The organism is Labrys sp. E2SS-1L, assembly GCF_057073705.1.
Genome location: NZ_CP172712.1, coordinates 1129446 through 1358124, shown reverse-complemented (window position 1 = coordinate 1358124; position 228679 = coordinate 1129446). Strand labels below are relative to the sequence as shown.

The following is a 228679-nucleotide window of genomic DNA, read 5'->3' as shown; positions in this document are numbered from 1 at the left end:
CGAACCAACGGAAACCGCATCCGCGCCGAGCGCCAGGGCCTTGGCGACATCGGCCCCGTTGCGGATACCGCCGGAGACGATCAACTGCACCTTGCGATGCATGTTGAGATCCTGCAGCGCCTGCACGGCGGGACGGATACAGGCAAGGGTGGGCTGACCGACATTCTCGATGAAGACTTCCTGGGTGGCGGCCGTGCCGCCCTGCATGCCGTCGAGCACCACCACGTCGGCACCGGCCTTCACCGCCAGCGCCACGTCGTAATAGGGCCTGGCGCCGCCGACCTTCACATAGATCGGCTTTTCCCAATCGGTGATTTCGCGCAGCTCCAGGATCTTGATCTCGAGATCGTCCGGCCCGGTCCAGTCGGGATGGCGGCAGGCGGAGCGCTGGTCGATGCCCTTGGGCAGCGTGCGCATCTGGGCGACGCGGTCGGAGATCTTCTGGCCGAGCAGCATGCCGCCGCCGCCGGGCTTGGCGCCCTGGCCGACCACGACCTCGATGGCGTCGGCCTTGCGCAGATCATCCGGATTCATGCCGTAGCGCGAAGGCAGATATTGGTAGACCAGGGTCTTGGACTGGCCGCGCTCTTCCGGCGTCATGCCGCCGTCGCCGGTGGTGGTCGAGGTGCCTGCCAGCGAGGCACCGCGCCCGAGGGCTTCCTTGGCCCGGCCCGACAGCGAGCCGAAGCTCATGCCGGCGACGGTGATCGGGATCTTCAGTTCGATCGGCTTCTTGGCGAAGCGCGAACCGAGCACGACATTGGTGGCGCAGCGCTCGCGATAGCCTTCCAGCGGATAGCGCGAGATCGAGGCGCCGAGGAAGAGCAGGTCGTCGAAATGCGGGACCTTGCGCTTGGCGCCGCCGCCGCGGATGTCATAGATGCCGGTGGTGGCGGCGCGGCGGATCTCGGACAGGGTGTAATCGTCGAAGGTCGCGGACTTGCGCGGAACGGTCGGCGGATTGTGATAGCTCATGAGGTCAATCCTGGGATCGCAGGCCTATAGCCTGCTCTTGAAACAGTCGATGCAGCGGGAAGAGCAGGCCGAAAGCCCGCGATCCCAGGTCAATAGGCATCCGCATTGTCGATGTTGAAGTTGTAGAGCGTACGGGCCGAGCCGTAGCGCTTGAACTCCTCGGGCTTGACGTCGGTGAAGCCGGCCTTGGCCAGCAGCCCACCGAGGATTTCCAGATGCTCGGGGCGCATCTCCTTCTCGATGCAGTCGGCCCCCAGGCTCTTCACCTTGCCGCGCACGAACAAACGGGCTTCGTAGATCGAGTCGCCCAGGGCATCGCCGGCATCGCCGCAGACCACCAGATTGCCCGACTGCGCCATGAAGGCCGACATGTGGCCGATATTGCCCTTCACCACGATGTCGATGCCCTTCATCGAGATGCCGCAGCGCGAGGAGGCATTGCCTTCGATCACCAGGATACCGCCCTTGCCGGTGGCGCCGGCATATTGGCTGGCATCGCCCTTGATGCGGACTTCGCCCGACATCATGTTCTCGGCCACGCCCGGGCCGGCGGAGCCGTGCACGACGACAGTGGCTTCCTTGTTCATGCCGGCACAGTAATAGCCGACACTGCCCTTGACATCGATGCGCACGGGCGCGTCGACACCCACGGCCAGGGCATGCGAGCCCTTGGGATTGCTCACCTCCCAGGACGTGGCGTTGGTGCCGGCCTTGAGGGCGTGCAGGGCCTGGTTGAGCTCGCGCAGCGGCGTCTTGGCCAGATCGATCTTTTCAACGTCCGTGCTCACGCTCGCGACTTTCTTCGCAAGTTGATCCATGCCTCAGCGCTCCCAGAAATAGACGGTGGCGGGCTCGGGCTCCCACACCTTGGCATCCTCGATGCCGGGCAGGTTGACCAGAGCGCGATATTCGGACCCGAAGGCGACATATTGATCGGTCTCGGCGAGCACGGCCGGCTTGCACGCGACAGGATCGCGCACGACCCCGAAGCCGTCCTTGGTGCCGACCACGAAGGTGAAGAAGCCGTCGAGATCGTCGAGACCCTTCTCCATGGCCTCGCCGAGATTGAGGCCCTGATTCATGCGCCAGGTCAGATAGGCGGCCGCGACCTCGGAGTCGTTCTCGGTCTCGAAGCTCATGCCGTCATGCTTGAGCTCGCGGCGCAGATTGTTATGGTTGGACAGCGAGCCATTGTGCACGAGGCACTCGTCGGCGCCGGTCGAGAAGGGATGGGCGCCGAGCGTGGTTACCGCCGATTCCGTCGCCATGCGGGTATGGCCAATGCCATGGCTGCCCGTCATCTCGGCGAGACCGAAGCGCTTGGCGACCTCGGTGGGGTAGCCCACTTCCTTGTAGATCTCGATCGCTTCACCCGCGCCCATGATGCGGATCGAAGGGCGCTCCGCCTTGATGGCCTGGCGAGCCGCCTCGGCCTTGTCGGCATCGAGGACGAGAACGGCGTGGGTGTCCTTCGGCGAGATGGAGACCTTGGCACCCACGGCCTTTTCGACCAGGGCGGCGAGGCCCTCGAAATCCTTGGCTGGATCGGCCGACTGGACGGTGATCTTGGCCTTGCCGGCTTGCGGCGCGCCATAGATCGCGAACCCGGCCGAGTCCGGGCCGCGGTCGCACATGGTGGCGAGCATACCCGACAGGAGCGTACCCAATTGGGGCTCCAGGCTCTTATCCTTCAGAAACAGGCCGACAATGCCACACATAGCACGGGTCCCTCATGCGATTGATTTCAGGGAGGCTAGCAATTTCCTGAGGCGCCAGCAATATCCACCTGAACATTTTTTTCCTGTGAGGAATATTTTTTTGGAAACGGATTTTCCTCACAGGAAACAGCCAAAAAATGAAGCTCTCAGGCCTGCTGGCGCCAGCGTTCCCAGCGCAGGCGCGCCACCCGGTAGGCATCCGGGATCGAAAGCGCCCAGACGAACAGGCCTCCCGCCATGCGGCCGATCGGAGACGTCTCCGGTGTCGACAAATGCCAACTCAGAAAGGCGAATAGGAGCGTGAAGAACGCAAATCCCAACCCGCGCATCTGGCGGCCGAGAGCGACATGGCCGACCCCCGGAAGCGCAACGGCGAGGGCGAGGATGAGATAGGGATGAAAGGGTTTCGCGAGCATGGCTGCGGCCATGGCGCCCTCCTGACGGTGATTCATGCATTGCGATTCTGGTTCAATCGCCATTGCGGGAGCGGCGAAGCAATCCAGACGTCCATTCATAACAGCCTCTAGGCCCGCTGGCCGCGCGTCTGCGCCAACTGCGCTGGCATCGGTGCGGGCGACAGCCTGCGGGCGATCTCCTCCAGGCCGTCATAAAGCCGCATGAACAAAGCGGGATCGAAACCTGCGTCGCCGAAATCGCATTGGCGCAGTAGCAGATGCTGGCCTCGCTGCCCTTCGGCGGCCTGAAAGATCACCCTCAAGCCGGCCGGCATCACCAGCACTTCCTTGACCCTAGGGTCGGCCATCAGGTCTGCGATCGCCCGCTCCGCCTGGGCCAGGAAGGCTGCACCGCGCCGCCGGCCTCGTACCATCACGTCCTCGGGCAGGCTGGCGGGCGGCTCGAGACGCGCCGGCAAATCGGGCGTGCGGGCGTAGAACTCGCTGCCGGAAGGGCGCGCCAACACGCCGAAGGCAGCTCCCCCCGGCAGCGGCGTCATGACCGTCAGTGAAAGCCAAAGCTGCGGCAAGCGCCGCAGCGTCATCGTATCGGGCATCAATTCGACGATGACGCGACGGCCGGCGATCTCACCGGACAACCGGGGAAATCCCCCGACGCCATCCGCCTGCTCCACCCGCTCGAACAGCGGGTGGCAATCGGCCAGCAGGGCCCTCCGCCGGCGCCAAAGCGCCGACCTCTCGCGATTCAACAGCCAGCCCAGGCCGGCAAAGCCCGCCGCCAGGACTGCGAGAAATGCGAACAAGGTCATGCTGGCCGCCTCCTCATCGCCTCAATATCCCCTGGGTCGAGGCCAGGGCATGGTGAACTGGTCGCCGCGCCGCACATATTTGTAGCGGTGGAAGGCAAACCACATCGAGACCACGATATAGAACACCATCATGGCGATGAGCTGGGTGCCATAGCCCAGGAACACCGCGAAATAGGCGGTCGAGCACAGCAGGAACAGCACGATCGCCGGCAGCGGATGCAGGGGATGCACATAGCCGCGCTTGATGCTGCCCACCGGCCATTTCCAGCGGAACATCATCACGTTGAACGTCATGTAGGAGTAGCCGAGCAGGCCCGACAGGATCGAGAAGGTCACCACCTGGTCGAGCGGCGCTCCCAGGGCGAAGATCAGCGCGATCGGCACCAGGAAGAAGATCGACCGGAAGGGCGTGCGGTATTTCGGATGCACGGCGCCGAACCAGGCCGGCATGTAGCGATCACGCCCCATCGAGAACCAGGCACGCGAAGCATCGTTGATGCAGCCATTGGCCGAAGCCAGCGTGGCGAAGATGGTGCCCACGAACAACAGGACCATCAGTCCGGTCGAGCCGGTCATGCGGGCCGCGTCAAACAAGGGCGTTGTGGCCTGGCCGAGATATTCCCAGGGCATCAGGCTGACGCAGACATACCAGGTCATGGCGGCGGCGATCAGCAGGGTGATCATGCCGAGCATGGTGCCGAACGGCAGCGAGCGAGCGGGCGAACGCACCTCCTCGGCCGCCTGGCAGGTGCCCTCGATGCCGAGATAGAACCACAGGCCGAAATGCAGCGAAGCAACCACGCCGAGCCAGCCATAGGGCAGGCCCGTCAGCAATTCGGCAGGCTTGAGCAGGTCCTCCGACCACGGCTTGGCGCCGACGAACAGGAAGACGATGGCGAGGAAGGCGATGGCGGTGATCACCAGGTTGAAGGTGAGCGTGGCATAGACGCCGCGATAGTTCAGCAGGGCCAGGCCCATGATGGTGAGCACGATGAAGGGCTTGTCATGCACCGCATCGAAACCGGCCATGCCGCCCACCGTCTGGATCAGATAGCCGGCGGTGATCGCATTGGCCGCTTCGAGCATGGTGTAGGCCATCACCAGATAGAGGCCGACATTGAAGGCCATCAACGGGCCGACGATGTGCTTGGCCTGGGCATATTGGCCACCGGCCGCAGCGACGGTCGAGGTCACCTCGGAATCGATCATGGCCACGCAGGTATAGAGCAGGCCCGCCGTCCAGCACGCGATCAGGGCAGCGAGCGCCCCGCCCTTGCCGACGGCGAAGTTCCAGCCCATGAACTCGCCGACCAGCACGATGCCGACCCCGAGCGCCCAGACATGGGCGGGGCCGAGCACGCGCAGCAGCGAGATCTTCTCGCCATGGATGACGGTCTGCTGGACATGCGCCGAAGCCCCCGCATTGGAGGTGATCTCACTCATTTTGCACCTCTATGCGTTGGGTCGATGATCAGCTCATCTTCGATTTCGCCTTCGCGGGAGGACATCAGCATGTCCTCCGAATAGGTCGCGTTGGTCTTGATCAGGTCGTAGAGCATCCAGGCGCCGATCAGGATCGAGATCGCCCAGGCCGCATATTCGAGAAGATGGAACGTATTCACGGCAGCGCCCTCACTTGTCGCCGAAGCGTTCGGCGATCACATCCCGGTATTCCTTTTCCGAGAAGTAGATCAGGAAGCCGAAATAGATCACGATGATCGCCGCAGTGAGCAGGAAGGCCAGCAGCGAGAAGGAATAATCGAAGCGCGAGGCGATGATCGGCGCTGCCGTTTCGGCGGTATAGCCGAGCTTTTCCCACAGCGACTGGGCGAACGACGATTGTCCCATGCCGGCCCAGCTCTTGTCCGAAAAGGTCAGATCCACCTTGCCCCCCCCGGCAAGCCCAAGGGCGATGGGCGCGAACAGGCTGGCGATCACTAAGGCGAGTAGCACGATGGAATCGATGACCTGGCCGAGCGCCGATTGTTCGGGCGGCTGATAGGGTGTCTTGCCTGAAGGTGTCTTGGCCATGTCAGCTCCTCACCGCTTGCTCTTCTTCATTTCATCGATGTAGTGGAGGTCGAGCCCGTAGAGATGCAGCTTGTCCTCGTGATAGTGGCGCAGCAGCGCGATGATCGCGGCCGTGTTGAACAGCAGCACCAGGCCCCCGGCGATGAGCAGGGCAATGGTGATGCCCGTCGAGCCGCTGTCGGGCGCTATCTTGAAGAAGACGAAAAGCAGGATGAGCCAGAGGGCGCCGATGGCGCCGAAAGCCCAGGCGCGGTCGCGGCGATACATCACCTCGATCCGCGGATCTTCCGATCCCGGTGTCATTGATATTTCCTCCCCGAATATCGCCTCTGGCGGGTTCGCTTTTGTTACTGAGAGGCAATTTGTTTTTATGCCAGGAAAGTCTGCGCCCGTTGCGCGGCCCCTGTCAAGCGCTTGTCTGACAAGAAACTTCGCATTCGCGACATTCTTTGGCAGATTCACGCCATTTTTCTGAACGTTTAATGCTCGGAAAATTTCTTGCACTTCAGGAAGACCCGCAGCAAGATCACCGGGAGCAGGAGGCGGGCATGAGGGTCCACTGCAGTTTGCGCGTGCGCAGACGATGCCGGAAGGCGGGCGGCGATTCGCCCATCGATCCTGCGCGGCTGGCCGGGGACGCGGCGCTGCCGGGCGAAAAATGCCCTTCGATCGCCTCTCCCTTCAAAAATCGCAGCTTCTTGTCTGGAATCCCGGCCTGTGGTCGCCATATTGGCGGGATAACGGGCGGCATCCAGCTTGTCGCTCGGTGGGTCGCACGATATTTTTTCAAGCGTCAGCCCAATGCAGCCGAGGAGTTGGCTGTCGCACTGCTGGGCAGCCGCAACAGGGTTGCCTTCATACGAGCGGGAACGACTCTCCTCTCGTTACGAGAGAGCGTGTTTTTTCTGAAGCCGGCCGCGGTCTTGGAATTCAGAACGTCCGGCTGCGAGGCAAATGGGAATGAGCGGGGAGGAAGCGCCGAACGCGCCATGCTCTCTGCAGGGACGTGAAAGGAACGAGCATGACGAAGCGGGTGGTTACACCGGCTGTCAGGACAGTGCCGACGCCCACCGCCGGGCGTGGAGGCCAGACGGTCATTGCCCCGACATTGGGCCCCCGTTATGCCGATCCAATCGATCCGGACGATGGCGAAGGCCTGTTCTCGGATGCCTTTCCCACCCGCGAACTGCCGCCCGCCTCCGCCTTTCCGGGCCAGGACCCGCATGCGCTCGGCGGCGCCCGCGACAATATTCTGGAAGTGGCGATCGGACGCGAGGTTCGCTCCTTCCGCAACAAGCTCGGCATCACCGTCGCCGACCTAGCCGCCGCGACGGGCCTGTCGCTCGGCATGCTCTCCAAGATCGAGAATGGCGTGACCTCGCCCTCGCTCACCACGCTGCAGACCCTGTCGCGCGCCCTCGGCGTGCCGGTGACCGCCTTCTTCCGGCGCTTCGAGGAACGGCGCGAGGCGGTGTTCGTCAAGGCCGGCGAAGGCCTCCTGATCGAGCGGCGCGGCACGCGCGCCGGCCATCAATATCGCCTGCTCGGCCACAATGCCGGCAATACCGGCCGCGTGGTGGTCGAACCCTATGTCATCACGCTGACGGAAGAATCGGACGTCTTCCCGCTGTTCCAGCATTCGGGCCTCGAATTCATCTACATGCTGGAGGGCGAGGTGGTCTACCGCCACGCCGACAAGCTCTACCACCTCACGCCCGGCGACAGCCTGTTCTTCGACGCCGATGCCCCGCACGGCCCCGACGAGATGCGGCAATTGCCGATCCGCTTCCTGTCGATCATCTCCTACGCGAAGGATGAGGTCTAACCGGCGCTGGGCGCCGAGCCAGTGGTGCGCAGTGCGACCGGCACGACAGCCCCCGGTGGCGGCGATCCCGATCCGGATCTCCAACAGGACGCAAGCGACATCGTCACGGCCACGACTGCGATCAATTGTGCGCCACTCCAAGAGCCGAAAACAGGATATATCCAGACAAGGAGCCCGATGCCGGCGCAAAGTGCGGATTGGAGAAGCCCCGCCAGGCCGTAACGAAAGAGCAGCCTTGTGCTTTCATCATCACGCGCATCGGAGACAGCACCATGGATGTCCGTGCGCTGGCGCGCATAGAAGTAGCTGAACAAAGGAAGGAGCAGAGCCGTCGCGACGATATGACTGACGGCGATCGCTCCTGACAAATCTCCTCCCTGCGCCGGCCAGACCAGCGGGTAGAGGAGGATCAAATATCCGGCGGCTATGCTGGCGAGAAACGGCGGCCAGATCACCGCTGCCAGTATCCTTTGCGTTTCCGCTCGATTCTTTTGCCTGGCTTGGGACGCTTCATCCGTCTTAGGCGCTTGGATCACGATCAACGTTGCTGTAACGGCCAACAGGGCTGCCACCAAGGCATAGACCAGACCGAACAGCATCATGGAGGGTGCCATTCCTCCGGTTCGGATAAGGTCGACCTGCTGAAGAAACGTTGCCGGAAGTGCCCCAACAAGGGGCGCCAACCAAAGGAACCAGAAGCCGTTGCCCAGCCCCGGCAATCGGAGACGATCGACCAACCAAATCAGCAAGGCCGTGCTGCCGACGAAGGTTGCAAGGCCCACCGGAACCGCGATTGCGTCGGTATCGTCGACCACCCCCACGGCCCGCAGGCCAACCATAATGCCGTATCCCTGCATCGCGGTCAGAACGAGCGTTGAAATACGCAGGACGTCGTTCCATCGACTTGCATTGCGGCAGGAGGCCTCCTGCCATCGCGCCAGCCGTGGAAATAACAGCTTGGCGATTTCGGCGTGAGCCAAAACCGTGAACAGCGGCACAAGGCCGAGAGAAAAAATGGAGAATCTGGCCATTGAGGGATCGAGTGAAAATGACGTCATGGAGGCCAGTTTTTCAGCATCGAGACCTGGCAAAGGGATCCAGGCTCCCAGAGCGTAGACCAAGAAGACCACGGCGAATGTCGCTATTGAACTCCCGGACATTTGAGGTGCCAATCGCCGCCGATCCATTCAGGTTCTCCCTGTAATAGCTGGGATCAGCCTTGCCCTTTTTCCCGTCGAGCTCAACTCCCATGAGAAGGACGCTTGACAGCGCCGCTGTCCTCGGCGGAAACTCGTTTGCATACGAACGATTTTCCGCCGTTTCAGCCTGCCTGCGGCGGTTTGCGCCCTCTCCCAGCAGCCATGAGGCTGGACCGGGAGGACGCGAGCCGACACAGTCCAAGAATCATAAAGCCTCCAACATCCAGAGCGGAGACCCTGAATGCGGATCTTGTCTCGACTGGCCCTCGCGGGCACCGTCGCCGTAACCTTGTTCACGGCCCTTCCTTCCCTTGCGGCCGACAGCATCAAGATCGGCGAGATCAATTCCTATTCCGGCCTTCCCGCCTTCACCGAGCCCTACCGCAAGGGCTGGCAGCTCGCGCTGGAGGAAATCAACGCCGCCGGCGGCGTCAACGGCAAGCCGATCGAGGTGATCTCCAAGGATGATGGCGGCAAGCCGGCCAGCGCCATCACCGCTGCCAACGAGCTCACTTCGAGCGATGGCGCGGTCATGCTGATGGGCACCTTCTTCTCCAATGTCGGTCTGGCCGTCTCCGACTTCGCCAAGCAGAAGGACGTGATGTTCCTGGCAGCCGAGCCGCTGACGGACGCCATCACCTGGTCGAAGGGCAATGCCCAGACCTTCCGCCTGCGCCCCTCCAACTACATGCAGGCGGCGATGCTGGCGGAAGAAGCCGCCAAGCTGCCGGCGAAGAACTGGGCCACGGTGGCGCCCAATTACGAGTACGGCCAGTCGGCCGTCGCCGTGTTCAAGCAGATCCTCAGCGCCAAGCGCCCCGACGTGAAATGGGTGGGCGAGCAGTGGCCGACCCAAGGCAAGATCGATGCCGGCCCGGTGGTGGAAGCCCTCATCGCCACCAAGCCTGACGCCATCCTCAACGTCACCTTCGGCGGCGATCTCGTAAAATTCGTGCGCGAGGGCTCGACCCGCGGCCTGTTCAAGGACCGCGCCGTGGTGAGTTTCCTCACCGGCGAGCCCGAATATCTCGCCCCCCTGAAGGATGAGGCGCCGACAGGCTGGATCGTCACCGGCTATCCCTGGAATGCGGTGAAGACCCCGGCGCACGAGGCCTTTCTCAAGGCCTACCAGGCCAAGTACAACGATTATCCGCGTCTTGGTTCGATCGTCGGCTACGTCACCATGAAGGCTGCCGCCGCGATCCTCGCCAAGGCCGGTTCGACGGATACCGCCGCGCTGATCAAGGCGGCCGAGGGCCTGCCGCTGGACACCCCTTTCGGGCCGATCAGCTTCCGCGCCATCGACCATCAATCCACCATGGGCGCCTTCGTCGGCAAGACGGGGGTCGCGGACGGCAATGGCGTGATGACCGATTTCGTCTATCGCGACGGCAAGGACTATCTGCCGGATGACGCCACGGTAAAGGGCATGCGGCCGGCGCCGTGAAGGGCAGGCCAGGCCGGGAAGGGCGGAACAAGCGCCCAAGAAGCCCAGAACGCCGCGGGGCCCCTCCCCCTACCCTCTCCCCGCAAGTGGCGGGGCGAGGGGGACTCCGACCGGGCGTCTCGAACTGAAAGCATCCAATCTCGCCCGACCATTGGGCGCGAGGAGCGATCAAAGGATCAATCGCAACGCCTGCGCCCCCCTCGCCCCGTCCTTACGGGGATAGGGTAGGGGTGAGGGGCTGCACCACCGATCAGACAAGCCACCTGATCTCCGACGCTCCCCAATTTGAGGTCTTCGTGGGAACCATCATCGCCCAATTCCTGAGCGGCCTTGCCGGGGCTGCCTCCCTGTTCCTGGTCGCATCGGGCCTGTCGCTGATCTTCGGCGTGACCCGCATCGTCAATTTCGCCCATGGCGCCTTCTACATGCTGGGCGCCTATGTCGCCTGCACGCTTGCCAATGCCTGGTCCGGTCCGCTCGGCTTCTGGCTGGCTCTGCCGGCCGCCGTGGCGATCGTGGCGGTCATGGGCGGCCTGCTGGAGATGACGCTGCTTCGACGGATCTATCGGGCGCCGGAACTGTTCCAACTGCTCGCCACCTTCGGCGTCACCCTGGTGGTACAGGACCTCGTGGTGATCGTCTTCGGCGCCGACGACCTGCTGGGGCCACGCGCGCCGGGCTTGAAGGGCGCGGTCGAGATCGCCGGCAAGGCGATCCCCGCCTATGACCTCTTCCTCATCGCCATGTCGCCTTTGGTGCTCGGCCTGATCTGGCTGCTGCTCAACCGCACCCGCTGGGGCATCCTGGTGCGGGCCGCCACGCAGGACCGCGACATGGTCGCCGCCCTCGGCGTCAACCAGAAATGGCTGTTCACCGGCGTGTTCATGCTGGGCGTCGGCCTCGCCGCGCTCGGCGGGGCCCTGCAGATCCCGCGCGACGCCGTCACCCACCAGATGGACCTCGCCATCATCGTCGAGGCCTTCATCATCGTGGTCACCGGCGGGCTCGGCTCCATCGTGGGCGCGCTCGTCGCCGCCATCCTGATCTCCGAGCTCAACGCCTTCGGCATCCTCGCCTTTCCCAAGATTTCCATCGTGCTGATCTTCCTGGTGATGGCGGTGGTGCTGGTGGTCAGGCCCTGGGGCCTGTTCGGCAAGCCGACGAGCCCGCAGCGCCCGGCCCTGGGCCTCACGACACAGCCCTGGCAGCCCATGCGAACGTCCGGACGGCTGCTCATAACCGCAGCCATCGCCCTTGCCGCATTGCTTCCGCTCGGCGCCAGCCCCTATGTGCTGTCGGTGGGCAGCGAGATCCTGATCTTCGTGCTCTTTGCGGCCAGCCTGCAGTTCCTGGTTTCGGTCGGCGGCCTCGTCTCCTTCGGCCATGCCGCCTTTTTCGGCCTGGGCAGCTATGGCGCCGCTCTGCTGACGACGATGCTGGGCTGGCCAATGGAAGCCGTGCTGCTGGCCGCGCCCCTGCTCGCGCTGGCAGGAGCCGTGCTGTTCGCCGGCTTTGCCGTTCGGCTTTCGGGCGTGTATCTCGCCATGCTCAGCCTCGCCTTCGCGCAGATCTGCTGGTCGATCGCCTCGCAATGGGTCGACTTCACCGGCGGCGACAATGGCATCTTGAGCGTATGGCCGGCGAAATGGGCTGCCCAGCCCTGGGCCTTCTACGAGTTGACCTTGGTTCTGGCCATGCTGGGGGTCGGCCTGCTCAGGCTCGCCACCTTCGCCCCCTTCGGCTTCATGCTGCGGGCCGTGCGCGATTCCGACCTGCGTGCCGAGGCGGTCGGCATCGCCAAGGCACCGGTGCAATGGGCCGCTTTCGTGCTGGCGGGCCTGCTGGCCGGCGTTTCCGGCGCTCTGTTCGCCTTCCTCAAGGGCAGCGTGTTTCCCGATGCCTTCGGCGTCACGACCTCGGTGGACGGGCTGGTGATGGTGCTGCTTGGCGGCATGGGCAGTGTCTCCGGCGCCGTGCTCGGCGCCGGCGTGTTCAAGACCCTGTCGATCTGGCTGATGAGCGCGACCGATTATTCCAAGCTTGCCATCGGCCTGTTCATCATCGCAGTCGTGGTGGTGCTGCCGCGCGGACTGGCGGGCCTGCGCGATCTCCTGCCGTCTCGAAATCTCTCACGGACCAAGGAGAACCGGCCATGACGGTGCTGCTGGAGGTCCAGGGGCTCGCCAAGACCTATGGCGGCGTCGAGGCGGTGAAGGACGTTTCGCTCACCGTCGCAGCCGGCGAGATGGTGGCGCTGATCGGCCCCAACGGCGCCGGCAAGAGCACCTGCTTCAACATGATCCACGGCCAGATCAAGCCCGATCGCGGCTCCATCCGCCTGTTCGGCCGCGAGACGGCAGGCATGCGGCCCGCCGCGATCTGCCGCCTCGGCGTCGGGCGCACCTTCCAGATCACCGCCACCTTCGCCTCGATGCGGGTGATCGAGAACCTCCAGGTCGCCCTGGCAAGCCATAACGACATCATCTGGCGCCGCTTTGCCCGCCTCGACCGCTACAAGCGGACAGAAGCCCAGGCCCTGCTCGACCTCGTCGGCATCGGCGCCCTGGCCGACCATCCCTGCGGCGAGCTCGCCTATGGCGATCTCAAGCGGCTGGAACTGGCGGTGGCACTCTCCAATGAGCCACGCCTCCTCTTGATGGACGAGCCGACCGCCGGGATGGCGCCGGGCGCGCGCATCGCCATGATGGCCCTGGCGGCCGGCATCGCCCGCCAGCGCGGCATCGGCATCCTGTTCACCGAGCATGACATGGACGTGGTGTTCGAGCATGCCGACAGGCTCCTCGTGCTCGATCGCGGCCGCCTGATCGCCGCCGGCGATGCCGACACCGTGCGCAACGACCCGCAGGTGCGCGCCGTCTATCTCGGCGACGGCACGGTCTTCGCGTCCGCCGCAATCCACGCGCATCAGGAGCCTGCCCGATGAAGCTGGAAATCGCCGACCTCGACAGTTTCTACGGCCCAGCCCACATCCTGCACCAGGTCTGCCTCGAGATCGGGCCGGGCGAGGTCGTCGCCCTGCTCGGCCGCAACGGCGCCGGCAAATCCACCACCTTCCGCTCGATCATCGGGCTGGTCGCCGACCGGCGCGGCGCCATCCGCCTCGACGGTGCCGACATCATCCGCCTGCCCGTCTATGAGATCGCCCGCCGCGGCATCGGCTATGTGCCCGAGGATCGCCGCGTCTTCACCGACCTGACGGTCAGGGAGAACCTGGAAGTCGGCCGCCGCCCCCCACGCCAGAACCTGAAGCCCTGGACGCCGGAACGGCTCTACGAGCTCTTCCCCAATCTCGCTGCCATGCCGGGCCGGCTCGGCGGGCGGATGAGCGGCGGCGAGCAGCAGATGCTCACCATCGCCCGCACCTTGATGGGCAATCCCGCCATCGTGCTGCTGGACGAGCCTTCCGAGGGCCTCGCACCCAAGATCGTCGAGGACATGGCCCGCGCCATCCTGCGCCTCAAGCAGGAAGGGCTGTCGATCCTGCTCTCCGAGCAGAACCTGCATTTTGCCCGCCTGATCGCCGACCGCGCCTACGTCATCGAGAGCGGCATGATCCGCTATTCCGGCACCATGGCCGCCTTGGAAGCCGACAGCGCCGTGCAGACGGAATATCTGGCATTGTAGCCGGCCCAAGCCGGCAGCACGCAAAGCTCTTCTTCAAAAAAATCTTTGTCTTCGGGAATAAAACGCCGATTGCCGCGATCTGGATCGGCATGGGCTGCCGGCAGCCCCTTCCGTATCCGGAGCGCGAGATGACCCATTCCGACGAACCTCCTTCACCGGATGAGAACGGTGCCGGCCGTCGCTGGCGTAAGAGTCTTGTGGAGATGCCCGCGGTCCCCCGTTACTATCGCCCTGCCCTCGCGCGGCTCGTCCTGCAATTGGCCCTGCTGTCCCTGCCCGCCCTGATCGGGGCTCGGTGCCCGTTTGAAGTCATCGCCGACAACTTCGCCTTCGCGCAGCCCCGGGATTTCAGCTATTCCTGTTCTCGGCCCATGCCTTCTCAGTCCACGCCGATCACCGGCAAGGTCGCGATGCGGTGGGCTGCGCATTGATCGAACTCGGGCTGGGACGGGAAGGACGAGCGGCCATGACGGCCCATGCCGGCACGAATCCCGACATTCCCTGGCTGCTGCCGGCGATCCGGCGGCTGGCCGCGTGGTGGCATGGCGTCTGGACCATGGCCGCAAACGGGCAGCCTTCCGCCAGGACGGCAGGGAACGCCGACGCGCTCGCCCGGTTCCAGGCCGTGATGCTGCCGCATCTCGACGCGGCGCATAATCTGGCGCGTTATCTCTGCCGCGATGCCGACACGGCAGAGGACATCGTGCAGGAGGCTTTCCTGCGCGCCTTTCGCGGCTTTGCAGACTATCGGGGCGGCAGCGCGCGCGCCTGGCTCCTGACCATCGTGCGCAATTGCCATCGCTCCTGGTGGCAGGTACGCCAGCGCAGCGTCCGCACAGAGCCGCTCGACGCCGGTGAAGGCGAGGAGGAGAGGACCGACCTGCCGCATGAGGAGGCGAGTCCCGAAACCGCCTTGCTGCAGCAGGCCGAAGCAAGCGAGATCCGCGCGGTTCTCGACCGCCTGCCCGAAGCCTTCCGCGAAGTCCTGGTCCTCAGGGAAATGGAGGAGCTTTCCTATCGGGAGATCGCCGAAACGATTGCGGCCCCCATGGGCACGGTGATGTCGCGGCTCGCCCGCGCACGCACCCTGTTCGCTGCTGCCTGGAAGAACCGGCAGGCAACGCCGGGAGGAGAGGCATGAGCATGGCCGAGACACCGCACCAGGACTGGGACCGGCTGCTGCAGCTCTATGCCGATGGCGAACTCGACGCTGCCAATGCCCTGCGGGTGGAGGACCATCTCGCCGGTTGCCCCGATTGCAAGGCGCGGCTGGCCGAAATCGAGGCGATCCGTGCGATCATTACCCAGGACGGCGTGCGCTGGCCGGCCTCAGCAGCCTTGCATGGCCGGGTGGCGGCGGCCCTGCGCCGCGAAGCCGGCGCTTCCCGGGCTTCCACCCTCGCTGGCCTCGACTGGCGCCTGCTCGTCGACCGTTTCACGCGCTGGAGCCTGCTGCCTTCGCTGGCCGTCCTGGCGGCTTGTGTGCTGTTCGTGACGATGCGCCCCGAACCAGGTCCCTCGCTGGAGGACGAGCTGATTTCCAGCCATGTCCACTCCCTGCTCGCCAATCACCTGACCGACGTCGCTACCTCCGACCAGCACACCGTCAAGCCCTGGTTCAACGGCAAGATCGACTTCTCGCCGCCGGTGGTGGACCTCAAGGCGCGCGGCTTTCCGCTGGTCGGCGGGCGTGTGGACTATCTCAAGGGACGCGTCGTCGCCACGCTGATCTATCGGCGCAGCGGCCATGTCATCAATCTCTTCATCTGGCCTGCCGCGGGCGCCTCTGCCCCAGTCGGGGAGCGCGATGGCTATACGCTCCTGAACTGGACCCAGGCAGGGCTGAATTTCTGGGCTGTCTCCGACTTGAACGAGCCGGAACTGAAGCAATTCCAGCAGGATTTCGCCGAAGCGACACCGAAATGACGCCGGTATTTCGGCCCATCGAAGCCAATTGCCTCACACCTCGCATTGCCGGGCTCGTCCCGGCAATGCGACGTGTGCTTCGGGATCGCGTAAATGCCGGCATGCCCGGCTCAAGCCCGGGCATGCCGAGAACCAGTCACCACTACCCCACCGCCCGGCGGTAGAGGTGCCAGGTCGCGTGGCCGAGCACCGGCATGGCCACGATCAAGCCGAGCAATGCGGGGAGCGAGCCGAGCACCAGGGCGCAAGCGACGATGAAGCCCCAGGCCAGCATCGGGCCGGGATTGGCGCGCACCACATCCACCGAAGTCCTGACGGCGGTGCCGATCCTCACCTTGCGGTCGAGCAGCATCGGGAACGACACCACGCTGATCGCCAGCACCACCAGGGCGAACAGGAAGCCGGCTCCGACGCCGAGCACGATCATCGCCCAGCCGGCAGGCGTGGTGAAGACATCCGAGACGAAGGCGGAGACCGAGACCGGCAGGGCCGGGCCAAGCGTATAGCGATAGATCAGGGCGGCGACGCCGAGCCAGAGCGCGAAGATCACCGCCAGGATCAGGCTGAGCCCGAGAATGGCACCGAAATTGGGCGAGCGCGCCACGTCGAGCGTATGGGCCCAGGTGGCCTCGAGGCCCTGCTCGCGGCGGCGGCTCATTTCATAGAGGCCGATCGCGGCAACCGGTCCGACGAGCGCGAAGCCCGATACCAGCGGGAAGAGCATCGGCAGCATGCCGTTGCCGAAGGCGAACTGGGCCAGGACCAGGCCGGCGAGCGGATAGATCAAGCCGATGAAGATGACGTCGGTGCGATAGGCGCCGAAATCCTGGAAGCCCTTGGCCAGGACCTCGCGCAGATCGGCAAAACCGATCTGGCGGACGATGGGCGTCGAGGTTTCGAACTGGGCAGCGGGGCGATGCAGGGTGGTGCCGAGGGCGCCCACGCCATTGGCGGCACCGCGGACGGCATCGATACCCCATTCGACGGGATTTCTGATCGTCATGGTCCTACTCCCGAAAGGAATGAAGGCCGCGACCGAAGTGGAACGCCGGCGGGGTGCCGACGCCGAAACAGCCACGACGAGCGCGACCTGTAGATCCGCGACAATACGCCTCATGCGCGCGGATGTCAGCCGTCTATCTCGTCTCGATCCAGTCACTTGCGCGTGTGCTTGCCGCCCGTCCGGCCATCGGCAAGAGTGTTCTTTTGGGAGCGCTGCGGATTCGCCAATGATCACACTTCTCGCGCTATCCGGCAGCCTCCGCCTCGGCTCTTCGAATACGGTGCTGCTCGAAGCCGCCGCCTTGCTGGCGCCGGCCGGCATGCGCATTGCGGCCTATGACGGCATCGGCTCGCTGCCGCATTTCAATCCGGACCTCGATGGCGACAATCCGCCTCGAAGCGTCATGGCGCTGCGCCATCTGGTCGGCGCCGCCGACGGGCTGATCATTTCCTGCCCCGAATATGCCCGCGGCATTCCCGGTTCCTTCAAGAACGCCCTGGACTGGCTGGTCGGCAGCTCCGAATTCCCCGGCAAGCCCGTCGCCTTGTTCAACGCCTCGCCGCGCGCCAGTGACGCGCAGGCAGCCCTGCGCCTGGTGCTGACCACGATGTCGGCGCGCATCGTCGAGGAGGCCTCGATCACCCTGCCCTTGCTGGCGACGCGGATGGATGCCGCCGGCATGGCCGGAAATGTCGAAATTGCCGCTTCGGTCACCGCGGCACTGGCGGCCTTCGCGCGAGCCATCGAGACCTTCGCACAGGCAGAGCCGGGAGGCTCGGGCTAGATCAAAATGGCTTTTCTTCGAATCGCCATTTCGATCTAACTCTTTGTTTTAACGCATTTTCTTAATCGAAAAGTCTATCAACTTTTCTGGAAAACGCTTTAACTCGCCCGCACCAGCCTGCGGACATCCGCCTCGAGCTGACGGGTCAGAGTCTTGCGATCGGTGGCGGCATCGCAGGCCAGGGCATCGCCCCAGCTCACCACGGCATCGATTGGCGGGCCGGAGAGAATGCCGACGAGATGCGGTGCCAGATCCATGTCGCCGATCCAGGCGACTTCCTTCATGGCGCCGCGGCCGATCGGCAGCCCGCCGCGCTTGGCATAGCGCAGGGCGAGCGGCTGGACATAGGCCGCCGCCTCGCCGCCATCCAGCGCCTCGCGCGCGGCCCCCACCAAGGCGGAACGGAAGGGCAGGACGTGCACGCCGTCTCCAGTGGTGCCTTCGCCGAACAGCACCATGGCATCCCCGGCCTTCAGCCGGGCCCCGATGGCGGCAGTGGCATGGCCGGTCTTGTGGCGGCGTTCGCGCTCGATGAAGACCGAGCGCTGCAGCCGGGCGAACAGGCCGATCACCGGCCAGCCGCGCACCTCGCTCTTGGCGATGAAGGACAAGGGCGCCAGGGCGCCCAGCACCACGATGTCGAGCCAGGAGACATGGTTGGCGACGATCAGCAGCGGCCGCTGCCGGGCCTGGGTGCCGTTGACGGCAACCCGGACGCCGATGATGGCGAGCACGCTGCGATGAAAGAACACCGGCAGGCGGCGGGCCAGCGCCCAGTCGCGCCTCACCGCCAGCCATTGCAGCGGGATCAGGGGCATGGCCAGCAGGGCGACGGCGGCAATACGGCAGATCGCCTTGAGGCGCATGGGAGAAGCATCCGGAAAAATCGGAGCCTTCATAAGCGAAAGAGCGGCCGGAGGGCAAATGAGGCCTTTCCGGGTGCGCGGACGTCCCGTCCGCTTTTCCTTACATTAAGGTGCAGTGCTCCGAAGAGCGGACGGGACGTCCGCGCACCCGGGGGTTACTCCGCCGCGGTCATCAGGCCGGGCTTCTTCTCGGCGGCGATGGCGGGCTCGCCCGGCGCGGGCGGCCTGACGTCGTGCTGCTCGGGCTCGGGCAGGACGTCGTCGGTGCGCGCCGGCAGGTCCTCCGGCTTGCGTGCGAACCAGCTGGCGACACGGTCGAGGGAGAGATAGACCACCGGCGTGATGTAGAGGGTGAGCAGCTGCGAGACGATCAGGCCGCCCACCACGGTGACGCCGAGCGGCCGGCGCAGCTCGGCGCCGGCGCCATGGCCGAGGGCGATCGGCAGCGCGCCGAGAATGGCGGCGAGCGAGGTCATCATGATCGGGCGGAAACGCAGCACCGCCGCCTCGACGATGGCCTCCTTGGCCGGCAGGCCGGCGGCCCGGCGCTGCACGGCGAAATCCACCATCATGATGGCGTTCTTCTTGACGATGCCGATCAGCATGATCAGGCCGATCATGGCGATGATGGAGAGGTCCATCGAGAACAGCTGCAGCGTCAGCAGGGCGCCGATACCGGCCGTCGGCAGGCCCGACAGGATGGTGATCGGGTGGATGAAGCTCTCATAGAGAATGCCGAGCAGGATATAGACCACCAGCACCGCGGCGAAGAGCAGCAGCGGCATGCTGGCGAGCGAATCCTGGAACTGCTGGGCGGTACCCTGGAACTGGGTGGCGATCGTCTTGGGAATGTCGAGCTCCGCCGTCGCCTGCTGGATGGCGTCCACCGCCTGGCTGAGTGCGACGCCGGGCTGGAGGTTGAAGGAGATCGTCACCGAGGGCAGCTGGCCGATATGGGAGAGCGAGACCGCCGACGGCTTCTGCTCGATGCGCGCCACGCTGTCGAGCGGGATCAGCACCCCCGAGCTCGAGCGGACATTGAGCTTGCGCATCAGGTCCTGGGGCGAGCTATAGGCCTGGCTCGCCTCCAGGATCACTTCATAGGTATTTTCCGGCGCATAAATGGTCGAGACCTGGCTGGTGCCATAGGCCGAGTAGAGCGCAGAGCGGATCTGGTCGACGGTGACACCGAGCTTGGCGGCATTGTCGCGATCGATCGAGACGACGGCATCGCGCGCCTTGATCTGCAGGTCGGAATTGACGCCGGTGATACCCGGAATCTGGGCCATGCGGGCTTGCAGCTTCTGGGCATTGGCGCGCAGTTCGTCGACGTCGGGCGACATCAGGGCGTATTGATACTGGCTGCGCGAACGGGTGGCGCCGATATTGATCGACTGCACCGCCTGGAAATAGGTGTTGATGCCAGGCACCTTCGCCGCTTCCTGGGCGAGGCGCTTGATCACCACGTCGATCGGATCCGTGCGGGCCGGCTTGTCGCGCAGCTGAATGTTCATGCTGCCGGAGCTGATCTGGCTGGTCGCCCCGCCGCCGATGCTCGACAGGATGGCGACGACATCGGGATCCTTGCGCAATTCGGTGACGACGGCCTGCTGGCGCGCCATCATCGCCTCGAAGGAAACGTCGTCGGGTCCCACGGTCGAGACGGAAACGAAGCCCATATCCTCCTGCGGGAAGAAGCCCTTGGGGATATTGACGAAGAGGATCGCGGTCACGACGAAGGTCGCCGCCGTGACGGTGAGCATGAAGCCGGGCGAATTAACGGCCCAGCGCACCGTGAGGGCATAGCCCCTGGTCAGCCAGTTGAAACCGGCTTCGAACAGCCGCAGCAGCAGCCCCGGGCGCTTTTCCTCGGAATGCTCCTTGATCAGGCGCGAGCACAGCATCGGCGTCAGCGTCAGCGAAACCACGCCGGAGATCAGGATGGCGATGGCCATCACATAGCCGAACTCGGAGAACATCCGCCCGATGATGCCGCCCATGAAGATCACCGGGATGAACACGGCGATCAGCGACAGCGTCATCGACAGAATGGTGAAGCCGACCTCGCGCGAGCCGATCAGGGCCGCCGCAAAGGGTTTCTGCCCCAGTTCGACATGGCGGACGATGTTCTCCAGCATGACGATGGCATCGTCGACCACGAAGCCGACGCACAGCGTCAAGGCGAGCAGCGAGATGTTGTCGATCGAAAAACCGAGCACATACATGCCCGCGAAGGTGCCGATCAGCGAGATCGGCAGGGCGATGGCCGGGATCAGCGTTGCCCGCGCGCTGCGCAGGAAGAAGTAGATCACGATCACGACCAGCAGGATCGACAGGCCCAGCGTGAACTCGACATCCTCCACTGCCGCGCGGATCGGCACGGAACGGTCCATCAGCGTGTCGAGACTGACGCCGACCGGCAGGCTTTCCCGGATCTTGGGCAGCGTGTTCTTGACCGCGTCGACCACGGCGACGGTATTGGCGTCGGGCTGGCGCTGGATGGCGATGATGATGCCGCGGGTGTCGTTGCGCCAAGCCGCGGTCTTGTCGTTCTCGACGCTGTCGATGGCGCGGGCAACATCCTGCAGCAGCACCGGGGCGCCGTTCTTGGAAGACACCACGATCGGCATGTAGCCCTTGGCATAGCGGATCGGACCGGTGGCATCGAGGATGAGGTTGCGGCCGTTATTGCTGGTCGAACCGACGGGCGTATTGGAATTGGCGGCGGCGACGGCCTTCTGCAGGTCGTCGAGGGTGAGGCCGCGCGCGGTGAGCTGGTCGAGATCGGCCTCCACCCGCACGGCATATTGCTGCGATCCCCAGATATTGACCTGGGCGACGCCCGGCAGCGTCGCCAGCAACGGCTGGATGTTGGACTGCGCGAAGCGGTCGATGTCGGATGTGCGCGCCTGGTCCGAGGTCAGCGCCATGAAGATCACCGGCTGGTCGGCCGGATTGACCTTCCTGAAGCTCGGCGGCGTGGTCATCTCGGTGGGCAGCTGGCGCTGCGCCGTGGCGATGGCGGCCTGCACGTCCAGCGCCGCACCGTCGACATTGCGATTGAGATCGAACTGCAGGACGATCTGCGTCGAGCCCAGATAGGAGGTCGACGACATCGTGGAGATGCCGGAAATCGCCGAGAACTGCTTCTCGAGAATGGCGGCCACCGAGGAAGCCATGGTTTCCGGGCTCGCGCCCGGCAGGGTGGCGGTCACCGAAATCGTCGGATAGTCGACGCGCGGCACGGCCGCCACCGGCAATTGCCGGTAGCCGAACCAGCCGGCCGCAATGAAGGAGACCATCAACAGGATGGTCATGACCGGGCGGCGGATGCACAATTCCGAAAGCAACGGCTTGTCTCCCGGCTTCAGCTTTTGGCACTGGTATTGGCGGCGGTGCTCTCCTTGGCCCCCGCATTGATGGCGACCGGCGCACCGTCGACCAGGCGCAAAACCCCGTCGACCACCACCTGTTCGCCGCTCTCGACGCCCTTGGTGATCACGGCATCGGCGCCGGCGACGCGCGCAACGGTCACGGACCGAAGCTCAGCCGTTTTACCATCTTTCACCACGAAGACGTAGCTTCCCTTTTGGCCGAGCTGGACGGCGGCATCGGGAACCACCACTTGCGGGCTGGCATTGGGCAGGACGACCTGCACGTTGACGAAGGCGCCGCCCCACAGGATTTCGTGCGGATTGGGGATGTCGGCCTTGACCATGATGGTGCCCGTGGCGGCATCGATGGCGTTCTCGACGAAGGACACCTGGCCGGTGAGCGTATTGCCGCCGGTGATGGCGTCGACGCGTACCGGTCCCTTCGCCATCGCCTCGCGCAGTTCGGCCAGGCGCGACTGCGGGATCGAGAAGGCCACCACGGCCGGGTCGAGTTGGTTCACGGTGGCGAGCGGCGCGGTGTCGGAGGTGCGCACCGTCGAGCCGGGCTTGACCGGGATCGAGCCGATGCGCCCGGGCACGGGTGCGCGGATCACGGTATAATCGAGCGTCACCTCGGCCGCTTCCAGCGAGGCCTGGTCTGCCTGAAGCTGCGCCTGCCCGACCTTGAGGGCGGTCGCGGCCGTATCGCGCGTGGTCGCCGCACCGGCATTGCGGGCGAGCAGGTCATTGGCGCGGGACAGGTCGATCTGGGCCTGGGCGATCTGGGCCTGGTCGCGCGCGATCTGGGCCTGGATCTGGGCGATCTGCGCCTTGATGGCGCGATCATCCAGGGTGAAAAGAATATCGTCCTGCTTGACCTCGGAACCCTCGGCGACACGGACGCTGGTGACCGCGGTGTTGTCGATCCGGGTGCGGATCTGGATGGAGGCATAGGGCGTAGCGGTGCCGACGGCATCGATCACCATCGGCATCTGCTTGGCGACCGCCTGGACGAGCACCACGGGCACCGGCGCGACGTTGCGCTGCGAAGACTTGCCTGCCCCGGCCGCCTGCGGCGCTTCGGGAGCATGCAGCGCATCGGAGAAGCCGGGAAGAGCGGCAATGAGAGTCTTGGAGGAAGGCACCGTCTGCACCAGCCACGGCACCAGTGTGGCACGCTGCCACCAGGCCAGGCCGACGACCAGCACGAGAACAAGCACGAAATTGAGAAGACGCTTCATCGAGCCGCCATCAGATCTTCATTAGGTCCGGGCAGGCGAGGCCTCCCCCTTTTTCACGACGATACCCCCCGCTGCCGATCATATCCGGAAACGGGTGTTGCGATGTATCAATGCGTACAAATTGCAGCGAGTATGTGAACGCATTGTTTCTCATCCGGCACAACGAGCCTCCGCGCGCACACGTTTTCGTGTATAGGAACCGAAATTTCGTGATCACGGTTCAGGCTGGCTCGGGCCCGCAACCAATAGTCTACAAGATTGATAGAAAGATATTGACCATAGCAATCAGCTTGCCTAATCGTCGCGGCTGAAAGGCCGGGAACCGGGCATTCCCCAAAGGTTTCGGCTGTCATGAGGTGTGAAATGGGTAAGTTCTGGAACAGGGCCGGCATCGCCATGATGGCCGCCGGCCTGTCGACCATGCTGGTGGTCGCGGCGCAGGCCGAAACGCCACCCGGCCTGCTGGTGGTCGGCCAGTCGATCGACGATGCCGTCAGCTTCGACCCGGCCGAGGGCTTCGAATTGACGACGGTGCAGGCCTTCAATGCCCTTTACCAGCGCCTGGTGCAGTCGAACCGCCAGGACGGCACTCGCATCGAGCCGGCGCTCGCCACTTCCTGGGAAGCCGGCAGCGACGGCAAGAGCCTGGTCTTCACCCTGGCCAAGGACGCCAAATTCGCCTCGGGCAACCCCGTGCGTCCTGAGGACGTGATCTTCTCCTTCTCGCGGGCGGTGAAGCTCAACAAGGCGCCCTCTTTTATCCTGGGCGAACTCGGCTGGACCGCGGAGAATGTCGACAAGTCCGTGACGAAGGCCGATGACGGCAAGGTCAAGCTGAGCTGGCAGGCCGATGTCGGCCCGGCCTTCGTGCTCGCCATCCTGACCGCGCCGATCGCCTCCATCGCCGACGAAGCCACGGTCTCTCCCCAGGCCGCCAATGGCGATTTCGGCAATGGCTGGCTGAAGTCGCACTCGGCCGGCAGCGGCGCCTTCAAGATCAACACCTATACCGCTCATGAAGCGCTGGTACTGGATGCCAACCCGACCTCGCCGGGTGGCGCGCCCAAGCTGCAGGGTGTGATCCTGCGTAACGTGCCTGATGCGGCCGCCCGCCGTCTGCTGATCGAGCAGGGCGACATCGACATCGCCCGTGGCCTGGGCGCCGACCAGATCGATGCGCTCAAGAAGGAGGGCAAGCTCAACGTGCTCGCCATCCCCTCGGCCCGCTCGGACTATCTCCTGATCAACAGCAAGGCCAATGCCGCCCTCGGCAATCCCGCCTTCTGGGAGGCAGCCCGCTATCTCGTCGACTATGAGGGCATCGCCAAGAACCTGCTGCGTGGCCAGTCGCAGGTGCACCAGGCCTTCCTGCCCACCGGCTTCCCCGGCGCGCTGAACGACAATCCCTACAAGCTCGATGTCGAGAAGGCCAAGAAGATCCTGGCCGATGCCGGCATCGGCCCGACCAAGATCGCCTTCCCCGTCTTCAACGAAGAGCCCTATCTGCAGATCGCGCAGTCCCTGCAGCAGACTTTCGGCCAGGCCGGCCTCACGCTCGACATCCAGCCGGGTGTCGCCAGCGACATCTACAACAAGGGCCGCTCGGGCCAGTATGAATTCACGCTGCGCTACTGGATCCCCGACTATTTCGACCCGCATTCCAATGCCAGCGCCTTCGCGATCAACCGCGACAACAAGCACAACACCATCGCCAAGCAGGCGGGCTGGGTGATCCCGGAACTCAGCGACAAGACGGCCGCCGCCGTGAAAGAACAGGATCCGGCCAAGCGTGCCGCCCTCTATGAGGACCTGCAGCGCAAGCTCCAGAAGAGCTCACCCTATGTGCTGATGTTCCAGGGCAGCGACCAGGTGGTGCTCGGCAAGGCCGTCAAGGGCTATGCCCAGGGCCTCAACGCAGACCAGGTTTATTACGACCAGGTCGAGAAGTGACTTGATGTCTCGTTCCAATCGTCGAGATTGGGACAAGACGGCCTTCTCCCTCGTGGCGCCGGGGCTTCGCATTCACGCCACTTCCAGGACTGACGATGCAAGCTGATGAAACGCCGGGCGCCAGGCCCTTCTTCCGCCCGGTGCTCAGGGTACTGCGCTGGCTGCTGTCCGTCGTTCTGACGCTGTTCGGCCTGATCGTCGTCACCTTCATCCTGACCAGGCTCTCCAGCATCGATCCCGCCCTGCAGCAGGTCGGCGATCACGCCAGCCAGTCGAGCTACGAGGCCGCACGTCGCGAACTCGGGCTCGACCAGCCGCTGGTGATGCAGTTCCTGCGCTATCTCGGCCATGTCGTCCAAGGCGATCTCGGCATGGCCACGTCGACGGGCCAGCCGGTCCGCTCCGACATCCTGCGTACCTTCACCGCGACGCTCGAACTGGCCACCGCCGCGGCGCTGATCGGTGCCGTACTCGGCCTGGCGCTCGGCATCCTGGCGGCGCTGCGGCCGCGCGGCCTGGTCGACAACCTCGCTCGATTGTTATCGCTGATCGGCTATTCGACACCGATCTTCTGGCTCGGGCTGATCTTTCTGCTGCTGTTCTACGCCCGGCTGCACTGGGCGCCGGGACCGGGGCGCCTCGACATCGTGTTCCAATACACCATGAAGCCCATCACCGGCTTCGCGCTGATCGACGCCTGGCTCTCGGGAACACCTGGCGCTTTGCGCAGCGCCCTCGCCCATCTCGTCCTGCCGACGGCGGTGCTGGCCCTCTATGCGATGGCCGGCATTTCGAGGCTGACGCGCGCCGCCATTCTCGAACAGCTTTCCAAGGAATATGTGCTCACCGCCCGCGCCAAGGGAGCCAGCCCCCTGCGGGTGGTGCTGGTCCATATCCTGCCCAATGTGGCCGGCACGCTGATCACCGTGATCGCCCTCGCCTATGCCAGCCTGCTCGAGGGTGCGGTGCTCACCGAGACGGTGTTCGCCTGGCCCGGCATCGGACGCTATCTCACCGTCGCCATGTTCGCCGGCGACACCGCCGCCATCCTCGGCTCGACGCTGGCGATCGGCATGGCCTTCGTTTTGCTCAACAGCCTCACCGACCTGATCGTCACCCGCGTCGATCCGACTGCCCTGGCGGAGCGCGGATGATGGCATCCCCTGCAATCTCGGCATTGCGCCGTTCGCCATCCGCCCTGATCGGGGCGAGTGTGCTCGTCCTGCTCGTCTTCATGGCGCTGGCGGCCCCGCTGATCGCCCCCTACGATCCCAACCTGCAGGACAGCGCCATCCGTCTCGCCGCCCCGTCCTGGCAGCACTGGCTCGGCACGGACGGCTTCGGGCGCGACCTGCTTTCGCGCCTGATCTACGGCGCGCAGCCGACCCTGCTGCTGATCGTCCTGGTCACCGTGCTGATGGCTCCGCTCGGCGTGGCGGTCGGGCTGCTCGCCGGCTTCTTCGGCGGCCTCACCGAGCGGGTGCTGATGCGCCTGACCGATATCGTGATGTCCTTCCCGCGCCTGGTGCTGGCCTTCGCCTTCGTCGCCATTCTCGGTCCAGGCCTGGTCAATGGTGCCCTCGCTCTGGCCCTGACGAGCTGGCCGGCCTATGCCCGGCTCGCCAGGGTGGAAACATCGGCGCTCGCCCGCAGCGATTATCTCGCCGCCGCGTCCATGGTCGGCATCAGGGGGCCGCGCCTGCTTCTCGGCCATGTGCTGCCGCTCGTGCTGCCCTCGGCCATCATCCGGCTGGCGCTCGACCTCGCCGGCATCATCCTGGCCGCGGCAGGCCTGGGTTTCCTCGGCCTCGGCGTGCGTCCGCCCATGGCCGAATGGGGCTCGATGGTGGCCGACGGCACCAAGGTGATCTTCGACCAGTGGTGGATCGCCGCCGCGCCGGGCCTTGCCATCTTCGTCACCAGCCTCGCTTTGAACCTGCTGGGGGATGGGCTGCGCGACATCTTGGATCCGCGCCATGACTGATACCCTGCTGCAGGTCGAGGATCTGGTGGTCGAGACCAAGGACAAGACCGCTGGAAACGTGGAAAGCGGCGAAGCGATACCCCGCCGACTCGTGCATGGCATTTCCTTTACGGTCGGGCGCGAGAAAGTGGCGATCGTCGGCGAATCCGGTTCGGGCAAGTCGCTGACCGCCCGGGCGATCATGGGCCTGCTGCCGACCAGCCTCGCGGCGCGGACAGCCGGGTTGCGGCTGGGCGAGACCGACCTCGCCGGCCTCGATGCGCGAGGCTGGCAACGCCTGCGCGGCCGGCGCATCGGCCTGGTGCTGCAGGATCCGAAATTCTCGCTCAATCCGGCTCACCGTGTCGGTCGCCAGGTGGAGGAGCCCCTGCTGCTGCATCATCGCCTGCCCAAGGCCGAGCGGCGGCGAAAGGCTCTCGCCATGCTCGCCCAGGTCGGGCTCGACGATCCCGAGCGGGTCTATGCCAGCCTGCCGGCCGAACTCTCCGGCGGCATGGGCCAGCGCGTGATGATCGCCGCCATGCTGATCGGTGAACCGGACTTGCTGATCGCCGACGAACCGACTTCCGCGCTCGACCATGTCGTGCGCGATCAGATCCTCGGATTGCTGGAACGCCTGGCGCGCGAACGCGGCATGGGCCTGCTGCTGATCAGCCATGATCTGCAGCAGGTTTCCCGCTTCGCCGACCGCGTCCTGGTGATGCGCCAGGGCTCGATCGTCGACGCCCTCCCGGCCAGTGAACTCGCCCAGGCAAGCCACCCCTATACGCGCGGCCTGTGGCAGGCGCGGCCCTCAGCAGCGACCTACGGCACCCGCCTGCCGACTCCCGATACGCCACAAGCGCCTTACCCGGGGGATGCACCCCCATGACGGCGTTGTCGATCGACAATCTGGAGGTCAGCTTCCAGCGTCGCGGCCGCAGCTTTACCGCCGTGCGCGGCGTGAGCTTTGCCGTGGAGCCCGGCGAGACCTTCGGGCTGGTCGGCCCGTCGGGCTGCGGCAAAAGCACGGTGCTGCGCGTCCTTGCCGGCCTGAACCTGAACTGGCAGGGCACGATCTCGGTATTCGGGCATTCCCTGCAGCCGGGACGCGCCATCGAGGGCGCCCTGAGGCGCGACATCCAGATGGTGTTCCAGGATCCCTATGCCTCGCTGCATCCGCGTCACGCCATTGCGCGCGTGCTCGGCGAACCGCTGGAGATAAGAGGAGAGACCGATATTGCCGGCCGTGTCAGGGCCAGCCTCGCCGATGTCGGCCTCGCCGCCGAGATCGCCGGGCGCTACCCGCACCAACTGTCCGGCGGCCAGCGCCAGCGCGTGGCGATCGCCCGGGCCCTGCTGCTCGAGCCTCGCCTGCTGCTGCTCGACGAGCCTACCTCGGCACTCGACATTTCGGTGCAGGCCGGCATCCTCAATCTGCTCAACGACCTCAAGCGGCGCCATGGCATGACATTGGTGCTGGTGAGCCACGACCCCGACGTGATCGGCCATATGTGCGACAGGGCAGCGCGCATGGCGGGCGGCCGGATCGAGGCGCTGCTCGACCGCCGCGATCTCGCACGCGGCTGAAGTCCCCGGCCTGGAATCAATGCGGCTGTTGGCATGAAATCTACTTCTTGTCTTCGAGGATCCTGAAATCATCGAGGCAGGCTTTGCGTTCGATGTCCGGCTTCGACAGACAAGCCGTGAGCTGCTTCCCGCGCAGTTCGAAAGCGGAACGCACGCAAGCACGCCCCAGCACCGGCGGAATGCCGCCGACTGCGCCGAGCGGACAGGTTCCCTGCACGAAGGCGAGCCATCGACGCTGGCTTTCGACCAGAAGCTTCCTGTCCGGCTCGCCCGCCATGGTCTTCCTTGCATTTTCGTAGATGGCGGCGAGCCTGATGTCCGCCTGCCCGAGGTCCGTATCGGCGCAGATGGCGATTTCCAGCGGCGTGGAGGGTTTGTCGCAATCGAAACTCGCCCGCTGGCCCGGATCGGCCGCATCGGCTGCGCCGTCGGCCGTCTCGGCAAGGCAGTCGATGCTGATGCCCGCCTCACCGCAACCGTCGAGCAGGGCAAAGCGCTTCTCGAAGGCGCCACGGGCACAGGCAAGGCTCTTGGCGGAAACAAGGCTCTTGGCGGAAAATGGCCTGCTGCCATCAACAAGATCGCATTTTCGGGCGACGCGATCGAGCCAGCGACGCTGATCGGCAATGAGGGCGCCGCGCGTCTCCGGATCGGCCTTCAGGCTCGCGACTGCCTCGCCATAGCTCTGGGCCAGGACGAGATCGGCTTGCCCCAATTTCCGGTCGGAACAAATCGCCTTCTCCAGCGCCGTCACCGCCTCGCCGCAGTTGAAGCTGGCGCGGCCGAGCGGCTCGCGGGCGGTGTTCGGATCGGCAAAGCGCGCCGCGACCTCGCTCTGGCAGGTCGCGGCCATCGACATATAGAGCGTACCCTGCTGACCGGCATAGCGGTAGGCGCAGAGCTGCATGCGATCGCCATAGTCGATCTGATCCGCCTTGGAGAGTTGCGGGTAAAACTCCTTTTCGCAGATGGAGACGACGATGGCGCTGAAGCTGGTATCGGCGCTGGAGCCCCACCGGCATTCGCGCAACAGCGCCGTCGCCGCCTTGCAGCTCTTCTGCTCCCGCAGCAGATTTTCGAGGCCCTCTATACCGGATTCCCCTGGTTTGGCGCAGGAATTGTCCTGCCCCAAGGCCGGCTGCGCGGCCACAAGCAGGATCGAAAGGATCAGAAAACCAAAATAGCGCATCGCGCACCCTCTCAAAGGGGAATAGCGAGAGGCTATAGGAGGCCGGGCCTGTCCGGCCATCGCCTTTGACCGGCGTTATCGGCACAAAACCGGCGGATCCATGCCGAAATGTACGGATGATTCGAGGCTGAAGCTCAGCCCAGGATCGGATGGCCCTTGAGGGTGTTGCTGACGGTGCAGATCCGTTCCGCGTCGGCAATGATCGCCGCCTTCGTCGCCTCGTCGAAATCGCCCGTCACCTCGATCGCGATATGGAAACGTTCGATGCGCGAGGGTTCGTCCGCCGCCTTCTCGCCCTTGACCTCGGCCCGCACCTCGCCGAGCCGGTCGAGCACGCCGAGATTGCTGGCAGCAATGCGGGCACTCAGCACGAGGCAGGCCGAAAGCGAGGCATAGAGCAGGTCGAGCGGATTGAAGCCGGCCTCCGACGGGCGGGTGACCACGCCGATTTCCCCGCCCGTGGCCGACGTCACCACCGGCTGTCCCAGGCGGGGCAGCACGGCCGTCGCCCCCGTCTGCCTCGGTTTCACTTTTGCAACCGACATGCCGTTCTCCCTTATGGCCCAAGCAGGTAAATTCCCGCTTTCGGCGGGAAGATCCGGCCCGCTCCGGCCGCTTCCTGTCCACGGCGCCGGCAGCGCGTGTCCGCCTTTCGGTCACGGTGCCACCAAATTACCACTCTAGCCTGGGCGACGCCCGTAGCGCGTGGCCACAGGCACCCACCCCATTGCTCATGCTTCTTCATCCAACAGGCCGGAGACGTTTTCAATGACCATGACCGTACTAACCCGCCGCACCCTTCTCGCCACCGCGACCGGCGCCGCCTTGGCCGCCGGCGCCAAACTGACCCCTGCCCTTGCCGCTGCCTCGGCATCGACAGATCCGAAGGGGCCTGCCGAATTGCCGCCGCTTCCCTATGAGGCCGCAGCGCTGGCACCGACGATCGATGCCGAGACCATGACGCTGCATCACGACAAGCACCACCAGGCCTATGTCAGCAATTTCAACACGGCTCTGAAACAGGAACCCTCGCTGGCGGACCTGACCTATCCCGATATCCTGGCCGGCCTGGACAAGGTGCCGCAGAGCGTCCGCCAGGCGGTGCGCAACAATCTCGGCGGCCATGTCAACCACACCATGTTCTGGCAGATCATGGGCGCCAAGGGCGGCGAGCCCGCAGGCGAAGTGCTCGCCGCCATCGAGCGTGATTTCGGTGGTGTCGCCAAGCTGCAGGAAGCCTTCGGTGCCGCCGGGGCCAAGGTCTTCGGTTCGGGCTGGGTGTTCGTCACCGTGACGAGCGAGGGCAAGCTCGCCCTCGACAGCAAACCCAACCAGGATACGCCGCTGATGGACGGCAAGCGCGTGCTGTTCGGCAACGACGTCTGGGAGCATGCCTATTACCTGACCTACCGCAACCGCCGGCCCGATTATCTCAAGGCGTGGTGGAAGGTGGTCGACTGGCGCAAGATCGGCGAACGCTATGCGCTCGCCAAGCAGGGCAAGCTGGTGATCTGACGTCCGTGGCGGGCACGGGACGGCCGGCAACAAAAAGCCCTCCCCGCACCGGCGGGAAGGGCTGAAACGCGAACGCGTTGCGCGAACTCAGTAGCGGTAGAGTTCCGGCTTGAACGGGCCGTTCTGGTCCACGCCGATATAGGCCGACTGCTTTTCCGAAAGCTTGGTCAGGGTGGCGCCGACCTTGGCGAGATGGAGCGAGGCGACCTTCTCGTCCAGGTGCTTGGGCAGCGTGTAGACCTGTTTGCCGTACTGGCCGGGGTTGGTCCACAGCTCGATCTGCGCCAGCGTCTGGTTGGTGAAGGAGGCCGACATCACGAAGGAGGGATGGCCGGTGGCATTGCCCAGATTGACCAGGCGGCCTTCCGACAGGAGGATGATGCGGTGGCCGTCGGCGAACTGGATCTCGTCGACCTGCGGCTTCACATTGGTCCACTTCAGGTTGCGCAGGCCGGCGACCTGGATCTCCGAATCGAAGTGGCCGATGTTGCAGACGATGGCGCGGTCCTTCATGGCGCGCATATGGTCGAGGGTGATGACGTCGACATTGCCGGTGGCGGTGACGAAGATGTCGGCGCGGGGAGCAGCCTGCTCCATGGTGACGACTTCATAGCCTTCCATCGCGGCCTGCAGGGCGCAGATCGGGTCGACTTCCGAAACCAGCACGCGGCAGCCGGCATTGCGCAGCGAGGCGGCCGAGCCCTTACCGACGTCGCCGAAGCCGGCGACCATGGCAATCTTGCCGGCCATCATCACGTCGGTGCCGCGGCGGATGCCGTCCACCAGCGATTCGCGGCAGCCATAGAGGTTGTCGAACTTCGACTTGGTCACCGAGTCGTTCACATTGATGGCCGGGAACAAGAGCGTGCCCTTCTTGGCCATCTCGTAGAGGCGATGCACGCCCGTGGTGGTCTCTTCCGTCACGCCGCCGATGGCAAGCGCATTCTTGGTGTACCAGCCCGGATGCGTGGTGAGGCGCTTCTTGATGGCGGCGAAGAGGACTTCTTCTTCCTCATTGGTGGCGCCATCGAGGAAGGCGGTGTCGCCCTTCTCGGCGCGCAGGCCCAGATGCATCAGCATGGTGGCGTCGCCGCCATCGTCGAGGATCAGATTCGGCGTGCCGCCATCGGCCCATTCGAAGATCTTGTGGGTGTATTCCCAATAGTCTTCCAGGCTCTCACCCTTGATGGCGAAGACCGGGGTGCCGGCGGCAGCGATGGCTGCTGCAGCATGGTCCTGGGTCGAGTAGATGTTGCAGGACGCCCAGCGCACATCGGCGCCGAGAGCCTGCAAGGTCTCGATCAGCACGGCCGTCTGGATGGTCATGTGCAACGAGCCGGCGATGCGGGCGCCCTTGAGCACCTGGCGCGGGCCATATTCGGCGCGCGTGGCCATCAGGCCCGGCATTTCGCTCTCGGCGATCTCGATTTCCTTACGGCCCCAGGCGGCCAGACCCATATCCTTGACGATATAATCTTGCGTGCTCATTCGATGCTTCCCGCATTTGACATGGCGGGCGTCTAGCACAGTCGGCCTTTGCCGGCAATAAGGATATAAGGATTTCTTTATGTGACGAAGGTGCCGGCGCCTCGTTCCCAGCCCGGCACGACGCCAAAAGGGCGGGCCAATCCGCCCGCCCTTCTGTTTCGATCCGACGCCGAGGCTCGGCGAATAGCGGCCTTACTGGCCGAGTTCGTCCCGCGTGGGAATGCGCCCGTTCGGCGTCAGCTTGTTGATGATCTCGGGCAAATGCTGCGCGAGCTGGCCGAGCAGGTCGTTGGGATTGACGCCCGCCTTCTGGGCAAGGTTGTTCAGCGTATCCTGGCCGAGGACCTGGCCGAGTTGGCCCGGCTGGATCGGTTGGTTCTGCCCGCCGCCGATCCAGGAATTGATCACGTCGCCCTGGCCCGACTGCTGGAATTTCTCCAGGAGGCCGCCGAGGCCGCCGAGCAGGCCGCCATCGTTGGAGGCGTCCGCCTGCGGCGCGGACGGCGCGGGAGCCGGTGCCGGCGCAGGGATGGAGGCTTGCGTCTCCGGCTGGGCATCGTCGCTACCCCCCTTCAGCCATTTCGCGAGCAGAAGCGCACCGGCGGCGATGATCAGCGGCTTGGTGAAATTGTTCTGTGGCACGGCATCGTTCACGGCAGTGTCGAAAAGGCCCATGTCTGCGTCTCCTCGTGAAGGAATGGGGTGCCGCGATAACCGCGGTCGCCTCCAATGTTGTGTATCCTGTCTCTAACGACAAGCATTTTACAACAGTGAATGCGGCAAAATTTTTTCCGAAATTGACTTTGCCTTACGGCAGGTTGCCCCTTGCCAAAAGAATTTGTCCCCCTACGATCATTTAATGGTAAGATTCGTATCTGTCATCCGCCACGAGGGAAAGGCGACTCCATGGGTATCTTGTCTTGGATTATTCTGGGCTTGATCGCGGGCTTTGTCGGCAGCAAGGTCGTCAACAAATCGGGTTCCGGTTTGCTGATGGATATCGTGATCGGCATCATCGGCGCGCTCGTCGGCGGCTTCATCGCCAAGGCAATGGGCATCGGCACTGTCGATGGCATCAATATCGGCAGCATCCTCATTGCCATTGCCGGCTCGATCATCGTGCTGGTGGGTTACAACGCCCTGGCCCGGCGCTGACCCTGCCGAGATCACGATGCGCTGAGAGGCCGGCTGCGTAACCGGCCTTTTTCTTTGGAACCAAGGACGTTCCGGCAAGGCCCACTTCAGTGCCTTGCCTGGGCGCATTCTCCCATTCGGAGGCGATCCCACCCAGTCGCAAAATGTTTCAGCGATGCAGCACGAAGTCCGGATCGTAGGGCACGCTGAATTCGCCGACATCGGACAGCACTGCCAGCCGGTTTCCGCGGGCCTCCACCTCCGTCACCCGGTCCCATCCCGCCGGCACCGGCATGATGCCGATGGCCTGCCGCAAGTCGATCTCACCCGACGGCGTCAAGCTGATCGACGTCGGGATGCCCTGTTCGCTATAGTTGTTGGGCTCGATCGATGCCTTGTGGCCCGCCAGCAGATAGGTCCGCACTTCCTCCATGCCGAGCACACCCCGATGGCGGCTGTTCCAGGGGCTGTAATAGCGGCCGCCATTGCTCATCCACAACAGGGTGGAGGGGAAGTCTTCCGGCCGCTTCAGGCTGAGCACCAGATCCGCCTCGCGATGCCGTAGCGCGGCGCCCCAGGCGAGCTCCCGGCCAGGCGCCTCGGGCATCATCACGCAATCCTCGTGGTTGCGGTCGAAGGGGTAGCAGCTGAGATTGGCCGTGCCGCCATCGGCTAGTGGGGCCTTCTTGAGATCATTGAAGCGCGCGGGATAGGCCAGTGCCGAGCGCCCCTTGAGCGGATCGGCCTCCAGCGGATCGGTCGACGTCTCGATGAAACGCTTGGGCGAAAAGCTCAGATGGCCGCCCTGTGGCAGCGACACCATCATGTGCAGGCCCACGGATACCGCTCCCTCGCCCCCCTGGAACAGATGGCGCTGATAGAGGAAGGGATGGTCGTCACGCAGGGTGAGTTCCTTGACGACGCGCGCGCCCATCACCCGCTTTTCCAGTTCGAAACGGGCCTGGCGCCCGCCATCGACCGTGCGGGTCTCCAGGTGCCTCCAGGCCGAATTGGCCGGCCAGCCATGGGCCGGTGAGCCATCGACATCGCTCAGGCCGAAAGGAGCGCAGAGGAAATCACCCGACAGGCGCTGCAGATGGGCCGGCGTGTCGGCGGCATGCGCCTCCTCCAGCCAGGGGGCACTATGCAGCGGCGCGACCTGGCGGCCGTCCCGCTCCACCATGAGTTCCCGGATATGCCCGACCGCAAGATCCAGAGTCGCGCGGATGCCGTGCGCCTCGATCGTGACAAACTCCCCATCGGCGGCCATCGACTGCATCTCCCCTGAATCGTCTAATTTTATTCGTGTCAAAACAATAGGATAGGCTTCCTGCGGCTCCAGTATGATCCAAAAGCGGGCGGACGCAACAGGGCGGCGAGCACCGCAAGCAGCCGCTCCGGCCACCTCGTCTTCTTCGCCGACGGACCTCGAGCCAAGCGAAGAAGGTGCTTGCAACAATATAAATGCACTAATATATTAATCGACACCGCACAGGGCGCGATTATCGGAGCCACCCGCCATGCTGGACACGCTGCGACATGCGAATGTGAGGCCGCGCTCCACGGCGACCAATGTCTATGAGATGTTGCGCAGCGACATCGTGCTCGGCGTGCTCAGGCCACAGCAGCCGATCCGCGAGGCCGATATCGCCGCCAGCCTCTCCGTGTCGCGCACGCCGGTGCGCGAAGCCTTGCTGCGCCTCGCCAATCTCGGCCTGGTCGAGATCTTCCCGCAGAGCGGCACGGTGGTTGCGCCGATCCGGGTGGAGAAAGTCAAGGCCGCCCAGCTGATCCGCGAGGTCGTGGAGGTGGAAATCAGCCGCAGGGCGTGCCAGGCGGTGAACCAGGCCGATCTCGACGCACTGGCGGGCATCGTCGACGAACAGGAATTCGCGGCGGGCCGCAAGGACGTGCGCCGCTTCTACGAATTGGACGAAGCCTTCCATCGCCGTATTTTCGCAACGGTCGACTGCCTGGCCGCCGCAGACGAGCTGGAGGACATGAAGGCCCACCTCAATCGCCTGCGCTTCGTCACCGTGAACTGGCCGAACCGCTCGGAAGCCATCATCGCCGAACATCGCGACATCCTTGCCGGCCTCGCCGCCGGTGACGAGGACGCCACCGCCATCGCCATGCGCAACCATCTGCGCACGATTCTGCAGGCGCTCGACAATTTCGTCACACGCACGCCGTGAACCAGAGCCGCCGCAAAGGCGGCCTTCACAACGACCAAACCAAGGCTGCGGCAACGACCGCAGGCAGGAGGGAACCCCATGATCTTGACGAAGTTACGTGCAGCGGCCGTTGCCGGCCTGCTCGCCGCGGGCTTGTCGGCCCCGATGGCCCACGCCGCCGACAAGCCGCAACTGACGGTGTCGCACGACAAGGCCGGCTGGCAGGCCAATTTCGAGGCCTATGGCAAGGACGACCCCACCGCGAGCTGGCAGGTCACGCCCTTCGGCGACACCACCAACTACCAGGCGGCGGTCCGGGCAGCCCTGCCCACCTCCTCGGCGCCCGGCATGTTCACCTGGTGGTCCGGCTACCGCATGAAGGACCTGGTGGAGGCAGGCCAGCTAGAAGATCTCACCGCGATCTGGAAGCCCCTGCTGGCCGACGGCAAGGTCAAGCAGGAAGTCGCCGATGCCTTCTCCTTCGACGGCAAGATCTATGCCGTGCCCAACAACGTCGCCTATTGGGCGATGTTCTACAACAAGAACGTCTACAAGGAGCTCGGCCTCGAAGTCCCCAAGACCTGGGCAGAGCTGGAAGGCAACCTCGCCAAGATCAAGGCCGCCAACAAGATACCGATCGGCCAGACCATCGAGGGACGCTGGCCGGCCTTCATCTGGTTCTCCGAATTCCTGGTGCGGTCCGATCCGGATTTCTACGTGAAGCTGATGGCCGGCAAGGCCAAATATACCGATCCGCAGGTCGCGGCGGCCTTCGCCACCTGGAAGGACTGGATGGCCAAGGGCTGGATGGACGACGGCACTTCGCCCTTCGGCTTCACCACCGGCGACAGCATGAACAACTCCTTCGCCCAGGGAAAGGTCGTCCACATGCTGGTCGGCACCTGGTTCGCCGACACCGTCACCAAGGCCGGCACCATCGAGGGGCGCGACTGGGGCCTGTTCGTGCTGCCCAACAAGAATGCCAGCCTGCCGCCGAGCGTGATCTTCGAGGCTGGACCGCTGCTGGTGTCGAAGAACTCCGACACGCATGACACCGCGGTGAAGGCGGCTACCTATTGGATGAGCAAGGAAGGCGAGCAGCGCTGGGCCGACCTCACCGGCTTCCTCGTCGCCAATAGCGATGCCAAGCTGCCTGATGACAAGGAAGTCGCCAAGCTCAACGATGTGGTGGCCAAGGACCACTACAAGCTGCTCGGCCGCTACTGGGAAACCACGCCTTCTCCGATCGCCGAGGCGGCCGTCGACGAGATCTCCAAATTCGTGCTCGACCCGAATTCCGCTCCGGAGGTGATGCAGAACCTGCAGAAGATCGCGGACGATTACTGGGCGGCGCACCCCAAGCCGTGAGGTCGCTCGCAGCATCTGCTCAACAGTAAGACGAAGCACAACTTGCCTTCTCCGCGAAGCGGGGAAGGTGGCCCGGCGAAGCCGGGTCGGATGGGGTGCAGCGGGCAATGCGCCGATCGCAACCCGATTGCACAACCATCCTGCCAGCCTTCCGGGGTTTCGAGCTGCCCACCACACCCCATCCGTCATTTCTTCGAAATGACACCTTCCCCACTACGTGGAGAAGGCTTTCTGAAGCACTTCCGGAGCCCGACGCAGCGATCATGTCTCCCCTGTCCGACCCCAAGCAGCGCGAAGCCTATCTCTATGTCGCCCCGGCGGCGTTGATGGTCGGCGTCTTCCTGATCCTGCCGATGCTCTACACCACCATGCTGGCCTTCACCGACTGGAACGGCATGACGGCGCCGACCTTCATCGGCTTCGCCAACTTCTTCAAGCTGGTGACGGACACCAATTTCACCCGCCCCTTCGTCAACACGCTGAAATGGATGGTGCTGGGCGTGGTACTGCCGGTCGGGCTCGGCTTCTTCTTCGCCTACGCCATTTCGGGGCTGAGAGGGGCGAAGCTGATGCAGATCTGCATCTACATTCCCGCAACCATCTCGGCCTCCGCCGCCGGCATCGTCTTCGGCTTCGTGCTGCGCGACCAGGGCGCCCTCAACATCCTGCTGGATGCCATCGGCCTCGGAGCCCTCAAGGTGAACTGGCTCTATGTCCAGCCCTACAACACCTATGCGATGATCGGCGCCTATACTTGGCAGGCAACCGGAATCAATGTGATGATCTTCCTGGTGGGCCTGCAGAACCTGCCGAAGGAGCCGGTGGAAGCGGCCACGCTCGACGGCGCAGGCGGCTTCGTGCTCGCCACCAGGATCATCATCCCCATGCTGATGCCCTATGTGGTGATCGCCTCGCTGCTGGCGGTGATCAACTCCTTCAAGGTGTTCGACACCATCTGGGTGATGACCGGCGGTGGCCCGGCCCGCATGTCCGAAACCCTGGCGGTGACCATGTACAAGGAGGGCTTCGCCAATTTCAAGATGGGCTACGCCTCGGCCGTCGCCGTGGTGATCTCGGCGCTCTCGCTGGTGTTTTCCTATCTCTATCTGCGCAACATGCTCGCACGGGAAAGCCAGGTATGAGCCGGCAGCGCGCGATCGCCGCGGAACCCCGCAACCTCAGGAAGAGCGTGCTTTCGGGTGCCATGCTGGTGGTGACGCTGGTCTGGCTTTCGCCGATGGCCTTCCTCTTGATGAACACGCTGAAGACGGCCACCGACTACACACGCGGCCCGCTCAAGCTGCCGACCAGCTTCAATCTCTTCCACAATATCGCCAATGCCTGGGCGCAGGGGATCCAGAGCGGCTTCATCAACTCGCTGCTCTATGGCGCGGCGAGTTCCCTCACGGCGGTGCTGCTCGCCGCCTTCGCTGCCTATGGCATCGTCCGGCTGAAGCTGCCGCGGGGCCTCGGCTGGTTCCTGTTCATCTATTCGGGCACGATCTTTCCGCTGCAGATGTATCTGATCCCTTTGTTCAAGAGCTACATCGCGCTCGGCCTCTATGACACCAAGCTCGGCCTGTTCGCCTTCTACACCGCGATCTGCATCCCCTTCGCCACCTTCGTGATGCGCGGCTTCTTCCTCACAGTGCCCTGGGACATCCAGGAGGCGGCCGAAATGGATGGCGCCTCGAGCTGGGAAGTGTTCTGGAAGATCATGATGCCGCTCGCCAAGGCGCCCTTCCTGATGCTCACCCTGGTGCAGTTCACCTGGGTATGGAACGACCTCCTCTTCGGCATGATCCTGGTGCGCTCGCCCGATGCCCGCCCGGTCCAGGTCGCCCTGCTCGGCATGCAGAGCCTCTATGGCCAGGCCGACGCGCCGACCATCATCACCGCGACCCTGATCGTCTCGTTGCCGACCCTCATTCTGTTCCTCATGCTGCAGAAACACTTCGTCCGCGGCCTCGCTTTGGGGGCCGCGAATTGATGCGTCCTTTCTGCCTCTTCCCTCCCTGCAATCGGATAGTGCGATGAAGATCGTCGACCTCAAGGCCACCACCGTCGCCGTGCCGCTCGAAGCGCCGCTGCGCCATGCCGCCGGCGCGCATTGGGGGCGCTTCATCCGCACCATCGTGGAAGTCATCACCGACGAGGGCATTATCGGGCTCGGCGAGATGGGCGGCGGCGGCGAGTCGGCCGAGGCGGCGGTGCGCGCCCTGCTGCCTTATCTCGAGGGGCACGATCCGCTGCAGCTCGAGCAGTTGCGCTGGAAGATCATGAATCCCACCGCCTCGCTCTACAACAACCGCATGCAGCTCCATGCCGCCATCGAAATGGCCTGCATGGATGCCGCCGGCAAGAAACTGGGCATAAGGGCCTGCGACCTGATCGGCGGCGCCATCCGCGAGACAATCCCCTTTGCCAGCTATCTTTTCTACCGCTACCCCCATGAGGCAAGCGGCCAAGGCGGCGAGACCAGCCCCGACGAGATCGTCGCCCATGCCCGTGCGCTCAAGGCCCAGCATGGTTTCACCAGCCACAAGCTGAAGGGCGGCCTCTTCCCGCCGGATCATGACATCGAAACCGTCCGCGCCCTGGGCGCGGCGTTCCCTGGAGACCGGCTGCGCCTCGATCCCAACGCGGCCTGGTCGGTGGAAGAAGCGGTCCGCGTGGGGCGGGCGATCGAGCATCTCAACAACGACTATTTCGAGGACCCGACCTGGGGCCTCGAGGGGATGCGCCGGCTGCGGAACCTGGTGCGTATTCCCACGGCGACCAACACGGTGGTGGTGAATTTCGAGCAACTCGCCACCAACCTACGGCTGGAGGCCGTGGACGTCGTGCTGCTCGACACCACCTTCTGGGGCGGCCTGCGCCAGGCCTACAAGGCCGGCACCGTGCTGGAGACCTTCCAATACGGCGCCGCCGTGCATTCCTCGGGCGAGCTCGGCATCCAGCTCGCCTCGATGCTGCATCTGGGCGCGGCGCTGCCGAACCTCTCCTTCGCCGCCGACGCGCATTACCATCACCTCACCGACGACATCATCGTCGGCGGTCCCTTGCGCTATGTCGGCGGTGCCATCGCCCTGCCGCAAGGACCGGGCCTTGGCGTCGAGCTCGATCGCGACAAGCTCGCCCGCTATGCCGAGCATTACCGCGAGGTCGGCGGCTACACCTATGACCGCGATCCCGGCCGCCCGGGCTGGTATTCGATCCTGCCCGAGCAGCGCTTCGCCGATCCCCGAAAATAAGGGGCCTTTCAGGCCGCCCGATAGCGCTCGGCCGCGTGTTCCTGCCGGAAGTTCGGCAGCATGGCGCGGCGGGCGGCATCGAAGGCCTCCCACTGGCTCGCATCCGGCAGCGGCGGAATGGTGACGGCTTCGCGCCTGTCGAAGCCGACCAGCGCGGCGTCGACCAGTTCGCCGACGTCCATCACGCCCTCCAGTGCGTTCACGTCGCGGCCGGAGCGTTCCCAGATTTCGGTGCGGGTTGCCGCCGGCAGCACGGCCTGGATATAGAGGCCGCGCGGGCCGAGTTCCACCTGCAAGGTCTGCGACAGGGTCAGCACGAAGGCCTTGGTCGCCGCATAGACGCCCAGGGAAAACTCCGGCGCCAGCGCCACCACCGAGGCGATATTGACGATGGCACCGGTGCCCGCGGCAAGGAAGCGAGGCGTCACTGCACCGGCCAGTCGCGTCAGCGCCGTCACGTTGAGGCGAATGAGCTTGTCCAGCGCTTCCGGGTCCTGGTCGGCAAAGCCGCCATGGGCGGCGGCACCGGCATTGTTGACCAGGATGCCGATCTTGGCATCCTCGCGCAGGCGCGCCTCGATACGGGCGAGATCCTCGGAGGCCGTCAGATCCGCCTTCAGGACATCGACGGCGACGCCGTTTTCCTGACGAAGGCGGTCGGCGAGCGCGTTCAGGCGCGCCTCGTCCCGTGCCACCAGCACGAGGTCATGGCCGCGCCGGGCGAAGCGTTCGGCATATACGGCGCCAATGCCGGTGGAAGCACCGGTGATGAGAACGGCGGGAAGGGATTTGGTCATAGCATTTCTCCAAACTTATTCATGATAGTCATCATATATAATGCATTCATGATGGACATCATGTATAAAGTCAAGCGAGACAGGAGGGCACGTCATGAAAGTCAGCCGCGAGCAGGTTGCCGAGCATCGTCACCGCATTCTGGAGGCAGCCGCGCGTCTCTATCGGGAGAAGGGTCTGGAAGGGGTCGGCGTCGCGCAGATCATGGCCGCCGCCGGGCTCACCCATGGCGGCTTCTACGGTCATTTCAAGTCGAAGGAGGACCTGATCGCCCAGGCGCTCGCCCATGTGCTGTCCCAGTCCGAAAGCGCCAAACCTCCGGGCCGAACCATGGCCGACTATGCCGCGGCCTATCTCACCCCGGCGCATCGGGACGCCCGCGCCGAGGGCTGCCCCTTTGCCGCACTCGGCTCGGAGGCCGTGCGCGGGTCGCCGGACATTCGTGCCGTGATGACCCGTTCCCTGCGCGATCAGATCGAGGATTTCAGCGCGACCGCTGCCGGCGAAACGCCGCAGGAACGGCGAAGCGCCGCGATCGCCGGCTGGGCCGCCATGGTCGGCGCCGTGATCCTGGCCCGCATCGCCGACGATCCCGCCCTTTCCAACGAGATCCTGTCGGCGACGCTCCGGCGCGTGGCCGGTTCGTAACGAAACTCGATTTTTCCTCGCCGGGCCGCCGGCGCTCACTCATGCGGCCGAGCCGCCCAGGCTCAGGCCCAGCCGAACAAGGTCGGTTCCGGCTTTGGCAAGGCGCCTTCGATCTCGAGCAGGCGGCGCTTGGTCGCCACGCCGCCATAGGCAGAGAAGCCACCGAACTTGCCGCCGGCCGCCATCACCCGATGGCAGGGCATCACGATGGTGAATGGGTTCTGCCCCATGGCCTGGCCGACATCGCGCGCCAGCAAGGGATCGCCCAATTGCTTGGCGATCTCGCCATAGGTCATGGTGGAGCCGGGAGGGATGGCTCGCGCCACGGCATAGACCCGGCGATTGAACTCCGGCACAGCGGCCATGTCGAGCTCGATGAAGGACAGATCGGCCGTCTCTCCCGCCAGCAGGGCCTGGATGGCCGCGATGGCCTGGCGAACCGGCGCCGGCGGCTCGGCCTCCACCGCACCCGGCAGGGAGCGCAGCATGCGCGCCCTCAGGCCCGCCGGGCTATGGGATGGCAGCTGCACGCTGACGAGGCCTCTATCGCCCCAGGCCAGGACACAGGTGCCGATTTCGGTGTCGAACAAGGCGAAATGGGGGGAAGTCATCGCTTCGTCTCCCTGTGGTTGAACTTGCCGCGATATCACCGCAAAAAGCCCCACGCTTCCACCCGATATCTATGGTCGGCAAGTATAGTTCGCCAGTCCCCTGACATCCGCCGAAGCTTCACCAGCAAGGCCTTCACTTTACCAAACGGCATCACCACGCAGGCGTTTGCAAATTCAAACCGTTCCAAACAAGGGTTGAGCGCGAGAAAATCCGTTCATATCCGTTAAAAAAGCAGGATTTCCGTGCGTTTCCGGTGTACATGCGATGGCGATATCGAACCGGTCATGCGATAACGCCATCGGACGAATCATCGAAAGGATAACATCATGCCTGTCAGCACCAGCGATCTTGCCGACCGTATTGCCGCCGCTCATGGCCTGACTAAGACTGCCGCTAAGGCAGCTGTCGAGGACGTTCTGAAAGGGATCACCGAAGCGGCTGTCAAGGGTGAGGAAGTCTCCCTGAACGGCTTCGGCAAGTTCAAGGTGCAGGCCAAGCCCGCACGCGAAGGCCGCAACCCTTCCACCGGCGCCACCATCAAGATCGCCGCTTCCAAGAAGGTGGTCTTCCAGCCTGCCAAGGCGCTCAAGGATGCCGTGAACGGCTGATTCCGCGGGCCGCAAGCCCCATTTCAAAAACGGGACGGTGTCGGTGAGACACCGTCCCGTTTTTATTTTGCGCCTACGCTTGCGGTCTCAGGCAGGCGGCATCGCGAGGCCGCAGCCGCGCAGAACGATATCGCCGATAGCAAGCGCGGCCGCCTCGAAATCCTTCTTGGTCAGCCGGCTGACTTCCATGGCATCGCAGGCCAGCACCTCGAAATCGGCGTAGAACTGCGTCGTGCTCCACAGCATGATGAAGAAATGCGGAATGGCGATCGGTGCCATCCTGCCGGCAGCGATCCAGCCTTCGACCACGGCCGCCTTGGCGCTCGTCGCCTGCTTGACGTGGCTGCGGCCGGCCTTGTCGAGAAATTTCGCGCCGCTGAGGATCTCGTTGGCGAACAGCTTGGACTGGGCGGCGAACCGGCGTGAATAGTCGAGCTTGGCCCGGATATAGGCCATGATGGCTTCGGCCGGGTCGCGCTCGGGCTGCAACTCTTCGAGCGCCGTATCCCAGCTGGCGATCAGCCGGTCGATCAAAGCGCGATAGATATCCTCCTTGGCCGGGAAGTAATAATAGACGTTCGCCTTGGGTAGCCCCGAATGTTCGGCGACCTCTGCGATCCGCGTCCCATCGAAACCCTTGCGGGCGAACAGGTCGATCGCCGCGGCCAGGATTGCCGCCTCGTTGCGGGCCCGGATGCGTTCCTCGTTGTCCGAACCATCCTTGCGCGCCTTCTTTGCGCTGGTCGTCGCCACCTTGTCCTCCCGCATTCTCGAGATGCGTCCGTGTCCCGGAAATGCCGGTATCGGAACCCGATGTCAAAACCTGACCGAAGCGTCAGATTTTTTCAACTCATAACTTGACGTTTTGGTCAGGTTTTGCCTATCCTCCTTGCAACGAGGGGGATGCAGCAGCGATGCCGACATCATTGCGTGACGTCATGCGGGACGTGCTGGATGGCTGGCATGACGATCTGCCGCCTGCCTGGCGCGATATCCTCGCACCGGTCGAGCTGGGCTTCGCCGACATGGATGCCGGCCTGATGCTGGAGCCGTGGGAGCCGGTCTTTCCCGTGCGCAAGGGACGCCTCTTTCCCGGCCAGCCCAGAGGGGCGCATATGCTGCGCGCCTTCGACATCGAGCCCCAGCAGGTGCGCTGTGTGGTGCTGGGCCAGGATCCCTATCCCAGCCCTGACTTTTCGACTGGCCGCGCCTTCGAGGCCGGCAATGTCGCCGAATGGCGCGAACTGGAGAAGATGTTCTCGGTCAGCATCCGCACGGTGATGCAGATGATCGTCGCCGCCCGCACCGGCGAGGCAGGCTGGACCGGCAGCACCGCCGATTGGCCGCACCTGCGTGCCGCCATCGAGGCCGGCACCGTCGCGCTCGAGCCGGCCAATATGATCGCCGATCGCTGGGTGGCCAGCGGCGCCCTGCTGCTCAATGCCTCGCTGACCCTCAGCCGCTTCCAAGTCTCCATCGATCCGCATCAAAGCCGGGGCCATCTGCCGCTGTGGCGGCCACTGATCGTGGCGGTGCTGCGCCATCTCGCCGGTTCCGGACAAAAAGTGGTCTTCCTCGGCTTTGGCGAGGCAGCGGCGCAGACCCTCCGGACGGCCGGCATCATGGAGGGCGACGACTGCATCCTGCGCGAGCATCCGGCCCGGGGCGATGCAGTGCTCGGCCTGCCCAATCCCTTCATTCTCGGCAATGAGCGGCTCAAGGCGCTCGGCGCCGCCCCGATCGACTGGTGAGGCCATGCGCAGCGATGCCGAATATGACTATGTGATCATCGGCGCCGGCTCGGCAGGCTGCGTCGTCGCCAACCGTCTGTCCGCGGATCCGGGCAATCGCGTATTGCTGCTCGAAGCGGGCGGACGCGACCGCAATCCCCTGTTCCGCCTGCCCATGCTGATGGGCAAGCTCTTCAATTCCGGCCTCTACAATTGGAATTACCGCACCGAGCCCGAGCCGCACCTCAACAACCGCACGCTCTATTGGCCGCGCGGCAAGGCGCTCGGCGGCACCTCGACCATCAACGGCATGATCTATGTGCGCGGCAACGCCCAGGATTACGACCGCTGGGCCCAGATGGGCCTGCCGGGCTGGTCCTATGACGAGGTGCTGCCCGCCTTCCGCCGTTCCGAGACCCATGTCGAGCGCAACGGTGCCTTCCACGGCACCGAGGGCGCCCTCACCGTCTGCCGCGCCCGCGGCCGCAACGGGCTATTCGATGTCTTCATCGAAGCCGGCGTGCAGGCGGGCTATCCCCGCAACGACGATTTCAACGGAGCCGAACAGGAAGGCTTCGGGCGCTATGATTTCACCATCCGCAAGGGCAAGCGCTGGTCGACCTCCCACGCCTTCCTGCGACCGGTGCTCGACCGGCCCAACCTGACGGTAGAGGTGAACGCGCTCAGCCAACGTATCCTGGTGGAGAACGGACGTGCTACCGGCGTCCTGTTCACGCAGGGCGGGCGGGCACGCACCGTGCGGGCCGGACGGGAGGTCATCCTGTGCGGAGGAGCCGTCAACTCACCGCAATTGTTGATGCTTTCCGGCATCGGGCCGGCTGATGAGCTGGCTAAACATGACATTGAGGTACGGCACGACCTGCCGGGCGTGGGCCGCAACCTGCAGGACCATGTCGATTGTTGCCTCAGCTACGAATGCAAGCAGCCGGTGACGCTCTATGGCGATCTTCGCGCCGACAAGCTGATCGCTTCGGTCGCGCAGGGCATGGTGCTGGGCACCGGCATCACCACCACCTTCCCCTATGAGGCCGGCGCCTTCATGAAGTCGCGGCCTGACCTGGTGGCGCCCGACATCCAGGCTCATTTCATGCCGGCGCTGGAGAAGACCGCCAATCTGCATTGGCCCAATCCCTTCCGCAAACAGGCGGTGGAGGCCAATCATGGCTTCACCATCCGGGTCGGCCCGGTCAATCCGGAGAGCCGGGGCACCATCACGCTGCGCTCCGCCGATCCGGCGGCGGCGCCCCGTATCCAAGCCAATTACCTCGCCACCGAATTCGACCGCAAGACGATGATTTCAGCCATCCGCATGATGCGCGAGGTCATCGCTCAGCCGGCCTTCGATGCGTATCGCGGCAAGGAACTGGCGCCGGGGCCTGGCGTGCTCAGCGACGGTGAACTGCTGGAATGGCTGCGGGCCTCGGCCCTGACCACGCTCCATCCGGTCGGCACTTGCAAGATGGGCAACGATGGCGAGGCCGTCGTCGATGCCGAGCTCAGGGTCCGCGGCATCGAGGGGCTGAGGGTCGCGGACGCCTCGATCATGCCGATCATTTCGAGCGGCAACACCAATGCGCCGACCATCATGATCGGTGAGCGGGCTGCCGATTTCATCCTCAACACCAAGCTATGACACGGAAGCGGCAGCCATGATCATCGAACAGCGCACCTACAGCTTCAAGCCGGGCCAGCTCGACCGCTGGCTCAAGAAATATGAGACCGAAGGCCTGCCGATCCAGAAGAAGCATCTGGGCACCTTCATGGGCCTCTGGGTCAGCGAGATCGGCCCGCTGCATCAGATCGTGATGATGTGGGCCTATCAGGGCCTGGGTGACCGCGAGACACGGCGCGCCGCCATGGCTGCGGACCCGGCCTGGACCAAGTTCATCGGCGAAGTCTGGGGCCTGGACGCCATGATCTCGCAGGAGGTCAAGATGCTCAAGCCGACCTCGATCTGCCCGCCCTTGCCGGCGGCCTGACGGCGAAGTGACGAACCGGGGCGCCGAAGCGTCGCGGAAAACAACAAGAAACCAACACCATCCAGATCAAGAGAAGGGAACTGACAGATGACGAAGACTCCCTCCGTTTCAGGCCTGTTCCGGCATTCGGCCTCACGCCGCCAATTCCTCATCGGCACAGCAGGCGTCGCAGCGCTCGGCCTGCTGTCGAGCCAGGCCCGGGCCGCCGATGGCCTGGTGGCGCTGGTGCATACCCAGGCGGCTGGCGACAACGGCCCGGTCGACGGCATGATCGCGTCGCTGAAGAGGCTGGCCGGCGAAAAAGGCTTTGCCACCCGCATCATCTATGCGCAGGACGCCGCGACCTATGAATCGATCTTCCGCAGCCTCGGCGATGCCGGCGCCAGCGTGGTCGTCTCGACCTTCAACGAGGTCGCCGAGCCCTTCAAGGCCGTGGCGCCCGAATATCCCAACACCAAATTCGTGCAGCTCTACGCCGACCCGTTCGAGCCGGCGATCCCGAATGTGGTGACAGTGGCCTATGACTATTATCTGGGCTGCTATCTCTCGGGCCTGTTCGGCAGCCGCATCTCCAAGACCGGCGCGATCGGCTATATCGGCGGCGCCAGCATTCCCGGCCAGATCGCCGATCTCAACGCCCTCAAGGCGGCGGCCGCGGTGATCGGCCCCAACATCAAGTTCACCGGCGCTTTCGCCGGCTCGTTCCAGGACCCCGCCAAGGGCCACGAGATCGCCAACCAGCTGTTCCAGTCCGGCGTCGATTACATCCAGACCGACTCGGCCGCCACGGATACAGGCATAATCCAAGCCGCGACCGAAGCGCCCGGCCGCCTGGTCAGCGCCATTTCCAGGGAGCAGTACAAGCTCGGCCCCAAGGCGGTCGCCGCCATCGTCAAGCTCGACTTCGGCCTGTCGCTCTATCAGGAAGTCAGCAAGGCGCTGGCCGAAGGCTGGAAGGGACATCACGTCTCCACCGGCATCGACACCGGCGTGATCGACTTCGAGCTCTCGGACACCTTCCTCAAGGAAGGTCCGGCCGATCTCGTGGCCAAGGCCAAGGAGATCTGGCCCGACATCGAGAAGGCAAAGAAGGAGATCATCGCCGGAACGCTCAAGGTGCCGCTCAACACCGCGCTCTAGAGCCCCCTCCTCGCCGCCTCGACACGCGCCGTCTTGCCTGCGGCCGTGGCGAGGCGCAGTGCTCCATCCGACAGGTTGCGGCCCCAGGGCCCGCGCATCCGGGAAGACCACCATGCCCCAGCACGCCCTCGAATGCGGCGATGTCAGTGTCCTCTTCGGCGAGGTTGCGGCGCTCAGGCAGGTGAGCCTGGGCTTCGAGGCCGGCCGCATCCATGCCGTCGTGGGACAGAACGGCGCCGGCAAGACCACCTTTGCCCGCGTCTGCGCCGGCATCGTCAGGCCTTCCTCCGGACAATTGCTGATCGGGGGACACCCCGTGCCGCTCGGCAAGGTCAATGCCGCTCGCGCCGCCGGGGTCGAACTCGTGCATCAGAGCTTCGCCCTGCCGCCCTCCTTCACCGTCGCCGAAGCCATGGAATTCGGTGCGCAGGGCCGCGGGGCGCTGTTCTCCGCCAAGACCCTGCGGGCCCGCTGGACCACCCATCTCGAAGGCCTCGGCGTGAAGGTCGATCCACGCGCCCGCATCCGCGACCTGCCGGTGGAAACCCGCCAGGCGGTCGAGATCGCCCGTGCGCTGGTGACGGATGCCCGCATCCTCATCCTGGACGAGCCGACCGCCGTGCTGTCGCCTTCGGGCATCGAGACCCTGTTCGAGCGCCTGCGCGGCCTGCGCGAGCGCGGCGTCACCATCATCCTGATCCTGCACAAGATCCGCGAGGTGCTCGGCATCGCCGAGACCGTCAGCGTCCTGCGCGGCGGACGCCTGATCGAGGCCTGTGTGCCCGTAGGCACCATCGACGCCATCCGCCTCGCCAATGCGATCATCGGCACCGCCGCCGGCCTCGACAAGGCGGACAAGGCCGCTCTGGTCGGCGAGGGCGTCAGCGCACCTTCCACCCACGCCGCGATGCCATCCGCTGCCGCCCCCATCCTCGACATGAAGGCCGTCACCACCCGCCCGGACGGCGAAGGGCGCCCGCTCGACCGGGCCGACCTCGCCCTCCGCGGCGGCGAAATCGTCGGCATCGCCGGTGTCGAAGGCAATGGCCAGCAGACGCTGGTCCGTGCCCTCGCCGGGCTCGTCGGCCTGGAACGCGGCACCATCGCGCTCGGTGGGCTGGATGTCACCAGGCGCCCCGTGATCGAGCGCCGCGCCGCCGGCCTGCGCATCATTCCCTTCGACCGCAACAGCGAGGGGCTGAGCCTGACCAGCTCGCTGTGGGAGAACTGGGCCGCCCGCAACCTGCTGCTGGGGCGCATCCTTTCCTTCGTCGCTCCCGCGCGGCTGAGGAAGGCCTGCCAGGCCAGCCTGCACGGGTGGGACGTCCGTTTCGCCACCACCACCCAGCCAGCCGGCTCGCTCTCGGGCGGCAATGCCCAGAAGGTCATCCTCGCTCGCGAAATCGACGAGACGGCGCGGCTGGTCATCGCGGCCCAGCCTACCCGCGGCCTCGACATCGGCGCCACCGCCTTCGTCTGGCGCGCGCTCAGAGCCTGCCGCGACCAGGGCTGCGGCGTGCTGCTGATCTCCTCCGACCTCGACGAACTCTTCGACATCGCCGACCGCGTGGTGGTGATGTTCTCCGGCCGCATCGTCGCCGAGTTCACCGCTCCCTTCGACATGGCGGCGGTGGGCCAAGCCATGGTCGGCGATGTCGGCCTGGATGAAGCCGCATGACCGCCCGCCTCCTTCCCATCCTGCGCGCCGTCAGCTTCGTCGCCCTGGCCCTCGGCCTGTGCGGCATCGTGTTCGAGTTTGCCGGCTATTCGGCCCCGGAGATGTTCCGCAGCATCGCCGACGGCGCCTTCACCTCGCCCAATGCGCTGATGAAGAGCCTGCGCTGGGCTCTGCCGCTGGTGATCACCGCCGCCGGCGTGCTGGTCTGCTTTCGCTGCGGCTATTTCAATGTCGGGGCGCAGGGCCAGTTCTATCTCGGTGCCATCGGCGCGGCGACGGCCGCCCAGCTGTTGAACGGCGCACCCGCATTGGTCGTGGTGCCCGTGGCCATGCTGGCCGGCATGCTGGCGGGCGCCCTGTGGTCGGCCTGGCCCGGTTTCCTCAGGCTGCGCTATGGCACCGACGAGGTGATCACCACGCTGATGGGCAATTTCATGGCCGGCCTGCTGCTGGTCTATGTCACTTCCGGCCCGCTGAAGGATCCCTCCGGCACCGGACAGGTCACCGCAAGCCGCCCCGTCGCCTCCGCCTACCGCATCGCCACCTCGGTCGGCGTCTCACCCACCACGATCGCCCTGTCCGTGCTGGTTCTGGTTCTGGTCTGGCTCCTGGTAAACCGCACCGCCTATGGCGTGCTCTCCAGCCTGGCCGGCCGCAACGCGGTGATGATCGCCTGGCAGGGTGCCCGGCTCTCGCGCCTCGGGCTGTCGGCCTTCCTGATCTCAGGCGCCCTAGCGGGTCTCGCCGGTTCGATCGAGCTGCTCGGTCCCAATGGCCGCCTGGTCAGCGGCTTCCTGCCCGGGCATGGCTTCACCGCGATCCTGATTGCCCTGGTCGCGGGGCTCTCCGTGGCCGGCGCGGCCATCGTCTCGCTGTTCTTCGGCGGCCTTGCCGCCGCCAGCCTCTATCTGCCGGTGATCGCCGGCCTGCCGGCCGCTGCCATCGACGTGATCAACGCCGCCATCGCCCTGTTCATCACGGCGCGCACCTGGCTGCTGCCGGACTTCATCAAGCGGCGCCTGCCGGCGCGGAGGACCCAGCCATGAGCGACATCCTCATAGCCATCCTGCGCTCGGGCACGCCGCTGATCTATGTAGCCATGGCCGGCATGCTGGCCCAGCGCGCCGGCATCTGGAATCTCGGTCTGGAAGGGCTGATGATCGCGGGCGCCTGTGCCGCCGCCGTCGGCACCGCCAAATCCGGCTCCGTCGCCTTCGGCCTCGGCCTTGCCATCGTGGTCTGCGTGCTCGGCTCTATGCTGCTGTGGTTCGTGGTCGAGAAGCTGAGGGCCCATCCGATCATCGCCGGCCTCGGCCTCACCGGCCTCGGGCTCGGCGGCACGGATCTCGCCGTCCAGGCCATCTATGGCAGCCAGGCCTCGGTGATGGCCGGCCGGGGGCTGCCCCGGCTCGGCGAGGCCTTCGGCCCCTTCGGGGTGCTCTCCGTGCTGGTGATATCAATGCCCTTCGTGGTGCTGGCGCTCTGGGTCATCGTGCGGCGCACCCGTTTCGGCCTGCAACTGACGGCCTGCGGCGAACACCCCTTCGCCGCCCGCAGCGTCGGCGTGGCGCCGGCTCGCATGCGCCTGATCGCCCTGATGGGCGGCGGCGTGCTCTGCGCCCTCGGCGGCGCCGAACTGGCGCTCGGCACGCTCCAGCTCTTCAGCATCAACATGACGGCCGGCCGCGGCTTCATGGGCTTCGCTTCGGTGATCTTCGGCGGCGGCCATCCGATCGGCTCGGCGCTAGCAGCGCTGTTCTTTTCCGTCGTCGATGCGCTCGGCATCCGGGCCCAGCTCGTCTTCGGCGACAAGGTGCCCCGCGATCTCCTGCTTGCACTGCCTTATCTCGCCACGGTGCTGGGCGTGTGGATCAGCGGGCAACTACGCGGTGGCGTCAAGGCAGCCGCGACCGGCGGCGAATTACGGGATTACTGACAATGACGGCCTTTGCCCAACGCCACGCGATCAGCGATGTCTGCATCCTCACCGCCGACATCGAACGCTCGATCGCCTTCTACACCGGCAAGCTCGGCTTCACCCTGAAGCATCGCGCCCCCGGTTTTGCCGATTTCAACGGCGCCGGGCTGACCCTGGCCCTGTGGGACATCGGCCATATCAGCAAGCATGCCGGCCTGTCGGCCGAGCGTGGCTCTGGCCATCACAATGTGCTGATCGCCGTGCTGATGTCCTCGCCGGCCGAGCTCGATGCCTGCCATGCCGAACTCGCCGCCAAGGGCGTTTGCTTCCAAAGGCCTCCGGCCGATTACGCCTGGAATGCCCGCTGCTGCTATTTTGCCGGACCGGACGGGGAGGTCTGGGAACTCTATGCCTGGCTCGACGGCGGCGCGCCGGGGAAACTGGCATGAGCAAGGTCCTGATCCGCAACGCCACCATCCTCGCCATGGGCGGCGAACAGGGCAGCACGCCCTTCACCGGAGACCTCCTGGTCGAGGGCAATCGCATCGCCGCCATCGGCCCTGATCTTGGCGACCATCCCGGTGCGAGACTGATCGACGGGCGCGGCCGGCTGGTGATGCCGGGCCTCGTCAACGCCCATACCCATTCCGGCGAAACCTTCTTCCGGGGGCGTTATGAACGCCTGCCGCTGGAATTATGGCTGCTCTACGCCTATCCGCTGCTGATGGGTCCGCTGCTGCCGCCGCGCCTTGTCTATCTGCGCACGCTGCTGCTCGCGATGGAATCGCTGAAGGGCGGCGTCACCCTGCTCTGCGACGATTTCTTCGACCCGCCCCGGCACGATCTCGATAGGCTCGGCACCGTGTTCCGTGCCTATGAGGATGCCGGCATCCGCGCCAACGTCTCCAGCGCGGTGATGAACATCCATCCGCTCGATGCCCTCGCCTATGGCCGCCAGACCATGCCGGCGGACCTGCAGGCCAAGCTCGATTTCGGCCCGCCGATTACCGCGTCCGCCTATGTCGACTATTGCCGATCCGCCCTGGCGGCCTTCCAGGACAAGGCCGGACGGCTGCGCTTCATGATCGCTCCCTCCGCGCCCCAGCGCTGCACACCCGACCTGATGCTCGCCTGCGACGAGCTGGCCCGGCAATGGCGCGTGCCGTTCCATACCCACATCCTGGAGACCAAGACCCAGGCGGTGACGGGACAGCTTTTCCACGGCAAGAGCCTGATCCGCTACCTGCACGATCTCGGCTTGCTTCACCCCGGCATCACCATCGCCCATTCGGTCTGGGTCGACGAGGACGATATCGCCCTGATGGGCGCGGCGGGTTGCTCGGTGGCCCATAATGCCGTTTCCAACCTGAAGCTCGGTGCCGGCATCGCGCCGCTCCGCCGCCTCATCGATGCCGGGGTCACCATCGGCCTTGGCACCGACGGCGTCTCATCGAACGACAGCGCGCGCATCTTCGACGTGATGCGCACGGCCGCTTTGGTGCAAAGCGCCACCGGCCCCGATCATGAGCGCTGGGTCTCTGCGCAGGAAATCCTCAACGCTGCCACGCTGGGCGGCGCGCGCAGCGCCCTGCTGGGCGAGATCACCGGTTCGTTGGAGGTCGGCAAGCGCGCCGACCTGATCATGCTTCGGCTCGACAGCCTCTCCTTCACGCCGCTCAACGACATCATCAGACAGCTCGTCCATGCCGAGAATGGTGCTTCGATCGAACGCGTGATGGTCGAGGGCGAGATCGTGGTGGAACAGGGCCGCCTGACCCGCGTCGACGAGGAGGCCGTCCTGGCCGAGATCCGCGAGGCCATGCCGGCCTTCCTGGCTGGTCATGCCGAGATCGAAGCCCGCAACAGCATCTTCCATCCCTATTTCGCCCAGATGCATCAGCGCGCCACGGCCCAGAATGTCGGCATGGACAGATATGCCGGCACGCGGGGCTGAGCGGCGAGAAAACATCAGAGGAAAAATACTCTAGGCAGCGGCCGAGCCGGATCGCCGCCCCGCCTCGACCAGGCCGGCCCAGCGCCCCGGGGTCACCCCATAGGCTTTCTTGAAATGGCGTGTGAGGTGGCTCTGATCGGCAAAGCCGGTGGCGGCGGCGACCTCGGCGAGCGGTTCGCCCGCCGCGATCAAGGCGCGGGCCTGCCCCAGGCGCCGCATCAGCAGGAAACGGTGCGGGCTGGTGGCGAAGGCGGCGCGGAAATGTCGGGACAGGGCGTAGCGATCGAGCCCTGAGATCTCCTCCAGTTCCTCCGAACGTACCGCCTCAAGGGCATGGGCCTCGAGATAGTCGCGGACCCGGTCGACCTGCCGCCAAGCCAGGCTGCCGAGAGGCTTGAGCGGCTGGCCGGCGTGGCGAGCCAGGCCCTGTGCCAGGCGGGCAAGGAGATCGTCGGCTGCAAGCTGTTCCAGCCCACGGTCGAGCGGACCGAGCAAGCCGAGAATGTCCTCGCGCAGTGCCGGATCGCTGAATACCGGCTGGCGCAGGAAAGGCAGCGACACCGCTCCGTCGCCAAGGCCGCGCATCAAGAGCGAGGGCTCGAGATAGAGGATGCGGTAATGCAGCCCCTCCTCGGTGCCGGCGCCGCCATCATGCAGCTCGTCCGGATGCAGCACCAGGATCTGCCCCGGCAGGCTGGCGCGCGAGGCGCCGCGGTAACGGAAGCTCTGGACACCGTCGAGAGTGACGCCGACGGCATAGGTGTCATGGCGATGCAGTTCGAAGGCATTGCCGTGAAACCAGGCTTCCATGCGCTCGATGCCGGGCAGCGGGGGCGCGGTACGGATGCCGTCGTCGCACGAACGTTCAAGACCCTGGAAGGCCTGCCGCCCTAGGGATGGCGGCAAGAGACCGGCCTGGGGCTCGGCATCCAAAGATTCTGACTCGAAAGTCGTCATTCATGTTCGATACCAAGTTTGCCATCGTGTTGCGAGACGATCTTGCCGCCTGGCAGGCGCTCAGCGTCACCGCCTTCCTCACCAGCGGTATTGTCGCCCAGGCACCCGACATGATCGGCGAAGCCTATCGTGATCGCGCCGGGCGTTTCTACAACGCTCTGTCGGTGCAGCCCGCCATCGTGCTGGCCGCGGATGCGGAAACGATGAGCGCGATCCATCGCCGCTCGCTCGACCGGGGCGTCCGGACCTCGCTCTATATCGAGGAGATGTTCAAGACCGGCCACGATGCCGCCAATCGCGCCGTCTTTGCCGATTTCACCGTCGACGACGCCAAGGTGGTCGGCATTGCGCTACGAGCCGACAAGAAGCTCGTCGACAAGATCGTCAAGGGCGCGAAAATGCACCCCTGAGACCTAATACGGTTCACTTAAGCAGGAACCCCTCCGAATTTGTCATAGCCGGGCTTGACCCGGCTACCCAGAAGCCGCACGGACGAACCGTCGGGGAGCTGGATTGCCGGGTCAAGCTCGGCAATGACAAAGGTCGAGCCCCCCGAAACGCTTAAGTGAACTGCATTGACCCCTGAGACCGGCAAACGAGATGGGACGCGCCGAGCCAGACGAGGCAGGAAACGCTCAGGCCTTCACATTAGCCACCGAACCGCCGGTCACCCTGACGAGGTCGGCGGGTGTGGTGCGGAAGGCATGGGTGGGTGACCCCGCCGCGGCCCAGACCGGATCGAGGGCCAGCAGGTCTTCGTCGATCAGGATGAGGGCCGGCGCCAGATGCCCGACCGGCGCCACGCCGCCCACCGCAAAGCCGGTGGTGGTCTCGACCCAGGCGGGATCTGCCCGCTCGACCTTGCGGCCAAGGGCGGCGCCGACCTTGGCGCGGTCAATGCGGTTGATGCCGGAGGCGACCACCAGGATCGGCGTCTCGCCCGAGCGGAAGATGATCGACTTCGCGATCTGGGCAACACTGCAGCCCACGGAAGCGGCGGCCTCGGCGGCGGTATGGGTGCCCTCGGCGAACATCGCGATGGTGTCGGGATGCCCGGCCTGCAGCAGGGCCTGCCGGACCCGGTCAATGGCTTGCGTCATGAAATCGTCCTCATCCGAAAGCCTGGCAAGTTAGGGCAGGCAGGCGAGGGTGCCAAGCGAGGAGTGTTTCCCGGGACCGCAGGCGTCTCGCCTGCTCTTGGAAGCACCGAGCTTGCAGGAAAGATAGAGGCAGGCGAGACGCCTGCGGTCCCAGGAACCTCTCCTCACGCCATGCCGTAGCAGAAGCGCGGGATCAGACCGTTCTCGCGGGCCTCGCGTTCCAGGCCCTCCCGGAAATCGGGATGGGCGAGGCCGATCAGGGCCTTGGCGCGCTCGGCCACCGAACGCCCCTTGAGATTGACCATGCCGTATTCGGTGACGACATACATCACGTCGGTGCGCGGCGTGGTGACCACATTGCCCGGCGTCAGATTGAGCACGATACGGCTGCGGCGGTCGCCGCGCTTGTCGAAGGTCGAGGACATGCACAGGAAGGACTTGCCTCCCTTGGAGGCATAGGCGCCGCGCACGAACTGGAGCTGGCCGCCGGTGCCCGAGATATGGCGATGGCCGTCGCTCTCGGAGGCCGCCTGGCCCTGCAGATCCATCTGCGTGGTGTTGTTGATCGAGACGACATTGTCGTTCTTGGCGATGTTGTGCGGCAGATTGGTGTAGTCGACCGGATAGGATCTGAAATCGGGGTTGCGGTTGATCGCTTCATATTGGCGGCGCGAACCGGCCGCGAAGGTGAAGGCCGAGCAGCCGCGGTCGATGATCTTGCGCGCACCGGTCACCAGGCCGGCGTCATAGAGCGAGACGATGCCGTCGGTCATCATCTCGGTATGGATGCCGAGATCATGGATGCCGCTATCCTTGAGGATGGTGCAGACGGCGTTGGGCATGCCGCCGATGCCGATCTGCAGGCAGGCCCCGTCCTCTATTTCCTCGACGATACGGGCCGCGACCGCCCGGTCGATCTCGCTCGGCTCGGGATTGCCGATCTCAGGCGCCTTCTGGCCATCGCCCTCGATGATGTGGTCGACCGCGCCGACATGAACGCGGTTGCCCTCGCCATAGACCGCAGGGGTGTCCTCGTTGACCTCGACGATGATCAGGCGGGCCCGCTCGAGGATGGCCTCGACATAGGTGGCGCCGCCGCCGAAGTTGAAATAGCCCTCCGAATCCATCGGCGCCGTCTTGATCACGACGATGTCCACGGGATCGATGAAGCGGCGATAGAAGTCCGGCGCCTCGCCGAAATTGAACGGGATGTAGTTGCAGCGCCCGGCATCGTGCTGCTTGCGGTCATAACCGGAGAAGTGCCAGTTGAACCAGCCGAAATGCTCGCCATTGGGGTCGCATTCCTGGGTGGCGCGCGCCCGCATCGTGAGGCAGTGGCGGATCTTGACGTCATGGAGTTCGTCGCGCCGGGCAGCGAGGGCCACCTCGAAGGCATCGGGCTGGGTCAGTCCGAATCCGTAGTCGAGCCACATGCCGGGCTTGACCCGCGCCGCCGCCTCGGCCGCCGTGATCTTCGTCGCCTGCTTGCCCCGAAGCCCAATGGTCATGGCGCTTCCTCCCAATCGTGACGGCGCTTTGCGCCCTTTGCGTCAGCTTCCCTGACGACCACAGCGCTGTCAACCGAAGGGGAGGGACGGACATGGCTTTCCGGAAGCCGGAGCATCCCGTCCGCGGACGCGATGTGCCGATCTCCTCAACTCCGTCAGGTGATGGAGCGGGACCGGTGTCTTCCTTGAGAAAAATGCGGTGTTTCCAAAGATGCCGATCGCGCTCCATCGCCTGATGGAGCTGAGGAGATCGGCACCCCGGATATACGCCGCCGCCGAAAGGCCATTGCGTCCGCCCGCAAACTCCTCTATATCCTCCTTGAAATGAATATCACATAGTGAAATTTATTTCAACATCAAACGACAACACCGGGAAACAGCCCGGCGAACACCATCGGGAGGTGAGGATGCCCATCAGGAAATGGCTCATCGGACTGGCCGCGAGCGCGGCTTTCGTCTCCGGCGCGAGCGCGCAGGCAGACAGCAAGTTCCGCTGCAAGGAAGGCGAGACCTATGTGATGAACGTCATGGTCTCGGGGGTGGAATATTGGTTCCCGGTCTATGAGGCCTTCAAGCAGGCCGCCCAGTCGATGGGCTGCAAGACGGCCTATACCGGCACGCCGGAATATGACGTCACCAAGCAGATCGCGAGCTTCGACCAAGCCCTGGCCAAGAACCCGGCCGGCATCCTGGTGCATCCGATGAATTCGGATCCCTTCATCGAGCCGATCAACCGCGCCGTGGACTCCGGCGTTTCCGTGGTGACCTTCGCGGCCGACTCGCCCAATTCCAAGCGCGCCTCCTATGTCACCTCCGACAACAATCGGGAGGGTATCGCGGCCGCCGACATGGTCGCCAAGGCGCTGGACGGCAAGGGCGACTATGCCGTGCTGGAGAACCCAGGGCAGGACAACCACGACAAGCGCGTCGCCGCCTTCATCGCCCGCATGGGCGAGAAATATCCCGGCATGAAGCTGGTCGGCCGCGTCGCCACCAACCAGGACCCGACCAAGGCCTATCAGGCGGTGCAGTCCCTCGCCCAGGCCAATCCCAATCTTGCGGCCCTGTTCATGCCCGAGGCCAATTCGGCACTGGGGGCAGCCCAGGCTTCCCAGGAGCTCGGCGGCAAGATCAAGGTGATGACCGCCGACGTGAACGCCAAGATCCTCGACATGATCAAGGCCGGACAGGTCTTCGGCTCGGTCAATCCCAACCAGGGCATCCAGGGCTATATGGGCTTCATGCTGCTGTTCATGGCCAAGCATCCCGACCTAATCGACCCGATGAACGACTGGAAGCGCGCCGGCTACAACCCGATGGGCGTACCCTTCGTCGACAATGGCTTTGCCGTCGTCTCCAAGGACAATGCCGACGACTTCTACTGGGACGCCTATCTCAAGCGCCGCGGCACCAAGGGCATCGAGGAATAATCGGGGCCCGTCGGACCTGCCTGCAAGCGCAGTGTTCCCAGGCGGCTTTGAACTCCGGGTAGCGCGGAGCGACCCCTCATCCGCCCCTTCGGGGCACCCAGTCCACTCCAAGGGGAGTGGACGACACCCGCAAGGGGAGAAGGCGATTGGCAGTGCTGCGCCATCCAAAAGATTGCCTTCTCCCCTTGCGGGAGAAGGTGCCGGCAGGCGGATGAGGGGTTGCGTTGCCCTATCCGAACGTCAGCCCTCTCCCCCCTCACCCAGGACGAAGACCGGCCATGATCCATGATCTCGCCCTCGAAGTGACAGGCATCAGCAAGGCCTATGGCGCGATCCAGGCCCTGCGCAATGTCAGCCTCAGCGTCCGCAAGGGCGAGATCCACGCCCTCGCCGGGGAGAACGGCGCGGGCAAGTCCACGCTGATGAACATCATCGACGGTATCGTCAGGCCCGATGCCGGTGAGATCCGCATCCGCGGCGAAAAGGTCGAGATCGGCTCGCCGGCGCGGGCGCAGGCGCTCGGCATCGGCCTCGTGCACCAGGAGATCGCCTTGTGCAGCGGCATCTCGGTGGCCGAGAACATCTTCATGGCCGCGACCAACCGTCGCCAGGCCTTCTTCATGAATTATGGCGAATTGCGCGAAAAGGCCCGCGCCATCCTGGCCGAACTCGGCAGCATCGATCCCGACAGCCTCGTCAGCGACCTCACCATTTCCGAGCAGCAGATCGTCGAGATCGCCAAGGCGCTCACCCTCGACTGCTCGATCCTCATTCTCGACGAGCCGACCGCCGCGCTGACGGAGCGCGAAGCCGGCAAGCTCTTCGGCATCATGGCCGGCCTCAAGGCGCGCGGCATCTCCATCATCTATATCAGCCACCGCATGGCGGAGATCTTCGGCCATTGCGACCGCATCACGGTGCTGCGCGACGGCCAGCACGTCTCCACCGACGACATCGCGGCCATGACGCCCGAAAGCGTCGTCGGCAAGATGGTCGGCCGTGCGCTGGGCACACTCTATCCGCCGAAGAACCCGCAAAGCGCCCAAGCGCCCGCCTTGATGACGGTGGAGGGCCTCACCGACGGTGTGCGCTTCAAGGACATTTCCTTCGAACTCCGGCGTGGAGAGGTGCTGGGCGTCGCCGGGCTGATCGGCGCCGGGCGCACAGAAATGGCGCTCGGCATTTGCGGCCTGCTGCCCCGCAGCGCCGGCAGGATCCGGCTCGAGGAACGCGAGGTGACCCCCACGACCTATGCCGACAGCATCGCCAGCGGCATCGTCTATCTCTCGGAGGACCGCAAGGGATCGGGCGTTTTCCTCGATCTGCCGATCGCCGCGAATGTCTCGGCGCTTGATCTCGGCCGTGTCTCCACCCGCATCGGCTTCGTCGACCGGGCAGCCGAGCTGGAGCAGGCGCGCCGCCTCGGCGATCTCCTGCGCCTGCGCCGCGGCTCGCTGAACGATGCGGTCAGCACGCTGTCGGGCGGCAACCAGCAGAAGGTCGCCATCGCCAAGATGCTGTCGGTGGCGCCGAAGGTCATCCTGCTCGACGAGCCGACCCGCGGCGTCGATGTCGGCGCCAAGGCGGAAATCCACCGCATCCTGCGCGAGCTCGCCGACCAGGGCACCGGCATATTGGTGATCTCGTCCGAACTGCCCGAATTGATCGGCCTCGCCGACCGCATTCTCGTCATCCACGAGGGCGGGATCGTCGGCGAGGTCATGGGACCCGACATGACCGAAGACAAACTGATCCGCCTCGCATCGGGACTGAACAAAAACACCGGGAGGGCGGCATGACCGTGATGGGTGAAACCTCAGTGAACCAGAAGCACCCCGAAGCGCCGTCGCCGGCCCGTTCGAACTGGCTGCGCGGCCTCGGCAACATGCGCGAGCTCGGCCTCGTGCTGATCATCCTGGCCCTGTGCGTGGTGATGTCCTTCGCCTCGCCCTATTTCCTGACCTGGACCAATCTGCGCGCCATGACGATGTCCTTCGCCGTCGAGGGCATCGTGGTGGTCGGCATGACCGTGCTCCTGATCGTCGGCGCCATCGACCTCTCGGTCGGCTCCGTCGTCTGCTTCGCCATGGTGATCGGCGGCTGGCTCTTCCTGGCGGGTGTCGACCCCTGGCTTGCCAGCGCCATGGCCATCCTCGCCTGCTCCGCCATCGGCGCCGCCATGGCGCTGGCCGTGACGCGCATCGGCCTGCATTCCTTCATCGTCTCGCTCGCCTTCATGGTGATCGTGCGGGGCCTGTGCCTTGCGATCACCGGCGGCACGCCGCTGTCGCTGTTCTCCCTGCCGCCGAGCTTCAAGTTCGTCGGCCAGGGCTCCGTCTACGGTGTGCCCGTGGTGATCCTGATCTTCCTCATCGTGGTCGTCACCTTCGACCTGCTCCTGCGCAAGGCGACCCTGTTCCGCCGCGTCTTCTACACCGGCTCCAACGAACGGGCCGCCGCCTATTCGGGCATCCGCACCGCCCGGGTGAAGTTCTTCTGCATCGTGCTGTGCTCGACCCTGGCCGGTGTCGCCGGCGTCATCTACATGGCCCGCTTCGGGGCGGCGACGCCGACCTTCGGCGTCGGCATGGAGCTCAACATCATCGCCGCCGCCGTGATCGGCGGGGCCAGCCTCAATGGCGGCTCGGGCACCATCCTCGGCGCCATCCTCGGCATGGCGCTGCTGTCGGTGGTGTCGAGCTCGCTCATCCTTCTCGACGTCTCGCCCTACTGGCAGGACACCATACGCGGCCTGATCCTGTTTGCCGCCGTCGCCTTCGATCACCTGCTACATAAGCGCAAGCAGGCTCTGACTCGTAAGGCATAGGACAGGCATCGTGGCAAAAGACAACGAAGGCGACCAGCGGCTCCGCCGCATCCATCGGGTATTGGTCATGCATTACATCGAGGGCCTCTCGCAGGCGGAGATCGCCAAGCGCACCGGCCTGTCCCATCCGATGGTCAACCGCCTCGTCAAGGAAGGGCATGAGCGCGGCTATGTCCGGATCGAGGTGAAGTCGCCGCGCCAGGATCTGTTCGAGCTCGAACAGGCCCTGGCCGAGGCGAGCGGCCTCGCCGAGGCGATTGTGGTGCCCACCGCCTCCGACCAGGACAGCGTCAACCTCCAGGCCGCCGGCCGTTCGGTCGCCGACCATATCCTCACCGTCCTCAGGGACGGCGATACCATCTGCGTCTCCGGCGGGGTCGGCGTCAGCGCCGTGATCCAGGCCCTGGCGCCCACTCGCGCCTATGACGTCACCGTGGTGCCGGCCACCGGCGGCGTGCAGGGCAAGCATTTCGTCGACGTCAACCACCTCGCCGCCCAGCTCGCCTCCAAGCTGCAGGGACGCGCTTTCCAGATCCATGCGCCGATCTTCGCGGCCTCGCGCGCCGAGCGGGATGTGCTGATGTCGCTACAATCGGTCGGCGAAGTGCTGGACCGGGCGCGGGGCGCCCGCATCGCCTTGGTCGGCATCGGCTCGGTGCTCTCGGAAAGCTCGACCTATTTCAGCCTGCATGCCCCGGGCGCCGATGGGCTCGACGGCCTCAGGCAGAGCCGGGCGGCCGGGGAGCTGATCGCCCATCTCATCGATGCCGACGGCCGCCCCTGCCACTACCCCCTCAACGAGCGCGTCGTCGCGCTCAGCCCCGAGGAACTCAGGGCCATCCCGATGACCATCGGCATCGCCACCGGCGCCCACAAGGCCGAGCCGATCGCCGGCATCCTGCGCGGCGGCTATCTCGACATCCTCGCCACCGACGAAGCCACCGGCACCCACGTACTCGACATTCTCAAGAGGCCGACATGACCCCTCCGATTCCCTTGCGCCCACTCGGCCATTCCGACATCGCCGCCAGCGCCATCGCACTCGGCACCTGGGCCATGGGCGGCTGGATGTGGGGCGGCCATGACGACGAGGCCTCGATCGCCGCGATCCGCGCCTCCCTCGACAAGGGCGTCACGCTGATCGACACCGCCCCGGCCTATGGGCTCGGCCGGGCCGAGGCGCTGGTCGGGCAGGCCGTCAAGGGCCGCCGCCATGAAGTCGTCATCGCCACCAAATGCGGGCTCAACTGGCATCACGGCAAGGGCAATCACTTCTTCGACGAGATGGACCACAAGGTGCATCGCTATCTCGGACGCGACGGCATCCTGCACGAGATCGAGCAGAGCCTCGAACGCCTCAAGACCGACTATATCGACCTCTTCATCACCCATTGGCAGGACCCGACTACTCCGATCGCCGAGACCATGGACACGCTGCTCGAGCTGAAGCGCGCCGGCAAGATCCGCGCCATCGGCGTCAGCAACGTCAGCGCCGACGACCTCACGGCCTATCTCGCCGCCGGGCCGGTCGATGCCATCCAGGAACGCTATTCGATGCTCGACCGCGAGATCGAAACCAGCCTCCTGCCTGTCAGCACGGCCCACGGCGTCTCCACGCTCAGCTATTCCTCGCTGGCGCTGGGCCTGCTCACCGGCAAGATCGGGCCGGAGCGTGACTTCGCCGGCGATGACCTGCGCAAGGACAATCCGCGCTTTTCGCGCGACAACCGCGCCCGCGTCGCCGATTTCGCCGCCGCGGTGGCCCCGATCGCCTCCACCCACGGCGCGACGATCGCCCAGCTCGTGATCGCCTGGACCATCGCCCAGCCAGGCATCACCTATGCCCTGTGCGGCGCACGCGACGAAAAGCAGGCCAGCGAGAATGCCGCCGCCGGGCGGCTCGACCTGTCGGCTGACGACCTCGCCGCTATCGATGACGCCATCGCGGCCCATCTTGCCGCCGTCACGGCCTGACAGGGTGGAGTTGGTGGCATGACGCCTAAACCAGGCCATGGCGACGCCAGCTGGCGAGGCTCTTCGGGGGGCGGGCCTTCAGACCCGGCTGCAAACACCACGCTCGCAGGCGGGTCTGAAGACCCGCCCCCCAGGGTCGGTACGAGCCGGGCGGAACGGCTCGACAGGCTGCGCGCGAAAGGCCGCATTGCGGTCCTCGTGGTCGGCGGCGGCATCAACGGCATCAGCACCTTTCGCGAACTCGCTTTGCAGGGGATCGACACCGTGCTCGTCGAGCGCGGGGATTTCATGAGCGGGGCCAGCGCGGCGCCGTCCCGCATGATCCATGGCGGGCTGCGCTACCTGGAGAATGGCGAATTCGGACTGGTGAAGGAGTCCCTGCTGGAGCGCAACCGCCTCCTGCGCAACGCGCCCCATTACGTCAGCGCGCTGCCGACCCTGATCCCGCTGGCCGATCGTTTCTCCGGCACGCTGTCGGCGGCGCGCCGCTTTCTCGGCGGGCGGCCGAAGCCGGGACCGCGCGGCGCCCTGATCGTGCGGCTGGGGCTCGCCCTCTACGATTTCTATGCCCGCCGCGAACGCCAATTGCCGAAGAGCCGTTTCTTCGGCCGCCGCGCCACCCGCTTTAACTGGCCCGACTTCCATCCCGACATCAACTATGCCGCCCTTTATCACGATGCCAAGATCAGCCGGCCGGAGCAGCTCGGCCTCGAACTGATCGCCGATGCCGAGTCGGCCTGCCCCCAGGCGCTGGCGCTCAACCATCTCGGCCTCGCCAGGCTGGACGGCACCATCGCCGAACTCACCGACAGCCTGACCGGCGAGCGCATCACCCTCACCGCCGAGGTGATCGTCAATGCCAGCGGGGCCTGGATCGACCAGACCAACGCCCTGATCTCAGGCCGGCAGACCGCGCTGATCGGCGGCACCAAGGGCTCCCATCTCGTCCTCGACAGCCCCGCCCTCCTCGAGGCCATCGGCGAGCGCATGGTCTATTTCGCCAATCGCGAAGGGCGCGTGTGCATCCTGTTCGCCCATTTCGGCCATATCCTCGCCGGATCGACCGACATCCGCGTCGACACGCCCGATGGCGTGCGCTGCGAGGCCAGCGAAACCGCCTATATCCTGGAGTCGATCCGCGAGGTCTTCCCCGGCATCGCTTTGTCGGAAGTCGACATCCTGTTCCGCTTCGCCGGCGTGCGTCCTTTGCCGCGGGCCGATGCGAATGTGAATGCCGAGATCTCGCGCGATCATAGCTGCGAATGGTCGACGCCTCCCGGGCCGGTTCCCGTCCTCAACCTCGTCGGCGGCAAGTGGACGACCTTCCGTGCCTTCGGTGCCCAGGCCGCGGATACGGTGCTGGCCCGCCTCGGGACAGACCGCACGCGTTCGAGCGAGGCCTTGGCGATCGGCGGCGGCAAGGGCTTCCCGCAAGGCGAGGCCGAACGCCGGGACTGGCTGCGCCAGGTTGCCATCTCGACAGGGACTTCGGAAGAGCGCTGCGCCGCCTTGTTCGAGCGCTACGGCACGCGCATGCTCGATTTCATGCCCGGCGCCGACGATGCCCTCCTCGCCTCGCTACCAAGCTACAGCCGCGACGAGGTCCGTTGGATCCTCGCCACCGGTCAGGTCGCCACCCTGGCCGACCTGGTGCTGCGGCGCATGACCATCGCCTTCAGCGGCGAGCTGTCGCTCGACACCATCCACGAATTGGCCGCGCTGGCGGCTTCCCCTCTGGGCTGGAGCCAGACGCAGACCCAAGCCGAGATCGACCGGCTGCTCACCCATCTCGATCACCATCACGGCCTCGCGGCGACGACGCTCGTGGCCCGCAACTCTTCACTTCCGGCCCCTCTTTTACCCTCCCCTGTAGGGGGAGGGTCGACGCGAAGCGTCGGGGTGGGGTGATTTCTTGGCGAGGAAGTTTCTCCTCCCTGCCCCTTTGCCGATTCCACCCCACCCCGGCCCTATGGGCCGACCCTCCCCCTCCAGGGGAGGGTAAAGAAAACCACAGGGAAGGCCCATGTATCTCACCAAGAAAGTCCGGATGAACCGCCTGTTCGGCGCCGGCAAATGTCTTGACGTCGCCATCGACCACGGCGTGTGCAACGAGCCGTCCTTCCTCGACGGGCTGGAGGACATGGACAAGGTCGTGCGCATGCTGGCCGATGCCGGCCCCGATGCCATCCAGATGAATTACGGCCAGGCCGACCTGCTGCAGGAGATCCCGGGCAAGCACAAGCCTGCTTTGGTGATGCGCATCGACATGGGCAATCCCTATAACCGCCAGCGCCATCGCGAGATGTGGGCCCTCCTGCAGAACGCGCAGGATCCGATCGCCCCGGCGCTGCGCATGGATGCGGCCTGCGTGGTGGTCAATCTCTTCATGCTGCCGGACGAGCCCGGCCTGTTCCGGCAATGCATCGAGAATATTTCGCGCGTGGCCCAGGATTGCGAGAAATACGGCATGCCGCTGATGATCGAGCCTTTGGTCATGCAGCCTGCCAGCGAACGCGGCGGCTATCTCGTCGATGGCGACGCCGAAAAGATCGTGACATTGGTGCGCCTTGCCCGCGAACTCGGCGCCGATATCGTCAAGGCCGACCCGACCAGCGATCCCGCCGATTTCCATCGCGTGGTCGAGGCCGCCCGCTGCCCCGTGCTGGTGCGCGGCGGCGGCAAGGCGGATCTACGCCAGGTCTTCGCCAATTCCCACGCTTTGATGCGCCAGGGCGCGCATGGCATGGTCTATGGCCGCAACATCTACCAGCACGACAACCCGGCCCGCGTGGTCAAGGCCCTGATGGCGATGATCCATCAGGGCGCCGACGATGGTGAGGCCTGGGCCATCTACGAGGCCGCAGCGTGACGCGCCATCTCCTCGGCATCGATGCCGGCAATACCGTGGTCAAGGCCGTCCTGTTCGACCTCGAAGGACGGGTCCTGGCGCGGGCAGCGCTGGACGGCCAGTCGCGACAGCCCCAGCCCGGCTATGTCGAGCGCGACATCGCCGAACTCTGGGCCAATGCCGCCACGGTGATCCGGCGCTGCCTCATGGAGGCCGGCGTCGAGGGCAAGGACGTCATCGGCATCGGCACGGCCGGCCACGGCAACGGTCTCTATCTCATCGACGGGGATGACCAGCCCCTCATCGGCATCCAGTCGATCGACAACCGAGCCGCCGGCCTCGCCGCCGAACTGCGCGCCTCGCCGGCTGCCGACGCCCTCTATCCGCTCTGCCTGCAGCGGCCCTGGCCGGCGCAGACGGCGACACTGTTGCTCTGGCTGAAGCAGAACCGCCCCGATCTCTATGCCAGGGCCAGCACCGCCTTCCTGTGCAAGGATGCGCTGACTCTGCTGCTCACCGGCAGGCTCGTCTCCGATTTTTCGGACATGAGCGGCGCCGGCCTGCTGCGCCTGCCCGAACGGCGCTATGATGAGACCTTGCTCGACGGCTATGGCCTCGGCGATGCTGCGGGACTGCTGCCCGATCTCATCGAATCCGAAGCATCGGTAGGCCGCGTGACCGCCCACGCCGCGGCGGCCACCGGCCTCGCCGAGGGAACGCCTGTCGCCGCCGGCTTCTTCGACATCATCGCCTCGATGATCGGCTCCGGCGTCAACACGCCCGGCGAGGCGGCGATCGTGGCCGGCACCTGGAGCATCAACCAGGTGGTGCGCGAGACGCCGCTGATCGACAACACCATCTTCCACGCCTCGACCTGGCGCCCGGACCGCTATGTCGCGGTCGAATCCAGCGCCACCTCGGCCGTCAATCTCGAATGGTTCGTACGCGAGTTCGGCGGCGGGCACGGTCCGGCCGCGTTCGAGGCCTGCAATGGGCTGGTGGCATCGGTTGCCCCGCATCCGGAGCTGCCGCTGTTCCTGCCCTTCCTGTTCGGCGCGTCCACCCATCCCGATGCACGCGGCGCCTTCATCGGCCTCGCCGGCTGGCACGGCAAAGCGGAGATGCTCCACGCGCTCTATGAGGGCGTAGTCTTCGAACATCGCCGCCATATCGAGCGCCTGCGCCGCGCCGGGGCGGAAATCACCCGCGCCTCGCTGTCCGGCGGCGGCTCGCGTAGCCCGGTCTGGTGCCAGATGTTCGCTGACATCCTCGACCTGCCGGTCACCGTGGCCGAATGCCAGGAAACCGGTGCGCTGGGCGCGGCGATCGCGGCGGGCGTCGCAGCCGGAACCTTTGCAACGCTCGACGACGGCATCGCCGCCATGGTGCGCCAGGCCGCTCAGTACCAGCCCCGCACCGCGGACAGGGCGCTGGTGGAGGCGCGCTACCGCCTCTATTGCGGCCTCGCGGAGACCATGCCCGAACACTGGAAACGCTATCGCGAGGGCGCATGAACGAACGTCACGATAGCGAACGCATCGATCTCGGTGCCTATGACTATGTCGTCGTCGGCGCCGGCTCCGGCGGCTGCGTGCTGGCCAACCGGCTCTCCGCCGATCCCAAGGCCAGGGTGCTGCTGCTCGAAGCCGGCGGCTCGGACCGCTATCACTGGATCCACATCCCGGTCGGCTATCTCTATTGCATGGGCAATCCGCGCACCGACTGGGGCTACAGGACCGTGGCCGAGCCGGGCCTGAACGGGCGCAGCCTCGCCTATCCGCGCGGGCGGGTGATGGGCGGCTGCTCCTCGATCAACGGCATGATCTACATGCGCGGCCAGGCCGCCGACTATGACCAATGGCAGCAGCTCGGCAATGCCGGCTGGGGCTGGGACGATGTACTGCCGCTGTTCCGGCGTTCGGAGAACCACCATGCGGGGAGCGCGGCCTTTCATGGTTCGGAGGGCGAGCTGCGCGTCGAGCGCCAGCGCCTGTCCTGGCCGATCCTGGACTCGGTGCGCGAGGCGGCCGAGGAACTCGGCGTGCCCCAGATCGACGATTTCAATGCCGGCGACAACACCGGCTCGGCCTATTTCGAGGTCAACCAGAAGGCCGGCTTTCGCTTCAATGCCGTCAGGGCCTTCATCAACCCCGTCCGGCATCGCAAGAACCTCACCATCCTCACCAGGGCGATGGCCGAGCGCATCCGCTTCGCGAACGGACGTGCCGAGGGCCTCGAATTGAGGCTTGATGGCAAGCCCGCCCACGTCTCGATCAGGCGCGAGCTGGTGCTGGCGGCCGGCGCCATCGGCACGCCGCAGCTCCTGCAGCTTTCCGGCGTCGGCCCGGCGGCGCTGCTGGCCAGGCACGGCATCCCGCTCGTGCTGGAGGCGCCCGGGGTCGGCGAGAACCTGCAGGACCATCTGCAGATCCGCACCGTGTTCAAGATCAGCGGCGCACGCACCCTGAACGAATGGCAGGCCTCGCTGCTGGGCAAGGCCGAGATCACCCTCACCTATGCCCTCAAGCGTTCGGGGCCGATGGCGATGGCACCGAGCCAGCTCGGCATCTTCATGAAGTCTGATCCGCGCTTCTGCAGCGCCAATATCGAGTTCCACGTCCAGCCCCTGTCGCTCGACGCCTTCGGTTCGCCGCTGCATCCTTTTCCGGCCATCACCGTCTCGGTCTGCAATCTCCGGCCGGAGGCACGCGGCCATGTCCGCATCGTCTCGCCGGATGCCCGGACCCATCCCGAAATCGCCCCGAACTACCTCTCGACCGAGGGGGACCGCGCCGTCGCGGCCGATTCGATCCGCGCAGCCCGCCGCCTGATGGCGACGAAGCGTATGCAGGCCTTCCGGCCGGAAGAACTGAAGCCCGGGCCGGCGATCCAGTCGGCCGAGGATCTCGCCAAGGCTGCCGGCGACATCGCCACCACCATCTTCCATCCGGTCGGCACGGCCCGCATGGGCAGCGATGCGGCAGCCGTGGTCGATCCCGAGCTGCGCCTGCGCGGTATGTCCGGCCTGCGCATCGCCGATGCCTCTGTCATGCCGACCATCGTTTCCGGCAATACCCATGCCCCCGTGGTGATGATTGCCGAGAAGGCCTCCGACATGATCGCGGCGGCCTGGCGGGAGTGAGGCGACGCGACGACCCCTTTGGGGGGTCCTGGTGCCCTGGCCAGAAAAGTCAAGGAAACCTCGACCTTTGTCATCACCGGGCTTGTCCCGGTGATCTAGGGCCCACATTCTCCGCGAATTGCAGCAGCTGGATGCCCGGGACGGGCCCGGGCATGACAAAGGTTGAGCCTTTCTCGGTTCTGTTGCGAGTTTTGAGTCAGTATTTCAGACCCGGCTCTTTCTTAGAGTTAGCGATGCAGGCGGGTCTGAAGACCCGCCCCCCTAAAGAGTGCCGCAGCCTTCTTCCAAAATAATGCGACAATCCTTCGCTCTGGACGCAGGCCGATTCCGGGTCTAACCTTGGAATCGTTCCGAGGGGTGTCCTGCGCAAGCGGGGCTGAGATGGCCTAGAGCCGAACCCTTCGAACCTGATCCGGGTCATGCCGGCGAAGGGACGGGAACAGGGCTTTGGCGCTAGAAATTGGCTCCAGGTCCCGGAATTGGCTGAGATGCCGGTTCTGCCCAGACAATCGTCGCCCCGGATCTCCATGACTCGCAACGAGGAGGAGATCCATGAATATCCAAAATCCCAAGACCAAGATCGCCGCGCCCCAAAGCGTGACCACCGGTCCCATTGCCGGCTCCCGCAAGGTCTATGCGGCCCCCGCTTCGCATCCTGAGATGCGGGTGCCCTTCCGCGAGATCGCGCTGAGCGACGCGTCGCTCGCTCCCATCCGCGTCTACGATCCCTCCGGCCCCTACACCGAGGACGGCGCCAGCATCGATCTGCAGCAGGGCTTGCCGACCCTGCGCGAAGGCTGGATCGCCGGCCGCGGCTTCGGTGCGATCGAGGGCCGTACCGTTAGACCTGAGGACAATGGCAATGTCTCCGCCGACCGGCTGGTGGCGCCCTGCCCCGCCGAACGCAAGCTGCGTCGCGGCGCCGACGGCCAGCTTGTCACCCAATATGAGTTCGCCAAGGCCGGCATCGTCACCGAGGAGATGGTCTACGCCGCCTTCCGCGAGAACCTCGCCCGCGAGAAGGCCCTCGAAGGCGCGGCCGGGCGCCGGGCAGACGGCGAGGATTTCGGTGCGGCCATTCCCGAGTTCGTCACGCCGGAATTCGTGCGCGACGAAATCGCCCTGGGCCGGGCCATCCTACCCGCCAACATCAACCATCTCGAACTCGAGCCGATGGTGATCGGCCGCAACTTCCTGGTGAAGGTCAACGCCAATATCGGCAACTCGGCCGTCACCTCCGGCGCCGCCGAGGAAGTGGAGAAGCTGGTCTGGGCCACGCGCTGGGGCGCCGATACGGTGATGGACCTCTCCACCGGACGCAACATCCACAACATCCGCTCCTGGATCCTGCGCAACTCGCCGGTGCCGATCGGCACGGTGCCGATCTACCAGGCGCTGGAGAAGGTCGACGGCGATCCCTTGAAGCTCGACTGGGAAGTCTTCAAGGATACGCTGATCGAGCAGGCCGAGCAGGGCGTCGACTATTTCACCATCCATGCCGGCGTTCGCCTCGCCCATGTGCCGCTCACCGCCAGCCGCGTCACCGGCATCGTCTCGCGCGGCGGCTCGATCATGGCGCGCTGGTGCCTGGCCGGGCATCGCGAGAGCTTCCTCTATGAGCATTTCGGCGACATCTGCGACATCATGCGCCGCTATGACGTCTCCTTCTCGCTCGGCGACGGCTTGCGTCCCGGCTCGATCGCCGATGCCAACGACGCCGCCCAGTTCGCCGAACTGGAGACGCTGGGCGAACTGACCAAGATCGCCTGGGACAGGGGCTGCCAGGTGATGATCGAGGGGCCGGGCCATGTGCCTATGCACAAGATCAAGCAGAACATGGACAAGCAGCTTGCCGCCTGCGGCGAGGCTCCCTTCTACACGCTCGGGCCGCTGACGACCGACATTGCGCCGGGCTATGATCACATCACCTCCGGCATCGGCGCGGCGATGATCGGCTGGTTCGGCACGGCGATGCTCTGCTACGTCACGCCCAAGGAGCATCTCGGCCTGCCCAACCGCGACGACGTCAAGACCGGCGTGATCACCTATCGCATCGCCGCCCATGCCGCCGATCTCGCCAAGGGCCATCCCGCCGCCAAGGTCCGCGACGACGCCCTGTCGCAGGCCCGCTTCGACTTCCGCTGGGAGGACCAGTTCAACCTCTCCCTCGATCCGGATACGGCGCGCGCCTATCACGACGAGACCTTGCCCAAGGATGTGCACAAGGTCGCGCATTTCTGCTCGATGTGCGGGCCGAAATTCTGCTCGATGAAGATCACGCAGGATCTTCGCGACGAGGTGCGGGCGATGGAGGAAGCCGCGCGGCAGGGCATGGCGGAAAAATCGCGCGAATTCCTCGAACAGGGCGGGGCCCTCTATGTCCCGGCCGAATGACGTCAAGCGCGTCACCGTGGTGGGGGCCGGCGTCGCCGGCCTCGTCACGGCGATGGAATGCGCGGCGCGAGGCGCCGAGGTCGAGATCCTGGAGCGCAGCGAGGTCCTGGGTGTCCAGGCCTGTTCCTGGCTGGCCGGCGGTATGCTCGCGCCCTGGTGCGAACGAGAAAGCGCCGAGATCGAGGTCGAGCGGCGCGGCGAACTCGCGCTCGCCTGGTGGCCGCGCCATGTGCGGGAAACCGTGCAGCGCGGCACGCTGGTGGTCGCTCCCGCCCGCGACGGCAGCGAGATTGCCCGTTTCGCCCGCCGTACGAAGGCGCATGTCCCGGTAGACGTATCAGGCATCGCCACGCTCGAGCCGGACCTTGCCGGCCGCTTCCACCAGGGCCTGTTCTTTCCGCGCGAAGCCCATCTCGACCCGAGACGGGCGCTGCAGGTGCTGGCCGGGCGCCTCGCCGACCTCGGCGTCGCCATCCGCTTCGGGATCGAAGCCGAGCCGCACGCCCTCGATGCGGATGCCGTGATCGACTGCCGCGGCTTTGCTGCGCGCGCCGAACTGCCCGATCTGCGCGGTGTCCGGGGCGAGGCCATCGTAGTCCACGCGCCGGGCGTCACCCTCTCCCGGCCCGTGCGTTTCCTGCACCCGCGTTTTCCGCTCTATATCGTGCCGCGCGCCGACCATCGCTTCATGATCGGCGCCACCATGATCGAGAGCGAGCATAGGGGGCCGCCGACCCTGCGCTCGACCATGGAACTGATTGCAGCCGCCTTCAGCCTGCATCCGGCCTTCGGCGAGGCCGAAATCCTCGAGCTCGAAGCCGGACTGCGCCCCGCCTTTCCCGACAATCTGCCGCGCCTCACCGTGGTCGGGCGCGTCATCTCGCTCAACGGCCTGTTCCGCCACGGTTTCCTGCTCTCGCCGGCCCTGGCCCAGGAAGCCGCCGACCGAATCCTGCCCGTGCGGACAGCCCAGCAAGGAGTTTGCGCATGACCTTGACCGTCAACGGCGAACGCCAGGAAACCGAGGCCGCCACCCTCGCCCGCCTGCTCGAGGCGCTCGAACTCGGCGACAGCGTGGTGGCCACCGCCCTGAATGGCCGCTTCGTCAGGGCCGTCGATCGCGATCGGACCGCCCTCAAGGACGGCGATGCAGTCGAGATTCTCGCGCCCCGGCAGGGAGGGTGACGGAGCGCGGACATCACAGCGACATGCAGACATGTCGCGATGTCCGCTCTTCCCTTTTCACGACGCGTTGCGGTTCAAGAGCGGACGAGACGTCCGCGCACCCGGAAATGACACCATGACCGACACCCTCATTTTCTACGACACCCCCTTCACCTCCCGCCTGCTGCTCGGCACGGCGCAATATCCCTCGCCCGCCATTCTCGCCGAGGCCGTGCGCGCGTCCGGGGCCGGCATCGTTACCGTCTCGTTGCGCCGGGAGTCCGGCGGGGAGCGCAGCGGCCAGAGCTTCTGGGGCCTGATCCGCGAGCTCGGCGTCAAGGTGCTGCCCAACACCGCCGGCTGCCATAGCGTGAAGGAAGCGGTGACGACGGCGCAGATGGCACGCGAAGTCTTCGGCACGAGCTGGATCAAGCTGGAGGTGATCGGCGACGCCGATACCTTGCAGCCCGATGTCTTCGGCCTGGTGGAGGCGGCCCGCATCCTCGTCTCCGAAGGCTTCGAGGTATTCCCCTACACCACCGAGGACCTGGTGGTGGCCGAACGCCTGGTCGACGCCGGCTGCCGGGTGCTGATGCCCTGGGGCGCACCGATCGGCTCGGGGCGCGGTCTCAACAATGTCTATGGGCTGCGCAGCATGCGGGCGCATTTCCCCGGCATTCCGCTGGTGGTCGATGCCGGCATCGGCACGCCATCGCACGCGGCGCATGCCATGGAACTCGGCTATGACGCGGTGCTGCTCAACACCGCCGTCGCCAAGGCGGGCGATCCCGCCGGCATGGCGCGGGCCTTTGCGCTTGGCATCGAGGCCGGGCGCCTCGCCTTCCTTGCCGACCCCATGTTGCCGCGCGACATGGCAGCCCCCTCGACACCAGTCTTCGGCCAGGCAAATCTGGATTCGGTGGTGCTGGCATGAGCATCATCGACACTATCTGGCGGCTCGATCCCTTCTATCCCGTGGTCGACAGCGTCGACTGGGTCGAGCGACTGGTAAAGCAGGGCACGAAACTGGTGCAGCTGCGCATCAAGGATCGCGACGACGAGACTGTTATGCCCGAGATCCGCGCAGCCTTGACGGTCTGCCGCGCCTATGGCGCCGATCTGGTGGTCAACGATTATTGGCGGGCGGCCATCGCGGCCGGTGCCGATTTCCTCCATCTCGGCCAGGGCGACCTCGACACTGCCGACCTCGCCGCCATCCGCGCTGCAGGGCTGAAGCTCGGCATCTCGACGCATGACCACGCCGAGCTCGCGCGCGCGCTCGCGCGCGATCCTGATTATGTGGCGCTGGGGCCGATCTATCCCACCACGCTCAAGGTGATGCCTTTCGCTCCGCAGGGGCTGGAGCGCATCGGCGAATGGAAAAAGCTGATCGGCGACCTGCCGCTGGTCGCCATCGGCGGCATCACCCTCGAACGGGCGCCGGCCTGCCTCGCCGCCGGGGCCGACGTCATCGCCATGGTCAGCGACGTTGTCAGGCATCCCGATCCGGACGCTCGTACCCAAGCCTGGTTGGCCGCGACCCGGCCGGCTTCGGTCAGGACATGACGGCAATCGCGCTCAGCATTGCCGGTTCCGATTCGGGCGGCGGAGCCGGTATCCAGGCCGACCTTGCCGCCTTTCGCGCCTTCGGCGTGTTCGGCACCACTGTTATCACCGCCGTGACGGCGCAGAACACCCGCGGCATCAGCGCCATCCATGCAGTCCCGCCGGACGTGCTCGCTGCACAGCTCGATGCCGTGCTCGACGATTTCGAGGTCAGAGCCATCAAGATCGGCATGGTGCCGAGCGCCGGGCACGCGCGCGCCATCGCCGAAAGGCTGACAGGCTTGGGATTGCCCATCGTGCTCGATCCGGTGATGTCGGCGAGCACCGGCCGGCTGCTGGGCGAGACGGGGACGCTCGCGGCCCTCAAGGCCGATCTCCTGCCGCTCGCCACCTGCCTGACGCCAAATCTGCCGGAAGCGGCAATCCTGTTGAACGAGGCATTGGCGGAGAGCGAAGCGCAAATGATCGAGCAAGCCCAGGCCCTTCTCGAGTTCGGTCCGCGGGCAGTCCTGCTGAAGGGGGGACATGGCCATCTCGGCGAGGCGGTCGACATTCTCGCTACCCGCGATGATACCCGGCGCTTTGCCGGAGCCTGGGTCAGAACCCCAAACCTGCATGGGACGGGCTGCGCGCTCTCTTCGGCCATTGCCGCCAACCTCGCGGGCGGCCGCACACTCGCCGCCTCGGTTGGACGCGCCAAGGAATGGCTGGCGGATTGCCTGAAAGCCGGAATCAAGCTCCAAATCGGGTGTGGCTGTGGCCCTGCCGTGCCTTTTTGAGAGAAAATCGAACAGCCATGCAAAAGATGCAGTCCTGCCCTCTCATTGCAGCAAAGCAATCCCACGCCACATTCCGCCCCACAATGTGGCGCAAATGGGGCAGGTTCTTTGCACAATTGCCAAGCGGCTCGACTTGGTCCGGACCGTGCTGCAGAGCAGCATGAAGCGTCTCACAAGCATAGATCCCCCCTCATCGCCACCGACAGCGGTGATACCCTACGGCTAATTCGCTGACGTTCAATTCAAACAACACGTATAGTTCTTGGAATTTTTATTAATTACCCCGAAACTCAAATTCTATTGGGAAAACTTTTGCGACCGCGAAAGTCATTTAATTGCATTTTAACTGTATGATGCCATCGCATCTGTCTTATTTTTGCCTTGAAATCTGCGCGGGCCTGTCACCAGTTCGAATGCCGGTGTGGCGAAAACGCTACAGACTCCGTCAACGCTTTCTGCTTATATCCAGCCACTGTGATTTTCCGGTTTTTGGAGTATCGAACTATGAAAATGCGTTTGGCCCTCGCGGCTCTCCTCCTCACCTCGACCTCGGCTTTCGCTGCCGACCTGGCTCCCCAGGCTGTCGAGCCGGTCGCTCCGGTCGTCGCTCCCGTCTACAACTGGACCGGCTTCTACGCTGGTATCCATGCTGGCGCTGCCATCGGCCAGGGCAAGATTGACCACGCCAAGCTCAATGGCACCGGTTTCCTCGGCGGCGTGCATGCCGGCTACAATGCCCAGTTCGACGGCGGCTGGGTCGTTGGTCTCGAGACCGACATCGACTATTCGAGCGTCAAGAAGTCCAAGGCTGTCACCGATGGCGACATCGTCACTCGCGCCACCCTCAAGAACGAGTGGCAGGGTTCGACCCGCGCTCGCTTCGGCTATGCCTTCGACAACATCCTGCCCTACGTGACGGGCGGTGTTGCCTACGGCAACGTCAAGACCAGCATTGCCGGCGTTGGTTCCAAGACCGACACCCGCGTGGGTTGGACCGCTGGCGCTGGCGTCGAATACGCCATCGACCAGAACTGGATCGTTCGCGGCGAAGCCCGCTATGTCGACCTCGGAGACAAGAGCAGCACCTTCGGCGGCACTCGCCACAAGGTGAAGTTCAACTCCACCGACCTGACCCTCGGCGTGAGCTACAAGTTCTGATCCGCGTATCTGGATCATTGCGTAAGGAAGAGCCCGGCGGAAGCCGGGCTTTTTCTTTTGCCGGTATCGGGTTGCAAAACAGCCACGCCGAAACGCTGGCTATCGTTATGGCACGGCGCCGCACGCCACGGTCAGCTCCCAGGGCGGCTCGAAGCAAGTTCCGGGACAAAATTCGTTCTGACCGAGCCATTCCTTCGACTGCGCTCGCCGCTCACCAGAACATTTTGCGATTCCTGGCGATTCGTTCCGTTCCGACCGTGGGACGTTCCAGTTCCCTCTCGCCCCTACGCCGGGGTGTACTGGTGCCGAACCAACCTTCGGCAAGACCGGCCTCTGTCGCGCAACGGCCGATGCAAAGCACAACTCGACACTATACTTGGCTTGAAGATGGCACAATTGTCACGGATCGGCGCCACCCCATTGCAACGCGGCCGTACATCTGAATTTAATTTCAAATTTCTTCGAATTTAATTATTACATTCATAAATCTAATACAATTTTAACCTTATCTCAATGGGTCCGTTTTTGGATTTTCGAAACAAGCACGACTCCAGCTTCGTTCGTTTGTCTAGCACTGTGACCGGAATGCTACAGACTCCCAGGACGGTTTCTGTTTATATGCTCCCACACTGAATTTCCGGCCCTGGAGTCCTAGTAATGAAAATGCGTTTGGCCCTCGCGGCTCTCCTCCTCACCTCGACCTCGGCTTTCGCCGCCGATCTGGCTCCCCAGGCTGTCGAGCCGGTCGCTCCGGTCGTCGCTCCCGTCTACAACTGGACCGGCTTCTACGCTGGTGTCCACGCCGGTGCACTGATCGGCCAGGGCAAGGTTGACCATGCCAAGTTCGACGGTGCAGGCTTCCTCGGCGGCGTGCATGCCGGCTATAATGCGCAGTTCGACGGCGGCTGGGTCGTTGGTCTTGAGACCGACATCGACTATTCGAGCTTCAAGAAGTCGAAGTCGATCACCGATGGCGAAGTCGTTGCCCGCGGCACCCTCAAGAACGAGTGGATGGGCTCGACCCGCGCTCGCTTCGGCTATGCCTTCGACAATATCCTGCCCTACGTGACGGGCGGTGTTGCTTACGGCAACGTCAAGACCAGCATTGCCGGCGTGGGTTCCAAGACCGACACCCGCGTGGGTTGGACCGCTGGCGCCGGCGTCGAATACGCCATCGACCCGAACTGGATCGTTCGTGGCGAAGCCCGCTATATCGACCTCGGCGACAAGAGCGTCACCATTGCCGGCGACCGCACGAAGGTGAAGTTCGACGCCGTCGACCTGAATCTCGGCGTGAGCTACAAGTTCTGATCCGCGTATCTGGATCAATGTGCAGGAAAAGCCCGGCGAAAGCCGGGCTTTTTCTTTTCCGGACCATGAACCGAATATCGCCACATGTCGGGGTACAGCTGGCGGGAATACTGACAAGGACATCTCCTGCGGCGACCTCGCTTCGATGCATGGTCCTGCAGTCATTATTTTCTTCGTCTCATCAAGTCATATTGAAAGCTCTTCATGTCCGCCGTTCGGGATACGCCCTCCCTTCTTCGCCACAGCGACTTCGGACTGTTCTGGACGGCCCGCGTGTTTTCCACCGGCTGTTTCCAGATCATCTCCGTGGTGATCGGCTGGCAGATCTATGATCTCACCCGTTCAGCCCTTCATCTCGGCCTCGTCGGCCTCTGCCAATTCCTGCCAATGCTGGTGCTGTTCATTCCGGCCGGCCATATCGCAGACCGCTTCGACCGTCGTACCGTCGTGCGTTGCTGCCAGATGGTGGCGGGATCGACGGGGGCAGGACTCGCTTTTGCTTCCTGGCAAGGCATGATCAGCCCAGCGATCATTTTCGCCGCCGCCGTCGTGATCGGCGCCTGTCGCACTTTCGAGATGCCGACGACGGCCGCCCTGCTCCCGATGATCGTCAGCCCCCGCCAATTGCCGCGCGCGCTGGCCCTGTCGGCCTCAGCCATTCAGACCGCCACCATCATCGGTCCCGCTTTGGGAGGCCTGCTCTACATCGTCGGCCCCGGCCCAGCCTATCTTTTCGTCGCGTGCTTCTACGGCCTAGCCTCGATCCTGGTTTCACGGCTCCGGATCCTCGTGCCGCCCGCCGCACGCGAACCGGCGACCCTCAAATCGGTGTTTTCGGGCTTCTCCTTCATCAGGAGCCGGCCGATCATCCTTGGAGCGATCTCGCTCGACATGGTCGCGGTGCTGCTCGGTGGCGCCACGGCCCTGCTGCCGATCTATGCCCGCGACATTCTCCACACCAATGCCTTCGGCCTCGGCGTGCTCAGGGCATCCCCGGCCCTCGGCGCCCTGTCCATGTCCCTGATCCTGGCGCGTTGGCCGCTGGAGCGGCGGGTTGGTCTGAAGATGTTCGGGGCCGTCGCGGTGTTCGGCCTCGCCACCATCGTCTTCGGCCTGTCGTCCTGGTTTGCACTATCGCTGCCGGCGCTGGTGGTGATGGGCGCCGCCGACGTCGTCAGCGTGGTGGTGCGTTCAACCCTGGTCCAGCTCGGCACGCCCGACGCAATGCGGGGGCGGGTCAGTGCCGTCAACGCCATGTTCGTCGGCACCTCCAACCAGTTGGGAGAGTTCGAATCGGGCCTTACCGCTGCCCTGTTCGGCCCGGTGGAGGCCGTGGTGCTCGGCGGCCTGGGCACGACCCTCGTTGCCCTGGCCTGGTCGCGCCTGTTCAAGTCGCTGCGCGATGCCGATCGTTTCCCAAGCAGGAGCGCGTGAAGGGGAGGCTCTCCCCTCCTCCACGATCGGCGCAAGCACCTCACACGACATGCCTCGACAAGTCGCCCCGGCCTGCCCATGGTGCTGGCATGCGCACGTCCTCCTTCAAACGCGATTCGAAGCCGACTCCTCCCGGTGAAGTGCCTACGGATCTGACGATCTCCGGCATTATCGACCGGGTGACCTATCACAATGCCGAAAACGGCTTCGCCGTGCTCCGCGTCAAGGTGAAGGGACGCAAGGACCTGGCCACCGTGATCGGCCGCACAGCGGCCATCGCTCCCGGCGAAAAACTCGAGGCGGAAGGGCGCTGGAGCATCGATCCCGAGCGAGGCCTGCAGTTCCGTGCCGATGCCATCCGCACCACGCCGCCCGGCTCCGCATCCGGTATCGAGCGCTACCTTGCCTCCGGCCTGGTCCGCGGCATCGGCCAGGAAACCGCCAAGAAGCTGGTGGCAGCCTTCGGCAAGGACACGCTCAAGGTCCTCGACAGCGAACCGGACCGGCTGAGCGAGGTGGCGGGCCTGTCGCCCCAACGCATCCGCCTGATCCGAGAGGGCTGGAGCGCCCAGCAGGAGTTCCGTGACGTCCTGGTCTTTCTTACCGAGCACGGGCTCGGGGCGACGCGTGCCGCCAGCGTGCAGAAGGCGCTCGGCACCAATGCGGTCGAACTGATCAAGGCCGATCCCTACCGGCTGTCACGCGAAGTCAAGGGGTTCGACTTCCGCACCGCCGACCAGTTTGCCCTCAGTCTCGGGCATGAGCGCGAGGATCCCTCGCGCCTCACTGCCGGCCTGCTCTGGGCGCTGGGCGAGGGCGCCACCAACGGCCATTGCGGCGTACCGCGCGAAGCCCTGTTCGAACGGGCCGGCCGTGTGCTGGAGGTGGACGACTATCTCTTCAACGATGCCGCCACCCGCCTGCTGCAGACCCGCTTGATCATCGGCGACACCATCGAGGGGGCCCCGTCCTACTTCCTGCCGGCGCTGTGGAACGCGGAGGAGGCCGTTGCCACCAGGCTGAAGCAGATGGCCGGCGGCAGCCCGCCCTGGCGTCAGGAGGGCCTGCACCAGGCGGTGCTGGATACCGAAGCTCGCACCCGCAAGCGTCTCGCCCCCGCCCAGGCGCTCGCGGTGGAGACGGCCCTCGCTTCCAAGCTGCTGGTGATCACTGGTGGCCCGGGCGTCGGCAAGACCACCATCATCGACACCATCATCAAGGCGCTCGAGCGCAAGGATGTGACGATCGCCCTGTGCGCGCCGACCGGCCGCGCCGCCAAGCGCATGGCCGAAAGCACCGGCCAGGAGGCCAAGACCATCCATCGCCTGCTCGAAATCGATCCGGTCTCGGGCACGTTCCGCCGACAGCGGGCCTATCCGCTCGATGCCGACCTCGTCATCGCCGACGAGGCCAGCATGATCGACATCGAGCTGATGCGCGCCTTGCTCGATGCCCTTTCACCGCGTGCCGCGCTGGTTCTGGTGGGTGATGCCGACCAGTTGCCCTCGGTCGGCCCCGGCCAGGTTCTGGCCGATATCATCGCCTCCCAAGTCATTCCCGTGGTGCGGCTCACCGAAGTGTTCCGCCAGGCCGAAACCAGCCGCATCATTGCCGCGGCCCATGCCGTCAATCACGGCGAGGTGCCGGAAGGCGCCAAAAGTCCCGATGACGGCGATTTCTTCGTCGTCGACATGGCGACGGCCGAGGATGGCGCCAACAAGGTGATCGACATCGTCACCAACCGCCTGCCGCGCCGCTTTGGCCTCGATCCTGTCAGGGACATCCATGTGCTGACACCGATGAACAAGGGGCCACTGGGTTCGCAGACGCTGACGCAAGCGCTGCGCGAGGTCCTCAATCCGGCCCGCGAAGGCGCGATCGTGCGCGAATTCGGTACCTTCGCCCCGCATGACAAGGTCATGCAGATCGACAATGACTATGATCGTGAAATCTTCAACGGCGATATCGGCTTCGTCACCCGCACGGATGTGAAGGCGGGGCAGCTCACCGTCACCTTCGACGGACGCGACGTCCACTACACCACCGCGCAGCTCGACAGCCTGGTGCCGGCCTATGCCACCACCATCCACAAGGCCCAGGGCTCGGAATATCCGGCGGTGGTGGTGGTGATCTCCAACGCCCATTATCCGATGCTGGCGCGCAACCTGCTCTATACGGCGATTACCCGCGGCAAGCGGCTGGTGGTGGTGGTCGCCGAAAGACGCGCCCTGAGGCTGGCGGCGGAAAATGCCATGGGGCGTCGGCGCTGGACCCGGCTCCGCGAAAAATTGGCTGCGCCCGCGCCGGATGTTTCCTGAAGAACCCTTGCCGTCATGGTACGGCGTTATACAAACATCTTGCAGAGATCGGCAAAGATGGGGGGCGGGAATGTTGCGGCGAGCCATGATTGGCGCCTGGGTGCTGGCGGCTTCGGCCGTTCCGATCGGTTCGGCTTCCGCCCAGACGAAACCGGCGCCCGCCGCGCCGGCACCGGCCGCTCCCCTCGATGCCGCTTTCGAAGCTGCCAAGGCGGCGGCTGCAGCGATGGGAGCGGGAGATTTCGCCTCCATCCAGCAGGACCTGATCTGGACCGGCGATCTCAACTCCCTGCCATCGGGCGAGATGGGCAAGCGCAGCTATGAGGCGATCCGCGCCTTCCAGAAGCGCATCAAGGCCAAGGAAACCGGCATATTCACGCCGCCCCAACGCATCACCCTCGCCCAGCACGCCGCCAAATTCACGGCGCGCTACGGCTTTACGACAATCACCGAACGCGGCATCACCCTGGGCTATCCGGCCAAGCTCACCACCGAGCGCACGGAAGGCAAGAACGGCCCCCATTTCGCCACCCCCAAGAACGACACCAAGGGGAACGACGTCACCCTCGACATCCTCGCCATCCCGGCCGAGAAGGAGAGCTTCGAGGCCCTGTTCACCCGCCTCAAGACGGAGCGGCCCGGGCGCAAGGTGACCTATTCGCTGCTGCGCCCGGATTTCCTGGTGGTCGCCGGCAGCAATGACGGCAAGAGCTTCTATCTGCGTTTCGTCAAGACCGACACCGATTCACGCGGCTTCGCCCTCGGCTGGGACCCGGCGCTTTCCCCCGGCTTCGATCGGGTTTCCATTGCAATGGCCTCTTCGATGAAATTGGCCGATGGCGGCAAGCCGGCTGCAGTGGCTCCGCCGATCTTCAAGCCCGCCGACAAGCCGGCTCCCCCACCCGAACCGCCGAAGCCGACCGGTCCGCCTGTGCCCTTGCCATCAGGCGCCTCGACGGCGGCCAAAACCGGCCCGGGCACGCTGGTGTCGCCGAACGGCGATATCCTGACCTATGCCGGCCTGGTGGCGGGATGCGAAACGGTGACGCTGCAGGGCGGCGCCCCGGCCAAGGTGGTCGCCGGCGATCTCGGCAATGACGTCGCGCTGGTCCGGGCCAACCCAGCTCCAGGCCCGGCACCGCTCGCCTGGCGGCAGCCGGCGCTGGCGCAAGGTGATGCTGTCGCCCTGCTGTCCGGCTCCGCCCCGGTCGCCACCACCATCACGGCACTGGTTGGCAGCAATGACGACAGTCGCCGCGTATCGCTCGCAACGGGCGCCCCCGGCGCCTTGATCGACAAGGATGGCGCCTTGGCAGGCCTTGCCGCCGCCAATGGCGATCCGACAGCCTTGAAGGGCCTGTTCGTCACCGCCTTCCTGCGCGCCAGCGGCGTCACGCCTCCCGAGCGCGGCGGCGACCCGAGCAAAGCCACCGTCACGCTGACCTGCACGCCGAAGCCATAGAGCAAGGGGGTGCCTACAGGCCGGTGCATTACTTGCGTATCTCGCCCTCCGCGCCGCGATGGTAAGAAAAGACCGCCGCCCTTCTTGGCAAATTTCGGCACTTCGCTACGACAGGTCCCGGTGCATCGTCACTTGCACTTTTCATTATTGCCAAACGCCAATCCATTGTAACAAATGATCCAGAGTTCGGCCTCGCCTCCAAACCTGTCGACGAAGGTCCCTGCGGGCGGATCTCGGCGGGCAAGGGTCTCGAGGGAAACGGCCGGCTTGCTGTTCGGGCTGAGGTAAAACCTAAAATGTTTCGACTGAAAGCGATCGCCGCTTCCCTCGGAAGAGTTTCCCGGCGTGGCCCATCGGGGGGGCTCGGCAGGAAACTCTGCCTGGCTGTGGTCCTTGCCTTGGCCGCGCCCCATGCTGCCCAAAGCCAGGAAGCCACCTTCCCCTCCGCCCAGGCGGCGGCCAATCAGTTGAGCGCCCAGCAGATCGCCAATCTGCAGGAAGACCTGGCCTGGGCCGGCATGTTTTCGGAAGAGAACTCTCCGCCGGTTTCGGGGATTTTCTACAACGCCACCTACCAGGCCATCCGCCAATATCAACGCAGCAACAACCTGCCTGAAACGGGGGCGCCCAGTGCGGCCCTGGTCAGCGAACTGGACGGCCGGGTTGCTTCGATCCGGCGGACGGCCAACCTCAAAACCCTGGAAAATGGTGTCCTGAAGATCAGCTATCCAGCCGGCGTGCTGACCAAACAGCAGACGGTCAAAGGAGAGACGCGCTACACGACGCCCTCGGGCGACGCGCTGGTCCAATTGATCAATATGACGGGATCGCGCGAACGGCTCGACCAGATGTTCGCCGACATGAAGAAGGGCGCCGGCAAGGTCAAATATTCCGTCATGCTCGATGATCAGGGCGAAGGACAGCCTACCCGTTTCGTGATCGTCGGCGGCGACGCCAAATTCACCATCTATACGAGTATCGCACAGAAGGATGATGCGATCGTCGGCTTCATCGCCAGCTGGGACCGCAAGAAACGGCCGGATTTTCGCAACAGCGCCATCGTCATGGGCCTCTCGATCCGGCCGAAGACCGTTGCCAATCCCTATACCGCCGCAGCGGCGGGACAGAACCCGAAGGGCACCATCGCGATGCCCACTGCCGAGCTGAACCGGCAACTCGACATCTGCGCCAAAGCGAAGGACGCTGCCGAGATCGTCACCGCCTGCACGGCGGCACTGTCGGCCAGCACGCTGCTGGCGGCCAACCGGCCGACCGTCCTCTACAATCGTTCCGTCGGATACAACAGGCAGAACAAGGCCGATCTGGCTCTCGCCGATCTCGACCAGGCCATCGCCCTCGATCCGGACCAGGCGAGTTATTACACGCAGCGCGGGCATGTCCGCTACGGCCAGTCGAAATATGACGCCGCGGTGGCAGATTATAGCCAGGCCCTTGCCAAGAAAACGCCGGCGGCGGCCGACTATACCAATCGCGGCAACAGCTATTATGGCCTGGAGGATTACCAGAAAGCCGTCGCCGACTATGACGCATCGCTGCGCCTGGATCCGAACGATATCGACACTCACGCCCTTCGCGGCTCTGCGCTGCTGAGGCTGAGCCGGCCGGCAGAAGCCATGACCGATCTGAACTTCACTATCGAGCGGGGTGGCGACAAGGTCGGCGCCGGCGACTACAAGAATCGCGGAGAGGCGCTGGCCGAGCTTGGCCGCGCCGAAGAAGGCAGGCCTGATTTCGCCAAGGCAGAAGCCATCGCCACCGCGAAGATCGAGACGGACAATTACAATTTCGTCTATCGTGCCTTCGTTCGTGCCTTCACTGGCAATGCCGAGGGAGCCATTGCCGATGCAGACAAATATCTATCCATCGACCCTAAGGCCAGCGAAGCCCTTCATGCACGCGCACTGGGCAATGTCGCCAAGCAAGATTTCACCAAGGCGCTCGCCGATTTCTCCCAGGCCATCAGCATGGGGCGCAAGCGTTTGTTCATCCAGCGCCAGCGCGGTGATGTCTATTTGACGACCGGCCAGCCTGAACAGGCGATCGCAGATTACCAGGCCCAACTCAATCTTACACCCGGCAACGCCCTCGCCATGGTCGGCCTCGAAAAGGCCAGGCAAGCGATGGCTGCCAAACTCCTGGCAACCGCAGGTACCCCGCAGGGCAACAATGCACCAGCCACGGCCGGTTCACCGCAGGTGGCTGCACTGGCCGCCCTGCAACCTCCGGCCAAAGCCGAGCTTGGTCGCCGGGTGGCCCTGGTGATCGGCAATTCCAACTACGCCAATGTCGCCGCCCTGCCGAACCCGAAGAACGACGCCGCCAAGGTCGCCGACACCCTGCGCAAGATCGGCTTTGCCGAGGTGACACTGGCTGAAGACACCGATTTCCGCAGCCTCAACCGCGCCCTGCAGGATTTCGCCAGCCAGGCCGACGGGGCCGATTGGGCGGTGATCTACTATGCCGGCCATGGCATCGAGATCGCCAACACCAATTATCTGGTGCCGGTCGATGCCAAGCTCGCCTCGGATCGCGACGTCACCTTCGAGGCCGTGCCGCTCGACCGGGTGATGGCCGCCAGCGAAGGCGCCAAGGGCATGCGCCTGGTCATCCTCGATGCCTGCCGCAACAATCCCTTCCTGGCCAACATGACCCGCAAGACGGCAACGCGCGCCGTCTCGCGCGGCCTCAGCCGGGTCGAGCCGGATGGCGGTACGCTCGTGGTCTATGCCGCCAAGGCCGGCGAGGTCGCCCTCGACGGCAGTGGCGGCAACTCGCCCTTCGTCACCGCCCTCACCACCAACCTGCAGAAGCCCGGCATCGAGATCGGCAAGCTGTTCCGCCTGGTGCGCGACGATGTGATGAAGGCGACCGACCGCAAGCAGGAACCCTTCACCTATGGCTCCCTGCCCGGCGAAGATTTCATCTTCAATCCGGGCTGAGGACAACAGGCATGAGTCGGAGTGAGAAACCGGAAACCGCCGCAATGCGTCGATTGAAACCGCCCATTCTCGGAACACTCCTTGCCGTGATCCTCGGCACGAGCTTGGCCGCCGCCACGACGGCCCAGGGGCAAACGAAACTCACGGCCACCGAGCTGCAGCGCTATATCGATATCTGCTTCAAGGCCAAGGATGGCAACGAAAACGTCGCAGCCTGCACGGCCGCCCTCTCCGCCGGCGAGAAGCAATTGTCGAAACCCAACCGCGCTATGGTGCTCTATAGCCGCGCGATCGGTTATACCAAGCTCCAGCAATTCGACCCGGCGGTTGCCGATGTCACCAAGGGGCTGACTCTCACCCCTCAATCGGCGAAACACTATACGCTACGCGCACTCCTCTACAGAAAACAGGGCAAGAACGACTTGGCTCTCGCCGATTTCAAAGAGGCGGTCAATAAGGGAGCGAAGGGCGCAGGAGACTATGCCGACCGTGGCAGGAGTTATTTCGACGTCGGCGATTATGAAAAGGCACTTGGCGACTTCGATACCTCCCTGCGCACGGCACCCGACAATGCCATGGTTCACGGCTACCGTGGCGTGGCGCTGCTGAGATTGGGCCGGGTCAACGAGGCTGTCACCGACCTCACCTTTCAGATCGAGAAGGGAGGAAACAATGTCATCCCGGGCGATTACACCCATCGCGGCTTTGCTCTGATCGAATTGGGTAAAGCGGACGAAGCAAAGGCCGATTTCGCCAAGGCCGAAGCGCTTGCCACAGGAAAGATCGAAGGAACCAGTACGCCGGAGGCATATTGGTATGTCGACCGCGCCTTCGCGCGGGCGCTCGGAGACAATCCGGACGGCGCCGTCGCCGATATCTCCCGCTATCTGTCGACCCAGGCCCAGACCGCCGATGCCTTTCAAGCCCGGGCCCTCGCCTATGCAGCCAAACGGAACTACCGGGATGCGTTGGCCGATTTTTCCCAGGCCATCAATCTGGATCGGAAGAAATTGTTCATCCTACGCCAGCGCGGCGATGTCTATCTGGCCGCTGGGCAGCCCGAACTGGCAATCGCCGACTATCAGGCCCAGCTGAGCCAGATAGCTGGGAACGCCCTGGCCATGACCGGGCTCGAAAAGGCCAAGCAGGCCATGGCCGCCAAGCTGCAGGCTTCCGCCACGCCGCCACAGAGTAACAGTGCCTCAACCACCGGCGGCGCCCCGCCATCCCAGGCCAAAGCCGAGCTCGGCCGCCGGGTCGCGCTGGTGATCGGCAATTCCAACTATGCCAATGTCGCCGCCCTGCCGAACCCGAAGAACGACGCCGCCAAGGTTGCCGACACCCTGCGCAAGATCGGCTTTACCGAGGTGACGCTGGCGGAGGACACCGATTTCCGCAGCCTCAACCGCGCCCTGCAGGACTTCGCCAGCCAGGCCGACGGGGCCGATTGGGCGGTGATCTATTATGCCGGCCATGGCATCGAGATCGCCAACACCAATTATCTGGTGCCGGTCGATGCCAAGCTCGCCTCCGATCGCGACGTCACCTTCGAGGCCGTGCCGCTCGATCGGGTGATGACCGCCAGCGAAGGCGCCAAGGGCATGCGTCTGGTCATCCTCGATGCCTGCCGCAACAATCCCTTCCTGGCCAACATGACCCGCAAGACGGCAACGCGCGCCGTCTCGCGCGGCCTCAGCCGGGTCGAGCCGGATGGCGGCACGCTCGTCGTCTATGCCGCCAAGGCCGGCGAGGTCGCCCTCGACGGCAGCGGCGGCAACTCGCCCTTCGTCACCGCCCTCACCACCAACCTGCAGAAGCCCGGCATCGAAATCGGCAAGCTGTTTCGCCTGGTGCGCGACGACGTGATGAAGACGACCGACCGCAAGCAGGAGCCCTTCACCTATGGCTCCCTGCCCGGCGAAGACTTCATCTTCAATCCGGGCTGAGGGCTGGAGTGTGGACCATCCATGTTCTCCAGGGAACTGCAGCTTCCCGCAGTTATGGCGAGAAGCTCCAAGGTGCAGGAATGCGCCCAAGCTCAGGCCCCTGCGGCCTGACGATCAAAATCTTGGCCAAACCTATCGATCCGGGGTTCCCCAATGTTGCGCTTGAAGACGATCGCCGCCCTGATCGGGCTGACGCTGGCCATCGCCACTCCGGCCGCGGCGCAGATCATCGACTATGCCCGCTTCGAGAAAGCCAAGCGGATCGGCGATCAATTGAGCAGCACGCAACTGCGCCAGCTGCAATCCGACCTGTCGTGGAACACCGGCTACAACAGCCTTACCAATTTCCCCCTCTGGGGCAGTTTTGACGAAGCGACCTTCGTCGCGATCCGGAATTTCCAATCACACAATCTGAGAAGCCTGAACATCAAGCCGCTCGAGGAAAACAGCATCCCCTCGCCCGAGTTGATCAAGCTCGCCCGCACCAAGGCGGCCAAGCAGAAAGCTCTGCTCGACTTCAGGACCGCCAGTGCCCAGGGCATGACCATCGACTATCCGGCCTCGCTGCTGCCGGCCCGTGAGGAAACGCCGACGGGCCTGCGCCTGCGGGCGCCGCGCTGGGACATGAGCGTGGAACTACAGGCCTTTTCGGCAGGAGACATGCCATTCGAGGCGCGATTCGAGGCTATGAAGGCCACGCCGGAGGTGACCCGAATCGTCCAGGCCAAGCTGTTCAAGGCACGGGCGGGGCGTAACCCGACCTATTTCGTGCTGTTCGGCACCAAGGACAGCCTGGGCTTTTATGCCCGCTTCATCAAGGGCGCCGACGGTTCGGCGCGGGGCATGATCATCCGCTGGAACGCCGACACCGGCAAGGACACCACACAGATGGTGGAGATGTTCGAGGCCTATGATGCCTTTGGGGTCATGATCGGCTCGCTGCGGCTGGATGACGACGACAGTGGCTCGGCAGCGGAGGCACCGCTTTCCGAGATCGCCGATCTCAGGGCCAATCGCCAGCTCTGCGGACAGGCCAAGGTGGCCGACGACATCGTCAAGGCCTGCAGCGACGTGCTGGCGGTGGGTGATCTGCTCCTGCCCCAAACGCTGGCCGTCACCAATTCGAACCGGGGCTGGGGCTTCTACCTCAAGGGCGACTACGACAAGGCCATCGCCGATTACAACGAAGCCATCGCCCTGCGCCAGGATGACGATCTCTCCTTCTCGGGGCGTGGCTATGCCCGCTTCGCCAAGGGCGACAATGCCCAGGCCATTGCCGATTTCGACCAGGCCCTGCGCCTGAAACCCACTCGGACGGAACTGCTGAGCTACCGCGCCTCCGCCGCCCTCAGGCTCGGCCGTCTGCAGGAAAGCGTCGACAACATCACTTCGGTGGTCGCCGGCGGCAAGGCCGCCACCCCCGACTACCTCAATCGCGGCGTGGCGCTGCTCGAGCTCGGCCGCAAGGACGAGGCCGCATCGGATCTGAGCCGCGCCGTCGACTCCGCCAGCGATGAACTGACGGCCGATCCCGGCAAGAATGCCTATAGCCTGATGTACCGCGCCATGGCCAAGGCCTATGGCAACGACCCGGATGGTGCCATCGCCGATGCGACGCGCTTCCTGTCGACCACGCAGCAATCCCCCGAAGCTTTCCACGCACGCGGGCTGGCCCAGGCGGCAAAGCAGGACTATGCCGCAGCCATCGTCGACTATACCCAGGCCATCAGCCTCGGGCGCAAGAGCTTCATCCTGCGCCAGCGCGGCGATGCCTATCTCGCTGCCGGCCAGCCCGACCTCGCTGCCGCCGACTATCTGGCGATGCTGCGCCAGTTTCCCTCCAATCCGCTTGCAGCCGCCGGCCTGGAAAAGGCCAAGCAGGCGCTGGTGCAGAAGTTCGGGTCCGCCAATCCGCCGGCGGCCGAACAGGCCACGCCGGCAACTTCGACACCGGCCCAGGCACCGGTGTCGATGGGCAGGCGCATCGCCCTCATCATCGGCAATGGTGCCTATACCGGCACCAGCCCCCTGCCCAATCCCAAGCGTGACGCGGCGCGGTTGGCCGAGACCTTCCGCAGCATCGGCTTCAGCGACGTCACTTTGGTGGAGGACCTCGACGTCCAGGGCTTCAACCGCGCCCTGCAAGAATTCTCGGACAAGGCGGCGCAGGCCGACTGGGCCGTGGTCTATTATGCCGGCCACGGCATGGAGGTCGACAATGTCAATTACCTCATCCCGGTCGATGCCAAGCTCGAGAAGGAGCGCGACATCCTGTTCGAAGCCGTACCGCTAGACCGGGTGATGGCAGCGGGCGAAGGCGCCAAGTCGCTGCGCCTGGTCATCCTCGACGCTTGCCGCAACAATCCCTTCGAGGGCTCGATGGCCAAGAAGAGCGCGACGCGGGCCGTCACGCGCGGCCTCAGCCGCGTCGAGCCTGACGGCGCGAGCCTGGTTGTCTATGCCGCCAAGGCCGGCCAGGTGGCGCTGGACGGGGCGGATGGCAATTCGCCCTTCGTCACCGCGCTCGACACCAATCTGCGCAAGCCCAATGTCGAGATCGGCAAGCTCTTCCGCCTGGTGCGCGACGATGTGATGAAGGCGACCGAACGCCAGCAGGAGCCCTTCACCTACGGTTCCCTGCCAGGCGAGGACTTCTTCTTCAATCCGGGGAAGTAGGGAGTGGGAGTCCGCTTCGAGAGGTTGAGCATCTCCCCTCATCCGGTTGCCGCCACCTTCTCCCGCAAGGGGAGAAGGGAATCTACCCGGCTTGCGTGATGTTCGGCGACGGGAGCCGCAATCCGACCTCAATAGTATCCCTTCTCCCCTTGCGGGTGTCGTCAACTCTATCGAGTTGACTAGAGGTCCCGGCAGGGGGATGAGGGGGGCCGGCGCGCGCGCCCTCAGACCTCGAAACAGGCGACCAGGCGATCGTGCTTCAGCTCCAGGCCCGGTCGTTCGTCCCGGCAATGCGGCTTGACGATCGGGCAGCGTGGATTGAAGGCGCAGCCCGTCGGCGGGGCGAAGGGCGAGGGCAATTCGCCCTGCAGCACGATGCGCTCGCGCTTGCGGTCGGGATCGGCCTGCGGCGTCGCCGACATCAGTGCCCTGGTATAGGGGTGCTGCGGCGCCGAGAACAGGGCGTCGCGCGTGCCCATCTCGACCGCCCGTCCCAGATACATCACCATCACGTCGTCGGCGATGTGGCGCACCACCGACAGGTCGTGGCTGATGAAGATATAAGCGAGCTTGAACTCCTGCTGCAGTTCGGCGAGCAAGTTGAGCACCTGCGCGCGCACCGAGACGTCCAGGGCCGAGACCGGCTCGTCCAGCACCAGGATCTTCGGCCTGAGCATCAGGGCCCTGGCAATGGCGATGCGCTGGCGCTGGCCGCCCGAGAACATATGTGGATAGCGCAGCGCCTGCTCAGGGCGCAGGCCGACCCGCTTCATCATGGCAAGGGCAGCTTCGCGCCGTTCGCCCGAGCTCATCCTGGTGTTGACCAGCAGGGGCTCCTCCAGCGCCTGCGCGATGGTCTGGCGCGGATTGAGAGAGCCGAAGGGGTTCTGGAACACGATCTGGATTTCGCGGCGCAGGGTCTTGCGCTGCTCCGCCGTCGCCAGCTTCACATCGATGCCACCGATGGTCAGCGATCCCGCACTGGGCTGCTCGATCATGGTCAGCAAACGCGCGAGGGTCGACTTGCCGCAGCCGGACTCACCCACCACCGCCAGCGTCTTGCCGGCATCGAGCGTGAAGCTCACGCCGGCCAGCGCCTTGACGGTCGCCGTGCCGCCGAACATGCCGCGCTTGACTTCATAGGAGCGCGCGAGATCACGCGCTTCGACGAGGACTGCCATCACACGGCCTCCATGCGGGCCGCTTCGCCACCAGTCAGCGGGTGGATGCACAAGGCCTGGTTATAGTCCACGCCGGCCCGCTTGGGCGGTGCGGCGCGGCATTCATCGGTGGCATAGGAACAGCGCGGCGAGAACAGGCAACCGCGGGGGCGGTCATACTGGCCGGGCACCACGCCGGGGATCGACGGCAGGATCTGCGAGGTGGCCCGCTCCGGCAAGGCTGCCAGCAGGGCTGATGTATAGGGATGGCGCGGCGTGTGGAACAAAGGCCCCGTCTTGGCCATCTCGACCTGCTGGCCGGCATATTGCACGACCACGCGCTCGGCCGTTTCGGCGACGACCCCCATGTCATGGGTGATCAGCACGACGGCCATGCCGCGTTCCTCGCGCAGCTTGACCAGGAGATCGAGGATCTGCGCCTGGATGGTGACGTCGAGCGCCGTCGTCGGCTCGTCCGCAATCAGCAGCTTGGGATTGCAGGAGATCGCCATGGCGATCATCACGCGCTGGCTCATGCCGCCCGACATCTGATGCGGGAAGGCCGACAGGCGGCGCGCCGGATCGGTGATGCCGACAGCCTTCAGCAGTTCCACCGCCCGGTCCCGCGCCTCGCGCCGCGATATCGACAGGTGGGCACGTATGGCCTCGGTGAGCTGAAAGCCGACCGTGAAGCAGGGATTGAGCGAGGTCATCGGCTCCTGGAAGATCATCGCCATGTCGCGGCCGATGATCTTGCGCCGTTCGCGCGGCGTGATCTTTTGCAGGTCCAGCCCGTTGAAGGCCAGCTTGTCGGCGGTGATGCGGGCCGTCTTGGGCAAGAGGCCCATCAGCGCCAGCATGGCGACCGACTTGCCGGACCCGGACTCGCCGACGATGGAGACGATCTCGCCCGGATCGATCGTGAGCGAGACCCCGTCCACGGCCCGGAAGAAGCCGTGCTTGACCTGGAATTCGACGGTGAGATTGGAGATTTCGAGCAGCGCCATGTCTATTCTTGCCCCAACATGTCTACCCTCGCTTCAACTTGGGATCGAGCGCATCGCGCAGACCGTCGCCAAACAGGTTGATGGCGACCACGGTGACCAGAATGCAGATGCCGGGCGCGATGGCGAGCCAAGGCGCGCTCTGGATGTCCTGACGCACGTCGGAGAGCATGGCGCCCCATTCGGGGATGGGCGGCTGCGCGCCCATGCCGAGGAAGCCCAGCGCCGCCGCCTGCAGGATGGCATCGGAGACGCCGAGCGTCGCCTGCACGATCAGCGGCGCCATGCAATTGGGCAGGATGGTGCGGAACAGGAGCCGGGGCGGCTTGACCCCCACGACCGTGGCGGCGGTGACATAGTCCTTCGACAATTCCCCGAGGGCGGCGGCCCTGACGATCCGCACATAGCGCGGCAGGAAGACGATGGTGATGGCCGCGACCGTCGGCACCAGACCGGGCTGCAGAATGGCGACGATCACCATGGAAAGCACCAGGTCCGGGATGGACATGATCAGGTCCATCAGCCGCATCAGCACGAAGTCGAACCAGCCGCCGACATAGGCCGCGATGAGCCCCAGCACGACGCCGAGCAGCATCGAGACCGCCATCACGGTCAGGCCGATGCCGAGCGAGTAGCGCGCGCCATAGATCAGGCGCGAAAGCACGTCACGACCGCCGCTCTTGTCGGTGCCGAGGATGAACTCCCAACTGCCACCCTCGACCCAGGCCGGGGGTTGGCCGACATGGCCGGGATGGCCGGCGTCCGGCCAGCCCGCCGCATTATAGGGTGCGTAGGGAGCCAGGAAATCGGCAAAAACGGCAACGAGAACCACCAGGACGAGCACGACAAGGCCCGCGACGGCGCCCTTGTTCTGCTTGAGCGAGTCCCAGATCTCGGCAGTGGCGGAAGGCGGCTTGGCCGGGCGGATTGCCGCCGCGGCTTGCGTGTCAGCGGCCATGGCGAATCCTTGGATTAATGACGCCGTAGAGCAGATCGACGAAGAGATTGATGAAGGTGACGAGGATGGCGATGATCAGGATGCCGCCCTGAAGCGCGGGATAATCACGGCGCGAGAAGGAATCGATCAGCCACTTGCCGACGCCGGGCCAGGAGAACACCGATTCCGTCTGCACCGCGCCGGCGAACAGCATGCCGATCATCAGGCCGACCACGGTGACGATCGGGATCATGGCATTGCGCAGGGCATGCAGGCCGATCACCCGCAGCGGCGACAACCCCTTGGCCCGGGCGGTGCGGACATAGTCCTCGTTCAGCACTTCCAGCATGGCCGAGCGTGTGATGCGCATGATCACCGCCAGAGGGATGGTGCCGAGCACGATGGCGGGCAGGATGAGATGCTGCAGCGCAGACCAGACCGCGCCCTCCTGGTCGGACCAGAAGGCGTCCCAGAGCATGAAGCCGGTACTGGTTTCCTCGTCGAAATAGAACGCCGTGTCGATACGCCCGCCGACCGGCGTCAGATCGAGCTTGAGGGAAACCAGCAGGATCAGAAGGATGCCGAACCAGAAGATCGGCATGGAATTGCCGATCACGGCGAAGGCTGTGGCGATGTAGTCGGCGAACTTGCCGCGCTGCAGGGCGGCGAGGATTCCGAAGGGAATACCGAGGCCGATGGCGAAGATCATGGCCGCGAAGGCCAGTTCCACCGTGGCAGGAAAGAGGGTGAAGAACTCGGTCAGCACCGGCCGTTGGGTGACGATGGAGGTGCCGAAATCACCATGCAGGAGTTGCCAGAGATAGCGGCCGAACTGCTCGTAGACAGGTTGGTCGAGACCGAGTTGGTGACGGAATTCGGCCAGGCGCTCGGGCGAAATACCTCTTTCGCCCACACGCACTTCGACCGGGTCGCCGGGAACCATTCGAATGGCGAAGAATGCCAAGGCGACCAGCGCGATGAAGGTCGGAACGGTCATGGCGACACGCTTGAGCAGGAAGGTCAGCATGGGCGCTCGCGGGTCAGCAGTAGAAAACAGGATACAAAAAGGCTGCCAGGCCGATGAAGACCTGGCAGCCTGAAAGCGTGATTACTTCTTCAGGTCGGTATCGAAGAACTCGAAGCGGCCGAGCGGCGAGGGCTTGAAGCCTTCGACGTTCTTGCGAACGGGCGTGTAGACCACCGTGTGGGCGATGTTCAGATAGGGAACCTCGTCATGGGCGATCTGCAGCATCTCCTGGTAGAGCTTGGTGCGCTCGGCCTTGTCGAAGCTGGCGCGGGCCTTCTCCAGGCGCTCCTGGTGGTCCTTGTTGCACCAGCGCGGATAGTTCTGGCTGACGGGCTTCTTCTTCTCGATGTCGCAGGCGAACAGGAAGAAGAAGTTGTCGGGATCGCCATTGTCGCCGGTCCAGCCCATCTGGGGCAGCGTAGCCTCACCGTTCTGCAGGCGCTTGCGGTAGTCACCCCATTCATAGGTGACGAGCTTGGCGTTGACGCCGATCTTGGCCAGATCGGCCTGCATCAGCTCGCCCATGCGCTTGCCGTTGGGATTATAGGGCCGGTAGACCGGCATGTACCACAGGTCGATGTCGATCGGGGTCTTCACCCCGGCGTCGGCCAGGAGCTTCTTGGAAGCTTCGGGGTCATAGCCGTATTCGGGGATCTTGTCGTTGTAGCCCAGCATGAAGGAGGGGATCAGCGTGGTCGAGGGCTTGCCGCTGCCTTCATAGACGTCCGAGAGGATCGCCTTCAGGTTGATCGCCTTGGCCAGGGCCAGGCGTACTTCCTTCTTGTCCAGCGGGGGCTTCTCCGTGTTGAAGGAGAAGTACATGTCGTTCAGGCCTTCATTGGTCAGGACCTTGATGTCCTTGTTGGCCTCCATCGACTTGAGGTCGGCGGGGTTGGGGCCGACCATGACCTGGCATTCGTTCTTCTGCAGCTTGGCATAGCGGGCGGCTGCATCCGGCGTGATCGCATAGACGAGCTGGTCGAGCTTGACCTTGCCGGCCCAATATTGCGGGAAGGCCTTGTAGCGGATCACCGCGTCCTTCTGATAGGCGACGAACTGGAAGGCGCCGGTACCGACGGGTTCCTGGTCGAACTTCTCGGGCGTGCCGGCCTTGAGCAGGTAGTCGGCATATTCGGCCGACTGGATGGTCGCGAAATCCATGCCGAGATTGGCCATGAAAGGCGCGTTCGGCTTGGTCAGGGTCATCTTGACGGTGTAGTCGTCGACCTTCTCGATCGACTTCAACAGGCTGGGCATGTCCATGTCGTTGAAGTAGTCGTACGAACCGCCCGAAACCTTGTGATAAGGATTGTCATCCTTCCACTGGCGATTGAAGGAGAACAGGACGTCGTCGGCGTTGAAGTCGCGCGTCGGCTTGAAGCCCTTCCAGGAGTGGAACTTCACGCCCTTGCGCAGATGGAAGACGATCTCGGTGCCGTCCTTGGAAACGTCCCACTTCTCAGCGAGGCCAGGCCGGAGGTCGGTGGTGCCCGGCGTAAATTCCACGAGCTGGTTGTAGACCGGCCGGGCGGCGTCAAGCGAGGTGCCGGTGGTGTTCAGGGCCGGGGTGAAGTTCTCGGGGCTTCCCTCCGAGCAATAGACCAGCGTCTTGGTCGCGGCCATTGCCGTCGTTCCCAGCAACGCGGCAAAGCCGGCCGCCAGAAGGCCTGTCTTCAGCAGTTTTGACATTTGTTCCCCACTGTCATGGTGCATTGTTCCGTCCGCCTCCAAGCGAACGCAAACGCCGAACGGGCATTGAGGGCGCGCCGCCGGTCATCGTTTCAGGCCAGACAGAGGCGTTTCGAGCCGAGGAGAAGAGGTTCGAGGACGCAAGCCTTCCGACTTGTTACGCCCGCCACGGGCCAAACCCATGGCTGAAACGATCTGCTCATCGGCCAAAGCCACAGCGCCACCGAAGGCGGTGAGGCGATGAATGGCTTTCCGCAGCGCCGCTCCGCCTCCCGGGATGCATGTCCCGACCGTGCCTGCGCCTCTCGTCCGGCCATTTTTGGCCTCATCTAGCTCCAAACCATACCCGACGTTACGCCCCTTGCCCAGTTGGCGCGTATGGAAGCCTTTTTATGCGTTTTCGGCAATCGGAATCTGACATTTTCGTGGCGTTTGTAATTTTTGTATCAGGAAGCGCCAACGAAAAACCCCGCGGCTATTCCACGGGGCTTTTCTGTAACATAAAGTTACCCGAGCGAGCGGCGCGATGGACGCGCCGCGGCAAGAATCAGGCGGATTTCACAAAGAGGTCGAGCTTCTTGAAGTGCTCGGCGAGGAGATAATAGACCGTCACGCGCGACTTCGAATTGTCGGCCTTGAGCTTCTCGATCACTGCGGCAACGGCCGCGTCAAGCTTGTCGTCGGCATCCGTCAAGGCGAGCTTCTTCTTGAGGAAGCTGTCGCGGACACGAGCAAGTTCGGTAGGGTCCTTGCCGGCAACGAGCGAAGAATCACGATTACGCAGAGCAATGCCGAGATGCTTCACGATGCCGGCAGCAGCGGCTTCGTTCACACTGGACGTGTATTTCTTGATATCAGCGACGTAGGTAGCCAGATCAGACATCGGCGTGCATTCCTCCTGGATCACGATGCATCGGACACAGTTATTTGCTGGTCGAAACAACCGTGGAATATTAGGGCATGATTTGCCCGCAGGCGCCACCGCAAAGTGCGGCTTTCCCTACGGAAGCCGCACAGAAATGCACGCAAAAGACACTCAGCGGCGCTTTTCCTCGATCGCATCCCAGATCTGGGCGGCCAGATCCGGGCCACCGAGCCGCTTGATCGCCCGCAGGCCTGTCGGCGAAGTCACGTTGATCTCGGTGAGATGGCCGTCGATCACGTCGATTCCCGTGAACAGCAAGCCCTTGTCGCGCAGTGTCGGTCCGATTCGTTCGCAGATTTCCCGTTCACGCGGCGACAGGTCGGTCGGCTTGGCGGCGCCGCCGCGCACCATGTTGGAGCGAATGTCGCCCGGTTGCGGCACCCGATTGACAGCGCCGGCAGCGACACCGTCGACCAGGATGATGCGCTTGTCGCCCTCCGAGACCTTGGGCAGGAAATGCTGCACCACCCAGGGCTCGCGCGACAGAGAGGCGAAGAGATCGTAGAGCGAGCCGAAATTCGGATCCTGCCTGCTCACCTTGAACACGGCCGCACCGCCATTGCCATAGAGCGGCTTCATCACGACGTCGCCATGTTCGGCCCGGAAGGCTTCGATCTCGACGCGGTCGCGGGTAATCAGCGTGGCCGGCATCAGGTCCGGAAACTCGGTGACCAGGATCTTCTCCGGCGCGTTGCGCACGTGGAAGGGATCGTTCACCACCAATGTCTTGGGATGGATGCGCTCGAGCATGTGGGTGGTGGTGACATAGGCCATGTCGAAGGGCGGGTCCTGGCGCAGCAGCACCACGTCGAAGCCGGAAAGGTCGGTACGGCTTTCCGCGCTGGCCTTGACGTGATCGCCCTCGACATCCTGCACGGTGACCGGCCTGACCTGCGCGGAGACGATGCCGTCGCGCTGGGACAGGGTATCGGGCGTATAGACCGCCAGCGCATGGCCGCGCGCCTGGGCCTCCAGCATCAGGGCAAAAGTGGAATCCCCCTTGATGTTGATGCGCTCGATCGGGTCCATCTGCACGGCAACGTTGAGCTTCATCAGGCAGTTCCTCGGATTTCCAGGGTCTCGAAAAAGGACTGCTAGTTAGATAGCTGTCGACGCCGCGCCGCAACAGACGCCGGGACGGCTTACGACAAAAAGAATTTGATCGAGAGCGGGAGGCATCGACGAGGGTCGATCTCCAGAGCCTGACTCAATAATCGCGAACAGAGCCGAGAAAAGCTCAGTTTTGTCATGCCCGGGCTTGTCCCGGGCATCCAGATACCACCGCTTGTTGAGATTGCGGCGCTGGAGCTGGGACGAAGCCCGGCAATGGCAAAACGCGAGTTTTACAGATTTTCGGTCAGACTCTCCGGATCGCCCCTCCAGGAACCTATTGCGCCTTGGATGCGTCGCCGACATAGCCGGCCATCAGGGTCTGGCCGCTCGCCTCGTCACGCAAGGCGAACAGGAAGGGCTTGTCGGCGACGAAGGCGAGCTCGGGCTTGTCGGCAAGGCTGCGGGAGGTGATGGCCGTGGCCGCCGCCGCTTCGGTTCCCTTCTCGTCGATGGCGATGGCGACCTTCTGGATGATCTCGTCGATCTTCTGCGGCTTGGCCGAGAACTGGCGCAGCGCGTCCGGCGCCCCCGCGGCCGGATCGAGCCCGAGGCCGTCCAGGCTGGCCCTGAGGTCGCCCCCGGCCTTGATGGTGAGGCGCGGCAGGGCGACGGTGCCGGTCGTCTCGGCGAACCCTTCCCCCGTCAGCCAGCCCGAAACCTCCGAAAAATCGGCAAGGCCGGCCGGCTTGTCCGTTGTGGTGATCAGGATCAACGCGTAGCCCTTGGTGCGGTAGGGCAGGGAAACGCCGACGAAGCGCCCCTCCTGGCGGGCCAGCCGCGACGCCGAGCCCGAATGCATCATCGCCACCCTGGCCGGACCGCCATCGGCACGATGGAAATCGGCCTCGCCGGTCTGGGCGGGATCGAAGGCCATGCGCCACTCATCCTTGAAATGAAGGGCGTTGAGCAGGACGAGGCTGCCCCCATGCAAGGGATTGTCGATGAGGCTGGGAATGAGGCCGCGCGTGCGCTCCTTGACCAGGGCGTTGATGGCATCGCGCGTTGCCGGACTGGCGATATCGGTGACCTCCACCGTTGCGCCCGCCTGCTTCAGCTTCGCCAAAGCGGCCGGCTTGGGGGTGGCGTCCCGGTCGAAATAGACCGCGCCGATACCGGTCAGCGGGCTTTCGTCCTTGCCGCCCGCGATCAGGGGCGACAAGGCCTGGCGCAGTTTGGCGAAATCGCCGGCCTTGCCTTCGAGCCGCAGCGTCTTGAGCAGCGCGGCATGGAGCTTCGGGCTGGCCCCGAGATCGAGCAGCGCGAAGGCGGCGGCGAGGCTGGCCGGAGAAACCGCGAGATTGGGCTCGCCTGCCGCTGTCTTGCCCAGCGCAACGAGGAGGTCGAAGCCGAAGCGGGCGGAGGCCTGGGACACGGCGCTCGGAGCCGATTTCGCCTTCTCGGCCGGCTTCGCATCCGTCGATCTGGCGTCGCTCGATTTGGGCTTGGGCGCGGCCTCCGCCGGCAATGGCATGGCGGCGAGCAAGCCAAGGATCATCAAGGCTCTCCTCGATACTGCAAACTCAGCGCGGCGGCCCATGCCCCATCCTCCTCAACGGGCACCAATGCCCGGTCACTGCCCCAGTTAAGCATGATGCCATGGACGCGCTGTATCGCAGAGCACCTTTCTGCGTGAATGCACCGCACAATACGGGCTTTCCCCGCACCCGCCGCCCCGCTATAAGGCTGCCTCTCGGGGTGTGGCCGGGCTCGACCTTCGAACCCGGCCCGCGCCCTCCTTGTCGTTGCATCGCCCATGCCGAAAGTCGCCAGCGCCTTCCGGCACAAGGTTCCAGCGGGGTCAGTCATGCGCAGCGCGTCGATCGAGCGCGTCACCAATGAAACGTCGGTGTCCGTGACCGTCGAACTCGACGGCACGGGCAAGCACGACATCGCCACCGGCGTCGGCTTCTTCGACCATATGCTCGACCAGCTCGCCCGCCATTCGCTGATCGACATCACCGTGCGCACCAAGGGCGACCTGCATATCGACGACCACCATGCCGTCGAGGATACCGGCATCGCCCTGGGGCAGGCCATCCGCAAGGCGCTGGGCGACCTCAAGGGCGTCACGCGCTATGCCGATGCCTATCTGCCGATGGACGAGACGCTGACACGCGCCGCCATCGACATCTCCGGCCGCCCCTTCCTGGTGTTCAAGGTTGATTTCCCGCGCGAGAAGATCGGCACCTTCGACACCGAACTGGTGCGCGAATGGTTCCAGGCCTTCGCCATGAATGCCGGCATCACGCTGCATGTCGAGACGCTCTATGGCTCGAATGCCCATCATATCGCCGAAAGCTGTTTCAAGGCGCTGGCCCGCGCCCTGAAGTCGGCTGTCGCCATCGACCCGCGCCTGGAAGGCCAATTGCCGACCACCAAGGGCAAGCTCGGAGGCTGAGACGATGCCGAGCTGGTTCGTTTTCGAGCCCGCCAAGACCGCTCCCGACACGCTGGAGGCCGCCGACAAGTCCGTCTTCGTCAAGGACGGCTTCAGCTTCGGCGCCTTTCTGGTCACGCCGGTCTGGCTGCTGTGGCGCAGGATGTGGCTGGTCTTCCTGGCCTGGCTGGGGCTGCAGGTGGCGCTCGCCGTGCTGACATCGGCGTTCTCCCTGGACCAGCGTGCCGCCGGAATCGTCTCCCTGCTGGTCAGCCTGTGCTTTGCCCTGGATGCGAATGCCCTGCGCGCCTGGACCATGCGCCGCCAGGGCTGGCGCTTCAGCGGCATCGCCTCCGGCCATACCCTCGCGGAAGCCGAACAGCGCCATTTCGAAGGTCGTTCCCTCGCCGTTCCGGCTGCCCGGAACCCGCCGACGGCAGGCACGCACCCTCCCGGACAGGAATTCCCCGGCCCCTGGTCCTCGGCCCTGGGCCGGAACAGCGGCTCGCCGAACGTGCTCGGCGTCTTTCCCGAACCGCATGGAACAAAGCCTTGATCGCAACCATCATCGACTATGGCTCGGGCAATCTGCATTCCGCCCGCAAGGCCTTCGAACGCGCCGCAGCCGAAGCCGGCCTGCCCGTCGCCATCGAAGTGACCAGTGATCCCGAGCGGGTGGCCGGCGCCGATCATGTCGTGCTGCCGGGCGTGGGCGCCTATGCGGACTGCAAGCGCGGCCTGACTGCCGTATCCGGCATGATCGAGGCGCTCGGCCATGCCGTGACCGCCAAGGGACGCCCCTTCCTCGGCATCTGCGTCGGCATGCAGCTGATGGCCGAACGCGGGCTCGAATTCGAGACCACCGAAGGGCTCGGCTGGATCGGCGGCGACGTCAAGGCGATCCAGCCTGCGGATCCCGCTCTCAAAGTGCCGCATATGGGCTGGAACACGCTGTCCGCTAGGCGCGAGCACGCTCTCCTTGCCGGCATCCCGACCGGTCCTTCCGGCCTGCACGCCTATTTCGTCCATTCCTATCATCTGGCGGCTGCCGATCCGGCCGCCGTGATCGCCGAGGCCGATTATGGCGGCCCGGTCACGGCCATGATCGGCCGTGCCAACATGGTGGGAACCCAGTTTCATCCCGAAAAGAGCCAGGCCCTCGGCCTGGCCCTGATCGCCAACTTCCTGCGGTGGCGCCCGTGATCCTCTTTCCTGCAATCGATCTCAAGGAAGGGCGCTGCGTGCGCCTCGTCCAGGGCGACATGGCCCAGGCCACCGTCTTCAACGACGATCCGGCCGAACAGGCGATCGCCTTCGAGGATATGGGCTTTTCCCACCTCCACGTCGTCGACCTCGACGGCGCCTTCGCCGGCAAGCCGATGAATTCGGCAGCCGTGGAGCGCATCCTTGCCGCCTGCACCATGAAGGTGCAGCTCGGCGGCGGCATCCGCGACTTCACGACCGTGGCGGCCTGGCTCGACAAGGGCATCGCGCGGGTGATCATCGGCACTGCCGCCGTACGCGATCCGGCCTTCGTCAAGGAAGCTGCCAAGGCCTTTCCGGGACAGATCGCCGTCGGTCTCGACGCGCGCGACGGCCTCGTCGCGGTCGAGGGCTGGGCCGAGGTCTCCACCGTGACCGCGGAGGAAATCGCCAAGCGCTTCGAGGATGCCGGCGTCTCCGCCATCATCTACACCAATATCGCGCGGGACGGCATGCTCAAGGGCATCGACTGGGACGGCACGCTGGCCCTGGCCCGGGCGGTCTCGATCCCGGTGATCGCTTCGGGCGGCCTTGCCTCGATCGCCGACGTCGAGCGCCTGGTCCAGCCCGATGCCGCACTGCTCGAGGGCGCCATTGCCGGCCGCGCGCTCTATGACCACCGCCTCGACCCGCATGAGGCTCTCGCCCTGTTGAGAAGGGGGGCCTGAGAGGGCGGGTCATCCCGTGCGCAGTGCAGCACGCAGTGATGCGCTGCAGACACGGGGCAGCGTGCCGAATGAGTTTCATTCTGGAAACGGTCCCGTGTCTGCGCCGCAACATTTCATGTTGCATCGCGCACGGGATGACCATCCTCTCGTGATTTTCCTCTATAATTCTGTCATGGTGCCACCAACGGCCCGCAATCTCGGTCAAGAAGGTCGATGCTCAAAGCCCGCGTGATCCCCTGCCTCGACGTCAAGGACGGCCGTGTCGTCAAGGGCGTGAACTTCGTCGATCTCGTTGATGCCGGCGATCCGGTCGAGAGTGCGCGCGCCTATGATCAGGCCGGCGCCGACGAATTGTGCTTCCTCGACATCGCCGCCACCCATGAGAATCGCGGCCTGCTGCTCGACGTGATCAGCCGCACCGCCGAGGCCTGCTTCATGCCGCTCACCGTCGGCGGCGGCGTGCGGGCGGTGGAAGACATCCGCCAGCTCCTTCTCGCCGGCGCCGACAAGGTCTCGATCAATTCGGCCGCGGTCGCCGACAGGCAGTTCGTAGCCCGTGCAGCCGAGAAGTTCGGCCAGCAATGCATCGTCGTCGCCATCGACGCCAAGAGGGTCTCGACCGAAGGCGAGGCAGCCCGCTGGGAGATCTTCACCCATGGCGGGCGCCGCCCGACCGGCATCGACGCCATCGCCTTCGCCGAGGATGTCGTGCGGCTCGGTGCCGGCGAATTGCTGCTCACCTCCATGGACCGCGACGGCACCAAGATCGGCTTCGACCTCGATCTCACCCGTGCGATCGCCGACAGGGTCGGCGTGCCGGTGATCGCCTCGGGCGGCGTGGGCACGCTCGAACATCTGGTCGAGGGCGTGCGCGACGGCCATGCCAGCGCGGTTCTCGCCGCCTCGATCTTCCATTTCGGTACCTTCTCGATCCGGCAGGCCAAGGCCTATATGGCCAAGGCGGGCCTGCCGATGCGTCTCGACGGATTGGCAGCATGAGCTTTTCCTTGACCGATCTCGAGGCTCGGGTGGCCGAGCGGGCCAAGGCACCGCCGGAGCAGTCCTGGACGGCCAAGCTGCTGGCCGGCGGACCGCCACGTGCCGCCAAGAAGTTCGGGGAGGAGGCGGTGGAACTCGTCATCGCCCTCACCGAGGGCGAGGAAGGCCCGATCGTCGCCGAGGCCGCCGACGTGCTCTATCATTTGCTCGTCGGCCTCAAGGCGCGCGACATCCCGCTCGCTGCAGTCCTGCAGGAGCTCGAGCGGCGCACCGGCCAATCCGGCCTTGCTGAAAAAGCGTCCCGTCCTCGATGACGCCGACAGTTGAGGGGCAGGCAAACGCCATGGACCAGCTCGTGAAGTCGCCCGTGTCTCCCTATTCGGTGTTCACCCGCAGCGAATGGGCCAAGCTGAGGGCCGACACGCCGATGACCTTGACGGCGGCCGAGCTCGACCGCCTGCGCGCCCTCAACGACCCGGTCTCGCTGACCGATGTCGAAGAAATCTACCTGCCTCTGTCGCGCCTGCTTTCGCTCTATGTCGCGGCGACGCAGGGGCTGCACCGCGCCACCCAGCGCTTTCTCGGCACCAGCCAGGGCAAGGTGCCCTATCTCATCGGCGTGGCCGGCTCGGTCGCGGTCGGCAAGTCGACCACCGCCCGCGTGCTGCGCCAATTGCTGACGCGCTGGCCCAACACGCCGAAGGTGGACCTGATCACCACCGACGGCTTCCTGTTCCCCAACGCCTTCCTGCGCGAACACGGCCTGATGGAACGCAAGGGCTTTCCGGAAAGCTACGACACCCAGCGCCTGCTGCGCTTCCTGGCCGACATCAAGGCCGGCCAGGGCAAGGTCACGGCGCCGGTCTATTCCCATCTCGTCTACGACGTGGTGCCGGGCGAGATCGTCACGGTGGACCAGCCCGACATCCTGATCGTCGAAGGGCTCAACGTGCTGCAGCCAGCCCGCCTGCCCCGCGACGGCAAGGCGATCCCCTTCACCTCGGACTTCTTCGACTTCGCCATCTATCTCGATGCCGAGGTGGCGCTGCTGAGGCGCTGGTATGTCGAGCGCTTCATGACCCTGCGCGAGACGGCCTTCCGCAATCCGCTCTCCTTCTTCCGCAAATATGCCGACCTAACCGAGGCCGAAGCGCTGGAGACCGCCCTCGGCCTGTGGAGCCGCATCAACCAGCCCAACCTGATCGAGAATATCCTGCCGACCCGCCCGCGTGCCGACCTGATCCTGCGCAAGGGCGACAGCCACGACATCGAGCAGGTCTCGCTCCGCAAGCTGTGACGGGCGGCAGAAGCGAGCCATTCAGCCTCGAGAGGCGCCGCCCCCGGCCTGCTCCGTGAGAAAGGTGATGAGCGCCGCGACGCCGAAGGCCGCGCCCACCGCACATATGCCAGGCCAGCCGGCATGGACCCAGGCAAAGCCCGACAGCCCCGCCCCTGTCGACGTCCCGATGAAAAACAGACCCGTGAACAGGCCGTTGACACGCCCGCGCGCCTCCGGCTGCAACAAATTGATGGCGCGCCGCCCCAGGGTCTGGTCGCCGACGACGCCAAGGTCGAGCAGAACCGCAGCGGCGACCAAGGTCGCAAGCGCGCCATGGAACGCTCCCGGCGATGCCCCGCGCGCCAGGAAGTCGCCGCCGATCTGGGCCAGGACCATGGCGCCGATCACGGCGAGATGAGCGAGCAGGGTGGCGCCGCGCGTCCTCCCCTTGTCTCCCGCACGTCCGGCGAGCGGCGCCACCACGGCACCCGCAGCACCGGCGAAGGCGAACAGGGCGATTCCGGTCTGGCCGAGACCAAAGGGGGCCTGAGCGAGACGAAGCGCCACAGACGTCCAGAACACGCCGAAGGCACCCATGCATAGCGCCTGGTAGGCCGCACGCCGCCGCAATACCGGCTCCTGGCGCAGTATCGTCCACAGCGACCCGATCAGCCGCGCATAGCTCACGGTGCCCGCCGGCTGACGGCGTGGGATGACGAAGGCCAGGATCGCCGCGAGGACGGCGACGAGAACGGCAAGGCCGCCATAGAACCAGCGCCAGCCTGCGATCTCCGCCACGAGACTGGCGGCAGGCCGCGAGAGCAGAATGCCGATCATCAGGCCGCTCATTACATTGCCGACGACCCGACCGCGACAGGCGGGCGAACTCAACTGGGCAGCGGCCGGCACCATCATCTGGATGGCACTCGCCGCCAGGCCGCAGACATAGCAAGCAGCCAGGAACCAAGCGGGTGTCGGCGCACAGGCGACAGCCGCCAGGGCGACTGCCTCGACCGCCAGCGTCGCGACGATCAGGCTTCGATTTTCGACGATGTCGGCCAGAGGCACCAGGAGAAACAGACCGCTGGCGTAACCGAGCAAGGTAAGCGTGGTGACGAACCCCGCTTCGCTGGCACTGAAATCGAAGGCAGGGCCAATCAGGCCGATGAGCGATTGCGACGCAAAAAGACCAAGCACGGCGATCGCGACGGAGACAGCGAACAGGAATGTGAGTCCGGCGGGCAGACCGGAAACCGGTTCGGCCGGCGTCGGTCCCGCCTCGGTGGTCGAGATGGAAGACGTCGAGATGGAAGATGTCGAGATGGAAGATGTCGAGATGGAAGACATGGCGCTGTTTCCCGATGCGAAGATCAGGTGCGATTTTGCATCCATCCTAATGGAGTGATAATAGCTATTATTATTGAATAATTATTCCGAATTTTGTGATAATATGGCCAGCATCGAGCAATATGAAGCCTTCGTCGAGACGGTCGAACGCGGCAGCCTCACGGCCGCTGCCCATCATCTGAACCGATCCCTGCAGGCGGTCAGCCGGGCGATCGCGTCGCTCGAGGAGGAACTGGGTGTCGAGCTCATCCGGCGAACGACGCGACGCCTGCAGACGACGCCGACCGGGATGGTCCTGCGCGAGCGCTTGCGCGCCGCCCTGAAGGACATCGACGATGCCCGGTCGGAAGCCCGGCGCGAGGCGCAACGCATCGGCGGCCTGTTCCGTATCAGCGCCTCGATCCATTTTGCCTCTCGCTTCGTGGTGCCGACCGCGGTGGCATTCGCCCAGCGCTTTCCGGAAGTCGAGATCGATTTCGTGCTCGACGACGCCCTCTCCCACCTGATCGAGGAGCGCTTGGACGTCGCGATCCGGGTTGGCGATCTCGGCGCTTCCAGCCTGCGGTCCCGACGAATCACGCAGCTTCGCCGTGTCATCGTGGCTGCCCCTGCCTATCTGATGCGGCATGGCTATCCGCGTACCCCCGCCGATCTCTCGACGCATCTATGCGTCATCCGCACCATCGGACCGGAGGGCGATGCCTGGCCCTTCCTGGTCGACGGCGGCCTTGTGCGCATCCCGGTCAAGGGCCCCTTGAAATGCAATGACGCCGCCGCCGCCAATGCCGCTGTCCTTCTCGGTGCCGGCATCGGCATCGCACCGCTCTGGCAGGTGCGCCAAGAGGTCGATGACGGCCAGCTGGAATTGCTTCTGACGGACTACGAGCCGCCACCGACCCCCGTGAGTGCGGTCTGGCCCGCCAATGTCGGCACCCCGGCACGGACCCGTCTCTTCATCGAGATGCTCGCCCACCGGCTGACGGGTGAGCGGATCTGAAAAGACGTTCCCGGCGATGGGCCATGTCCCACTCACCGCTGCGGATGGACGAAGCGGCCCGGTTCCTCCATGATCCCTTGCACGCAATTCTGGGACCAACACCAGATTCCCGGCATGCATTGGGGAGCGCTTCATGGGGACCAGCACCGGCACGGCAGCCATTCATCGCCCGCTCGACCTCGATCCAAAGCGGGCGGGACGCCTCGATCGGGCCCATTACGGCATCATCGACATCGGCTCCAATTCGGTCCGCCTCGTGGTCTACGACCAGCTCGGCCGCGCCCCGCTGCCGCGTTTCAATGAAAAATCGCTCTGCCGTCTCGGCGAAGGCCTGGCGCAGACCGGCCTGATCTCCGTGGAGGGCTTCCGCCGGACGGTCGAGGCCGTGCGCCGTTTCCGCGCCGTGGCCGACGCCATGGGCGTTGCCCGTCTCGATGCCACCGCGACGGAGGCAGTGCGCCGGGCCGAGAACGGCAAGGACCTGGTCGAGGCCATCCGGACGGAGGCGGGCATCGATGTGCGTATCCTCAGCGGCGCCGAAGAGGCCCGATTTGCGGCGCTCGGCGTGATCTCCGGCTTCCACCGTCCCGTCGGCATCGTCGGCGACATGGGCGGGGGCAGCCTGGAACTGGCCGCTGCCTTGGATGACCGGGTCGGCGAGGACTGGGTCAGTTTCCCCCTGGGAGCCCTGCCGGTCGAAGCGCTGATGCAGGGTCCGGACGATGCGAAGCGGCGGATCGATGCGCTGCTGAAGGAGAAGACGCCGACTTCCTTCCTGAAGCAGCCGATTTTCTTTGCGGTCGGCGGAGGCTGGCGGACCTTCGCCAAGGCCCATATGGCAACGCATGCCGCCCCGGTCCCGGTGGTGCATGGCTATCGCATCCCGGCGAGCGAGGCCCGCGCCTTTGCCAAGACATTGCTGCGCCTGCCCCTCGCCAAGATCGCCGAATTGCCGGGCATATCGCGCCGGCGCGCCCGCACCATGCCCGCCGCCGCCCTGGTGCTGGACCGCGTGCTCAAATATCTGGCGCCGGACGAGGTGGTGTTCTCCGCCCTCGGCCTGCGGGAAGGCTGGCTCTATTCGCAACTCGATGCCGAGGAGCGCTATCTCGATCCGCTGGTCGAGGGTGCCCAGTTGATCGGGCTGCCGGGTTCGCGCGTCCCCGACTTTCCGCCCGCTTTGGTTGCCTGGACCGAGGGTCTGTTCGCGGACGAAAGCCCGGCCGAAAAGCGCCTGCGCGTCACCTTGTGTGCGCTTTCGGATCTGGGCTGGCGCGACCATCCCGACATCCGGGCGGAGGAAAGCCACCGCCGCGTGCTGCAATTTCCCTTCATCGGCCTGGACCACCCGGAGCGAGCCTTCCTGGCCATCGCGCTCCACGCCCGCCACGCCGGACGGCTCGACGCCCCCTATCTCGCTGGGGCGCTGAAACTGCTGTCGCCGGCGGAACGCCGCCGCGCCGAGATCCTCGGACGGGCTCTGCTGGTGGCCTATCGCCTGTCCGGCGGCACGCCCGCCGTGCTGGCGAATTCGCGCCTGTCGATCGGCTCGAACCGCCTGCGGCTGGAGGTCGGCCGTTCGGCCCGCGTGCCGGACAGCGAGGCGGTAAGCGAGCGCCTGTCCCTGCTGGCCGCCGCGGCCGGGGTCAAGTTCTCGGAGATCACCGAGCTTGCCGAGGACGTCTGACTTTCGGAGAGCGCCGGCGACTGGCTCATCGGCCGTGATGTGCGGCGATAGCCCGGCATTGGAGGGGCGATCCCGTTCCATTTCGCGATCAGGCTGTGGCGATCGCCCCTCCTTGTGCCGTGCCTTTCGGCGTGGACACTTCAAGGACCTTGCTGTCATCCATCAGTTTTCTTGACTGGCACGCTCCGGACAGGCCGCGCTAGAAAGCGCTCGCCATGCTTGTCTTGTCGCACCGGCTGACTATAGTCGCGCGCGATTTTCGTCGCCGGGTTCTCCGCCCGGCGCCAATCCCAACCCGAAAGCTCCCTAGATGTCCAAATCCGTCAAGAAGGTGGTGCTCGCCTATTCCGGTGGCCTCGACACCTCGATCATCCTGAAATGGCTGCAGACCACCTATAATTGCGAGGTCGTCACCTTCACCGCCGATCTCGGCCAGGGCGAGGAATTGGAGCCGGCGCGCCAGAAGGCGTTGCTGCTCGGCATCAAGCCGGAAAACATCTACATCGAAGACCTGCGCGAGGAATTCGTGCGCGACTACGTCTTCCCGATGTTCCGCGCCAATGCCCAGTATGAGGGGGTCTACCTGCTCGGCACCTCGATCGCCCGCCCGCTGATCGCCAAAAAGCAGATCGAGATCGCCGAGAAGACCGGGGCCGACGCCGTCTGCCACGGCGCCACCGGCAAGGGCAACGACCAGGTGCGCTTCGAGCTCGGCTACTATGCCCTCAAGCCCGACGTCACCATCATCGCCCCCTGGCGCGAATGGGACCTGCGCTCGCGCGAAGCCCTGATCAAGTTCGCCGAGGAGCACCAGATCCCGATCGCCAAGGACAAGCGCGGCGAGGCTCCCTTCTCGGTCGACGCCAACCTGCTGCACTGCTCCTCCGAGGGCAAGGTGCTGGAGGATCCGGCGGTCGAAGTGCCCGATTACGTCTATTCGCGCACGGTCAATCCGGAAGATGCGCCGGATACCCCCACCGTCATCACCATCGACTTCGAGAAGGGCGACGCCGTCGCCATCGACGGCGTGAAGATGAGCCCGGCCACCCTGCTCGCCAAGCTCAACGAACTCGGCCGCATCAACGGCATCGGCCGCCTCGACCTGGTCGAGAACCGCTTCGTCGGCATGAAGTCGCGCGGCATGTACGAGACGCCCGGCGGCACCATCCTGCTGCCGGCCCATCGCGCCATCGAAAGCATCACGCTGGACCGCGGCGCCGCGCATCTCAAGGATGAGCTGATGCCGAAATATGCCGAGCTCATCTACAATGGCTTCTGGTTCTCGCCCGAGCGCGAAATGCTGCAGGCCCTGATCGACAAGAGCCAGGAAGCGGTGACCGGCTCGGTCCGCCTCAAGCTCTACAAGGGCGGCGTGCATGTCATCGGCCGCGAGAGCCCCAACTCGCTCTACAGCCAGGACCTCGTCACCTTCGAGGAAGGCGCCGTGGCCTATGACCACCGCGACGCCGCCGGCTTCATCAAGCTCAACGCCCTGCGCCTGCGCACCCTCGGCAGCCGCAAGCGCAAGCTGGGCGTCTGATGCGGTTCGCATCGAATTTGAAATTGATCACGGCCCTTCCCTCCCCAGGGAAGGGCTTTTTGTTTATCAAAGCGCTTCAGATCGGCAGCATTCAGGCCCAGCCGAACGATAGCGCGTTAACTTTGATGCATTGCAGCAAATAATTTCCGCATCGCAAGATAACCCTTTGAAGTAAAATAGAGCCGTTTCTTTGGATCACCCCAAAGAATGCTCTGCGATGATACGATCTCATATCAAAGATCGCATTGATTAATCGTAATACAATTGCAATGATTGTGCCCGTTGGTCCTCCAGAGACCCGGAACACGAGCAAGGCACTCCCATGATCAGGAAATTCGTCTTGGCTGTTGCCGGCGCGATAATGGCGCTGGCAGCCTCCCTCCCGATGGCGCAGGCCGCCCCGAAGACCTTCTACTGGATATCCCATGGCGGCCCGGCCGACCCGGTCTGGACCTATTTCCTGGCAGGCGCCAAGCAATGGGCCAGTGACACCGGCAACACGGTCAACACCTCCTTCCACAATGGCGACGTTGCCTCCCATCAGGAAGCGGTGCGCGCGGCGATCGCGGCGGGTGCCGCCGGCATCGTCACCACCAGCCCGGATCCTGGCAGCCTGATCAAGGTGGTCGAGGAAGCCAACGCCAAGAAGATCCCGATCATCAACTTCAACACGCCCGACCCGCAGGCCAAGTTCGGCGCCTATGTCGGCGGCGACAATGTCAAGTTCGGTGCGGCCTGGGCCCAATATCTGGTCGACAAGAAGCTGGTGAAGTCGGGCGATTTCGTCTGGATGCCGGTGGAAATCCCCGGTGCCACCTATGGCGTGCAGGAGGAACAGGGAATTTCCAGCGTGTTCAAGCCGCTCGGCATCACCTGGGAAGTCACCGAGGCCACGCTCGACCAGGCCGAGGTCATCTCGCGCATGACCGACTACCTCACCACCAACCGCAAGAAGATCAAGGCGATCATCGGCCTTGGCGACCTCGTCACCGGTTCGATCAAGCGGGTGTTCGACCAGGTCGGTGTCAAGCCCGGCGAAATCCCGGTCGTCGGCTGGGGCAATTCGCTCGACACCACCCAGGAAGTGCTGAACGGCTATGTCAACGCCGCGCAGTGGCAGGACCCGCAGGCGACCAGCTATATCGCCCTGTCGATGGCGGCCATGGCCTCCAGCGGCATCCGCCCCGGCTTCAACGTCATCACCGGCGCGCTCTATGAGAAGGATGCCGCCCAGCAATATGACGACATCCTGAGCGGCAAGAAATAGGGCATTCACAGGCGCGGACGGCCGGGAATGGCTGTCCAGCGCGGTGACCTCTTTTGATATCGTGGGAGACACCGACCGTTGTCATGCCCGGGCCTGCCCCGGGCATCCAGGCGGCCGGGACACCACCTGCGCGGCAGGCTGGATTGCCGGGTCAAGCCCGGCAATGACAAAAGTCGAGCCAATCTCAATATCGCCACACCGCCCCCGAAGCGCCCTTCCGCATCCGCCACCATCACCCGCCAAGGACTTCTCGTGGAACAACGCTCCCTGCTCCAGCGCGCGATCGCCCGGCCGGAATTCGGCCCCTTCGTGCTCCTGGTCGTCGAACTCGCCATCTTCGGCGGCATCAACCCCGATTTCCTCTCCGCGGACAATCTGAGCAACATCCTGGCCTTCACCGTCGAGCTCGGCCTGATCGCCCTGGCAATGACGCTCTTGATGACTTCGGGCGAATTCGATCTCTCGGTCGGCTCGCTCTTCGGCTTCTCGCCGGTGCTGATGTGGACGCTGTTCAACTCCGGCGCGACCCCGCTATGGGCCGCCTTCCTGGTCGCGCTCGTCGTCGCGGCGCTGATCGGCTGGGTAAACGGCCTCTTCGTCACCAGGCTGAAGATCCCGTCCTTCCTGGTGACGCTCGGCATGCTGCTGGTGGTGCGCGGCACGGCCCTCTTCGTCACCAACGGCTTTCCCCAGCGCACCTGGAACGCCGTCGACCAGCCGCTGGCCGAGATCCTGGTCGGCACCTTCTATGTCGGCAGCTTTCGCGTCTACATGTCCCTGCTCTGGTTCGCCATCGCCGCCATCGTGCTTGGCTATGTCCTGACCAAGACCAAGGCCGGCAACTGGATCCAGGCGGCCGGCGGCAATCCCAATGCGGCCCGTGCCCGCGGCGTCAATGTCGACGCCACCAAGGTCTGGCTCTTCATCCTGTGCTCCGTGCTTTCGACCCTGGCCGGCATCATCTCCTCCATCCGCACCTCCTCGGCCAATCCCAATTCGGGCACGGGCTATGAGCTGGAGGTGATCGCCATGGTGGTGATCGGGGGTACCGCGCTCACCGGCGGCCGAGGCACCATCATCGGCACGGTGCTCGGCATCTTCATCCTGCGGGTGATGCGCAACGGCATCGTGCTGATCGGCGTGCCGGGCCTGGCCTACAACATCTTCATCGGCGCGATCATCCTGGGCATGATGGCCCTGCATTCATGGCTCGACCGCCGGCATCAGGAAGGGAGGTGAGCGATGGCTGAGACCAGCGAACTCATCCGCATGCAGAACATCGCCAAGTCCTATGGCCGCATCCGCGCCATCGAGGATGTCACCCTCACGGTGAACCGGCGCGAGATCGTCGGGCTGCTCGGCGATAACGGGGCGGGCAAGTCGACCCTGATCAAGATCCTGTCGGGGGCGGTGGCGGCCACCTCGGGCGACATCTTCGTGCGCGGCAAGAAGGTGGAGATGCGCTCCACCACCGATGCGATCGCCCAGGGCATCGAGACGATCTACCAGGATTCGGCCCTGGTGCCGCAACTCTCGATCGCCCGCAACCTCTTCCTGGGACGCGAGCCGATCAAGGGACCACGCTTCCTCAACCGCCTCGACCAGGCCAAGATGAACGAGGTGGCGACCACGCTGCTGAAAAGGGTCGGCATCTCCAAGAACATCGCACCGACCACGCCGATCGGCTCGCTCTCCGGCGGCGAGCGCCAGGCGGTGGCCATCGCCCGCGCCATGCATTTCGACAGCGACCTGATCATTCTCGACGAGCCCACCAACAATCTGGGCGTGGCGGAGACGCAGGGCGTCCTGAATTTCGTGCGCAATGCCCGCAGTTCCGGCCATTCCTGCATCTTCATCGCCCACAACATCCACCATGTCTTCCAGGTGGTTGACCGTATCGTGGTCATGCGCCGCGGGCGCGTCGTCGCCGACGACATCGACCCCAAGCAGACCAGCGTGGAGGCGGTGGAGCGGGTGATCACCGGTATGGATCACTGAAGAGCGGCCGGCCCTCTTCCTGGGACCGCCGGCATCCTGCTGACTCTTCTTTCTGACGAACGCCCCGGCACCAAGGAGCCGGCAGGATGCTGGGGGCCCAGGGAAGGATGCATTATGGCGTCTGCCCCGAAAGGGTGAGCCCGACTGTACCATCGTAGAGTGGCGCATCCGGCCAACTCGTTTATAACGGCCGGACTCTTTCCTTCCCCAGGGACATCGAAGCTCTTCATGAAGAAACTCGTCATTTTCGATCTCGACGGCACGCTTGCCAAGAGCAAATCGGCCATCGATGCCGAGATGGCCGCCCTGCTGGGCCAGCTTCTCACCGTCGCCCAGGTCGCCGTGATCTCGGGCGGCGACTGGCCGCAATTCGAAAAGCAGTTCCTCGCCAATCTGCCCGCCGGTGATCGCTTCGACCGGCTGCATCTGCTGCCGACCTGCGGCACGAAATTCTTCCATTTCGACGGGGGAAACTGGGTCCCGGTCTATCGCGAGGACCTGTCGGCCGAGGACAAGCAGCGCATCGTCGCAGCACTGGAGGCGGCTTTCGAGCAGGCCGGCTTCAAGCCCGAGCGGATCTGGGGCGAGCGCATCGAGGATCGCGGCAGCCAGATCACCATGTCCGCGCTCGGCCAGGAAGCACCGCTCGAAGCCAAGCACAGCTGGGATCCCGATTTCAAGAAGCGCACCATCCTGAAAACCTATCTCGACAAGTCGATCCCGGATTTCTCGGTGCGCATGGGTGGCGCCACCTCGATCGACGTGACCCGGCAGGGCATCGACAAGGCCTATGGCATCGCCAAGCTGCGCGACCGGCTGGGCATTGCCATCGAGGAGATGATCTTCGCCGGCGACGCGCTGTTCCCGGGCGGCAACGACTATGCGGCCAAGGAGGCCGGCGTCGACTCGATCCGCGTCAGGGATCCGGAGGAGACCAAGCGGGTGATCGAGACGATCATCGCCTGCCTGGGGTAAGAAACTGAGGCGCTTCACAACGGCGAGCTCCTGCGCCTTGGTAAAGTACGCTCTATCGCCCTCGGCTATCTGCTTCGCATATCTCGGCCGAGCCGGACAAAACACAATAATCCTTCCCCGGTTTCGGGGAGGGATCTCTGCGCCATATCTTGGAACGCTGCGAGTCTACGGACAAGGCAAGCTCTTTCACCGAGCGATCGATCACCGCTCCTGCCACCCCGCGATATGTTTTTCCAGCGCCGCCGCGACCTTGCCGGCACCAAAGCAGCGGAAACGAAACGTGCCCTCGTCATGCTCGACGGCGACGATACCGGTGACCCAGCCGAATTCCCGCCAGGTCTTGCGGATGGCGGCCATCGGGATGTGGACAGGCTGCAGGCCGGTGTGAAAGGCCTTGTTCAGGCCATTGGCGGCGAAGGATAGCCCATCCGGCGTGATCTCGACGCGACCGCCGACCCACAGGCCTCCCGCCTTGCTGCTCACCCGCCTAGCCGCATCGACCGCGACGCCTGGCACCAAGCACGACGGCGTCGCATTGGGAATGAGGGCGTTGCAAAGCTTACGGATGTGAAGATCTGTCATGTTGTCTCTCTTGGAGGCTCGCCCTATCCGAAAATTCCGATTAGAGATATTTGTCAGACAACGGAAGCGCCGACCTGCCATGCGTAGCTTCGCCTGGCCGGGCCGGACTGCGCGTTGCAGCACAAATCGAATTGGAATCGGGAGGAACCCATGTCGGGTCAAGGAAAGATCGCCATCGTCACGGGCGCCGCCAGCGGCATCGGCAAGGCCGTCGCGCATGCCCTTTTGGCCGATGGCTGGTCCGTCGTGTTCACGGGGCGTCGCAAGGAGGCCCTGGAAGCGGCGATCGCCGAAAGCCCGCAGGTGGCCTCCGCCCGCGCCATCCCCTCCGACGTCACCGATCCCGCTTCGGTTGCGGCATTGTTCGATGCCACCGTCGCCGCCCTCGGCCGTGTCGATCTCGTCTTCAACAATGCCGGCACCATCGCTCCCGGCGTGCCGATCGAGGACCTGCCCTTCGAGCAGTGGAAGGCGGTGATCGATACCAACGTCACCGGCGTGTTCCTGTGCACCAAGGAGGCTTTCCGCGTGATGAAGGCGCAGCAACCGCGCGGCGGGCGCATCATCAACAATGGCTCGATCTCGGCCACCGCGCCGCGCCCGAATTCGGCGCCCTACACCGCTTCCAAGCATGCGGTGACCGGCCTCACCAAGTCGTCGTCGCTGGACGGGCGCAAATATGACATCGCCTGTGGCCAGATCGACATCGGCAACACGCTGACGCCGATGGCGTCCAAGATGCCGGGCGGCGTGCCGCAGGCGGACGGCTCGATCAAGCCCGAGCCGACCTTCGACGTGAAACATGTCGCCGATGCGGTGGTCTACATGGCCGGCCTGCCGCTCGAGGCCAATGTGCAGTTCATGACGGTGATGGCGACCAAGATGCCGCTGGTCGGGCGCGGGTAAGCGAAGATTCCGGGTGCGCGGGCATCACAGCGCGCATCTGGAAGCACCGTACATCCAGGATGGGAAGAGCGGGCATCGCGACACGCATGTCGCTGTGATGCCCGCGCACCCGGGAAACCGCCTTCAGGCTCCCGGCTTGCCATGATATTTGGCGGGCAGCCGGTCATCCGCAGCTGGCGCCTCGCCACCCTCGCGGCTGAGGAAAGCCAATGCCCAATCGATGTCACCATCGGCCCGTCGCTGTGCAAAGAACTCCGCTGCGGTCAGGGCCGAAAGCTTTTCGGCAACAGCCGACACGATGAACTGATTGATCGTGGTGCCGTCCTGCCGCGCGAACTCCTCGACGGCCTTCTTCAAGGAAGTCGGCATTCTCAAAGCATAGTTGCTGGAATGAGCCATGGTCACAACCTTTCGAGCACCTCGGCCGGTGCCTGGATTTCAAGTCCGAACCGCAACGCCTGGGGCAGGAAATCGCGCCTGTTGAAGGTCACGATCGCATCGACTCGCCCATTGACGGCCGCTTCCAACACCATGTCGTCATTTGGATCCCGTAAGATCGGACGCCACAGGAATCGGATGGTGACCGGCTCGATTACACCGGCCAAAGCCGCCAGAAACCGATCGACCTGACTGCTATCGATGCCACAGCCGACAAGATGCTCTGGCCGCTTCAGGACCGCCTCATATTCCAGGAATATCGGTATACTGGCAGCCATTGCCAATTGACCGCGAAGCACCAAACGAAGCACTTCGGCGGACGCGCCAGTGGGGCTTCGCAGAGCCGTTACCAGGACATTGGTATCCAGCACCAATTTCATATCGCATATGATATGAAATTATGTGCTTTTGTCAAGATCAGGCGCGGGACGGCCTACTATATTCAGGCCCCTCTCCTCGCCGCGGGCAGCACGCAGATCTCCTCGCCAGAGAAGGTACGCGAACGGGTGATGAAGCGTTTTTCCGTGCCGTTCTCCAGGGAGAACATGCCGCCGCGCCCCGGCACCACGTCGATGATCAGCTGGGTGTGGCTCCAGGCGGCGAATTGCGGCGCGCTGATATAGACGGGCGCCTCGCCGATACTGCCCAGCAGCACGTCCTGGTCCCCGATGATGAAGTCGCCCTGCGGATAGCACATCGGCGAGGAGCCGTCGCAGCACCCGCCCGACTGGTGGAACAACACGGGGCCGTAGCGGGCCTGGAGACTGGCGATCAGGGCGAGGGCGGCCGGTGTCGCCGTCACGCGCTCTATAGTGATGTCGTCCATGATGCTTCTCCCGTACCGAAATGCATCGCGCCCCTCGTCCTTGCGAACGCAGTAAAGCAATCCAGCCTTCGCCAGGTACCGCGTTGTGGCATCCGGATTGCCTCACTGTGTTCGCAATGACGATAGTCGGTTAGCTTCAGCAGCGCTGTCAAAAAGGCCGCCCGGCGTGAACCGGGCGGCCAAGGCGATCCCCGGAGCAAAGTGCTCCGGCACGGATCAGAAGAAGCCAAGCTTCTTGGGGGAGTAGCTGACCAGCATGTTCTTGGTCTGCTGGTAGTGATCGAGCATCTTCTTGTGGTTTTCGCGGCCGATACCGGACTGCTTGTAGCCGCCGAAGGCCGCATGAGCCGGATAGGCATGGTAGCAATTGGTCCAGACGCGACCGGCCTGGATGGCGCGGCCAAAGCGATAGGCGCGCGTGCCGTCACGCGTCCAGATACCGGCGCCAAGGCCGTAGAGCGTGTCATTGGCAATGGAGAGTGCTTCCTCGTCATCCTTGAAGGTGGTGACGGAGACCACGGGCCCAAAAATCTCCTCCTGGAAGATCCGCATCTTGTTGTGGCCCTTGAACACCGTCGGCTTGACGTAATAGCCGCCGGCGAGTTCGCCCGGCAGTTCGTTGCGCTCGCCGCCGATCAGCACTTCGGCGCCTTCCTGGCGGCCGATATCGAAATAGCTCAGGATCTTCTCGAGCTGTTCGGAGGAAGCCTGCGCACCGATCATGGTGGTCGGGTCGAGCGGGTCGCCCTGCTTGATGGCGGCGACGCGCTTCAGCGCCTTCTCGATGAAGCGGTCATAGATGCTTTCATGCACGAGCGCGCGGCTCGGGCAGGTGCAGACCTCGCCCTGGTTGAGGGCGAACATCACGAAGCCCTCGATCGCCTTGTCGAGGAAATCGTCGTCTTCGGCAGCGACGTCCTTGAAGAAGATGTTGGGCGACTTGCCGCCCAGCTCCAGCGTCACCGGGATCAGGTTCTGGCTGGCATATTGCATGATGAGGCGGCCGGTGGTGGTCTCACCGGTAAAGGCGATCTTGGCGATCCGATTGGAAGAGGCCAAAGGTTTGCCGGCTTCCAATCCGAAACCATTGACGATGTTGAGTACGCCGGGCGGCAGGATGTCGCCGATCAGTTCGGCCAGGACCAGGATAGAGGCGGGGGTCTGCTCGGCGGGCTTGATCACCACGCAATTGCCGGCGGCGAGTGCGGGGGCGAGCTTCCATATCGCCATCAGCAGCGGGAAGTTCCAGGGGATGATCTGGCCGACGACGCCGAGCGGTTCATGGAAATGATAGGCGACGGTGTCATGGTCGATCTCGGAGATGCCGCCTTCCTGGGCACGCAGCACGCCGGCGAAATAACGGAAATGGTCGACGCCGAGCGGCAAATCGGCGGCGGTGCTCTCGCGGATCGGCTTGCCATTGTCCCAGGTCTCGGCCAGAGCGAGCGTTTCCAGATTGTCTTCGATCACCTGGGCGATGCGCAGCAGCAGCAGCGATCGTTCCGTCGCACTGGTGCGGCCCCAGGCGTCCTTGGCGGCATGGGCCGCGTCGAGGGCGGCTTCGACGTCAGCGGCATCGGAACGAGCGATCTCGCAGAGGACCCTGCCGTTTACGGGCGAGGTGTTCTCGAAATATTTGCCGCTGCGCGGCTCCTGCCATTGGCCGCCGATGAAATTGCCGTAGCGGGGCTTGAACAGCGTTCCGGGCGAGCGGACGATCTCGGGCTTGTTCATCAATTTCCTCCTTCAGCGCGCCAATTGAGGTTCTGGGACTGGCGTCGTCTGGCTGGGAGGATGGGCGTGACGGGATGGCTTGTCAGGATGGGGATGCACGATGGCGGGGACGATGTGTCTCATCGGTGAGACAGATTTGGGGAGCTGGTCTTCAGACCCGCCGGGGCCTTCCTGCAAACGCTGCTTTTCCAGGCTGGTCCGAAGACCAGCCCCCTCAGCTCTCCCGCCCGAGACCCAGTCGTGCGATCTTGCGATGCATGGTGGCGCGGCTGACGCCGAGCAGACGGGCCGCGGCCGAGACATTGCCCTTGGCGCGCGACAGCGCCTGGCGCACGGCGGAGCGCTCGCCGGCAAGCAACCCCTCGCCGGGCAACGCCGTTTCACCGTCGACGAGATCGCTGGCGGGAAACGGGTTGCGCAGATGGTCGTCCGTCAGCCCGTAGACGAGGCGGGCCGCGCGGCTGGCCCCGATGACGAGGTCTTCCCGATCGACGGCCAGCAGGCCGGCAGGACCATTGCCGGCGTCGGGACCGACCAGGATGCGCGCATGGCGGAAGGCCTCGCGGAAATGCTGGGTCTCGATACGGGTGGCCGCGTCCCGTGTCGCCGCCGCCACCAGCTTGAGCAGGGCCGGCGTCAGATCGGAACGGCAGGTCGAGACATCGAGCGTGCCCATCAGCCGGCCATTCGCGTCCCAGATCGGCGCCACCGTGCAGCTCAGCCCGATATTGCGGGTGAGGAAATGCTGGTCGCGATGGATGGTCAGTGCCCGCCCTTCGGCGATGCAGGTGCCGACACCGTTGGTGCCCTCGCTCTGCTCGCTCCAGACCATGCCGGTCCACAGGCCGAGGGCCTCGAAATCGGCATCGTCTCCCGCGACGCCACGCCGATCCAGCGGCACGCCGTCATCATCGGTAAGCAATACGCAGCAACCGGCCTCGCCGACCGCCTGGAACAGGCGGTCGAGGGTTGCCTGCGACAGCCGCACCAGCAGTTCCATGCGCGACAAGGCCGCCTTGAATTCGCTGTCGCCGAGGCGCAGGGGCGGAGGGGCGTGGTCGGGGTCGAGACCATAATGGCTGAGGGAGCGCGACCAGGAGGCCGCGACCGCGGACTGGGCACCCGAGGTGCCGTCATTCAAGGTTGCATAGACCAGATCCGCATGATGCACGCGGTCCGACTTACCCATTCCTGGCATTCGCTCCGCCCTCCGCATGCATTCCGACAAGGGGAGCCCGAAAGGCCGCTCCCCGGCATCGACGCGGTTAACGGCATCTTCCGCTGGAATTTCCTGCCCTGTCAATCGCAGTTGCGATTTTCATCGCCATCCAAAACGTTTTGGAAAACGAATTTACCATTCGATGCGTCAACATCGCGCAGAGATGTGGCGCGCCACCTCTCCGATGGGACCGCCAGCATCCTGCTGGCTCCTGGAACCGCTGTGCCTGCAGGAAGGAAGAGCCAGCAGGATGCTGGCGGTCCCGGGCTTCTAGGCGCTGATCCTCGGCCGGCCCGAGGCCCGGGCCGTCACCAGCGCCTCGACGAACAATTCGCGGCCCTCGGCCAGGATCTTCTTCTCGTCCACGCTCACCGAGGTCTCGACGGTGGCGGCACCTGCGGTCAGCGCATCGCTCTCCGCCTGGATCCGCGCCGCTTCCTCAGCATGGACCAGCGCTTCACCGAGATCGAGGATGTCGCGCGTGCCCGACCGCGTGAACACCCGGAAGATGCCCTCTACCGGTTGCAGTACCTTCACCTCTGCCGAGACATGCACGCCGCCGACCACGGCACCGACGGCATTGGCGACCTCGGCATGTTCAGGCACCAGCGAAGGCGCGCCGACCAGGCCGGCGATATCGCCGTAATAGGTCGCGGCCGAGGCGCCGAGCCCGACCACCGGCGCCGTCAGCGACAGGCCGATCTTGACGAGGCCGCTATGGCCGTCGAGCGCCGCCACCGCCAAGGCATGGCGCGACAGGCCCGCCTCGCGGAAGCCGTCCTCGGCCAAAGCGCATTCCAGCAGGAACTCGGCGGAGCGGCGGGTGAGGGTCTCGATGATGCGCCGTGCCAGGTCCTCGGCGCCATCAGCATAGGGCAGCCCCATGGCGTTGCGCCGCCTGGCGAACAGGGTCAGCCCCTTCTCGGCCGCCGGCTTGTCCCAGGCGTGATGCAGGCCGAGCTGATGGGCCGCGTCGGACGGTGTCAGCGCGGACATGATGGCCAGGCGCCGGTTGACCAGGCGCTGCAGGGCATTGAGTTCACGCCGGTTGTTGATCAGCTTGTCGGCGGCCATCGGCCCAGCCTCCAGCCGCGCCAGCACCTCGGCCTCCAGCGCCGGCAGTTCCGCCAAAGGCGGGTGCAGGCGCAGGGCGAAGCGGCCGAAGAGGTCGTTGGGCAGATCGGCCCGGAGCTGCCGGTCGAGCGTCGAATGCACGAGGTCGGCATGGCTGTCGGCAAGCAGGGACAGCGGCACGGCACGGCGCGGACCGAGCTTGAGCGACGTATCCAGGCCGTGTTGCTCGATCGCCACCTCGCTATCGCCGCCGAGGCCGCAGGTGCGGATTGCGATCGCCTCCACCATGGTGCGGAAGCCGCCGATTAGGGCCCCCGCCGGATCGATGCGAGGCCTGGCACCGCGCAGCACGACGACATCGGTGGTGGTGCCGCCGATATCGGAAATCAGGGCGTCCGGGGCGCCGGCCAGGAAGGCGCCGCCCACCGCGCTAGCGGCCGGGCCGGAGAAGATCGTCTCGATCGGCTTGGCCTTGGCGACCTCGGCCGCCACCAGCGAGCCGTCGCCGCGCACCACCATCAAGGGCGCGGCGATGCCGAGCGCGGCGAGCCGCCCCTCGGTCGCGGCGATCAGCGCCTCGAGGAGATGGATCAGGCGCGCATTGAGCACGCAGGTGAGCGCGCGCTTCGGCCCGTCCAGCTTGGCTGAAAGCTCGTGGCCGCAGGTCACCGGCAGGCCGGTTTCGCGCCGCAGGATCTCGCGCGCCGCGATCTCATGGCTGGGGTCGAGCACGGCAAAGCGGCCGGTCACCGCAAAGCCGGTCAGCCCCGGCGCCAAAGCGCGGGCCTGCTCGACCAGGCCTGCCTCGTCGAGCGGCGCACGGACCTGGCCCATGGCGTCATGGCCGCCGGCAATCAGCAGGACCGGATCGCCGTTCAAGGCCGCCTTGAGATCCGGCCGCTCGGCATCGGCGGCATCGAAGCCGATATAGACGAGGCCGACGCGCCCACCCTGACCCTCCACCATGGCGTTGGTGGCGAGCGTGGTGGAGAGCGAGACCAGGGCGATGCGCGCAGGCGCAATGTCGGACTGAGACAGCACCGCGCCGACGGCGCCGCCGACACCGATGGCCAGATCATGATGGGTGGTGAGCGACTTGGCCTTAGCGAGAACGCCCTTCCCCTCGTCATAGAGGACGGCGTCGGTGAAGGTTCCGCCCGTATCGATACCCAACAAAACAGCCATGATGTCAGCCACTAGCAATCAGATCTTTTTTGCTGATACGCGAATTCGGGCTGCGCCGCTCGCTCATACCCGCATTTTTTTGGCACTGGCGGCCTTTCCCAGGGGGTAAGGCACGCTCGGAGCAAAGCGTATTTAGGCGAAAACGCCGCTTTGCTCTAACTCTTCGCTTCGATGCGTCTTTGCGATTCGAGGTGAGACGGTGAAATCGCAAACTGCTTCGGCTATAGGGCGTTGCGGTGGCCGTGAGCGGGGAGATCCGCCCTCTCCTGCGCCCGGGCACTGCAGATATCGATGGCTTAAACATCCTAATTGATGCTTTAAACATCAATATTAAAATTTGGTATTTGACAAATGCGAGGCTGCCTATGATCACCGCTGCCCAGATGCGCGCTGCCCGTGCCCTGCTCGGCATCGACCAGCGCCAGCTCGCCGACCTATCGGGGGTTTCCCTGCCGACGGTTCAGCGCATGGAGGCGAGCGAAGGCAATGTTCGCGGTGTGGTCGATACGTTGACGAAAGTGATCGAGGCGCTCGATCGCGCCGGCGTCGAGCTGATCGGCGACAATGCCGTCAGCCGCGAGGGCGGACGAGGCGTGCGCCTCAAGCTTCCCAAGCTGCCGGAAATTCCCTCGGCCTGACCCGGAGTGCAGTTCGCGGCGACGGGCACCATGCAGGCCATCGCGCCCAGCCGGCGGCACCGAAGGATACGAATCCGAGCGGAGGTTTCCAATGAAACAGCTTGTTTTTCGACCTTCCCCCATCTCTGATGGCTGACGGTATCGGAGGTTGCACGGATGAGAATTGCTGCGCCCGCCTTCCTGCTCATGGGCCTCATTCTTGCGCCACAGCTGGCCTTGGCAGCGCAGGCCAAGGCTTCGATCGCTCAATGGAAAGCCCTGAACAGCCAATGCCGAGGCGGCAGCGGCGACGATCCCGTCACCCGGCATGCCTGCGATCAGCGCGACGCCCTCACCAGGCAACTCGCCGAGACCGGCTGGTGCTTCGGCCGCAAGGACGATCCCGACGCGGCCGCCTATCAATGGCACCGCTGCACGGCGAAATCCCTGCGCCCCGAATAAAAAAGGCCGGCCTGGAACGATGTCCGGGGCCGGCCAAGCCGCGCTGCGACGGACCGAGGCGGAGGCCCGCCATGCGCAAAAGCGTTTTGCGATTTGGTGAAATCACCGAGAATCGCAAAGACGCGTCGGAACAAGGAGCTAGAGCAAACAAGCGTTCACACTCGAACGCGCTTTGCTCTAGGGATGTCCTAGGCTCCCGCCTTCTGCGGCAGGGGCTGCACCGGCACGCCGGGGAAGATCTTCTGGACATTGCCGACGATGATCTGGTCGGTTTCCTTGACCCCCTTGGTCACCGCGATGAGCGGTCCCTGCGCGGGACCAAGCTCGACCAGACGCATCTCGACCTTGCTGCCCTCGCCGACCACATAGACATATTTGCCGAGCTGGCTCGAACCGAGGGCTGCCTGCGGCACCAGCAGCGTATCGGGCCGCTCGCCGACGCTCAGGCGCAGATTGACATATTGCCCCGGCAACAGGCTGCGATCGGCATTGGCCGTGGTGGCCCGGGCGGTGATGGTACCGGTGGCACGGTCGACGACATTGTCCAGGAAGGTGAGCTCGCCCTGATGGCTCGCCTCGTTCTGGCCGGGCACGATGATATCGGCCAGCACCTTGCCGGCTGCCTTGGCCTTGAGGATCTGGGTGAGTTCGGCTTCCGTCGGCGTAAAGGTCACATAGATCGGGCTGAGCTGCACCAGCGTGTTGAGCACCGTGCCGCCAGGGCTGACGAGCGTGCCGGCCGCGGCCTGGTTGCGGCCTATGCGTCCGTCGAAGGGAGCCTTGATCTCGGTATAATCGAGATTGAGTTCCGCCGCCTGGATCGCCGCCTTGTCGGCAAGGAGGGTCGCCTCGCCCTGCTTGACCGCGCTGGTGCGCTGGTCGAACAGATCCTTCGACAGGAAGCCCGTCTTGGTGAGGTCGTTGCCGCGGGTGAGGCTGGTCTTGGCATAGTCGAGCGCGGCGGTATCGCGCTCGGCCTGGGCCTTCACCTGCGCCAGCGCGGCCTGATAGTCGCGCGCGTCGATGCGATAGAGGACGTCACCCTGCTTCACATCGGTGCCGTCAGGTACGGCCTGGTCGAGCATATAGCCCGAGACCTTGGCCTGCAGGGCGATGCTGCGGATCGATTCCGTGCGAGCCGGGTAGTTGAGGAAGAGCGGAATCGACTTCTTGACCACGGAGGCCACCGGCACCGGCATGGCCTGCATGGCCGGTGCAGGATTGGCCGAGGCCGGCTTGCTCAGCACCCCGGCCAGGAGTTCCTGACCGGCAGCGAGAAGATGCGGCTTGTCCTTGAGGTAGTAGCCCCCGCCGGCGGCGGCGACCACGACGATGGCGGTGGCGATTTTCCAGATACGCATCGGTATCCCCTTATTCGGCGGCCTGGATCCGGGGCGGCACGGCCTCCTCGGACTCCTCAGGCGTACTGTCGGTATGGTGTGAATCTTTCCTGGCGGAGAGCCGGCGCTCGCGCCAGCGCTCGATGATGGCGTAGAACACCGGCACGAAGACCAGCGTCAGCACGGTGGCCACCAGCATGCCGCCAAACACCGCGGTACCAAGCGACTGGCGGCTGGCCGCACCGGCCCCGGTCGCCTTCACCAGCGGCACCACGCCCAGGATGAAGGCGAAGGCCGTCATCAGGATCGGGCGCAGGCGCAGCCGGCCGGCTTCCATCGCCGCCTCGACGATGCCATGGCCCTGCTCGCGCAGATGCTTGGCGAACTCGATGATCAGGATGGCGTTCTTGGCGGCGAGGCCGATCAGCATGACGAAGCCGATCTGCGAATAGACATCGAGCTGCATGCTGCGCAGCCAGATGGCGAGCAGCGCACCGAACAGGCCGAGCGGCACCGCGAGCAGGACCATGAACGGCATGGACCAGCTCTCATATTGCGCGGCCAGGATCAGGAAGACGAACACGATGGCCAGGGCGAACACCGCCGCTGCGATCGAGCCGGCCTTGAGCTCCTGGAAGGTGATGCCGGTCCATTCATAGTTGAAGCCGTTCGGCAGGGTTTGGGCTGCGACCCTCTGCATCGCCTCGATGGCCTGTCCCGAGGAATAGCCCGGCGCGGCGGCGCCATTGATCAGGGCGGCGCCGTAATTGTTGTAATGGGTGACCGTCTCCGGCCCGACGATCGGCTTCAGCGATCCCAGGGTCGACAGGGGCACCATGTTGCCGGTGGCGTTGCGGACATAGAGGCGGCTGATGTCGCCGGGATCGGCCCGCGAATCCTTGTCGGCCTGCAGCGTGACGCGGAAGGTTCGCCCGAACTGGTTGAAGTCGTTCACATAGAGCGAGCCGAGATAGATCTGCAGGGTGTTGAAGATATCAGGCAGGTTCAAGCCCAGGAGCTTGGCCTTGTTGCGGTCGAGGTCGTAGTTGAACTGCGGCGTCGAGGTCGAGAAGGTGGTGAACAGGGTCTGCGGATTGAGCTCAGGCTGCTTGCGCGCCTCGGCAAGCAGGGCCTGCGCCGCCTCGTTGACCGCGAAGGGGCCGCGTCCGTTCAGATCCTCGATCTGGAATTCGAAGCCGCCGGTGGTGCCGAGGCCCTGGATGGAGGGCGGCTCGAAGGCCAGCACGAAACCATCGGCAATGCCGAACAGCTTCGGGCGCACCTTGTTGACGATATCGGTGGCGCTGAGGCCGGGGCCGCGCTCATCCCAAGGCTTGAGGATGGCGAATTCGACCGCGGCGCTCGACTGCTGGGCATTGGTGAGGAAGTTCAGGCCGGAGATCGACATGATGTCCTCGACCCCGGGCTCGGCCATCAGGATCTGGCGCACCTGCTTGGCGGCGGCATCGGTGCGTTCGAGCGAGGCACCGTCCGGCAATTGCAGGACGACGAAGAAATAGCCCTGGTCTTCCGAAGGCAGGAAGGTGGAGGGCACCCGTGTCGAGATCCAGTAGGTGGCGGCCAGCACGATGGCAAAGGCCCCCATCATCAGCCAGCGCAGCTTGATGAAGCCGCGCACGGAGGCGGCATAGCCGTGCGACAGCCTGTCGAAGCCGGCATTGAACCAGCGGAACAGGAAGAAGCGCGAGGCCGGCTTGTGGCTGAGGAAGGCCGCCGACAAGGCGGGGCTCAAGGTCAGCGAATTGAAGGCCGAGATGCCGACCGAGATCGCCACGGTCAGGGCGAACTGGTTGTAGAGCTGGCCGGCGACACCGGGAATGAAGGCGACGGGGACGAACACCGCCATCAGCACCGCCGTGGTGGCGACGATCGGGCCGGTGACTTCCTTCATGGCGATCTTGGCCGCCTGCAGCGGGGGATGTCCCGCCTCGAGCTGTCGTTCGACGTTCTCCACCACCACGATGGCGTCGTCGACGACGAGGCCGATGGCGAGCACCATGCCGAGCAGCGAGAGCATGTTGAGCGAGAAGCCCATGGCCAGCATCACCACCATGGTCGCGATCAGCGATACCGGGATGGCGATGACCGGGATGAGCACGGTGCGCCAGTTCTGTAAGAAGATGTAGACGACGAGGACCACGAGGATGAGCGCCTCGACCAGCGTCTTGACGACGTCCTCCATCGCGGCCGACACGAAGCGGGTCGTGTCGTATTTCATCGAATATTCGATGCCCTTGGGGAATCGCGCCGAGAGCTCCTTCATCTTGGCTTCGACGGCTTCCTTCAGCTTGAGCGAGTTGGAGCCGGGTGCCTGGAAGACGCCGAGCACCACCATCGGCTTTTCGCCGTGATAGGCCGAGGACGAATATTGCAGCGAGCCGAGCTCGATGCGGGCGACGTCACGCAGGCGCACCACCGAACCGCCGGCCGGATTGGCGCGGACGACGATGTTGCCGAACTCCTCCGGATCGCTGAGGCGGCCGGTGGCGTTGACCTGCATTTCGAAGGCGGTGCCCGCCGGAGCCGGGTTCTGGCCGATCTTGCCGGCCGCAACCTGCACGTTCTGCTCGGCGACGGCGTTCTGTACGTCGACGGCGGTGATGCCGAGATTGGCAAGCTTGTCGGGATCGAGCCAGATGCGCATGGAATAGCGCCGCTCGCCGAAGATCCTGACGTCGCCGACGCCCGGCAGGCGCTTCAGGGGATCGACGATCTGCAGATAGGCGTAGTTGCTGAGCGCGACCGAATCGACCGAATTGTCGGGCGAGGTCAGGTCGACGATCAGCACGAAGTTGGGATTGGCCTTGGTGACCGAGACACCGGACTGGTTGACGATCGCCGGCAACGAGGAGGCCGCCTGAGCCACGCGGTTCTGCACGTCCATCGCCGCGATGTTCAGCGGATAGCCGACATCGAAGGTGACAGTGATGTTGGAGGAACCGTCATTGGAGCTGGCCGAGGACATGTAGATCATGCCCGGCACGCCGTTGATCTGCTGCTCGAGCGGCGTGGTCACCGTATCGGCGACGACCTGCGAGCTGGCGCCGGGATAGGAGGCGCTGACCTGGATCTGGGGCGGCGTGATGTTGGGAAACTGGGCGACCGGCAGCAGGAAATAGGCAATCGCCCCCGCCAGCACCATGATGATGGCGATGGCCGAGGCGAAGATCGGACGTTGAATGAAATAATTGACCATGGTGAAGCTCTGCGTCAGCCGCCTTGGATGCCACCATGTGGCATGACGGTGTCAGAAAATGTCAGGAGGATCGGCGGCATGTCCTGCGCTTCGGCGAGACGGCGGGCCTGACCGGTGAGCATCGTCCTCAATGAAACCGGATCGACCCTGTCGGCCCGCATGAGGGCAAGCGTCAGCGGATCGTTCAGCAACTGATCGATGGTCATATTGCAGCCTTGCTGAGCCATGACTCCTCCAGCGCGGAAACATGGGTCCATGCTCCGCCGAATCCGTTTGACGATGTGTCGTTTGCCAGAGCAAAGCGCGTTCAGGCGTGACCGTGCTTTGCTCTAGCTCTCTGGTTCGACGCGCCTTTGCGATTTGAAGAGATTCAATCAAATCACAAGACGCTCGGGTGAATTGTCTCTCTAACAAGGCTGGATCGCAGTGCGATGACGAAACGGCCTTGACGACGCCTTACCAAGCTGTTACCGATCAGTAACAGCGACACTGTTACAGGTCGGTAACAGTTTGGTCAAGCCATGAGCCAGAAAATTTTGGAACAAAGCGAAGAGTCACTCTGCTGCCCCGGACAGCGTCCGCGAGACCGCATCGTCGTCACTGCGCGCGACCTCTTCCACCGACATGGCATCAACACCATCGGCGTCGACACCATCGCCAAGGTCGCCGGCACCAACAAGATGACGCTCTACCGTCATTTCGGCTCGAAGGACGATCTCATCGTCGAATGCCTGCGGGCGGCGGAGATCGACAACCAGGCGCGCTGGGCCCAGCTCGAGGCCGAGCATCCGGGCGATGCCCACGCCCAGTTGCTGTCCTGGGTCGGCAAATGCGCCGACTATATCGAGGCCGACAACCGGGGCTGCGAATTCGCCAATGCGGCCGTCGAGCTCTCGGGCGAGGACCATCCGGCCCGGCGCCTGGTCGAAGAGTTCAAGAAGAGGCATCGCGACCGCCTGGCCCTGCTCTGCCGGGAGGCGGGCCTCGACCAGCCTGATCTGGTCGCCGATACGCTGCATCTCCTGCTGGAAGGCGCCCGCGTCAGCCGCCAGAGCGCCGGCCCGGAAGGCCCGAGCGCCCGCTTCGTGCGCATGGCAGAGGGGGTGATCGCCTCCTTCGGCAAGACTGCCTGACCCAAGGCCTCCGACTCGCCGAGACCTTCTGACGAGCTGCGGGCTTTCGTCCGGCGCGATGGCGTTCGCGCCGAATTTTCGCTATCAGCGCATGATCTTTCCGCTGTGGGCGATGCCCGGTCGCCCTCCCCGTCGGCATTGCAAGGAAGCACCGCCATGTCTCATCCAGCACTCGTTCCCGGCTCGGTCGCCGTCGTGACGGGCGGCGCCAGCGGCATCGGTCTCGCCGCGGCCGTCAAGTTTGCCTCCTTCGGCCTCAAGGTCGCCATCGCCGATCTCGGCGAAGAGAAGCTTGCGGCAGCCGCCGAGAAGATCGCGGCAGCTGCGCCGGACGGGCGGCAGGCCGTGCTCGCCTCCGCCGCCGATGTCAGCGACGTCGAGGCCCTGCTCGACCTGCAGCGGCAGGTGAATGAGCGCTTCGGCGGCACGGATGTGCTGATGAACAATGCCGGCATCCAGCCAGGCTCGAAACTGTTCGATGCCCGGGAGGACCAGACCTGGGAGCGCATCTTCTCCGTCAACCTCAAGGGCGTGATCCAGGGCACCCAGATCTTCGCGCCCGGCATGATCGCGCGCGGACGCCCTGGCCTCATCATCAACACCGGCTCCAAGCAGGGCATCACCACGCCGCCCGGCGATCCCGCCTACAATGTCTCGAAGGCGGCGGTGAAGGCCTTCACCGAAGCCCTGCAGCACGAATTGCGCAACACCGAGGGCTGCCGGATATCCGCCCATCTACTGATCCCCGGCTTCGTCTTCACCCCGCTCGCCGCCAAGGGCCGCACCGACAAGCCGGCCGGGGCCTGGACGCCGGAGCAGACCGTGGATTTCATGCTGGGACGCCTGGAAGCCGGCGATTTCTATATCCTCTGCCCCGACAACGAGGTGCCGCGCTCGCTCGACGAACGCCGCATCGCCTGGGCCGTCGGCGACATCATCGAGAACCGTCCGCCTCTGTCGCGCTGGCACCCCGATTATGCCGGGAAATTCGCCGAATTCCTGAAGGGGTGAGGATGTTTGGGGGGCTGGTCTTCAGACCAGCCCGTGACCGCCACCGACGGGACTTGCGGGTCTGCAGACTTGGCGGGTCTGAAGACCCGTCCCCCGATCGGCGGGGCGCTGTGGCCGGATCTATGACGGTGTGGCCGCCGAACGCCGGCCGCGCTTGGGCTTGACGGCGTGAGTCTCGCGGCCGGCCGCCGTCTGCAGTTCGCGGCGGAAGACATCGCGCCGCTCATGGATGGAGGCGATCACCGGGCCGGCCGGCACGCCGAGACCGGCGAGGGCTGCTTCGGACAGTTGCAGGCTCGCCTCGATGGTCTCGGGCACGGCATCGGTGACGCCCAGCGCATAGAGCTTGCTGGCGTGATCGGCATCGCGCGAGCGCGCCACGATGACGAGATCCGGCCGCAGCGCCCGCGCGGTGGTGACCACGGCCTCGATCTGGCGCGGCTGGTCGATGGTCACGACCAGGGCCGAGGCCTCGGCAAGGCCGCAGCGTTCCAGGAAGGCGGCGTTGGTGGCATCGCCCCAATAGACCGGCTTCTTGTCCTCGCGCCAGCGCGCCACGGCCTTGGCATTCGCATCCACGGCGAGATAGGCGATCTTGTGCTCGGCGAGCATTTCGGCCACCAGGCGGCCGACGCGGCCATAGCCGACCACGATGGCACGGCGCTGCTTGTCCTCCGGCGGGCCTTCCAGCGCGGCCGCTTCCACCGGCACGGCCAGTTCGTAGCGCTTGGCGATGCGCCGGCCAAGCACGCCCAGCAGGGGGATCGAGGCCATCGAAAGAGACGCGATGGCCACCACCAGCGCCGACTGCTCCGGCGTGAGGATGGAAAGCTGGGTGGCGAGCGTGAACACCACGAAGGCGAACTCGCCGGCCGAGGCGAGCAGGAAGGCGGTTTCGATCGAGACGGCCTTGGGCACTCGGTAAAGACGGCAGAGGCCGAAGATCAACAGGCCCTTGACCAGCACCAGTGCCAGCACGGCACTCACGATCAGCAGTGGGTAGCGGACCACCACGCCGAGATCGACGCTCATGCCGACGGTGAAGAAGAACACGCCGAGCAGCAGGCTCTTGAAGGGCTCGATCGTCGCCTCGATGGCGCGGCGATATTCGGTCTCGGCCAGCAGCAACCCGGCGATGAAGGCGCCGAGGGCCATGGACAGTCCCTCGCTCGCCGCTGCGACGCCGGCCCCGATCGCCACGAACAGGGTGGCGGCGATGAAGAGTTCCGGATTTTCCGGATTGGCGACTAGGCGGAACAAAGGCCGCAGCAGGAAATGCCCGGCGACCACGATGGCGGCAATGGTCAGCACCGCCAGGCCGAGGGCATAGCCGAGGCCGACCAGCACGGAGCGGTCGGAATGCCCGCCCATAGTCCCGACCAGGAACAGCACGGGCACCACGGCCAGATCCTGCAGGAGCAGCACGGCGAAATTGACGCGCCCCGTCGCCGAGGCCATGCGTTTCTGCCCGGCCAGCACCTCCACCACGATCGCCGTGGACGACAGCGCCAGACCTGCAGCGACCACCAGCGCCGCCTCGGATGGCAGCACGAGCCGGGCGAGCAGGGCGACAACGATGGTTGATACCACCACCTGCAGGCCCCCGAGGCCGAAAACCAGGCGGCGCATGGTCATCAGGCGGGCGAGCGAGAGCTCCAGCCCGATGACGAAGAGCAGGAACACCACGCCGAATTCCGCGATGCGCGCGATGGTCTCGCGCTCGCTGATGGCGATCCAGTCGATATAGGGCACATAGGAAGAAAGGGCGCCGACGCCGGTCGGGCCCATCACGGCCCCGGCGGCCAGAAAGCCGATGACCGGGCTGACATGCAGGCGGCGCACGAGCGGCACCACGACGCCGGCGGTACCGAGCACCACCAAAGCATCCTTCAAAGCCGAGAGATCGACCGCTCCAGCCAAACCCGCCCCCACATTGTTCGATTGTGCCTATCGAACAACGAAGGACCCTGCTTCGCCAACCGAAAATCGCAGCGGACAAGCATTAATTTCGGGCAAATGACGTGCTCCCAAGATCGCAGGTGCTTCCGGCTACAGCTTCCAGCCCGAATGGATAGCGACGATGTTGCCGGTGAGCGAACGGTGGCTGACTTGCGAGAAGCCGGCTTCCCGGATCATGGCCGAGAAGGCTGCGGGCTTGGGGAAGTTGCGGATCGACTCGACCAAATAGCGATAGGGCTCGGCATCGCCGGTGACCATGCGGCCGATCGGCGGAATCAGGTTGAAGGAATAGAGATCGTAGATCTTGTCGAGACCGGGAAGATCGACGGTGGAGAATTCCAGGCACAGGAAGCGCCCGCCGCGCTTGAGCACGCGATAGGCTTCGGCCAGCGCCTTGTCGATGCGCGGCACGTTGCGGATGCCGAAGGCGATGGTGTAGCCATCGAAGCTGCCCGTCTCGAAAGGCAGTTCCTCGGCATTGGCCTCGACGAAATCGAGCTGGCCGGCCAGGCCGCGCTCCTCGCCGCGCTGGCGGCCGACTTCCAGCATCGAACCGTTGATGTCGAGCACGGTGACATGCGTATCGGCACCGCCGGCCTTCACGATGCGGAAGGCAACGTCGCCGGTGCCGCCGGCCACGTCGAGATGGCGGAAGGGCCGCTGGCGCGGCGGGTTGAGTTTGTTGACCAGGTCGTCCTTCCAAAGCCGATGCAGCCCGCCCGACATCAGGTCGTTCATCAGGTCGTAGCGCGCGGCCACCTTGTGGAAGACATCGTCGACCAGCCCCTGCTTTTCCTCCAGCCGCACGGTGGAAAAGCCGAAATGAGTGTCGGTGCTGGCGGTCATCGGGTGAACTCCGGATAAGGTCGCTGCCTCTATAGAGCACAAAACCGAGACGGGGGAAGGAGAATGCGGCACGACATCGCCACTTCTCCAGCTCATGCTCACAAGACGCCCTGAATGTCCGTTCGGGCGAAATCGTCCCCGACATAGAGCAACCGGCAGCCATACTCCTTCGCGACATCATAGGCGAAGCAATCGCCATAGTTCAGCCCCGCCGGATGTATCCCCTTTCCCCACTTGTCGTAGGCCAATGCAATGCGCCGCGCCGACGCCGAGGTTACGCTGACGATCTCGAAGCCGAGTCCCTCGATCAGGCGATCGACCTCGTCCCGGACATTCCTGCATCCGGCCACGATCAGGATCTCTGCCACCGTGCCGGCCGAGATCAGTAGGCGATCTTCGGTTTCGAGCGTGACCGCGCAGTCATCGGCCTGCGGTTCATTCAGCACGATCGCCATCAAGGCCGAGGTGTCGACGGCCATCATCGGGGCAAGCCATTCTCGTCATAGAGGAAATCCTGGCTACGGGCAGCATCCGCACCGGCCGTCGCCTTCGCCGCCGCGCTGAGGCGGACCGCGGCGATCACCGCCTTGCGGGATTTGGCGTCTACAAGGGGCTTGACCGGCACCAGCTGGACCGCCGCATGACCATGTCGCGTCAGAATGACCTCATCCCCCGCCTGTGCGCGGCGAACAAGGTCCGTGAGCTGTCCCTTCGCCTCGGTCACCGAGATCCGCATGACGCTGTCCTCGCAGGAATGTTTGGTCGACATCCTATTTAGTCCATTCAATGGTCCGTTTCAACGACGCCGGGCGCCCTGCTGAATGCTTGGCTGGAAAACGCCTCCCCTTCGTCCTATCTCTGGCCGGCAGTCCGCGCCGGAGGAATCATGCCCGAACTACCCGAAGTCGAAACCGTCCGCCGCGGCCTTGAGCCGGCCATGACCGGTGCCCGTTTCGTCGAGATCGAGGCGCGGCGGCCGGATCTGCGCTTTCCCCTGCCCGCCGGTTTCGCCCGCCGCCTTACCGGCCAGACCATCCTCTCCATGGGGCGCCGCGCCAAATATCTCCTGGCGGACCTGTCCTCCGGCGACGTACTGGTGATGCATCTGGGCATGACCGGCCGCTTCCTGATCACGGCGCCGGATGGCGGCGTGGCGGAACCGGGCGAGTTCGCCAACGAGGTCAAGGAGGACGCCAAGCACGACCATGTCGTCTTCCGCCTCTCCAACCGCTTCACCATCACCTATAACGATGTGCGCCGCTTCGGCTTCATGGATCTGGTGCCGCGGACCGGACTGGAAACCTCGCGCCATTTCAAGGCCATGGGCATCGAGCCGCTCGGCAACGAATTGAGCGGGGAGACGATCGCCCGCCTGTTCGCCGGCAAGCTGGCGCCGCTCAAGGCCGCCTTGCTCGACCAGGGCCTGATCGCCGGGCTCGGCAACATCTATGTCTGCGAAGCGCTGCATCGTGCGGGCCTCGCGCCCGAGCGGGCCGCTGGCACGCTGGCCGACGGGCAGGCCGAACGCCTCTCCGACGTGATCCGCGAGGTGCTGGCCGAAGCGGTCGAGGCCGGCGGCTCGACCCTCAAGGATTACAGGCACACCGACGGTTCGCTCGGCTATTTCCAGCACCGTTTCCGCGTCTATGACCGCGAGGGCGAGGCCTGCCCGACACCGGACTGCCGCGGCACCATCGAGCGCCTGGTGCAATCGGGACGCTCGACCTATTGGTGCCGACACTGTCAGAAATAAGGAAATTCATTATAGTTATCAGATGCCTCAACACCGAGGGATCGAAACCAAACCTTGCTGTTGCAACGATTTGGCAGGGGCCAGGAGGAAAGCTCGTGTTGACGAGCCGCGCCAGCCCTGTCCATGAGCTCGTCAACCAAGCGGAATAACGGCCCCGACGGTCCAATCCTCGACCGGAATGCTTTGTGCCGACCGAACCACGGCGATGCGGTCGAAACGGACGGCCCGCCCGGTAAGATGTGCCTCGACCTCCCTGGCTGCGGCCTGTTTGAGCGGCCCGTCTTCCACGCCGTAGGCCAGCGAGACATGCGGCATGAAACTCTCGATCGCCGAAGCCGCGATCGAAGCGATGGCCCGCCGCTTCAGTTCGAGCACTGGCCCCACCCGCTCGAAGCGGGCATAGAAGGCTCGGAAGAACAGGTCGCTGGTACCGACCGCCTGGATATCGGCGGCGAAGGGCGCAATGCCGGCAGCGACGGTGGTGAGTTGGCGCGCAAGGTCGTCCTCCTCGCAGAGCCTGTCCTCGACGAGGGTCAGATGCGGCTGGAAGCGCGGCGTGCCGAAGGTCTGCGCCAGTTCGGCCACGATGCCGGCGAGCATGAGTTCGTCCTCGGCCACCGGCATCAGCCAGGCGGAATACATGTTCTCGGCCATCTCAGCGCCCGACCTTGGCCAGCACGTCGGCGCTGAGGAAGCGCTCGACCACGAACATGAAGGCGATGGAGGGCACCAGCAGCACCAGAGCCGTGATCGAGGCGATCTGGTAGTTGCCGCCGGCGCTGGCGGTATAGAGCAGCAGCGGCATGGTCTTGATGTCGGGCGCGCCGACGAAATAGGTGCCGGTGAATTCGTCCAATGATTCCAGGAAAACGAAGATGGCACTTGCCATCAGCCCGGGCGCGGCCAGCGGCAGCACGACGTCGCGAAAGGCGCGCGGCCCGCTGGCGCCGATCGAGCGGGCGGCCTCCTCCAGATCCACCGGCACGGCGGAGAAGGAAGCCGTGGCGATCCACACCGCATAGACCAGACCATGGGTGGTGTGGACGAGCACGACGCCGAGCACCGTGCCATTCAGGCCGATCTCGTAGAACAGGCGGGCGATGTTGACGTAGACGGGCAGGTTCGGAAAGGCCTGAGGCAGGAGCAGCAGCAGCAGGATGCCGGCGCGGAAAGGCAGTTTCAGCCGCGCGAGCGCATAGCCGGCGGGAACCGCCAGGGCGAGGGACAGCGCCACGGTGAGCAGCGCGATGGAAACGCTGGTGCCGAGCGAGGCCAGGGCATCGCCGCGCGGCGCGAATACGCGCGGCCAGAAGGAAAAGCCATATTGCAGCGGCAGGCTATGCGGGAAATACCAGCGCTCCGCCACCGTCCACAGCAGGAGATTGGCGAGCGGGCCGAAGATGGCGAAGGCGAGCAGGCCGAGCCCGATGCCGCGCGGGATCCACAGCCAGTCGATTCGCCAGCTGCGGGCGGCAAGCGCGTGACCGGCATCGCTCATCGCGCATTCTCCTTCATGGTCTGTCTGAGATAGATCCAGGCCACCGCCCCGGTGAAGGCGAGCGAGAGCAGGCCGAGAGCATTGGCGACGCCGTAGTCGCCATAGGAATTGATGCGGAAGGCCATGTCGGCGGTGATCATGGTGGGCGATTGCGCGTTGATCATCAGTGGCACGGAAAGCACCGACATCATCGTCACCAGGCTGAGCACGGCCCCGACCAGCAGCGTGGAGGCCACCTGCGGCACCACGATCTCCAGGAGGATGCGCAGACGCGAGGCGCCGAGATTGCGGGCGGCCTCGATGGTGGAGCGGTCGAGCGAGGCCATGGCACCGGCGGTGAGCAGGGTGACGAAGGGCATCTGCTTCCAGACGAAGGCGATGACGATGCCCCGCCAGTCGAGGAAGCTGACAGCCTGCAGCGGCGACAGCAGGTCCGCATTCACCAGGAGGCTGTTCATCAGCCCGTTCTTGGCGAGGAAGGTCCGCAGGATCTGGCCAACCACGATGAAGGGCACGAAGAGCGGCCAGCGATAGAGCCAGCGCAAGGCCGCAACCGCCAGAGGGTTGTTGCCGAGCGTGAGATAGCCGGCGATGGCGACGGCGATCAGCACGATCAGCGCGGTGGAGATCAGGATGATCACCGCCGAAAAGACCATGTCGGTCCAGTAAAGCTCGAAGGCCTTGCGGAAATTGCCGAACCCCGGCCCCTCCGGCGTGGCGAAGGATCCGGTGACCGAGCTTGCCAGCGGCACGACGAACAGCAAGATCACCACCGCAAGCGCCGGCGCCACCAGCATCAGGCCGGCGAGGGAGGTACGGGGAGAGGTGTTTGTGCTCGGCATGGTTGATGATCGGTTGGGTTGAAGAAAGGCTGGTTCCGCAGGATCTGTGCGGCCCCTCACCCTTACCCTCTCCCCGTAAGGACGGGGCGAGGGGGACCTTGATGTGGAGCTTTATTCCGCTGGCGCGACCTCTCGCAGCGAGGCGCAACGCTCGGCGCCCCTCGCCCCGTCCTTACGGGGAGAGGGTAAGGGTGAGGGGCAACACCGCCCTCCCCAGCTTCGCTGAAGAAAAAAGCCTCCTACTCCGCCACCTTCTTCTCATAGGCTTCGAGCAGGTCGGCATAGTAAGGCCCGATCGGGAAGGACTTGCCATATTTGGCGAGGTCGTCGGGCGAGATGTCGGTGAACAGCTTCTGCCAGATCGCCGGGTCGAGCTTGTCCTGGACATATTTGGCGTCGATGCCCGGATACCAGTTGAACTGCTTGACGATACCGTTGGCCTGGACCTCGGGACTGGTGGCGAGCGCGACGAACTTCTCCGCCAGGGCCTTGTGGGCGGTCTTGCCGGGGATGACGTAATGCATCGGTTGGCCGGGCATGCCGGGCGCCGGCAGCACCAGCTTCATGGTCGGCGGCAGCTGGCCATTGGCCTTCCAGGAATAGAACATGTCGACCCACACCGCGCCCATGGCGATCTCGCCGCGGCTGAGCATGTCGAGCGTGCCGGCATTGCCGGGGGTCAGCGCGACATTCTTGTTGAAGGCCTTGAGCTTGGCGAAGGCGTCGTCCCATTTGGTCTTTTCATTGGCGTCATAGGGACCTTCCTGCAGGACCTTGGCGTCGCCGGCATAATTGTAGATCCAGCTGATCACGAAGGAGACGCCGGAGGCACCGCCCTTGATGCCGTTATAGCCGAACTGCTTGGGGTTCTTCTCGGTCCAGGCCACCAGCTCGTCGAAGGTCTTGGGTGGATTGGCCACCAGGTCCGGATTGTAGGCGATGGCGGTCTGGCTGTTGAACATCGGCATGACATAGCCGTCGACATCGGCCCCAAGCGCCAGCTTGGCATTGGTGCGCGTCACCAGCTTGCCGGTATCGATATTGCCGCGATATTTGTCGAGCAGCCCGTCCTGGACCAGCTTGCCCGCCACCTTCTCGTGGATGACGGCGACATCGACGTCATAGACCTCCTTGCCGGCCTTCTTCTGGGCATCGAGGCGCTCGACGATCTTCTGCGACCCGGCATCGCCGGGGCCGGTGCCGACCACGCGCACCGTGGTGCCGGGATTCTGCTTTTCGAAGGCCGGGGCCAGGAAATTATTGACGTAGTCGACCATGTTCTGGTCACCCGCCGTGATCACCGTCAGCTCCTCGGCCGATGCCGTGGTGCTTGCCAGGGGCAACGCGGCGGCAAGCAGCCCCGCGACGGCGGACAATGCTGTCAGTCTCATCCAAACTCTCCTGTCTCTTATGTGTCTCTTATGGCAATTCAGCCTTGCTCGTCGGGAAAGACGAACAGGCCTGTCTGAGGGATATGAACATCGACCTTCGAACCGGCGGGCCAGGCCTTGGGCGCGTCGACGACCAGGGCACCGGCCGGTGTGGCCACGACGTGACGCCAGAACCCGCCCGGGAAACTGACCTGGCCAACCTCACCGGGCAGGGCGAGGAAACCGGCGGTCGGCTCCGCCGCGGCAGAGGCCTCGTGCAGTTCGGCCGCCTCGGAGCGGAAATGGGCGATGCAGGGCCCCGGCACGGCCGGCCGTACGGTCGCGACCAGAGCGGGCGGGCCGCCCTGGGCTTGAAGCCGCAGCCGGCCATCGCCCTCCGTCGCCGGGCCGGCGTTGAGGCGCAGCCTGTTCTCGGCCCCCATGAAGGCGGCGACGAAGGCGGAAGCCGGCTGGTTGTAGACCTCTTCCGGCGTGCCGATCTGCGCGATCCTGCCAGCATCGAGAATGACGATGCGATCGGCCATCACCATGGCCTCCTCGCGGTCATGCGTGACATGGATGGCGGTGATGCCGAGCCGGCGCTGCAGGGCGCTGATCTCCTGGCGCACCGTGAGGCGGATGCGCGCGTCGAGATTGGACAGGGGTTCGTCGAGCAGCAGGATATCGGGGCTGACGGCAAGCGCTCGCCCGAGCGCCACGCGTTGGCGCTGGCCGCCGGAGAGAGCCGCCGGCTTGCGCTCCTCCAGCCCGGATAGACCCAGCAGAGCGGCGATCTCAGCGACCTTGGCGGCGATCTCCGCACGCGGCAGCCGGCGCAGCTTGAGGCCGTAGCCGATATTCTGCGCCACCGTCATATGCGGCCAAAGCGCATAGGTCTGGAACACCAGCGCCATGCCGCGCCGGTCGGGCGGCTCGCTGGTGATGTCGCGTCCCCGCACGCGGACGGTGCCAGCGCGCGGCTGGATGAAACCGGCAATGGTGCGCAGGAGCGAGGTCTTGCCGCAACCGGACGAGCCGAGCAGCGCGACGAATTCGCCTTCGCCGACCGTGAGGCTGAGATTGTCGAAGACCTGGGTGTTGCCGAGCCGCACCGAGGCCCTGTCGACCTCGAGCAAGGGTTGCCGCACCGGCGTCGTTGGGGTCGCCACCAGGGGCTGATCACTCGGCTTCACGGCGCAACCTCCCGCGGGCAGGTCCCGGCGTCCTCGGCTCAGGCAAGAAGCCTGCAGCGGACACCGTTCCCTCTCGTTTCCTCATCGCCATGTCTGATTGCACAGCTGTGCAATGCTCGCTCTGCGCGAAACTCCTGTCAATAGCGCAGAGCCATTCCATTGAAACCATCCGCCCGGTCCTGAGAGGTTGAAATCCGCTCCCATGGCGTGGAAACGAATTTAGCGACGGGCCTATTCCTTCTTGCACAGCTGTGCAGGAGCAATGCCACGTTTTATCCCTGCCGCTTCGAGGTGACAGCCATATGACGGTTCGCCTGGCAGGGATCCAAAATCACGGCTGGCAGCGCCGCCCCAAATGCCGGAGATTGGACCGCAGGGAGCCGAGCATGGGTGAAGCCGGCGCAGCAGACAGTCAGGGGGACAGCCGGCATGATCGCTCCGACGTTCGCCGCCCGACCCGTTACAGCCGCCAACTGGTCCGACTTCGAGGCACTGTTCGAAGGCAGGGGTGCGCCGAAATATTGCTGGTGCATGGCCTGGCGGCCAATGGAAGAGCGCGGTTCGGCCGACAATGCCGCCCGCAAGCAGGCGCTCCATCATCGCGTTCAGACCCGCGTTCCGATCGGCCTTCTCGGCTATCTCGACGACGAGCCCGTTGGCTGGTGCTCCGTGGCGCCGCGCGAGAGCTTCCTCAGGCTCTCGTCCGACCAGGACGATGGGGAGACGGGCATCTGGTCGATCACCTGCTTCTTTGTCCGCCGCGACCACCGCAAGGCCGGCCTGTCGCACGCCTTGCTCGATGCCGCCATCGCCTATGCCCGCGGCCAGGGCGCCCAGGTGGTCGAAGCCTATCCGGTCGATCCCAGCTCGCCCAGCTATCGTTTCATGGGGTTTGTCGAGCTGTTCGCAGGGCGCGGCTTTGTTCCCGCCGGCAAAGCAGGCTCGCGGCGGCAGGTGATGCGGCTCGCATTGTGAGCGGCAACTACCGGGTCTCAGGCGGAAGGTCGCCCCTCGGCGGCAGGATCGTCATCACCCGTGTCGGTGACGACAAGCCGCTTGGGCAGGTGCACCTCGACGCCGAGGCCGCCGAGGCTCGATTTGGCGATATGAAGCTCGCCGCCATAGGCCTCGACGATGTCCTTGGCGATAGCGAGGCCAAAGCCGGTGCCGCGCACGGTCTCATCGAGGCGCTTGCCCCGCTCGATGAAGGACTTTTCGGCATCGGGCGGCAGGCCGGGCCCGTCATCCTCGATCGACAAGAGGATGACGGGCGAAGCCGTCTGCGCCATCAGGCGCACCCTTGCCTGGGAATTTCCCCATTTGCGGGCATTGTCCAGCAAATTGCCGGCGATGTTGGTGAAATCGCTCTCATCCATGGCGATCACGATGCCCTGCGGGGCTTCGAGGCCGAACGTCATGTCCTTGTCGCGCGAGAGCTTGTGCATGGTCGAGACCAGCTTGGACAGCACGGCATGGGTGTCGACGCGTCCCGACAATTGCGCCGCTGCGAGACTCGCCCGCGCCTCCGCCAGAGTGCGCTTGACCTGGGCATCCATGCGCCAGACTTCGTCACGGATGGCATTGGCCGCGGTGGCCTGCCCGCTATCGGCCAGGGAGCGTGCAGTGGCCTCCAGCACGGCAAGCGGCGTCTTCAGGCCGTGGGCGAGATCGCCCGCCCGGCTGCGCGCCTCGATGAGCTGCGCCTCGCGGGAGGCGATCAGTGCATTGAGGTTGTCGATCAGCGGCTGGATCTCGTCGGGATAGCGCCCGCTGATCTTGCGGGCCGGGCGGCTGCGCAGCGACAGCAACTCGACGCTGAGCTTGTCGAGCGGGCGGAAGCCGTAGCGCAGGAAGGCGATCACCGCCCCGAGCAGGGCGGCCATCAGCACGGCGAGCGAGGGCGCCATCGCATAGAAGAAGCGCCATTTCACCGGCGAGAGCTGGGCATTGTCGAGGGCGATCAGGGCATTGACGGTCTGGTCGCCGCTCGCGGTCGAGATGACGATCGAGCGTTCGACCGCCAGGAGCTGGCTGCCATTCGGCCCGACGAGATCATTGACCTTGCCGCCGCCCTTGGCTGCCGTCGCCTGCAACCAGGGCAACCCCTGGTCCCACAGCGACTGCGAGCGCAACTCGACATTGCCGCCCCGGCCGACCTGCCAATAGAGCCCGCCATTGGGCAATTCGAAGCGCGGATCCTGCGGCCCCTCGTCGATGGTGAGCTGGTTGGAGGCATTGACCTCGATGCTGCCGAGCAAGAGGCGCATCTCGTCCTCGATCTCGGACAGTTCGAGAGCCCGGATCGCCAGGCCCGAGATGGCATCGATGCCGATGCCGGCCAGGATGGTGGCAACCACGATCGCCACCACCGAGCCGAGCAGCATGCGCCGCCTGAGGGAGAAGGAGGTCACGGTCACTGAGGCTCGGCCGGGATGACGTAGCCCTGGCCGCGGCGCGTCTCGATCACGCTGTTGTCGAGCTTGCGCCTCAGGCGGGCGACCACGACTTCGAGGGCATTGGAATCATGTTCCACATCCTGGTCGTAGATTGAATCTGTGATCTGCGACTGCGACATCACGGTGCCCGCATTGTGCAGGAGATAGGCCAGCAGGCGATATTCCAGCGGCGTCACCTGCACCGGGCTGCCATAGAAGGAGACGGCGCGCTGGCGGGTGTCGAGCTCCAGCACGCCATTCGACAGAACGGGGGAGGATTGGCCGGAGGCACGCCGGACCAGGGCCCGGACGCGCGCGAGCAATTCCTCCATGCGGAAGGGCTTGGTCAAATAATCGTCGGCGCCCGAATCCATGCCGTCGACCTTGTCACGCCAATCGTCGCGCGCGGTGAGGATGAGCACGGGCATGCCGCGCCGCGCCAAGCGCCAGCGCCTGAGCACCGTCAGCCCGTCGAGTTTGGGCAGGCCGAGGTCGAGGATCACCAGGTCGAAATGCTCGTTCTCGCCGGCGAAGAGCGCCTCCTCGCCATCGAACACCGTCACCACGATATATTGCTGGGCTTCGAGACTGCGACGGATATCGTCGACGATGGCTCGTTCGTCTTCGGCGACCAGAATACGCATGGTTCGGGGCTGGGATCTCGTGGGCGGAACTGGCCGGGCGCTCAATGCGTTGCCGAGCCGGGCCGGACATTAGGCCTATTTATCGACCAAGGCCAGTGTCACCGCATCGACGAGCACGTCGCGCCTCTTGCCGTCCGGCCTGAGAACGCGGACCATGTAGAGCAGGCGCCCACCGCGGCGCAGCTCGCGCACGCGCAGAATGCGGCCCGGCACCTCGCGGGCCACCGCCGCGGAAATATCCTTGAACGAATGTGCCCCGGGGCGGCGGATCAACACGCCGCTGGGCTGGCCGTGATGAGCAGGGCCGGCCATCGCCGCTTCGAGCGGCGGCATGAAGCAAGCGATTGTCAGCAGCAGTCCGGCACAGGCGCCGGACCTAATGCTAAAAGCCTTGGCGCTAAAAGCCGTCATGAATCTCCTAAGCAGAGTAGCTGGCAAGGCTCCCGACGGGCCTCGCCGGGCATTCCGCAACTGTTGAGTCACTCACAGTTTCCCGATCGACAGTCTACCGAAACCAAGCTTGCAATTGGCTTGCAGGCGCTGTCAGACGCTCGCAACGCGCATCTCGCTAGAATAGCTGGAAACGATTTTGGCCACCATCCGAATCGCCGGCCGAAGGATTACGCGTGTGTTGTCTTTTCCTGTACCAGTAAATGCCGCCGGGCCCCTCGCCGTGGTTCGCGGCGAGCAGCGTCCCGACCTTCTCCGCGACGAAACCCTGGCGACGATCTTCAAGGCGTCCGCCGCGGCCTTTCCCGACAAGCAGGCCCTCGGTGCGATCGGCACCGGCGAGCGCCTGACCTATCGCGAGCTCGACGAGCGCTCCGATCGGGTCGCCGCCGCCCTGGCCCGCCGCGGCGTCGGCGCCGGCATGTTCGTCGGCCTCTGGTTCCAGCGCTCGATCGACCTGCATGTCGCGCTGCTTGGCCTGATCAAGAGCGGTGCCAGCTTCATTCCCTTCGATGCCGACATCCCGCCCGAGCGGGTGACGGCGAGCCTTGCCGATGCCGGCGCGGGCCTTCTGATCTCGCATGCGCCGCAGGCCGAGAAATATGCCGCCGTCGAGGCCGGGACGGTAACGCTCGAAGCCCTGCTCGAGGACACACGCCGCGAGGTTCCCGCCGGTCCTGCCCCCGCCCTGACCGATGCGGCCTATGCCATCTATACCTCCGGCACCAGCGGCAAGCCCAAGGGCATCAAGGTCTCTCATCGCAACATCTGCCACTATCTGCGCGCCGGCAACGAACGCCTGCGCATCGCGGCCGATGACGTGGTGCTCCAGCAGGCCTCGATCGCCTTCGACCTCTCGCTGGAAGAGATCTTCATTCCCTATATGGTCGGCGCCACGCTGAAGATCGCCAGCGCGGCCGTGCTGCAGGACATCGACGCCCTGCCCCAGATGCTGGAAGCCGAGGGCATCACCGTGATCGATACGGTGCCGACCCTGCTGTCCATGCTCAGTCGCGACGTCGCCGGGCTGAACACCATCATCCTGGGCGGCGAAGCCTGCCCGCCCGCTTTGGTCGCCCGCTTTGCCCGGCCCGGCCGGCGCCTGCTCAACACCTATGGCCCCACCGAGACCACGGTGGTGGCGACCTCGACCGAGCTGGAAGCCGGCGAGGACATCACGATCGGGCGCCCGATCCCCAATTACACCGCCTATGTCGTCGACGATCAGCTCAACCTGCTGGCGCCCGGCGAGACCGGCGAATTGCTGGTGGGCGGCCCGGGCGTGGCCATGGGCTATCTCAACCTGCCGGAGATGACGGCGGCCAAGTTCATTGCCAATCCCTTTGCCTTGGACGGCTCCGACCCGGTGCTCTACCGCACCGGCGATGCGGTAAGCCTCAAGCCGGACGGACGGATCGTCTTCCAGGGCCGCATCGACAGCCAGGTCAAGATCCGCGGCTATCGCATCGAGCTCGGCGAGATCGAAAGCCTGCTGGCCGCCGATCCCGCCATCCGCACCGCGGTGGTGACGGCCAACCAGAGCGAGGCCGGCGATACGCTGGTCGCCCATCTGGTGCCGCGGGGCGAGATCGATCTCGACCGCATCAAGCGTGACCTTGCTGCCAAGATCCCGCGCTACATGCTGCCCTCGGCCTTCCAGCTCCATGACGCGCTGCCCGTGCTGCCGTCGGGCAAGGTCGACCGCAAGGCGCTCTCCTCTCTGCCGGTGCCGGAACGCCAGGCCACGGCCGGCGAGCAGGAACCTCCACGCTCCTGGACCGAAGCCCAGTTGCTCAAGGCTGCGCAGGAACTGCTGCGCGCCCCGGCGGTCGACTTCGAGGCCGATTTCTTCACCGACCTCGGCGGCCACTCGCTGCTGGCGGCGCGCTTCGTCTCCGAGGTCCGCCGCGTGCCGGCCTTGTCGGGGATCGCGATCCGCGACCTCTATACCCATCGCACCCTGCGCAATCTCGCCAGGGCCCTGGACGAGAGCGCGGCTGCTGCAGCGGCGGCGCCACCGCCGGACCGCAGTTTCGAGCCGGTGCCGCTCGCCCGGCGCTTCCTGTGCGGCCTGGCCCAGGCCGTCACGCTGCCCTTCATCGTCGCTCTGGTCTCGGTGCAATGGATCGGCCTCCTGCTCGCCAGCATGCTGCTGGTGGGCGACAACGCTTCCATCCTGACCGAGCTCGCCGTGCTGTGCGGGGTCTATATCTGCCTCAACCTCGCCACCAAGCTCGCCGTCATCGGCCTGAAATGGCTGGTGATCGGCCGCACCAGGCCGGGCGTCTATCCGCTCTGGGGCGCCTATTATTTCCGCATCTGGCTGATGCAGCGCATCGTGCAGCTCACCACGCCGAAATTCCTCAAGGGCTCGCCCCTCATCCGCGTCTATCTGCGCGCCCTCGGTGCCCGCATCGGTCATGACGCCATGATCGACGATTTCGAGGAGGGCGCCATCGACCTCGTCACCATCGGCGACCGGGCGAGCCTCGGCACCAAGCTCAAGCTCGCCAATGTCGAGGTGATCGGCAACGAGGTGCATGTCGGGCGCATCGAGATCGGCACCGGTGCACGCATCGGCAATGGCAGCGTGATCGGCGGCGACGTCGTCATCGGGGACGGCGCCGAGATCGGCGACCTCACGGCCCTGCCGCAGGGCACGATGGTGGCACCGGGCACCCATTGGGAAGGCGCGCCTGCCGCTGAAATCGGCCCTGCCGAGCAGGACGATCCGGCCGACCATCCCCATCTCGGCCGTTTCGGCCGTTTCGTGCAGGCCATCGGCTATTTCATCGCCTATAATCTGTGCCTGGTCATCGGCCTCCTGCCGATCTTCCCGGCCTTCTCGCTGTTCTCGGAAGTCGAAGCCCTGTTCGGCGCCGATCCCGATCAGCCCCTGTCCTGGAGCCTGGTGGCGGTCGCGGCCTGGCCGGCGGCGCTCGCCTTGATCGTGGTCTCGATGGCGGTGATGGTGGCCCTGCGCTGGCTGCTGCTGCCCAAGGTGCGCGAGGGCTCCTATTCGATCTTCGGTTCGCTCTATTTCCGCAAATGGGTGATCGGCCTTTCCACCGAATCCCTCCTGGAAACCCTCAACTCGCTCTATGCCACCGTGTTCATGCGCAACTGGTATCGCATGATGGGCGCCAAGATCGGCAAGGGCACCGAGATCTCGGCCAGCTTTGCCGGGCGCTACGACCTGATCGAGATGGGCCGCGACAATTTCATCGGCGACGAGACCATTTTCGGCGACGAGGAAATCCGCAATGGCCGCATGATCCTCAAGCGCCTGAAGACGGGCGACCGCTGCTTCTTCGGCAATTCCTCAGTGGTGTCGCAGGGTTCGGTGGTTGAAGACGATGCGCTGATCGGCATCAAGTCGCGCCTGCCCGATTCCCTCAAGGTCGGCACCGGCGAGACCTGGCTCGGCAGCCCCCCCATCGCCATGCCGACCCGCCAGAAGGTGGCGGCCGCCGCCGGCACCACCTATGCGCCTCCCTTCCGCATGAAGCTCCTGCGCGTGGTGTTCGAGACGCTGCACACCTCACTGCCGACGGCGGTGCTGATCGCCGCCGCCTACATCACCGCCGACATACTGGCCTCGGTGATCTCTGAGGGTGCCTGGCTGGCCGCCATCGGCATCTTCCTGATCGCAGGTCTCGCCATCTCCGGCCTGATGTATCTGGCCGCCGTCGCGGTCAAATGGCTCCTGATCGGTACCTACAAGCCGATGATGCGGCCGATGTGGTCCTGGTGGGCCATGCGCACGGAAGGCGTTGCGGTGATCTATGGCGGCCTCGCCAGCAAGATGCTGCTCGACTATCTCCGGGGCACGCCCTTCCTGCCCTGGCTGCTGCGCCCCTTCGGCGCCAAGATCGGCAGGGGCACCTGGATCAACACCACCGACATCTGCGAGTTCGATTGCACCGAGATCGGCGACCATGCCGTGCTCAACATGGGCGCCTGCCCGCAGACCCACCTCTATGAGGACCGGGTGATGAAGGTGGGTCGCATCCGCATCGGCCGCGGCGCCACGATCGGCACCGGCGCGACCGTGCTCTACGACACCGAGATCGGCCCCTTCGCCCAGGTCGAGCTGCTGACCTTGATCATGAAGGGCGAGGCGCTCCCGGCCTCGACGGTGTGGACCGGCATTCCGGCCCAGCCCCAGGCCCTCGCCCCGGCAAGCGCCGAAGCCGAGGACGCCACTCTCAATCCCGTCCTGGCCGAGGCGGCCGAATAGGCTCCACTCCTGGGAGCGCGGACGTCCCCGTCCATAGGCGCTAAGATAAGGGGTTGGGCGAGATGAGGCAGTTGGAGATCGAGCTCGACATATGAGCCCCCTCGCCCCGTTTACGGGGAGAGGATGGAGGTGAGGGGCTACGGAAGGCGTCAGTTTGTGAGGTCGCGCCGCCCCTCATCCTTACCTTCTCCCCGTAAACGGGGCGAAGGGGGGCCGGCCTCGCGCCTCTCGCCTTATCTTAGCGCCTATGGATGTCCCCGTCCGCTCTCCTTATCTGCAGGCGTAGCGTTTCCAAGAGCGGATCGTCCGACAACTCCCTTGAGTCCTTGCCGTCGCCGCTTCCAACGGCGCGAATGGCTTGCCAAGCGCCCTGCAATGGCCTAGCCGGAGGCTCTCCCGCCTTCCGGACCTCCAAGCGTGCCGGCTGCAGGCCTCTTGGAAGGAAGACCTTCGCTCGTGGAATTGACGTGGACCCTCATCGCCATGCTGGGCGCCGTCGGCCTGGTGGCCGGCTTCGTCGATGCCCTCGCCGGCGGCGGCGGCCTCCTGACCATTCCAGCCCTGCTGCTTTCCGGGCTCGACCCGGTAGCGGCCCTCGCCACCAACAAGCTGCAGTCGAGCTTCGGCTCGGGCTCGGCGGTGATCGCCTTCGCCCGGCGCGGCCATATCGCCTTTCATCAGACACGCTGGATGGTGGTGACGACTTTGCTCGGCGCCTGCCTGGGCGTGGCTGCCGTCAGCGTCGCACCGCTGTCACTGCTCTCGGCGGCTCTGCCGGTGCTGCTGATCGCCATGGCGCTCTATTTCGCCTTCTCCTCCCGCTTCTCGCCCAAGGCCGGCATCGAGGACGGCAGGGCCCGTATGAGCCCAGGCCTGTTCACCCTTACCATGGCGCCTCTCATCGGCTTCTATGACGGCCTGTTCGGCCCGGGAACCGGCTCCTTCTTCATGCTCGCCTTCGTGGCGCTGTGCGGCTATGGCGTCATCCATGCCACCGCCAACACCAAGCTCCTCAACTTCACCTCCAATTTCGCCTCGCTGATCCTGTTCATCCTGGCGGGCAAGATCGTCTGGGTGGTCGGCCTGGTCATGGGCGTGGGCCAGTTCCTCGGAGCCCAGGCCGGCTCCTATATGGCGGTGCGCCAGGGCGCGCGGGTGATCAGGCCCCTTCTGGTGCTGGTGTGCTGCTCGGTGGCCGTCAAATTGCTGCTCGACCCGGCCAATCCCTTGCATCAGGCCGTTATTTCGCTGTTTCAGTGAAGTCCGTCGTTGACGCCGAAGCCATTGGGATGTAAAGAGCCGCCTTCCAATAGCGAGCGCCCGCAGCGCTCGCGGCTTATCATTTTCAGGCAACGCACGGCCTTTCGGCGATCTTTCGGGATCGTTATGGATGCGGCCGGCTTAACAGGCAGGGATCATGGCCAATACGAAGTCGGCCAAGAAGGCTACGCGCAAGATCGAAGTGCGCACCGCAGTAAACAAGGCGCGCCGCTCGCGTATGCGCACCTTCATCCGTAATGTCGAGGAAGCCGTCGCTGCCGGCGACCAGACCAAGGCTGCTGCTGCGCTGAAGAGCGCCGAGCCGGAAATCATGCGCGCTGCCCAGAAGGGCGTGCTGCCGGCCAACACGGCGTCGCGCAAGGTGTCGCGCCTGGCCCATGCCGTGAAGAAGCTCAGCGCCTGAGCCGAACGGCGGGACGTCGAATAGAGACAGGCGACCGAGCCACTTTATTTAATTTCCCTTAGGTGAAGAAACCCGGCCCCCAAAGCCGGGTTTTTGTTGTTCGGCCCTTCCCGGCCGGAGGCCCGTACCACGCTCGGGCCCACGGCCTTTCGGGGGCCGCTCGCCATCGTTCCGGCTCCGTCCCCCCTCGGTCCGCGTTCCGGACACGGCCCCTCAACGGCGTCCTGGAAACATTTGTTCCGGGGCGAGCGCAGCCGGAAACCGCGACCCATGATTGTCATTGTCTCGTAACAATATTTGATGGTGGAGGTATAATATTACTAACAACAATGAACTGGGCAATCTTTCCGCTTGACTCAAGGTTTGGCTGCCATGCCCATCCCCCCTCGGTAGCCGGTCAAAATTTTCCTATATATTTCATAGTCTTATGGGATAAGAGGAAAGTGGCCCGGCAGCCATCCCGGCACGCGCCGGGCAAATTACGAAGCCTCGCAATCTTTACGCATCCGAAACGAATATTTTTGAGTCATTTTGCCGCCTCCATGATTCCGTCGACTCCTCAACACCTTGCGGCTGCGGCAGTCAAAGCGCCTGCTGTCCGAATCGAGAACATTGAGGGGCCATTAACGAATCATTGAGATTTGCCTGTTGCACCCGACTGGGCCGGTTCGGTATGTTTTTTCTCGGAACGGGTCATGTGTAGGTTCCTTCCCGATATTGCGAGCGGACGACCGTCCATTCCGGGGCATCGGTGAGGTATGCTTTGATGGCTACGTATAGTTTTGAAAACAGTAAGGTAATAGCGTCGGCATTCGATTGCTGCTTTCGAGACCAATAATGAGATGGACCTTCTGGTGAAGCGTCCCGTGCCGGCGTTACACGGCATGTTGTGTATAATTACGAACGAAGTCTGAAGAAGACGGAATTGGGGTGTCATGTCGTCGGGGTGGTTGAATGACTATGCGGGAGACGTTTCGGCGCAGGAAGCCTATGAGCTCCTCAGCCAGCAGCCTAAGGCACAGCTTGTCGATGTCCGTACCCGGGCCGAATGGTCGTTCGTTGGCGTTCCCGACCTCTCCGCGCTCGGCAAGGAACCCGTCCTCGCCGAGTGGCAGCGCTACCCCAGCATGGAAGTCGCTACCGATTTCGTCTCCCAGCTCGAGCGCGAACTCGAGCGCCGCGGCGTCGGACAGGACCAGCCCGTCCTGTTTCTCTGCCGTTCGGGCGCTCGTTCGCTGGCGGCCGCCCAGGCTATGCTGGCTGCCGGTTGGAAGGGTGCTCGCAACATAGCCGCGGGCTTCGAGGGCCCGATGGATGCCTCGCGGCATCGTGGCATTGTCGAAGGCTGGAAAGCCTCCGGTTTGCCCTGGATCCAGTCCTAAAAAAACCAATTCGCGCTCTGCAGCCGCCGGTCCAGGACCGGAAAAGGCCGGAGCTGTTTCTTGAACTCATTTTGCCAGACGATAGCCCTATGACCTCGAGCGAACGCCTGTCAGTCATTGCCAGCCAAACCGCAAAAACCGTTTCCGGCCTGGATTCCGATTCCTCCTTCGCCGATGGCGCCATCCAGCCGGCAGCGGCCTGGGATCGCGTCAAGCGCCGCCTGCGTGCCGAATATGGCGAGGACGTGTTTTCCAGCTGGTTCGCCCGCCTGGAACTCGACGCCGTCATCGACGACACCGTGAATCTGTCGGTGCCGACCCGGTTCCTGCGCAGCTGGATCCAGGCTCACTACATCGACAAGATCCTTGGCCTCCTGTCGGCCGAACTGCCGGGCACGGCCCATATCGCGCTCAATGTCCGCACTGCGGTGGCCCGCCCACCGGCAGCGCGCGACGCCGCGTCATGCGCCAAGCCCATCGGCGAAGCGGCGGCCGCCAAGCCGGCTGTCCCCTTCCTGCGGGCGGTGGAAACGCCGGCACGCGAGGACGACCTTTCCGGCTCCCCGCTCGACCGTCGCATGTCGTTCGAAGCCTATTTCATCGGCCGCTCGAATTCACTCGCGCATGCCGCTGCCCTGCAGGTCGCCAAGGCCGGCGCCGCCGATCCGCTGCCCTATAATCCGCTGTTCATCCATGCCTCGGTGGGCCTCGGCAAGTCGCATCTGATCCAGGCCATCGCCCATCAGTCGGAAGCCCAAGGCAAGCGCGCCCTCTACCTCACCGCCGAGCGCTTCATGTATGGCTTCGTCGCCGCGCTGAAGGCGCAGACCGCCATCGCCTTCAAGGAGAAGCTGCGCGCGATCGACCTGCTCGTCATCGACGACCTGCAGTTCCTGGCCGGCAAGTCGATCCAGCAGGAGTTCTGCCATACCCTCAATGCCCTGATCGACGGCGGCAAGCAGGTCGTGGTCGCGGCGGATCGGCCGCCGGCGGATCTGGAGACCCTGGACGAGCGCGTGCGTTCGCGCCTGTCGGGCGGCCTGGTGGTGGAGATCGGTGCGCTCGACGAGGAACTGCGCATCAAGATCCTGAAGGCCCGCATCGAGGCGGCCCGCGCCCATCACGCCAATTTCGACGTGCCCGACAATGTCGTGGCCTATGTCGCCCATCAGGTCACGACCAATGGCCGCGATCTCGATGGCGCCGTCAACCGCCTGCTCGCCCATTCCGCTCTGTCCGGCTCGGGCATGTCGCTGGAGACGGCCGAGGCCGCCATCCGCGACCTCGTCAAGAACCGGGAGCCGCGCCGGGTCAAGATCGAGGACATCCAGCGCATCGTCGCCAAGCATTACAATGTCAGCCGCGCCGACATCCTGTCGCTCCGCCGCACCGCCACGGTGGTGAAGCCGCGCCAGGTTGCGATGTATCTGGCCAAATCGCTGACGCCGCGTTCCCTGCCCGAGATCGGCCGCCGCTTCGGCGGGCGCGACCACACCACGGTGCTGCATGCCGTGCGCAAGATCGAGGGCCTGGTCGGCAAGGACACCGGTCTGGCCGAGGAAGTGGATCTGCTGCGCCGGCTGCTTTCGGAATAGAATGCCGATGCGTGTCCGGCGGCGGGATGTCGGTGATCGCCGACATCTTGCCATCGGCCATGCATGGGCTTAACCCAGTTCTTGCGTGATGCAGGAACTGGAGGTGGATCCATGGCTCGACCGGTACGGACGAATCCGATCTCATCTCCGGCCGTGCATATCCGCTGGCTCGCCTGTCTTGCGGCACTGGTCGTGCCGGGGCTCGGCCACGCTCAGGGCAATGTTCAGGACGATGATCAGGGCATGGGCGTCCTGAAAGTCTTCATGGCGAGCCAGAGCTACCGGGACATCACCGGCAAAGCCCTTTCAGGCATCCCGCCGGCCATCTTCACACGCTGTCCGACGCTGGTGGCGCGGGATTCCTCCGTCACCATCCTTCAGCCGGTATCCGCCGGTCCGCAGGGCAGCCCGGCTAGTGGGCGATGGAAACAATCCTTTCCGGTCAGCGGCTGCGGCAACGACACCGTGCTCAATCTCTATTTCTCGGTGGCGGCGGACGGCAAACCCCAGGCCGGCGCCACCTTGCCCGGCACCACGCTCGCCGATCCGCTCCTCCAGCGAGACGCTCTGCTCTATGCCAATCTCGGCGCCACGCGCGCCGTGGCCGACTGCAAGAATTTTCTGGTCATCGATACCAAGGCTCCCGCATCGAGCCAACCGCCAGGAACGGGCGGCGGCCTCAAGGCTCCCTGGTCCGAAACCTGGACGCTGAGCGGCTGCAGCCGCAAGGTCGACGTCCGCATGGATTTCATCCCCGATTCCACCGGCACGACGATCGCGCCGCGCGACGCAGTGATCCGGCCCGACTGATGTCGGCTGGGCCAGCGCCCCAATCTTCCCCCTTGCATCGCCGGCGCGATCCGGGCAAAGGCGCAAACGACCCTTTGTTTCGGCGCCGCTTGCGGCACCCAGCAGATTGAGATGATCGCCATGCTCTATCTCGGCCTCGATATCGGAACTTCGGCCGTCAAGGCCGTCATCGTCGACGAACGCGAGACCGTGCTGGCCGAGAGCGAACAGCCTCTCTCGCTGTCGCGTCCGGGCCCCGGGCTCAGCGAGCAGAATGCCGATGACTGGATCGGGGCGATCGAAGCCATCCTGACGCGCTGGCGGGCCGAACAGCCGGCTCTGCTGGCCGGCGTGGAGGGCATCGGCCTGTCGGGCCAGATGCATGGCTCCGTCTGCCTCGACACCGAGGACCGGCCGCTCGGGCCGGTGATGTTGTGGAACGACGGCCGTGCCGCAGCCGAAGCCGCCGAACTCAACCACGAGCATCCCGAACTCGCCTGGCAGCTCGGCGTGCCGGCCGCTCCCGGCTTTACCGCTCCCAAACTGCTGTGGCTCGCCCGCCACCAGCCGGCGTTGCGCGCTCGTCTGAAGCGGGTGCTGCTGCCCAAGGATTTCGTGCGCCTGTGGCTGACCGGCGAGCATGTCAGCGAAATGTCGGACGCAGCGGGAAGCTGGTGGCTCGACCAGGCCAGGCGCGATTGGTCCGATGCGGCCCTGGCGGCAACCGGTGTCGAGCGCAGCCAGGTGCCGCGCCTGATCGAGGGCACCGAAATCTCCGGCCGGCTGCGCCCGGCGCTCGCCAGCCGGCTCGGCTTCAAGCCAGGCATCCCGGTGGCCGGCGGCGCGGGCGACGCCATGGCAGGCGCCATCGGCATCGGCACCATTGCCGACGGCGCTTTCCTTTCCATCGGCACGTCCGGCCAGTTCTTCGTGCCCGGAACCGACTATCGTCCGCTGCCCGACAAGTTCCTGCATACGTTCTGCCATGCCGTGCCCGGTCATTGGGTGCAGATGGCCGCCCTGCTCAACGGCGCCTCCTGCCTCGCCTGGGCCGCAGGGCTGGTGGGCGAGCCGATCGAAAAGCTGCTGGCCGACGTTGCCGCCCAGCCGTCCGGCCCGGGCCGCGTGATGTTCCTGCCCTATCTCGCCGGCGAGCGCACCCCGCACAACGATCCGGAGGCAACCGGCCTGTTCACCGGCATGACCGGCGGCACCGGCAAGGCCGACCTCATTCGCGCCGTGCTGGAGGGCGTTGCCTATTCCTTCGCCGATGCGGCGGCCTGCCTCGCCGAAGCCGGCACTGAGCTCAGCGAAGCTGCCGTGATCGGTGGTGGCGCCCGCAGCGCCTTGTGGGTGCAGATCCTCGCCGATGTGCTCGACCTCAGGCTGAAGCGCTATCGCGGCGGCGAAAAGGGGCCGGCCTTCGGCGCCGCCCGGCTCGCACGCGCCGCGGCCAGCGGCGAACCGATCACAGCCATCGCCACCAAGCCGCCTATCCTGGATGTTGCCGAGCCGCGCCCCGAGCTGACGCAGGCCTATGCCGAAAAGGTGGCGGCCTTCCGCCGGCTCTACCAGGCAACCAGGGCGGCTCGCTAGGTCAAGCCGCGCCATACGCTATCGCGTCAATCGGGCAAACACCCGCGACAGCCTCCTGGTCCCGACATCGGCCTCCTCATCCGTCAATCCGGAAAATCCCAGCAGGAGCCCGGACTCGGCCGCAGTTGATATATGCATCGGCGATACCGGCAGAACGGCCACGCCTTCCTGGAGCGCGGCCTGTGCTACCGCGCGGTCATCCGTCCAGGTTCCCGTGCTCCGCACGGTGAAGTGAATGCCCTGCTCGGGCACGGGCGCAATCAAATGCTCCGATAGCCGCTCGTTCAGCAAGCGGGCCAGAAAGTCGCGCGAGGCACGGTAGCGCTCGCGCAGGCGCCGTAAATGGGCCGGGAAATATCCTTCGTTGAGGAAATCGGCCACGACGCGCTGATGCAGCGGCGCCGGGAAGCGATCCACAATGGGCCGCGCGGCCCTGAAGGTGGCGACGAGATCGTGGGGAACGATGAGATAGCCCACCCGGATCCCGGGCAGCAGCGCCTTGCTGAAAGTGCCGAGATAGAGGACGCGGTCGGTGGCATCCAAGCCCTGGAGCGAGGTGATCGGCCGGCCCTCATAACGGAACTCGCTGTCGTAATCGTCCTCGATGATCCAGCAGCCGCGCTCCTGCGCAAAGGACAGAAGCTCCAGCCGGCGCGCCAGCGGCAGGGCAGAGCCGGAGGGATATTGATGCGACGGCGTTACATAGACGGCCGCCGGCCTGGGACCGTCATAGGCCTTGAGCTGCTGCGTGCTCAACCCGTCCCGATCGACTTGTATGCCGGCGAGCCGGGCGCCATTGAAGACGAAGGCCTGTCGCGCCGGCGGATAGCAGGGATCTTCCACCAGCACCGTCTGCCCCGGCGAGGCCAGGAGACGAACGGCAAGGTCGAGGGCCTGCTGCGTGCCCGAGGTGATGAAGACCTGTCCCGGTTCGCATCGAACGCCCCGCGAGGCGATGAGATGAGCGGCTATCGCCTCCCGCAGCGCTGCCTCGCCTTGCGCCTCACGATAGCCGTCATGCGTGTAGTCGAGATGGCGGAGCGTGAGCCGCTTCAACAGGCTCGCTGTCCTGGCATCATGGATCACGCGGCCGGTGGTGAAGGGAGCCTGCAGGGGTAGGGCCGTCCCGATGCGCATGGCCATTTTCGCTGCCGTCGAAATGGCTCGGCTATCGCTCCCCCCGACCGCCTGATGCCCCTCGCTTGTTCCGGTCGGGATCGACGGCAAGCCGCTGGCGACATAGGTTCCGGAACCATGCCGGCCAAGGGCGTATCCCTCTGCAATCAGCATGTCATAGGCCTCCGCGACCAGGCCGCGCGACAAGGACCATTCGCGCGAGGCCGTCCGGGTCGAGGGCAGCCGATGCCCCGGCTGCAGCTGGCCTGCCACGATGCCGTCGCGCAGTTGCACGAAGAGCTGGCGCACGGCCGGCACCGGCGACGGCGTTTCGATCGCGGGAAGAAAGCCGGCCGCCGCGCTCTCCCGGCGCAGCGACCGGGCCTGACTGTCCGACACGGAAGTGGCTCGCATCTTCATCCTAAAGTGGCCCTGGATTAGGGTCCAAGTTTGGCGTTTTGTCGATCCACTTTCAAGGATGACCGCAATGCGCCCCTCTTCAGCCCCCTTTCTCTTCGCCGGCACCATGCTGGCCGCCGCCGGTTATGGCGCCACTTTTCTGCTTGCCTCCTACTACCGCGCGCATGGCGGCGGCGACATCGAGACCGGCCTCACCCTCGGGGCGGCAATGGTCGGCACCTTCACCGGCGTTCCGCTCGTCGGCTGGCTGTCCGGCCGCTTCGATGCCGCCCGCATGTGCGTGGCCGCCTGCTGCGCCGTCGCTGCCGGCTTCCTGCTGCTGGCGGCATCGGCCGCGCAAAGCGGTTTCACACCCGGCCTGGCCTCGGGCTTCCTCATCGGGCTGGGTTGGGGCATGTTCTATATCGCCGCGCCCATGGCCCTTTCCGAACGCATCACCGATGCCGACCGAGCCTTCTGGTTCATGCGCTTCGCCGCCTTCCAGATGGCGGGCATCGGCGGCGGGCCGGTCCTTCTCAATCTGTCCATCCATCAGGCCGGCCTGTCGATCGAGGCGGCGTTCCTGCTGGTCGGCCTCGCTTGTCTGGCCGCATCGGCACTCCTCTGGATTTTCGGGACCCTCGCGCCCGGCGAGCCGCGCATCGTCGCCCTGCGCCCCTGGCTGCGCGACATCGCCGTCATCGGTCGGGGCGCATCGATACGCCCGATTATCATGGTGGCGCTCGGGGCCTGCATCTTCTCCGGCCTCATGACCTTCCAGTCCACGCTGGTGCGGGATACGGCCGCGAACGAGGCGACTTTCTTCGCCGTCTACGCCGTCACGGTCGTCGCCGCGCGTCTGCTGCTCGCCCGTACCCTGACCGGGCTGCCGCAAGTCGCACTTGCAACCGGCCTGCTGGCCGCCATGGTGCTCGGGGTCCTGGCGATGCTGGGGGTCACCCTCCATCCGGCATTCCAGATTCTCGCCGCCATCCTGACGGGTATCGGCTATGGCCTGGTCTATCCGGTCATCCAGACCTGGGCGGTCAACGACACCCCACGGGAGTTGCGCCATGCGGCACTCACCTGGTTCGTCCTTTCCTATTTCATCGGTGTCTTCGGCTTTCCCGTCATCGGCGGCTGGATGCTGGTCAATTTCGGCAAGAGCACCTTTCTGGTCGTCCTGCTCGGCCTCGCGCTGGCGGAGTTGCTGATCGCGGTCAATATCGGCCTCGCCCGCAAGCGCTCGATCGCCCTCGGGACGGGCCGGACTTCCGCGTCGTGACGGCCTGTCGCCACCGTGGGCAGGCCTACCGCATGCGCCGTCTTCTCGCCGCATCTCCCCGGCGGCAGAACGCTCCGGAAGCGTGATTTCCGCACCTTCGCCCGCTTCATCCGAAGCGGGCTCTTTCTGTCCGGCGCAGGCGAAGATGCCTATCCGACCCTGCCGCCGCTCGAGGCTCGGATGACGAGTTCCGTACCGAAGACGACCCTCGGGCGCTCGATCACCTCGCGATTGAGCAGCCGGATCAGCATGCGGGCCGCCGCCTCTCCCTGTTCGATCGCCGGGTTGTGGATGGTGGTGAGGGCCGGCCTGGTATAGGCCGCGATCGGCAAATCGTCGAAACCGATGACGGCGATGTCTTCGGGCACCCGCAGGCCGGCCGCCTCGATCGCCGCCATTATGCCGAGCGCGATCGTATCGTTGCCGGCAAGAATGGCGGTCGGTGGCCGCTGCGCCCGTGCCAGCAATTCCCTCATCGCCGCAAAACCGCTCTCCGCACTGTGATGGGCAAAGCCGACCAGGTCGGGTTCGGGCTCCAAGCCATGGCTGGCCAGGCTGTCGCGATAGGCGGCCAGGCGCCGATCGGTGGCGATGTTGCCCATGGCGGAGAAGCCGATATGGCCGATGCGCCGGTGCCCGAGCCCGACGAGATGATCGACGGCGCTCTGGATCGCCCTGCGGTTGGAAAAATTGACCGAATGCTCGTTGGGATGGCCGACGGAGCCGAGCAGCACCAGGGGATAGCCATCCTCGATCAGCCCGCGCAAGGCCTGGTCGTTGCTGGCGGGGTTGAGCACGATCATGCCGTCGATGCGGCGGCTGCGCACCAGATCGGTATAGATATTGGGGGCCCCACCCTTGTCGACGACCTCCAGCAGTACGCCATAGCCATGCTCGCGATTGACCCGGCTGATGCCATAGAGAAGTTGGGGCACGAAGCCGTCGACATTCAGGAGCGCCGGGTCGGTCGCGACCAGGCCGATCGTTTCGGTGTCGCCCCGCACCAGCATGCGGGCTGCCGAATTCGGCCGATAACCGAGTTCCGCCGCGGCCCGCAGAACGCGTTCGCGCGTCTGGGTGCTGATCGAAACGGCCGTGGAGCCGTTCAGAACCATGGAGACGGTGGCGCGGGATACGCCGGCGCGCTCCGCCACGTCATGGCTCGTCACCTTCATGCGCTCCATCCATCCTCCGAGCCTGTCAGCAAGCCGCGTCGATCCCGACCTGTCAAGCCTGCGAGCACCCGTCTTGACAGCGCGTCCTTCCTCTGCATTAATCATACTAACACGTGTTAGTAAACAAGTAACACGTGTCATCAACGAATGAAAAATGAGACCAGCCTGGGGAGGCGACGCCTTTGGTATCGATCGGCGAGTCCGAATCACTGGCCAGACGGCGCCCGGCCCGCAGCGCGAGGAGCCTGCGCTGGCGCGAGAACCTGACGGGTTGGCTTTTCATCGCCCCCGCCCTCCTCGGCTTCACAGTGTTCTACCTGCTGCCGACCTTGCGGGCCGTCGAGATCAGCCTGACTGACTGGAACCTGATGCGGGCGCCGAAATTCGTCGGGCTCGACAATTACGCCAGGCTGATCGGCGATCCCCGCTTCTGGCAATCGGTCAAGATCACCTGCCTGTACGTCCTCTACAACATCCCGGTCCAGACGGTGCTCGGCCTCGCCCTCGCCGTGCTGATGGACAGGCTGTCGAAATCCGTGGCGCTGCGCGCGGTGGTGGTGGCGCCCTATCTTCTCTCCAACGTGGTCGCCGCCCTGATCTTCCTGTGGCTGCTCGATCCGATCCTGGGCATCACCAACGCCTTCCTCGGCCTGATCGGCATATCCCGGCAGCCCTTCCTGACCTCGCCCGAACTGTCCCTGGTCTCGGTGGCGGCGATCAATGTCTGGCGCCACACCGGCATGACCGCGATCCTGTTCTATGCCGGGCTGCAGGCGATTCCGCGCTCGCTCTACGAGGCAGCCAGGATCGACGGTGCCAGCGAATGGCATATGTTCCGGCACATCACCTTGCCGCTGCTGCGCCCCGTGCTGGTCTTCATCGTCGTCACCAGCGTGATCGGCTCGTTCCAGGTCTTCGACACCATCGCCGTGGCCACCAGGGGCGGGCCGGTCAATTCGACCAGCACCATCATCTGGTACATCTATGAGAGCGCCTTCCGCTTCTCCAAGATGGGCTATGCCTCGGCCATGTCCGTGCTGCTCTTCCTGGTGCTCGTTGGCGTCACCCTCATCCAGATGCGGGTGATGCGGGCCGGCAGCTCGGACCTGGAGTAGGCGCCATGGCCATCGTCGCCCCACGCCGGAACCTCGGGCGCGCCTTTGCCTGGCTGGTGCTCTGGCTCTTCGTCATCGGCTCGCTCTTCCCGCTCTGGATCGCCCTCAAGACGGCTTTCACGCCATTGCCGAACCTTTACGAAAGCGCTGGTTCTCCCCTGCCGGACGGCGTGACGACCACGAATTTCACCCGCATCTTCGGCCTGAGCCCGGAAGAGGGAGGTTTCGTCGCCCGCATCAATTTCGGGCCGGCCCTCGTGAACAGCCTCGTCTTCACGGCGATCTGCGTCACCGGCCAGATCTTGTTTTCCTCGCTGGCCGCCTATGCCTTCGCCAGGCTGCGCTTCTTCGGCCGGGACGTGATCTTCTATCTTTTCATCTCCGCCACCATGGTGCCGGCGATCGTGCTGTTCATCCCGAATTTCGTGCTGATCAAGGAGCTCGGCTGGCTGAACACCATGACAGGCATGGTGGCGCCCTTCGTGCTGATGACGCCCTTCGCCGTGTTCTTCCTGCGCCAGTTCTTCCTGTCGACGCCCTCGGAACTGGAGGATGCCGCCCGCCTCGACGGCGCCTCGCCGCTGCGCATCTTCTGGAGCGTGGTGCTGCCGGTCCATCGCGGCGCCATCGCCACGCTCGCCATCCTGCTCGCCATCAACAGCTGGAACGAATTCCTCTGGCCCTATCTGATCGGGCGCGATGAAAGCTCGCGCGTCCTGTCGGTCGCCCTCACCAATTTCCTGCAGCAGCAGCCGAACGGCAATCCCGACTGGACCGGCCTGATGGCCGCGACCTTCCTGTCGATCCTGCCGGTCATCGCCCTGCTCCTCATCCTCGGCCGGCGCGTGGTCGAGTCCCTGCAATTCAGCGGCCTGAAATAACGGGCCGAGCACATCCGGGAGGAAGCCTTGACGATCATCTCGAAAGCTCTTGCGTCACGACTGCGTTCATGGTGCTGCGGGCGGCGTGGCCGGACAGCCGGCAATCCCAGGGGTCCCGGGCGCGGGTCCCGCCGCCTGCAGCTCGGCCTCGGTGCGATGCTGCTGGCGGGAACGAGCCTGCCGGCACGAGCCGCGACCGAGATCAGCTACTGGCTGTGGGACAACAACCAGCTCGCACCCTACCAGGCCTGCGCGGACGCCTTCCAGAAGGAGCACCCCGACATCAAGGTGAAGCTCACCCAGCTCGCCTGGAACGACTATTGGACGACGCTCTCCACCGGCTTCGTCTCCGGCACGGCGCCGGATGTCTTCACCAACCACCTCAGCCGCTATCCCGAATTCGTCGCCAACAACCAGGTGATGGAGATCACCGATTTCATCAAGCGCGACAAGGTCCCGACCGACATCTACTACAAGGGCCTGCTCGACCTGTGGTCGAAGGATGGCCGCGTCTATGGCCTACCCAAGGATTGGGACACGGTTGCCATCGTCTACAACAAGGACATGCTCGACAAGGCCGGCGTCAGTGTCGAGGAGCTCAACGAGGCCACCTGGAACCCGAAGGACGGCGGCAGTTTCGAAAAGATCCTGGCCAGGCTCTCCATCGACGCCAATGGCAATGACGGCCTCTCGGCCAAATTCGATCCGAAATCCGTCACGCAATATGGCATCGTCTTTCCTGAGATCGACGGTTACGGCCAGTCGGCCTGGGCCCATTTCGCCGCCTCCAACGGCTTCAAATTCGTCGATGGCCTGTGGGCGACCTCCTACCATTACGATGCGCCGAAGCTGGCCGCCTCCATCGGCTGGCAGCGCGATCTCGGCCTGAAGAAGGGCTTCGCCATCCCGCAAAAGGATGTCGGCAACAATTCCTCGGCCCTGTTCGTCGCCGGCAAGGCCGCGCTCACGCCGCAGGGCTCCTGGCTGATCAGCTTCTTCGGCAACAACGCCAAGTTCAAGCTCGGCTACGCCCTGCTGCCCAAGGGCCCGATGGGTCGCAAGACCATGTTCAACGGCCTCGCCGACGGCATCTGGACCGGCACCAAGCATCCGGAGGAAAGCTGGCAATGGGTGAAGTTCCTGGCTTCGCCCAGTTGCGCCCGCATCGTCGGCGCCTCCGGCGTGGTCTTCCCGGCCATAGAGGAAGCGGCCAAGCTCTCCCAGCAAGCCTCGACCACCAAGGGCTGGGACGTCTCCGCCTTCCTCAAGGAGGCCACCCCCGACCAGACCTTCTATTTCCCGATCACGGACCATTCTTCCGAAATCAATTCGCTCATGAAAGCCGCTTTCGAGCAGATCTTCCTCAACGACGTCGACGCGGCGAAGGTCCTCAAGGAAGCCAACGATGCCGTGAACGCCCTGTTCTGACCCGCCTCCTCCCCCCTGTCGGCGGCGGCCACCGTCGCCGACCTTTTCTTCTCGATCAGGAGCCCCTGATGCCTTCCCCCAAGATCACCTTCATCGGTGCCGGCAGCACCGTTTTCGCCAAGAACCTGATGGGTGACATTCTCTCCTTTCCCGAACTCGCGGGGGCGCATATCTGCCTCTATGACATCGACGCCGAGCGCCTGGCCGTCTCCGAGCGCGTCGGTCGGCGCATCGTCGAGACTCTCGAGGTCCCTGCCCGCATCGAGGCCACCACAGACCGCTCGCGCGCCCTCGACGGGGCCGACTATGCCATCACCATGATCCAGGTCGCCGGCTACAAGCCGGGTACGGTGACGGACTTCGCGGTGCCCAAGAAATACGGCCTGCGCCAGACCATCGCCGACACGCTCGGCATCGGCGGCATCATGCGGGCTTTGCGTACCATTCCTGTGCTGCTCGACTATGCGCGCGACATGGAGAGGCTGTGCCCGGACGTCTTCCATCTGCAATATGCCAATCCGATGGCGATGAACGTCATGGCGCTGAACCGGGCGAGCAAGATCCGCAGCGTCGGGCTCTGCCACAGCGTGCAGGGCACGGCGGCCGAGATCGCCGAGGATATCGGCGTGCCGCTCGAGGAGATCAACTACACCTGCGCCGGCATCAACCACATGGCGTTCTACCTGAAGTTCGAGCGCAATGGCGAGGATCTCTACCCGCTGATCCGCAAGGTGGTCGAGGAAGGACGCGTGCCCGAATGGAACCGGGTGCGCTACGACATGTTCCTCAGGCTCGGCTATTTCGTCACCGAATCCAGCGAGCATTTCTGCGAATATGTGCCCTGGTACATCAAGACGGGTCAGGAAAAGCTGGTCGAGCGCTACAACATTCCGCTCGACGAATACATCACCCGCTCGGAGAACCAGATCCGGAAATGGGGCGAGCTCTCCAGCCAGCTGCAGGACGCCTCCGTCCCGCTCGAGGTCAAGCGCAGCGTCGAATATGGCTCGACCATCATCCATGCCATGGAGACGGGCAAGCCCGCCGTGGTCTATGGCAATGTCGAAAATCGCGGCTTGATCGCCAACCTGCCGGCCGATTGCGCGGTGGAGGTCCCCTGTCTGGTCGACAGGAACGGGCTGCAGCCGGTCAGCATCGGCAGGCTGCCTCCCCAGCTCGCCGCCCTGATGCAGACCAACATCAACGTCCAGAACCTCACGGTGGAGGCATTGCTGACCGGCAATCGCGACCATGTCTATCATGCCGCGATGCTCGATCCGCACACCGCCGCCGAGCTCAATCTCGACGAGATCTGGGCCCTGGTCGACGAGCTCATGGCAGCCCATGGCGACTGGATCCCGCAGAATCTGCGCGAGACGGTGGCCCACGCCGCCTCGCAGCTGCGGGTAGCGTGACCGGGCGGGAAATGACGACATTGAGCGAATGTGGCTTGCTTGAATGGCCGTGTATTCGGTGAGCTCTGGGCTGCCCCTCACCCCTACCCTCTCCCCGCAAGAGCGGGGCGAGGGAGGAGCAGGCGTCGCGCTTTATCCTCCAGCCTCTCATCTCCGCCAACAATTGGGCGAGATGAGACCACTTCACTATGAAACTCGCCATCGATGTCCCCCTCGCCCCGCTCTTGCGGGGAGAGGGTAAGGGTGAGGGGCTCCACAACCTTGATGCAGTCTTCAGCAATCAGCCATGCCATCAAGGCCGCAACCGCCCTTCACGCGCTCCGCGCGGCGCCGGCGCTGAGATCGGCCCAGTCGAACTCTTCCTCCAGCACGTAATAGGCATCGTCGCCGATCGCCCCCTCGCGGCGCAGCTCGTTCGCCTTGAGGCGCGCGGCGGCGATCGCCTGCCGTCTGAGCGGATTGCCGGGCAGATCCCCGATCTCGCCCTGCAGCGGGCTCGCCTCGCTCAGCTCCACCACCGCCCCATATTCCTTGCACAGCAGCTTGGCATGCTTGGACTCGTCGTCCTTGATCGCCTCGATGGCGGCGCGATAGGCCTCGGTACGGGCCCATTTCACCTCCTGGCCGACAGGATCGCCATCGCGCAGATTCATCCAGCGGATCAGCGGCTTGAGCGTGAGGCCCTGCAGGACGAGCGTGCCGAACACCACGCAGAAGGCGGTGAACACGATGAGGTCGCGATAGGGAAACGGCGTGCCGTCAGCCAGATGCTCCGGCAAAGCGAAGGCAGCGGCCAGGGTGACGATACCGCGCATGCCGGCCCAGGAGATGACGATACCGCCCCGTGCCGTCGGCCGCGCCATCGGCCGGGGCGGGTGGAAGCCATAGCGGGAAATCTTGAAGCGGACCGCCGTGTTGTAGGTCATCACCCAGAGGAAACGCACCACGATGACCGTGACCAGAACGGCCAGGGCGACGGCGCAATATTGCAGGCGCAGTCCCATGTCGAGCCGCTCCCAGATCGGGCGCAATTGCAGGCCGATCAGCACGAAGGCGAAGGCGTTCAGCATGAACACCACCGTCTCCCATACCGCATAGACGGGAACGCGCAGCCGCGCCGGCATGGGCGCATCGCGCCGCCGGGCGATGGTCATGGCGTAGCAGACGATGGTGAGGATGCCGGACAGCCCCACCGCTTCCGCCAGCATCCAGACGCCGAAGGTGGTGGCGAACTGCACGATCAGGGCGGTCGGCGCATCGTCGAAGCGCCCGATCACATAGGGAAAGGCCAGCCCCATGGCGATACCCGCGGCGACTGAGCCGAACACCGTGATGAAGAAGGCCGGGCCGAGGCTGCCGAGGGTGATGCCTCCGGAAACCATGGCGATCACGGCGAGGCGATAGATCAGGAGGGCGCTGGCATCGTTGAGCAGGCTCTCGCCCTCGAGGATCTTGGTCAGGCGATGCGGCAGCTTGACCTGCCGGACGATCGCCGTGGCGGCGGCCGCATCCGGCGGCGCCACGATGGCCCCGAGCGCAATCGCCGCGGCCCAGGGCATGCCGGGCACCAGCCAACGCGCGAGCAGGGCGACGGCGACCGTGGTGACACCAACGGCGACGATCACCAGATTGGCGACCGGCACCCAATTGTCACGCAGGTCCCGCAGCGAGGTGTCGTAGGCAGCGTCCAGCAGCACGGGCGCCACGAACAGGGTCAGCGCCAGATGCGGATCCAGCGTCCATTCCGGGCTGTTGGGCACGAAGGCGAGGCAGGCGCCGCCAAGGGCGAGGAAGGTCGGATAGGGCGCCCCCAGGCGCCGGGCCAGGGTCGACAGCAGGGCGGCGCCCAGCAACAGCAGAATGATCCACTCGAAGGTTTCCATCGCGACCTCGACATCGTCTCCTGGTTGCATCCGGCAGTTTGCCGATAGCGTCAAGAGGACGGGGCTCACCGGCCTGTGGCCGGCTGGAACTTCCGCAGCGGGCGGACCGGTCCATCGCCATTCTTGTCAGGGGCAGGGACTTGCCCCTAGGGTGGCGCCATTCTTGCGAACCGGCCCGAAAGGACAGGATGACGACGATACGGAAACGCTCGTTTCCAAATAGGGAAGGCCTCCGGTCGTCCATCCGCCGTGCCTTCCACGCGATCATAGTCGTGGCAGCGTTGGCGGCATTGCCGGCCGGCCTGGCCGCGCAGGAGGCCGTCGATCGCCTCGGCCTGCCCGGCCCGCTGGCCTTCGACGGCACAGAGTACAGGCTCGCCTGGAGCGCCCAGCCCAATCCAACCTATTACAAGCAGGAATATCTGCCGGCCGACGAGACCGTGACCGACTACACCAGGATGGTGTTGGTGGAACTGATCGCGGGCGGCCTGGACGTCGCCGGTGCCGCCAAGGCGCAGGTCGATACGCTCAACCAGCGCAAGGGCAAGGATCCGCTGGTGCAGATGGCCCTGATCCGCAACGCGCCGACCGGCGAGATCCTGCTCGACTTCCTGATCAGCCAGAAGAACCCCTGGGGCGAGTTCACGGTGGAGTGGAACGCCTATCGCTACGTGCCGCGTGGCGATGGCGTCATGCTGTTCGCGATCAGCCGCCGCGCCTATGGCAATGCGGCCGCCAAGGCCTTCCTGGCCCGGCTGAAGACCGAGCGCCCCGCCGATATCGCCAAGCTGGCCCGCTATGAAATACCGCGGCTGCGGCTGCAGGGTGACTCACAGCAGGCCGGCTCCCCCTCGCCGCCGAGCTATGGCCGCAAATAGAGCCAGCCCTCGCTTTGGAGCTCGGCCAGCAGCACCACGCCGCCCTTCTCCGCCACCGCAAAACCGGGCAGCAGGTCGGAAAGGCCGAGCTTCATGCCGTCCATCGTGTGCCGGCAGGCATGAAAGGCAACGCCCTCCTGCACGAGCCGGCCGAAGCGCGCCTTGAAATCCTCGTTGCCACTATCCGCCCGGAAGGCCCGCAAGGCCGGGCCATGCACCACCACGGCCAGTTTCACGCCCTCGGGACCGCCCATGCCGTCGACATGGTTGCGCAGATTGCCGAGCACGAAGCCGGCCTTCTCCAGATCGGCGAGGTGATAGGCAATGCGCGGCACGGGCCTGGCCTCGGCCGCAAGCGAACCGCCGGCGCCGGCAACCAGAATGGCCGGGCCGCTCGCCAGCATGGCCCTCACGGCTGTTCTGCGATCCATCGGGACCTCCTGCGAAGCGCGGACTTCCAGTCCGTTCTCCCTTTCCTCAACAACAACTGTGTTTGGGGCAAGGATTGGCGGACAGGATGTCCGCGCTGTTTTCGTCGAAGCGGCTCATTGGCCCCGGTGCAACATCGCCTTCTCGTCTTCGTCACCGACCAGGGACAGGCAATCGGTCAGCGCGGTGCGGTCGAGCCGGAACAGCTTGTCGTCCGCTCCGAAGCGCTTGCGTTCATCGCTGTCCTCGCTGTCGCTGCCGGCCTTCCAGATGCGCGCGCCATCGGGAATGGCGACCAGGACGGATTTGTCGTTCTTGAGCCGCACGTCAATGGCGCCGCCGTCGCAATCGACACTGCAATGGGCCACATTCGCCTTGGCCGTCGGCAAGGTGGCGGAGCCGATCGCGCCACAGCCCCCGAACGTCTCGAAATGCGTGCCGGCCTTGCGGAAGGTGACGCCCAGTCCGAGCGTATAACCGGGATCGCCCCCCTCTTCCGCCGAACCCGTGACCAGCAGCGTCATGGTGCGCACATTCTGCTGTGGGTGGCTGCCCAGATGCGCCGCGTCATAGGCCCGCCTGTAGCAGGCATGGATCCTGTCCCTGCCGATGACGCGGCCGAAGACCTGGCGCTGGAAGGCCTCGTCGGGGGCCGAGCCTGCCGCCAGGGCAGGAGATGCCGCACCTGCCATCAAGGCGAGGGCAACCGGTGCCAACAGAACACGCATCGGGAAATGACGTCTCATGCGGCCCTCCGGACGACGATGCGCAGCAGGGAAAACTCTACGACATTGCGGGCGCGCTGTCCGTGCGCCCGCGCATTGCGATGCCCGATTCCGACGGTGCCGATAGTCCCCGCTATCAGCCGTTGATCGGGAAACGCACCACCCGGCTCGGCTCTTCCTCCCCCGTGCCGGGATCATCCGGCACCGGATGGGACGGCACCACCGGCATGGGCGGCGGCGGACGGCGCGGCGGCGGCTTCAGCGGCTCGGGCTTGGCGGGCTCGGGCGCCAGTACCTCGATCTTAGAATGCTCGATCTTGGCAGGCTCGACCTTCGCCGGTTCGACCTTGGCGGGCTCGACGGGTGCCGGCGGCACAGCGGCGACCGGTTCCACCAGCTTCTCCACCACTGGTGGCGGCGGCTCGACCGGCTTGGCGCGTGCTTCGACCAGCTTGGGCTGCTCGGGTTCGTCGACATCGGCCAGGACGTCGTCGGCATAGGAGACCACTGGCGCGCCGAGGCGCTCGACCGGCGTCTTCCACTCGAAGGCATCGATCCGGCCGGTGACGGGCGAGACCGGCAGCCAGACATCGGAGACCATCCCGTCGGCGGTCCAGGCCGGATCGCGCGGCGCGCGTACGGCACGCGACAGCCATTCGCGCACCTTGCCGGTGGCGCCGTGCTCGGCCTCCTCGATGTCGGCCATCAACAGGCAGACGCGCTCGGTGGCGCCCGATGCCAGGAGCGGCGACAGCGCCGAGCGGGCAACCGCAAAATCGCGGGCGGACAGGGCGGCCCGGGCCAACGCGATCGCGGCCTCCGGATTGCCGGCCATCTGGGCGGCGAGGGTCTGGACGCGGGCATAGCGATCACGGGCGGAATCGCCGAGCCGGACATTGGTGTAGGCTTCGGCGATGTCCGGATGGGGCTGCAGGCGCCAGGCCGTCTCCAGTACCTTGGAAGCCTTGCGGATATCGTTGCCCTCCGAAAGCAGCTTGGCTGCCAGCACGGCGGCGGGCACCAGGCCCGGGGCAAGCTTGAGGGCCTCGAGCACGCTGGCCTTGGCGCCGGCGCGGTCGCGCTCGGCCTGCTCGATCGCCTGGGCGGTGAGCAGCACGGCGCGGTGGCGCTTGGCCGTCTCCTTGTCGACCAGGCGATGATTGGCGTTGCGGGCCAGGGTCGAGAGCGCGCCGCTCCAGTCCTTCTCGATCGACTGGAATTCGAGCAGGGCCGTGCCGGCCCAGGGCAGGGTCGGCGAGGTCTTCACCGCTTCGGCGGCGAGCTGGCGGGCGGCATGGGCATCGCCGCGGCGCCGGGCCTCGACGAACAGGCCGCGCAAGCCGAGCGGCTTGGTCTCGGCTTCCGAGAGCATGGCCCGGAAGGCGGCCTCGGCGCCGGCGCGATCGCCCGAAAGCTGCGAGGCCTGCGCCCGCAGGAGCAGGGCCAGCGGCTCGGAGCCGAGGATACGCTCGGCATCGGAGGCCTGGCGCTGGGCGCGGCGGACATCGCCGGAACCAACGGCGATCATGCCCTGCGTCACGGCATTGAAGCCCTTGGAGCGGCGGCGGGTGCGGAAAAAGCCGGCGACATTGGCAGGCGAACGCAGAAGCCAGCGCAGGAAACCGATAACGGCCATCAGGACGCCGACCAGCACCAGCACGGCGACGGCGGCCCAGACCAGCTTCACCTTATAGGTTGTCAGCCCGACGGTCAGGGCGACATCGCCCGGCCGGCCGGCCAGCAGATAGAGCCCGTAGGCCGCGAGAGCGAGAACGAGAACGGTAACGAGAGCCCGGATCATCGACGCCTCACGGTTGAGAGAATTTCTGCAGGGCGGCGCCGGTCTGCGCCTTGATCAAGGCCAGGGCTTCGGCGGCTCCCGTGGCCTGGGTGAGCCAGGCGGCGCCGGCCTGCTGGCCTGCCTCCGGCATCGCCTTGAAGGCGGTGATGGCCGCCGGCAGGTCACCCTTGTGCAGGGCCTTCGAGACCTTTTCGGCCGAGGCGACCGGATCGCCATCGCCGCCTTCGCCTTCGCGCGTGACCGTGACGATGTTGCCGAGGCTGGCGGTGATGCGGTCCATCACGCCGGCATCGGGCGACAGCGGTTCGGGCTTGGGCGTGAGCGCGGCCTCGATCTGCGGCTTCAGCGCGTCATAGCTGGTAGCCAAGGCCTCGACCGACGGCACGCCCGCCGCGGCGAGGCTTGCCAGCGGCGCCAGGGCTCCGGCATCGCCGCCGAGACCGCTGGCCGTCTGCAATTCATTGGCGAAGGGCTTGCCGCTGCGGATGGCCTCGCTGAGCTGGCCGAGCGCGACGGCATAGGCGGCCGCCTTGTCCGGCGTCGCGCTCACCGTCTGCTTGACCTGCGCGACTTCCTGCGAGAGGCCGTTGGCCGCCGTGCCGACCTGGCGCAGGCCGTCGCCGAGCGTGGCAATCTCGCCTTCGGCCTTGGCGAGGCGCTCGGTCAGGCCGGAAATGTCGGGACCGGGCGAGGGAGCTGCCGGTGTCGACGAGCCGGCGGCGCTCGCAGCCTTCTGAGCCTCACCTGCGAGAGAGAGGGCATTGTTCGCCGCTTCCTGAGTCGTCTTGACGCCGGTTTCGAGGGCAGCGAGACGGTCGAGGACCCCATCCGCGGTCTTCTTGGCGCCGGCGGCTTCCTGCTCGGCTATCGCGAGCCGGGAAGCCAGCCCGTCATCGCCGCCGCCCTTGCCGAGCGGGACGAGGCCAAGGGCGCCAGCCAGCAGCACCAGCACGCCACCGGCGATGCCGCCGGCCAGCGCCGCAGCGAGGGTCGACAAGCCCGACCGGGGCGGCGGGGAAGGAGGCGGAGGCGTGAATTCGGGATCGGAGCGGGGCGGAGGAGCGGCCGCCTCCGGTTCGGCGACCGTCTCGGTGCGCGGCGTATCGCCGCTGGCCTGTTCGCCATCGCCCGACGGCCGCGTCCAGATGGTCGAACCCGCCGCCTCCCCGGCCTCTGCCGCGGCGCCAGGACCGGTGTCCTCGGTCTTCGCAGCCTCGCCGGCGGCAGACTGTGTCTCGGCGGCGGATTCGGGACTGGAGGCGGATGTTTCCTCGCCAGCGGCCTCAGTCGGCGGCGCTGTCGACGCTGCGGGCGATTCGACGACTTCCGTGGCGTTCAAATCCAACGTCGCGGGACCGAGACCTGCGCTTTTCTGCTTTTTTGGCCTGCCTTGCGTGCTGTCTTCCCGTGCCATGCGACCCCCATGGAGACCCCCAACAGGCCCAGCCTATAGCATGAAAACCCGACAAGCCAATTTGCCCGAACCGAAGTGCGCTGGACAGCGACCGGCGTAGGGAGCGGACGCGAAACGCCTTCTCCTCGACCAAAATCGCTCATGTCAAAACCCTATCCACGGCCCATGACAGCCTCTAGCCTGTGGCCGCCGGAATCGCGGCCATCGAAGACAATTGGCGGCTCAACCGCCACGACAGGGAAGAAGCGCAGAGATGACGCAGAATGACCGTCTGACGCTCCAGCACATCATCGAGCGTGTCGACGCCAAGGCGCAATCCTTCTGCGCCTTGAGCGACCGCATCTGGCATATGCCCGAGCTTGCTTTCGAGGAGCATCGATCCTGCGAGGAGCATGTCGCGGCCCTGGCGGCAGAGGGCTTCCGCATCACACGCAAGGCAGGCGGCATCGAGACCGCCTTCATGGCCGAATATGGCGAGGGCGGCCCGGTGCTGGCCTTTCTGGGCGAGTATGACGCCCTGCCAGATCTGTCCCAGGCCAGCGGCGTCGAGAAAGCCGAACCGCTGCAGCGCGGCGGTCCCGGCCATGGCTGCGGCCACAACCTCCTTGGTGCCGGCGCCGCTTTGGCCGCGGTGGCCTTGAAGGATGCGCTGGCCGCGGCAGGCATCGAGGGCCGCGTGCGCTATTATGGCTGCCCTGCCGAGGAGAGCGGCTCGGGCAAGAGCTTCATGGCGCGAGCCGGCGTGTTCGACGATGTCGACGTCGCCTTCTGCTGGCACCCGAACGTCGTCAACGAGGTGGTAGCCGCTTCCAGCCTCGCCTTCGTCCAATGCTATTTCCGCTTCGCCGGCCGCGCCTCGCATGCGGCGGCCAGCCCGCATCTCGGCCGCTCGGCGCTGGACGCAGTGGAGCTGATGAACATCGCCGTCAATTATATGCGCGAACATATGCCGGCAGAGGCACGCATCCACTACGCCGTCACCAATAGCGGCGGCATCGCGCCCAATGTTGTACAGGCCAATGCCGAGGTGCTCTACCTGGTGCGCTCGCCCGATATCGCGGAGACCAAGCGCCTGTTCGAACGGGTCAGGAAGGCGGCCGAGGGCGCCGCTCTGATGACCGAGACGCAAGTCCGTTACCAGGTGACCGATGCCGGGCTCAATCTGGTGCCCAACGAGACCCTGCTCGAAGCCATGCACGACAATATGGTCCGCATCGGCGCCCCGACTTTCGACGGCGACGACCGCGATTTCGCCGACCGGCTGCGCCGGGCCAGCCTGTCGGACGAGGACATCGCGGCCAGCGTGGCCTCGCATGATCCCACCCTGGCCGCCCACAGCCTGCACGAAGGCATCCTGCCCCTGGCCAGGCATGCCAGCGTGCAGATGGGCAGCACGGATGTCGGCGATGTCAGCTGGATTGCGCCGACGGTACAGTGCCACACCGCCTGCTTTGCGATCGGCACCCCGTTCCACAGCTGGCAATTGGTGACGCAGGGCCTGGAACCGGCAGCCCACAAGGGCATGGTCGCGGCCGCGAAGGCGCTTGCCAGCACGGCGGCCGACTGCCTGAGCAAGCCGGACCTGATCGCCAGGGCGAAGGCGGAACTCAAGCGGCGCACCGGTGGCCGGCCCTTCGAAAGCCCGATTCCGCCGGAAATCCTGCCCGAGCACCTCCATTCGAGCCAGGGCCGCTGATCGCAGCTTACTCCAGCGCGCGAGCCTGGGAAGCGCTCAGATCAACGCCAGCAGCGCATCCTCCTCCGGACGCGCCGGAAAGACGACCCCGGCGGCACCGGTGGCCGATATCACTTCGGCCACCTTGCGCGACAGACACAGATGCCGCACCGGCAGGCGCGCCACAGCCTCGGCGCCACCGGCGCAGGCGATGAAGGCCTCCGCCGTGCGCGCGGAATAATGCAGCACGCCATCGAGCTTGCCCTGAGCCAGCGCGGCCGCGATCTCGGGCCGGAATCGCGCCGCCTGGTGCGCGGTGTAGACGACGGCAAGGTCGATGCGGTGCCCCATTCCCCCCAACGCCCCGACGAGATCGCCAGTGCGGTCGGCCCCGGCCAGATAGAGAGCCCGATGCGGTTCACGCCAGGCCTGCCGGACATGGGAGATCAGGCTGGCGACGTCGCGCCCGAAGGTCTCGACATCCTCAAAGCCCATGGCGCGGGCGACGGCCCCGGTGCGACGCCCCACCGCGATCAGCGGCGTTGCGGTCAGCCCATGGAACTCCGGCCTCTCGTAAAGGGCTGCCAGGGCATTGCCGCTGGTGACGATGAGGGCATCGAAGCGCCCCGCCGGCAAGGCATCGCCGCCGAACACGATCTCCAGCATCGGCTCGATCACCGGCTCATGGCCCAGAAGCGCAAGGGCCTGCGCCGTCTGCCTTGCCTCCTCGATCGGCCGGGTGACGAGTATGCGCGCCATGATCATCCCTCCGCCGAAAAGCCGCCGGTCGCGCGGTCTGCGCGGCAAGGGGGGCCATTTCGGCAATCAGCCGGCAAAGAATCCTTCGCCGCCCAATGCGCGCAGCTCCTCGCCGGCCGAGCGTCCGAGCGCCTCCGCATCGGCGACGCTACCGCTGCGCCGGGCCTCGTGCACCTGGCTGCCGTCCGGCTTGAGGATGAGGCCGCGGAAGCGGACGGCATCCCCCTCCACCACCGCGTGGCCGGCGATCGGCGTGCGGCAGGACCCATCCAGCACGGCGAGGAAGGCGCGCTCCAGCCTCACGGCGAGATGGGTGTCGCGATGGTCGATGCCGGCGACATGGCCGTTGGTCTCGCCATCATCGGCCCGGGTTTCCAGGCAGATGGCGCCCTGGCCGACGGCCGGCAGGAAATCCTCTTCGGACAGGATGGCGCTGGCATGGGCGATGAGGCCGAGCCGCTTCAGGCCGGCCACGGCCAGCAGCGTGGCATCGGCCTGCCCCTCGGCAAGCTTGCGCAGGCGCGTCTCGACATTGCCGCGGAACAAAACGGTCTGGAGATCGGGCCTGAGATGCTTGACCTGGGCCTGGCGCCGCAGCGCCGCCGTGCCGACCACGGCCCCCTGCGGCAGCTCGGCGAAGGAGGCAATGCCAGGCGCGATCAGCGCATCGCGAACATCCTCGCGCTCCAGGAAACCCGCCAGCATGAGGCCGTCAGGCAGCACGGTCGGCATGTCCTTGCATGAATGCACGCCGATATCGATATCGCCGTCTTCCAGCGCCCGCTCGATCTCCTTGGTGAACAGCCCCTTGCCGCCCACTTCCGACAGCGGCCGGTCACGGATCATGTCGCCGGAGGTCTTGATCACCCGGATCTCGATACGCTCGGGCGCGATCGCCAGGAGACCGGCCAGCAGGGCCTGCGTCTGCCGGGCCTGCGCCAATGCAAGCGGACTGCCTCGCGTGCCGAGGCGCAACAGAATGGACACGATCGATATTTTTCCCAAAAAGCTCGCGGCTGCTTAGCGCCGGAGGTTGGGGGAGTCAAAGGCGACCTCACGGAAGAAGATCACAATGCCCGCCTGACGGTAGCCGATATGCCCCGGACATCGGTCGGCGCGCCGAAGTCCGCAAGAGGCTGAATAGGGTCTGTGCTAGTGACGCACCGGCGGGGGTGCCCCGGTGGTGGCGAGCCAGAGGCCGAGGGCGGTGTGCAGGGCCTCGGCGGCCTCGGGCGAGAGAGGCACCTTCAAGACGGCGTCCCCATCGAAATGAAACTCGGCGAGCACGAAACGACCGCTGGGGGGCGAGGCGAGGCGCAGCAGGCTGGTCAGCACCGGTGCTTCGATCGCTCCGCTCTTGCCCTCGAGGTCATCGATATCATCCATCATGTCGACCTACCTTGTTCCCCGGCCCAGGCACGTTCCCGCGGCACTGTCTGCGTTCGGCGTGAGATCAACGTGAAACACCGGCCTGCGTCGGCGGCCTGCATCACACGAATTTTGGTCTTGACCAAGCCGCTCGCCTTGCTTCGAGCCGGCTATTTCACTTAACCGGATCGGAAACAAAAAATTCAACAGAGCCATACAGTTAGCATCTTGTACGGATTTATAACACCGCTTGTCGTTCCTTCGATAGAGCAAAATCGCCACAGTCCTTTGCAAATCGACTCCCCCCCCCCGCATTCCTCTCCAGCCGGCCGGCTGCGCGACGCAAAAAAATCGCTCGTCCAATGTCGGCCAGGCCCACCTGCCGGCGTCCTCTGCCCGACACCCCGCGAGCGAAGAACGGCTCGCGCGGCGAAATCGGAACCATCGACCCCACCCGTCGAGACAGGAGTGACGAACCATGCCGAAAGCCTCCATCCTCAAATCCCTGCTGGCCGCCCTGGTGATCGGCGCCGGCAGCCTGGCCGCCACCGCAGGCGCCGCAACGGCTGCGCAGGCAGCGACGAACGACCAGGCCCCGGCCAAGAGCGGCCATGTCGAGGCCGGCGGCGTGAATTATTACTACGAGATACGGGGCAGCGGCGAACCGCTCCTCCTGCTGCATGGCGGCCTCGGCTCGATCGACATGTTCCAGCCCGTCATGCCGGTGTTCACAGCCCACCGCCAGATCATCGCCGTCGATCTCCAGGGCCATGGTCGCACGCCGCTCGGCACGCGCCCGATAGACCTCAAGGCCATAGGCGACGACATGGGCCAGATCCTCGCCAAGCTCGGCTACGGCCAGGTCGACGTCTTCGGCTATTCCATGGGCGGCGGCGTCGCCTTCCAGCTCGCCGTCCAGCATCCCGACAAGGTGCGCCGGCTGGTGCTGGTCTCCGCGGGCTTTGCCCAGGACGGCTTCTATCCCGAAATGCTGCCGATGCAGGCCCAGGTCGGCGCCGGCATGGCCGAGATGATGAAGGCCACGCCGATGTACCAGTCCTATGTCAAGGTCGCGCCCGATCCGGCCGAATTCCCGCGCCTGCTCGACGCCATGGGCACGCTGATGCGCAAGCCCTATGACTGGTCGTCCGACGTGCCGAAGCTGACCATGCCGGTGATGCTGATCTTCGGCGACAGCGACATGTATCGTCCCGAGCATGTGGTCAAATTCTACCAGCTGCTCGGCGGTGGCCTGCGTGATGCCGGCTGGCAGCGCGAGCACATGGCCAAGAACCGCCTCGCCATCCTGCCGGGCCTGACCCACTACGATATCTTCCTGTCGCCGCAGCTCACGGCAGCCGCCCTGCCCTTCCTCGACGGCAGGAGTGAGAACGCCAATTGGAGCGACCAGGCCGGCAAGTGACTGCCGGGCCATTCGCCCCGGAAAGGGACTTGAACGAAGCGGGTTTGTTGCCGATTGTCCGGAGCCCTTCCGCTTCGGAGCTTTCCTCATGCACGGCCAGCCTTCCCCCGCCATCGATCAGGCCTGCGCCAGGCGGCTCGATACCGTGATCGACACCGCCATCGCCGAGGAGCGTATCGTCGGCACCGTGGTGCTGGTGGCCGAGGCTGGCGAGATCGCCTATCGCCGCGCCGCCGGCCATGCCGATCGCGAAGCGGGCGTGCCGGCGGCCGAGGACACCATCTTCCGCCTCGCCTCGGTGACCAAGCCGATGGTGGCGGCCACCGCGCTGGCACTCGTCGAGGCCGGGCAGCTCCGGCTCGACGACCCTGTGACCCGCCATCTTCCGGCTTTCCGACCCAAGCTCGCCGACGGCAGCGAGCCGGTGATCACCGTGCGCCATCTCCTCAGCCACACGGCCGGCCTGCGCTATGACTACGATGACGCCGCCGACATCTCCAGCGGTCTCGACCGGCCCGGCCGCGGCATGGCGGAGAATCTCGAAAAGATCGCCGCGCAACCGCTAGCCTTCGCACCCGGCAGCGCCTGGCGTTACTCGATGGCGATCGACGTGCTGGGCGGGCTGATGGAGAAGGCTACCGGCAGGAGCCTGCCCGAGATCGTCGCCGAACGCGTCACCGGGCCGCTCGGCATGGCCGACACCGAATTCGTGGCCGGCAAGCCCCACCGCCTGGCGACCGCCTATGCCGATGGCGAGCCCCGGCCCGTGCGCATGGGCGAGATCCAGCGTGTATGCCACAATGGCTGGTGGCTCACCTTCGCGCCGCAGCGGGCTTTCGACCCCACGGCCTTCCCCTCCGGCGGCGCCGGCATGGTGGGCACGGCCGGCGACTTCCTCACCTTTCTCGAAGCGGTCCGCGGCGGCGGGGCACCGATCCTCTCGCCGGAGAGCCAGCGCCTCCTGAGCGAGGATGCGATCGCCGATCTCGACATCGAGGACCCTGGCTGCGGCTTCAGCCTCGGCTGGTCTATTCTGCGCGATCCCGCCATTGCCGGCCTGCCCGGCTCGCCCGGATGCTGGCAATGGGGCGGCGTCTATGGTCACAGCTGGTTCGTGGATCCCGCGCGCAGGCTTTCGGTGGTGATGTTCACCAACACGGCGGTCGCCGGTGTCGGCGGTGCCTATCCCGAGGCCCTCCGTGCCGCGGTTTACGGCTAGAAGCATCCTGCGACCTGGCGTTCCACCACGCCTCGCCGGCACGGCTGGCCTTCCTGCCCGGTGGGAGATCGGTCCCATCGCCGCCGTCGAAATGAGCGGGTGGCTCAATCTTTTGGGAGGGGGGACGGGCAGGCAGCCCCTTATCCTTTCGGTGCGGCGATACCGCTCATTCCCAGCTAGCCGGGCCGGCGATCTGGGGGTACATCTTGGTTAACAGCAGTGACGCACCTGACAGGCCAATCGCAGTGAGAAGTCCCGATACGCGGGACCGGGCCGATTGAGCCCTGCAAGTATGGGAACCAACATGACTCGTGTTCTGGTAACGGGTGGCGCCGGCTATATCGGCAGCCACGCCTGCAAGGCCCTGGCCCTGGCGGGTTACGACCCCGTCGTCGTCGACAATCTCTCCCTGGGCCATGCCGATGCGGTCAAATGGGGCCCGCTGGAAGTCGGCGACATCCGCAACAGCGCCTTTCTCAACAAGGTGATCACCCACTACAAGCCCGAAGCGGTGATGCATTTCGCGGCCAGCTCCACGGTGGGCGAATCGGTCGCCGATCCCGCCAAATACTATTCCAACAATGTCGTGGGCTCGCTGACCCTGCTTGAGGCCGTGCGCCAGAACGAGATCGAGACCTTCATCCTGTCCTCGACCTGCGCGACCTATGGCGTTCCCACCTGCCTGCCGATCCTGGAGAACGCCCCGCGCAACCCGATCAGCCCCTATGGCGCGACCAAGCTGGCGGTCGAGCATGCCCTGGCCGACTACGGCACCGCCTATGGCTTGAAATGGGCGGCGATGCGCTATTTCAACGCCGCCGGGGCCGATCTCGACGGCGAGCTGGGCGAGCGCCATGAGCCGGAAACCCATGTCATCCCGCTCGCCATCCAGGCCGCCCTCAGCCATCGGCCCATCTTCAACGTGCTGGGCCGGGACTATCCCACGCCCGACGGTTCGGCCGTCCGCGACTATGTGCATGTCGCCGACATCGCCGACGCTCATGTGCGGGCGATCGACTATCTCAAGGCCGGCGGCGAAAGCTCGGCCTTCAATCTCGGCACCGGCATCGGCACCTCGGTGATCGAGATCCTCGAGGCGGTGCAGCGCTGCACCGGCCGCAAGCTCGACATCCGCTTCCAGCCGCGGCGGCCCGGCGATCCCGCCAGTCTCTACGCTGCCGCCACCAAGGCCGCCGAATTGCTGGGCTGGCATCCCCAGCACCGCGGGATCGATACCATCGTGGGCAGCGCGGTTTCCTGGTTCCGGCACAATCTGGCGGCCTGAACGCTCCGAAGACAGGCGGCCGGAGGAGCAAGCCCACCCGGCTACGCCTTGAACCGATCCGTCGCGGCCAGGCGCTGCGTCAGGGGCCGGGCCTCCGGCCATTGATAGATCTCGGCGCGGAGGAATTTCAGCTCCGCCTCCGCGTCCTCTTCCCCGACTTCGGTCCACCAGCTCTTGGGCTGGCCATTGCTGCCGTCGTTCCAGCGATAGCCACGCGCCTTGAGCCGATCCTTCATGTCGAAAGGGCTGTTGGTCGCCGAGATCCTGATCCGGGCGCGTTCCGAGGCCTTCAAAAGTTCGGCGAAAGGCGCGGTCTTGCCCGGCCCGCTCGGCCGGACAAGCACCTCCAGCAGCGCATGGCAATCGTCGACGGCCCGATGCCCGTTGTGGAAATAGCCCGATTGTCCCAGGAGGTAGCCGAGCTTGGTGCCCTCGAAGCCACGATCGGACCAGGCGATCTCGACATTCGAGCAGGCCCAGGGCTTGGGCGAGAACCCCGGCGCGAAGCGCTCGCAGAAGGGGCGATCGAACCGCGCATTATGCGCAATGACCAGGTCCGCGGGCTCGATGAAGGCCTCGACTTCGGCCGGCGAGATATGCTTGCCGGCCACCATGGCATCGGTGATGCCGGTCAGCCTGGTGATCTCGGGCGGGATCGGTTCCCCGGGCTGGCGTAGGGCATTGAAGACGCCCACGACGTCGCCAACCTGGCCGGCCGGATCATAGGTGACCGCCACCATGCCGAGCTCGATGATCTCGTTCTTCTCATGGTCGAGACCGGTGGTCTCGGTATCGACGACGACCGCCAGGCGCGAAAACCGGCTCCTGTCCCGTGGGATGACGGGGCGCGGCTCCAGCTTGCGCAGGATGCGGTAGCGGCCGGTTGCTTCGAGCATGCTGACCAGGGCAGCCTCGTCGAGCGCCTCGTGCTGGCGGGCCGGTGCGGGAAGGGCACGCTTGGCCCGGGTGGCCGGTGGGCGCCTCTCCGGCAGCGCCTCGGTCCGAAACATGTCGAATTGTTCGCCCATGCTTCCCCCTTTCTCGCCGACTCAATGATCCGGCAGTGGTGAAACGTTTAGCGTTTCCGACGGCAGCCAGGCAAACCCCGGTCGGCCGTTTTCCCCCGCCAAGGCCGATGGCGCCGGTCAATCCTCCGGCGTGAAGCGCCGGCGATAATCGGCAGGCGTGACACCGACATGCCGCATGAAGGCCCGACGCAACACGTCGGCATTGGCGAACCCACAAGCCGCCGCCACCTGTTTGGGCGGGTTTTGACCTGTCTCGAGCAGGCGCCGGGCCACGGAGATACGAGCCGCCTCCACCCAACCCGCCGGCGTCACGCCGACCTCCGTGGCGAAGAGCCGGGCGAAATGACGCGGGCTCAGATTGAGGCGCCTGGCCATGCTGGCGACGCTGTGCCGCTCGGCTGGATTGGCGACCACCCAGCGTTGGAGCTCCTGTAGGGCCGAGCGCCCGGCGGGAAGGGCTTCCTCGCGGCGGCTGAACTGCATCTGGCCGCCGGGCCGCTTGAAGAACATCACCAGTTGCGCGGCGACGCGCATGGCGATGTCCCGTCCCAGATCCTCCTCAACCAGCGCCAGGGCAAGGTCGAGCCCGGCCGTCACGCCGGCCGCGGTACGCAGGCGCCCGTCGCGGATGTGGATGGCGTCGGGGTCCACGGCAATGTCGGGATAGGCCCGGGCCAGACGATCCGCCACGGCCCAATGGGTAGCGACCCGCCGGCCCGCCAGCAACCCGGCAGCGGCCAAGACGAAGGCTCCGGCGCAGACCGACCCATAGCGCCGCGTCGTGGCAGCCACCCGCTTCAGCCAGGCGAGCACGGCCGCATCGGGTTCGGTCACCGCTGCGTTGGGGCTGCCGGCGACGAGAAGCGTATCGACGGGCTCGCCGCCATCCGCCCCGATCACGATGTCGGGCAGCAGGCGGGCGCCCGAGGAACTGCGGATCGCCTCCTCGCTTCGGGACGCGACAAGGAGGCGATAGACCTCCCGGCCGGCCTGCGTATTGGCCTCGGCGAACACATCCATCGGCCCGGATACGTCGAGCAGCTGCACGCCCTGCAGGGCCAGTATCGCAATGGTCCTGGTCTCGTTCCCAGACATGAGCATTCCTGACATCGGCGTCCGCTTGCAACCGGTTTTGGCATAAATCGGCGTAATACATCAATTGAAGACATACCTAGGGTGAGCCTAGGCTCTGCGCCAGTGAAATCCACTGGAGACATCGAAATGACCGCCATTTCAGGCATCGAAATCCCGGACAGCCGCCTGTGCCGCGACATCACCGCCTTCATCCGCGATACCGAAACCCCGCTCCTGTTCCACCATTCCAGCCGGGTGTTCTATTTCGGCGCGCTGGCCGGCAGGCGCCGCGGGCTCAATTTCGATCCCGAGCTCCTCTATGCCGGCGCCATGTTCCACGACATCGGCCTGATGCCGTCCCATGGCAGCGCAACCGAGCGCTTCGAGGTCGACGGCGCCAATGCCGCCCGCGACTTCCTGGCGAGCCGCGGCATCACGCCTGCCGACATCGACCTCGTCTGGGCGGCGATCGCGCTGCACACCACGCCCGGCATTCCCGAGCACATGCATCCCGTGGTCGCCCTGGTGACGGCGGGCGTCGAGATGGACGTGCTCGGCTTGACCTATCATCAATATGGCGATGCCGAACGCGAGGCCGTGGTCGGTGCCCATCCGCGCACGCCGCATTTCAAGGAGGACATCATCCAGGCCTTCTACGAGGGTATCCGGCACAAGCCCCAGACCACCTTCGGCAATGTCAAAGCGGACGTGATCGCCGACAAGGAGCCGCATTTCGAGCGCGGCAATTTCTGCTCGGTGATCCGCTGCTCGCATTGGCACGGCTGAAACGGGAGCCTCCCGTGCTGGGCGGGCATGGCCTCGCCCCTATCCCGGCGGGCGGATCGTGCTATAGGGTGGACCATCAGCTCCAAAAGCAAGGGCACGTTTCGGCGTAAGCGTATCTTTGCTGTGGCTTCCCTTTGCAACGCGTCTTTGCGATTCCTGGTGATCCATCACATCGCAAAGCACTTAGGTACCCGCCCGCCCCATGCTCGTTCTCGGCATCGAAACCACTTGCGACGAAACTTCCGCCGCCATCGTCGCACGCAATCAGGACGGCGAGGGCGAGATTCTGTCCAATGTCGTGCTGTCGCAGATCGCCGAGCATGCCGCCTATGGCGGCGTGGTGCCGGAGATCGCCGCGCGCGCCCATGTCGAGGTGCTCGACCACATCATCGAACAGGCCCTTGAAGAGGCCAATGTCCGCTTCGACAAGCTCGACGGCATCGCCGCCGCAGCGGGGCCGGGCCTGATCGGCGGCGTGATCGTCGGCCTCACCACCGCCAAGGCGCTCGCCCTCTCGCTCGGCAAGCCGCTGGTCGCGGTCAACCATCTGGAGGCGCATGCGCTGACGCCGCGCCTCACCGACCAGGTTACCTTCCCCTATCTCCTGCTGCTCGCCTCCGGCGGGCACACCCAGCTCCTGGCCGTGCGCGGCCTCGGCGACTATGTCCGGCTCGGCACCACCATTGACGACGCCATCGGCGAGGCCTTCGACAAGACCGCCAAGATGCTGGGCCTGGGCTATCCCGGCGGCCCCGCCGTCGAGGCGCAGGCGATGAGCGGCGATGCCGCCCGCTTCGCCTTTCCGCGCCCGCTGCAGGGCCGGCCGGATCCGAATTTCTCGCTGTCGGGTCTGAAGACGGCGGTCCGGCTCGAAGCCGAGAAGCTGGCGCCGCTCGCCGCCAAGGATATCAGGGACCTCTGCGCCTCCTTCCAGGCGGCGGTGGTGGACATGGTGGTCGACCGCACCCGCGTCGGCCTGAGGCGGTTCCGCGACACCGCGGGACAATCCCCCAGCGCCCTGGTGATCGCGGGTGGTGTTGCCGCCAATCTCGCCATCCGTCGCGGCCTGCAGCGCCTCGGCGCGGAGACGGGCCTGCGCATCGTCATGCCGCCGGCTGCCCTGTGCACCGACAATGGCGCCATGATCGCCTGGGCGGGGGCGGAGCGCCTCTCCGCCGGCATCACCGACGGCCTCGACGTCAGCCCGCGGGCACGCTGGCCGCTCGACCCCAACGCACCGGGAGCGGGCAAGCAGGGCCTCGGCAAGGCCGGCGTCGGCAAGGGAGCCAAAGCTTGAGTGCGTCGGGATTGAAGAGCATCGGCGTGATCGGCGCCGGCGCTTTCGGCGCCGCCTTGGCTTGCGCCGCCGCACGCGCCGGCCGTGATGTCAGCCTGTGGGGGCGCGATGCCGCGACCATGGCCGAACTGGCGGGGACGCGCCGGCTGCCAAGGCTCGACGGCCTTGCCTTGCCCGAAGCCATCCATCCCACCGCCGATCTCGCAGAAGCAGCGCGCGCCGATGCCCTGATCCTGGCAGTTCCGACCCAGGCCCTGCGTGACGTCTGCGGGCGGCTGGCTGGCATGGTTGCCGCCAATACCCCGCTCATCCTGGCTGCCAAGGGTATCGAGCGCACGAGCGGCGAATTCGTCTCGCAGATCGCCACCGAGATCCTGCCGGCCTGCGTTCCCGCCGTACTCTCCGGGCCGGGCTTTGCCGCCGACATCGCCAAGGCCTATCCGACTGCCCTGACGCTGGCCTGCGCCGACGGTTCGCTCGGCGAGCGCCTTGCCCGGCTGATCGGTTCCCCGACCTTCCGGCTCTACCACACGGACGATCTGCGCGGGGTCGAGATCGGCGGAGCGGCCAAGAACGTGCTCGCCATCGCGGCTGGCATCGCCGCCGGGCGCGGCTTCGGCGAAAGTACGGTGGCCGCTCTCCTTGCACGCAGTTTCGCCGAGCTCACCCGTTTCGGCCTCGCCTTCGGCGCCCGCCCGGAGACGCTGGCGGGCCTGTCCGGCCTCGGCGACCTCATCCTCACCGGCACATCCTCGCGCTCGCGCAACCGGCGCTTCGGCGAGGAACTCGGCAAGGGCATCGGCCTGGAAACGGCGATCGCCGATGTCGGCCTGGCCGAGGGCGTCTGGACCGCCCCGATCCTGGCCGATATGGCAAGGAAGAGGCATGTCGACATGCCGATTGCCGCCGCCGTCTCCGACCTGGTGGCCGGCAAGGCCAGCATCGACCAGGCCATCAAGCAATTGCTGTCGCGCCCTCCGCGCGCGGAGTAACCCGTTCAACCAAACTGGAGACTGACATGACCCTGAAGCGTATCGGCGCCGGCAACCGCATGAGCGATGCCGTCATCCATGGCGACAAGATCCACCTGTCCGGCTATGTCGCCGAGACCACGGTCGGCAAGTCGGTCAAGGAGCAGACCGCCGACATCCTGGCCCAGATCGACGAGACGTTGAAGCAGGCCGGTACCGACAAGACCAAGGTGATCAAGGCCAATATCTGGCTCACCGATATCGGCACCTGGGCCGAGATGAACGAGGCCTGGGACGCCTGGGTGGTCGCCGGCCAGGCCCCGGCCCGCGCCACGGTGGAAGCCAAGCTCGCCGGCCCCGGCCTCGACGTCGAGATCATGGTCGAAGCAGCGCTGTAAGCAGACTATTCCCGGGTGCACGGACATCCTGCCCGTGCACCTGGAGCAGCTCAACTTCGCGCTCCATGGTGTTTTGCGATCGGGCGTAATCGCCAGGAATCGCAAAGACGTGTCCAAACAAAGAGCGACAGCAAATAAGCGTTCACACTTGAACGCGTTTTGCTCGAGGATGGGCCGACTGGTAGACCCGCATCAACTCGGTGGCGTCGACCTTGGTGTAGATCTGCGTGGTCGACAGGCTGGCATGGCCAAGCAGTTCCTGGATGGACCGCAGGTCGCCGCCGCGCCCGAGCAGATGGGTGGCGAAGGAATGGCGTAGCGCATGCGGCGTGGCGCTGTCCGGCAGGCCCAAAGCCCCCCGAAGATGCTGCATGGCATATTGGATGATGCGGGGCGACAGGGGGCCACCCCGCGCGCCGACGAAGAGCGGATCGTCCGGACCGCCCGGATAGGGCAGTATTTTCAGATAATCCTCCACAGCCTGCACCACCGGCGCGATCACCGGCACCGAGCGCATCTTGTTGCCCTTGCCGATGACGGTGAGGCTGTCGCGCCCGCTGACCGGCGCATCCTTGCGCGTCAGGCCGAGAGCTTCGGAAATACGCAGGCCTGCGCCATAGCACAGCGCCAGCACGGCGGCATCGCGGGCCAGGATCCAGGGCTCGCGCGCCTCGCCCAGGCGCGTATCGGCGGAAGCCACCTTGCGGGCGGCCTCGGGCGACAGTGGCTTGGGCAGGCTTTGCGGCAGCTTGGGACCACGCACCGCCGACAGCGCCGCGCTGGCGCCATGGCCCTGGCGCTCGAGGAAGCGGGCAAAGGCCCGCGTCGCCGCCAGGGCCCGCATCAACGAGCGCGGCTTCAGCCCATCGGCCCGGCGCGCGGCCAGGAAGGCCCTGACGTCGCGCGGAGCGAGGGAAGCGATGTCGTCGAGCCCCGGCGGCTCGCCGAAATGGCCGGTCAGGAAGCGCAGGAAGGTGGTGACGTCGCGGTCATAGGCCTCCACCGTCTTGGGGCTCATGCGCCGCTCGACGGCAAGATAGGCCAGCCATTGCACCTTGGCGGCAGCAAGGTCGGCGGCGGCGACGAGGATGGGCGGCGAAGCGTTCATTCCGCCAGTGTGGCTGGAAAAGATGAGCAGGAGGTTAGGACCTCCCGCTCTGCTCACTCCCCCGCCACCAGCGCCGGGGTCGCTGCCGGATCGGGAACCGCCGCCTCGCGTTCGCTCGACCACACCAGCACCAGCATGCACAGGCTGGAGAGGCCGAGATAGCCGCAGGCGAGCGGGAAGATGGTGCCGTCATAGGCTTCGCCGATCACCGCGCCGATCACCGCGCCCATCAGCGTGGTGACGCAGCCGATGAAGGAGGAAGCGGTGCCGGCGATATCGCCCACCGGTTCCATCGCCAGCGCGTTGAAATTCGGCATGGTGAGGCTAAGCAGGAAATGCGCCACACCCATGACGATGCCGAAATAGATCAGCGGCGGCCGGCCCTGGAACAGCACGGCGAGGCCGAGCAGCAGCATCGCCATCAGCCAGAAGCCGACCATGCCGAAGCGCGACAGCCGGTGCATGCCGAGCCGCCTCACCAGGCGGGAATTGGCGAAGGAAGCCAGGCCCATGCAGATGGCGATCAGTGCGAAGGCCAGCGGGAAGAGCGGGCCGAGCTTGTAGATGTCGGTCTCGAAGATCTGCTGGGACGAGCCGAGATAGGTCATCAGGCAGCCCATGGCCAGGCCCATCGCCAGCATGTTGGCGAAGGAGGCGCGTGTGGTCACCACCCGGCGCATGCCGCTGGCGACGGCGGGCAGCGACAGCGGCCGGCGATATTCGGGATGCAGCGTCTCGGGCATGCGCAGGCCGAACCAGAACACCACCACCAGCACCAGACCCAGCATGCTCATGAAGATGGTGCGCCAGTCGCCCAGCATCAGGAAGGCGCTGCCCGTGGCCGGCGCGATCACCGGCACGATGATGAAGATCATCAAGGTGAGCGACATCACCCGCGCCATTTCGCGGCCCTCGTAGCGGTCGCGCACGATGGCAATGGAGAGCACGCGCGCCGAGCCGGCGCCGAGGCCCTGAATGGCGCGGGCGGCCAGCAACACCTCATAGCTGGGGGCGAAGATCGCCAGGAGCGTGCCGGCCGTATAGATGCCCAGGCCGATCATCAGCACCTTGCGGCGGCCGATCGAATCGGAGATCGGCCCCCAGGCCAGCTGCATGATGGCAAAGCCCGCCATATAGGCGGTGATGATCAGCTGCATGCGGTTGGCATCGGCAATGCCGAATTCCGACCGCACGGCGGAGAAGGCTGGCAGGAGATTGTCGATGGAGAGGGAACTGAGCCCCATCATCAGGGCAATCACGAGAACAAACTCGGCGAAGGACGGCTGGGGCTCCCGCCGCACGGCAGGCTCCAGCGCCGCGCCGGCAACGGGACGGGGCATGGAAAACTCGGAAATGTGAAAATCTATAACCGGCGGGGCAATAAAGCGGCGCTCAGATGAGGGATCTGTAGCATATCAATCGTGACGAAAAGGTGATTTTTTCGCCACAGAGGGCAAATATTTCAAGTGAATTGACGAATTTTGATGGGAAACGTCAGGCCTGAGGCGCCGTTCCCGGTTCGACCGGAGCAAGTATGGGGCGCTCGCCCTGTCCGCTGCGCCGGAAATCGGAGGGCGACATGCCGGCGATCTTGCGGAAGCTCTTGTTGAAGCCCGAGAGGGAACCGAAGCCCGACTCCATCGCCACCCGCAGGATATTGCCGTCGCCGCTGATCAGGCGCGCCTGCGCATAGGACAGGCGCAGCAGGCTGACATAGTCGTTCAGCGTCATGCCCGTGCATTTCTTGAACAGGCTCATGGCATATTTGGGATGGAGGTCGGCGGCCGCCGCGATGTCGGCGCTGTCGATGTCGTCGAGGAAATTGTCGGCGATGAAGTCGCACAGGTTGCGCACATGGCGCAGGGCCTGCGGATCGGCGGCGCTGGCCTGGCCGGCATGGGCATCGAGGCTGGGCAACAGGGCATAGGGCTCGAACCGCACCCGTTCCAGCCGCAGCAGCAATTCGCTCACGGCGTGCTGCGCACGCACCATGTCGCCCGAGCGGGTGTAGCCGTTCCAGCGTGCGAAATTGGCGCCATCCGACGAGTCGGTCTCGCGGATGAGCAGGGTCGCGCCGGCCATCAGCCGGGCCGGCACCTCTTCGGGCAGCCGCAGCCGGAAGAAATGCACCAGCGGCAGATGCGCGCCGGCATAGATGGCCTCGTCGGAGGCATCGTCCATCTGGTGCGGCAGGCCGCCCCAGAACAGCACCATGTCGCCCGCCGCCAGCCTGAGCTCGTAGCCGGCCATGCGATAATGCACCCAGCCCTGGACGATGAAGTTCACCTCGACCTGGGCGTGCCAGTGGGGCGAGAGCATGACGCGCGGCGTATTGTGGAAGGTCTGCAGCACCGTCGGCAGGTTTTCGACGCTGTTGGCCGTCGGCTGATAATAGGAGCGTTCCTGCATCTTACTTTCAGGCAAGTCCATCTTCCCTTTATCGCAGACAGACCGCGCTGCCTGCCTAAAGTAGCTTCCCGCCACACAAGAGCAAATGAAAAGGGGAGGAATGGAATGCGCAAGACGATCGGCTGCGCCGCGCTGGCACCTAGCGGAATTGCCCGACTTTGCGAACCAGTTCGTAAAATCGGGCAATTCCGCGGATATTTAACGCTTTGCAGAGTGCGGTGGATCGCATCCACTGCACTCTGCTTGGCCGCGGGCCTTCATGCGTCGACGGCCTTGGCCCAATCGGGGGAAATCCGAGTCTGGAGCTGGGACATTGCCGCCGCCTCGCTGAAAGCCAATATCGAAGGCTTCAACAAGCAATTCCCCAATGTGAAGGTCACGGTGGAGGATCTCGGCAACGCCCAGGTCTTCTCCAAGACCCAGGCCGGCTGCGCCGCCGGCGGAGCGGGCCTGCCCGACGTCGTCTCGATCGAGAACTACAAGGCGGAGAGTTATTGGAACCAGTTCCCCGACTGCTTCGCCGATCTCAAGCCGCTCGGTTACACGGCGGAGGTCGCCGGCAAGTTCGCCGATTTCAAGCGGGCGGAACTCGAAAAGGGCGAGGCCGCCTATGCCATGCCCTGGGATTCGGGCCCGGTGGTGATGTATTACCGGCGTGACTTCTACGAGAAGGCCGGCGTCGATCCGGCGAGCATCAAGACCTGGGACGATTTCATCGCTGCCGGCAAAAAGGTGGCGTCAGCCAATTCCGGCGTGACCATGAGCGCCACCGATCTCGACGGCGACGGCACTACCGAATGGTTCCGCATGGTCGGCAACGAGCAGGGTTGCAACTACTTCGCCGCGGACGCCAGCGCCGTCACGGTCAATGCGCCCGCCTGCATCGCCGTCTACGACAAGCTCAAGCAGCTCAAGGACGCGGGCACCATCATCTCGGCCGGCTGGTCCGACAAGATCCAGGCCCTGAAGGCCGGCAAGGTCGCCACCATCATGTTCGGCGGCTGGTACGAAGGCACGATCCGCACCAACGCCCCCGAGCTTGCCGGCAAATGGGGAGTCTACCGCATGCCGAGCCTCACGGCGGACGGCCCGCGCGCCGCCAATATCGGCGGCTCGTCGCTGGCGATCCCCACCGGCTCGAAGAACAAGGAAGCGGCCTTCGCCTTCGTCAAATACGCCCTCTCCACCGATGAGGGCCAGGTCACCATGCTCAAGGCCTATGGCCTGGTGCCCTCGCTGAATTCGGCGCTGGAGGACCCCTATGTGAAGCAGGGCCAGCCCTATTGGGGCAACCAGGCGATCTGGACCGACATTCTTGCCACCCTGCCCAAGATCAAGTCCACCCACGGCACCGCCTTCCTCAACGATGCCGAGGCCGCGCTGAAGACCGTGCAGACCAAGTTCCTGGGCGGCGGCTACCCCGACGCCAAGGCGGCGCTGGATGATGCCGCCAACCAGATCTCGTCAGCCTCGGGCCTGCCGGTGGCGCAGTAGCGGGGAAGGGCGCGACCTACCTTCTCCCCTTGCGGGAGAAGGTGCCCCGAAGGGGCGGATGAGGGGAGAAACGCATCCCTTGTTGGTTGATCACCAACACCCCTCATCCGTCATTGCTCCGCAATGCCACCTCTAGTCAACTCAAGAGGGTTGACGACACCCGCAAGGGGAGAAGGCTGGTCGTGCCACATTCTGTTTAGCCTCCGGTCAAACGTCCTCTTCCCCAGCGGAGTCCCTCCGATGCAGCGGCACAATCGCGCGGCCTATGGCTTCCTCGCGCCCTATCTGGCGATCTTCCTCGCCTTCTGGATCTGGCCGATCATCTCCTCCTTCGTGATCTCGCTGCATCAGACCCGGGTGTCGCCCTGGCAGTTCAGGCCGGCAGCCAATTGGGGGCGCCTGATCTCCGATCCCGCCTTCTTCAACGCCCTGAAGAACACGCTGATCATCCTGGTCATCCAGGTGCCGGTGATGATCGGCCTCGCCACCGTGATCGCCGTCTTCCTCAACTCGCCTTTGCTCAAGGCCAAGGGCCTGTTCCGCTTCGCCTTCTTCGCCCCCGTCGTGGTGGGCGAGGTCGCCTATTCGGCGGTGTTCCGGCTGATCTTCGCCCAGGATTTCGGCGTGGTGAACAAGCTCGCCGCCGCCATCGGCCTGCCCGCCATCGACTGGCTCTCCAATCCGACGGCCGCGCTGGCCCTGGTGATGATAGCGCTGACCTGGCGCTGGACCGGCTACAACGCCATCATCATCCTCGCCGGCCTGCAGTCGATACCGGGCGACGTCTACGAGGCGGCCACGCTCGACCGCGTCTCCAAGCTGCGCCAGTTCTTCCACATCACCTTGCCGCTCCTGAAGCCGGTGATCACCTTCTGCGTGATCCTGTCGATCTCCGGCACCATGCAGCTCTTCACCGAGCCCTTCCTGATCACCAATCACGGCGGGCCGGGCGGGGCGACCGAGACCCTCGGCCTGCTGCTCTACCGCCAGGCCTTCCTCTCCGGCAATGTCGGCTATGCCTCCGCCATCGCCTACACCATCGCGGCCCTGGCGGTGATCGTCTCGCTGGTCCAGCTGCGCCTGTCGAGGGAACCGCGATGACCCGCTCCAACCGCCAAAGGCTCAACGCCGTCATCCTGCACGCCTTGATCGCACCGATGGCGCTCGTCTGGCTGTTTCCGCTCTGGATGATGGGCGTGTTCGCCACTATGCCCGACTACGGCATCTACGCGCCAGGCCTGTCGTTCTGGTTCGGCGCGAATTTCCTCGACAATCTCGCCAATCTGCAGCGCACGACCAACTTCCTGCATGCCATGACCGTCTCGATCGTGGTCGGGCTCGCCTATACCGTGCTCTCGGCCGGGCTGACCGCCATGGCCGGCTGGGCCCTCGCGCGCTACCGCTTCTTCGGCCGCGGCGCGGTGCTCGCCATCATCCTCGGCACCATCTCCCTGCCCTTCTTCGTGGTGATCATCCCGCAATTCATCCTGGTCGCGCGCGACCTCGGCATGGCCAATAGCTGGTTCGGCCTGATCGTGCCGCCCCTGTTCAATTCGCTCGGCGTGCTGTTCATGCGCCAGGCCTTCACCATGATGCCGGTGGAGCTGTTCGACGCCGCGCGGGTGGAAGGCGTCAGGGAGTGGCGCATCTTCCTGTTCGTGGCCCTGCCGCTGGCGCGCCCGACCCTGGCAGCGCTCTGCATCATCCTCTTCCTGACGAGCTGGAACAACTATCTGTGGCCGCTCCTGATCGCCGGCGACAAGGCGATGTTCACCGCGCCCGTGGCGCTGGGCAGCCTGATCGGCATCTCCAATGTCAGCTGGGGCGGCATCATGGCCGGAGCCGTGCTGCTGACCGCGCCGATGCTGGCCGTCTTCCTCCTCCTGCAGCGCCATTTCATCGCCGGCATCGCGGCCGGCGCCGTGAAATAAACAAAAGAAGAGCGACCGATATGGCAGGCCTTGCGCTCCGTTCCGTCACCAAACGCTATGGCAGTTTCGAGATCATCCACGGCGTCGACCTCGACATCGCCGATGGCGAATTCGTGGTCTTCGTCGGCCCTTCGGGCTGCGGCAAGTCCACATTGCTGCGCATGATCGCCGGGCTCGAGGACATTTCCGGCGGCGAGATCAGCATTGGCGGCCAGGTGGTCAACGAGGTCGAGCCGGCCGATCGCGGCATCGCCATGGTGTTCCAGTCCTACGCCCTCTATCCGCATATGACGGTGGAGCGAAATCTCTCCTTCGGCCTGAGGATGAACGGCAATCCCAAGGCCGACACCGACCGGCGGGTGACACGGGCGGCCGAGATCCTGCGCATCACCGATCTCATGCAGCGCCGGCCCAAGCAGCTCTCGGGCGGCCAGCGTCAGCGCGTGGCGATCGGCCGGGCGATCGTGCGCGATCCCCAGGTCTTCCTGTTCGACGAGCCCCTGTCGAACCTCGACGCCGAATTGCGGGTGCAGATGCGAGTGGAGATCGCGAGACTCCACCGCGAACTCGGCGTCACCATGATCTACGTCACCCACGACCAGACCGAGGCGATGACCCTGGCCGACAAGATCGTGGTGCTGCGCGGCGGCAATGTCGAGCAGGTCGGACGTCCGCTCGAGCTCTACGAGGATCCTGCCAACCGTTTCGTCGCCGGCTTCATGGGCAGCCCCAAGATGAACTTCCTGGCGGGCCGCACCGTCGCGGCCGAAGCCGGCGGCGTGACGGTCGAACTGGTCAACCAGAAAGGCGCGCGCCTTGCAGTGCCGCTCTCCGGCCCGGCGCCGGCAACAGGCGCCGAAGTCAGCATCGGCATCCGCCCCGAACATTTCGGGCCTGGAGGCAGCGGCGACGCCGATCTCGCCATCGAGGTCGACATGGCCGAGCATCTGGGCGCCACCTCCTATGTCTATGCCGGCACCGCCTCCGCCGAGCCGCTGATCATCCAGCGCGACGATTCCCGCCAATGGGCCGAGGAGCGCCAGCTCACCGTCGCCATCCCCCGCCACCGCGCTCTGCTGTTCGACAAGGACGGCCGGCGCCTGCGCTGAAGCGCAGCATCCCCATGTCCTGAAAGTGTTTGGAAAGACCGACATGACCGAGAAAGACAAGATCCGCTGGGGCATCATCGGGCCCGGCGCCATCGCCAAGGCCTTCACTGCCGGCCTGGCCGATTCCGAGAGCGGCGTCCTCGCGGCGATCGGCACCCGCGATCCCGACCAGCCGGGCCTTGCCGAAGCCTTCTCCGGCGCCCGCATCCATCGGGGCTATGAGGCCTTGCTGGCCGATCCCACGATCGATGCCGTCTATATCGCCGTACCTCATCCCGGCCACGCGCAATGGGCAATCAAGGCAGCCGAGGCCGGCAAGCATGCGCTGGTGGAAAAGCCCATGGGACTGACGGCCTTCGAGGCCGACGCCATGATGCATGCCGCCCGCAAGGCCGGAACCTTCCTGGGCGAGGCCTTCATGTATCGACAGCACCCGCAGACCCTGAAGCTGGTGGAACTGATCCGGTCAGGCACGATCGGCGAGATCAGGTTGATCCGCTCCAGCTTCGGCTTCGCCATGCCGGCGTTCAAGCCCGAGCACCGGCTCTATGCCAACGATCTGGCGGGCGGCGGCATCCTCGACGTCGGTGGCTATCCCGTCTCGATGGCGCGGCTGATCGCCGGTGCCGCCTCGGGCAAGGATCTCGCGGAACCCGACAGCGTCTCCGGCGCCGGCCATCTCGGCCAATCCGGCGTCGACGAATGGGCCTCGGCCCTGCTGCACTTCCCCGGTGGCATCCTCGCGGAAGTCTCCTGCTCGATCTCATTGAAGCAGGACAATGTGCTGCGCATCCTCGGCACCAAAGGCCGCATCGAGGTGCAGGACTTCTGGTTTGCCGGCGGCGTGCAGGGCGGCACCGGCGAGATCCGCATCATCGGGCCCGATGGCACGAGCGAGACGGTGACAGTCGAGGAGACGCGGCATCTCTATGCCTTCGAGGCCGACGCCGCGGGCAGGGCCATTCGCGAAGGCCGCCAGGAATTCGCCTGGCCGGGCATGGACTGGGCAGACAGCCTGGGCAATCTGCGCGTGCTCGACAAATGGCGCCAGGCGATCGGGCTCGAATACGGCATCGAGAAGCCCGAGCGGCGGAAGGAGACCCTGAAAGGTGGAGCGCTCAGGCAGGGCAGCGGGCCGATTCCCCGGCGCCGCATCCCCGGCCTCGAACCGGCCGCCTCCGCCGTGGCGCTCGGCTTCGAGGATTTCAGGACCTTCTCCAGCGCCGCCATCCTGCTCGACGCCTTTTTCGAGAAGGGCGGCAACCTGTTCGACACCGCCTTCGTCTATGGCGCCGGCATCACCGAAAAGCTGTTCGGCGACTGGCAGGCCTCACGAGGCGTGCGCAAGGAGAGCGTGGTGATCGGCAAGGGCGCGCATACCCCGCTCTGCCGCCCCGAATTCATCGGCCAGCAGCTCACTTTGTCACTCGAACGGCTGAAGACCGACCATGTCGATGTCTATTTCATGCATCGCGACAATCCCGACGTGCCGGTGGGCGAATTCGTCGACGCCATGGACGCCGAGGTCAGGGCCGGCCGCATTCGCGGCCCGTTCGGTGGCTCGAACTGGACACGCGAGCGTTTCGACGAGGCGGTCGCCTATGCAGAACGGACAGGCAAGCAGAAGCCGGGAGCGCTCTCCAACAATTTCGCCCTCGCCGAAATGCAGGACGTGATCTGGGCCGGCTGCGTCTCGGCCTCGGACGATGACTGGAAGGCCTGGCTTGCCGCCCGGCAGGTCCCCAATTTCGCCTGGTCGAGCCAGGGGCGCGGCTTCTTCACAGACCGGGCCGGACGCGACAGGCAGGATGACAAGGAGCTCGTGCGGGTCTGGTATTCCGAGCGCAATTTCGCGCGCCGGGACCGGGCGGTCGAGCTGGCGCGCCAGCTGGGCAAGCGCCCGATCCATGTCGCCCTCGCCTATGTGCTGTCGCAGCCCTTCCCGTCCGTACCCCTGATCGGGCCGCGCACGCTCGCCGAGCTCGATGACAGCCTCGAGGCCTTCGACATCACCCTGACACCGGAACAGGTCGCCTGGCTTGATCGGGGATAGAGGCCGCGATAGCAGCTTATGAGGAAGGGCGCGCCGCCGACCACCCCTTCTCCCCGTTCTGACGGGGAGAAGGCCGGGATGAGGGGCAGCGCAACACGTAGAAAACTGAACTCTGCGAAGCCCCTCACCCTTACCCTCTCCCCGCAAGTGGCGGGGCGAGGGGGCTTGAGCGTCGCGGCCTCACGTCACCTTCATCACCCAGCCCAATCCTTCATTCTGTTCCCGCGACAGCCAGAATTGCCCTCCGCGTGCCAGCGCGCACGGCGGGCCTGGCGGGGGTCCGTTAAGGTCTCGGCAAGTTCTCAGCCGAGCCAGGATCCCGCCATGATCGCCCTCCCGCAGCGCCGCGTCCCCGATTATGCCGACAGCCTCGCCTTCGAGGCCAAGGCGATGGCCTTGCGGGGCCTGCGCTTCCTGCGCGAGAAATTCACAGCCGAACCCGTGGCCCGCCATGGCCGCTCAGCCCGGCTGGCCGCCGCGCCCGTGCTCGGCCGGGCCGGCTCGCCCCTGTGGACCCATCTCGCTGGGGCCAGGGACCGCGAGCTCACCGCCGGCAAGGTCCAGAATTTGCGCATGGCCCTGAAGGGGCTCGACGGCGTCGAGGTGCCGGCCGGCGCCATACTTAGTTTCTGGAAGCAGGTCGGCCGGGCCAGCCGGGCGCGCGGTTACGTCCCCGGCCGCGAGCTGCGCGAAGGCTGCCTGATCACCAGCGTCGGCGGCGGCCTCTGCCAGCTTTCCAACGCCCTCTACGAGGCCGCCCTCGCGGCCGGGCTGGAGATCGTCGAACGCCACGCCCATAGCCGCGTGGTACCCGGTTCGCGTGCCCAGCTCGGCCGTGACGCCACCGTGTTCTGGAACTATGTCGATTTCCGCATCCGCAGCCCCCACGCCTTCCGCATCGAAGCCTCGATGAGCCGGGACAGGCTGGAGATCGTGCTGCGCGGCCATGGCCGCGCCAAGGCCGCCGAGCTGCCGGTGGAAAAGCCATCCGCCGAGCCGGTGGTGCATGACTGCACCCAATGCGGCCAGGAAGATTGCCATCGCAACGATCCCGAACGGCCCTTGCGCGCCGGCGTGCCGACGGCCTGGCTCGTCGATGCCTGCTGGCCGGAATTCGCCGCCCTGCTGAAGCAGAGGGCCGGCAGCGAGGATGCCCTGTTCCTGCCCTCCCGCCATCTCGGCGCCGCGCGCTATGGCTGGCCGGCCGGTATTGCCGGCAGCGAGACCACGGCCACCATCGCTACCCTACGCCGCTCGCTGGCGCTACGGGGCGCCACGGGCGGCAGCCTGCAGGCGAAGGCCCTGCAGGGCGATGCCCGGCTCGCCGCCGCCTATGCCGCCAGACTGTCGCACCGGCACACGCATCTCGTGGTCTCGCAGAACCTGCTGCCGCATCTGTGGCTGTCGGGTGCCCTGCAGGGCCGCAGCTTCGAGGTGCTGATGGAGCGCCTGCCGCTCGCGGTCCTGCAGGCAAGGCTCGATGCCGCTGCTGCACACCACCCGGAAAGCCCCACCTTGGCCGACTTCCGGGCGCCGGAAGCGATCGTGGCAGCCGAAAGCGCCGCCCTGGCCGCCGCCGACCGGCTGCTGACGCCGCATGCGGAGATCGCCGCCCTCGCCCCCGGCAGAACCCATCTGCTCGACTGGTCCCCCGCCCGGCCACTCCCGGCCGCGAAAGGCGGCCGCACCCTGCTTTTTCCGGCCTCGGCCCTCGGCCGCAAGGGCGCCTATGCCCTGCGCGAGGCGCTTTACGGTCTGCCCATCGAGCTTGCCGTCAAGGGGCGTGCGCGCGAGAGCCTCGGCTTCTGGGGCAATATGCCCGTCCGCCTGTTGGCGCCGGGCGAGATGCCCGCCACCCTTGCCGGCGTGGTGCTGCCGGCCGTGGTCGAGCACCAGCCGCGCCTGCTCCTCGCCGCCCTTGCCGCAGGCCTGCCGGTCATCGCGACTCCGGCCTGCGGCCTCGCCGCGCGTCCCGGCTTGACCCTGGTGCCGGAGGAGGATCCGGCGGCCCTGCGCCGGGCCATCGAAACGCTGTTCGGCTGAGGCGAAGCAACGGCCGCCTCAGATCGGCTCCACGCCAGGCCGGTGCACGGCTTCCGCCTGCGGGGCCGGGAACCTGCCCATCCGCTTGGCCCACAGCGCCGTCAGGATTGGCACCAGGATCGCCGTCACCAGGCAGGCCGTGGCCACCAGGGCGGTGGCTGCCGGCACCACGGGCTTGAAACTCGGGATCATCTCGCCGATCAGCGTCGGGTTGGCGATCGCCGCCCCCGCCGTGCTGGAAGCCGCCAGCCCGGCCGTGCCGTTGCCGCCGCCGATGAACCTGTCGGCCAGCATCAGGGGAATGCCGGTGACCACGATCACCCCGAGGCCGAGCAGCACGCCGGCAAGGCCGCTCTGCGCGATGACCTTGAGATCGATGCCGTTACCGAGGGCGAAGCCGAAGAACGGGATCAGCGGATGGACGCAGCGCCCGAACAATTCGCGCAGGTCGCGGTCGAGATTGCCCAGGGCAAAGCCGATCAGGAAGGGCAGCACCGCGCCGACGAACAGGCGCGGCTCGAACACGGCCACGCCGGAGGCACCGAGGATCAGCATACTGACCAATGGTCCCGATTCGACCGACATCAGCACGAAGGCGCCGGCCTCCTCCCTGGTGCCGTATTGCTGCATCACCGCGGCGTAGAGGCCGCCATTGGTCATGTCCATCGAGGCGGTGATCGCCAGCACCGACAGGCCCGCGAACAGGCCGGAGGTGATGCCGCCATCGGGAATGAAGCGCGCCGCGATCATGGTGGCGACCCAGGCCACGATGATCTTGGTGACCAGGAGCGTGCCCGATTTGCGCAGCACCACGCCGGTCGCCCTCAGGTCAATGGTGGCGCCCATGCAGAAGAACCAGACGGCGAGGATCGGCACGGTGCCGGTGATCAGCCCGTTGCTGAACGACCCCAGATAGCTGCCGGCTCCCGGCGCAAAGGTCTTGCACAAAGCGCCGAGCACCAGCGGCACCAGCATCAGCCCGCCGGGAATCCTATCGATGACCTTCAATATCTTCATGGACTGCCTCCCAGATTGTATTTTTGGCGAACGGCCAGACGTGGCCGCTCCGCAAATTCCTTCTCCCCTTGCGGGAGAAGGTGGCATTGCGAAGCAATGACGGATGAGGGGTGCTGGCGAACACTCGTGGGGTTTGTGCATCTCCCCTAATCCGCCCCTTCGGGGCACCTTCTCCCGCAAGGGGAGAAGGAAATCGCTCAGCGCGCCAGCCAGCCGCCATCCACCGGGATGGTGATGCCGTGGACATAGGCGGAGGCCTCGGAGGCCAGGAACACGGCAGCGCCGCCGAGATCGGCGGGGGCGCCCCAGCGCCCGGCCGGAATGCGCGCCAGGATCTGGGCATTGCGCTCGGCGTCGGCCCGCAAGGGCGCGGTGTTGTTGGTCGCCATGTAGCCGGGGGCGATGGCGTTGACGTTGATGCCCTTGGCGGCCCATTCGCAGGCGAGCAGCTTGGTCAGCCCCATCAGCCCGCTCTTGGCCGAGGTGTAGGAGGCGACGCGGATACCACCCTGGAAGGACAGCATCGAGGCGATGTTGATGATCTTGCCGCCGCGTCCGCCCGCAAGCATGACGCGGGCCGCCGCCTGGGCCAGGAAGAAGGCCGATTTGAGATTCACGTCGACGACGGCGTCCCAATCCTCTTCGGTGAAGTCGAGGGCGTCGGCGCGACGGATGATGCCGGCATTGTTGACCAGGATATCGAGGGCGCCGAAACGATCGAGCGCGGCCTGGACGATGGCGGGCAGGCCCGCAGTGGTCGCGAGATCGGCGGTCACAGGCAGGAAGATGCCGCCCTGCGCCTCGATCGCCGCACGGGTTTCGTCGGCGGGGCCGCGATCGACCCCGACGATGCTGGCGCCAGCCTGCGACAGGGCGATGGCGATGGCCTGCCCGAGCCCAGTGCGCGATCCCGTCACCATCGCCACCTTGCCGGTGAGATCGAAGGGATTGGCGAAAGCCGTGTTCATCGTGGCCGGACTCATCGCAGATCCGCCGTCGCGACCATGTCCATGTCGGCATAGTCCTGGTTGTCGCCGGCCATGGCCCAGATGAAGGTATAGGCGCCGGTGCCGACGCCGGAATGGATCGACCAGGGCGGCGAGATCACCGCATCGCCCTCGCCCACCACCAGATGGCGGGTCTCCTGCGGCTCGCCCATGAAATGGAAGACGCGCGCCTCGGGCGCGAGATCGAAATAAAGATAGACCTCGTTGCGCCGATCATGGGTGTGGCAGGGCATGGTGTTCCACACCGAGCCCGGCGCCAGCGTGGTCATGCCGAAGACGAGCTGGCAGGACTCGACGGCGCCCGGGATCAGCATCTGGTGGATGCTGCGCTCATTCGCGGTGCTCTTGTCGCCGAGTTCCAGGATGCGCCCGACCGAGGCGTCGATCCGGCGCGTCGGATAGCTGCGATGGGCGGGCGCCGACAGAAGATAGAAGCGCGGCGGCACAGCGCCATTCCCGGCTTCGAACACCACCTCGCCCGCCCCCATGCCGACATAGAGAGCCTCGCGGGTGCCGATGTCATGAACCTCGCCGTCGACACGCACGATGCCCGGACCGCCGATATTGATGACGCCGAGTTCACGCCGGGCCAGGAAGCTCGACTGCCCGACCTCCTTCGGCGTCTGCAGGGCCAGGGGCGCATCGACCGGGCAGGCACTGCCGATGATCATGCGCTCGACATGGGAATAGACCAGCTTGATGCGGCCGGCGGCGAACAGGTCGGGGATCAGGAATTCGCGGCGCAAGCCCTGCGTATCCAGGCCCTTGGCGGCCTCGGGGTGGCTGGCGTGGCGAATTTCGAGGGATTGATGGGACATGAGAACTTTCTGGATTGTCCAAGTCGCGAGGCGCTAGCGAAACAGCAGCGTCTCGAAGGCGGCGGAGATGCCGGCGGCATCCCCCGAGAAATAGTCGGGGTTGTGATCGCGGATGGAGGCCAGGCTCCGCCGCAGCCCATCGAGATGATGGTCCATGGCAAGGCCGGCCTTCTCGGCATCGTGGGCCTCGATGGCGTCGACGATGGCACCGTGCTCGTCGACGACGCGCAGCATGCGCCCGGCCTCCGGCAGGGTCAGCCGGCGGTAACGGTCGAGCTGGGTCTTGACCTCACGCACCATGTCCCAGGCGCCAGGCCGGCCCGCCGCCATGGCGAGCGCAGCATGGAAGGCTTCATCCGCCTCGTGAAAACCGTTGGTGTCGCCGGCCCCGAGGCTCTCGCGCTGGCGTTCGATCAGGCCGCGCAGCAGGGTGACGCTGCTGCCTCGGGCCTGGTGGGCGGCGGCGCGCGCGGTGGCGTGCTCGACGGCCGAACGCACGAAGATCGCATCGGGCAGGATGGCGGCGGGAATGCGAGCCACGCGGGTGGCGGAGCGCGCCGCGATCTCGACCAGTCCCTCGTCGGCCAGGCGCAGCAGCGCCTCGCGGACCGGCGTGCGGCTGACGGCATGCGCCGTGGCGACCTCCACCTCGGCGATCTTCTCGCCGGGCAACCTGACCATGGAGACGATCTCGTCGCGCAGTGCCCGATGCACGACCGCTGCCGTCGTCATGCCCGGCTGGGCCGCAAGCGGCCGCCCACCGGTACGGTCCTGGAAATGGCCAAAGGCGCTCATCACTCTCACCATATCTGATATATCAGATATCCTAGCTACTCATGAAGGCGACGTCAATCGCCTGGGATGGCCCCCTCGACAGAGCGGGTCCCCCATCGCCTTTCGGTACGACCTCGAACATGTTCCAGGTCGCAAGCCCCGGCCACCGCGCAGCAGGAAGGCGGCGTCAACCGCATTTCTGGAGAGTTTCATGCGCCGTTTCGCTGTCCTTCTCGCCCTCGTCGCCTGCCTGGCAGGACATGCCGCCTTGGCCGGCGAGCCCGTCGGCTCCAAACAGATCGGCATTCCCGACCCGGCCGGCGAGCGGCCGCTCCAGGCCCGCCTCTGGTATCCGGCCGGCACCTCCGGGCCCTTGACGTCGATCGGCGGGCGGGAGGGCAGCTTCCCGGGTATCGAAGTGGTGGAGAATGCCCCGCCCGCCGCCGGCAGCCATCCGCTCGTGCTGCTCTCGCACGGCTTCGGCGGCAATTGGCGGAACCTCAACTGGCTGGCGAGCGAACTCGCCGGTCGCGGCTATGTCGTGGCGGCACCGGATCACCCCGGCACCACCACCTTCGACAAGCGGCCGGAACAGGCCGCCCGCCTGTGGGAACGGCCCCACGATCTCAGCCGGGTTCTCGATGCCGTCGGCACCGATCCCGGCCTCGCCGGCCCCATCGAGGCGGGCCGCATCGCCGCCATCGGCCATTCCCTCGGCGGCTGGACGGTGATGGCGCTGGCGGGCGGGCGCTATGATGCGAGCCGTCTTCCCGCGATTTGCTCGCCCGCGCCTTTTTGCGAAGCGCTCACGGCCGTCGGGCTGCGCGATGGCGGGACCGATCCCGCCAGGCTGGGAGCCGATCTTCGCGACGCCAGGATCGGCGCCGTCGTCTCGCTCGATCTCGGACCCGCGCTCGGCTTCACGCCGCAAAGCCTGGCGGCTGTCAGGATACCCGTGCTGGCGCTTGCGGCGGGAACGCCTGTGCCCGGCATCGCGGCCCTGAAGCAGGACTCCGATTACCTCGTCAGCGCCCTGCCGCAGGCGACCACCCGCTACCTGCCCATCCCCGATGCCACCCATTTCAGTTTCATGCAGCTCTGCCTGCCGGACGCGGACGCCGCCATCGAGAAAATCGCCCCGGGCGAGAGCTTCGTCTGCCGGGACGGCGGCACGCGCGACCGAACGGCCCTGCACCGCCAGATCGCCGACGAGATCCTCGCCTTCCTGGCCCGGGTGCAGCCCTCGCGGTAGGGGCTGTAGCGCCTAAACCCCGCCCGCCAGATCGCGGCGGGCGCGGTCGGCGGCTTCGGCATAGCGGCGCAGGGCATGGGCTTCCGACAGCAGGCCGATGACATGGCCGGCCTCGTCGACCACCGCCAGCGCCTCGGCCTCGCAGCCTTCCATGCGCTCGGTCGCCTCCTTCAGCGTCATCCCCGCCGTCAGCACCTCGTCGCGATAGAGCGCCAGGCTACCAACGGGATTGGCGCCATCCTGGATCTCGGGGCTGACCTGATAGGCATCGGCGACCCGGATCAGCCCGGCATAGCGATTGGTGAGGGTGTCGACGGCCACGATGTAATGCGTGGTGCCGAGCGGATGGGCGTTGCGGAAGACTACCAGGGAGGCGTCCTTGTCTACCGTCGGCGCGGGCTTGCGCATCACCCGGCCGACGGTGAGATCGCGGGCCCAGCCGATGTCGTGGGCGCTGCGGATCGCCTCGCCGCGCAGATGGAAGCGCCAGGTGGCGAAGGAGTAGCCGAAGGTCTCGCGCACGGTGATGCTGGCGATGATCACCGCCAGCAGCACGGCGGCGGTGAGCTGGAAATCACCCGTCATCTCCAGCACCAGGAAGCTCATGGTCAGCGGTCCGCCCATCACGGACGCGGCCAGCGCCGCCATGCCGGTCAGCGCCGCCGCGTGGGGCGTCAGCCCCGTATCCAGGGAGAAGAGATGGATGCCGCCGAGATAGAACTGGCCGATCAGCGCGCCGAGGAAGAGCGAGGCGAAGAATAGGCCCCCGCGAAAGCCCGAGCCGAGCGAGATGGAAGAGGCGAGCCCCTTCAGCAGGATCAGCCCGCCCAGCATCAGCATCGGCAGTTCGCCGCCGGCGAGCATCTTCACCAGCGCACCATGCCCCGACGACAGCACCTGCGGCGTGATCAAGGCAAGTCCACCAACCATCAGGCCGCCCAGCCCCGGCATCAGCCAGATCGGCAGGGGCAGGCGACGGAAGCCCTTCTCGGTCATGGCGACGCCCAGCATCACCAGGATGGCGACGGCGGCGCTGAACAGGCCGAGGCCGACCAGGGCCATGAAGGACGAGGCCTGCGGCTTGTAGCCGACATCGATGACGAAGGCGTAGGAATCGATCCCGAGCAGATGGGTGACGATGGTGCCGGCAATGGCCGCTGCTGCCACGGGCGCCAGATGCGAGACGGCGTAGGTACCGATGATGATCTCGAAGGCGTAGAAGGCACCGGTCAGCGGCGCGCTGAAGGCACCGGCGATGGCCCCGGCCGAACCGCAGCCCACCAGCAGGCGTAGATCCGCGCGGCGCAGATGAAAGCCGAGGCCGAGCCGTGAGGCGATGCCGGAGCCGATCTGCGAATAGGCGGCTTCGAGCCCCACCGAGGCACCGAAGGCGTTGGAGATCCAGGTCTGGATCACCACGATGATGCTGCCGGTGAGCGACAGGCGCCCGCCATGCAGGGCATTGGCCTCGATCGGATCGACCGGGCGGGGCGAGCGGGTCCGCGCCAGAACCAGGTTGAACAGGCCGAGCAGGAGGCCGCCGATCAGCGGCATGGAGACGGCCAGGATCACCGGCAGGCCGAGGGTCCCGCTCAGCCTCTCCTCCGCCTGCAAGCCGAAAAACAGCTCATGGGCGAGCTGTGCGGTGGCGGCGACGCCATAGACCGCTACGCCGGCCAGCGCGCCCACCACGGCCGCGAGTGCGACCATGCCGCTCTCGCTGCGTCGCACCAGCAAGCGCATCCAGCCAGGGATGATGCGGTCGAAGGCGAGGTTGAGAGCCTGGCGGGAAAAACGCTGATGGAACATGGCAAGCTGGCCCGCCTCTGGTGGAGGCGGGAATAAGGGGAAGGCCGATCCATCCTGTTTAGACGCTTGTTGTGAAAGGCAAAAGTCCGCAAGCGACGAAAATTGGCGCGATCGGGGATGCCAGGCACTATTCTCGCCTGCCAGGCGGGTCATCCACCACGCGCAGATCGGTCAGCAGCATCGCCACACTGCCATCGGCCGCCAGGCCGAACCAGGATGGATAGGCGCCATCGCCCCAGCCGCTCGAGAACAGCACGAGGGAATGGGGAGCTCGGGTGGTCGAGAGCGAATAGGGCAGGCCATGCTCCTTGCCGTAGCTCTCACCCAGACGGATCCAGTCGTCATAGATGGCCTGCACCTGATCGGTCGACAGGGCTGCGATATCCTTGCCGACGGCAGGATCGAGGAAGGCGCCGGTGCCCGCATCGACCGGAAAGCCGTAATATTCTTCCTTGCCAAGCTTGGCCGGATCCTGGCCCGGCACCAACGCCCGTTCCCAGGTCACGACCGGCGCCTGTGAGAATTCGACGCGCGCAAAGGCGATGCGATCGCCGAAACGCTGCGAACGCATCACCGCGATGCGTACGGGAAAGCGCCCCGTCGGCACGGTACGAATGAAGGGCCTGGCCTCGATGAAGACAAAGGGATCACAGGCCACGATCTGGCCTGTGGACACGGTGACCTCACCGAGAAGGCGGCTGTCGAGCGGCACCGGCGCGCCATTGACCGTGGCCGTCGCGCCGAGCTTGAACGCCGCCTCGAAGCGGGCTGCGTCCGGGCGCAACGGCCCCTCCTCCGCCCCGGCCGGCGCGATCATGCCGAGACAAAGGGCGAGCGCGATGGAAAGCGCCCGCCGCATCGTCATCCGCTCCCTCAGCCTCAGCCCCTCAACCCTTGGGCTTGTTCTGGCGGTTGGCGATGAGATCCTCCACCACCGTCGGGTCGGCCAGGGTGGAGATGTCGCCGAGCGAGCCGAAATCGTCCTCGGCGATCTTGCGCAGGATGCGCCGCATGATCTTGCCGGAACGGGTCTTGGGCAGGCCGGGCGCGAACTGGACGAGGTCGGGCGAGGCGATCGGCCCGATCTCGCGGCGCACCCAGCCGACCAGCTCCTTGCGCAGGGTCTCGTCGCCGCTGGTGCCGGCCATCAGGGTGACATAGGCATAGATGCCCTGGCCCTTGAGGTCGTGGGGATAGCCAACCACGGCCGCTTCCGACACCAGTTCATGCGCCACCAGCGCGCTCTCGACTTCGGCCGTGCCCATGCGATGACCGGAGACGTTGATGACGTCATCGACGCGGCCGGTGATCCAGTAATAGCCGTCCTCGTCGCGGCGGCAGCCGTCGCCGGTGAAGTACTTGCCTTTATAGGCGGCGAAATAGGTGTCGAAGAAGCGCTGATGGTCGCCATAGACGGTGCGCATCTGGCCCGGCCAGGAATCGGCGATGACGAGATTGCCCTCGCAGGCCCCCTCCAGCACCTTGCCCTCGGCGTCGACGATCTCGGGGCGCACCCCGAAGAAGGGGCGGGTGGCCGAGCCCGGCTTGAGCCGGGTGGCGCCCGGCAGCGGCGAGATCAGGATGCCGCCCGTCTCGGTCTGCCACCAGGTGTCGACGATCGGGCAGCGATGGTCGCCGACCACCCGGTGATACCATTCCCAGGCTTCCGGATTGATCGGCTCGCCCACGGAGCCGAGCAGGCGGAGCGAGGCGCGCGAGGTCTTCTTCACCGGCTCCTCGCCGGCACCCATCAAAGCGCGGATCGCGGTGGGCGCGGTGTAGAAGATGGTGACCCGGTGCTTGTCGATCACCTCCCAGAAGCGCGACATCGACGGGTAGTTCGGCACGCCCTCGAACATCAGCGTGGTGGCACCGTTACACAGCGGGCCGTAGACGATGTAGGAATGGCCGGTGACCCAGCCCACATCGGCAGTGCACCAGTAGATGTCGCCCTCGCGGTAGTCGAAGACATATTGGTGCGTCATCGCGGCATAGACGAGATAGCCCGCCGTGGTGTGCAGCACGCCCTTCGGCTTGCCGGTGGAACCGGAGGTATAGAGGATGAACAGCGGGTCCTCCGCCGCCATCTCCTCGCAGGGGCACTCGTCGGAGACATTGGCGGCGAGATCCGCATAGAAATGATCACGGCCGGTGACCATCGCCACCGGGGCGCCCGTGCGCTTGACCACGATCACCGAGGAGACCCCGCCCACCTTGGCCAGGGCCGCATCGACATTGGCCTTGAGCGGCACGCGCTTGCCGCCGCGCAGGCCTTCGTCGGCGGTGATCACCACGGTCGAGCCGCAATCGGTGATGCGGCCGGCGAGGGAGTCGGGCGAGAAGCCGCCGAACACGATGGAATGAACCGCGCCGATGCGGGCGCAGGCCAGCATGGCGAAGGCCGCTTCGGGGATCATCGGCAGATAGATGGTGACCCGGTCGCCCTTCTTGACGCCCTCGCCCTTCAGCACATTGGCAAAGCGCTGCACTTCGCTGGCGAGTTCGCGATAGGAGATGTGCCGGCTCTCGGAGGGATCATCACCCTCCCAGATGATGGCGGTGCGATCGCCGTGCTCGGCAACGTGACGGTCAACGCAATTCCAGGCGACGTTGGTGGTGCCGTCCTCAAACCAGCGGATCGAGACATCGGGTTCGAAACGGGTATTCTTGACCCTGGTATAGGGTTCGAACCAGCCGATCCTTTTGCCGTGCTCGCCCCAGAAGGCCTCGGGATCGCTGACGGAGGCCTCGTACATCGCCTGGTAGCGCGCATTGTCGACATACGCTTCCTCGGCCCATTCGCGCGGAACGTCGTAGATCTTGGCCTCAGACATGCCTTCCTCCCATCGGCCGGGATCGTGCCGCGGCCTTGAACCCGCGCCGGCTTCGGGGCCGGCGTTTCCTCTGGAGCAAAGCGCGTCTTCGCGAAACGCCCTTTCCCTCCAGCTCCTTGTTTCAAGCCAACCTGATGGCTTGGCTTGGGCGTCCTTGCGACTCCTGGCAATTCCGCCAAAAATCACAAGACGCTTTCTAGAACGCTTATGACAAAGCGCGTGCACAGGGCAAGTCCCCCGCGCGCTCCAGCCGATACTGCGGCGTGTCTGTCATTGCTTGGCCGCCCGCGGTATAGTGAGTGCCGAACTTACGATGCCACCGCTTAATACCATCCCGCCAAGAAAGGATGTGGCCATGGACATCGAAGGCGCCGTCGCCAGCCACTACACGCAAGGTTCGCTCGAACGCACGCTCTTCGCGGCGCTGGAGGCGGCCGGCAAGGATCCGGACCACCTGACCACCGGTGATCTCGCCGGCATCGACGAGTTCCATCTCGGTTGGGCAGCCGCCACGGAAGAGCTCGCCGAGGATCTCGGCTTCACCCACGCCATGCATGTGCTCGATGTCGGCTCGGGTATCGGCGGGCCGGCGCGGCATCTGGCACAGGCGCTCGGCTGCAGTGTCACCGGTATCGACCTCACCGCCGAATTCGTCACGGTGGCTGAGGCGGTGACCCGGCGCTGCCATTTGTCGGGGCGGGTCTCCTTCGTGCAGGGCAGCGCTCTCGCTCTGCCCTTCGAGACCGCGAGCTTCGACGGTGCCACCCTGTTCCATGTCGGCATGAACATCGCCGACAAGGATACGCTCTTTCGCGAGATACGCCGGGTGCTCAGGCCGGGGGCACGCTTCGGCGTCTACGACATCATGCATCAGGGCAAGGGCGACCTGCCCTACCCGATGCCCTGGGCGATGAGTTCGGCCACCAGCTTCGTGGAACCGCCCAGCCGCTACCGCCAGGCCCTGGCCCAGGCCGGCTTCAGCCTGGAGCTCGAGCGCAGCCATCGCGACCTTGCCCTTCGGCTCGGCCGCGAGATGAGGGAGAAGGTCGCCCGCGACGGCCCCTCGCCGCTCGGGCCGCAGGTCCTGATGGGCGAGAACGCCGCCCTGCGCATCGGCAATGTGATGTCGGCCCTCGCCGACGGGCTGATCGCGCCCATCGAGATGATCGTGCGGGCCGGCTGAGAAAGCTCGCTTTCATCGCATCGCCACCGCGCGCGGCTCGGGCAGGACCAGATCCTGGTCCTCCCTCGGCTCTCCCGCCAGGACGGCTTCCGGCGGCTCGCTCGGTTCGCCTGAATCGCGGCCGCTTCTCAGCCATTTCGAAAAGCCGTCGAGGTAGAGATAGATCACCGGCGTGGTGAACAGCGTCAGCACCTGGCTGACGATGAGGCCGCCGACCATGGCATAGCCGAGAGGCTGGCGGATCTCCGAGCCGGTGCCGGAACCCAGCATCAGCGGGACACCGCCGAGCAAGGCGGCCATGGTGGTCATCAGGATCGGCCGGAAGCGCAGGAGGCAGGCCCGGCGGATCGCCTCCACGGCGCTCATGCGGTGGTCGCGCTCGGCGACGATGGCAAAGTCGACCAGCATGATGCCGTTCTTCTTGACGATGCCGATCAAGAGGATGACCCCAATCAGGGCGATCAGGCTGAAGTCGAAATGGAACAGCAGCAGCGTCGCCAGCGCCCCCACGCCCGCCGAAGGCAGGGTCGAGAGGATGGTGAGGGGGTGGATAAAGCTCTCATAGAGAATGCCGAGGATCAGGTAGACCACCACCAGGGCCGCCACGATCAGCATCGGCACCGAGGCGAGCGAGTCCTGGAAAGCCTGCGCCGTGCCCTGGAAGGTCGAGCCGATGGTGGCCGGCAGCTCCATGCGCCTTTCCAGAGCCTCGATGGCAGCCGTCGCCTGCCCGAGCGCCACGCCGGGTGCCAGGTTGAAGGAGATCGTCACCGCCGGGAACTGGCCCTGATGGTTGATGGCGAGCGGGCGGACCGGATCGGTGCTCCATTTCGCAAAGGCCGAGAGCGGCACCTCGCCGCCGGTGGTCGGCGAGCGCAGATAGATCTGCTGCAGCGTCGCCGTGCTCTTCTGCAGCGAGGGCAGCACCTCCAGGATGACGTAGTAGGTCGAGAGCTGCGTCGAGAACTGCGCGATCTGGCGCTGGCCGAAGGCATCGTAGAGCGTGGCGTCGATGATGTCGGGCGTCAGCCCGTAGCGGGCGGCCTGGTCGCGGTCGATCGACAGGGTCAGGGTGGTGCCGGATGCCTGCTGGTCGGAGGCGACGTCGCGCAGTTCCGGCATCGCCTTCATCGCCTCCAGCAGCTCGGGCGCCCACTGGTTGAGCTGGTCGATGTCGGTGCCCTGCAGGGTGAACTGGAACTGCGTGCGCGAGGGCCGGCCGCCGAGGCGCACATCCTGGGCCGACTGCAGGTAGAGCCGCGCTCCCTCGACCTTGGCGGTCTGGCGCTGCAGGCGGCGGATCACCTGGTCGGCCGAGGCGCTGCGCTCGTCGCGCGGCTTCAGCGTGATGTACATGGTGCCGTCATTGAGGGTGTTGCCATTGCCGCCCATGCGCATCGCCATATGGGCGATGGCCGGATCCTTGAGCACGATGGCGCCGAGTTCCTCCATATGGCGCGCCATGTCGGCCACGGAGGTATCCTGCGCCGCCTCGACGACCCCGGTGATCAGGCCGGTATCCTGCTGCGGGAAGAACCCCTTGGGGATGATCACGAACAGGTAGCCCGACAGCGCCACCGTGGCGAAGAAGGTCAGCAGGGTGATGAAGCGAAAACGCAGCACGAGATCGAGGCCGCGCTCATAGGCGTTCACCAGGCCCTCGAAGAAGGCCTCGCTGAGCTTGTAGAGCCTGCCGTGATGCTCCTCGTGAATCGGCTTGAGGAAGCGCGAGGCCATCATCGGCGTCAGGGTCAGCGATACGAAGGCCGAGACCACGATGGTCATGGCGAGCGTGATCGCGAATTCCCGGAACAGCCGCCCGATGATGCCGCTCATCAGCAGGAGCGGTATCAGCACGGCGATCAGCGAGATGCTGATCGACAGGATGGTGAAGCCGATCTCGCCCGCTCCCTTGAGGGCGGCGGCCATCGGCCTCTCGCCCTCCTCGATATGGCGGGTGATGTTCTCCAGCATGACGATGGCGTCGTCCACCACGAAGCCCACCGCGATGGTCAGCGCCATCAGCGAGAGATTGTCGAGGCTGTAGCCCGCCAGCCACATCAGCGCACAGGCACCCAGCAAGGCCAGCGGCACGGTGATCGAGGGGATCACCGTAGCCCATACGCTGCGCAGGAAGACGAAAATCACCATGACGACGAGGCCGATGGTGAGCAACAGCGTGAACTGCACGTCCTTCACCGCGGCGCGGATGGTCTGGGTACGGTCCGACAGCACCGAGATCTTGATGGCGGGCGAGATGCCGGCCTCCAGGCGGGGCAGCACCTTCATCACGTTGTCGACGGTGTCGATGACGTTGGCGCCGGGCTGCTTGAAAATCACCAGGAACACGCCGCGCTTGCCGTCGGCCCAGCCGGCCTGGGTGTCGTCCTGGGGCGCGCTGACGGCCTGCCCGATATCGCGCACGCGCACGGGACTGCCGTTGCGATAGGCGATGATGACGTCATTCCAGTCCTTGGCGTCGGTGAGCTGGTCGTTGGCATAGATGGTATAGGAGCGGGTAGCGCCGTTGAAGGTGCCCTTGGGATTGTTGACCGTGGTGACGGCAAGCGGGGTCCTGATGTCCTCCAGCGACAATCCCTTGGCCACCAGCTTGGCGGGATCGACCTGGACGCGGATGGACGGGGTCTGCTGGCCGCCGACATTGACCTGGCCGACGCCGCCGATCTGGCTGATGGCCTGGGCCAGCTTGGTGAGCGCCTGATCGGAAACCTCGGTCAAGGGCAGCGTGTCTGAGGTGGCGCCGAGCAGGAGGATGGGGGAATCGGCTGGATTCACCTTCCGATAGGTCGGCGGGCTCGGCATGTTCTTGGGCAATTGTCCGTTGGCGGCATTGATGGCCGCCAGCACGTCGGCACCGGCGCCATCGATGTTGCGGGAGAGGTCGAATTGCAGGGTGATCTGGGTCGAGCTCGTCTGGCTCGATGAAGTCATCTCCGAAATACCGGGGATCAGCGAGAACTGCGTCTCCAAGGGCTGGGCTACCGACGAGGCCATGGTGGCGGGATCGGCACCGGGCAGGCTGGCGGAGACCTGGATGGTCGGGAAGTCCACTTCCGGCAGCGGTGCCACCGGCAATTGCGGATAGGCGATGATGCCCACGAACAGGATGCCCACCATCAAGAGCGTGGTGGCGACCGGATAGCGGATGAAGGGGGTGGAAATACCGGGCATGGTCAGTCCGCCTTCCCTGCATCGCCGCCCGTCGGCAAGGCGGCCTGATCGGCAATCTTGCCGTCCGGGGACGGCAACTGCCGCGCCTCGACCTCCGCACCGTTCTGCAGGCGCGCCTGGCCGGAGACCACGACCTTCTGCCCCACCGTCAGGCCCTGGCTGACCACGGCACGGCCATTGCCGCTCATGCTCACCTGGATCGGCGCCGCCACGGCCTTGCCGTCGTCGCCGATCACATAGGCAAAGAGGCCCGACGGCCCGTGCTGGACGGCATCCTCGGGCACCACGAGGACCTGCCTGAGCGTGTCGACGAGCAGGCGGGTATTGACGGACAGGCCGGGCCAGAGCGCGTTGTCGGCATTGTCGAAGCGTGCCTTCAGGCTGATCGTGCCCGTCGCTTGGTTGACGGTATTGTCGATCACCGCCAGCGTGCCGTGGGAAAGAATGCTCTGGCCATCGGAGCTCAGGGCTTCGACCGGGGCCGGCCCGCGCTCGAAGGCCCTAGAGCGATTTTCGATCCCATTGGATCGAACATCGCTCGTCGTTTCAGAAGGATTGACGCGTTTTTCCGATCCGGTCGGATCGGAAAACGCTTTGGCGATGGCCGGCAACAGATCCTGCGGTTCGGTGAACTGCACCGCGATGGGCTGGAGCTGGGCGATGGTGACGATGCCGTTCTGGTCGGCGGCATGCACGATGTTGCCCGGATCGATCTGGCGGAAGCCGGTGCGACCCGTGAAGGGTGCCTTGATGGTGGTGTAGTCGAGATTGGTGCGCGCATTGGCGATGGCCGCGTCGTCGCCCTCTATCTGCGCCTTGACCTGGTCGACCAGGGCCTGCTGCGTATCGACGGCCTGCTGCGACTCAAAGCTCTTCTGGGCGAGGTTCTGGAAGCGCTGCAGGTTGAGCTGGTCATTGCGGAGACTGGCTTCGTCCTGGGCCTTCTTGGCGACTGCCTGGTCCAGTGCCGCCTGGTAGGGACGCTTGTCGATCTCCACCAGGGCATCGCCCTGCTTGACCATCTGGCCCTGCCTGAAGAACACCCGGGTGATCTCCCCGTCGACCCGGCTTCTGACCGTCACCGTCTTGAAGGGTGAGACCGTACCCAGTCCGTCGACCTCGACCGGATAGTCGGCTTTCGCCACCGGTGTGAAGGTCACCGGCACCTTGGCGGCGGGCGCGGCCTGGGCCTGGGGTGCCGGCGCCGCCTGTGCGAGGTGGCGCCAGGCCACATAGCCTCCCAGCCCGACCATCAGGACTGCCAGTCCGGCGGGCCAGCGGCGCCGTCTGCGTTCACGTTCGATATTCATGGGTCCGATCCGTCGAATCGCGCCTGCCTGCAAGCGCGCATGCTCTGAGTGGAACTTCCCGGCGAGGCCCGCGGACGGGCCTCGCCGGGAAGCGCCGCAAATGTCGGCGCCTTGCCGGTCCCTCTCGGTCGGGCCGTGACTCGATCGAGAGGAATCGGCTTGGGGTTCGAACCCGATTTGGGGCGGTGATGACGACGGAAGTGTGGGCCAGTGTTAAGGGATGTTTCTGCCCGCTTTCGATTGGTGTCTGGAGGGGCCGGATCACCCCATCGTGATACCCCGTGATGGGTCAGACCCGCCGTTTCACTCCGCTGCCGCAGGTGTCCGCGGCACCGGCGCAGGCGCGAGCAGCTCGCTGCCGACATTGCGCGGCAGGGTGAGGAAGATCAGGCCCGAGGTCATGGCGATCACGCCGATCATCAGGAACACGGGCGGGAAGACCGGCGCGGTGAGATGGCTGGCCCCGTTGAGATGCATCGAGGTCTCCAGCGCCAATGCCGCGATGGAAACGCCGACCGATCCCGCCAACTCCTGCAGCACCGAGGTCATCGAGGTGACCCGGCCCATCAGCTCGGGTGGAATGTCCGAGACGCCGGCAGTGTTGATCGAGGTGAATTGCAGCGAACGGGTGAAGCCGGCGGCAAGCAGGGTGAGCGAGATCAGCAGCACCGGCATGCCGGCATGGAACAAAGCGGGGGCGGCCACCAGGCAGGAAGACAGCACGGCGTTCCAGGTCAGCACCCGGCGGAAACCGAGCCGCCGCAGGATCGGCCCGGCCAGGGCCTTCATCGCCATGGCGCCGGCACCGGTGGCAAGCGTCAGCAGGCCCGACTGGAACGGGCTGAAATCGAAGCCGAGCTGGAAATAGAGCGCCAGCAGGAAGGGCGTGGCGCCGACGCCGATGCGGAACAGGAAGCCGCCGCCGATGGCGGCGCGGAAGGTCGGGAAGCGCAGCAGCCTCAGTTCGATCAGCGGGTTGGCGACCCGCCCGGCATGGTGGACATAAAGGCCGATCAGGGCGAGCCCCGCCACGGCCAGGCCGATATTGACGCTGGCCGGCACCACATCGAGGCCCGACAGCGTCGCCCCGCCCATCAGGGCCACCAGGCCCGGGGCCAGGATGAGGAAGCCGACGAGGTCGAAGGGCCGGCGCTCGTCCTCGCGCACATTCGGCACGTAGAGGCTGGCGAGGACGATGCCGAGCACGGCGATGGGAATGTTGATCCAGAAGATCAGGCGCCAATGGAAATAAGTGGTGATGAAGCCCCCGAGCGGCGGCCCGCTGAGCGGGCCGAGCAGGGCCGGCAGGGTCAGCCACATCATGGCGTTGACGAGATCGTGCTTGGGCGTGGTCTTGAGGATGATCAGCCGGCCCACCGGCGTCATCATCGCCCCGCCCATGCCCTGCACGATGCGGGAGGCCACCAGTTCGGTGAGGTTGGAGGACAGGCCGCAGGCAATCGAGCCGAGGCCGAACACCACGATGGCGGCACGGAACACGGTGCGGGCCCCGAAGCGGTCGGCCATCCAGCCGGAGGTCGGGATGAAGATGGCCAGCGAGAGCAGATAGGAGGTGAGGGTGAGCTTGAGATAGATCGGGCTGGTACCGAAATCGCGCGCGATCGTGGGTAGCGCCGTCGACAGCACCGTCGAGTCCAGGTTCTCCATGAACAGGCCGGTAGCGATGATCAGCGGCAGCAATCGGCCCTGCGATTTCAGCCCCTCGCTCACGAGGGCACTCTCCCCTTGCGGCCACGCCTGCCAGGTTCGAGCCGGGTGACCCGTCCTTCCGGCACCGGCCGTCCCTGGGCAATGCCGTTGAGCGCCATGTCGACCACGTCGCGCGTCACCTCGATGTCGGAGAGGTAGTCGGCGCCCACGCCGATCCAGGCCATGCCGATCAGCAGTCGCGCCGCCATGTCGGCGTCATAGATCCGGGCCTCGCCGCGGCGCTGGGCCTCCTCGATCACGGTGATCAGGCGCTGGGCGATGGCGCCGCGGCGACGGCGAAAGATGCGCCGCTTGGAGTTCTCGCCCTCGTTGAGGTCGCGGATGGTGCTGAGATGGGTACGCACAGTGGGCACGATCTCCGCGACGAGATAGGTCAGGCGCTCGCGGAAATTGCCCTCGCGCAGCAGGGCCGTGTCGAGCCGAACCTCGAGATCGTCGAGCGTCTGGGCAAACACCGCTTCGAACAGGGCTTCCTTGCTGGTGAAATAGCGATAGACGGTGGCCTTGCCGATGCCGGCCTCGAAGGCGATGTCATCGACCGAAGCGGAGTCATAGCCCTGCCGCGCGAAAATGCGCCCGGCGGCGTCCAGCAGATTGTTGCGCCGAACGTCACGCCAGTGCTCTTCTCCGGAGGACTTGTCGTCCGTGCGCTGCTCCATGATGGCCCCGAATCAAAACCCGCTGGTTACGGATAAAACCAGCGAGTCTCATTTCTTGCCCGAATTCCGGCAAAATTGGGAGAGGGGGAAGCGGGAGATAGGACACAATCGAGTGAGGATTGTTGCCGGACGATGAAGCAGGTCCCTCCCGGCCCTACTCCTTCAGCAGCGTGAATCCGGCCTTGGCGAAGGGTTTCTGCCCATCCGCCGTCTTGAGATAGTCCAGAAAGCCCGCAGCATCGGCATTGTTGGACGACGCCGTCAGGCCGAAGGGATAGACGATCGGCTCATGCGAATCCTCGGGGAAGGTGGCGACGACCTTCACCTTCGGATCGGCGGCCGCATCGGTGGCGTAGACCACGCCGAACTTGGCCTCGCCGCGCGCGACCAGCGCAAGGGCAGCGCGGACATTGTCGGTCTGCGCGAATTTCGGCTCGACGGCCTTGAGGATGCCGAGTTTTTCGAAAGCGGCCCGGGCATATTTGCCGGCCGGCACCGTCTTCACTTCGCCCACCGCGATCCTGCCCTCGCCGATGGCGCCGGCGAGATCGACCCCGGGCTTGAGTTCGACCGTCGTAGCGGCATCGGCCGGCGCGATCAGCACCAGGGCGTTGCCGAGCAGCTTCACCACGCTGCCTTCCTTGATCAGCTTCTTGTCGACGCCGTATTTCATCCAGTCGAGGTCGGCGGAGGCGAAGACTTCGGCCGGCGCGCCCTGCTCGATCTGCTTCATCAGCGCCGAGGAAGCGGCATAGGAGATCACCACCTTCTTGCCCGAGCTTGCGGTCCAGGCCTTGGCTGCTTCGTCGAGCGATCCCTTGAGGCTGGCGGCGGCGAAGACCGTGACGTCACCGCCCCCGGCCTGCGCGGCCTTGGCGGCGGAAGCGTCCTCGGCCCGCGCCATGGCGGGCGCGAAAACGAGACTGACGGAAAGAGCCAGAAAAGCCCGGCGGGCAAAGCGAAGCATGGTGAGATCCCCTAAAGCGTTTTGCGATTTGGTGGAGTCACCAAGAATCGCAAAGACGCGTCGAACCAAAGAGTTAGAGCAAACAAGCGTTCATGCTTGAACGCGCTTTGCTCTAGCAGCCGTGATGGTTATATATCAAGGGATATAGCGACGAGGGAGAGAGCGCAAGGCGGGCCGGCAGGCGCGAATGTCGCGCCTGCCGCGTGTTGGACGCAAGTGGCGGGCAGATTGCCCGCCCCCTTCAAGCCGCGACGCCCACGCCGATCGGACAGGAGACGCCGGTACCGCCCAGGCCGCAATAGCCTGCCGGGTTCTTGGCGAGATATTGCTGGTGATAGGCTTCCGCATAATAGAAGGGCGGTGCCTCCAGGATCTCGGTGGTGACGGCGCCATAACCCTTGGCCGCCAGCGCCTCGTTGTAGCGCGCCTTGGCCGCCTCGGCCGCCTGGCGCTGCGCCTGGCTGGTGACATAGATGCCCGAGCGATATTGCGTGCCGATATCGTTGCCCTGGCGCATGCCCTGGGTGGGATCATGCGCCTCGAAGAACACCTTCAGCAGTTGGTCGTAGGAGATAGTCTTGGGGTCGAACACCACCTTCACCACCTCATTGTGCCCGGTGAGGCCGGAACAGACCTCCTCATAGGTGGCATTGGGGGTGAGGCCGCCGGCATAGCCCACCGCCGTGACCAGCACGCCCGGAGTCTGCCAGAATTTGCGCTCGGCGCCCCAGAAGCAGCCGAGGCCGAAATAGGCCGTCTCGCTGCCCTCGGCATAGGGCCCCTTCAGGGCCGCGCCGTTGACGAAATGGGTATCCGCCGTCTCGATGGCCTCGCCGCGCCCCGGCAGGGCTTCGTCGGCGGAGGGAAACGCCGTCTTCTTGCGAAAGCCGAACATGGTTCTTCCTTCCTGTTCTTATGGTCAAGTTCTATGGCTACCTGGCCAATATGGGGGTGCGGACCGCCCTTGTCAGGGGCCCTTTCATCACGGATGCGTCAGCCCGGCGACACTGCCCCTCACAGATGCGAGACATAGCCGATCCGGCTCGCGGGCGGACGTCCCAGCCAGAAGAACAGGGCCGAGGCCAGCGCCAGAACCAGGGCGAAGGGCAGGCCGAGCAGGGGCGAAACCAGATTGTTCCACAAGAAGACCGAGAGCGAGGCCTCCACCCAGGCGCGCATGCGGTCGAAGCTGGCCGGGCCGAGCCAGAGCCAGACCGCACGCACCGGCAGGAAGACGAGATGATTGTCGGCGATCGAACGCGTACCGTCGACCACCGCAGCCACGAAGGCCGCGGCGGCCAGGAACAGGCCGAGCGAACGAGCCAGGAAACGCATCACGCACTCCAACACTGCACGCGCCTGCCGAGGAGGGCAGGACTCGCAGCAGTCTAGCGCAGGGCCTCCCCCGCGCGTAGGAAATTCGGGCTCGAAGGTGAACGGTCTTTCCAGATGCGAGCGGGAGGTCTGCATCCGGCCCAAACCAAGCCTGTGTCGGCGCACAGGGCCTGCGGACCGAATGAAAGCGCTTTCCCTTTCAAAAAACTGCAATCCCCCGTTTACAAACTGCGCCGACATCGCCATAAGCACCGCTCGACGGAAGGGTGGCCGAGTGGTTGAAGGCGCACGCCTGGAAAGTGTGTATACGGGAAACCGTATCGCGGGTTCGAATCCCGCCCCTTCCGCCACTTTGACCCGAGTTTTCCAGGACTTGGTCTTCATTCCCGAAAGCGCAGAGTCTCTACGAACAGAGTGAACGCAGCAGATGCGTGCCGTCTGTGCGGATAGTAGAGATGGTAGCCCGGCAGGTCGGGGGTGAATTTGCCCAACACCCGCACAAGGCGACCGGAATCCAGGTAAGGCTGAACCTGATCCAGCGGCAGATAGGCAAGGCCATGGCCATCCAGCGCAGCGTCGAGGATCAGGTCTATGGTGTTGAGGACGAGCGGCCCGTCGATCCGCACCCGTGTTTCCCGTCCGCCACGCATCAGCCGCCAGCCGTTCAGCGTGCCGGAGGTCGGCAGGCGCAGATTGATGGCGCGATGGTCGATCAGTTGTCCCGGTGACGCCGGAGCCGGATGCAGGCGAAAATAGCCGGGGGCGCCGACGATCGCCATCGGAGTATCCGGGCCGATACGCGTGGCGATCATGTCCTTGGCAATGTCTCCTCCCAGCCTGACACCCGCGTCGAAGCGGTCGGCGACGACATCCGCCAAGCCGTAGTCGATGGTGATCTCGACCGTGATGTCCGGATTGTCGGGAAGCAACCGCTTCATGGCCGGAACGATGATCGTCTTGGCCGCGTGCTCGACCGTGGTGATGCGGATCGTACCGGAAGGCCGGTCGCGCAGATCGCGGAGCGAGGTCACCGCGGCATCGAGATCATGCAGCATGGGTCCGAGGGTGGCGATCAGGCGCTCACCGGCCTCGGTAGGCGCCACGCTGCGCGTCGTGCGCGACAGCAGCCGCATTCCCAGCCGTTCCTCGATCCGCCGGACGATCTGGCTCAGCGCGGATTGCGCCATGCCGAGACGCTGCGCCGCCTTGGTGAAGCTGCGCTCCTCGGCAACGACGACAAAGGCCGCCAGGTCGGCGATCTCATCCCGTCGCATTCATCACCTCGATGATAGGCCCAATAAGAATTATCCGTCTAATCCACACAATCTTTCTGGCCTAGATTCACGGCATCGGCAAGGCGCGCTTCTGAAGACCCGCGCGCCGGACCACAAAAGCTTCAATGGAAGGAGAGTGGAGATGGGCAAGATCAGCTTCGCCAATTCGAACAACAAGACGATCGCCATGGCGGCAGTGATCGATTTTCCCGAAGGTTTCGACGAAAAGAAGCGCTATCCGGCCATCGTGGTCTCGCATCCAGGCGGCGGCGTGAAGGAACAGACCGCCGGCACCTATGCCAGGAAGCTCGCCGCGCGGGGTTTCGTCGCCATCGCCTACGATGCCTCCTATCAAGGCGAAAGCGGCGGCGCACCCCGCCAGCTCGAAAACCCCTATATCCGCACCGAGGACGTCAGCGCCGTCATCGACTATCTGACCACTCTGCCTTACGTCGACAAGGAGCGGATCGGTGCCATGGGCATCTGCGCCGGCGCCGGCTACACGGCCAATGCCGCGATCCAGGACCGCCGCATCAAGGCGATTGGCACGGTCAGCGCTGTCAACATCGGCTCGATGTTCCGCAATGGCTGGGAAAACAACGTCAAGTCGATCGATGCACTGCCCTATGTCGAGGCCGGCTCGAACGCGCGCACGGCGGATGCTGGCAGCGGCACGATCGCCACCATGCCGCTCGCTCCGCTGAAGGAAGCGGACGCACCGAACGAAGAACTGCGCCAAGCCTGGGAATATTATCATACCCCCCGCGCGCAGTGCTCGACGGCACCCGGCGTAGCGACACTGCGCAGCCTGAACCAGATCATCACCTACGACGCCTATCACATGGCGGACGTCTATCTCACCCAACCAATCCAGATCGTGGCCGGCAACCTGGCAGGCAGCAAATGGATGAGCGACGACCTGTACGACCGCGCAGCCAGCACCGACAAGCAGTTCCACCTCGTCGAGGGCGCCAACCATATGGACCTCTACGACGGTGAGAGATTCGTCGACGAGGCCGTGTCCGTGCTCGCGCCTTTCTTCCAGGCGAAACTTTCAGGCGACACCGCCGCGAGACAGGCCGCCGAGTAACAAGGAAGTACAGACATCGGGCGCACAGCCCGCCCGATCCGACAGGAGAGACCCATGGAAACCGTGCGCATTCGCAATCCCGGCATGTATTGGGACATCGCGGCAAATCTGCACTTCCCACCCAATTTCGATGCCAGCAAGCACTATCCGGCGGTGGTTTCAAACCACCCCATCGGTAGTTGCAAGGAACAGACCTCCGGCAACATCTATGGCGCAGCGCTAGCGAAGGCTGGTTTCGTGGTCATCGTCCCCGATGCCAGCTTCCAGGGCGGCAGCGGCGGTGAACCGCGCTGGATCGAAGATCCCGAACAGCGCGTGAAGGACTATCGCGACGTCATCGATTATCTCCAATCCCTGCCCTATGTCGACGCCGACCGGATCGGCATTCTCGGCATCTGCGGCGGTGGCGGCTATTCGATTAAGACCGCGATCATCGACAAACGGATCAAGGCACTGGTCAGCATCACCGGCGTGAACTTCGGGCGGCTGATGCGCGAAGGCTTCAGCAATTTCGATCCGGTCGGTGCACTCGAAGCGATGGCTGCGCAGCGCAGCGCCGAGATTGCGGGTGCAAGCCAGCGGATCGACATCTTCCTGCCCGTCAGTGTGGAACAGGGGAAGGCCGCCGGCATCACGGACATCGACGTGCTGGAGGCGACCGACTACTATCGCAACCGTTGCCCAGCCGAAGGATCGGGCACGAGGATGCTGTTCTCACACGCCGCCCCCGCGATGGCGTGGGATGCTTTCGCCTTCGCCGAAACGCTGTTGACTCAGCCAATGATGGTGGTGGTCGGCGACAAGCCCGGCGGGTTCGGCGCCTATCGCGACGGCATGGAAATCTATGGCCGCGCCGCCTCCAAGAACAAGCAAATGGTCGTGGTCGAAGGCTGGTCGCATTATGACCTCTATGACCATCCGGTGCCGACCGGGGTTGCGTTGGAGCGCGTCGTTCCCTTCCTCGTACAGCATCTCGGCGAAGCCGCGGTCTCCCGCGTGACGAAACCCGCCGCGTGAGGCCATAGGGCACAATCCCCGCAAGGCAGGTTATGCCCGCGCTTTCGTTTTCCGCCCTTCGCCTTCTTGCCGCCATCGAACGGCGCCATGAAAACCGGCCATCCGCACCATGGCGTTTCTCCGGCAAGGATCTCGGGCGAGGAGCTTTCCATCATGAGCCTGGCCAGCGACGCGCGTTTCTGGGACCGGAGTTCGCGTAAATACGCCAGGAGCGCGGTTGCCGATCAGGCCGGCTATGAGCGCACGCTGGAGCGGACCCGGGCCCTGCTGGAACCAGGCGACAGGGTGCTGGAACTGGGGTGCGGCACGGGCACGACGGCCCTTCGGCTCGCGGGGGGCGTTCAGGCCTATCTCGCGACCGATATCTCCACCGGCATGATCGCCATCGCCGAAGAGAAACACGCCGCCGCCTCCATCCCGGCCCTGGCTTTTCGCGTCGCGACCGCCGAGGCGCTCATGCCCGATGCCGGCGCGTTCAACGCGGTTCTCGGTTTCAACTATCTGCATCTGGTTCGCGACCTTCCCGGCACACTGGGCTGCATCCATGCCCTGCTGGCGGCAAAGGGCCTGTTCATCGCCAAGACGCCCTGTGTCGGTGAGATGAATCCGCTCATCCGGCTTGCCTTGCCCCTCATGCGTGTGGTCGGCCAGGCACCTTATGCCGGCGTGTTTCGGGCTTCGGAACTCAGCCGGTGGATATCCGCTGCCGGCTTCGAGATCCTTGCCATCGAGAACCATGCAGGCAAGGGGGACGACAACCGCCCCTATATCGTGGCGCGCAAGGCCTAGAGCAAAGCGCTATGGGCGCAAAGCGAGGCTGCTCCCATCCGATTTCGGCCAGACAGCCATTTCAGCCCCGCCGAGGCGCCTCAGCCCGATAACGTGGCCAGGAGATTGGCGTCGCGCGCCAGGCGCCACCGGCCATCGGCCTCCCTGCGCAGCAGCGTGAGCGTATAGCCTGATCGGCGGATGGCGCTGCCGCCGGGCGGCGTCGCCGTGATGTTGATATGGTTGCGGATAAAGGCCCAGTCGCCCAGCAGCTTCAATTCGGCAATCTCGCTGCTGCCTTCCATCTTCACCCCGTCGAGCCCCTTGAATGCCGCCACGAAGGCTTCCTTGCCGAAGGGTTCCCGGCCCGGGACCATGAAGACGACATCGTCCGTCATCAGGTCGAGGATCGCGGCGAGATCGCCTCGCCTGCTTGCCTGCATCCAGCCCTCGACCACGCTCCGAATGGCTTTCTCGTCATCGCTCATGCGGAATTCCTCGGCGTTTTGGTGCGGCACGGGATTGCAACATTCTGCCCCGGCAGAACAACGCTCGGAGCCAGGATGTTCCCATGTCTGCGCCAGGGCACGACGGGCATCATCCTTCTTCCGACTATGGTCTGCCGCTGCACGGCCATCACCCTGATCGGGATGGAGGAAAGAGGCATGCTCAGGCCCGTCCGTCACGCGATGTCGGTCGAACAGGGGCACCTTTGTTACGGCCCCCCGCCTTGCGCACGAGAACCATCGCCGACGGGACCCGCGCCCCGCAACGCGCGGTTTCTGCCGCAGAATCCCCCTTGACTCTGCTCTTTCCCGCGCGCATTGAAATAACTTGTATATACATATTCTATCATAGTGTTTGCACATCAGCTCTTGGGAGGGGCGGCATGGCGGCAGAGACGGGTGCGATCGAAAAACGGACGATCGACCGGATTCCGGAGGGCGAGCGGCATGGCTCTCCCTTCAACCAGTTCACCTTGTGGTTCGGCGCGAATCTGCAGATCACCGCGGTGGTCGACGGCGCGCTCTCGATCGTGTTCGGTGCCGAAGCGCTCACGGCCATCATCGGCCTGGCTATCGGCAACCTCCTCGGTGGCGCGGTGATGGCCCTGCATTCGGCGCAGGGTCCGCGGCTCGGCCTGCCGCAGATGATCTCCTCCCGCGCCCAGTTCGGCGTGAAGGGCGCCACCCTGCCACTCCTCCTCACCGTGGTGATGTATCTGGGCTTTGCGGCCACCGGCACCGTGCTCTCCGGCCAGGCCATCAACCTGATGTTCGGCGTGGAGAACCCGGCCTTCGGCATGATCGCCTTCGGCGTCATCACCGTGATCGTGGCGGTGATCGGCTACAATCTCATCCATGTGATCGGCCGGATCGCCACCGTGGTCGGCATCCTCGGCTTTGCCTATCTCACCTTCAAGCTGTTCGGGCAGTACAATGTCGCCGATGCCTTCGGCCAGAAGCCCTTCACCATGGCGACCTTCCTGCTCGCCATCGCGCTCGGCGCCGGTTGGCAGCTGACCTTCGCACCCTATGTCGCCGATTATTCGCGCTACCTGCCTTCCTCCACCCCGGCCTCGGTAACCTTCTGGTCGACGCTGCTCGGCTCGGCCGTGGGCGCCCAGATCGCCATGACCTTCGGCGCCGTGGTGGCGGCCCTCGGCGGCAAGTTCCTGGCCAATCAGGTCGGCTTTCTCGGCGAGCTCGCCGGCCCGGGCGTGGCCGTGCTGGTCTATGTCGTCATCGTCACCAACAAGCTGACGGTGAACTGCCTCAATGCCTATGGCGGCTCGATGACCCTGCTCACCACCGTGAGCGCCTATGCTGGCCAGCGCAGCGTGTCGCAGGCGGCCCGCATGGCCTATATCCTCTTGTTCGTGGCCGGCTCGGTGGCGATCGCCTTGTTCGCCAGCGCCCACTTCCTCTCGGCCTTCAAGAACTTCATGCTGCTGCTGCTGGCCGTGTTCGTGCCCTGGAGCGCGGTGAATCTCGTCGACTACTATTTGATCTCCAAGGAGAAGGTGGACGTTCCCGCCCTCTACGATGCCTCGGGCCGCTACGGCGCCTATAACTGGACGGCGCTGGGCTGCTACCTCTTCGGCGTGCTGATCCAGATCCCGTTCCTGAACCAGGCGCTCTATGAAGGGCCGATCGCCAAGATGCTCGACGATGCCGACATCTCCTGGATCGTCAGCCTGGTGGTGACCTCGGTGGTTTACTACGCCCTGGCCCGCGGCGGCGCCAACGTCCCCAACGAGATGATCCTGCCGGAAGAAAAATCTGCACGGGCGTGAGGGGTGCATTCCCCACGTCAATAAACTTGCGCCGTCCCTCACCCTTACCCTCTCCCCGTAAACGGGGCGAGGGACGCACAAGTGTCGCGAGTAATCATCAGATCTCTCATCTCGATCGACGGTTGGGCGAGATGAAGCTGTTTCAATACAGGCGCATCGCCAAAGCCCCCTCGCCCCGCTTCTTGCGGGGCGAGGGTAAGGGTGAGGGGCGGCACGAAACGATGCTGATTGCGGCCATTTCCGTCACCTACGGCTTGCTCCGTGCCCGCTCGAGGCCCTTGAGGATCTCCACGAACAAGCGCACCTTGGCCGGGCGGAAACGCGCGGCCGGGTAGACCACATGGATGCCGCCCGCGGGCAGTGTCCAGTCGGCCAGCAGGCGGACGAGCCGGCCGGTGGCGATGTCGCCGGCAACCAGGAAATCCGGAAACACCGACAGGCCCGCCCCCGCCAGCACCATGGCATAGGAAGTGGGCGTCTTGTCCGCGTCGACGACGGCGGTGACCTCCACCGTCTCCCGCTCCCATTCTCCGCGCGAGAAGAGCCAGCGCGTCGGCGTGCGCAAGGCATGGTTTGCCACGAAGGGCAGCCCTGCCAGGCCCTTCGGGTCGAGATCGGCGGGCAGGCGAGCAGCAAGCGCCGCCGAGCAGACCAGATGCTGCTGGAACGTGCCGAGCCTCTGGGCCTGGTTCGAGGAATCGGCCAGCCAGCCGACGCGCACGGCGACATCCACCTGCGCATCCACCAGATCCACCAGGGTATCGTCGAAGGCGACCGCCACCCGCATATGGGGAAAGCGCTCGCGAAAGGCGGCGATGGCGGGCGCGACCACCGCGCCGCCATAGTCGATCTGCGCCGCCAGGGTGAGAGTGCCGGTCGGCTCGGCTGCGTCCTTGGAAATCTCCCCGAACGCGGATTCGGCCTCGCGCAGGATCAGGGCGGCGCGGTCATAGAAGGCGCGTCCCGCCTCCGTCGCCTGCAGGCGGCGGGTGGTGCGCAGGATCAGGGTGACGCCGAGCTCCTCCTCGAGCTTGCCGACCTGGTGGCTGACCACCGCCTTGGCAACGCCGAGCCTCTCCCCCGCTGCCGTGAAGGAGCCGGTCTCGATCACCGCGGTGAAGAAGGCGAGCCGGTTGAGATTGAGAAGCTCGGACATCGTCTCCTGCACCTGAGCGCCTGTCTCCGGCCTTGCTGGCGGCGGACCAAGGGGATGCGGTGCGCATCACGCCCATTGTCTGATTCAATCAGACACTCTGTCAAATTGTTCGGTATTTTTCTGACGCAATTGGCAGCCCATGTTTCGTGGCGAGGAGATTTCGATGTCCACGCCGCTTTCTTCCGACCCGACCGTGACCTATCTGTTCGATCCGCTCTGCGGCTGGTGCTATGGCGCCTCGCCGATGCTGCAGCGCCTGCGCGCCGCGGGCGTCTCCATCAGCCCTGCACCGACCGGCCTGTTCACGAGGTCGGGCGCCCGGCCGATGGATGCGGGCTTTGCCGCCTATGCCTGGTCCAATGACCAGCGCATCGAGCGCCTCACCGGTCAGCCTTTTACCGAGGCCTACCGCAATCAGGTGCTGGATGCCGAAAACGGCCTGTTCGATTCGGGCCCGGCCACGCTGGCGCTATCAGCCGTGGCCCTGGCCGAACCGGAGCGCGAACTCGACGCCCTCGCGGCCATCCAAGCCGGGCGCTATGTCGAGGGCCTGGACACGACGTCCCTCGCCTGCCTCGTCGCCGTCCTGCGCGAGGCGGGCTTCCCGGCCGCCGCCGACCGCCTCGCCACGCCGGACGAAGCGCTGCTCGCCGCCAACCGCGCCCGCATCGCGCAAGGGCGAGCCCTGATGGCCAGCCTCGGCGCCCAGGGGGTGCCGGCCCTCGTCACCCGGCAGGACGGGCGGCAGCGGCTGATCGCCTCCAACGCCCTGTTCGGCAGTTTCGACAATCTCGTTTCCCATCTCAACGCCTGACCGACATCGACCGGAGAGACAGACCCGTGATCAGCAGACGCGACACAATCAAGCTTGCCGCCCTCTTCGGCGCCGGCGCCCTCTTCCCCCTCGCCCCGGCCGAAGCCGCCGGCGGCAAGCTCGCCTGGCGTGCCTTCCAGGCCGACGAGGCAGGCTTTTCGCGCATGCCTGTGCTGCTGACGGGCCGCAAGGAGGCCATCCTGCTCGATGGCGGCTTCACCCTCTCGGATGGCCGCAAACTGGCTGAGGCCATCAAGGCCAGCGGCAGGACGCTGACCACCATCTATGTGAGCTGCCCGGACCCCGATTATTATTTCTCGCTGCGTCCGGTGGTGGAGGCCTTCCCCGCCGCCAAGGTGATCGCCAAGCCGGTGACGGTCGCCTCGATCAAGGCCAGCGTCCAGGGCAAGCTCGAGGTCTGGGGCCCCAAGCTCGGCGACAACGGCCCGCGCAACCTGGCCGAGGTGGTGATCCCCACCCCATCCGACCTCACCGCGCTCGACCTCGAGGGCCATCGCATCGAGATCGTCGAAGTGCCCGACATGCATGACCGGCGCTATCTGTGGGTACCCGACCTCAAGGCCGTGTTCGGTGGCGTGCTGGTCAGTTCCGGCGGCCATGTCTGGCTGGCCGACAATGCCGACGCCGGCTCCCGGCAGGCCTGGGTCCGGGGCCTCGATGCCATCGCCGCCCGCAAGCCCAGGATCGTGGTGCCAGCCCATCACGCCGAAGGCGCTCCCGAGGGTCTCGCCGCGGTCAAATTCACCCGCGACTATATCGCCGCCTTCAACCGCGAGGCCGAGAAGGCCAAGGACAGCGCGGCGCTGATCGAGGCGATGAAGGCGCTCTATCCCAAGCTCGGCGGCCTCGACTCGCTCGATCTGAGCGCCAAGGTCGTCAAGGGCGAGATGAAATGGGGCTGACCGCCCCGCCTCGCACCAAGAATTCCCGCAACCGAAAGGAAAGCCAGATGAAAATCGCCCTGATCGGCGCCACCGGCAATGCCGGCTCGCGCATCCTCGCCGAACTCGTCAGCCGCGGCCATGAGGTCACCGCCATCGTCCGTCATCCCGAAAAGGTGCCTGCTAACCCGAAGGTCACGGCCCGCAAGGGCGACGTCCACGACAAGGTCGGCCTTGCCGCTTTGCTCGCGGGCCATGACGCGGTCATCTCGAGCGTGCACTTCACCGCCAGCGATCCCCATACCCTGATCGAGGCAGTGCGCGCTTCCGGCGTGAAGCGCTATCTCGTGGTCGGCGGCGCCGGCAGCCTGGAAGTCGCCCCCGGGGTCACCCTGGTGTCGACGCCCGAATTCCCGGCCATCTACAAGGAAGAGGCGACCAAGGGCGCCGAGTTCCTTGGCATCCTGCGGGCGGAGAAGGATCTCGACTGGACCTTCCTCTCCCCCTCGGCCCTGTTCGTGCCGGGCGAGCGTACCGGCAAGTTCCGCCTGGGCAGCGACCGGCTCCTGACCAACGACAAGGGCAGCAGCATCTCCTTCGAGGACTATGCCATCGCTTTGGCCGACGAAATCGAAAAGCCCGCCCACAGCCGGGCGCGCTTCACCGTCGGCTACTGACGGGCGGGGTCGCTAAGCGGCAGTGCCGGCAAGCTGCATGCCCAAAGGACGGCCGGCGGCGCACTCGATCACCACCATCGAAGGCGCCGCCGCTCCGTACATCATTGTGAAGCTGGTGGCGGAGCAATGGGGTCGGTGCCGAAATCGGGTGGTTGTCAATGCGGTGAGGGAGAACGAAGCCCGTCATCGCCTGGACCCGATGCAGCATCCGAAGAATCGGAAGCCGCCGGAACGAGCTGCACGGAATTGAGGATGAAGTAGCCTTCAATCGCCCCCTCCTTCAGATGAAAGCGCAACTCGATCGGCTTGAAGGGATCATCGACGACAAAGGAGAGCTCAAAGGAGAAAAGTCCCTGTGGCGGAAGCTTCATGATGCCGTGGTCAAGAAGTCCTTCAGAGAAGATATCGACCACGATCCGGTTCTGGGACTGACATTCGCCGACCTCTATCTCCACCTCAGCAGTCCACTTGCCGGCCGGAAGATGCAAATAGGGGCCATGAATGAGTATTCGTGCCGGACCCGCAAGGTCGATCCGTGCCGAGAGCGTCTGAAAATTCGGAGCCTCCAAAAACAGTTCCCTGGGCCAGGAAATTTTTGGAAGGCTTTCGCTATTGATCAACGCATCATAGGCATTGGATAATTTTCCGAGTAACTCCTCATTCTGAGTTTGAATTGCATTCCCGGTTTCAGCTTCTACAATTTTTGGAAATTGGCTTTTTACGTAGTCTTCGAGTTTTGGATTTGCACAGCTTGGAACAGACAGGCGAGTGAGGATGTTCTGGAACTGCTCTGTTGAGCAATTTAGTCCATAGTGATTCACCAGCGCCTCAACGAACGCAAAGAGTGACTGGCTGTATCTCTGGCTGGACAGGAATAAAATATTAGGACTTCTTGTGCTTAAGCAGATCATGCATATAGCCCGACTGGCCAATCTTATCGCACTTATGAAATCTGCCTGCCGGTCCGCCATAATATATCGAACCAAAACAGCAAAAGCGTCCGTGGAAATTACAATCGGGGTATGAGGGCGCGTGAATAGGCTCACCACATGCGATGATGGCAGGTCAGAAAAGAAAGTTACATTTTCCTTCCGTGCTTCATCCAGCTGGTCCCAGCGGTTTTTGAGATCCTGAATGGAAACCGCATAGATATGCGCATGACCGGGAGTAATTTCGCTGGAAATGCTTTCGATAATACGCTCGACGGCGTAAGAAAGCGCGGAAGGCGTTCCAAATGATATAACAATCATATCTTACAGCGTCTCGTATATTTTCAACGCCTCTTCGACATCCGAGAATAATCGGCCACGACCATTCTTGAGAACCAAAGCCTTGTCACAGAACTCCCTGATAATATTGACATCATGGCTTACGAGGATCATCGCGCAATCACGCCGGGTATGAAAAAGCGCATCATGGCATTTGCGGTGAAAGCGCTGGTCTCCGACTGAAAGAACCTCATCGATGAGGAAACACTCGAAATTGATCGCCAATGTCAGCGCAAATGCCAATCGCATGCGCATACCCGAGGAATAATTCCTCACCGGAATCTCGATCTGGCGCCCCAGCTCGGCAAAATCGTCCACAAAGGACATGACATCGCGAAAAGGGCGGTTGTAGAGGCGCGCGATGAAACGCACATTGTCGATCCCGGTCATCAAACCTTCCACGCCCCCAGAGAAGGCGAGAGGCCAGGACATGAACATGTTTCGGACGATGTCGCCGGACGTCATCGGCTCCACACCGCTGATCAATTTGACCAATGTCGACTTGCCGGAACCGTTTCGCCCCAGGACCGCAACCTTCTCGCCGGGAAGAACATCGAAGGAGATACCGTCAAGCACCCTCCTTCTTCCGATGGGCGTGTGATATTCCTTCACCAGGCTCTGGACATGGATGCCGCGTCTCGAAGCGATCGACGCAGCAGGGCGATCGCTTTCGGGCCGAGGCGCGAACTCCGCCTTGCTGGAGACCGGCAATCGGCCGGTCGGGACGATGGATCGACCGGCTATTTTTACGGAGCGGGGCAGCAAGGTCATACGGCATGCTCCTCGATCATCTTCCTCAACGACCGCAATGACACGAAAATCGCCCCAAAGACCAGGAAGCATGCGCCCAGCAACAGGAATCGCTGAGGAAACGCAGCCTGATCCGGTGCATTCGGCTCGACGATACGCTGGAGATAGAGGTGTTGTTTCTGCGCGTCCTGCCGGGCCCTGTCGCGATTCGC

The 228679-nt window shown here is 65.2% G+C and carries 205 protein-coding genes, 1 tRNA gene and 1 riboswitch (2 of these 207 only partly in view); of the genes, 115 read left to right on the top strand and 91 right to left on the bottom strand.

Annotation, left to right across the window (positions count from 1 at the left end):
- The 9 genes from ACIGJE_RS06185 to ACIGJE_RS06145 all read right to left on the bottom strand — a co-directional run.
- A protein-coding gene (locus ACIGJE_RS06185) for an FMN-binding glutamate synthase family protein (RefSeq protein WP_068296611.1) crosses the window boundary here: on the bottom strand, window positions 1-975 show its 5' portion. The gene continues 351 nt to the left of window position 1, outside the view; the window shows 975 of its 1326 coding nt (coding positions 1-975); the start codon lies at window positions 973-975; its stop codon lies beyond the left edge, outside the window.
- Between the two features lie 89 nt (window positions 976-1064).
- Window positions 1065-1763 carry a GXGXG domain-containing protein gene (locus tag ACIGJE_RS06180; RefSeq protein WP_311937874.1) on the bottom strand — a complete coding sequence of 233 codons (699 nt, stop codon included), beginning with the start codon at window positions 1761-1763 and terminating at the stop codon, window positions 1065-1067.
- A 33-nt stretch (window positions 1764-1796) separates the two neighbouring features.
- Complete coding sequence (locus tag ACIGJE_RS06175; protein WP_311937872.1) at window positions 1797-2693, bottom strand: class II glutamine amidotransferase; 897 nt, start codon at window positions 2691-2693, stop codon at window positions 1797-1799.
- A gap of 146 nt (window positions 2694-2839) precedes the next feature.
- Window positions 2840-3121: a hypothetical protein gene (locus ACIGJE_RS06170; RefSeq protein ID WP_156771760.1), complete on the bottom strand. Its 282-nt coding sequence runs from the start codon at window positions 3119-3121 to the stop codon at window positions 2840-2842.
- 95 nt (window positions 3122-3216) lie between these two features.
- On the bottom strand, window positions 3217-3918 hold the full coding sequence (locus tag ACIGJE_RS06165; protein WP_394312556.1) for a hypothetical protein: 702 nt from the start codon (window positions 3916-3918) through the stop codon (window positions 3217-3219).
- Window positions 3919-3939: 21 nt separating this feature from the next.
- On the bottom strand, window positions 3940-5361 hold the full coding sequence (locus ACIGJE_RS06160; protein ID WP_311937869.1) for an APC family permease: 1422 nt from the start codon (window positions 5359-5361) through the stop codon (window positions 3940-3942).
- Window positions 5358-5540, bottom strand: coding sequence for a hypothetical protein (locus ACIGJE_RS06155; RefSeq protein WP_068296597.1), 183 nt, complete (start codon window positions 5538-5540; stop codon window positions 5358-5360). The genes ACIGJE_RS06160 and ACIGJE_RS06155 overlap by 4 nt, the downstream gene beginning before the upstream one ends.
- Before the next feature lie 10 nt (window positions 5541-5550).
- Window positions 5551-5949, bottom strand: coding sequence for a hypothetical protein (locus tag ACIGJE_RS06150; RefSeq protein WP_068296588.1), 399 nt, complete (start codon window positions 5947-5949; stop codon window positions 5551-5553).
- A gap of 9 nt (window positions 5950-5958) precedes the next feature.
- Entirely contained in the window at window positions 5959-6252 is a 294-nt protein-coding gene (locus ACIGJE_RS06145) for a hypothetical protein (RefSeq protein WP_068296585.1), read from the bottom strand.
- 179 nt (window positions 6253-6431) lie between these two features.
- Here ACIGJE_RS06145 and ACIGJE_RS06140 point away from each other — a divergent pair, with 179 nt between their 5' ends.
- Both ACIGJE_RS06140 and ACIGJE_RS06135 read left to right on the top strand, forming a co-directional pair.
- Entirely contained in the window at window positions 6432-6959 is a 528-nt protein-coding gene (locus tag ACIGJE_RS06140; protein WP_415082591.1) for a hypothetical protein, read from the top strand.
- An 11-nt stretch (window positions 6960-6970) separates the two neighbouring features.
- A complete protein-coding gene (locus ACIGJE_RS06135) occupies window positions 6971-7774 on the top strand; it encodes a helix-turn-helix domain-containing protein (protein ID WP_245314995.1) in 804 nt (267 codons plus the stop codon).
- On the opposite strand, the gene ACIGJE_RS06130 is transcribed toward ACIGJE_RS06135, so the two are convergent.
- Window positions 7771-8961, bottom strand: a complete 1191-nt coding sequence (locus tag ACIGJE_RS06130; RefSeq protein WP_415082588.1) for a hypothetical protein — start codon at window positions 8959-8961, stop codon at window positions 7771-7773. The genes ACIGJE_RS06135 and ACIGJE_RS06130 overlap by 4 nt on opposite strands.
- Before the next feature lie 253 nt (window positions 8962-9214).
- Here ACIGJE_RS06130 and ACIGJE_RS06125 point away from each other — a divergent pair, with 253 nt between their 5' ends.
- The 7 genes from ACIGJE_RS06125 (at window position 9215) to ACIGJE_RS06095 (ending at window position 15991) form a co-directional block, all read left to right on the top strand.
- Window positions 9215-10420, top strand: a complete 1206-nt coding sequence (locus tag ACIGJE_RS06125) for an ABC transporter substrate-binding protein (RefSeq protein WP_415082586.1) — start codon at window positions 9215-9217, stop codon at window positions 10418-10420.
- Between the two features lie 296 nt (window positions 10421-10716).
- Window positions 10717-12576, top strand: coding sequence for an ABC transporter permease (locus tag ACIGJE_RS06120; RefSeq protein WP_415082584.1), 1860 nt, complete (start codon window positions 10717-10719; stop codon window positions 12574-12576).
- Window positions 12573-13364: an ABC transporter ATP-binding protein gene (locus ACIGJE_RS06115; protein ID WP_415082582.1), complete on the top strand. Its 792-nt coding sequence runs from the start codon at window positions 12573-12575 to the stop codon at window positions 13362-13364. Before ACIGJE_RS06120 ends, ACIGJE_RS06115 begins: the two co-directional genes overlap by 4 nt.
- Entirely contained in the window at window positions 13361-14065 is a 705-nt protein-coding gene (locus ACIGJE_RS06110) for an ABC transporter ATP-binding protein (protein ID WP_415082580.1), read from the top strand. The genes ACIGJE_RS06115 and ACIGJE_RS06110 overlap by 4 nt, the downstream gene beginning before the upstream one ends.
- A gap of 128 nt (window positions 14066-14193) precedes the next feature.
- Window positions 14194-14496: a hypothetical protein gene (locus tag ACIGJE_RS06105; RefSeq protein WP_311937852.1), complete on the top strand. Its 303-nt coding sequence runs from the start codon at window positions 14194-14196 to the stop codon at window positions 14494-14496.
- 35 nt (window positions 14497-14531) lie between these two features.
- Window positions 14532-15206, top strand: a complete 675-nt coding sequence (locus ACIGJE_RS06100; protein WP_415082576.1) for a sigma-70 family RNA polymerase sigma factor — start codon at window positions 14532-14534, stop codon at window positions 15204-15206.
- Entirely contained in the window at window positions 15203-15991 is a 789-nt protein-coding gene (locus ACIGJE_RS06095) for an anti-sigma factor family protein (RefSeq protein ID WP_311937848.1), read from the top strand. The genes ACIGJE_RS06100 and ACIGJE_RS06095 overlap by 4 nt, the downstream gene beginning before the upstream one ends.
- Before the next feature lie 142 nt (window positions 15992-16133).
- Here ACIGJE_RS06095 and ACIGJE_RS06090 read toward each other — a convergent pair whose 3' ends face one another.
- Window positions 16134-16994: a DUF2189 domain-containing protein gene (locus ACIGJE_RS06090; RefSeq protein WP_367623848.1), complete on the bottom strand. Its 861-nt coding sequence runs from the start codon at window positions 16992-16994 to the stop codon at window positions 16134-16136.
- 226 nt (window positions 16995-17220) lie between these two features.
- Here ACIGJE_RS06090 and ACIGJE_RS06085 point away from each other — a divergent pair, with 226 nt between their 5' ends.
- The gene (locus ACIGJE_RS06085) at window positions 17221-17778 is read left to right on the top strand and encodes an NADPH-dependent FMN reductase (RefSeq protein ID WP_415082574.1); all 558 of its coding nucleotides are present in this window, start codon (window positions 17221-17223) and stop codon (window positions 17776-17778) included.
- Between the two features lie 98 nt (window positions 17779-17876).
- Here the strand turns inward: ACIGJE_RS06085 and olsA are convergent, their stop codons facing one another.
- The 3 genes from olsA to ACIGJE_RS06070 all read right to left on the bottom strand — a co-directional run bounded on the left by olsA (window position 17877) and on the right by ACIGJE_RS06070 (window position 23259).
- Window positions 17877-18644, bottom strand: a complete 768-nt coding sequence (gene olsA / locus ACIGJE_RS06080) for a lyso-ornithine lipid O-acyltransferase (protein ID WP_415082572.1) — start codon at window positions 18642-18644, stop codon at window positions 17877-17879.
- A gap of 155 nt (window positions 18645-18799) precedes the next feature.
- A complete protein-coding gene (locus ACIGJE_RS06075; RefSeq protein WP_311937840.1) occupies window positions 18800-21994 on the bottom strand; it encodes an efflux RND transporter permease subunit in 3195 nt (1064 codons plus the stop codon).
- A 17-nt stretch (window positions 21995-22011) separates the two neighbouring features.
- Window positions 22012-23259: an efflux RND transporter periplasmic adaptor subunit gene (locus tag ACIGJE_RS06070; RefSeq protein ID WP_367623845.1), complete on the bottom strand. Its 1248-nt coding sequence runs from the start codon at window positions 23257-23259 to the stop codon at window positions 22012-22014.
- Window positions 23260-23622: 363 nt separating this feature from the next.
- On the opposite strand from ACIGJE_RS06070, the gene ACIGJE_RS06065 reads away from it, so the two are divergent.
- The 5 genes from ACIGJE_RS06065 to ACIGJE_RS06045 all read left to right on the top strand — a co-directional run bounded on the left by ACIGJE_RS06065 (window position 23623) and on the right by ACIGJE_RS06045 (window position 28762).
- Window positions 23623-25209, top strand: coding sequence for an ABC transporter substrate-binding protein (locus tag ACIGJE_RS06065; protein WP_483679562.1), 1587 nt, complete (start codon window positions 23623-23625; stop codon window positions 25207-25209).
- Between the two features lie 95 nt (window positions 25210-25304).
- A complete protein-coding gene (locus tag ACIGJE_RS06060) occupies window positions 25305-26363 on the top strand; it encodes an ABC transporter permease (protein WP_367623844.1) in 1059 nt (352 codons plus the stop codon).
- Window positions 26360-27193 (top strand): ABC transporter permease, encoded by an 834-nt coding sequence (locus ACIGJE_RS06055; RefSeq protein WP_415082569.1) that lies wholly within the window; start codon window positions 26360-26362, stop codon window positions 27191-27193. The genes ACIGJE_RS06060 and ACIGJE_RS06055 overlap by 4 nt, the downstream gene beginning before the upstream one ends.
- Window positions 27186-28064, top strand: a complete 879-nt coding sequence (locus tag ACIGJE_RS06050) for an ATP-binding cassette domain-containing protein (protein ID WP_415082567.1) — start codon at window positions 27186-27188, stop codon at window positions 28062-28064. The genes ACIGJE_RS06055 and ACIGJE_RS06050 overlap by 8 nt, the downstream gene beginning before the upstream one ends.
- Window positions 28061-28762, top strand: coding sequence for an ABC transporter ATP-binding protein (locus ACIGJE_RS06045; RefSeq protein WP_415082565.1), 702 nt, complete (start codon window positions 28061-28063; stop codon window positions 28760-28762). The genes ACIGJE_RS06050 and ACIGJE_RS06045 overlap by 4 nt, the downstream gene beginning before the upstream one ends.
- 40 nt (window positions 28763-28802) lie before the next feature.
- On the opposite strand, the gene ACIGJE_RS06040 is transcribed toward ACIGJE_RS06045, so the two are convergent.
- Both ACIGJE_RS06040 and ACIGJE_RS06035 read right to left on the bottom strand, forming a co-directional pair.
- Window positions 28803-29951 carry a lysozyme inhibitor LprI family protein gene (locus tag ACIGJE_RS06040; RefSeq protein WP_415082563.1) on the bottom strand — a complete coding sequence of 383 codons (1149 nt, stop codon included), beginning with the start codon at window positions 29949-29951 and terminating at the stop codon, window positions 28803-28805.
- A gap of 134 nt (window positions 29952-30085) precedes the next feature.
- Window positions 30086-30496: an OsmC family protein gene (locus ACIGJE_RS06035; RefSeq protein WP_415082561.1), complete on the bottom strand. Its 411-nt coding sequence runs from the start codon at window positions 30494-30496 to the stop codon at window positions 30086-30088.
- Between the two features lie 229 nt (window positions 30497-30725).
- On the opposite strand from ACIGJE_RS06035, the gene ACIGJE_RS06030 reads away from it, so the two are divergent.
- A complete protein-coding gene (locus tag ACIGJE_RS06030; RefSeq protein ID WP_311938007.1) occupies window positions 30726-31466 on the top strand; it encodes a superoxide dismutase in 741 nt (246 codons plus the stop codon).
- A gap of 87 nt (window positions 31467-31553) precedes the next feature.
- Here ACIGJE_RS06030 and ahcY read toward each other — a convergent pair whose 3' ends face one another.
- Window positions 31554-32954: an adenosylhomocysteinase gene (gene ahcY, locus ACIGJE_RS06025; protein ID WP_311937820.1), complete on the bottom strand. Its 1401-nt coding sequence runs from the start codon at window positions 32952-32954 to the stop codon at window positions 31554-31556.
- Window positions 32955-33146: 192 nt separating this feature from the next.
- Complete coding sequence (locus ACIGJE_RS06020) at window positions 33147-33629, bottom strand: YidB family protein (protein ID WP_311937818.1); 483 nt, start codon at window positions 33627-33629, stop codon at window positions 33147-33149.
- 231 nt (window positions 33630-33860) lie between these two features.
- Between ACIGJE_RS06020 and ACIGJE_RS06015 the strand changes: the two genes are divergently transcribed.
- Entirely contained in the window at window positions 33861-34109 is a 249-nt protein-coding gene (locus ACIGJE_RS06015) for a GlsB/YeaQ/YmgE family stress response membrane protein (protein WP_311937816.1), read from the top strand.
- 148 nt (window positions 34110-34257) lie between these two features.
- On the opposite strand, the gene ACIGJE_RS06010 is transcribed toward ACIGJE_RS06015, so the two are convergent.
- Entirely contained in the window at window positions 34258-35358 is a 1101-nt protein-coding gene (locus ACIGJE_RS06010) for a hypothetical protein (protein ID WP_311937814.1), read from the bottom strand.
- A 250-nt stretch (window positions 35359-35608) separates the two neighbouring features.
- On the opposite strand from ACIGJE_RS06010, the gene ACIGJE_RS06005 reads away from it, so the two are divergent.
- The 5 genes from ACIGJE_RS06005 to ACIGJE_RS05985 all read left to right on the top strand — a co-directional run bounded on the left by ACIGJE_RS06005 (window position 35609) and on the right by ACIGJE_RS05985 (window position 40884).
- Window positions 35609-36283, top strand: coding sequence for a GntR family transcriptional regulator (locus ACIGJE_RS06005; protein WP_311937812.1), 675 nt, complete (start codon window positions 35609-35611; stop codon window positions 36281-36283).
- A gap of 78 nt (window positions 36284-36361) precedes the next feature.
- Complete coding sequence (locus ACIGJE_RS06000; RefSeq protein WP_367623837.1) at window positions 36362-37630, top strand: ABC transporter substrate-binding protein; 1269 nt, start codon at window positions 36362-36364, stop codon at window positions 37628-37630.
- 263 nt (window positions 37631-37893) lie between these two features.
- On the top strand, window positions 37894-38772 hold the full coding sequence (locus ACIGJE_RS05995) for a carbohydrate ABC transporter permease (RefSeq protein ID WP_311937808.1): 879 nt from the start codon (window positions 37894-37896) through the stop codon (window positions 38770-38772).
- Entirely contained in the window at window positions 38769-39620 is an 852-nt protein-coding gene (locus ACIGJE_RS05990; protein ID WP_415082555.1) for a carbohydrate ABC transporter permease, read from the top strand. Before ACIGJE_RS05995 ends, ACIGJE_RS05990 begins: the two co-directional genes overlap by 4 nt.
- A gap of 43 nt (window positions 39621-39663) precedes the next feature.
- Window positions 39664-40884 (top strand): enolase C-terminal domain-like protein, encoded by a 1221-nt coding sequence (locus ACIGJE_RS05985; protein WP_394312599.1) that lies wholly within the window; start codon window positions 39664-39666, stop codon window positions 40882-40884.
- Between the two features lie 8 nt (window positions 40885-40892).
- Here ACIGJE_RS05985 and ACIGJE_RS05980 read toward each other — a convergent pair whose 3' ends face one another.
- Window positions 40893-41681, bottom strand: coding sequence for an SDR family NAD(P)-dependent oxidoreductase (locus ACIGJE_RS05980; RefSeq protein ID WP_483679558.1), 789 nt, complete (start codon window positions 41679-41681; stop codon window positions 40893-40895).
- A 94-nt stretch (window positions 41682-41775) separates the two neighbouring features.
- Here ACIGJE_RS05980 and ACIGJE_RS05975 point away from each other — a divergent pair, with 94 nt between their 5' ends.
- Window positions 41776-42327: a TetR/AcrR family transcriptional regulator gene (locus tag ACIGJE_RS05975; protein WP_483679556.1), complete on the top strand. Its 552-nt coding sequence runs from the start codon at window positions 41776-41778 to the stop codon at window positions 42325-42327.
- A 62-nt stretch (window positions 42328-42389) separates the two neighbouring features.
- Here the strand turns inward: ACIGJE_RS05975 and ACIGJE_RS05970 are convergent, their stop codons facing one another.
- Window positions 42390-42938, bottom strand: coding sequence for a methylated-DNA--[protein]-cysteine S-methyltransferase (locus ACIGJE_RS05970; protein ID WP_483679555.1), 549 nt, complete (start codon window positions 42936-42938; stop codon window positions 42390-42392).
- Window positions 42939-43265: 327 nt separating this feature from the next.
- Between ACIGJE_RS05970 and ACIGJE_RS05965 the strand changes: the two genes are divergently transcribed.
- Window positions 43266-43547: an HU family DNA-binding protein gene (locus tag ACIGJE_RS05965; RefSeq protein ID WP_068297566.1), complete on the top strand. Its 282-nt coding sequence runs from the start codon at window positions 43266-43268 to the stop codon at window positions 43545-43547.
- A gap of 87 nt (window positions 43548-43634) precedes the next feature.
- Here ACIGJE_RS05965 and ACIGJE_RS05960 read toward each other — a convergent pair whose 3' ends face one another.
- Window positions 43635-44300, bottom strand: a complete 666-nt coding sequence (locus ACIGJE_RS05960; RefSeq protein WP_311937794.1) for a TetR/AcrR family transcriptional regulator — start codon at window positions 44298-44300, stop codon at window positions 43635-43637.
- A 161-nt stretch (window positions 44301-44461) separates the two neighbouring features.
- Here ACIGJE_RS05960 and ACIGJE_RS05955 point away from each other — a divergent pair, with 161 nt between their 5' ends.
- The 9 genes from ACIGJE_RS05955 to ACIGJE_RS05915 all read left to right on the top strand — a co-directional run bounded on the left by ACIGJE_RS05955 (window position 44462) and on the right by ACIGJE_RS05915 (window position 53967).
- Window positions 44462-45298 carry a uracil-DNA glycosylase family protein gene (locus ACIGJE_RS05955; RefSeq protein ID WP_483679553.1) on the top strand — a complete coding sequence of 279 codons (837 nt, stop codon included), beginning with the start codon at window positions 44462-44464 and terminating at the stop codon, window positions 45296-45298.
- Window positions 45299-45302: 4 nt separating this feature from the next.
- Complete coding sequence (locus ACIGJE_RS05950; protein WP_311937790.1) at window positions 45303-46931, top strand: GMC family oxidoreductase; 1629 nt, start codon at window positions 45303-45305, stop codon at window positions 46929-46931.
- A gap of 16 nt (window positions 46932-46947) precedes the next feature.
- On the top strand, window positions 46948-47277 hold the full coding sequence (locus tag ACIGJE_RS05945; RefSeq protein WP_311937788.1) for an NIPSNAP family protein: 330 nt from the start codon (window positions 46948-46950) through the stop codon (window positions 47275-47277).
- Window positions 47278-47364: 87 nt separating this feature from the next.
- The gene (locus ACIGJE_RS05940) at window positions 47365-48417 is read left to right on the top strand and encodes a BMP family ABC transporter substrate-binding protein (protein ID WP_311937786.1); all 1053 of its coding nucleotides are present in this window, start codon (window positions 47365-47367) and stop codon (window positions 48415-48417) included.
- Between the two features lie 112 nt (window positions 48418-48529).
- Window positions 48530-50095, top strand: a complete 1566-nt coding sequence (locus ACIGJE_RS05935) for an ABC transporter ATP-binding protein (RefSeq protein WP_415082546.1) — start codon at window positions 48530-48532, stop codon at window positions 50093-50095.
- The gene (locus tag ACIGJE_RS05930) at window positions 50092-51141 is read left to right on the top strand and encodes an ABC transporter permease (RefSeq protein ID WP_415082544.1); all 1050 of its coding nucleotides are present in this window, start codon (window positions 50092-50094) and stop codon (window positions 51139-51141) included. Before ACIGJE_RS05935 ends, ACIGJE_RS05930 begins: the two co-directional genes overlap by 4 nt.
- The gene (locus tag ACIGJE_RS05925; RefSeq protein ID WP_149253304.1) at window positions 51138-52031 is read left to right on the top strand and encodes an ABC transporter permease; all 894 of its coding nucleotides are present in this window, start codon (window positions 51138-51140) and stop codon (window positions 52029-52031) included. The genes ACIGJE_RS05930 and ACIGJE_RS05925 overlap by 4 nt, the downstream gene beginning before the upstream one ends.
- 2 nt (window positions 52032-52033) lie before the next feature.
- On the top strand, window positions 52034-52462 hold the full coding sequence (locus ACIGJE_RS05920; RefSeq protein ID WP_311937780.1) for a VOC family protein: 429 nt from the start codon (window positions 52034-52036) through the stop codon (window positions 52460-52462).
- Window positions 52459-53967, top strand: a complete 1509-nt coding sequence (locus ACIGJE_RS05915; RefSeq protein ID WP_415082541.1) for an amidohydrolase family protein — start codon at window positions 52459-52461, stop codon at window positions 53965-53967. The genes ACIGJE_RS05920 and ACIGJE_RS05915 overlap by 4 nt, the downstream gene beginning before the upstream one ends.
- Window positions 53968-53997: 30 nt before the next feature.
- Here ACIGJE_RS05915 and ACIGJE_RS05910 read toward each other — a convergent pair whose 3' ends face one another.
- Window positions 53998-54873: a helix-turn-helix domain-containing protein gene (locus tag ACIGJE_RS05910; RefSeq protein WP_415082649.1), complete on the bottom strand. Its 876-nt coding sequence runs from the start codon at window positions 54871-54873 to the stop codon at window positions 53998-54000.
- A 53-nt stretch (window positions 54874-54926) separates the two neighbouring features.
- Here ACIGJE_RS05910 and ACIGJE_RS05905 point away from each other — a divergent pair, with 53 nt between their 5' ends.
- Window positions 54927-55334, top strand: a complete 408-nt coding sequence (locus ACIGJE_RS05905; protein WP_483679549.1) for a DUF2000 family protein — start codon at window positions 54927-54929, stop codon at window positions 55332-55334.
- 225 nt (window positions 55335-55559) lie between these two features.
- On the opposite strand, the gene ACIGJE_RS05900 is transcribed toward ACIGJE_RS05905, so the two are convergent.
- Window positions 55560-56024: a YbaK/EbsC family protein gene (locus ACIGJE_RS05900; protein WP_149253299.1), complete on the bottom strand. Its 465-nt coding sequence runs from the start codon at window positions 56022-56024 to the stop codon at window positions 55560-55562.
- Window positions 56025-56188: 164 nt separating this feature from the next.
- On the bottom strand, window positions 56189-57532 hold the full coding sequence (locus tag ACIGJE_RS05895; RefSeq protein WP_367623822.1) for an acetyl-CoA hydrolase/transferase family protein: 1344 nt from the start codon (window positions 57530-57532) through the stop codon (window positions 56189-56191).
- A gap of 518 nt (window positions 57533-58050) precedes the next feature.
- On the opposite strand from ACIGJE_RS05895, the gene ACIGJE_RS05890 reads away from it, so the two are divergent.
- From ACIGJE_RS05890 to ACIGJE_RS05780, 23 genes are all read left to right on the top strand, one after another.
- Window positions 58051-58962, top strand: a complete 912-nt coding sequence (locus tag ACIGJE_RS05890; protein WP_394312734.1) for a substrate-binding domain-containing protein — start codon at window positions 58051-58053, stop codon at window positions 58960-58962.
- Between the two features lie 281 nt (window positions 58963-59243).
- Window positions 59244-60761 carry a sugar ABC transporter ATP-binding protein gene (locus tag ACIGJE_RS05885; protein ID WP_483680212.1) on the top strand — a complete coding sequence of 506 codons (1518 nt, stop codon included), beginning with the start codon at window positions 59244-59246 and terminating at the stop codon, window positions 60759-60761.
- A gap of 86 nt (window positions 60762-60847) precedes the next feature.
- Window positions 60848-61789 (top strand): ABC transporter permease, encoded by a 942-nt coding sequence (locus ACIGJE_RS05880; protein WP_440727280.1) that lies wholly within the window; start codon window positions 60848-60850, stop codon window positions 61787-61789.
- Between the two features lie 10 nt (window positions 61790-61799).
- A complete protein-coding gene (locus ACIGJE_RS05875; protein WP_483679547.1) occupies window positions 61800-62771 on the top strand; it encodes a sugar-binding transcriptional regulator in 972 nt (323 codons plus the stop codon).
- Complete coding sequence (locus ACIGJE_RS05870) at window positions 62768-63763, top strand: aldo/keto reductase (protein WP_483679545.1); 996 nt, start codon at window positions 62768-62770, stop codon at window positions 63761-63763. The genes ACIGJE_RS05875 and ACIGJE_RS05870 overlap by 4 nt, the downstream gene beginning before the upstream one ends.
- An 18-nt stretch (window positions 63764-63781) precedes the next feature.
- Window positions 63782-65671, top strand: coding sequence for a glycerol-3-phosphate dehydrogenase/oxidase (locus ACIGJE_RS05865; protein WP_483679542.1), 1890 nt, complete (start codon window positions 63782-63784; stop codon window positions 65669-65671).
- Window positions 65672-65786: 115 nt separating this feature from the next.
- Window positions 65787-66632, top strand: a complete 846-nt coding sequence (locus tag ACIGJE_RS05860; RefSeq protein WP_311939161.1) for a class I fructose-bisphosphate aldolase — start codon at window positions 65787-65789, stop codon at window positions 66630-66632.
- Window positions 66629-68125, top strand: coding sequence for an FGGY-family carbohydrate kinase (locus ACIGJE_RS05855; protein WP_483679540.1), 1497 nt, complete (start codon window positions 66629-66631; stop codon window positions 68123-68125). The genes ACIGJE_RS05860 and ACIGJE_RS05855 overlap by 4 nt, the downstream gene beginning before the upstream one ends.
- Window positions 68122-69753 carry a GMC family oxidoreductase gene (locus ACIGJE_RS05850; protein ID WP_483679538.1) on the top strand — a complete coding sequence of 544 codons (1632 nt, stop codon included), beginning with the start codon at window positions 68122-68124 and terminating at the stop codon, window positions 69751-69753. The genes ACIGJE_RS05855 and ACIGJE_RS05850 overlap by 4 nt, the downstream gene beginning before the upstream one ends.
- A gap of 343 nt (window positions 69754-70096) precedes the next feature.
- A riboswitch (TPP riboswitch) is annotated at window positions 70097-70204 on the top strand.
- A 101-nt stretch (window positions 70205-70305) separates the two neighbouring features.
- Entirely contained in the window at window positions 70306-72147 is a 1842-nt protein-coding gene (gene thiC / locus ACIGJE_RS05845; protein WP_311939155.1) for a phosphomethylpyrimidine synthase ThiC, read from the top strand.
- On the top strand, window positions 72131-73138 hold the full coding sequence (gene thiO / locus ACIGJE_RS05840; RefSeq protein ID WP_311939153.1) for a glycine oxidase ThiO: 1008 nt from the start codon (window positions 72131-72133) through the stop codon (window positions 73136-73138). Before thiC ends, thiO begins: the two co-directional genes overlap by 17 nt.
- Window positions 73135-73332, top strand: coding sequence for a sulfur carrier protein ThiS (thiS, locus tag ACIGJE_RS05835; RefSeq protein ID WP_311939151.1), 198 nt, complete (start codon window positions 73135-73137; stop codon window positions 73330-73332). The genes thiO and thiS overlap by 4 nt, the downstream gene beginning before the upstream one ends.
- Window positions 73333-73447: 115 nt before the next feature.
- The gene (locus tag ACIGJE_RS05830; protein ID WP_311939149.1) at window positions 73448-74245 is read left to right on the top strand and encodes a thiazole synthase; all 798 of its coding nucleotides are present in this window, start codon (window positions 73448-73450) and stop codon (window positions 74243-74245) included.
- Window positions 74242-74877, top strand: a complete 636-nt coding sequence (locus ACIGJE_RS05825; RefSeq protein ID WP_415082517.1) for a thiamine phosphate synthase — start codon at window positions 74242-74244, stop codon at window positions 74875-74877. The genes ACIGJE_RS05830 and ACIGJE_RS05825 overlap by 4 nt, the downstream gene beginning before the upstream one ends.
- On the top strand, window positions 74874-75656 hold the full coding sequence (gene thiD, locus ACIGJE_RS05820) for a bifunctional hydroxymethylpyrimidine kinase/phosphomethylpyrimidine kinase (protein WP_367623812.1): 783 nt from the start codon (window positions 74874-74876) through the stop codon (window positions 75654-75656). The genes ACIGJE_RS05825 and thiD overlap by 4 nt, the downstream gene beginning before the upstream one ends.
- A gap of 504 nt (window positions 75657-76160) precedes the next feature.
- Complete coding sequence (locus tag ACIGJE_RS05815; RefSeq protein ID WP_367623811.1) at window positions 76161-76814, top strand: outer membrane protein; 654 nt, start codon at window positions 76161-76163, stop codon at window positions 76812-76814.
- Between the two features lie 657 nt (window positions 76815-77471).
- Window positions 77472-78125 carry an outer membrane protein gene (locus ACIGJE_RS05810; RefSeq protein ID WP_415082514.1) on the top strand — a complete coding sequence of 218 codons (654 nt, stop codon included), beginning with the start codon at window positions 77472-77474 and terminating at the stop codon, window positions 78123-78125.
- A gap of 204 nt (window positions 78126-78329) precedes the next feature.
- Window positions 78330-79559, top strand: coding sequence for an MFS transporter (locus tag ACIGJE_RS05805; RefSeq protein ID WP_483679534.1), 1230 nt, complete (start codon window positions 78330-78332; stop codon window positions 79557-79559).
- An 89-nt stretch (window positions 79560-79648) separates the two neighbouring features.
- Window positions 79649-81877, top strand: a complete 2229-nt coding sequence (recD2, locus tag ACIGJE_RS05800) for an SF1B family DNA helicase RecD2 (protein ID WP_483679532.1) — start codon at window positions 79649-79651, stop codon at window positions 81875-81877.
- A gap of 70 nt (window positions 81878-81947) precedes the next feature.
- Entirely contained in the window at window positions 81948-83339 is a 1392-nt protein-coding gene (locus tag ACIGJE_RS05795) for a S1 family serine peptidase (protein ID WP_415082508.1), read from the top strand.
- 296 nt (window positions 83340-83635) lie between these two features.
- Entirely contained in the window at window positions 83636-86299 is a 2664-nt protein-coding gene (locus ACIGJE_RS05790; protein ID WP_483679530.1) for a caspase family protein, read from the top strand.
- A gap of 44 nt (window positions 86300-86343) precedes the next feature.
- Window positions 86344-88245: a caspase family protein gene (locus ACIGJE_RS05785; protein ID WP_483679528.1), complete on the top strand. Its 1902-nt coding sequence runs from the start codon at window positions 86344-86346 to the stop codon at window positions 88243-88245.
- Between the two features lie 153 nt (window positions 88246-88398).
- On the top strand, window positions 88399-90921 hold the full coding sequence (locus tag ACIGJE_RS05780) for a caspase family protein (RefSeq protein WP_483679526.1): 2523 nt from the start codon (window positions 88399-88401) through the stop codon (window positions 90919-90921).
- A gap of 224 nt (window positions 90922-91145) precedes the next feature.
- Here the strand turns inward: ACIGJE_RS05780 and ACIGJE_RS05775 are convergent, their stop codons facing one another.
- The 8 genes from ACIGJE_RS05775 to ACIGJE_RS05740 all read right to left on the bottom strand — a co-directional run bounded on the left by ACIGJE_RS05775 (window position 91146) and on the right by ACIGJE_RS05740 (window position 100271).
- Window positions 91146-92102 carry a dipeptide ABC transporter ATP-binding protein gene (locus tag ACIGJE_RS05775; RefSeq protein WP_311939126.1) on the bottom strand — a complete coding sequence of 319 codons (957 nt, stop codon included), beginning with the start codon at window positions 92100-92102 and terminating at the stop codon, window positions 91146-91148.
- Entirely contained in the window at window positions 92102-93088 is a 987-nt protein-coding gene (locus ACIGJE_RS05770; protein ID WP_394312646.1) for an ABC transporter ATP-binding protein, read from the bottom strand. The genes ACIGJE_RS05775 and ACIGJE_RS05770 overlap by 1 nt, the downstream gene beginning before the upstream one ends.
- Before the next feature lie 22 nt (window positions 93089-93110).
- The gene (locus ACIGJE_RS05765; protein WP_311939122.1) at window positions 93111-94043 is read right to left on the bottom strand and encodes an ABC transporter permease; all 933 of its coding nucleotides are present in this window, start codon (window positions 94041-94043) and stop codon (window positions 93111-93113) included.
- Window positions 94033-95049, bottom strand: coding sequence for an ABC transporter permease subunit (locus ACIGJE_RS05760; protein ID WP_367623801.1), 1017 nt, complete (start codon window positions 95047-95049; stop codon window positions 94033-94035). The genes ACIGJE_RS05765 and ACIGJE_RS05760 overlap by 11 nt, the downstream gene beginning before the upstream one ends.
- 81 nt (window positions 95050-95130) lie before the next feature.
- Complete coding sequence (locus tag ACIGJE_RS05755) at window positions 95131-96738, bottom strand: ABC transporter substrate-binding protein (RefSeq protein ID WP_068293074.1); 1608 nt, start codon at window positions 96736-96738, stop codon at window positions 95131-95133.
- A 547-nt stretch (window positions 96739-97285) separates the two neighbouring features.
- Window positions 97286-97612: a DUF2853 family protein gene (locus tag ACIGJE_RS05750; RefSeq protein ID WP_311939179.1), complete on the bottom strand. Its 327-nt coding sequence runs from the start codon at window positions 97610-97612 to the stop codon at window positions 97286-97288.
- Window positions 97613-97774: 162 nt separating this feature from the next.
- Window positions 97775-98716, bottom strand: coding sequence for a glutathione synthase (gene gshB / locus ACIGJE_RS05745; protein WP_483679524.1), 942 nt, complete (start codon window positions 98714-98716; stop codon window positions 97775-97777).
- Between the two features lie 334 nt (window positions 98717-99050).
- The gene (locus ACIGJE_RS05740; RefSeq protein ID WP_483679522.1) at window positions 99051-100271 is read right to left on the bottom strand and encodes a serpin family protein; all 1221 of its coding nucleotides are present in this window, start codon (window positions 100269-100271) and stop codon (window positions 99051-99053) included.
- Window positions 100272-100580: 309 nt separating this feature from the next.
- Here ACIGJE_RS05740 and hisB point away from each other — a divergent pair, with 309 nt between their 5' ends.
- From hisB to coaA, 7 genes are all read left to right on the top strand, one after another.
- Window positions 100581-101174, top strand: a complete 594-nt coding sequence (gene hisB / locus ACIGJE_RS05735) for an imidazoleglycerol-phosphate dehydratase HisB (RefSeq protein WP_367623799.1) — start codon at window positions 100581-100583, stop codon at window positions 101172-101174.
- 4 nt (window positions 101175-101178) lie between these two features.
- A complete protein-coding gene (locus ACIGJE_RS05730) occupies window positions 101179-101709 on the top strand; it encodes a DUF2628 domain-containing protein (RefSeq protein WP_483679520.1) in 531 nt (176 codons plus the stop codon).
- Window positions 101706-102356, top strand: a complete 651-nt coding sequence (gene hisH, locus ACIGJE_RS05725; protein ID WP_311939111.1) for an imidazole glycerol phosphate synthase subunit HisH — start codon at window positions 101706-101708, stop codon at window positions 102354-102356. The genes ACIGJE_RS05730 and hisH overlap by 4 nt, the downstream gene beginning before the upstream one ends.
- Window positions 102344-103084, top strand: a complete 741-nt coding sequence (gene hisA, locus ACIGJE_RS05720; protein WP_483679518.1) for a 1-(5-phosphoribosyl)-5-[(5-phosphoribosylamino)methylideneamino]imidazole-4-carboxamide isomerase — start codon at window positions 102344-102346, stop codon at window positions 103082-103084. Before hisH ends, hisA begins: the two co-directional genes overlap by 13 nt.
- 213 nt (window positions 103085-103297) lie before the next feature.
- Complete coding sequence (gene hisF / locus ACIGJE_RS05715) at window positions 103298-104083, top strand: imidazole glycerol phosphate synthase subunit HisF (protein WP_483679516.1); 786 nt, start codon at window positions 103298-103300, stop codon at window positions 104081-104083.
- On the top strand, window positions 104080-104397 hold the full coding sequence (locus ACIGJE_RS05710; RefSeq protein ID WP_311939105.1) for a phosphoribosyl-ATP diphosphatase: 318 nt from the start codon (window positions 104080-104082) through the stop codon (window positions 104395-104397). The genes hisF and ACIGJE_RS05710 overlap by 4 nt, the downstream gene beginning before the upstream one ends.
- Before the next feature lie 29 nt (window positions 104398-104426).
- Window positions 104427-105380: a type I pantothenate kinase gene (gene coaA, locus ACIGJE_RS05705; protein WP_082979986.1), complete on the top strand. Its 954-nt coding sequence runs from the start codon at window positions 104427-104429 to the stop codon at window positions 105378-105380.
- A gap of 21 nt (window positions 105381-105401) precedes the next feature.
- Here the strand turns inward: coaA and ACIGJE_RS05700 are convergent, their stop codons facing one another.
- Window positions 105402-106709: an MFS transporter gene (locus tag ACIGJE_RS05700; RefSeq protein ID WP_483679513.1), complete on the bottom strand. Its 1308-nt coding sequence runs from the start codon at window positions 106707-106709 to the stop codon at window positions 105402-105404.
- Window positions 106710-106812: 103 nt separating this feature from the next.
- Here ACIGJE_RS05700 and ACIGJE_RS05695 point away from each other — a divergent pair, with 103 nt between their 5' ends.
- The 7 genes from ACIGJE_RS05695 (at window position 106813) to ACIGJE_RS05665 (ending at window position 115173) form a co-directional block, all read left to right on the top strand.
- Complete coding sequence (locus ACIGJE_RS05695) at window positions 106813-107706, top strand: LysR family transcriptional regulator (RefSeq protein WP_440727726.1); 894 nt, start codon at window positions 106813-106815, stop codon at window positions 107704-107706.
- Window positions 107707-107839: 133 nt separating this feature from the next.
- On the top strand, window positions 107840-109393 hold the full coding sequence (locus ACIGJE_RS05690; protein ID WP_394312663.1) for a Ppx/GppA phosphatase family protein: 1554 nt from the start codon (window positions 107840-107842) through the stop codon (window positions 109391-109393).
- 310 nt (window positions 109394-109703) lie between these two features.
- Window positions 109704-110933, top strand: coding sequence for an argininosuccinate synthase (locus ACIGJE_RS05685; RefSeq protein ID WP_311939096.1), 1230 nt, complete (start codon window positions 109704-109706; stop codon window positions 110931-110933).
- A 385-nt stretch (window positions 110934-111318) separates the two neighbouring features.
- A complete protein-coding gene (locus tag ACIGJE_RS05680) occupies window positions 111319-112200 on the top strand; it encodes a substrate-binding domain-containing protein (RefSeq protein ID WP_394312736.1) in 882 nt (293 codons plus the stop codon).
- A gap of 252 nt (window positions 112201-112452) precedes the next feature.
- Complete coding sequence (locus ACIGJE_RS05675; RefSeq protein WP_483679511.1) at window positions 112453-113439, top strand: ABC transporter permease; 987 nt, start codon at window positions 112453-112455, stop codon at window positions 113437-113439.
- 3 nt (window positions 113440-113442) lie between these two features.
- The gene (locus ACIGJE_RS05670) at window positions 113443-114198 is read left to right on the top strand and encodes an ATP-binding cassette domain-containing protein (RefSeq protein WP_149253257.1); all 756 of its coding nucleotides are present in this window, start codon (window positions 113443-113445) and stop codon (window positions 114196-114198) included.
- A 228-nt stretch (window positions 114199-114426) separates the two neighbouring features.
- On the top strand, window positions 114427-115173 hold the full coding sequence (locus ACIGJE_RS05665) for an HAD-IIB family hydrolase (RefSeq protein WP_311939090.1): 747 nt from the start codon (window positions 114427-114429) through the stop codon (window positions 115171-115173).
- Between the two features lie 201 nt (window positions 115174-115374).
- Here the strand turns inward: ACIGJE_RS05665 and ACIGJE_RS05660 are convergent, their stop codons facing one another.
- On the bottom strand, window positions 115375-115755 hold the full coding sequence (locus ACIGJE_RS05660; RefSeq protein WP_415082482.1) for a hypothetical protein: 381 nt from the start codon (window positions 115753-115755) through the stop codon (window positions 115375-115377).
- Window positions 115756-115905: 150 nt separating this feature from the next.
- On the opposite strand from ACIGJE_RS05660, the gene ACIGJE_RS05655 reads away from it, so the two are divergent.
- Window positions 115906-116661 (top strand): SDR family oxidoreductase, encoded by a 756-nt coding sequence (locus ACIGJE_RS05655; RefSeq protein ID WP_415082480.1) that lies wholly within the window; start codon window positions 115906-115908, stop codon window positions 116659-116661.
- 123 nt (window positions 116662-116784) lie between these two features.
- Here ACIGJE_RS05655 and ACIGJE_RS05650 read toward each other — a convergent pair whose 3' ends face one another.
- From ACIGJE_RS05650 to ACIGJE_RS05625, 6 genes are all read right to left on the bottom strand, one after another.
- Entirely contained in the window at window positions 116785-117060 is a 276-nt protein-coding gene (locus tag ACIGJE_RS05650) for a toxin-antitoxin system HicB family antitoxin (protein ID WP_311939084.1), read from the bottom strand.
- Between the two features lie 2 nt (window positions 117061-117062).
- A complete protein-coding gene (locus tag ACIGJE_RS05645) occupies window positions 117063-117479 on the bottom strand; it encodes a putative toxin-antitoxin system toxin component, PIN family (RefSeq protein WP_415082476.1) in 417 nt (138 codons plus the stop codon).
- Between the two features lie 62 nt (window positions 117480-117541).
- Window positions 117542-117925 carry a DUF779 domain-containing protein gene (locus ACIGJE_RS05640; RefSeq protein WP_367623787.1) on the bottom strand — a complete coding sequence of 128 codons (384 nt, stop codon included), beginning with the start codon at window positions 117923-117925 and terminating at the stop codon, window positions 117542-117544.
- A gap of 216 nt (window positions 117926-118141) precedes the next feature.
- Window positions 118142-119659, bottom strand: coding sequence for an aldehyde dehydrogenase (gene adh, locus ACIGJE_RS05635; protein WP_149253252.1), 1518 nt, complete (start codon window positions 119657-119659; stop codon window positions 118142-118144).
- Between the two features lie 214 nt (window positions 119660-119873).
- Window positions 119874-120848, bottom strand: coding sequence for a GAF domain-containing protein (locus tag ACIGJE_RS05630; RefSeq protein WP_415083020.1), 975 nt, complete (start codon window positions 120846-120848; stop codon window positions 119874-119876).
- A gap of 300 nt (window positions 120849-121148) precedes the next feature.
- Window positions 121149-123137 carry a hydantoinase/oxoprolinase N-terminal domain-containing protein gene (locus ACIGJE_RS05625; protein WP_415083018.1) on the bottom strand — a complete coding sequence of 663 codons (1989 nt, stop codon included), beginning with the start codon at window positions 123135-123137 and terminating at the stop codon, window positions 121149-121151.
- A gap of 365 nt (window positions 123138-123502) precedes the next feature.
- Between ACIGJE_RS05625 and ACIGJE_RS05620 the strand changes: the two genes are divergently transcribed.
- Together ACIGJE_RS05620 and ACIGJE_RS05615 are read left to right on the top strand one after the other, a co-directional pair.
- A complete protein-coding gene (locus ACIGJE_RS05620) occupies window positions 123503-123775 on the top strand; it encodes a helix-turn-helix domain-containing protein (RefSeq protein WP_149253249.1) in 273 nt (90 codons plus the stop codon).
- Window positions 123776-123931: 156 nt separating this feature from the next.
- Window positions 123932-124216, top strand: coding sequence for a hypothetical protein (locus ACIGJE_RS05615; protein WP_394312678.1), 285 nt, complete (start codon window positions 123932-123934; stop codon window positions 124214-124216).
- Window positions 124217-124404: 188 nt separating this feature from the next.
- On the opposite strand, the gene ACIGJE_RS05610 is transcribed toward ACIGJE_RS05615, so the two are convergent.
- From ACIGJE_RS05610 to ACIGJE_RS05600, 3 genes are read right to left on the bottom strand one after another with little or no spacing between them, the layout of a single operon-like run.
- Window positions 124405-125577, bottom strand: coding sequence for an efflux RND transporter periplasmic adaptor subunit (locus ACIGJE_RS05610; protein ID WP_311939072.1), 1173 nt, complete (start codon window positions 125575-125577; stop codon window positions 124405-124407).
- A gap of 10 nt (window positions 125578-125587) precedes the next feature.
- Entirely contained in the window at window positions 125588-128773 is a 3186-nt protein-coding gene (locus ACIGJE_RS05605) for an efflux RND transporter permease subunit (RefSeq protein ID WP_311939071.1), read from the bottom strand.
- Between the two features lie 14 nt (window positions 128774-128787).
- A complete protein-coding gene (locus ACIGJE_RS05600) occupies window positions 128788-129000 on the bottom strand; it encodes a hypothetical protein (RefSeq protein WP_311939070.1) in 213 nt (70 codons plus the stop codon).
- A 294-nt stretch (window positions 129001-129294) separates the two neighbouring features.
- Between ACIGJE_RS05600 and ACIGJE_RS05595 the strand changes: the two genes are divergently transcribed.
- The gene (locus ACIGJE_RS05595; RefSeq protein WP_311939069.1) at window positions 129295-129906 is read left to right on the top strand and encodes a TetR/AcrR family transcriptional regulator; all 612 of its coding nucleotides are present in this window, start codon (window positions 129295-129297) and stop codon (window positions 129904-129906) included.
- A gap of 156 nt (window positions 129907-130062) precedes the next feature.
- Window positions 130063-130917, top strand: a complete 855-nt coding sequence (locus ACIGJE_RS05590) for an SDR family NAD(P)-dependent oxidoreductase (protein WP_415083012.1) — start codon at window positions 130063-130065, stop codon at window positions 130915-130917.
- Between the two features lie 120 nt (window positions 130918-131037).
- Here ACIGJE_RS05590 and ACIGJE_RS05585 read toward each other — a convergent pair whose 3' ends face one another.
- The 4 genes from ACIGJE_RS05585 to ACIGJE_RS05570 form a co-directional block, all read right to left on the bottom strand.
- Complete coding sequence (locus tag ACIGJE_RS05585; RefSeq protein ID WP_415083010.1) at window positions 131038-132837, bottom strand: cation:proton antiporter domain-containing protein; 1800 nt, start codon at window positions 132835-132837, stop codon at window positions 131038-131040.
- Between the two features lie 129 nt (window positions 132838-132966).
- The gene (gene ubiE, locus ACIGJE_RS05580) at window positions 132967-133722 is read right to left on the bottom strand and encodes a bifunctional demethylmenaquinone methyltransferase/2-methoxy-6-polyprenyl-1,4-benzoquinol methylase UbiE (protein ID WP_415083008.1); all 756 of its coding nucleotides are present in this window, start codon (window positions 133720-133722) and stop codon (window positions 132967-132969) included.
- A gap of 98 nt (window positions 133723-133820) precedes the next feature.
- Window positions 133821-134204 carry a type II toxin-antitoxin system VapC family toxin gene (locus tag ACIGJE_RS05575; protein WP_415083006.1) on the bottom strand — a complete coding sequence of 128 codons (384 nt, stop codon included), beginning with the start codon at window positions 134202-134204 and terminating at the stop codon, window positions 133821-133823.
- Window positions 134201-134458 carry a type II toxin-antitoxin system Phd/YefM family antitoxin gene (locus ACIGJE_RS05570; protein WP_311939178.1) on the bottom strand — a complete coding sequence of 86 codons (258 nt, stop codon included), beginning with the start codon at window positions 134456-134458 and terminating at the stop codon, window positions 134201-134203. Before ACIGJE_RS05570 ends, ACIGJE_RS05575 begins: the two co-directional genes overlap by 4 nt.
- A 150-nt stretch (window positions 134459-134608) precedes the next feature.
- On the opposite strand from ACIGJE_RS05570, the gene mutM reads away from it, so the two are divergent.
- Window positions 134609-135475, top strand: a complete 867-nt coding sequence (gene mutM / locus ACIGJE_RS05565; protein ID WP_394312686.1) for a bifunctional DNA-formamidopyrimidine glycosylase/DNA-(apurinic or apyrimidinic site) lyase — start codon at window positions 134609-134611, stop codon at window positions 135473-135475.
- A 132-nt stretch (window positions 135476-135607) separates the two neighbouring features.
- Here mutM and ACIGJE_RS05560 read toward each other — a convergent pair whose 3' ends face one another.
- The 5 genes from ACIGJE_RS05560 to ACIGJE_RS05540 form a co-directional block, all read right to left on the bottom strand.
- Window positions 135608-136129, bottom strand: a complete 522-nt coding sequence (locus ACIGJE_RS05560; RefSeq protein WP_415083004.1) for a 2'-5' RNA ligase family protein — start codon at window positions 136127-136129, stop codon at window positions 135608-135610.
- Window position 136130: 1 nt separating this feature from the next.
- Complete coding sequence (locus ACIGJE_RS05555) at window positions 136131-136973, bottom strand: ABC transporter permease (protein ID WP_311939053.1); 843 nt, start codon at window positions 136971-136973, stop codon at window positions 136131-136133.
- A complete protein-coding gene (locus ACIGJE_RS05550) occupies window positions 136970-137815 on the bottom strand; it encodes an ABC transporter permease (protein ID WP_415083001.1) in 846 nt (281 codons plus the stop codon). The genes ACIGJE_RS05555 and ACIGJE_RS05550 overlap by 4 nt, the downstream gene beginning before the upstream one ends.
- A 239-nt stretch (window positions 137816-138054) precedes the next feature.
- The gene (locus tag ACIGJE_RS05545; RefSeq protein WP_483679501.1) at window positions 138055-139206 is read right to left on the bottom strand and encodes an ABC transporter substrate-binding protein; all 1152 of its coding nucleotides are present in this window, start codon (window positions 139204-139206) and stop codon (window positions 138055-138057) included.
- Window positions 139207-139244: 38 nt separating this feature from the next.
- Window positions 139245-140378, bottom strand: coding sequence for an ABC transporter ATP-binding protein (locus tag ACIGJE_RS05540; protein ID WP_483679499.1), 1134 nt, complete (start codon window positions 140376-140378; stop codon window positions 139245-139247).
- 429 nt (window positions 140379-140807) lie between these two features.
- Here ACIGJE_RS05540 and ACIGJE_RS05535 point away from each other — a divergent pair, with 429 nt between their 5' ends.
- Window positions 140808-141353, top strand: a complete 546-nt coding sequence (locus tag ACIGJE_RS05535) for a GNAT family N-acetyltransferase (protein WP_483679497.1) — start codon at window positions 140808-140810, stop codon at window positions 141351-141353.
- A 17-nt stretch (window positions 141354-141370) separates the two neighbouring features.
- Here ACIGJE_RS05535 and ACIGJE_RS05530 read toward each other — a convergent pair whose 3' ends face one another.
- From ACIGJE_RS05530 to ACIGJE_RS05520, 3 genes are all read right to left on the bottom strand, one after another.
- Window positions 141371-142795: a sensor histidine kinase gene (locus ACIGJE_RS05530; RefSeq protein WP_483679495.1), complete on the bottom strand. Its 1425-nt coding sequence runs from the start codon at window positions 142793-142795 to the stop codon at window positions 141371-141373.
- Window positions 142792-143457, bottom strand: a complete 666-nt coding sequence (locus ACIGJE_RS05525; RefSeq protein ID WP_068292966.1) for a response regulator transcription factor — start codon at window positions 143455-143457, stop codon at window positions 142792-142794. The genes ACIGJE_RS05530 and ACIGJE_RS05525 overlap by 4 nt, the downstream gene beginning before the upstream one ends.
- Window positions 143458-143532: 75 nt before the next feature.
- The gene (locus tag ACIGJE_RS05520) at window positions 143533-143868 is read right to left on the bottom strand and encodes a PepSY domain-containing protein (protein ID WP_311939041.1); all 336 of its coding nucleotides are present in this window, start codon (window positions 143866-143868) and stop codon (window positions 143533-143535) included.
- Between the two features lie 217 nt (window positions 143869-144085).
- Between ACIGJE_RS05520 and ACIGJE_RS05515 the strand changes: the two genes are divergently transcribed.
- The 7 genes from ACIGJE_RS05515 to xylB all read left to right on the top strand — a co-directional run bounded on the left by ACIGJE_RS05515 (window position 144086) and on the right by xylB (window position 155193).
- Entirely contained in the window at window positions 144086-148147 is a 4062-nt protein-coding gene (locus ACIGJE_RS05515; protein WP_483679493.1) for a Pls/PosA family non-ribosomal peptide synthetase, read from the top strand.
- A 483-nt stretch (window positions 148148-148630) separates the two neighbouring features.
- Complete coding sequence (locus ACIGJE_RS05510) at window positions 148631-149407, top strand: TSUP family transporter (protein WP_311939177.1); 777 nt, start codon at window positions 148631-148633, stop codon at window positions 149405-149407.
- A gap of 157 nt (window positions 149408-149564) precedes the next feature.
- Entirely contained in the window at window positions 149565-149831 is a 267-nt protein-coding gene (gene rpsT / locus ACIGJE_RS05505; protein ID WP_149253229.1) for a 30S ribosomal protein S20, read from the top strand.
- 935 nt (window positions 149832-150766) lie between these two features.
- On the top strand, window positions 150767-151213 hold the full coding sequence (locus ACIGJE_RS05500; protein ID WP_068292959.1) for a rhodanese-like domain-containing protein: 447 nt from the start codon (window positions 150767-150769) through the stop codon (window positions 151211-151213).
- A gap of 89 nt (window positions 151214-151302) precedes the next feature.
- Window positions 151303-152808 (top strand): chromosomal replication initiator protein DnaA, encoded by a 1506-nt coding sequence (gene dnaA / locus ACIGJE_RS05495; protein WP_483679490.1) that lies wholly within the window; start codon window positions 151303-151305, stop codon window positions 152806-152808.
- Window positions 152809-152919: 111 nt separating this feature from the next.
- A complete protein-coding gene (locus tag ACIGJE_RS05490) occupies window positions 152920-153618 on the top strand; it encodes a hypothetical protein (RefSeq protein ID WP_311939033.1) in 699 nt (232 codons plus the stop codon).
- Between the two features lie 111 nt (window positions 153619-153729).
- Window positions 153730-155193, top strand: a complete 1464-nt coding sequence (gene xylB, locus ACIGJE_RS05485; protein ID WP_483679488.1) for a xylulokinase — start codon at window positions 153730-153732, stop codon at window positions 155191-155193.
- 18 nt (window positions 155194-155211) lie between these two features.
- Here xylB and pdxR read toward each other — a convergent pair whose 3' ends face one another.
- Entirely contained in the window at window positions 155212-156708 is a 1497-nt protein-coding gene (gene pdxR, locus ACIGJE_RS05480) for a MocR-like pyridoxine biosynthesis transcription factor PdxR (RefSeq protein WP_483679487.1), read from the bottom strand.
- A gap of 88 nt (window positions 156709-156796) precedes the next feature.
- Between pdxR and ACIGJE_RS05475 the strand changes: the two genes are divergently transcribed.
- Window positions 156797-157993 carry an MFS transporter gene (locus ACIGJE_RS05475; RefSeq protein ID WP_483679485.1) on the top strand — a complete coding sequence of 399 codons (1197 nt, stop codon included), beginning with the start codon at window positions 156797-156799 and terminating at the stop codon, window positions 157991-157993.
- 149 nt (window positions 157994-158142) lie between these two features.
- On the opposite strand, the gene ACIGJE_RS05470 is transcribed toward ACIGJE_RS05475, so the two are convergent.
- A complete protein-coding gene (locus ACIGJE_RS05470; RefSeq protein ID WP_483679483.1) occupies window positions 158143-159177 on the bottom strand; it encodes a LacI family DNA-binding transcriptional regulator in 1035 nt (344 codons plus the stop codon).
- A gap of 173 nt (window positions 159178-159350) precedes the next feature.
- Here ACIGJE_RS05470 and ACIGJE_RS05465 point away from each other — a divergent pair, with 173 nt between their 5' ends.
- The 4 genes from ACIGJE_RS05465 (at window position 159351) to melA (ending at window position 164007) form a co-directional block, all read left to right on the top strand.
- A complete protein-coding gene (locus ACIGJE_RS05465; RefSeq protein WP_311939024.1) occupies window positions 159351-160283 on the top strand; it encodes a carbohydrate ABC transporter permease in 933 nt (310 codons plus the stop codon).
- A 5-nt stretch (window positions 160284-160288) separates the two neighbouring features.
- Window positions 160289-161164, top strand: a complete 876-nt coding sequence (locus ACIGJE_RS05460) for a carbohydrate ABC transporter permease (protein ID WP_311939022.1) — start codon at window positions 160289-160291, stop codon at window positions 161162-161164.
- A gap of 27 nt (window positions 161165-161191) precedes the next feature.
- A complete protein-coding gene (locus ACIGJE_RS05455) occupies window positions 161192-162592 on the top strand; it encodes an ABC transporter substrate-binding protein (RefSeq protein ID WP_483679480.1) in 1401 nt (466 codons plus the stop codon).
- A gap of 68 nt (window positions 162593-162660) precedes the next feature.
- Window positions 162661-164007, top strand: coding sequence for an alpha-glucosidase/alpha-galactosidase (melA, locus tag ACIGJE_RS05450; protein WP_376717706.1), 1347 nt, complete (start codon window positions 162661-162663; stop codon window positions 164005-164007).
- Window positions 164008-164318: 311 nt separating this feature from the next.
- Here the strand turns inward: melA and ACIGJE_RS05445 are convergent, their stop codons facing one another.
- Window positions 164319-165890, bottom strand: a complete 1572-nt coding sequence (locus tag ACIGJE_RS05445; RefSeq protein ID WP_311939017.1) for a Na+/H+ antiporter — start codon at window positions 165888-165890, stop codon at window positions 164319-164321.
- Window positions 165891-166162: 272 nt separating this feature from the next.
- Between ACIGJE_RS05445 and ACIGJE_RS05440 the strand changes: the two genes are divergently transcribed.
- Complete coding sequence (locus ACIGJE_RS05440; RefSeq protein WP_415082975.1) at window positions 166163-166768, top strand: hypothetical protein; 606 nt, start codon at window positions 166163-166165, stop codon at window positions 166766-166768.
- On the opposite strand, the gene ACIGJE_RS05435 is transcribed toward ACIGJE_RS05440, so the two are convergent.
- From ACIGJE_RS05435 to ACIGJE_RS05420, 4 genes are all read right to left on the bottom strand, one after another.
- Window positions 166753-167199, bottom strand: a complete 447-nt coding sequence (locus ACIGJE_RS05435; protein WP_311939013.1) for a DsrE family protein — start codon at window positions 167197-167199, stop codon at window positions 166753-166755. The two genes, ACIGJE_RS05440 and ACIGJE_RS05435, sit on opposite strands and share 16 nt — an antisense overlap.
- A gap of 114 nt (window positions 167200-167313) precedes the next feature.
- The gene (locus ACIGJE_RS05430) at window positions 167314-167943 is read right to left on the bottom strand and encodes a hypothetical protein (protein ID WP_483679477.1); all 630 of its coding nucleotides are present in this window, start codon (window positions 167941-167943) and stop codon (window positions 167314-167316) included.
- Between the two features lie 115 nt (window positions 167944-168058).
- Complete coding sequence (locus ACIGJE_RS05425) at window positions 168059-169723, bottom strand: heme biosynthesis HemY N-terminal domain-containing protein (protein ID WP_483679475.1); 1665 nt, start codon at window positions 169721-169723, stop codon at window positions 168059-168061.
- A gap of 7 nt (window positions 169724-169730) precedes the next feature.
- A complete protein-coding gene (locus ACIGJE_RS05420; protein WP_483679473.1) occupies window positions 169731-171062 on the bottom strand; it encodes a COG4223 family protein in 1332 nt (443 codons plus the stop codon).
- A gap of 328 nt (window positions 171063-171390) precedes the next feature.
- Here ACIGJE_RS05420 and ACIGJE_RS05415 point away from each other — a divergent pair, with 328 nt between their 5' ends.
- Window positions 171391-172833: an amidohydrolase gene (locus tag ACIGJE_RS05415; RefSeq protein ID WP_415082967.1), complete on the top strand. Its 1443-nt coding sequence runs from the start codon at window positions 171391-171393 to the stop codon at window positions 172831-172833.
- Window positions 172834-172869: 36 nt separating this feature from the next.
- On the opposite strand, the gene ACIGJE_RS05410 is transcribed toward ACIGJE_RS05415, so the two are convergent.
- From ACIGJE_RS05410 to ACIGJE_RS05400, 3 genes are all read right to left on the bottom strand, one after another.
- On the bottom strand, window positions 172870-173571 hold the full coding sequence (locus tag ACIGJE_RS05410) for a uroporphyrinogen-III synthase (protein WP_415082965.1): 702 nt from the start codon (window positions 173569-173571) through the stop codon (window positions 172870-172872).
- Between the two features lie 66 nt (window positions 173572-173637).
- The gene (gene hemC, locus ACIGJE_RS05405) at window positions 173638-174561 is read right to left on the bottom strand and encodes a hydroxymethylbilane synthase (protein WP_483680209.1); all 924 of its coding nucleotides are present in this window, start codon (window positions 174559-174561) and stop codon (window positions 173638-173640) included.
- A 162-nt stretch (window positions 174562-174723) separates the two neighbouring features.
- Window positions 174724-174960, bottom strand: a complete 237-nt coding sequence (locus ACIGJE_RS05400) for a hypothetical protein (protein ID WP_311939003.1) — start codon at window positions 174958-174960, stop codon at window positions 174724-174726.
- A gap of 457 nt (window positions 174961-175417) precedes the next feature.
- On the opposite strand from ACIGJE_RS05400, the gene ACIGJE_RS05395 reads away from it, so the two are divergent.
- From ACIGJE_RS05395 to galE, 3 genes are all read left to right on the top strand, one after another.
- A complete protein-coding gene (locus ACIGJE_RS05395; RefSeq protein ID WP_483679470.1) occupies window positions 175418-176362 on the top strand; it encodes an alpha/beta fold hydrolase in 945 nt (314 codons plus the stop codon).
- Between the two features lie 88 nt (window positions 176363-176450).
- The gene (locus ACIGJE_RS05390) at window positions 176451-177581 is read left to right on the top strand and encodes a serine hydrolase domain-containing protein (RefSeq protein WP_483679468.1); all 1131 of its coding nucleotides are present in this window, start codon (window positions 176451-176453) and stop codon (window positions 177579-177581) included.
- A 304-nt stretch (window positions 177582-177885) separates the two neighbouring features.
- Window positions 177886-178866 (top strand): UDP-glucose 4-epimerase GalE, encoded by a 981-nt coding sequence (galE, locus tag ACIGJE_RS05385; RefSeq protein ID WP_311938998.1) that lies wholly within the window; start codon window positions 177886-177888, stop codon window positions 178864-178866.
- 41 nt (window positions 178867-178907) lie between these two features.
- Here the strand turns inward: galE and ACIGJE_RS05380 are convergent, their stop codons facing one another.
- Together ACIGJE_RS05380 and ACIGJE_RS05375 are read right to left on the bottom strand one after the other, a co-directional pair.
- Window positions 178908-179894 (bottom strand): 3'-5' exonuclease, encoded by a 987-nt coding sequence (locus ACIGJE_RS05380; protein WP_415082962.1) that lies wholly within the window; start codon window positions 179892-179894, stop codon window positions 178908-178910.
- Window positions 179895-180011: 117 nt separating this feature from the next.
- Window positions 180012-180989, bottom strand: a complete 978-nt coding sequence (locus tag ACIGJE_RS05375; RefSeq protein ID WP_483679466.1) for a GlxA family transcriptional regulator — start codon at window positions 180987-180989, stop codon at window positions 180012-180014.
- Window positions 180990-181115: 126 nt separating this feature from the next.
- On the opposite strand from ACIGJE_RS05375, the gene ACIGJE_RS05370 reads away from it, so the two are divergent.
- The 4 genes from ACIGJE_RS05370 (at window position 181116) to ACIGJE_RS05355 (ending at window position 184420) form a co-directional block, all read left to right on the top strand.
- Window positions 181116-181754 (top strand): HD domain-containing protein, encoded by a 639-nt coding sequence (locus ACIGJE_RS05370; RefSeq protein ID WP_483679464.1) that lies wholly within the window; start codon window positions 181116-181118, stop codon window positions 181752-181754.
- Window positions 181755-181956: 202 nt separating this feature from the next.
- Window positions 181957-183051: a tRNA (adenosine(37)-N6)-threonylcarbamoyltransferase complex transferase subunit TsaD gene (tsaD, locus tag ACIGJE_RS05365; protein WP_483679462.1), complete on the top strand. Its 1095-nt coding sequence runs from the start codon at window positions 181957-181959 to the stop codon at window positions 183049-183051.
- Window positions 183048-184043 (top strand): NAD(P)H-dependent glycerol-3-phosphate dehydrogenase, encoded by a 996-nt coding sequence (locus tag ACIGJE_RS05360; RefSeq protein WP_311938989.1) that lies wholly within the window; start codon window positions 183048-183050, stop codon window positions 184041-184043. Before tsaD ends, ACIGJE_RS05360 begins: the two co-directional genes overlap by 4 nt.
- 26 nt (window positions 184044-184069) lie before the next feature.
- Window positions 184070-184420, top strand: coding sequence for a RidA family protein (locus ACIGJE_RS05355; RefSeq protein WP_068292912.1), 351 nt, complete (start codon window positions 184070-184072; stop codon window positions 184418-184420).
- A gap of 142 nt (window positions 184421-184562) precedes the next feature.
- Here ACIGJE_RS05355 and ACIGJE_RS05350 read toward each other — a convergent pair whose 3' ends face one another.
- The 3 genes from ACIGJE_RS05350 to ACIGJE_RS05340 all read right to left on the bottom strand — a co-directional run bounded on the left by ACIGJE_RS05350 (window position 184563) and on the right by ACIGJE_RS05340 (window position 187958).
- Window positions 184563-185528 carry a tyrosine recombinase XerC gene (locus ACIGJE_RS05350; protein WP_311938986.1) on the bottom strand — a complete coding sequence of 322 codons (966 nt, stop codon included), beginning with the start codon at window positions 185526-185528 and terminating at the stop codon, window positions 184563-184565.
- A 53-nt stretch (window positions 185529-185581) separates the two neighbouring features.
- The gene (locus tag ACIGJE_RS05345) at window positions 185582-186868 is read right to left on the bottom strand and encodes a multidrug effflux MFS transporter (RefSeq protein ID WP_068292901.1); all 1287 of its coding nucleotides are present in this window, start codon (window positions 186866-186868) and stop codon (window positions 185582-185584) included.
- A gap of 154 nt (window positions 186869-187022) precedes the next feature.
- Entirely contained in the window at window positions 187023-187958 is a 936-nt protein-coding gene (locus tag ACIGJE_RS05340) for a helix-turn-helix domain-containing protein (RefSeq protein ID WP_415082953.1), read from the bottom strand.
- Between the two features lie 192 nt (window positions 187959-188150).
- Here ACIGJE_RS05340 and ACIGJE_RS05335 point away from each other — a divergent pair, with 192 nt between their 5' ends.
- From ACIGJE_RS05335 to ACIGJE_RS05310, 6 genes are all read left to right on the top strand, one after another.
- Window positions 188151-189431, top strand: coding sequence for an ABC transporter substrate-binding protein (locus tag ACIGJE_RS05335; protein ID WP_483679459.1), 1281 nt, complete (start codon window positions 188151-188153; stop codon window positions 189429-189431).
- 240 nt (window positions 189432-189671) lie between these two features.
- Complete coding sequence (locus ACIGJE_RS05330) at window positions 189672-190532, top strand: carbohydrate ABC transporter permease (protein WP_311938981.1); 861 nt, start codon at window positions 189672-189674, stop codon at window positions 190530-190532.
- Window positions 190529-191362, top strand: coding sequence for a carbohydrate ABC transporter permease (locus tag ACIGJE_RS05325; RefSeq protein WP_311938979.1), 834 nt, complete (start codon window positions 190529-190531; stop codon window positions 191360-191362). Before ACIGJE_RS05330 ends, ACIGJE_RS05325 begins: the two co-directional genes overlap by 4 nt.
- Window positions 191363-191382: 20 nt before the next feature.
- Window positions 191383-192471 (top strand): ABC transporter ATP-binding protein, encoded by a 1089-nt coding sequence (locus tag ACIGJE_RS05320; RefSeq protein ID WP_415082948.1) that lies wholly within the window; start codon window positions 191383-191385, stop codon window positions 192469-192471.
- A 43-nt stretch (window positions 192472-192514) separates the two neighbouring features.
- A complete protein-coding gene (locus ACIGJE_RS05315) occupies window positions 192515-194524 on the top strand; it encodes an aldo/keto reductase (RefSeq protein WP_415082946.1) in 2010 nt (669 codons plus the stop codon).
- Window positions 194525-194848: 324 nt separating this feature from the next.
- Window positions 194849-196567, top strand: coding sequence for a VanW family protein (locus tag ACIGJE_RS05310; RefSeq protein ID WP_415082944.1), 1719 nt, complete (start codon window positions 194849-194851; stop codon window positions 196565-196567).
- 18 nt (window positions 196568-196585) lie between these two features.
- Here the strand turns inward: ACIGJE_RS05310 and kdgT are convergent, their stop codons facing one another.
- The 4 genes from kdgT to ACIGJE_RS05290 all read right to left on the bottom strand — a co-directional run bounded on the left by kdgT (window position 196586) and on the right by ACIGJE_RS05290 (window position 200204).
- Window positions 196586-197584 (bottom strand): 2-keto-3-deoxygluconate transporter, encoded by a 999-nt coding sequence (gene kdgT, locus ACIGJE_RS05305; protein WP_415082942.1) that lies wholly within the window; start codon window positions 197582-197584, stop codon window positions 196586-196588.
- A 197-nt stretch (window positions 197585-197781) separates the two neighbouring features.
- Window positions 197782-198552, bottom strand: a complete 771-nt coding sequence (kduD, locus tag ACIGJE_RS05300; protein ID WP_415082940.1) for a 2-dehydro-3-deoxy-D-gluconate 5-dehydrogenase KduD — start codon at window positions 198550-198552, stop codon at window positions 197782-197784.
- An 11-nt stretch (window positions 198553-198563) separates the two neighbouring features.
- Window positions 198564-199409 (bottom strand): 5-dehydro-4-deoxy-D-glucuronate isomerase, encoded by an 846-nt coding sequence (gene kduI / locus ACIGJE_RS05295; RefSeq protein ID WP_415082938.1) that lies wholly within the window; start codon window positions 199407-199409, stop codon window positions 198564-198566.
- Between the two features lie 33 nt (window positions 199410-199442).
- Complete coding sequence (locus tag ACIGJE_RS05290; protein ID WP_415082936.1) at window positions 199443-200204, bottom strand: GntR family transcriptional regulator; 762 nt, start codon at window positions 200202-200204, stop codon at window positions 199443-199445.
- A 190-nt stretch (window positions 200205-200394) separates the two neighbouring features.
- Between ACIGJE_RS05290 and ACIGJE_RS05285 the strand changes: the two genes are divergently transcribed.
- Window positions 200395-201435 carry an alpha/beta hydrolase family protein gene (locus tag ACIGJE_RS05285; protein WP_415082934.1) on the top strand — a complete coding sequence of 347 codons (1041 nt, stop codon included), beginning with the start codon at window positions 200395-200397 and terminating at the stop codon, window positions 201433-201435.
- Window positions 201436-201447: 12 nt separating this feature from the next.
- On the opposite strand, the gene ACIGJE_RS05280 is transcribed toward ACIGJE_RS05285, so the two are convergent.
- The 3 genes from ACIGJE_RS05280 to acs all read right to left on the bottom strand — a co-directional run bounded on the left by ACIGJE_RS05280 (window position 201448) and on the right by acs (window position 206078).
- Window positions 201448-203244, bottom strand: coding sequence for a chloride channel protein (locus tag ACIGJE_RS05280; RefSeq protein WP_311944919.1), 1797 nt, complete (start codon window positions 203242-203244; stop codon window positions 201448-201450).
- 127 nt (window positions 203245-203371) lie between these two features.
- A complete protein-coding gene (locus ACIGJE_RS05275; RefSeq protein ID WP_483679456.1) occupies window positions 203372-204109 on the bottom strand; it encodes a DUF4241 domain-containing protein in 738 nt (245 codons plus the stop codon).
- Between the two features lie 22 nt (window positions 204110-204131).
- Complete coding sequence (gene acs / locus ACIGJE_RS05270) at window positions 204132-206078, bottom strand: acetate--CoA ligase (protein ID WP_311944915.1); 1947 nt, start codon at window positions 206076-206078, stop codon at window positions 204132-204134.
- A 355-nt stretch (window positions 206079-206433) separates the two neighbouring features.
- Here acs and ACIGJE_RS05265 point away from each other — a divergent pair, with 355 nt between their 5' ends.
- Window positions 206434-207261, top strand: coding sequence for a class I SAM-dependent methyltransferase (locus tag ACIGJE_RS05265; RefSeq protein WP_311944914.1), 828 nt, complete (start codon window positions 206434-206436; stop codon window positions 207259-207261).
- A gap of 12 nt (window positions 207262-207273) precedes the next feature.
- On the opposite strand, the gene ACIGJE_RS05260 is transcribed toward ACIGJE_RS05265, so the two are convergent.
- The 7 genes from ACIGJE_RS05260 to ACIGJE_RS05230 form a co-directional block, all read right to left on the bottom strand.
- A complete protein-coding gene (locus tag ACIGJE_RS05260) occupies window positions 207274-210453 on the bottom strand; it encodes an efflux RND transporter permease subunit (protein WP_483679454.1) in 3180 nt (1059 codons plus the stop codon).
- Between the two features lie 2 nt (window positions 210454-210455).
- Entirely contained in the window at window positions 210456-211763 is a 1308-nt protein-coding gene (locus ACIGJE_RS05255) for an efflux RND transporter periplasmic adaptor subunit (protein WP_483679453.1), read from the bottom strand.
- Between the two features lie 303 nt (window positions 211764-212066).
- Window positions 212067-213494, bottom strand: coding sequence for a DHA2 family efflux MFS transporter permease subunit (locus ACIGJE_RS05250; RefSeq protein WP_311934720.1), 1428 nt, complete (start codon window positions 213492-213494; stop codon window positions 212067-212069).
- Window positions 213491-214153 (bottom strand): TetR/AcrR family transcriptional regulator, encoded by a 663-nt coding sequence (locus tag ACIGJE_RS05245; RefSeq protein WP_311934721.1) that lies wholly within the window; start codon window positions 214151-214153, stop codon window positions 213491-213493. Before ACIGJE_RS05245 ends, ACIGJE_RS05250 begins: the two co-directional genes overlap by 4 nt.
- A gap of 154 nt (window positions 214154-214307) precedes the next feature.
- Window positions 214308-215120, bottom strand: a complete 813-nt coding sequence (modA, locus tag ACIGJE_RS05240) for a molybdate ABC transporter substrate-binding protein (protein ID WP_311934722.1) — start codon at window positions 215118-215120, stop codon at window positions 214308-214310.
- Window positions 215121-215361: 241 nt separating this feature from the next.
- Complete coding sequence (gene msrA / locus ACIGJE_RS05235) at window positions 215362-216015, bottom strand: peptide-methionine (S)-S-oxide reductase MsrA (protein WP_311934723.1); 654 nt, start codon at window positions 216013-216015, stop codon at window positions 215362-215364.
- 119 nt (window positions 216016-216134) lie between these two features.
- Complete coding sequence (locus ACIGJE_RS05230; protein WP_311934724.1) at window positions 216135-216455, bottom strand: hypothetical protein; 321 nt, start codon at window positions 216453-216455, stop codon at window positions 216135-216137.
- Between the two features lie 260 nt (window positions 216456-216715).
- Between ACIGJE_RS05230 and ACIGJE_RS05225 the strand changes: the two genes are divergently transcribed.
- Window positions 216716-216805: transfer RNA gene (locus tag ACIGJE_RS05225), tRNA-Ser, on the top strand.
- Window positions 216806-216835: 30 nt separating this feature from the next.
- On the opposite strand, the gene ACIGJE_RS05220 is transcribed toward ACIGJE_RS05225, so the two are convergent.
- Complete coding sequence (locus ACIGJE_RS05220; protein ID WP_483679452.1) at window positions 216836-217729, bottom strand: LysR family transcriptional regulator; 894 nt, start codon at window positions 217727-217729, stop codon at window positions 216836-216838.
- 142 nt (window positions 217730-217871) lie between these two features.
- Here ACIGJE_RS05220 and ACIGJE_RS05215 point away from each other — a divergent pair, with 142 nt between their 5' ends.
- From ACIGJE_RS05215 to ACIGJE_RS05205, 3 genes are all read left to right on the top strand, one after another.
- Entirely contained in the window at window positions 217872-218819 is a 948-nt protein-coding gene (locus ACIGJE_RS05215; RefSeq protein WP_483679451.1) for an alpha/beta hydrolase, read from the top strand.
- A 54-nt stretch (window positions 218820-218873) separates the two neighbouring features.
- Window positions 218874-219836 (top strand): alpha/beta hydrolase, encoded by a 963-nt coding sequence (locus tag ACIGJE_RS05210; RefSeq protein ID WP_483679450.1) that lies wholly within the window; start codon window positions 218874-218876, stop codon window positions 219834-219836.
- Window positions 219837-219989: 153 nt separating this feature from the next.
- Window positions 219990-220625 carry a class I SAM-dependent methyltransferase gene (locus ACIGJE_RS05205; RefSeq protein ID WP_311934742.1) on the top strand — a complete coding sequence of 212 codons (636 nt, stop codon included), beginning with the start codon at window positions 219990-219992 and terminating at the stop codon, window positions 220623-220625.
- Window positions 220626-220705: 80 nt separating this feature from the next.
- Here the strand turns inward: ACIGJE_RS05205 and ACIGJE_RS05200 are convergent, their stop codons facing one another.
- Complete coding sequence (locus tag ACIGJE_RS05200) at window positions 220706-221092, bottom strand: YybH family protein (protein ID WP_415082917.1); 387 nt, start codon at window positions 221090-221092, stop codon at window positions 220706-220708.
- Between the two features lie 401 nt (window positions 221093-221493).
- On the opposite strand from ACIGJE_RS05200, the gene ACIGJE_RS05195 reads away from it, so the two are divergent.
- Window positions 221494-222900 (top strand): purine-cytosine permease family protein, encoded by a 1407-nt coding sequence (locus tag ACIGJE_RS05195; protein WP_311934744.1) that lies wholly within the window; start codon window positions 221494-221496, stop codon window positions 222898-222900.
- A gap of 247 nt (window positions 222901-223147) precedes the next feature.
- Here the strand turns inward: ACIGJE_RS05195 and ACIGJE_RS05190 are convergent, their stop codons facing one another.
- Window positions 223148-224056, bottom strand: a complete 909-nt coding sequence (locus ACIGJE_RS05190; protein ID WP_415082913.1) for a LysR family transcriptional regulator — start codon at window positions 224054-224056, stop codon at window positions 223148-223150.
- A gap of 163 nt (window positions 224057-224219) precedes the next feature.
- Between ACIGJE_RS05190 and ACIGJE_RS05185 the strand changes: the two genes are divergently transcribed.
- Genes ACIGJE_RS05185 through ACIGJE_RS05175 form a run of 3 tightly spaced genes read left to right on the top strand, consistent with a single transcriptional unit; the run spans window position 224220 to window position 226449 of the window.
- Window positions 224220-224870, top strand: a complete 651-nt coding sequence (locus ACIGJE_RS05185) for a DsbA family protein (protein WP_415082911.1) — start codon at window positions 224220-224222, stop codon at window positions 224868-224870.
- A 26-nt stretch (window positions 224871-224896) separates the two neighbouring features.
- Entirely contained in the window at window positions 224897-225793 is an 897-nt protein-coding gene (locus ACIGJE_RS05180; protein ID WP_415082909.1) for an MBL fold metallo-hydrolase, read from the top strand.
- Window positions 225794-225840: 47 nt separating this feature from the next.
- Complete coding sequence (locus ACIGJE_RS05175; protein WP_415082907.1) at window positions 225841-226449, top strand: NAD(P)-dependent oxidoreductase; 609 nt, start codon at window positions 225841-225843, stop codon at window positions 226447-226449.
- A gap of 155 nt (window positions 226450-226604) precedes the next feature.
- Here ACIGJE_RS05175 and ACIGJE_RS05170 read toward each other — a convergent pair whose 3' ends face one another.
- The 3 genes in view from ACIGJE_RS05170 to ACIGJE_RS05160 are tightly spaced (at most 3 nt apart) and all read right to left on the bottom strand, a layout consistent with a single transcriptional unit that may run on beyond the window.
- Window positions 226605-227699: a hypothetical protein gene (locus ACIGJE_RS05170; RefSeq protein WP_394314854.1), complete on the bottom strand. Its 1095-nt coding sequence runs from the start codon at window positions 227697-227699 to the stop codon at window positions 226605-226607.
- A gap of 3 nt (window positions 227700-227702) precedes the next feature.
- Complete coding sequence (locus tag ACIGJE_RS05165; protein ID WP_415082906.1) at window positions 227703-228488, bottom strand: ABC transporter ATP-binding protein; 786 nt, start codon at window positions 228486-228488, stop codon at window positions 227703-227705.
- Window positions 228485-228679 carry the final stretch of a KpsE/RkpR family capsule polysaccharide export protein gene (locus tag ACIGJE_RS05160; RefSeq protein ID WP_483679449.1) on the bottom strand. 1101 nt of this gene lie beyond the right edge of the window, so the window shows 195 of its 1296 coding nt (coding positions 1102-1296); the start codon falls outside the window, past its right edge; it ends in the stop codon at window positions 228485-228487. The genes ACIGJE_RS05165 and ACIGJE_RS05160 overlap by 4 nt, the downstream gene beginning before the upstream one ends.

Bases quoted from the DNA above. Each gene is read 5' to 3' on its own strand.
- kduI (WP_415082938.1), bottom strand. From the start codon at position 199,409: ATGTCCCATCAATCCCTCGAAATTCGCCACGCCAGCCACCCCGAGGCC.
- ACIGJE_RS05825 (WP_415082517.1), top strand. From the start codon at position 74,242: ATGAGCATCATCGACACTATCTGGCGGCTCGATCCCTTCTATCCCGTG.
- ACIGJE_RS05315 (WP_415082946.1), top strand. From the start codon at position 192,515: ATGACCGAGAAAGACAAGATCCGCTGGGGCATCATCGGGCCCGGCGCC.
- ACIGJE_RS05870 (WP_483679545.1), top strand. From the start codon at position 62,768: ATGACCCCTCCGATTCCCTTGCGCCCACTCGGCCATTCCGACATCGCC.
- ACIGJE_RS05865 (WP_483679542.1), top strand. From the start codon at position 63,782: ATGACGCCTAAACCAGGCCATGGCGACGCCAGCTGGCGAGGCTCTTCG.
- ACIGJE_RS05665 (WP_311939090.1), top strand. From the start codon at position 114,427: ATGAAGAAACTCGTCATTTTCGATCTCGACGGCACGCTTGCCAAGAGC.
- ACIGJE_RS05425 (WP_483679475.1), bottom strand. From the start codon at position 169,723: ATGATCCGGGCTCTCGTTACCGTTCTCGTTCTCGCTCTCGCGGCCTAC.
- ACIGJE_RS05345 (WP_068292901.1), bottom strand. From the start codon at position 186,868: ATGCCCCGTCCCGTTGCCGGCGCGGCGCTGGAGCCTGCCGTGCGGCGG.
- ACIGJE_RS05285 (WP_415082934.1), top strand. From the start codon at position 200,395: ATGCGCCGTTTCGCTGTCCTTCTCGCCCTCGTCGCCTGCCTGGCAGGA.
- ACIGJE_RS05170 (WP_394314854.1), bottom strand. From the start codon at position 227,699: ATGATTGTTATATCATTTGGAACGCCTTCCGCGCTTTCTTACGCCGTC.
- ACIGJE_RS05550 (WP_415083001.1), bottom strand. From the start codon at position 137,815: ATGCCGAGCACAAACACCTCTCCCCGTACCTCCCTCGCCGGCCTGATG.
- ACIGJE_RS05965 (WP_068297566.1), top strand. From the start codon at position 43,266: ATGCCTGTCAGCACCAGCGATCTTGCCGACCGTATTGCCGCCGCTCAT.
- ACIGJE_RS05190 (WP_415082913.1), bottom strand. From the start codon at position 224,056: ATGTCCGAGCTTCTCAATCTCAACCGGCTCGCCTTCTTCACCGCGGTG.
- ACIGJE_RS06130 (WP_415082588.1), bottom strand. From the start codon at position 8,961: ATGGATCGGCGGCGATTGGCACCTCAAATGTCCGGGAGTTCAATAGCG.
- ACIGJE_RS05350 (WP_311938986.1), bottom strand. From the start codon at position 185,528: ATGAACGCTTCGCCGCCCATCCTCGTCGCCGCCGCCGACCTTGCTGCC.
- ACIGJE_RS05210 (WP_483679450.1), top strand. From the start codon at position 218,874: ATGGAAACCGTGCGCATTCGCAATCCCGGCATGTATTGGGACATCGCG.
- ACIGJE_RS06160 (WP_311937869.1), bottom strand. From the start codon at position 5,361: ATGAGTGAGATCACCTCCAATGCGGGGGCTTCGGCGCATGTCCAGCAG.
- ACIGJE_RS05880 (WP_440727280.1), top strand. From the start codon at position 60,848: ATGCGCGAGCTCGGCCTCGTGCTGATCATCCTGGCCCTGTGCGTGGTG.
- ACIGJE_RS05255 (WP_483679453.1), bottom strand. From the start codon at position 211,763: ATGAATATCGAACGTGAACGCAGACGGCGCCGCTGGCCCGCCGGACTG.
- ACIGJE_RS05430 (WP_483679477.1), bottom strand. From the start codon at position 167,943: ATGAGACGTCATTTCCCGATGCGTGTTCTGTTGGCACCGGTTGCCCTC.
- ACIGJE_RS06095 (WP_311937848.1), top strand. From the start codon at position 15,203: ATGAGCATGGCCGAGACACCGCACCAGGACTGGGACCGGCTGCTGCAG.
- ACIGJE_RS05330 (WP_311938981.1), top strand. From the start codon at position 189,672: ATGCAGCGGCACAATCGCGCGGCCTATGGCTTCCTCGCGCCCTATCTG.
- ACIGJE_RS05290 (WP_415082936.1), bottom strand. From the start codon at position 200,204: ATGAGCGCCTTTGGCCATTTCCAGGACCGTACCGGTGGGCGGCCGCTT.
- ACIGJE_RS05700 (WP_483679513.1), bottom strand. From the start codon at position 106,709: ATGTCTTCCATCTCGACATCTTCCATCTCGACATCTTCCATCTCGACG.
- ACIGJE_RS06050 (WP_415082567.1), top strand. From the start codon at position 27,186: ATGACTGATACCCTGCTGCAGGTCGAGGATCTGGTGGTCGAGACCAAG.
- ACIGJE_RS06125 (WP_415082586.1), top strand. From the start codon at position 9,215: ATGCGGATCTTGTCTCGACTGGCCCTCGCGGGCACCGTCGCCGTAACC.
- ACIGJE_RS05690 (WP_394312663.1), top strand. From the start codon at position 107,840: ATGGGGACCAGCACCGGCACGGCAGCCATTCATCGCCCGCTCGACCTC.
- ACIGJE_RS06175 (WP_311937872.1), bottom strand. From the start codon at position 2,693: ATGTGTGGCATTGTCGGCCTGTTTCTGAAGGATAAGAGCCTGGAGCCC.
- ACIGJE_RS06030 (WP_311938007.1), top strand. From the start codon at position 30,726: ATGACCGTACTAACCCGCCGCACCCTTCTCGCCACCGCGACCGGCGCC.
- ACIGJE_RS05805 (WP_483679534.1), top strand. From the start codon at position 78,330: ATGTCCGCCGTTCGGGATACGCCCTCCCTTCTTCGCCACAGCGACTTC.
- ACIGJE_RS05475 (WP_483679485.1), top strand. From the start codon at position 156,797: ATGCGCCCCTCTTCAGCCCCCTTTCTCTTCGCCGGCACCATGCTGGCC.
- ACIGJE_RS05710 (WP_311939105.1), top strand. From the start codon at position 104,080: ATGAGCTTTTCCTTGACCGATCTCGAGGCTCGGGTGGCCGAGCGGGCC.
- ACIGJE_RS05380 (WP_415082962.1), bottom strand. From the start codon at position 179,894: ATGGGCGAACAATTCGACATGTTTCGGACCGAGGCGCTGCCGGAGAGG.
- dnaA (WP_483679490.1), top strand. From the start codon at position 151,303: ATGACCTCGAGCGAACGCCTGTCAGTCATTGCCAGCCAAACCGCAAAA.
- ACIGJE_RS05770 (WP_394312646.1), bottom strand. From the start codon at position 93,088: ATGGCGCTGCTCGAAATCTCCAATCTCACCGTCGAATTCCAGGTCAAG.
- ACIGJE_RS05905 (WP_483679549.1), top strand. From the start codon at position 54,927: ATGTTCGATACCAAGTTTGCCATCGTGTTGCGAGACGATCTTGCCGCC.
- adh (WP_149253252.1), bottom strand. From the start codon at position 119,659: ATGAACAAGCCCGAGATCGTCCGCTCGCCCGGAACGCTGTTCAAGCCC.
- ubiE (WP_415083008.1), bottom strand. From the start codon at position 133,722: ATGACCGCCAGCACCGACACTCATTTCGGCTTTTCCACCGTGCGGCTG.
- ACIGJE_RS06100 (WP_415082576.1), top strand. From the start codon at position 14,532: ATGACGGCCCATGCCGGCACGAATCCCGACATTCCCTGGCTGCTGCCG.
- ACIGJE_RS05920 (WP_311937780.1), top strand. From the start codon at position 52,034: ATGACGGCCTTTGCCCAACGCCACGCGATCAGCGATGTCTGCATCCTC.
- ACIGJE_RS05740 (WP_483679522.1), bottom strand. From the start codon at position 100,271: ATGATCCTTGGCTTGCTCGCCGCCATGCCATTGCCGGCGGAGGCCGCG.
- ACIGJE_RS05680 (WP_394312736.1), top strand. From the start codon at position 111,319: ATGGCGCAGGCCGCCCCGAAGACCTTCTACTGGATATCCCATGGCGGC.
- ACIGJE_RS05320 (WP_415082948.1), top strand. From the start codon at position 191,383: ATGGCAGGCCTTGCGCTCCGTTCCGTCACCAAACGCTATGGCAGTTTC.
- ACIGJE_RS05755 (WP_068293074.1), bottom strand. From the start codon at position 96,738: ATGTCAAAACTGCTGAAGACAGGCCTTCTGGCGGCCGGCTTTGCCGCG.
- ACIGJE_RS06170 (WP_156771760.1), bottom strand. From the start codon at position 3,121: ATGGCCGCAGCCATGCTCGCGAAACCCTTTCATCCCTATCTCATCCTC.
- ACIGJE_RS06105 (WP_311937852.1), top strand. From the start codon at position 14,194: ATGACCCATTCCGACGAACCTCCTTCACCGGATGAGAACGGTGCCGGC.
- ACIGJE_RS06085 (WP_415082574.1), top strand. From the start codon at position 17,221: ATGATCACACTTCTCGCGCTATCCGGCAGCCTCCGCCTCGGCTCTTCG.
- ACIGJE_RS05955 (WP_483679553.1), top strand. From the start codon at position 44,462: ATGCCGACATCATTGCGTGACGTCATGCGGGACGTGCTGGATGGCTGG.
- ACIGJE_RS05730 (WP_483679520.1), top strand. From the start codon at position 101,179: ATGCCGAGCTGGTTCGTTTTCGAGCCCGCCAAGACCGCTCCCGACACG.
- ACIGJE_RS05615 (WP_394312678.1), top strand. From the start codon at position 123,932: ATGAGAATTGCTGCGCCCGCCTTCCTGCTCATGGGCCTCATTCTTGCG.
- ACIGJE_RS05445 (WP_311939017.1), bottom strand. From the start codon at position 165,890: ATGGAAACCTTCGAGTGGATCATTCTGCTGTTGCTGGGCGCCGCCCTG.
- kdgT (WP_415082942.1), bottom strand. From the start codon at position 197,584: ATGAAGATATTGAAGGTCATCGATAGGATTCCCGGCGGGCTGATGCTG.
- ACIGJE_RS05490 (WP_311939033.1), top strand. From the start codon at position 152,920: ATGGCTCGACCGGTACGGACGAATCCGATCTCATCTCCGGCCGTGCAT.
- rpsT (WP_149253229.1), top strand. From the start codon at position 149,565: ATGGCCAATACGAAGTCGGCCAAGAAGGCTACGCGCAAGATCGAAGTG.
- ACIGJE_RS05545 (WP_483679501.1), bottom strand. From the start codon at position 139,206: ATGAGACTGACAGCATTGTCCGCCGTCGCGGGGCTGCTTGCCGCCGCG.
- ACIGJE_RS05785 (WP_483679528.1), top strand. From the start codon at position 86,344: ATGCGTCGATTGAAACCGCCCATTCTCGGAACACTCCTTGCCGTGATC.
- ACIGJE_RS05935 (WP_415082546.1), top strand. From the start codon at position 48,530: ATGCCCCAGCACGCCCTCGAATGCGGCGATGTCAGTGTCCTCTTCGGC.
- thiD (WP_367623812.1), top strand. From the start codon at position 74,874: ATGACGGCAATCGCGCTCAGCATTGCCGGTTCCGATTCGGGCGGCGGA.
- ACIGJE_RS05830 (WP_311939149.1), top strand. From the start codon at position 73,448: ATGACCGACACCCTCATTTTCTACGACACCCCCTTCACCTCCCGCCTG.
- ACIGJE_RS05775 (WP_311939126.1), bottom strand. From the start codon at position 92,102: ATGGCAGTCCTCGTCGAAGCGCGTGATCTCGCGCGCTCCTATGAAGTC.
- modA (WP_311934722.1), bottom strand. From the start codon at position 215,120: ATGCTTCGCTTTGCCCGCCGGGCTTTTCTGGCTCTTTCCGTCAGTCTC.
- ACIGJE_RS05560 (WP_415083004.1), bottom strand. From the start codon at position 136,129: ATGGCCGAGAACATGTATTCCGCCTGGCTGATGCCGGTGGCCGAGGAC.
- ACIGJE_RS05165 (WP_415082906.1), bottom strand. From the start codon at position 228,488: ATGACCTTGCTGCCCCGCTCCGTAAAAATAGCCGGTCGATCCATCGTC.
- olsA (WP_415082572.1), bottom strand. From the start codon at position 18,644: ATGCGCCTCAAGGCGATCTGCCGTATTGCCGCCGTCGCCCTGCTGGCC.
- ACIGJE_RS05890 (WP_394312734.1), top strand. From the start codon at position 58,051: ATGAACGTCATGGTCTCGGGGGTGGAATATTGGTTCCCGGTCTATGAG.
- ACIGJE_RS06150 (WP_068296588.1), bottom strand. From the start codon at position 5,949: ATGGCCAAGACACCTTCAGGCAAGACACCCTATCAGCCGCCCGAACAA.
- ACIGJE_RS05600 (WP_311939070.1), bottom strand. From the start codon at position 129,000: ATGGCTCAGCAAGGCTGCAATATGACCATCGATCAGTTGCTGAACGAT.
- ACIGJE_RS05500 (WP_068292959.1), top strand. From the start codon at position 150,767: ATGTCGTCGGGGTGGTTGAATGACTATGCGGGAGACGTTTCGGCGCAG.
- ACIGJE_RS05660 (WP_415082482.1), bottom strand. From the start codon at position 115,755: ATGACAGATCTTCACATCCGTAAGCTTTGCAACGCCCTCATTCCCAAT.
- ACIGJE_RS05975 (WP_483679556.1), top strand. From the start codon at position 41,776: ATGAAAGTCAGCCGCGAGCAGGTTGCCGAGCATCGTCACCGCATTCTG.
- ACIGJE_RS05185 (WP_415082911.1), top strand. From the start codon at position 224,220: ATGTCCACGCCGCTTTCTTCCGACCCGACCGTGACCTATCTGTTCGAT.
- ACIGJE_RS05230 (WP_311934724.1), bottom strand. From the start codon at position 216,455: ATGCGTTTCCTGGCTCGTTCGCTCGGCCTGTTCCTGGCCGCCGCGGCC.
- ACIGJE_RS05525 (WP_068292966.1), bottom strand. From the start codon at position 143,457: ATGCGTATTCTGGTCGCCGAAGACGAACGAGCCATCGTCGACGATATC.
- ACIGJE_RS05980 (WP_483679558.1), bottom strand. From the start codon at position 41,681: ATGACCAAATCCCTTCCCGCCGTTCTCATCACCGGTGCTTCCACCGGC.
- ACIGJE_RS06055 (WP_415082569.1), top strand. From the start codon at position 26,360: ATGATGGCATCCCCTGCAATCTCGGCATTGCGCCGTTCGCCATCCGCC.
- ahcY (WP_311937820.1), bottom strand. From the start codon at position 32,954: ATGAGCACGCAAGATTATATCGTCAAGGATATGGGTCTGGCCGCCTGG.
- ACIGJE_RS05940 (WP_311937786.1), top strand. From the start codon at position 47,365: ATGACGAAGACTCCCTCCGTTTCAGGCCTGTTCCGGCATTCGGCCTCA.
- ACIGJE_RS05220 (WP_483679452.1), bottom strand. From the start codon at position 217,729: ATGCGACGGGATGAGATCGCCGACCTGGCGGCCTTTGTCGTCGTTGCC.
- thiS (WP_311939151.1), top strand. From the start codon at position 73,135: ATGACCTTGACCGTCAACGGCGAACGCCAGGAAACCGAGGCCGCCACC.
- ACIGJE_RS06010 (WP_311937814.1), bottom strand. From the start codon at position 35,358: ATGGCCGCCGATGGGGAGTTTGTCACGATCGAGGCGCACGGCATCCGC.
- ACIGJE_RS06020 (WP_311937818.1), bottom strand. From the start codon at position 33,629: ATGGGCCTTTTCGACACTGCCGTGAACGATGCCGTGCCACAGAACAAT.
- ACIGJE_RS05930 (WP_415082544.1), top strand. From the start codon at position 50,092: ATGACCGCCCGCCTCCTTCCCATCCTGCGCGCCGTCAGCTTCGTCGCC.
- melA (WP_376717706.1), top strand. From the start codon at position 162,661: ATGCCTTCCCCCAAGATCACCTTCATCGGTGCCGGCAGCACCGTTTTC.
- ACIGJE_RS06000 (WP_367623837.1), top strand. From the start codon at position 36,362: ATGATCTTGACGAAGTTACGTGCAGCGGCCGTTGCCGGCCTGCTCGCC.
- ACIGJE_RS06015 (WP_311937816.1), top strand. From the start codon at position 33,861: ATGGGTATCTTGTCTTGGATTATTCTGGGCTTGATCGCGGGCTTTGTC.
- ACIGJE_RS06165 (WP_394312556.1), bottom strand. From the start codon at position 3,918: ATGACCTTGTTCGCATTTCTCGCAGTCCTGGCGGCGGGCTTTGCCGGC.
- ACIGJE_RS05950 (WP_311937790.1), top strand. From the start codon at position 45,303: ATGCGCAGCGATGCCGAATATGACTATGTGATCATCGGCGCCGGCTCG.
- thiO (WP_311939153.1), top strand. From the start codon at position 72,131: ATGTCCCGGCCGAATGACGTCAAGCGCGTCACCGTGGTGGGGGCCGGC.
- ACIGJE_RS05575 (WP_415083006.1), bottom strand. From the start codon at position 134,204: ATGATGGCCGTCGACACCTCGGCCTTGATGGCGATCGTGCTGAATGAA.
- ACIGJE_RS05640 (WP_367623787.1), bottom strand. From the start codon at position 117,925: ATGGACGACATCACTATAGAGCGCGTGACGGCGACACCGGCCGCCCTC.
- ACIGJE_RS05200 (WP_415082917.1), bottom strand. From the start codon at position 221,092: ATGAGCGATGACGAGAAAGCCATTCGGAGCGTGGTCGAGGGCTGGATG.
- ACIGJE_RS05915 (WP_415082541.1), top strand. From the start codon at position 52,459: ATGAGCAAGGTCCTGATCCGCAACGCCACCATCCTCGCCATGGGCGGC.
- ACIGJE_RS05435 (WP_311939013.1), bottom strand. From the start codon at position 167,199: ATGGATCGCAGAACAGCCGTGAGGGCCATGCTGGCGAGCGGCCCGGCC.
- ACIGJE_RS05630 (WP_415083020.1), bottom strand. From the start codon at position 120,848: ATGGGTAAGTCGGACCGCGTGCATCATGCGGATCTGGTCTATGCAACC.
- ACIGJE_RS05945 (WP_311937788.1), top strand. From the start codon at position 46,948: ATGATCATCGAACAGCGCACCTACAGCTTCAAGCCGGGCCAGCTCGAC.
- msrA (WP_311934723.1), bottom strand. From the start codon at position 216,015: ATGTTCGGCTTTCGCAAGAAGACGGCGTTTCCCTCCGCCGACGAAGCC.
- ACIGJE_RS05400 (WP_311939003.1), bottom strand. From the start codon at position 174,960: ATGATGGATGATATCGATGACCTCGAGGGCAAGAGCGGAGCGATCGAA.
- ACIGJE_RS05310 (WP_415082944.1), top strand. From the start codon at position 194,849: ATGATCGCCCTCCCGCAGCGCCGCGTCCCCGATTATGCCGACAGCCTC.
- hisF (WP_483679516.1), top strand. From the start codon at position 103,298: ATGCTCAAAGCCCGCGTGATCCCCTGCCTCGACGTCAAGGACGGCCGT.
- ACIGJE_RS05590 (WP_415083012.1), top strand. From the start codon at position 130,063: ATGTCTCATCCAGCACTCGTTCCCGGCTCGGTCGCCGTCGTGACGGGC.
- ACIGJE_RS05995 (WP_311937808.1), top strand. From the start codon at position 37,894: ATGTCTCCCCTGTCCGACCCCAAGCAGCGCGAAGCCTATCTCTATGTC.
- ACIGJE_RS06110 (WP_415082580.1), top strand. From the start codon at position 13,361: ATGAAGCTGGAAATCGCCGACCTCGACAGTTTCTACGGCCCAGCCCAC.
- coaA (WP_082979986.1), top strand. From the start codon at position 104,427: ATGGACCAGCTCGTGAAGTCGCCCGTGTCTCCCTATTCGGTGTTCACC.
- ACIGJE_RS06135 (WP_245314995.1), top strand. From the start codon at position 6,971: ATGACGAAGCGGGTGGTTACACCGGCTGTCAGGACAGTGCCGACGCCC.
- ACIGJE_RS05670 (WP_149253257.1), top strand. From the start codon at position 113,443: ATGGCTGAGACCAGCGAACTCATCCGCATGCAGAACATCGCCAAGTCC.
- ACIGJE_RS05605 (WP_311939071.1), bottom strand. From the start codon at position 128,773: ATGGTCAATTATTTCATTCAACGTCCGATCTTCGCCTCGGCCATCGCC.
- ACIGJE_RS06045 (WP_415082565.1), top strand. From the start codon at position 28,061: ATGACGGCGTTGTCGATCGACAATCTGGAGGTCAGCTTCCAGCGTCGC.
- kduD (WP_415082940.1), bottom strand. From the start codon at position 198,552: ATGAACACGGCTTTCGCCAATCCCTTCGATCTCACCGGCAAGGTGGCG.
- ACIGJE_RS06060 (WP_367623844.1), top strand. From the start codon at position 25,305: ATGCAAGCTGATGAAACGCCGGGCGCCAGGCCCTTCTTCCGCCCGGTG.
- ACIGJE_RS06115 (WP_415082582.1), top strand. From the start codon at position 12,573: ATGACGGTGCTGCTGGAGGTCCAGGGGCTCGCCAAGACCTATGGCGGC.
- galE (WP_311938998.1), top strand. From the start codon at position 177,886: ATGACTCGTGTTCTGGTAACGGGTGGCGCCGGCTATATCGGCAGCCAC.
- ACIGJE_RS05850 (WP_483679538.1), top strand. From the start codon at position 68,122: ATGAACGAACGTCACGATAGCGAACGCATCGATCTCGGTGCCTATGAC.
- ACIGJE_RS05790 (WP_483679530.1), top strand. From the start codon at position 83,636: ATGTTTCGACTGAAAGCGATCGCCGCTTCCCTCGGAAGAGTTTCCCGG.
- ACIGJE_RS05625 (WP_415083018.1), bottom strand. From the start codon at position 123,137: ATGGCTGTTTTGTTGGGTATCGATACGGGCGGAACCTTCACCGACGCC.
- ACIGJE_RS05555 (WP_311939053.1), bottom strand. From the start codon at position 136,973: ATGAGCGATGCCGGTCACGCGCTTGCCGCCCGCAGCTGGCGAATCGAC.
- ACIGJE_RS06005 (WP_311937812.1), top strand. From the start codon at position 35,609: ATGCTGGACACGCTGCGACATGCGAATGTGAGGCCGCGCTCCACGGCG.
- ACIGJE_RS05895 (WP_367623822.1), bottom strand. From the start codon at position 57,532: ATGACCATTGGGCTTCGGGGCAAGCAGGCGACGAAGATCACGGCGGCC.
- thiC (WP_311939155.1), top strand. From the start codon at position 70,306: ATGAATATCCAAAATCCCAAGACCAAGATCGCCGCGCCCCAAAGCGTG.
- ACIGJE_RS05795 (WP_415082508.1), top strand. From the start codon at position 81,948: ATGTTGCGGCGAGCCATGATTGGCGCCTGGGTGCTGGCGGCTTCGGCC.
- ACIGJE_RS05860 (WP_311939161.1), top strand. From the start codon at position 65,787: ATGTATCTCACCAAGAAAGTCCGGATGAACCGCCTGTTCGGCGCCGGC.
- ACIGJE_RS06070 (WP_367623845.1), bottom strand. From the start codon at position 23,259: ATGAAGCGTCTTCTCAATTTCGTGCTTGTTCTCGTGCTGGTCGTCGGC.
- ACIGJE_RS05415 (WP_415082967.1), top strand. From the start codon at position 171,391: ATGACGCAGAATGACCGTCTGACGCTCCAGCACATCATCGAGCGTGTC.
- ACIGJE_RS05610 (WP_311939072.1), bottom strand. From the start codon at position 125,577: ATGCGTATCTGGAAAATCGCCACCGCCATCGTCGTGGTCGCCGCCGCC.
- ACIGJE_RS05760 (WP_367623801.1), bottom strand. From the start codon at position 95,049: ATGCTGACCTTCCTGCTCAAGCGTGTCGCCATGACCGTTCCGACCTTC.
- ACIGJE_RS05175 (WP_415082907.1), top strand. From the start codon at position 225,841: ATGAAAATCGCCCTGATCGGCGCCACCGGCAATGCCGGCTCGCGCATC.
- ACIGJE_RS05780 (WP_483679526.1), top strand. From the start codon at position 88,399: ATGTTGCGCTTGAAGACGATCGCCGCCCTGATCGGGCTGACGCTGGCC.
- ACIGJE_RS05535 (WP_483679497.1), top strand. From the start codon at position 140,808: ATGATCGCTCCGACGTTCGCCGCCCGACCCGTTACAGCCGCCAACTGG.
- ACIGJE_RS05570 (WP_311939178.1), bottom strand. From the start codon at position 134,458: ATGCGGATCTCGGTGACCGAGGCGAAGGGACAGCTCACGGACCTTGTT.
- ACIGJE_RS05695 (WP_440727726.1), top strand. From the start codon at position 106,813: ATGGCCAGCATCGAGCAATATGAAGCCTTCGTCGAGACGGTCGAACGC.
- ACIGJE_RS05595 (WP_311939069.1), top strand. From the start codon at position 129,295: ATGAGCCAGAAAATTTTGGAACAAAGCGAAGAGTCACTCTGCTGCCCC.
- ACIGJE_RS05925 (WP_149253304.1), top strand. From the start codon at position 51,138: ATGAGCGACATCCTCATAGCCATCCTGCGCTCGGGCACGCCGCTGATC.
- ACIGJE_RS05520 (WP_311939041.1), bottom strand. From the start codon at position 143,868: ATGACGGCTTTTAGCGCCAAGGCTTTTAGCATTAGGTCCGGCGCCTGT.
- ACIGJE_RS05275 (WP_483679456.1), bottom strand. From the start codon at position 204,109: ATGACGATGCGGCGGGCGCTTTCCATCGCGCTCGCCCTTTGTCTCGGC.
- ACIGJE_RS05355 (WP_068292912.1), top strand. From the start codon at position 184,070: ATGACCCTGAAGCGTATCGGCGCCGGCAACCGCATGAGCGATGCCGTC.
- ACIGJE_RS05265 (WP_311944914.1), top strand. From the start codon at position 206,434: ATGGACATCGAAGGCGCCGTCGCCAGCCACTACACGCAAGGTTCGCTC.
- ACIGJE_RS05620 (WP_149253249.1), top strand. From the start codon at position 123,503: ATGATCACCGCTGCCCAGATGCGCGCTGCCCGTGCCCTGCTCGGCATC.
- ACIGJE_RS05510 (WP_311939177.1), top strand. From the start codon at position 148,631: ATGCTGGGCGCCGTCGGCCTGGTGGCCGGCTTCGTCGATGCCCTCGCC.
- ACIGJE_RS05340 (WP_415082953.1), bottom strand. From the start codon at position 187,958: ATGGACTTGCCTGAAAGTAAGATGCAGGAACGCTCCTATTATCAGCCG.
- ACIGJE_RS05655 (WP_415082480.1), top strand. From the start codon at position 115,906: ATGTCGGGTCAAGGAAAGATCGCCATCGTCACGGGCGCCGCCAGCGGC.
- mutM (WP_394312686.1), top strand. From the start codon at position 134,609: ATGCCCGAACTACCCGAAGTCGAAACCGTCCGCCGCGGCCTTGAGCCG.
- ACIGJE_RS05900 (WP_149253299.1), bottom strand. From the start codon at position 56,024: ATGACGCAAGCCATTGACCGGGTCCGGCAGGCCCTGCTGCAGGCCGGG.
- ACIGJE_RS06035 (WP_415082561.1), bottom strand. From the start codon at position 30,496: ATGTCGGTTGCAAAAGTGAAACCGAGGCAGACGGGGGCGACGGCCGTG.
- ACIGJE_RS05410 (WP_415082965.1), bottom strand. From the start codon at position 173,571: ATGGCGCGCATACTCGTCACCCGGCCGATCGAGGAGGCAAGGCAGACG.
- ACIGJE_RS06040 (WP_415082563.1), bottom strand. From the start codon at position 29,951: ATGCGCTATTTTGGTTTTCTGATCCTTTCGATCCTGCTTGTGGCCGCG.
- ACIGJE_RS05375 (WP_483679466.1), bottom strand. From the start codon at position 180,989: ATGTCTGGGAACGAGACCAGGACCATTGCGATACTGGCCCTGCAGGGC.
- ACIGJE_RS05645 (WP_415082476.1), bottom strand. From the start codon at position 117,479: ATGAAATTGGTGCTGGATACCAATGTCCTGGTAACGGCTCTGCGAAGC.
- ACIGJE_RS05985 (WP_394312599.1), top strand. From the start codon at position 39,664: ATGAAGATCGTCGACCTCAAGGCCACCACCGTCGCCGTGCCGCTCGAA.
- gshB (WP_483679524.1), bottom strand. From the start codon at position 98,716: ATGAAGCTCAACGTTGCCGTGCAGATGGACCCGATCGAGCGCATCAAC.
- ACIGJE_RS05325 (WP_311938979.1), top strand. From the start codon at position 190,529: ATGACCCGCTCCAACCGCCAAAGGCTCAACGCCGTCATCCTGCACGCC.
- ACIGJE_RS06090 (WP_367623848.1), bottom strand. From the start codon at position 16,994: ATGACGATCAGAAATCCCGTCGAATGGGGTATCGATGCCGTCCGCGGT.
- recD2 (WP_483679532.1), top strand. From the start codon at position 79,649: ATGCGCACGTCCTCCTTCAAACGCGATTCGAAGCCGACTCCTCCCGGT.
- ACIGJE_RS06065 (WP_483679562.1), top strand. From the start codon at position 23,623: ATGGGTAAGTTCTGGAACAGGGCCGGCATCGCCATGATGGCCGCCGGC.
- ACIGJE_RS05970 (WP_483679555.1), bottom strand. From the start codon at position 42,938: ATGACTTCCCCCCATTTCGCCTTGTTCGACACCGAAATCGGCACCTGT.
- ACIGJE_RS05650 (WP_311939084.1), bottom strand. From the start codon at position 117,060: ATGGCTCATTCCAGCAACTATGCTTTGAGAATGCCGACTTCCTTGAAG.
- ACIGJE_RS05260 (WP_483679454.1), bottom strand. From the start codon at position 210,453: ATGCCCGGTATTTCCACCCCCTTCATCCGCTATCCGGTCGCCACCACG.
- ACIGJE_RS06145 (WP_068296585.1), bottom strand. From the start codon at position 6,252: ATGACACCGGGATCGGAAGATCCGCGGATCGAGGTGATGTATCGCCGC.
- ACIGJE_RS05460 (WP_311939022.1), top strand. From the start codon at position 160,289: ATGGCCATCGTCGCCCCACGCCGGAACCTCGGGCGCGCCTTTGCCTGG.
- ACIGJE_RS05685 (WP_311939096.1), top strand. From the start codon at position 109,704: ATGTCCAAATCCGTCAAGAAGGTGGTGCTCGCCTATTCCGGTGGCCTC.
- acs (WP_311944915.1), bottom strand. From the start codon at position 206,078: ATGTCTGAGGCCAAGATCTACGACGTTCCGCGCGAATGGGCCGAGGAA.
- tsaD (WP_483679462.1), top strand. From the start codon at position 181,957: ATGCTCGTTCTCGGCATCGAAACCACTTGCGACGAAACTTCCGCCGCC.
- hisB (WP_367623799.1), top strand. From the start codon at position 100,581: ATGCGCAGCGCGTCGATCGAGCGCGTCACCAATGAAACGTCGGTGTCC.
- ACIGJE_RS05280 (WP_311944919.1), bottom strand. From the start codon at position 203,244: ATGTTCCATCAGCGTTTTTCCCGCCAGGCTCTCAACCTCGCCTTCGAC.
- ACIGJE_RS06140 (WP_415082591.1), top strand. From the start codon at position 6,432: ATGCTCGGAAAATTTCTTGCACTTCAGGAAGACCCGCAGCAAGATCAC.
- ACIGJE_RS05395 (WP_483679470.1), top strand. From the start codon at position 175,418: ATGCCGAAAGCCTCCATCCTCAAATCCCTGCTGGCCGCCCTGGTGATC.
- ACIGJE_RS05765 (WP_311939122.1), bottom strand. From the start codon at position 94,043: ATGGCCGCTGACACGCAAGCCGCGGCGGCAATCCGCCCGGCCAAGCCG.
- ACIGJE_RS05245 (WP_311934721.1), bottom strand. From the start codon at position 214,153: ATGGAGCAGCGCACGGACGACAAGTCCTCCGGAGAAGAGCACTGGCGT.
- xylB (WP_483679488.1), top strand. From the start codon at position 153,730: ATGATCGCCATGCTCTATCTCGGCCTCGATATCGGAACTTCGGCCGTC.
- ACIGJE_RS05810 (WP_415082514.1), top strand. From the start codon at position 77,472: ATGAAAATGCGTTTGGCCCTCGCGGCTCTCCTCCTCACCTCGACCTCG.
- ACIGJE_RS05370 (WP_483679464.1), top strand. From the start codon at position 181,116: ATGACCGCCATTTCAGGCATCGAAATCCCGGACAGCCGCCTGTGCCGC.
- ACIGJE_RS05990 (WP_415082555.1), top strand. From the start codon at position 38,769: ATGAGCCGGCAGCGCGCGATCGCCGCGGAACCCCGCAACCTCAGGAAG.
- ACIGJE_RS05390 (WP_483679468.1), top strand. From the start codon at position 176,451: ATGCACGGCCAGCCTTCCCCCGCCATCGATCAGGCCTGCGCCAGGCGG.
- ACIGJE_RS05205 (WP_311934742.1), top strand. From the start codon at position 219,990: ATGAGCCTGGCCAGCGACGCGCGTTTCTGGGACCGGAGTTCGCGTAAA.
- ACIGJE_RS05470 (WP_483679483.1), bottom strand. From the start codon at position 159,177: ATGGAGCGCATGAAGGTGACGAGCCATGACGTGGCGGAGCGCGCCGGC.
- ACIGJE_RS05195 (WP_311934744.1), top strand. From the start codon at position 221,494: ATGGCGGCAGAGACGGGTGCGATCGAAAAACGGACGATCGACCGGATT.
- ACIGJE_RS05815 (WP_367623811.1), top strand. From the start codon at position 76,161: ATGAAAATGCGTTTGGCCCTCGCGGCTCTCCTCCTCACCTCGACCTCG.
- ACIGJE_RS05215 (WP_483679451.1), top strand. From the start codon at position 217,872: ATGGGCAAGATCAGCTTCGCCAATTCGAACAACAAGACGATCGCCATG.